Origin of the sequence: Prevotella sp. oral taxon 475, assembly GCF_018127805.1 — a bacterium.
GTDB lineage: Bacteria > Bacteroidota > Bacteroidia > Bacteroidales > Bacteroidaceae > Prevotella.
In genome coordinates, this window is record NZ_CP072334.1 from 775,344 (window position 1) to 1,006,029 (window position 230,686).

Annotated in this window: 171 protein-coding genes, 7 tRNA genes and 1 other RNA gene (1 of these 179 running past the window's edge); 87 read left to right on the top strand and 92 right to left on the bottom strand. The window is 51.3% G+C overall.

The genetic code is table 11. The annotated features are described in order from the left end of the window. On the top strand, positions 1–2,046 hold the 3' portion of the coding sequence (locus J5A66_RS02985; RefSeq protein ID WP_211790973.1) for a TrlF family AAA-like ATPase. It extends 603 nt beyond the left edge of the window; 2,046 of the gene's 2,649 nt are visible here — the last part of the coding sequence; the start codon falls outside the window, past its left edge; it ends in the stop codon at positions 2,044–2,046. 343 nt (positions 2,047–2,389) lie between these two features. On the opposite strand, the gene J5A66_RS02990 is transcribed toward J5A66_RS02985, so the two are convergent. Beyond that, positions 2,390–2,462, bottom strand: a tRNA-Pro gene (locus J5A66_RS02990). A 349-nt stretch (positions 2,463–2,811) separates the two neighbouring features. Beyond that, positions 2,812–2,979, bottom strand: coding sequence for a DUF362 domain-containing protein (locus J5A66_RS02995; RefSeq protein WP_211790974.1), 168 nt, complete (start codon positions 2,977–2,979; stop codon positions 2,812–2,814). Positions 2,980–3,689: 710 nt separating this feature from the next. Between J5A66_RS02995 and J5A66_RS03000 the strand changes: the two genes are divergently transcribed. Beyond that, the gene (locus tag J5A66_RS03000) at positions 3,690–4,889 is read left to right on the top strand and encodes an SGNH/GDSL hydrolase family protein (protein ID WP_211790975.1); all 1,200 of its coding nucleotides are present in this window, start codon (positions 3,690–3,692) and stop codon (positions 4,887–4,889) included. Positions 4,890–5,128: 239 nt separating this feature from the next. On the opposite strand, the gene J5A66_RS03005 is transcribed toward J5A66_RS03000, so the two are convergent. The 6 genes from J5A66_RS03005 to J5A66_RS03030 form a co-directional block, all read right to left on the bottom strand. Continuing rightward, entirely contained in the window at positions 5,129–6,961 is a 1,833-nt protein-coding gene (locus J5A66_RS03005; RefSeq protein WP_211790976.1) for a M6 family metalloprotease domain-containing protein, read from the bottom strand. Between the two features lie 93 nt (positions 6,962–7,054). Next, positions 7,055–8,500 carry a sialate O-acetylesterase gene (locus J5A66_RS03010; protein ID WP_211790977.1) on the bottom strand — a complete coding sequence of 482 codons (1,446 nt, stop codon included), beginning with the start codon at positions 8,498–8,500 and terminating at the stop codon, positions 7,055–7,057. Next, positions 8,497–10,176: a glycoside hydrolase family 26 protein gene (locus J5A66_RS03015; RefSeq protein ID WP_211790978.1), complete on the bottom strand. Its 1,680-nt coding sequence runs from the start codon at positions 10,174–10,176 to the stop codon at positions 8,497–8,499. Before J5A66_RS03015 ends, J5A66_RS03010 begins: the two co-directional genes overlap by 4 nt. 15 nt (positions 10,177–10,191) lie before the next feature. After that, positions 10,192–11,478, bottom strand: coding sequence for a glycan-binding surface protein (locus J5A66_RS03020; protein WP_211790979.1), 1,287 nt, complete (start codon positions 11,476–11,478; stop codon positions 10,192–10,194). Positions 11,479–11,501: 23 nt separating this feature from the next. Beyond that, entirely contained in the window at positions 11,502–13,259 is a 1,758-nt protein-coding gene (locus J5A66_RS03025) for a RagB/SusD family nutrient uptake outer membrane protein (protein WP_211790980.1), read from the bottom strand. Between the two features lie 18 nt (positions 13,260–13,277). Further along, entirely contained in the window at positions 13,278–16,559 is a 3,282-nt protein-coding gene (locus J5A66_RS03030) for a TonB-dependent receptor (protein ID WP_249110014.1), read from the bottom strand. Between the two features lie 792 nt (positions 16,560–17,351). On the opposite strand from J5A66_RS03030, the gene J5A66_RS03035 reads away from it, so the two are divergent. The 3 genes from J5A66_RS03035 to J5A66_RS03045 are packed head-to-tail and all read left to right on the top strand — an operon-like array spanning position 17,352 to position 20,747. Continuing rightward, complete coding sequence (locus J5A66_RS03035; protein WP_211790981.1) at positions 17,352–18,728, top strand: bifunctional cytidylyltransferase/SDR family oxidoreductase; 1,377 nt, start codon at positions 17,352–17,354, stop codon at positions 18,726–18,728. Then, the gene (locus J5A66_RS03040) at positions 18,718–19,569 is read left to right on the top strand and encodes a phosphorylcholine transferase LicD (protein WP_211790982.1); all 852 of its coding nucleotides are present in this window, start codon (positions 18,718–18,720) and stop codon (positions 19,567–19,569) included. The genes J5A66_RS03035 and J5A66_RS03040 overlap by 11 nt, the downstream gene beginning before the upstream one ends. Then, positions 19,569–20,747 (top strand): transglycosylase SLT domain-containing protein, encoded by a 1,179-nt coding sequence (locus J5A66_RS03045; protein WP_211791412.1) that lies wholly within the window; start codon positions 19,569–19,571, stop codon positions 20,745–20,747. The genes J5A66_RS03040 and J5A66_RS03045 overlap by 1 nt, the downstream gene beginning before the upstream one ends. A gap of 135 nt (positions 20,748–20,882) precedes the next feature. Here the strand turns inward: J5A66_RS03045 and J5A66_RS03050 are convergent, their stop codons facing one another. From J5A66_RS03050 to J5A66_RS03100, 11 genes are all read right to left on the bottom strand, one after another. Further along, positions 20,883–23,072, bottom strand: coding sequence for a glutamine synthetase III (locus J5A66_RS03050; protein ID WP_211790983.1), 2,190 nt, complete (start codon positions 23,070–23,072; stop codon positions 20,883–20,885). Positions 23,073–23,414: 342 nt separating this feature from the next. Beyond that, on the bottom strand, positions 23,415–24,260 hold the full coding sequence (coaW, locus tag J5A66_RS03055) for a type II pantothenate kinase (RefSeq protein ID WP_211790984.1): 846 nt from the start codon (positions 24,258–24,260) through the stop codon (positions 23,415–23,417). 43 nt (positions 24,261–24,303) lie between these two features. Beyond that, entirely contained in the window at positions 24,304–26,304 is a 2,001-nt protein-coding gene (ligA, locus tag J5A66_RS03060; RefSeq protein ID WP_211790985.1) for an NAD-dependent DNA ligase LigA, read from the bottom strand. A 124-nt stretch (positions 26,305–26,428) separates the two neighbouring features. Next, positions 26,429–27,232, bottom strand: a complete 804-nt coding sequence (locus J5A66_RS03065; protein ID WP_211790986.1) for a DUF4738 domain-containing protein — start codon at positions 27,230–27,232, stop codon at positions 26,429–26,431. Between the two features lie 32 nt (positions 27,233–27,264). After that, positions 27,265–28,584 (bottom strand): UDP-glucose/GDP-mannose dehydrogenase family protein, encoded by a 1,320-nt coding sequence (locus tag J5A66_RS03070; RefSeq protein ID WP_211790987.1) that lies wholly within the window; start codon positions 28,582–28,584, stop codon positions 27,265–27,267. 26 nt (positions 28,585–28,610) lie between these two features. Further along, a complete protein-coding gene (gene rfbC, locus J5A66_RS03075; RefSeq protein WP_211790988.1) occupies positions 28,611–29,159 on the bottom strand; it encodes a dTDP-4-dehydrorhamnose 3,5-epimerase in 549 nt (182 codons plus the stop codon). Positions 29,160–29,429: 270 nt separating this feature from the next. Next, positions 29,430–29,705: a Txe/YoeB family addiction module toxin gene (locus J5A66_RS03080; RefSeq protein WP_211790989.1), complete on the bottom strand. Its 276-nt coding sequence runs from the start codon at positions 29,703–29,705 to the stop codon at positions 29,430–29,432. Continuing rightward, entirely contained in the window at positions 29,702–29,953 is a 252-nt protein-coding gene (locus J5A66_RS03085) for a hypothetical protein (protein ID WP_211790990.1), read from the bottom strand. Before J5A66_RS03085 ends, J5A66_RS03080 begins: the two co-directional genes overlap by 4 nt. A 166-nt stretch (positions 29,954–30,119) precedes the next feature. Beyond that, positions 30,120–30,398, bottom strand: a complete 279-nt coding sequence (locus tag J5A66_RS03090) for a hypothetical protein (protein WP_249110015.1) — start codon at positions 30,396–30,398, stop codon at positions 30,120–30,122. A 2-nt stretch (positions 30,399–30,400) separates the two neighbouring features. Then, the gene (locus J5A66_RS03095; protein WP_211790991.1) at positions 30,401–30,748 is read right to left on the bottom strand and encodes a phage holin family protein; all 348 of its coding nucleotides are present in this window, start codon (positions 30,746–30,748) and stop codon (positions 30,401–30,403) included. Positions 30,749–30,756: 8 nt separating this feature from the next. Further along, positions 30,757–30,978 (bottom strand): YtxH domain-containing protein, encoded by a 222-nt coding sequence (locus tag J5A66_RS03100; RefSeq protein WP_211790992.1) that lies wholly within the window; start codon positions 30,976–30,978, stop codon positions 30,757–30,759. 531 nt (positions 30,979–31,509) lie between these two features. Here J5A66_RS03100 and J5A66_RS03105 point away from each other — a divergent pair. The 7 genes from J5A66_RS03105 (at position 31,510) to J5A66_RS03135 (ending at position 37,768) form a co-directional block, all read left to right on the top strand. After that, positions 31,510–32,004, top strand: coding sequence for an SPOR domain-containing protein (locus J5A66_RS03105; protein WP_211791414.1), 495 nt, complete (start codon positions 31,510–31,512; stop codon positions 32,002–32,004). 8 nt (positions 32,005–32,012) lie between these two features. After that, on the top strand, positions 32,013–32,432 hold the full coding sequence (ruvX, locus tag J5A66_RS03110; RefSeq protein ID WP_211790993.1) for a Holliday junction resolvase RuvX: 420 nt from the start codon (positions 32,013–32,015) through the stop codon (positions 32,430–32,432). Further along, entirely contained in the window at positions 32,429–32,983 is a 555-nt protein-coding gene (gene def, locus J5A66_RS03115) for a peptide deformylase (protein WP_211790994.1), read from the top strand. Before ruvX ends, def begins: the two co-directional genes overlap by 4 nt. 204 nt (positions 32,984–33,187) lie before the next feature. Continuing rightward, the gene (locus J5A66_RS03120) at positions 33,188–35,161 is read left to right on the top strand and encodes a tetratricopeptide repeat protein (RefSeq protein WP_211790995.1); all 1,974 of its coding nucleotides are present in this window, start codon (positions 33,188–33,190) and stop codon (positions 35,159–35,161) included. 120 nt (positions 35,162–35,281) lie between these two features. Continuing rightward, positions 35,282–36,097: a Nif3-like dinuclear metal center hexameric protein gene (locus J5A66_RS03125; protein WP_211790996.1), complete on the top strand. Its 816-nt coding sequence runs from the start codon at positions 35,282–35,284 to the stop codon at positions 36,095–36,097. 2 nt (positions 36,098–36,099) lie between these two features. Beyond that, positions 36,100–36,924, top strand: a complete 825-nt coding sequence (locus J5A66_RS03130) for a zinc ribbon domain-containing protein (RefSeq protein ID WP_211790997.1) — start codon at positions 36,100–36,102, stop codon at positions 36,922–36,924. A 697-nt stretch (positions 36,925–37,621) separates the two neighbouring features. Continuing rightward, complete coding sequence (locus tag J5A66_RS03135) at positions 37,622–37,768, top strand: hypothetical protein (protein ID WP_211790998.1); 147 nt, start codon at positions 37,622–37,624, stop codon at positions 37,766–37,768. 509 nt (positions 37,769–38,277) lie between these two features. On the opposite strand, the gene J5A66_RS03140 is transcribed toward J5A66_RS03135, so the two are convergent. From J5A66_RS03140 to J5A66_RS03260, 25 genes are all read right to left on the bottom strand, one after another. Continuing rightward, entirely contained in the window at positions 38,278–38,478 is a 201-nt protein-coding gene (locus J5A66_RS03140) for a hypothetical protein (protein ID WP_211790999.1), read from the bottom strand. A gap of 19 nt (positions 38,479–38,497) precedes the next feature. Continuing rightward, the gene (locus J5A66_RS03145) at positions 38,498–40,033 is read right to left on the bottom strand and encodes a leucine-rich repeat domain-containing protein (RefSeq protein WP_211791000.1); all 1,536 of its coding nucleotides are present in this window, start codon (positions 40,031–40,033) and stop codon (positions 38,498–38,500) included. A gap of 495 nt (positions 40,034–40,528) precedes the next feature. Continuing rightward, on the bottom strand, positions 40,529–41,491 hold the full coding sequence (locus tag J5A66_RS03150) for a type I phosphomannose isomerase catalytic subunit (RefSeq protein ID WP_211791001.1): 963 nt from the start codon (positions 41,489–41,491) through the stop codon (positions 40,529–40,531). Positions 41,492–41,534: 43 nt separating this feature from the next. Then, the gene (locus J5A66_RS03155) at positions 41,535–42,992 is read right to left on the bottom strand and encodes a TrkH family potassium uptake protein (RefSeq protein ID WP_211791002.1); all 1,458 of its coding nucleotides are present in this window, start codon (positions 42,990–42,992) and stop codon (positions 41,535–41,537) included. 444 nt (positions 42,993–43,436) lie between these two features. Further along, positions 43,437–44,780, bottom strand: a complete 1,344-nt coding sequence (trkA, locus tag J5A66_RS03160; protein WP_211791003.1) for a Trk system potassium transporter TrkA — start codon at positions 44,778–44,780, stop codon at positions 43,437–43,439. Beyond that, positions 44,777–46,663: a 1-deoxy-D-xylulose-5-phosphate synthase gene (dxs, locus tag J5A66_RS03165; RefSeq protein ID WP_211791004.1), complete on the bottom strand. Its 1,887-nt coding sequence runs from the start codon at positions 46,661–46,663 to the stop codon at positions 44,777–44,779. Before dxs ends, trkA begins: the two co-directional genes overlap by 4 nt. 138 nt (positions 46,664–46,801) lie before the next feature. Then, the gene (locus tag J5A66_RS03170; protein WP_211791005.1) at positions 46,802–49,042 is read right to left on the bottom strand and encodes a bifunctional (p)ppGpp synthetase/guanosine-3',5'-bis(diphosphate) 3'-pyrophosphohydrolase; all 2,241 of its coding nucleotides are present in this window, start codon (positions 49,040–49,042) and stop codon (positions 46,802–46,804) included. A gap of 333 nt (positions 49,043–49,375) precedes the next feature. Further along, positions 49,376–50,704 (bottom strand): lytic transglycosylase domain-containing protein, encoded by a 1,329-nt coding sequence (locus J5A66_RS03175; protein WP_211791006.1) that lies wholly within the window; start codon positions 50,702–50,704, stop codon positions 49,376–49,378. A 39-nt stretch (positions 50,705–50,743) separates the two neighbouring features. Continuing rightward, on the bottom strand, positions 50,744–51,475 hold the full coding sequence (locus tag J5A66_RS03180; protein ID WP_211791007.1) for a DUF5683 domain-containing protein: 732 nt from the start codon (positions 51,473–51,475) through the stop codon (positions 50,744–50,746). A 96-nt stretch (positions 51,476–51,571) separates the two neighbouring features. After that, complete coding sequence (locus J5A66_RS03185) at positions 51,572–52,465, bottom strand: ParB/RepB/Spo0J family partition protein (RefSeq protein ID WP_211791008.1); 894 nt, start codon at positions 52,463–52,465, stop codon at positions 51,572–51,574. A gap of 15 nt (positions 52,466–52,480) precedes the next feature. Further along, complete coding sequence (locus J5A66_RS03190) at positions 52,481–53,245, bottom strand: ParA family protein (protein ID WP_211791009.1); 765 nt, start codon at positions 53,243–53,245, stop codon at positions 52,481–52,483. Positions 53,246–53,390: 145 nt separating this feature from the next. Then, positions 53,391–54,410 (bottom strand): hemolysin activation protein, encoded by a 1,020-nt coding sequence (locus tag J5A66_RS03195; protein ID WP_211791010.1) that lies wholly within the window; start codon positions 54,408–54,410, stop codon positions 53,391–53,393. After that, entirely contained in the window at positions 54,410–55,189 is a 780-nt protein-coding gene (locus J5A66_RS03200) for a porin family protein (RefSeq protein ID WP_211791011.1), read from the bottom strand. Before J5A66_RS03200 ends, J5A66_RS03195 begins: the two co-directional genes overlap by 1 nt. A gap of 14 nt (positions 55,190–55,203) precedes the next feature. After that, complete coding sequence (locus tag J5A66_RS03205) at positions 55,204–56,304, bottom strand: PCMD domain-containing protein (RefSeq protein ID WP_211791012.1); 1,101 nt, start codon at positions 56,302–56,304, stop codon at positions 55,204–55,206. A gap of 549 nt (positions 56,305–56,853) precedes the next feature. Beyond that, positions 56,854–57,597 (bottom strand): HAD family phosphatase, encoded by a 744-nt coding sequence (locus J5A66_RS03210; protein ID WP_211791013.1) that lies wholly within the window; start codon positions 57,595–57,597, stop codon positions 56,854–56,856. Positions 57,598–57,678: 81 nt separating this feature from the next. Continuing rightward, positions 57,679–59,028, bottom strand: coding sequence for a glucose-6-phosphate isomerase (locus J5A66_RS03215; RefSeq protein WP_211791014.1), 1,350 nt, complete (start codon positions 59,026–59,028; stop codon positions 57,679–57,681). 60 nt (positions 59,029–59,088) lie between these two features. Further along, positions 59,089–60,084 carry an NAD(P)H-dependent glycerol-3-phosphate dehydrogenase gene (locus J5A66_RS03220; protein ID WP_211791015.1) on the bottom strand — a complete coding sequence of 332 codons (996 nt, stop codon included), beginning with the start codon at positions 60,082–60,084 and terminating at the stop codon, positions 59,089–59,091. Between the two features lie 49 nt (positions 60,085–60,133). After that, a complete protein-coding gene (lysS, locus tag J5A66_RS03225; RefSeq protein WP_211791016.1) occupies positions 60,134–61,870 on the bottom strand; it encodes a lysine--tRNA ligase in 1,737 nt (578 codons plus the stop codon). 228 nt (positions 61,871–62,098) lie between these two features. Beyond that, the gene (locus J5A66_RS03230; protein ID WP_211791017.1) at positions 62,099–62,290 is read right to left on the bottom strand and encodes a hypothetical protein; all 192 of its coding nucleotides are present in this window, start codon (positions 62,288–62,290) and stop codon (positions 62,099–62,101) included. Positions 62,291–62,358: 68 nt separating this feature from the next. After that, positions 62,359–63,864: a leucine-rich repeat protein gene (locus tag J5A66_RS03235; RefSeq protein WP_211791018.1), complete on the bottom strand. Its 1,506-nt coding sequence runs from the start codon at positions 63,862–63,864 to the stop codon at positions 62,359–62,361. Between the two features lie 391 nt (positions 63,865–64,255). Then, positions 64,256–65,617, bottom strand: a complete 1,362-nt coding sequence (locus tag J5A66_RS03240) for an NAD(P)/FAD-dependent oxidoreductase (protein WP_211791019.1) — start codon at positions 65,615–65,617, stop codon at positions 64,256–64,258. Positions 65,618–65,718: 101 nt separating this feature from the next. After that, complete coding sequence (gene cobC, locus J5A66_RS03245) at positions 65,719–66,273, bottom strand: alpha-ribazole phosphatase (RefSeq protein ID WP_211791020.1); 555 nt, start codon at positions 66,271–66,273, stop codon at positions 65,719–65,721. Between the two features lie 53 nt (positions 66,274–66,326). Then, the gene (locus J5A66_RS03250) at positions 66,327–67,136 is read right to left on the bottom strand and encodes an adenosylcobinamide-GDP ribazoletransferase (RefSeq protein ID WP_211791021.1); all 810 of its coding nucleotides are present in this window, start codon (positions 67,134–67,136) and stop codon (positions 66,327–66,329) included. Beyond that, positions 67,111–68,154 carry a nicotinate-nucleotide--dimethylbenzimidazole phosphoribosyltransferase gene (gene cobT / locus J5A66_RS03255; protein WP_211791022.1) on the bottom strand — a complete coding sequence of 348 codons (1,044 nt, stop codon included), beginning with the start codon at positions 68,152–68,154 and terminating at the stop codon, positions 67,111–67,113. The genes J5A66_RS03250 and cobT overlap by 26 nt, the downstream gene beginning before the upstream one ends. A 297-nt stretch (positions 68,155–68,451) precedes the next feature. Continuing rightward, on the bottom strand, positions 68,452–68,979 hold the full coding sequence (locus J5A66_RS03260; RefSeq protein ID WP_211791023.1) for a bifunctional adenosylcobinamide kinase/adenosylcobinamide-phosphate guanylyltransferase: 528 nt from the start codon (positions 68,977–68,979) through the stop codon (positions 68,452–68,454). Positions 68,980–69,204: 225 nt separating this feature from the next. Between J5A66_RS03260 and J5A66_RS03265 the strand changes: the two genes are divergently transcribed. The 4 genes from J5A66_RS03265 to J5A66_RS03280 all read left to right on the top strand — a co-directional run bounded on the left by J5A66_RS03265 (position 69,205) and on the right by J5A66_RS03280 (position 75,580). Then, a complete protein-coding gene (locus J5A66_RS03265; protein ID WP_211791024.1) occupies positions 69,205–70,356 on the top strand; it encodes an OmpA family protein in 1,152 nt (383 codons plus the stop codon). 242 nt (positions 70,357–70,598) lie between these two features. Continuing rightward, on the top strand, positions 70,599–71,375 hold the full coding sequence (locus J5A66_RS03270) for an acyl-[acyl-carrier-protein] thioesterase (protein WP_211791025.1): 777 nt from the start codon (positions 70,599–70,601) through the stop codon (positions 71,373–71,375). A gap of 98 nt (positions 71,376–71,473) precedes the next feature. Next, positions 71,474–74,113 (top strand): valine--tRNA ligase, encoded by a 2,640-nt coding sequence (locus tag J5A66_RS03275; protein ID WP_211791026.1) that lies wholly within the window; start codon positions 71,474–71,476, stop codon positions 74,111–74,113. 279 nt (positions 74,114–74,392) lie between these two features. Next, positions 74,393–75,580 (top strand): clostripain-related cysteine peptidase, encoded by a 1,188-nt coding sequence (locus tag J5A66_RS03280; RefSeq protein ID WP_211791027.1) that lies wholly within the window; start codon positions 74,393–74,395, stop codon positions 75,578–75,580. Positions 75,581–75,606: 26 nt separating this feature from the next. On the opposite strand, the gene J5A66_RS03285 is transcribed toward J5A66_RS03280, so the two are convergent. The 4 genes from J5A66_RS03285 to pheS form a co-directional block, all read right to left on the bottom strand. Then, complete coding sequence (locus tag J5A66_RS03285; protein WP_211791028.1) at positions 75,607–76,005, bottom strand: hypothetical protein; 399 nt, start codon at positions 76,003–76,005, stop codon at positions 75,607–75,609. A 12-nt stretch (positions 76,006–76,017) separates the two neighbouring features. Next, positions 76,018–77,388, bottom strand: coding sequence for a YihY/virulence factor BrkB family protein (locus J5A66_RS03290; RefSeq protein ID WP_211791029.1), 1,371 nt, complete (start codon positions 77,386–77,388; stop codon positions 76,018–76,020). A 118-nt stretch (positions 77,389–77,506) separates the two neighbouring features. Further along, positions 77,507–77,888, bottom strand: an RNA gene (rnpB, locus tag J5A66_RS03295) — RNase P RNA component class A. Between the two features lie 421 nt (positions 77,889–78,309). After that, positions 78,310–79,347: a phenylalanine--tRNA ligase subunit alpha gene (gene pheS / locus J5A66_RS03300; RefSeq protein ID WP_211791030.1), complete on the bottom strand. Its 1,038-nt coding sequence runs from the start codon at positions 79,345–79,347 to the stop codon at positions 78,310–78,312. A 124-nt stretch (positions 79,348–79,471) separates the two neighbouring features. Here pheS and J5A66_RS03305 point away from each other — a divergent pair, with 124 nt between their 5' ends. The 11 genes from J5A66_RS03305 to guaA all read left to right on the top strand — a co-directional run bounded on the left by J5A66_RS03305 (position 79,472) and on the right by guaA (position 93,315). Next, entirely contained in the window at positions 79,472–80,329 is an 858-nt protein-coding gene (locus J5A66_RS03305) for a DUF4348 domain-containing protein (RefSeq protein WP_211791415.1), read from the top strand. Positions 80,330–80,341: 12 nt separating this feature from the next. Further along, on the top strand, positions 80,342–81,346 hold the full coding sequence (gene murB, locus J5A66_RS03310) for a UDP-N-acetylmuramate dehydrogenase (protein WP_211791031.1): 1,005 nt from the start codon (positions 80,342–80,344) through the stop codon (positions 81,344–81,346). Continuing rightward, positions 81,343–82,113, top strand: coding sequence for an MBL fold metallo-hydrolase (locus tag J5A66_RS03315; protein ID WP_211791032.1), 771 nt, complete (start codon positions 81,343–81,345; stop codon positions 82,111–82,113). The genes murB and J5A66_RS03315 overlap by 4 nt, the downstream gene beginning before the upstream one ends. 42 nt (positions 82,114–82,155) lie before the next feature. Continuing rightward, positions 82,156–83,391, top strand: a complete 1,236-nt coding sequence (serB, locus tag J5A66_RS03320) for a phosphoserine phosphatase SerB (protein ID WP_211791033.1) — start codon at positions 82,156–82,158, stop codon at positions 83,389–83,391. A gap of 364 nt (positions 83,392–83,755) precedes the next feature. Further along, on the top strand, positions 83,756–84,862 hold the full coding sequence (locus J5A66_RS03325; RefSeq protein ID WP_211791034.1) for a UDP-N-acetyl glucosamine 2-epimerase: 1,107 nt from the start codon (positions 83,756–83,758) through the stop codon (positions 84,860–84,862). 13 nt (positions 84,863–84,875) lie between these two features. After that, the gene (locus J5A66_RS03330; protein ID WP_211791035.1) at positions 84,876–85,631 is read left to right on the top strand and encodes a polyprenol monophosphomannose synthase; all 756 of its coding nucleotides are present in this window, start codon (positions 84,876–84,878) and stop codon (positions 85,629–85,631) included. A gap of 7 nt (positions 85,632–85,638) precedes the next feature. Continuing rightward, positions 85,639–89,088, top strand: coding sequence for a transcription-repair coupling factor (gene mfd / locus J5A66_RS03335; RefSeq protein ID WP_211791036.1), 3,450 nt, complete (start codon positions 85,639–85,641; stop codon positions 89,086–89,088). 170 nt (positions 89,089–89,258) lie between these two features. Beyond that, positions 89,259–89,459, top strand: coding sequence for a transporter (locus J5A66_RS03340; protein WP_211791037.1), 201 nt, complete (start codon positions 89,259–89,261; stop codon positions 89,457–89,459). Further along, the gene (locus tag J5A66_RS03345) at positions 89,434–90,993 is read left to right on the top strand and encodes a phosphotransferase (RefSeq protein WP_211791038.1); all 1,560 of its coding nucleotides are present in this window, start codon (positions 89,434–89,436) and stop codon (positions 90,991–90,993) included. The genes J5A66_RS03340 and J5A66_RS03345 overlap by 26 nt, the downstream gene beginning before the upstream one ends. After that, positions 90,990–91,757, top strand: coding sequence for a nucleotidyltransferase family protein (locus J5A66_RS03350; protein WP_211791039.1), 768 nt, complete (start codon positions 90,990–90,992; stop codon positions 91,755–91,757). The genes J5A66_RS03345 and J5A66_RS03350 overlap by 4 nt, the downstream gene beginning before the upstream one ends. A gap of 13 nt (positions 91,758–91,770) precedes the next feature. Further along, positions 91,771–93,315, top strand: a complete 1,545-nt coding sequence (gene guaA, locus J5A66_RS03355) for a glutamine-hydrolyzing GMP synthase (RefSeq protein ID WP_211791040.1) — start codon at positions 91,771–91,773, stop codon at positions 93,313–93,315. A gap of 419 nt (positions 93,316–93,734) precedes the next feature. Here the strand turns inward: guaA and J5A66_RS10245 are convergent, their stop codons facing one another. The 7 genes from J5A66_RS10245 to thrA all read right to left on the bottom strand — a co-directional run bounded on the left by J5A66_RS10245 (position 93,735) and on the right by thrA (position 103,862). Then, positions 93,735–94,556, bottom strand: a complete 822-nt coding sequence (locus J5A66_RS10245; protein WP_371742868.1) for a hypothetical protein — start codon at positions 94,554–94,556, stop codon at positions 93,735–93,737. Positions 94,557–95,374: 818 nt separating this feature from the next. Continuing rightward, positions 95,375–95,608 carry a hypothetical protein gene (locus J5A66_RS03365; RefSeq protein WP_249110017.1) on the bottom strand — a complete coding sequence of 78 codons (234 nt, stop codon included), beginning with the start codon at positions 95,606–95,608 and terminating at the stop codon, positions 95,375–95,377. Between the two features lie 628 nt (positions 95,609–96,236). Then, complete coding sequence (locus tag J5A66_RS03370; protein ID WP_211791042.1) at positions 96,237–98,045, bottom strand: chloride channel protein; 1,809 nt, start codon at positions 98,043–98,045, stop codon at positions 96,237–96,239. Between the two features lie 20 nt (positions 98,046–98,065). Next, positions 98,066–98,635 carry an L-threonylcarbamoyladenylate synthase gene (locus J5A66_RS03375; protein ID WP_211791043.1) on the bottom strand — a complete coding sequence of 190 codons (570 nt, stop codon included), beginning with the start codon at positions 98,633–98,635 and terminating at the stop codon, positions 98,066–98,068. Positions 98,636–98,859: 224 nt separating this feature from the next. Next, positions 98,860–100,152: a threonine synthase gene (thrC, locus tag J5A66_RS03380; protein WP_211791044.1), complete on the bottom strand. Its 1,293-nt coding sequence runs from the start codon at positions 100,150–100,152 to the stop codon at positions 98,860–98,862. 18 nt (positions 100,153–100,170) lie between these two features. Beyond that, positions 100,171–101,415, bottom strand: coding sequence for a cofactor-independent phosphoglycerate mutase (locus J5A66_RS03385; protein ID WP_211791045.1), 1,245 nt, complete (start codon positions 101,413–101,415; stop codon positions 100,171–100,173). 11 nt (positions 101,416–101,426) lie between these two features. Next, positions 101,427–103,862 carry a bifunctional aspartate kinase/homoserine dehydrogenase I gene (thrA, locus tag J5A66_RS03390; RefSeq protein WP_211791046.1) on the bottom strand — a complete coding sequence of 812 codons (2,436 nt, stop codon included), beginning with the start codon at positions 103,860–103,862 and terminating at the stop codon, positions 101,427–101,429. Between the two features lie 189 nt (positions 103,863–104,051). Between thrA and J5A66_RS03395 the strand changes: the two genes are divergently transcribed. Continuing rightward, the gene (locus tag J5A66_RS03395; RefSeq protein ID WP_211791047.1) at positions 104,052–105,623 is read left to right on the top strand and encodes an NAD(P)/FAD-dependent oxidoreductase; all 1,572 of its coding nucleotides are present in this window, start codon (positions 104,052–104,054) and stop codon (positions 105,621–105,623) included. A gap of 927 nt (positions 105,624–106,550) precedes the next feature. Here the strand turns inward: J5A66_RS03395 and cmk are convergent. Together cmk and porQ are read right to left on the bottom strand one after the other, a co-directional pair. Further along, positions 106,551–107,246 (bottom strand): (d)CMP kinase, encoded by a 696-nt coding sequence (cmk, locus tag J5A66_RS03400; protein WP_211791048.1) that lies wholly within the window; start codon positions 107,244–107,246, stop codon positions 106,551–106,553. Between the two features lie 26 nt (positions 107,247–107,272). Further along, on the bottom strand, positions 107,273–108,217 hold the full coding sequence (gene porQ / locus J5A66_RS03405; RefSeq protein ID WP_211791049.1) for a type IX secretion system protein PorQ: 945 nt from the start codon (positions 108,215–108,217) through the stop codon (positions 107,273–107,275). 188 nt (positions 108,218–108,405) lie between these two features. Between porQ and J5A66_RS03410 the strand changes: the two genes are divergently transcribed. Genes J5A66_RS03410 through J5A66_RS03420 form a run of 3 tightly spaced genes read left to right on the top strand, consistent with a single transcriptional unit; the run spans position 108,406 to position 110,848 of the window. Then, positions 108,406–109,050, top strand: a complete 645-nt coding sequence (locus tag J5A66_RS03410; RefSeq protein WP_371742869.1) for an energy transducer TonB — start codon at positions 108,406–108,408, stop codon at positions 109,048–109,050. Positions 109,051–109,062: 12 nt separating this feature from the next. Further along, on the top strand, positions 109,063–110,037 hold the full coding sequence (locus J5A66_RS03415) for a polyprenyl synthetase family protein (RefSeq protein ID WP_211791051.1): 975 nt from the start codon (positions 109,063–109,065) through the stop codon (positions 110,035–110,037). A gap of 22 nt (positions 110,038–110,059) precedes the next feature. Further along, positions 110,060–110,848, top strand: coding sequence for a TatD family hydrolase (locus J5A66_RS03420; RefSeq protein WP_211791052.1), 789 nt, complete (start codon positions 110,060–110,062; stop codon positions 110,846–110,848). Between the two features lie 778 nt (positions 110,849–111,626). Here J5A66_RS03420 and J5A66_RS03425 read toward each other — a convergent pair. After that, a complete protein-coding gene (locus J5A66_RS03425; protein WP_211791053.1) occupies positions 111,627–111,773 on the bottom strand; it encodes a hypothetical protein in 147 nt (48 codons plus the stop codon). A 32-nt stretch (positions 111,774–111,805) separates the two neighbouring features. Then, a complete protein-coding gene (locus tag J5A66_RS03430) occupies positions 111,806–111,949 on the bottom strand; it encodes a hypothetical protein (protein WP_211791054.1) in 144 nt (47 codons plus the stop codon). Positions 111,950–112,471: 522 nt separating this feature from the next. On the opposite strand from J5A66_RS03430, the gene yfcE reads away from it, so the two are divergent. The 7 genes from yfcE (at position 112,472) to J5A66_RS03465 (ending at position 125,706) form a co-directional block, all read left to right on the top strand. Next, entirely contained in the window at positions 112,472–113,011 is a 540-nt protein-coding gene (yfcE, locus tag J5A66_RS03435; RefSeq protein ID WP_211791055.1) for a phosphodiesterase, read from the top strand. 285 nt (positions 113,012–113,296) lie between these two features. Next, positions 113,297–116,551 carry a SusC/RagA family TonB-linked outer membrane protein gene (locus tag J5A66_RS03440; RefSeq protein ID WP_211791056.1) on the top strand — a complete coding sequence of 1,085 codons (3,255 nt, stop codon included), beginning with the start codon at positions 113,297–113,299 and terminating at the stop codon, positions 116,549–116,551. Between the two features lie 23 nt (positions 116,552–116,574). Next, entirely contained in the window at positions 116,575–118,035 is a 1,461-nt protein-coding gene (locus J5A66_RS03445) for a RagB/SusD family nutrient uptake outer membrane protein (protein ID WP_211791057.1), read from the top strand. Positions 118,036–118,066: 31 nt separating this feature from the next. Next, positions 118,067–118,783 carry a DUF4843 domain-containing protein gene (locus J5A66_RS03450; protein ID WP_211791058.1) on the top strand — a complete coding sequence of 239 codons (717 nt, stop codon included), beginning with the start codon at positions 118,067–118,069 and terminating at the stop codon, positions 118,781–118,783. 172 nt (positions 118,784–118,955) lie between these two features. Beyond that, on the top strand, positions 118,956–120,380 hold the full coding sequence (locus J5A66_RS03455) for a PKD-like domain-containing protein (RefSeq protein WP_211791059.1): 1,425 nt from the start codon (positions 118,956–118,958) through the stop codon (positions 120,378–120,380). A gap of 188 nt (positions 120,381–120,568) precedes the next feature. Further along, entirely contained in the window at positions 120,569–123,163 is a 2,595-nt protein-coding gene (locus J5A66_RS03460) for a zinc-dependent metalloprotease (protein WP_211791060.1), read from the top strand. A 71-nt stretch (positions 123,164–123,234) separates the two neighbouring features. Further along, on the top strand, positions 123,235–125,706 hold the full coding sequence (locus tag J5A66_RS03465) for a zinc-dependent metalloprotease (RefSeq protein WP_249110044.1): 2,472 nt from the start codon (positions 123,235–123,237) through the stop codon (positions 125,704–125,706). 224 nt (positions 125,707–125,930) lie between these two features. Here J5A66_RS03465 and feoB read toward each other — a convergent pair whose 3' ends face one another. Further along, positions 125,931–128,366, bottom strand: a complete 2,436-nt coding sequence (feoB, locus tag J5A66_RS03470) for a ferrous iron transport protein B (RefSeq protein ID WP_211791062.1) — start codon at positions 128,364–128,366, stop codon at positions 125,931–125,933. Positions 128,367–128,926: 560 nt separating this feature from the next. Here feoB and J5A66_RS10150 point away from each other — a divergent pair. From J5A66_RS10150 to rpsO, 3 genes are all read left to right on the top strand, one after another. Continuing rightward, complete coding sequence (locus J5A66_RS10150) at positions 128,927–130,318, top strand: hypothetical protein (RefSeq protein ID WP_249110019.1); 1,392 nt, start codon at positions 128,927–128,929, stop codon at positions 130,316–130,318. Between the two features lie 19 nt (positions 130,319–130,337). Further along, a complete protein-coding gene (locus J5A66_RS03480) occupies positions 130,338–130,538 on the top strand; it encodes a hypothetical protein (RefSeq protein WP_211791063.1) in 201 nt (66 codons plus the stop codon). A 784-nt stretch (positions 130,539–131,322) separates the two neighbouring features. Then, on the top strand, positions 131,323–131,592 hold the full coding sequence (gene rpsO / locus J5A66_RS03485; protein ID WP_211791064.1) for a 30S ribosomal protein S15: 270 nt from the start codon (positions 131,323–131,325) through the stop codon (positions 131,590–131,592). A gap of 269 nt (positions 131,593–131,861) precedes the next feature. Here the strand turns inward: rpsO and cysK are convergent, their stop codons facing one another. Next, a complete protein-coding gene (cysK, locus tag J5A66_RS03490) occupies positions 131,862–132,809 on the bottom strand; it encodes a cysteine synthase A (protein WP_211791065.1) in 948 nt (315 codons plus the stop codon). Between the two features lie 224 nt (positions 132,810–133,033). Beyond that, complete coding sequence (locus J5A66_RS03495) at positions 133,034–134,458, bottom strand: CCA tRNA nucleotidyltransferase (protein ID WP_211791066.1); 1,425 nt, start codon at positions 134,456–134,458, stop codon at positions 133,034–133,036. A gap of 145 nt (positions 134,459–134,603) precedes the next feature. Between J5A66_RS03495 and J5A66_RS03500 the strand changes: the two genes are divergently transcribed. Both J5A66_RS03500 and J5A66_RS03505 read left to right on the top strand, forming a co-directional pair. Next, positions 134,604–135,779 (top strand): phosphoribosylaminoimidazolecarboxamide formyltransferase, encoded by a 1,176-nt coding sequence (locus J5A66_RS03500; RefSeq protein ID WP_211791067.1) that lies wholly within the window; start codon positions 134,604–134,606, stop codon positions 135,777–135,779. Between the two features lie 14 nt (positions 135,780–135,793). After that, positions 135,794–135,985 carry a hypothetical protein gene (locus tag J5A66_RS03505; protein WP_211791068.1) on the top strand — a complete coding sequence of 64 codons (192 nt, stop codon included), beginning with the start codon at positions 135,794–135,796 and terminating at the stop codon, positions 135,983–135,985. Between the two features lie 487 nt (positions 135,986–136,472). Here the strand turns inward: J5A66_RS03505 and J5A66_RS03510 are convergent, their stop codons facing one another. The 9 genes from J5A66_RS03510 to hpt all read right to left on the bottom strand — a co-directional run bounded on the left by J5A66_RS03510 (position 136,473) and on the right by hpt (position 147,698). Then, positions 136,473–137,687, bottom strand: coding sequence for a TlpA disulfide reductase family protein (locus tag J5A66_RS03510; protein ID WP_211791069.1), 1,215 nt, complete (start codon positions 137,685–137,687; stop codon positions 136,473–136,475). Positions 137,688–137,707: 20 nt separating this feature from the next. Next, the gene (locus J5A66_RS03515) at positions 137,708–139,108 is read right to left on the bottom strand and encodes a RagB/SusD family nutrient uptake outer membrane protein (RefSeq protein WP_211791070.1); all 1,401 of its coding nucleotides are present in this window, start codon (positions 139,106–139,108) and stop codon (positions 137,708–137,710) included. A 12-nt stretch (positions 139,109–139,120) separates the two neighbouring features. Then, positions 139,121–142,435: a SusC/RagA family TonB-linked outer membrane protein gene (locus tag J5A66_RS03520; RefSeq protein WP_249110020.1), complete on the bottom strand. Its 3,315-nt coding sequence runs from the start codon at positions 142,433–142,435 to the stop codon at positions 139,121–139,123. 49 nt (positions 142,436–142,484) lie between these two features. After that, positions 142,485–142,748: a hypothetical protein gene (locus J5A66_RS03525; protein WP_211791071.1), complete on the bottom strand. Its 264-nt coding sequence runs from the start codon at positions 142,746–142,748 to the stop codon at positions 142,485–142,487. A gap of 508 nt (positions 142,749–143,256) precedes the next feature. Next, positions 143,257–144,468, bottom strand: a complete 1,212-nt coding sequence (locus J5A66_RS03530; RefSeq protein ID WP_211791072.1) for a M23 family metallopeptidase — start codon at positions 144,466–144,468, stop codon at positions 143,257–143,259. Positions 144,469–144,474: 6 nt separating this feature from the next. Beyond that, positions 144,475–145,254 (bottom strand): peptidoglycan editing factor PgeF, encoded by a 780-nt coding sequence (gene pgeF, locus J5A66_RS03535; protein ID WP_211791073.1) that lies wholly within the window; start codon positions 145,252–145,254, stop codon positions 144,475–144,477. A gap of 7 nt (positions 145,255–145,261) precedes the next feature. Next, complete coding sequence (gene obgE / locus J5A66_RS03540; RefSeq protein ID WP_211791074.1) at positions 145,262–146,425, bottom strand: GTPase ObgE; 1,164 nt, start codon at positions 146,423–146,425, stop codon at positions 145,262–145,264. Between the two features lie 118 nt (positions 146,426–146,543). Continuing rightward, a complete protein-coding gene (locus J5A66_RS03545; RefSeq protein WP_211791075.1) occupies positions 146,544–147,116 on the bottom strand; it encodes an adenylate kinase in 573 nt (190 codons plus the stop codon). A gap of 45 nt (positions 147,117–147,161) precedes the next feature. After that, the gene (gene hpt / locus J5A66_RS03550; RefSeq protein WP_211791076.1) at positions 147,162–147,698 is read right to left on the bottom strand and encodes a hypoxanthine phosphoribosyltransferase; all 537 of its coding nucleotides are present in this window, start codon (positions 147,696–147,698) and stop codon (positions 147,162–147,164) included. A gap of 292 nt (positions 147,699–147,990) precedes the next feature. Here hpt and J5A66_RS03555 point away from each other — a divergent pair, with 292 nt between their 5' ends. The 13 genes from J5A66_RS03555 (at position 147,991) to J5A66_RS03615 (ending at position 166,735) form a co-directional block, all read left to right on the top strand. Continuing rightward, positions 147,991–149,184 (top strand): efflux RND transporter periplasmic adaptor subunit, encoded by a 1,194-nt coding sequence (locus J5A66_RS03555; RefSeq protein WP_211791078.1) that lies wholly within the window; start codon positions 147,991–147,993, stop codon positions 149,182–149,184. 167 nt (positions 149,185–149,351) lie between these two features. Continuing rightward, on the top strand, positions 149,352–152,621 hold the full coding sequence (locus J5A66_RS03560; RefSeq protein WP_211791079.1) for an efflux RND transporter permease subunit: 3,270 nt from the start codon (positions 149,352–149,354) through the stop codon (positions 152,619–152,621). Between the two features lie 4 nt (positions 152,622–152,625). Next, positions 152,626–154,011, top strand: a complete 1,386-nt coding sequence (locus J5A66_RS03565) for a TolC family protein (RefSeq protein ID WP_211791080.1) — start codon at positions 152,626–152,628, stop codon at positions 154,009–154,011. A gap of 128 nt (positions 154,012–154,139) precedes the next feature. Next, complete coding sequence (gene lpxA / locus J5A66_RS03570) at positions 154,140–154,922, top strand: acyl-ACP--UDP-N-acetylglucosamine O-acyltransferase (protein ID WP_211791081.1); 783 nt, start codon at positions 154,140–154,142, stop codon at positions 154,920–154,922. Between the two features lie 371 nt (positions 154,923–155,293). Continuing rightward, positions 155,294–156,649 carry a sodium:proton antiporter NhaD gene (nhaD, locus tag J5A66_RS03575; RefSeq protein WP_211791082.1) on the top strand — a complete coding sequence of 452 codons (1,356 nt, stop codon included), beginning with the start codon at positions 155,294–155,296 and terminating at the stop codon, positions 156,647–156,649. Positions 156,650–156,921: 272 nt separating this feature from the next. After that, entirely contained in the window at positions 156,922–157,440 is a 519-nt protein-coding gene (locus J5A66_RS03580) for a GNAT family N-acetyltransferase (RefSeq protein ID WP_211791083.1), read from the top strand. Positions 157,441–157,560: 120 nt separating this feature from the next. Then, positions 157,561–159,078 (top strand): NAD(P)H-hydrate dehydratase, encoded by a 1,518-nt coding sequence (locus tag J5A66_RS03585; RefSeq protein WP_211791085.1) that lies wholly within the window; start codon positions 157,561–157,563, stop codon positions 159,076–159,078. 34 nt (positions 159,079–159,112) lie between these two features. Beyond that, positions 159,113–160,165 carry a DUF4831 family protein gene (locus J5A66_RS03590; RefSeq protein ID WP_211791086.1) on the top strand — a complete coding sequence of 351 codons (1,053 nt, stop codon included), beginning with the start codon at positions 159,113–159,115 and terminating at the stop codon, positions 160,163–160,165. Between the two features lie 80 nt (positions 160,166–160,245). Continuing rightward, the gene (locus J5A66_RS03595) at positions 160,246–160,815 is read left to right on the top strand and encodes a TlpA disulfide reductase family protein (RefSeq protein WP_211791087.1); all 570 of its coding nucleotides are present in this window, start codon (positions 160,246–160,248) and stop codon (positions 160,813–160,815) included. Between the two features lie 335 nt (positions 160,816–161,150). Beyond that, positions 161,151–163,712 carry an adenosylcobalamin-dependent ribonucleoside-diphosphate reductase gene (locus J5A66_RS03600; RefSeq protein ID WP_211791088.1) on the top strand — a complete coding sequence of 854 codons (2,562 nt, stop codon included), beginning with the start codon at positions 161,151–161,153 and terminating at the stop codon, positions 163,710–163,712. A gap of 375 nt (positions 163,713–164,087) precedes the next feature. After that, entirely contained in the window at positions 164,088–164,459 is a 372-nt protein-coding gene (gene folB, locus J5A66_RS03605; RefSeq protein ID WP_211791089.1) for a dihydroneopterin aldolase, read from the top strand. Positions 164,460–164,513: 54 nt separating this feature from the next. Next, positions 164,514–165,821 (top strand): N-acetylmuramoyl-L-alanine amidase, encoded by a 1,308-nt coding sequence (locus tag J5A66_RS03610; RefSeq protein ID WP_211791090.1) that lies wholly within the window; start codon positions 164,514–164,516, stop codon positions 165,819–165,821. A gap of 8 nt (positions 165,822–165,829) precedes the next feature. Continuing rightward, the gene (locus J5A66_RS03615; protein ID WP_211791091.1) at positions 165,830–166,735 is read left to right on the top strand and encodes an MlaD family protein; all 906 of its coding nucleotides are present in this window, start codon (positions 165,830–165,832) and stop codon (positions 166,733–166,735) included. 141 nt (positions 166,736–166,876) lie between these two features. On the opposite strand, the gene tsaE is transcribed toward J5A66_RS03615, so the two are convergent. The 6 genes from tsaE to J5A66_RS03645 all read right to left on the bottom strand — a co-directional run bounded on the left by tsaE (position 166,877) and on the right by J5A66_RS03645 (position 174,406). Next, positions 166,877–167,290: a tRNA (adenosine(37)-N6)-threonylcarbamoyltransferase complex ATPase subunit type 1 TsaE gene (gene tsaE, locus J5A66_RS03620; protein ID WP_211791093.1), complete on the bottom strand. Its 414-nt coding sequence runs from the start codon at positions 167,288–167,290 to the stop codon at positions 166,877–166,879. A 55-nt stretch (positions 167,291–167,345) separates the two neighbouring features. Next, on the bottom strand, positions 167,346–168,905 hold the full coding sequence (locus tag J5A66_RS03625) for a bifunctional response regulator/alkaline phosphatase family protein (protein ID WP_211791095.1): 1,560 nt from the start codon (positions 168,903–168,905) through the stop codon (positions 167,346–167,348). Positions 168,906–169,026: 121 nt separating this feature from the next. After that, positions 169,027–171,930 (bottom strand): tetratricopeptide repeat protein, encoded by a 2,904-nt coding sequence (locus J5A66_RS03630; RefSeq protein ID WP_211791097.1) that lies wholly within the window; start codon positions 171,928–171,930, stop codon positions 169,027–169,029. Continuing rightward, positions 171,917–172,744: a metal ABC transporter permease gene (locus J5A66_RS03635; protein ID WP_211791099.1), complete on the bottom strand. Its 828-nt coding sequence runs from the start codon at positions 172,742–172,744 to the stop codon at positions 171,917–171,919. The genes J5A66_RS03630 and J5A66_RS03635 overlap by 14 nt, the downstream gene beginning before the upstream one ends. Positions 172,745–172,761: 17 nt before the next feature. Next, the gene (locus tag J5A66_RS03640; RefSeq protein WP_211791101.1) at positions 172,762–173,154 is read right to left on the bottom strand and encodes a hypothetical protein; all 393 of its coding nucleotides are present in this window, start codon (positions 173,152–173,154) and stop codon (positions 172,762–172,764) included. A gap of 4 nt (positions 173,155–173,158) precedes the next feature. Further along, entirely contained in the window at positions 173,159–174,406 is a 1,248-nt protein-coding gene (locus J5A66_RS03645) for a 3-phosphoshikimate 1-carboxyvinyltransferase (protein WP_211791102.1), read from the bottom strand. An 843-nt stretch (positions 174,407–175,249) separates the two neighbouring features. Here J5A66_RS03645 and J5A66_RS03650 point away from each other — a divergent pair. The 18 genes from J5A66_RS03650 (at position 175,250) to J5A66_RS03735 (ending at position 196,637) form a co-directional block, all read left to right on the top strand. Then, positions 175,250–175,720: a hypothetical protein gene (locus J5A66_RS03650; protein WP_211791104.1), complete on the top strand. Its 471-nt coding sequence runs from the start codon at positions 175,250–175,252 to the stop codon at positions 175,718–175,720. Between the two features lie 821 nt (positions 175,721–176,541). Further along, positions 176,542–176,614: transfer RNA gene (locus tag J5A66_RS03655), tRNA-Gly, on the top strand. 28 nt (positions 176,615–176,642) lie between these two features. After that, positions 176,643–176,724: transfer RNA gene (locus J5A66_RS03660), tRNA-Leu, on the top strand. 32 nt (positions 176,725–176,756) lie between these two features. After that, positions 176,757–176,843 (top strand) — tRNA-Leu (locus J5A66_RS03665). A gap of 22 nt (positions 176,844–176,865) precedes the next feature. Then, positions 176,866–176,938: transfer RNA gene (locus J5A66_RS03670), tRNA-Gly, on the top strand. A gap of 25 nt (positions 176,939–176,963) precedes the next feature. After that, on the top strand, positions 176,964–177,515 hold the full coding sequence (locus J5A66_RS03675) for a hypothetical protein (protein WP_211791106.1): 552 nt from the start codon (positions 176,964–176,966) through the stop codon (positions 177,513–177,515). 16 nt (positions 177,516–177,531) lie between these two features. Then, positions 177,532–177,942, top strand: coding sequence for a single-stranded DNA-binding protein (locus J5A66_RS03680; RefSeq protein WP_211791107.1), 411 nt, complete (start codon positions 177,532–177,534; stop codon positions 177,940–177,942). A 115-nt stretch (positions 177,943–178,057) separates the two neighbouring features. Next, complete coding sequence (gene gldE, locus J5A66_RS03685; protein ID WP_249110022.1) at positions 178,058–179,290, top strand: gliding motility-associated protein GldE; 1,233 nt, start codon at positions 178,058–178,060, stop codon at positions 179,288–179,290. Positions 179,291–179,308: 18 nt separating this feature from the next. Beyond that, on the top strand, positions 179,309–179,914 hold the full coding sequence (locus tag J5A66_RS03690; RefSeq protein ID WP_211791109.1) for a 4'-phosphopantetheinyl transferase family protein: 606 nt from the start codon (positions 179,309–179,311) through the stop codon (positions 179,912–179,914). Between the two features lie 135 nt (positions 179,915–180,049). Continuing rightward, on the top strand, positions 180,050–180,703 hold the full coding sequence (locus J5A66_RS03695; protein WP_249110023.1) for a hypothetical protein: 654 nt from the start codon (positions 180,050–180,052) through the stop codon (positions 180,701–180,703). A 437-nt stretch (positions 180,704–181,140) separates the two neighbouring features. Beyond that, positions 181,141–182,631, top strand: coding sequence for a lipopolysaccharide assembly protein LapB (locus J5A66_RS03700; RefSeq protein ID WP_211791111.1), 1,491 nt, complete (start codon positions 181,141–181,143; stop codon positions 182,629–182,631). A 10-nt stretch (positions 182,632–182,641) separates the two neighbouring features. Continuing rightward, on the top strand, positions 182,642–184,069 hold the full coding sequence (locus J5A66_RS03705) for a DUF3575 domain-containing protein (RefSeq protein WP_211791113.1): 1,428 nt from the start codon (positions 182,642–182,644) through the stop codon (positions 184,067–184,069). A 14-nt stretch (positions 184,070–184,083) separates the two neighbouring features. Next, positions 184,084–184,644 (top strand): DUF3575 domain-containing protein, encoded by a 561-nt coding sequence (locus J5A66_RS03710; RefSeq protein WP_211791420.1) that lies wholly within the window; start codon positions 184,084–184,086, stop codon positions 184,642–184,644. A gap of 17 nt (positions 184,645–184,661) precedes the next feature. Continuing rightward, entirely contained in the window at positions 184,662–187,073 is a 2,412-nt protein-coding gene (locus tag J5A66_RS03715; RefSeq protein WP_211791115.1) for a hypothetical protein, read from the top strand. A gap of 28 nt (positions 187,074–187,101) precedes the next feature. Next, positions 187,102–192,609, top strand: coding sequence for a hypothetical protein (locus tag J5A66_RS03720; RefSeq protein ID WP_211791117.1), 5,508 nt, complete (start codon positions 187,102–187,104; stop codon positions 192,607–192,609). Positions 192,610–193,084: 475 nt separating this feature from the next. Continuing rightward, positions 193,085–193,366 (top strand): hypothetical protein, encoded by a 282-nt coding sequence (locus tag J5A66_RS03725; protein ID WP_211791120.1) that lies wholly within the window; start codon positions 193,085–193,087, stop codon positions 193,364–193,366. A 46-nt stretch (positions 193,367–193,412) separates the two neighbouring features. Beyond that, complete coding sequence (locus J5A66_RS03730; protein WP_249109924.1) at positions 193,413–193,646, top strand: hypothetical protein; 234 nt, start codon at positions 193,413–193,415, stop codon at positions 193,644–193,646. 180 nt (positions 193,647–193,826) lie between these two features. After that, the gene (locus J5A66_RS03735; RefSeq protein WP_211791123.1) at positions 193,827–196,637 is read left to right on the top strand and encodes a hypothetical protein; all 2,811 of its coding nucleotides are present in this window, start codon (positions 193,827–193,829) and stop codon (positions 196,635–196,637) included. Between the two features lie 434 nt (positions 196,638–197,071). On the opposite strand, the gene J5A66_RS03740 is transcribed toward J5A66_RS03735, so the two are convergent. Continuing rightward, the gene (locus tag J5A66_RS03740) at positions 197,072–197,296 is read right to left on the bottom strand and encodes a hypothetical protein (protein ID WP_211791124.1); all 225 of its coding nucleotides are present in this window, start codon (positions 197,294–197,296) and stop codon (positions 197,072–197,074) included. A 195-nt stretch (positions 197,297–197,491) separates the two neighbouring features. On the opposite strand from J5A66_RS03740, the gene trpS reads away from it, so the two are divergent. Then, positions 197,492–198,475, top strand: coding sequence for a tryptophan--tRNA ligase (gene trpS, locus J5A66_RS03745; RefSeq protein WP_211791422.1), 984 nt, complete (start codon positions 197,492–197,494; stop codon positions 198,473–198,475). Between the two features lie 171 nt (positions 198,476–198,646). Here the strand turns inward: trpS and J5A66_RS03750 are convergent, their stop codons facing one another. From J5A66_RS03750 to J5A66_RS03760, 3 genes are all read right to left on the bottom strand, one after another. After that, the gene (locus J5A66_RS03750; protein ID WP_211791126.1) at positions 198,647–199,408 is read right to left on the bottom strand and encodes an ABC transporter ATP-binding protein; all 762 of its coding nucleotides are present in this window, start codon (positions 199,406–199,408) and stop codon (positions 198,647–198,649) included. An 88-nt stretch (positions 199,409–199,496) separates the two neighbouring features. Further along, complete coding sequence (locus tag J5A66_RS03755; protein ID WP_211791127.1) at positions 199,497–199,883, bottom strand: four helix bundle protein; 387 nt, start codon at positions 199,881–199,883, stop codon at positions 199,497–199,499. Positions 199,884–199,950: 67 nt separating this feature from the next. Then, positions 199,951–200,697: an ABC transporter permease gene (locus J5A66_RS03760; RefSeq protein WP_211791423.1), complete on the bottom strand. Its 747-nt coding sequence runs from the start codon at positions 200,695–200,697 to the stop codon at positions 199,951–199,953. Positions 200,698–200,823: 126 nt separating this feature from the next. Between J5A66_RS03760 and lptB the strand changes: the two genes are divergently transcribed. Both lptB and J5A66_RS03770 read left to right on the top strand, forming a co-directional pair. After that, complete coding sequence (lptB, locus tag J5A66_RS03765; protein WP_211791128.1) at positions 200,824–201,639, top strand: LPS export ABC transporter ATP-binding protein; 816 nt, start codon at positions 200,824–200,826, stop codon at positions 201,637–201,639. 453 nt (positions 201,640–202,092) lie between these two features. Then, entirely contained in the window at positions 202,093–203,259 is a 1,167-nt protein-coding gene (locus tag J5A66_RS03770) for a HAMP domain-containing sensor histidine kinase (RefSeq protein ID WP_211791130.1), read from the top strand. 340 nt (positions 203,260–203,599) lie between these two features. On the opposite strand, the gene J5A66_RS03775 is transcribed toward J5A66_RS03770, so the two are convergent. The 4 genes from J5A66_RS03775 to J5A66_RS03790 all read right to left on the bottom strand — a co-directional run bounded on the left by J5A66_RS03775 (position 203,600) and on the right by J5A66_RS03790 (position 207,936). Next, positions 203,600–205,981, bottom strand: a complete 2,382-nt coding sequence (locus tag J5A66_RS03775) for a TonB-dependent receptor (protein WP_211791135.1) — start codon at positions 205,979–205,981, stop codon at positions 203,600–203,602. 400 nt (positions 205,982–206,381) lie between these two features. Next, positions 206,382–206,735 carry a DUF5056 domain-containing protein gene (locus J5A66_RS03780; RefSeq protein ID WP_211791137.1) on the bottom strand — a complete coding sequence of 118 codons (354 nt, stop codon included), beginning with the start codon at positions 206,733–206,735 and terminating at the stop codon, positions 206,382–206,384. Continuing rightward, on the bottom strand, positions 206,713–207,258 hold the full coding sequence (locus J5A66_RS03785) for an RNA polymerase sigma factor (RefSeq protein WP_211791139.1): 546 nt from the start codon (positions 207,256–207,258) through the stop codon (positions 206,713–206,715). Before J5A66_RS03785 ends, J5A66_RS03780 begins: the two co-directional genes overlap by 23 nt. Before the next feature lie 15 nt (positions 207,259–207,273). Then, entirely contained in the window at positions 207,274–207,936 is a 663-nt protein-coding gene (locus J5A66_RS03790) for a DUF6249 domain-containing protein (protein WP_211791140.1), read from the bottom strand. A gap of 106 nt (positions 207,937–208,042) precedes the next feature. Here J5A66_RS03790 and J5A66_RS03795 point away from each other — a divergent pair, with 106 nt between their 5' ends. From J5A66_RS03795 to J5A66_RS03840, 10 genes are all read left to right on the top strand, one after another. Next, positions 208,043–209,446, top strand: coding sequence for an RsmB/NOP family class I SAM-dependent RNA methyltransferase (locus J5A66_RS03795; RefSeq protein ID WP_211791142.1), 1,404 nt, complete (start codon positions 208,043–208,045; stop codon positions 209,444–209,446). Between the two features lie 42 nt (positions 209,447–209,488). Then, positions 209,489–210,283, top strand: a complete 795-nt coding sequence (locus J5A66_RS03800) for a thymidylate synthase (protein WP_211791143.1) — start codon at positions 209,489–209,491, stop codon at positions 210,281–210,283. 18 nt (positions 210,284–210,301) lie between these two features. After that, positions 210,302–210,799 (top strand): dihydrofolate reductase, encoded by a 498-nt coding sequence (locus J5A66_RS03805; protein ID WP_211791145.1) that lies wholly within the window; start codon positions 210,302–210,304, stop codon positions 210,797–210,799. A 195-nt stretch (positions 210,800–210,994) separates the two neighbouring features. Next, positions 210,995–212,605 carry a CTP synthase gene (locus J5A66_RS03810; RefSeq protein WP_211791147.1) on the top strand — a complete coding sequence of 537 codons (1,611 nt, stop codon included), beginning with the start codon at positions 210,995–210,997 and terminating at the stop codon, positions 212,603–212,605. Positions 212,606–212,615: 10 nt separating this feature from the next. Next, positions 212,616–214,499, top strand: a complete 1,884-nt coding sequence (gene yidC / locus J5A66_RS03815; protein ID WP_211791149.1) for a membrane protein insertase YidC — start codon at positions 212,616–212,618, stop codon at positions 214,497–214,499. A gap of 220 nt (positions 214,500–214,719) precedes the next feature. Next, positions 214,720–216,879, top strand: coding sequence for a S9 family peptidase (locus J5A66_RS03820; RefSeq protein WP_211791151.1), 2,160 nt, complete (start codon positions 214,720–214,722; stop codon positions 216,877–216,879). 108 nt (positions 216,880–216,987) lie between these two features. Then, positions 216,988–218,370, top strand: a complete 1,383-nt coding sequence (locus J5A66_RS03825) for an MFS transporter (protein ID WP_211791153.1) — start codon at positions 216,988–216,990, stop codon at positions 218,368–218,370. A gap of 588 nt (positions 218,371–218,958) precedes the next feature. Continuing rightward, positions 218,959–219,087 (top strand): hypothetical protein, encoded by a 129-nt coding sequence (locus J5A66_RS10250; protein WP_371742870.1) that lies wholly within the window; start codon positions 218,959–218,961, stop codon positions 219,085–219,087. 33 nt (positions 219,088–219,120) lie between these two features. Next, on the top strand, positions 219,121–220,578 hold the full coding sequence (locus J5A66_RS03835) for a hypothetical protein (protein ID WP_211791157.1): 1,458 nt from the start codon (positions 219,121–219,123) through the stop codon (positions 220,576–220,578). 379 nt (positions 220,579–220,957) lie between these two features. Next, entirely contained in the window at positions 220,958–221,413 is a 456-nt protein-coding gene (locus J5A66_RS03840; RefSeq protein WP_211791158.1) for an HU family DNA-binding protein, read from the top strand. A 195-nt stretch (positions 221,414–221,608) separates the two neighbouring features. On the opposite strand, the gene J5A66_RS03845 is transcribed toward J5A66_RS03840, so the two are convergent. From J5A66_RS03845 to J5A66_RS03875, 7 genes are all read right to left on the bottom strand, one after another. Continuing rightward, positions 221,609–222,532 (bottom strand): zinc ribbon domain-containing protein, encoded by a 924-nt coding sequence (locus J5A66_RS03845; RefSeq protein ID WP_249110024.1) that lies wholly within the window; start codon positions 222,530–222,532, stop codon positions 221,609–221,611. Continuing rightward, positions 222,522–224,366 (bottom strand): U32 family peptidase, encoded by a 1,845-nt coding sequence (locus tag J5A66_RS03850; protein WP_211791424.1) that lies wholly within the window; start codon positions 224,364–224,366, stop codon positions 222,522–222,524. The genes J5A66_RS03845 and J5A66_RS03850 overlap by 11 nt, the downstream gene beginning before the upstream one ends. 59 nt (positions 224,367–224,425) lie before the next feature. Beyond that, positions 224,426–225,343, bottom strand: coding sequence for a homoserine O-succinyltransferase (metA, locus tag J5A66_RS03855; RefSeq protein WP_211791159.1), 918 nt, complete (start codon positions 225,341–225,343; stop codon positions 224,426–224,428). Between the two features lie 132 nt (positions 225,344–225,475). Beyond that, positions 225,476–227,503 (bottom strand): M13 family metallopeptidase, encoded by a 2,028-nt coding sequence (locus tag J5A66_RS03860; RefSeq protein WP_211791160.1) that lies wholly within the window; start codon positions 227,501–227,503, stop codon positions 225,476–225,478. Positions 227,504–227,705: 202 nt separating this feature from the next. Beyond that, positions 227,706–230,234: an ATP-dependent Clp protease ATP-binding subunit gene (locus tag J5A66_RS03865; protein ID WP_211791161.1), complete on the bottom strand. Its 2,529-nt coding sequence runs from the start codon at positions 230,232–230,234 to the stop codon at positions 227,706–227,708. Between the two features lie 173 nt (positions 230,235–230,407). Next, positions 230,408–230,480 (bottom strand) — tRNA-Lys (locus J5A66_RS03870). Positions 230,481–230,505: 25 nt separating this feature from the next. Next, positions 230,506–230,578, bottom strand: a tRNA-Lys gene (locus J5A66_RS03875). Positions 230,579–230,686: the final 108 nt, after the last annotated feature.

The following is a 230,686-nucleotide window of genomic DNA, read 5'->3' on the forward strand; positions in this document are numbered from 1 at the left end:
GATTTCGCAAAGTTGATGTCTTCAGATTCTCATACTCTAGATAAACTAGGAAAAAATGCTGAAGGAGAAAATAGGCTCACTAGAATTAAAATGCCGACATTAACATTTCGTTCTTTTCGCCTTGCACTGCTAAGTAGTGAATCTAGAGTTAGATTGGAAGAATGTATACCAGAGCAACATCCCACCATTACGCACATAAAAATAGAAGGAGGCCTTTTAGATGGATTAGATATAGAGTTGAGTCCTAATTTAACCTGTATTATTGGTAGTAGAGGAACCGGAAAATCAACACTTCTTGAATCAATACGAGAGACTTCTGGCAATTCCTCAAATTCAAAACTTTGTGATTCTGAGGTTTGGGCACAGAGTATATTGCTTAGTTATTTTGATGAGGCAGGTCAAGCAATTTCTCTACGAAGAGAAAAAAATGCTTCTGTCGTTAATTGTACAGATCCCAATAATGGTGTTACTCTAATTCCTCTAGAAAGTTACGGACAAGGAGATACCGCCAGTACTTTACAGCATAGTGATGAAAACCCTAAAGTCATTATAGATTTCCTTGATTCTTTTTTAAACTTGGATTTATTGCATCAACAAGATAATGAGTACATTAATCTATTGAGATCCAACCAAAGTGAAATGAAGAAATTGCGTATAAACTTAGCTGCATTACCTGAAGCAAAAAAAGCTTTAACTAACGAACAAAATAAGTTAAAAGAATTAGAGAAGACCAAAGCAGCAGATATTGTAAAATTTCATAACGCTTTGATACAGGAAAGGGAATTTAGAAAAACTCTAATAGATCAATTAAATAAGCTTGTTAAAACATATAGAGAGATATTAGGGGATAATTCCTTGTTCAGAGATGTTGCAGCTATGGACGATGCTAAGGTCATTGTTGGAAAAGAGTATTTTAAAAGTGTGAAATCAATTGTAGATGATTTCAGTAAACTTGTTGCTCAAAAATCTAACGAACTAAATAGCGAACTAAAGAAAAAAATAGATGAATTAAAGGAGCAATTGAAATTGTGGGGGGCAAAGGAAGCTGAAATTCAGAGTAAAATTGATGCAAAAAAAATAGAACTAACGCATCAAGGTATTCCTTTTGATTTAGGTAAAATAAATCAAATATCTAAGGATATTCTTGACTATGATAAAAAGGTAAAACGGCTAATCGAAGATCAAAAGAAATTAGGTGAATTGCAGAAAGAACGACAAGGAATATTAGTAGAACGAGAAAATGTTAGGAAAGAAATAAACAGAACGCATCTTGCATTTGCACAAAAAATAAATAAAGATTTAAAGTCCTCTATTGATAATTTTTCTATTTCACTAAAGTACCAAGATTCGCGCTATTCTCCCGAATTTGAGAACGTCCTGAAATTAAAAATGGGGTGGCGTACCTCTCAGGTATCTAAAGCGAAAATTATATCATTAAATCTTTCAATAAATGATTTTATCCATGCCGTTAAAGTTCGTGATATGGAAATATTTCGAAAGATATTATATAATGGAGAAAGGGTGTTGCAAGACTCTGAAATCAAAAGTTTATTCTCTACTATTTTAGAAGATTATAATTATGAAGATTTAGAGTGTTTACCTTATGATGATCTTCCGCAAATAAGAGTAACAAGAATTATACAAAAAGATGGAGCGGATATACCGATAGTAAAGTCTATTTCTCAGCTTTCATTAGGCCAGCAGCAATCTGTATTGTTGGGAATTCTAATGTTATCAGATAGTAATAAGCCGTTATTAATAGATCAGCCTGAAGATAATCTTGATAGTGAATTTATATTCAAAACAATTGTATCAAACTTAAGGAAAATAAAAGAGCATCGGCAGGTTATCATAGTAACACATAACCCCAATATTGCAGTTCTTGGTGATGCAGAACTTATCATCCCTCTTAAAAGTACTAACATTCTTTCCATAGTAAATAATGCAGGATCCGTTGATGATGTAAATACTATAAGTCAATGTTGCCAAATATTAGAGGGAGGAGAATCTGCTTTTAAACAGAGGAAAAATGTTTATGGATTTTAAAATACATTTCATAGTATATGTTTTGATATGGTGATAACATCCAAGATGTTTTCTAATCAATACTACTCAAATTGAGGAAATATTTTTGTACCATGTGAATATAAATCACTGATAATCAGCGTAGGATATATTTGAGGAAGAAGTGAAGTAGAACAATTCTTCAACAGTAAGGAAGAACGTGCCTGCATTTTACAGCAAAATGCTTGTAGAGTCAGTAAACCATTATCCAGCGATGCACCTCAATCCTTCAATACCGGCAAATATCATCGCCGACTTTTCGCCGACCTAAATATCTACGACAAAGCGAAAGGGGTTGATGATCAACCCCTTTCTTTCTTTTCTGTCGGGATTACTGGACTCGAACCAGCGACCTCGCGCCCCCCAGACGTGTGCGCTACCAACTGCGCCAAATCCCGAACAATGCTTAAAAGCGAGTGCAAAGGTAGAGAATAAATGGGGAAAGACCAAACATTTCAATATATTTTTATCTGCTTTGATTAAAAAATCATGTAACGAGACTTGCTCGTAACAATGAAAAGAAGCAGACTTATTGAAGAATTGAGCTGCAAACATCCCACAAGCCTATAGTCGAGACGTACGAGTCAGCTCTCATCGTCGGAACATCTAACTTTAAAACATCCTACCAACCGATCTTCCTGAAAAGAGACAAGATGGAAGACAACGTGGTGCATCAAGAGCATTTTGACGTAAAGAAAAAGGCGACCCATGCGGATCGCCTTTTTCTCTACGTTGTGACAAAGCCTTTTAGGGAAGGCTGATAGCCTCACTGGGACAAACACTTGCGCACGTGCCGCACTCGGTGCAGGCATCTGCGTCGATTTGATAGATGTCGCCTTCAGAGATTGCCTCTACAGGACACTCGGGCAAGCAGGTGCCGCAAGCGATACAGTCGTTTCCAATTACGTAAGCCATAATGATGTCTATTTAATGTTTTTGTATAATAGGTGAATACTCACTTTTGATGATGCAAAGATACAAATTTAAACGATACGTACCTAAAAACAATGATTATTTTTTGAGCTTTTCCCTCTTTTTCCTGATCAATCAAGCCTACAGGCACGGTCAAGAGTGCTCTATCGTTTGATTCAACCTCTTGCTTGATCATGGAGAAAGCGCGGATTTCTCTCAGTTGTTGCATTCATCAACTTCCAGATCTTCATCCAGATAGATGTCTTCAGAGGTGGAGGAGAACTCCAGGAGCACAGTCTCTTTATCATCGATGTGCATCAAGACATGTGCGAATGCTTAGCTTTCACACGCCATTTTCTTAGCTTTCGCATGGCGTTTTCTTAGCTTTTGCACCTCGTTTTCTTAGCTTTTGCAAGCGGATGGGTAACGTCTTGATTTCTTGTTAGATACAGAGTCGGACCCGGATGGAACAGTCGAAGAGAGAAAAGACACCTTTCGAGAGACAAAGAACGTTTTTGTTCAACCCAACAAACAACATATGAACTTGCTTTGCACTTTGTCGTGGTGAGAAAAGAGCACAAAAGGCAGGGGTATTGAGCCAAAAAGAGAAAAACAAAGGCCTATCTGTTTGATGATGTCAGGTCAATATCCTATCTTTGTACCGACGCCGACGAGTGGCTGATCAGTCTCCCTCATCGCTAACTTTACATTCTATGAAACAAGATTTTTCTCTTTCGCGCACCGTTTTTCCGGTGGGCAAGGCCCTTAAAGGAGGGCGATTCTTCTCTCGTTCTATCCGCTTTGCGGGCAGATGGCGAGTTGTTCAGCTCGGTGTTATTCTACTTTGGACATCTGTTCTGCCTATTTCGGCGGTGCGGACGGGAAGCCAATTCAAGGCCACAGATGCGCAGGTGTCTTACATCGGTAGGGTAGAGCGCGACGAACGAGCCGGAACCGTGCGCTACGACTGGGTGGGAACCTATCTGCGCGTGGCTTTCACCGGGACGCAAATCGGCATGACGATCGCCGATGAGGGCGAGAGTTGGCACAATGTCTTCATCGATGGAAAATGGATTCGCAAGATTCGGGTGAGTGGGAAAACGCCGCAACGCATACTTTTGGCTTCCCATCTGGAACGGGGACGACACGAACTGCAACTACAAAAGTGCACCGAGGGCGAATATGGTTGCACCCTTGTTGTGGCATTCGATTTGCCCGATGGTGGACAACTGCTGTCTGTGCCGAGGCGTGAGCGGATGATCGAGTTCATCGGCGACTCCTATACCTGCGGCTATGGCACAGAGAGCAATCGGGCTACCGACCCTTTCCGCCTCGAAACGGAAAACTGCGACAAGGCCTATGCCTGCATTCTGGCCCGTTATTTCGGAGCAGACTATTCGCTCGTGGCCCACTCCGGGCGCGGCATTATTCGCAACTACGGCGACACGGTTCAGGTGTCGAAGGGCAATATGTCGCAACGCTACGGCCAGCTCTTCGACGAGCACAACACCGTGGCTTACGATTTCAAGGCCTATCGCCCCGATTTGGTCGTGATCAACTTAGGTACGAACGACTTTTCGCGCGTTGTTACCCCCACTGCCGACCAGTATATCGGGGCCTATGTCAAGCTCATTGCCCGCTTGCGCAGACACTATGGAGAGGTGCCGATAATTTGTGTCACGCCGCATTCTCGCAGTCCGCATCTCGCCACTTGTCTTCGGCTCCTGCAACTGCAGGTGGATACCGATAAGAAGGTGCACTTTGCCGAGTTCATGCCAGCTATCATTACGCCCGACAAAGACCTGGGGGCCAGCTATCATCCCAACTATAGCGGACAAAAGAAGCTGGCCATGACGCTCATTCCTCTCGTTTCGGCCGTGATGGGCTGGGACCTGGAGACGTGGAAGGAATAGATGCGGGGCGAGAAAGAAAGGCTGGTGGATGAAAACATGAGAAAAACGACTGGGGCATTCTTGTCGTTTGCTGCTTCGTCAAAATCGTTGTGCTTGTCTGGTTTGTGCAGATCTGCCGGCGATGGAAGGGGCAATTCTTCATGACGCCGGAAAGAACGTGCCACCAAGTGATTGCTCATAACAAAAAATCCGCCTTGTTTTCAAGACAAGGCGGATTTATTATATCACCGAAAATGGAACTATCGAACGACGAATTTCTGATGGTTCCTAATGAAAACTCCTTTAGGAAGTTGGTTGATGTCTGTCCCCACATACCTTCCATCGAGGCTGTAGATGCGTCCATCGCCATGATCGGCAGAGGCATCGGCAGGGTTTGAGGGAATGTCGGTGCTGGGAAACTTCTGAAGAAAATCGAAATAAACGGCGTTGCTCTTGAGGTTGATGTTGTAGATAGGCTTGTTGAGCAGACCGCCATTCCAAGGTGCATAATTCACAAGAGCGGAGGCATCGGTCAGTTCGGTCACCTGTTTACTACCGGGGAAAAGGTCGCCCCTTCGTTGTGCATTGTAAGCTTTTGATGAGAGATAGGGGGCCGGGGGAGTGCCAGACTTCCGCCGATACGAACTCACCAGCAGGCCGTCGGCAGGGACAATCGTCATGCGAGGCTTCTTCTTCACGTTGTTCACAGAGTTGGTTCCGATGCTGAACACCGAGAATGGGGCCTCATCATAGTTGACGTGGCATACCATCATGCCGCCGGGCAGTGCCCCGTTCCAACCTTGACTCTCAATGGCCTGAACGATATAGTATTCGTTGGCACCGGCAGTGCTCATGATGCGATAGGCTTTGCCGCCCCGATCGATGTTTTCGAGCTTCACTTGCTGCGCCGAACTCAGCGTTTCAATCGTCAGCCAGCCCATTTGTTCGCGTTCCCAGGCTGTGTAGGCCGTTGGCGTATAGCCGTTGCCCAGATATAGACCGTTGTCCATCACACTCCAGTCTTCCATGCCTTGATTGTCGTAGGCATCGAGATCGCGTTCGCTACCCTTTGTCCAGTAGACGGTAGGATAAAAGTCGGGCAGTCCCATGCAGTGGGAAAACTCGTGGCAGAACAGTCCCACGCCATTGATTGCCACGCCTGTTGTCGAGGGGATGGATTGACCGGGTGAGGCATTCAGCTCGTTGCTGATTCCCGCAAGTCGAATGTGCTTCCCGTCTTTTTGCACCGAGCCGTCCATCACAAAGGCTTTGGCCCAAAGCAGAGACTGGTCGCCGGCAGTCTGTTCGCCATATCCGGCGTAGACGATATAAACCAAATCTACGTTGCCATCGCCGTCGGCATCATACTGCGAGAAGTCGATCTGCGCATCGGCCAACGAACAAGCGTCGGCCACCAACTCGCGATACCGCTCGGAGGAAGACGATCCTCCGCCGTAATAGGCCACCGTATGCGGAAGCGTCACGGGACCATAGAGGTCGAATTGTGGCGTAAATGTTCCGCCACTCATGTCCGAAAAATATTTCCGCACACTGCCTATGTTTTTCTGTTCCCAGCTGCCCAGGTCTTGTTGCGCCGTCATGGCGTTGAGATACTGGTCGAAAGCTTGTCGGGCCGGAACCTTAAAAGACCGGTCGGAGAACTCGACGAGTATCACTACGGCCTTTGGAGACCCCGTATGCGGAAAGAAACGAAATCCGTTTCCTGCCGGAATGCCGCGCGTCTGTGCCTTCTCGGCCTCCATTTGCTTGGCTCGCAAGAAGGCTTCGCGGTTCTGCTGTTGGCATAGGGCTTGTTCTTCTGCTCCGCGCAACTCTGCATTGTGGGCCAATTGCTGGGTAGCCACGGCCCGTCCGTCGGCATCGATTCGTGCCACGAAATAGTTTTTGCCCGTCTGTACCAGTACTACGCCATCGAGTGTGGAAAGCCAGTTGCAGTCGGCATCTCCATTGATGCGTAGGGTGAGCTTTGTTCCATCGGTCTGCCGCACCTCGATGGGATAGGGTAACCCTTTCGATGCCCAGCCCATTACACTACAAAAGAGGAGGAGAAAGAGTAATACTGTTTTCTTCATACTTGATTTCATTGTCATTCTTTCTTTAATTTTCCCGCAAAGGTACGGCATTTTAGCGAGATGAACAAGGGTAGACAACTTCCTCTTCTCTATCTACCACGTATCCGTCCTGAATGGAATAAGCGGTAGCGCGGCCATGTTTTTGACGTTGCCCAGTTGGAAATTGCGGTAGCAATAGCGTACGGCCACGGGTTTGGAAACAGCCTTTGAGGTGAGCCGAAACTTGTTGTGGCGAACGTAGGTGGCATGGGCGGGATGGAAAATGCGGTCTGTACCCGCCATCTCAAACCCTTCATAGTTGGCCTGAGGCACAATGCCTGTGTAGGTGTCTTTAAGATGTATCACGCAGGTATCGCCCTTTATCTCCAACCTTTCGAACGTAGGATGCTTGTACATCACGCCCTCACAGCCATAATAACGGGCTAAAGCCGTGAGCGCAAGACGTTCGCCGATGGGACGTTTTTGTGTGGGATGTATCTGCCTAACTTCGTAGGGATACACCAAATCATTGGTGCTTATCATGGCGCAATTCGGAATTTCGAGGCTGGCCTTGTATTGCTGTTCGCGTATGAAGGCTGCGCTAATTCCCATTTCGCCCTCGTAACGATGGGGCGCAATCTCGACTATGAGCATCAACATACTGTCCGAAAAGTGCTTGCGCCATTGCTGTGCCAGTAGCTTTAATCGTTCGCCATAAGTGTTGGGGTTGTGGTCTACGTTGGCACAACCTTGATAATAGAGCACGCCCCGCACGCCATAGTTCAGTATCGGATGAAAGGTGCCGTTGCCCCAAAGTAGTGGGCGCAGCCATTCGCGTGGATATTTGCGGGAAAGCTGTGCCGAGTCGGTGGGCTCGTCGGTGTATTTGCGCAGGTTTTCGGCGTTTAGCCAACTCTCAACCATCGTTCCGCCCTTGTTGGCTAGCACCAATCCTACGGGTATTTGCAGGGCTTGTGCCAATCGTTGGGCGAAAAAGAAGCCCACGGCCGAACAGTCGCTCACCGTTTTGGGGCTCATATCCACCCATTCGCAGGGCGTATCTTCGAGCGGAACGCTACTCATTCGCGGTGGAATTTTAACGTAACGCACGCCCCGCATGTTGGCCGATGCCCATACAGCATCTTGATAACCCTCAACGGGACACTCGTTAAAGCCGCGAACGGGCATCTCCATGTTGCTTTGTCCGGCGCAAACCCACACCTCGCCAGCTAGCATGTTGTTGATGGTTGTTGGCTGTCCGTCGCTGAATGTGATGCTCAAAGGATGGAAACTCGCTTTGGGTGTGCGTAGCACAACACGCCATTGTCCTTGCGAATCGCTTTTCACCGTCACCCTTTTTTCTTGCCATGTGGGTGCGATGGTTACGTTGGTATTGGGCGTAGTCCATCCCCAGAAGCAGAAATCGGCCTGTTGTTGCACCACCATCCCATCCGAAAGGATGTGCGGAAGCCTGATTTTTGCCTGCAAAGGCATGGTTGCCAGGCATGCAACCATAGCCACAAGTAGGCGTAAACGTAGTGAAAAAGCCATTTTTTTCATTGTGTTATCACATTAGAGTTAGACATAGCCGACTTCCACCACGCATCGGTGGCATGCACAACGCCACCGCCGGGGTACCACGGCATAAAGAAACTCCACTTGGCATCGGCACTCCATTGCGCAGATATGTCGGCAACGGTGCCGCATTCGGTAAGGGCAATCATCTTCGTGGGGTAGCGATAGGCCAGCTCGTTAAAGCGTTGGGCGGCGGTTTGGGCAGTTACGGGTATGCCGTTTTGTCCGTACATGTCGGTGCCGATGATGTCAACATACTTGTCGCCAGGGTACCAATCGGGGTCGTTCTTTTCGGAAGTCCACACCCAGATGAGGTTGTTTACGCCGCGTTGCTTGAAGAAATTGAACATGATGTGCCACAGCTTGCGATAGTTTTCGGCCGTTCCGTTGCCCCACCAGAACCATTTTCCTGCCGCTTCGTGTAGCGGTCGCCACAGCACGGGGATGCCTGCACGCTGCAATTGTTGCAGGTAAGGCACTATCTTTTCTAGGTCGGACTTCATAAAACGATTTGCCCACGTGCCTTCGGTAACGGCATCGTTGAGGGTAAACTCGTTCTTTGCGGCGTAGAAATCGTACTTCACAGTGCCTGCCGCCTCAACGGTAACGCCCGTAACGGTGTAGTCGTGTCCGCCAATAATCAGTCCGTTGGCGCGCATTTCGGTAAGTGTGGTTTGGTCGAGCGTCATCGAATAGCTTTCGCCACTGATGTTAAAGTAGTCCCAATTCTTTCCGTTCTCGTCTACAAAGCCAGCCCATTTGCTGTTCTTAATCGAGCCTTGGGCGTTGGTTTTCACGTTGGTGATTTTCACAACGAGCTTACTTCCAACCGAGGCTTTGGCTAAAATGTCTTTCGTTGCTTGCGTTGTGAGTTGTATGTGGCCGCTCCAGTCGGACGGCATGTCCTTGTTTGGACCGCCGTAAAGCACTACAGGCACTGTGGAAGCATATGGATTGGACGTGGGAACGTTCCAATGCCAGCCTATTGTGACCATTCCGCCAGCATCGTGCCAGGTCTTTACGGGCGCAATGTTGGCATAATCAATCCATCCGCCGGGGCTGGTAGACTGCAAATGGATGTAGTCGTAGCCGTTGATGGCCGGATATTTGCCCGTCAGCGCGTGCACTTGGTTGGATATTTTGGTGTTCCAAGCCACGTCGGCCATTGCTCCCGAAAAAGTTTTCTGCCCATAATTGGCCGCCAACTTTTGGTACAACGCCTTTGTTTCGGCCGTTGCATTGGCGTTGACAAGTGTAGTGGCGATGTGTTGCGACTGCGCTTTGAGGGTGGCTTTTACCTCTGGGGCGGGCGTTTTGTTAGGACCGCATACCACGCCTTCGGGGATAACCAGCTCGTAACTCTCGCCTCGGGCGATGTTGGCCATCAGCAAAAGCTTGTTAGACGAGCCGATAACGTTGGCGCTAACCACGGGTTGGCCGTTGAGTGTGATGCGTTGGTATTGCGATGATGCAAAGAAAACGTTTTTATCGTAGGTGACGATGATGGAGTCGAGACCTGCTTTGATGTTCTCTTGCGGACTAACACCAACGAACGCAGGCGCACCAACGGCTTGTATGTTGTGTTCAACAGCATCGTTGCAGGCTGTTGCCGACAGCGACAGAGCCGCGAAAATGGCTAGATATATCTTATTTCGTTTCATTGTTATCGATTTTAATTATTTGGCAGGCACAAGCCTAACGTTGTCTATATGCAGTTCGGGCTCGCAGTCGGTTCCCTCTACGCCACCGCTCCAAAGGAAGAAGGTGAAACCCGTGAGTCGGTCTTTGGTGAGTGCCGAACCAGCCGTTTGTCCGTCGCCCGTTTTGTTAAAAGCCGAGAGGGGCATGTTTACTGTCACCCATTTGTCGCCCGTGTTATAGCTTCCATTTGCTTGCCAAGGAATCCACAAGCCGCGCGGCAGGTCTTTCTTGCCGTAGTATTGGCTGTTGGCGTTGGTGTATGTAACGTCGGCATTGCCTGTAAAGATGACTTGTAGGGCTGATGCACGCCACACCTTGTTGGCAGGTACACGGCATTCGAACTTCAAGACGAGGTCGGAAACGCTGCAAGTGTCGAGCATCGCGGCAATGGAAGGGATGCTAGAAATCTCTGGGAAGTTGTTGTTTGGTTCGGGCCAATAGTTCATGGCGAAGTTATCTTCGGCCCAAGTTGCACCAACTTTGCCCAACATCTTTACGCCGCCGAAGTAGAGATAGCTGCCGTCGATGCCGCCCGTACGTACGTTTCCGGCGCGCCAACCATGCCCTTTGGCCATTCCGCCGTGCGAACCGTCGAAGTCGAAGATGATGTTGCGCGTATCTTTATATACGAAGTCGGATTCGCCTTTGCCGTAAACCGACTGAACAATCACGCGTCCTGCGGTGGCACCTGTGGGCATTGTGAACGTGATGCTGTTCTTTGTGATGCTCTTGATGTCTGTAACGGGCACTGCACCATCGTTAAAAAGAACTTGCAAGGGCTTGTAGGGGTCTTGTATAAAATAATCGCCCGTGATGGCCACTTCCTCTCCTGCGGGTGCATACTCGCAGCTCATGGTCATCACCGAGGGTGGTGGTACAATCACATGGAAAGCATGCGTGGTGGTATCTCCATCGCCATTCACCATATATATATTATCGGTTACGGCCGAGGGGATTTCTCCGGGGATGTCTACAAGCAGCGTGTTGTCTGTGATAAAGCTCGAATTGAGCACCGCCTCCTTGTCGTTGAAGAACATGCGGCGAACACTTCGCAGGTTGCTACCCACCAAGCAGATGGTGCGTTGCATGTAACTTTGGGTGATTATCGAGTCGGCACTCTCGGGCAAGCGTATGTATTGCACCTGCGGAGAGCCGCCCGTGGGCTTGTATTCGTCGGGTTGGTCGCTACATGCGGTAAGGGCTAAGGTTGCCAAGGCAAGCCATGCGGCAAGCGAACGCAACGTTATGATGGAACGTTTCATTGTATGATGTATTTTTAAGCGGGTTAATAAGAATAGGTTGAACGTACGTCTACGTGTACGGCCTCGTTCAGAAGATTGCCGTTGAACACCACATCCTGACTTGGGAAGGGTAGCGTAAAGCTCTGAGGAGTTACGTTAGGGGCCTGTGCATCGGGATTGTATCGCATGTCAGTGGTGTTTACATTCCATGCGCCACTCTTGTAATAGTTCTCGTATAGGGTGTTCAGCCCGAAGAACGCACCACGCTTTTGGGCTTTCAATTCGGCTATGCTGCCTGCCATGTCGTAGTAACTACGACGCACAAAGTCGTACCAGCGGTCGCCCTCGATGGCCAATTCCAGTCGACGTTCTTTCCAAACGTCTTGCCAAGAGATGCTTGTTGGGCGCGATGCCGACTTCACTGCCCTGCTGCGAACCTTATAAAAGGCGTCGATAGCTGTGGCGTCGGTGGTGGATGTGCCGTTACCTATCACGGCTTCGGCATACACCAAGTACACGTCTGAGAGCCTAAGCACGGGCGTTGGCAAACTGCTGTGCATGTTAGATGCCGATATTCCGTCAATGGCGAACGTCTTATGGTCGTACGCATCGCCGTAAAGATGTTTTACATTGTTGGCACCTGTGGCGCTTTGCAGCTTGCCGGGGCCGCCACTACCATAGTTGTCGGCATCGTACATAAATTGTAAATAGTTGAAACCCTTACGCCCTTTGTTGTCTGTTTTGTCGGTCCAGAAGTAATCGTAAAAGTCGCCTGCCATCATCATTGTGGCCTTTCTACGGGTGTCTACCTCACTTCTGCTTTCGGGATTTTCGGTTGGCGACACGCCGAAAGCCTCTTGCAAGTCTATCGACGGACCATTATATCCGCCCCAGCAGTCGCCAAATTCGTCAAAACCCACCATGGCCAAGTCGCTTTGCAGGGTGTTTTGTACGGTCCAAATGCTGGTGTCGGCCGTCCACATCCATGCGAAAAGAAACTCCCTGTTCATGGCGTTTTGCAGGCGGAATACATCAGAATAGTTCGCCATCAACGTGCGCCCGCTGTTGTCTATCACGTCTTTGGCATACGTTGCGGCCTTTTTCAGGTCGTCGGCATTGCGTTGTCCGTTGCCATTAGCGTTCACACCGCTTTTGGTTAGGTACACTTTAGCGAGCAATCCCTCGGCCGAGTAATAGTCTATACGGCCTGGCGAACCCTGGCGAGGCAACAGTTGCATGGCCTTTTCAAGTGTAAGGATGATGTATTCGTACACGTCGGCCTTCTTCACTCTACTCACATTGCTGTACGAACCGTCGGCAAGCATGGCCGAGTTGTCGTGAATGATGGGCACATCCCCAAACGAACGCACCAAGAAGAAGTAGGCCATAGCCTTCCATGCCAGACATTCGCCCATGCACTGGTTCTTTATGGCTTGCGATGCCGTGGCGTTTTTGAGGTTGTTGTACACGGTGTTGGCATGCCCGATAACCGACCACAACGAGTAAGACATGTTCATCAAGTCGCCATCGGTGCTGTTAACGGTGAGCGTTAAGTAAGGGCTAGAACCCCAATAGTAATTGCCCGACATCACTTCGCCCACCTTAATGAAGCCGCGTTGGAAGTCGTACCAAGGCGAATTATATAGATAGTTCACACCTTGCACGCACTGGTTGTCGTCCTTATAAAAGGTTCCTGCGTTGTAAGAGTCTTCTGCTGGCCTGTCCAGAAAGTCGTTGCACGATGTTGTAAGCGCGCCCGTTGCTAGGGCGATGGCCATATATAGATATGTTAAACGTTTCATCTTGAAGAAGGTTGATTGTTAGAAAGTGAGGTTAAGGCCAAACGAATAGGTGGTTGGCGAGGGATAGCGGCCGTTGTCTAAGCCGTAAGTGTAACCGTTGATGTCGGCCGTGCTGGCACCAATTTCGGGGTCGTAACCATCATAACCCGTTATGGTAAGCAGGTTTTGGATGTTTACATACACGCGAAGATTGTCTATTCCCCATTTAGAAATCCACTTTTTGGGCAGCGTATAGCCCAAAGCGATGTTCTTCAAACGGATGTAAGAACCGTCTTCAATATAGCGGTCGCTAATCACATCGTTGTCGTTAGGGTCGGTAATGGTGGCGCGGGGGATGTTTGTTCCGGGGTTAGCCACGCGTATATTGCCAGCATCGGTATACCAATAACTACCTGGTGCATAAGTCTTCGACGGGTCGATGGGTTCCAATCGGGCGCGTTTGGTAACGTCTTTCAGCTGATTGCTCCACAAGCTGTTCATGTGGGTGAGCTTCATTTTCATGTAGTTGTACACCTTGTTGCCGTAGGTTCCGTTAACAAATACGTTGAGGTCGAAGTTCTTGTAGCGGAAAGTATTGGTCCATCCGAAAGTGAATTTGGGCATAGGCGACCCGATGTTGGTCTTGTCGTAGTCGTCGATCTTGCCGTCGGGCTTACCTTCTGGACCGCTGATGTCTTTGAATTTCAGGTCGCCAATCCATGGGGTTGTGTTGCGGTCGAAGCTCTTTCCGTCAGCAGGATATTTTGAAGTCTTGGGCGATGTTTCAAGGTCGGCCAAGTCTTTATACACACCATCGGTAACGAAACCATAGAAACTGTACAGCGATTCGCCCACGTTCGACACACTAATCACGTCGTTCCACTGGCCGTAACCCACGATGGCGGCGTTCTTTGTGCCCGAAAGGGCCACCAATTTGTTTTTGTTCCACGATATTTGGAACTCCGAATCCCATTGAAAAGCACCCGTCAGGGGATGCGCATTCACCGTAAGTTCTAATCCCGTGTTGCGTATGGTGCCGTAGTTTCCGTAGGGAGCGGCCAAGACGGAGGAGATGTTGCCCGATGTTCCCATGTAAGAGGGGAGTTGAAGGGGCATCAACATGTCGCGCGACTCTTTGCGATACCAATCCACCGTGAAGCTAATACGATCGTTCAGTACGCCCAAATCCAGTCCCACGTTCCATTGTTCTTGACTTTCCCACTGCACATCTAAGTTGGGAATGTTGTCCGGGCGATAGGCTTTGCCCAGCAAAGTAGGCATTGCTCTCATTAAAGTTCCCCATTTATACGAGCCGATGTTGGCATTACCCGTTTGTCCCCAGCCAGCGCGTAGTTTACCGTTGTTCACGTATTTGGCTACGGGGCTCTTTACGAAGAAAGGCTCGTTGGTGAAGCGCCACGATGCAGCGAACGAATGGAAGCCGGCCCAACGTTTGTTAGGACCAAAGTTCGAGCTGCCGTCGTAGCGGTAAGTGTAGGTGGCGTTATAGCGATCGTTGAAGGCGTAAGTGAGTCGGGTGAAGAACGATGCCATAGCCGAACTGCCGAAACCAACGCCGATAGCGGGCGTGCCGGCACCTAAAGCAGGGTTGTTAACGGTGTTGGCGGGCAGGTCGGTATTCTCTGTCCGATTGTTGTCGTACGAGCTTTCCCACATCTCTTGACCAAGCATGGCCGAGAACGAGTGCTTGCCTAAGGTGTTGGCGTAGGTTACGTAGTTCTTCAATTGCCAGAAGGTGCCCGACGATTTCTGAACCGATGCAGAGTTCTTTGTACGTTTCCAAGTACCCAAATCCACAGTGGGCATAAAGCGGCGACCACGATCTGAACTAAGGTCATAGCCCACTTCGGCGTGCCAAACCAAGTGCTTGATAGGCGTTATTTCGAAGAAAAGGTTACCGTTAAGCTTGCGCCTGTTCAGCAATATTTGGTTGAGCATGGCCATAGCGATGGGGTTGGGGTTGGTAAATCCCTCTTTCGACACCGACGAGTAGCCGCCGTTGATGTTATAGATCTGTATGTCGGGCGGTGTGGTGAGCGAGTAGTTGATGATGCCCGCATCGCTATCGGCCAGTTTCAAGTCGTCGTTGGTGTTCGAGAAGTTTACGCTCATGCCCAGCTTCAGCCACGATTTCAGTTGCGCATCGAGGTTGGCGCGCATGCCCAGTCGGTCGAATTTGCTGCCGATCAGCGTTCCTTCTTGCGACATGTAGTTGCCCGACACGTAGTATTGTACCTTTTCCGACCCACCTTGTGCAGCAATTTGGTGCGAGTGTTGCAGTGCGGTGCGGAAGATAGCATCTTGCCAATTGGTGCCTTTACCCAGCAACGAAGGGTCGGCAAAGTGCTTATCGGCCTCGGTAGAGTTGAGCTGGCCCGTTGTGACAAAGTCATTATAGTAGTCGGCAAACTCTTGTAGGTTCATCACGTCCAAGCGTTTGCCCTGTCTGCTCCATGCGGCCATGCCGTCGTAGGTGAACTTTGCCTCGCCCGCCTTACCTCGGCGCGTGGTGATCAGCACCACTCCATTGGCCCCTTGGGCACCATATATGGCCGTGGCCGAGGCATCTTTCAATATCTCCATCGACACAATGTCGTTGGGGTTGATGGTAGACAGGGGCGAAACGGTTGACACTTTGCCGTTGCCCAGTGCGTCGCCCAGTCCCAAAGAGGAGCCACTGGCACCGCTACCTTGCATGATGACGCCGTCGATCACATACAGCGGTTCGGCGTTGGCATTGATGGTGGCCTGTCCGCGCACACGAATGCTCGACGAAGTGCCGGGCGCACCCGATGTGCTAACGGCCGTTACGCCTGCTGCACGCCCTTGCAAAGTTTGGTCTAAGGAGGTGACGATAGAGCCGCGAAGCTTCTTTTCGTCCATCGTTACCGAAGCCCCCGACACGTCGCTCTTCTTCATCACGCCGTAGCCTACCACGACAACCTCGTTGAGCGTGTTGTTATCTTCGCTCAAAACGATGGTCATTGTTGTGCCGCTGGCTTTCACTTCTTTAGCCGCATAGCCGATGTACGATACTTCTAAGATGGCTCCCTGCGGTGCATTGAGCGTGAAGTTGCCGTCGAGATCGGTCACTGTGGCGTTGGTGGTTCCTTTCACTTTCACCGTCGCACCGATAATCGACTCGCGCCCATCGGTCACACGTCCCGTGATCTTACGCGTCTGTTGGACAGCAAAAACCCTACTGTCGGCTGCGTCTGCCCATATCTTTGGCGATGGGAACAACATCGCGAGTGCGAGGCATCCCGCAAGCCCAGTCATTTTGTTTGGATTGAAATTCATTGTTATTGGGTAAGATTGATTGTATTAAAAATATCGAAAGGTACTGGGATTTTGCAGCTCCCAGCGAGACTGAATACGAGTCTTGACACCTGCCTTTGGCTTGGTGCCCGTTGGTCTTTACTTCTGCTTGCAAAGATAGCCATTCTCATGAAAGAGAAATGACATTATTTTGTTATTTATCGATACGATATTGACCAACTGGAGGCTCTACTTCTTTTTTAGGAGAAGAAAATAAAGAAATGTTCTTTTTTCGAACAATTCTATCTCTTCTTACACCTTATTATATATAACGCTCCGCTTCTTTATTTTCAAAAGCCGATGGAGCAAAAACTCATCTCCTAGCTTTCGCCTCGTGTTTTCTTAGCTTTTGCAATGTGTTTTCTTAGCTTTTAGCGTGCATTTTCTTAGCTTTTGAATAGAGATTTGCAACCGTTTGATAATGAAGAACTTATAAATTCATTCCCCAAAAGAAACCTTCTCGACTCTCGACAGGCTTTTTAGAGGGCCGGTAACGCCGCTCCCTATGCGGAGACCTCTTCTTTTTCCGCTTCTTTAGAAAGAGCATTTGCCTTTCCTCTCTGCTAAAAATGTCATGCCGGTAAATACCCTTTTGGAGGCTTTTCCGAAAGAGAAAGGGAGGAAATAGAGCGGCCTGCGAACAGGATTCTTGGCTAATTAATAACTTTCCACTACTTTTGCATATCCTATCACAAGTCTCTTTCACCGATGCTTGGCAAGCATCTTCCTTTTGAAAGGAAAGACAGAAGGGGGCCCACTTGATCATCCCAAAGAATGAAAAGACGTAACATTGCCGTTGTTTTGGCAGGCGGCGTAGGCAAGCGGTTAGGCATCTCGATGCCCAAGCAGTTTTTTAAGGTGGCCGGAAAGATGGTGATCGAACATACCATCGATGTTTTCGAGCGCAACAAAGGCATCGACGAGGTGGCCATTGTCAGCAATCCGATGCTCGTTTCGGACATCGAGACCATCGTTTTGAAGAATGGATGGACGAAGGTGAAGCGTATCCTCAAAGGTGGAAGCGAGCGTTATGAGTCGAGTTTGTCGGCCATCCGTGCCTACGAAGGCGAAGAGGTGAATCTTGTTTTCCATGATGCCGTCCGCCCGTTGCTCAGTCAGCGCATTCTCAACGAGGTGCTCGAGGCACTGAAAACTCACGATGCCATCGACGTGGCGATGCCCTCTGCCGACACCATCATCGAGGTGGAAGGGAGTTTTATCCGGTCCATCCCCGACCGTTCGCGGTTGCGTCGCGGGCAGACCCCGCAGGCTTTCGCCATCGAGGTGATAGGCAAGGCTTATGAAAAGGCCTTGTGCGACGCCGCGTTTAAAACCACCGATGACTGCGGCGTGGTGAAAAAATACCTGCCCGAGGTGCCTATTTATGTGGTTACGGGCGAGGAGAGCAATATGAAGCTCACCTACAAGGAAGACACTTACATGATCGACAAGCTCTTCCAACTCAAGAATACAGAACCCGACCGCCAAGACCTCTCCCGCCTCAATCTGTCGGGAAAGGTGGCTATCGTTTTCGGTGGAAGCTATGGTATCGGAGCCGTGACGGCGCAGATGCTCGAAGAGCGGGGCGCAAAGGTCTACCGTTTCTCGCGCAGTGGCAATGGCATCGACGTAGGCAAACGCCCGGATGTGGCCTCGGCTATGCGCCAAGTGGCGGATGCTGAAGGCCGTATCGACTATGTGATCAACACCGCCGGACTGCTCAACAAGGAGCCACTGGCGGCGATGAACTACGAGGCGATTCTCTATAGCGTGCAAACCAACTACTTGGGGGTGGTGAACGTGGCCCTCGAGGCTTATCCTTTCCTGCGCGAAAGCAAGGGCCGACTGGTGTTTTTCACTTCCTCGTCCTACACGCGCGGCAGGGCTTTCTACAGCATCTACTCGTCTACCAAGGCGGCCATCGTCAACTTTGTGCAGGCTGTGGCCCAGGAATGGGAGGGCGAGGGCATACGCATCAACTGCATCAACCCCGAAAGAACGAAGACGCCTATGCGCACCAAGAACTTCGGAATCGAACCCGACGACACGCTGCTCACACCCGAACGGGTGGCCGAGGCTACGCTGCGCACGCTCGTCTCCGACTATACGGGGCAGGTGATCGATGTGAGGAGGCCCAGCCATGAAGCATAATGCGCCGCTCGAGGCCTTTCAACAACGCCAGTTGCGGGCCTGCCAGCTCAAGCAACTCGGCATTCTCGAGGCGATCGATGCCATCTGCCGCCGGCACGACATCTGCTATTGGCTCGACGGTGGCACACTGCTCGGGGCGGTGAGACATGGCGGTTTCATTCCCTGGGACGACGATATCGACATCGCCATGCCCTGGGAGGAAATGCAACGCTTCGTCAAGGTGGCACAGAAAGAGCTGCCCGAGGGCCTCGTCTTGCAGTCGGCCCTCACCGAGAAAGGGCTGAAAGAGCCCATCACCAAGGTGCGCGATACGAATTCTTTCCTTGTTGAACCGGGCGATAACTTTGCCGAGAACTATGCCAAGGGTCTTTATGTAGACATCTTTCCCTTTGTTGCCTACCCCAATCTGCCGCGAAAGCTTGTCAAACGTCTCACCCTGGGCATATCGAAAAGCTATTCGATTCTGCATAAAGCCCACCGATACAGTCTGCGAGCGTTGGCCGAATTCTTTTGGTTCGGCACTAAATATGCTGTCTGCCGCCTGCTGTGGGCCACTCTCTCGGCCATCTTCAGAGGTCGAGATGTGTATATCTCCAACATTCTCATCAACAACGGATATGGCATTATGCATCGGAGGGACAGTGTATTTCCCGTCGGCGAGATACGCTTCGAGGGCAAATCATTCAGGGCTCCGGCCCGGCCCGATGCCTATCTCAAAGACCTCTACCGCAACTATATGGACATTCCGCCGGTAGAGAAACGAAAGATACACGCCGTGTTTATGTTGAGCAGTTTGGATGGGGGTGCTTCTGTCTCGCAAAACGTCAAGTCGAAAGGATGATGAGGCATCGATATCTGCTCTGGTTGCTGCTGTTGCTCACCACTGTTGGGGCCTGTTCGCAAAAGAAAGAACGAATCAACACCCCGTGGGGAACCACGTTGGGCGAGGATAGTGTGCCCTCTTCGGGTACGTTTGCCTTGAAAGACATTGTCGATCACGGAGAACTGATTATGTTGACGCTCACCGGTCCCGAGAATTATTATGACTATCACGGTCATGGAATGGGACTGCAATATCTGCTTTGCGAGAAATTTGCTAAGACCTTGGGCGTGTCTTTGCGTGTGGAAGTGTGCAAAGACACGGCCGAGATGGTGAAGAAACTGAAGAGCGGAGACGGAGATTTGATTGCTTTTTTCTTGCCCGACACGATTAGAGGACTGCGCTTTTGTGGGGCCACTCAGGGAGATTCGTCGCGCCGATGGGCTGTGCTGGCGGAGAATCGCTCGCTGGCCGATACGCTCAATGGTTGGTTTCGCCCTGCATTGCTGACGCAAATCAAGGCCGAAGAGCGGTTTGTGCTGTCGGGACAAAGCATTAAGAGACATGTCTATTCGCCTATGCTCGACCGATCGGGCGGCATTATTTCCCATTACGATCCTCTTTTTAAGAAGTATGCACCCATGGCTCGATGGGATTGGCGTCTGTTGGCGGCACAGTGTTACCAAGAGTCGACCTTCGACCCACAGGCTCGTTCGTGGGCCGGGGCTTGCGGACTGATGCAGATCATGCCCGCCACAGCGGCCCATCTGGGCTTGCCCGCGGCACAAATGCACGAACCGGAACCCAATATTGCTGCCGCAACACGCTATCTTCGCGAACTGGATGGTAAGTTTGCCGACATCGCTCATCGCATGGAACGTATCCGTTTTGTTCTGGCCAGCTATAATGGAGGGCCTGGTCACATACGCGATGCCATGGCGTTGGCCCGCAAACATGGTTTCAACCCACACTGCTGGGAGGAGGTTGCGCCTTTTGTGCTGCGCCTGAGCTCTGCCTCCTTCTACAACGACCCCGTTGTGCGCTACGGATATATGAGAGGTAGCGAAACGGTAGACTATGTCAGGCGCATCCTCGGACGATGGGAACAGTATTCGTCCATGGCCCCGGGCGGATCGTTGGAGGGATTCGGATCGGCTATTCCACAGAAGGCCACCAAGAAATATCGTTTCCATCTGTAGTTGCTCTGAAGGAAGTGGACACCCTTTAGGCAAGGGTATGCAATAGGCTTCAAAAGAAAGTCCGATGCGGGAGAAGCGCATCGGACTTTTTGTATGCCGCATAGCGGCGGAGTGGGGAGGAGTGGCGAGGGGGTGTTAGCGGATGAAGAGCAGTTCGCGATACTTGGGTAGCGTCCACAATTCATCGGCAACGAGCAGCTCGAGCTTGTCCACTTGGTAGCGGATGACTTCCAATCGCGGTGCGATGGTGTCGTGATAGGCAATGGCTTTCTCTCGTTCGGTTTCAATGCGGTTGGCTATCTTACGCGCGTTCACGAGCTCTTCTACCTCGGTTTCGATCACCTGTGTGCGTTCGGCAATCTCTTCGATGATTTTCACGTTGCGTGAGGTGAGGCAAGAGGCCTTCTCACGCGAGAAAATATCGAACATGCTCTGCACGTTTTTGGCTAATCGACTTTGATAATGAGTGGCTACGGGGATGATATGGTTCATGCAGAGGTCGCCCAGAACGCGGGCTTCGATTTGTATTTTCTTGGTGTAGGTCTCCCATTTCACTTCGTTGCGGGCTTCCAATTCGTTGCGACGCATGACGTTGAGCTGTTCGAAGAGTTGGATGCTGGCGGGATCTAAATATCGATCGAACACCAAGGGGCAACTTGTTTCGCAGTCTAATCCGCGTCGGCGGGCCTCTTCCACCCATGCCTCCGAGTAGCCGTTGCCGTCGAAATGGATGGGCTTGCAGGTGCGAATGTCGTCGCGTAGGACATCGATGATGGCATGTGTGCGTTCTTCGCCTTGAGCGATGAGGGCATCGACGCGGGCTTTAAAGCTGTTCAGAGCCTCGGCCACGGCTGAGTTCAGCACGATAAGAGCTGACGAGCAGTTGGCCTCCGAACCCAGGGCGCGGAACTCAAAGCGGTTGCCGGTGAAGGCAAAGGGAGATGTACGGTTGCGGTCGGTGTTGTCAATAAGGAGTTGGGGGATCTGTTCGATGTCCAGTTCGATGCCCTTTTTGCCTGCTACGGCAAAGAGTTCTTCCTTATCGGCCTTTTCGATATGGTCGAGCAAGTCACTGAGTTGTTTGCCCAAGAACGAAGAAATGATAGCCGGCGGGGCTTCATGTCCGCCCAATCGATGGGCGTTGGTGGCACTCATGATCGAGGCTTTGAGCAATCCGTTGTGGCGATAGACGCCCATGAGCGTTTCGACGACGAAGACGACGAAGCGCAGATTCTCCTCTTGCGTCTTGCCTGGGGCGTGGAGCAGTACGCCCGTATCGGTAGAGAGGCTCCAGTTGTTGTGCTTTCCGCTGCCGTTGATGCCGGCGAAAGGCTTTTCGTGCAGTAGCACGCGGAAGCTGTGTTTGCGGGCAATGCGTTTCATGAGCGACATGAGCAGCATGTTATGGTCTACGGCAAGGTTGGCTTCTTCGAAGATGGGGGCCAGTTCAAACTGATTGGGGGCCACCTCGTTGTGGCGCGTTTTGCAGGGGATGCCCAGTTCGAGGGCCTGTATCTCGAGGTCTTTCATGAAGGCCTGCACGCGTTCGGGGATGGTTCCGAAGTAGTGATCGTCCATCTGTTGGTTTTTGGCCGAATCGTGCCCCATGAGCGTTCGACCGGTCAGCATCAGGTCGGGGCGAGCGAAGTAGAGACTTTCGTCAACCAGGAAGTATTCTTGTTCCCAACCCAGATTGCAGGTGACCTTTTTCACTTGCGGGTCGAAATATCGTGCTACGGCGGCTGCGGCGGTGTTCACAGCTTGCAACGACCGGAGGAGAGGGGCTTTATAGTCGAGCGATTCGCCCGTGTAGGAAATGAAGATGGTGGGGATGCAAAGTGTGTCGTCGATGATGAAGACGGGCGATGTGGGGTCCCAGGCGGAGTAGCCGCGTGCCTCGAAGGTGTTGCGGATGCCGCCGTTGGGAAATGACGAGGCATCGGGTTCTTGCTGAACAAGTAGCTTACCCGAGAATTCTTCAATCATTCCGCCCTTTCCGTCGGGTTCTACGAAGGCGTCGTGCTTCTCAGCCGTACCTTCGGTCAGGGGTTGAAACCAGTGTGTGTAATGGGTGACACCGTTCTCGTTGGCCCATTTTTTCATTCCCTCTGCCACGGCATCGGCCATATTTCGGTCCAAGCGTGTACCGTTGTCGATGACATCGGTGAGCTTCTCGTACACGTCGGCGGATAGGTATTTGTACATCTTGGCACGGTTGAAAACGTATTTGCCAAAGAACTCCGATGGACGTTCGATGGGAGTTATCACCTCTACCGGCTTCTTTTTGTAGGCCTCTTCCACGGCCTTGAATCGTAAATTTGCCATGATTGTTTGTCGTTTTTTTCGCTTGCAAATGTACAACATTTTGCGTGGACGCAGGGGACTTGGCTGGATAAAATGCGCCTTCGCCACCCCTGCCAGAATATTTTATTGGGGATATGAAATGCGAGGAGAGCGGAAATAATTTATTTTCTCATCGCGGAGATCAAAATCAGGTTTAAATAATTTATTTTTCCACTGCGGAGACTAAATATGCCGGAAAATAATTTATTTTCCTATCGCGGAGCAAAAAAACGGGCTTGACTAATTTATTTTCCCACTGCTTAGCGAAAGATTGCGGAAAAATAAATTATTTCGGAGCCGACTGGGCTGGGTGTAACCCATATTTTATTTCGGATGGGCTTCGTGATGGGTTTTGAAATAGTGGAGGGCTGCCCCGATGGCAGTACAGAATTCGCTGTATTTGGGGATGCGGAAGTGCACGTGGTAGAGCCGTTCCATGGCCGGAAATACCTCTTTGCACTGTGGCAGGAGGGTGAGGTTGCCGATGAGGACAAACTCTTTGATGCCTGTGTTGAGAGAGGAGAGGATAGTACCGCTGCCAATGGATTGGAGCACGAGGCAGACCAGACCCAGGGCAATGTCCTCGCGCGAGGCGTTGCTCTTGGCGTTGCCGAAGAGACTGGCTGTGGCATCCATCGGCAGTCCGGGCAGAGGTTGGGCACTGATGTCACCAATAAGGAGGTTGATGTTCGAGATGTCGCCTTGCATGGCCAGGGTAGACACTTGCTTGATGTCATCGGTCTTGAGCAGAATGCGCGACAGGCCTTGAAGGGTTCCGCCGCCGATGCCGATGCCGCCGATATGTTCGATGCGAGGACCATCACACTGAACAAGCGAGGTTCCTGTGCCCATGCTGACGACAATCATACGGTCGAGACCGGTTTCGTAGCGCGCTCCTAGTCCGTCAGCCAGAAATTCCTCGGCCTTACCGGTGGGTAGTCCGTAAATGGGTGTGTCGATGTAGGCTGATCCCACGCCGGTGAGCATCACTTGTTCAACGTCTGAGAGACTGATTTTGTTGTCGTAGAGATATTTCCCAAAAGCCCCGTAGAGCGAGGTGATGGGATCGGTGGCTTTAATGCGTAGCGGCGAGATGACGATGCTGTCGCGATTGATGCCTACAATTTTAGTGGTGCTGATGCCCACGTCGATACCGATGACGATTCCCATAGTTTGTGTTGTTGCGTTTGTGTTGGATTTGGACGGAGAGATTTCAGTCGTTGATAAGCCGTAGAAACTCGTCTTCGCTCATCACCTTGATGCCCAGTTGTTCGGCCTTTTGAAGTTTGGCAGGTCCCATGTTGGCTCCGGCCAGGATGAAGGAGGTCTTGCTGCTGATGGAGCCGACGTTTTTGCCGCCATGTTGCTCGATAAGGGCTTTGTATTGGTCACGATTGTAATGCTCGAACACGCCGCTGATGACAATGTTCTGACCCTCGAGCCGATGGGTGAGGCCTTGCTGCCAGGAGGTGGCGAGGGCCATTTGCAGTCCGTAGCCACGCAGCCGCTCCACGATGGTCCGGTTGTCGGGGTTGCGGAAGTAGCGGATGATGCTCTCGGCTATCACACGACCCACGCCTTCCACTTCGAGAAGCTCATCAAGACGGGCTTCCATCAGTGCGTCCATTGATTTGAAGTGGCGTGCAAGAACCCGGGCCGAAGTCTCGCCTACGAAGCGGATGCCCAGGGCGAAGAGTACGCGCTCGAAGGGAACGGCGAGCGAGGCATGGATGCCGTTGACGATTTTCCGGGCCGACTTCTGACGCGATCCGTCGCCGTCGATCTGTTCGATGCGAATGTCGTAGAGGTCGGCGATGTTGTGAATGAGACCACGGCGGTAGTATTCGTCTACGGTTTCAGGACCGATGGAGTCGATATTCATGGCTCGACGGGCAATGAAGTGTTCGATTCTCCCTTTGATTTGCGGTGGACAACCCGAGTCGTTGGGACAGTAGTGGGCTGCTTCGCCATCGTAGCGTACCAGTTGTGCACCGCATTCAGGGCAACGGTCGACAAACTTAACGGGCTGAGCCGCGGCGTCGCGGCGGGTGAGATCTACGCCCACGATTTTAGGAATGATTTCGCCGCCTTTCTCGACATAAACGTAGTCGCCCAAGTGGAGGTCGAAGCTGCGGATGAAGTCTTCGTTGTTGAGTGTAGCGCGGCGCACAGTGGTTCCGGCCAGTAGTACTGCGTCCATGTTGGCTACGGGAGTGACGGCTCCGGTTCGGCCCACTTGGTAGGATACGTCATTGAGTCGGGTGCACACGCGTTCGGCTTTGAATTTATAGGCGATGGCCCAACGTGGACTTTTGGCCGTGAAACCCAGAGTGCGTTGCTGCCGGCCGCTGTTCACCTTGAGCACGATGCCATCGGTGGCCACGGGCAGATCGTGTCGTGCCGTTTCCCAGTGGGCGATGAAGCGGTAGATGTCTTCCAACGTATCTACCTTTTGCATACCCTCGCTGATAGGGAATCCCCACTGCCGAGCGGCCTGGAGATTTTCGTAATGACCATCGAAGGGCACCTCGTCGCCGAGCAGATAATAAAGGTAGGCGTCGAGATGCCGACGGGCCACGAGCCGCGAGTCGAGACTTTTGAGCGTGCCACTAGCGGCGTTGCGTGGATTGGCCAGGAGAGGTTCTTCAGCAGCCTGGCGTTCGATATTGATTTCTTCGAACACACTCCAGGGCATGAGCACTTCGCCACGTATCTCGAATTGGTGTGGATATCCCTTTCCGGGGAGCACCAGCGGGATGGTGCGGATAGTGCGGACGTTCGCCGTTACATCATCGCCGCGAGTACCGTCGCCGCGAGTCACGGCGCGCAGGAGTCGGCCTTCTTCGTAGGTGAGAGAGATGGAGAGACCATCGTATTTGAGTTCGCAGCACACCTCGAAAGGTTCGCCACCGAGGTCTCGTCGAATGTTCTCATACCAGCCTGCCACTTCCTCTTCATTGTAGGTGTTCGCTAGCGAGAGCATCGGATAACGGTGGGTCACCTGGGAGAAGCCTTCACTCAGATCGCTACCCACTCGTTGTGTGGGCGAGTTGGGGTCGAAGAGTTCAGGATGTCGGGCTTCGAGCTCCTGGAGTTGGTGCATGAGGCGGTCGAACTCTTCGTCAGTCACGTCCGACCGGTTCAGCACATAATACCGATAGTTGTAGTCGTGGAGCTGTGTTCGCAATTTTCTGATCTGCTCTTTTTCTTCCATATCGTTTGAGGATTTTCGCGCTTCCGTCGACATTGTCAACGGAAGCGCGAGTTTTTTTATTCTCTGAGAATGGTGTTTTGCTGAGGTTTACATCCTGCTGATAGAAAAAATGTGTGGGAGAGGGCTAATTGCCGAGCTGCATCGTCATTCGTCCGGTGGTCGAGATAGTGATAGAGACGATGTAATAGCTGGGCGAATCGGGGATACCGATGAAGACCTGATAGTGCACGCCGTCGCGGTCGATGCGGCGGAAGAGCATGTCGCTGAGGATGGCTTGCGAGAGGAAGGCAGCAGGAAGAATGGCTCGGAAGTCGGCTTTGCGGAAGTCACGCGAGAAGAGTCGCCTCGAACCGTTGAAGACAGCCAAGTGAATGATGTTGTCGTAATAGATATTTTCAACTTCGACACCCTCGTCGTTGAAGGTAGACTTCACCACTTTGTACGTCGTTGGGTTCACCTGCACGTAGCAGTGATAGCGATTCTCAGCCCATGTCACAACAGTGTCTCGCCTAAGAAGTCGGTTTTGGTTGAGGGCCCGGGCAGGCGAGTTTTCAAACTGGAATCTATCGTTAGGGTCTTCGCTCAAGGTGAGCGTCACCGTTTCGCCATTCTGATTTTTGAAGACGAAGAGGTGTGGGGCTTGCTTCACGATAGGATATTTCACGATGCCGACTCCGTGCATGGTCAGGGTATCTTTCACGATTTGGAAATATACGGCACGGCTCGTCGTGTCGGGATAGAAGATGGTGTCACCGCTCACTTTGAAAGCTACGCTCTCATCATCCGCGTTGATCCAAATGCCTTGCAACAGTTGCTTAGCCACCCGATCTTCTTCCTGCAACTCGGCCGGTTTCCTCCCTTTACCGTTGCAGGCTGCGAGGACGATGACCAGACCGAGAAACCCTATCTTGCTCTTGCTTATTGTCATTCCTACTGTTGTCAATTATCAATTGCTCATTCTCATGTTCGACCAATGCTGTGATATTCGAAACCGTAGCCCTCCAATTCTTTTTTTTCGAAGATGTTGCGCCCATCGATAAGGAGTCGTCGGTTCATCGACCGAGCAATCCGCTCCCAGTTGGGCAGCCGGAATTCGTTCCACTCGGTGAGCAAGAGTAAGGCATCGGCTTCGTTCACAGCATCGTAGAGGTCGGTAGCATAGAGGACAGAAGAGCCCAGTCGACGTCGACATTCGGGCATGGCTACGGGGTCGTATACCTTGATGCGACATCCGGCCTGCTGTAACAAAGCGATAGTGACCAGGGCAGCAGACTCGCGCATGTCGTCGGTTTCGGGCTTGAACGAGAGTCCCCACAGAGCCACCATCTTGCCTTGAAGACTCTCGCAAGCGAAAGCCGCAGAGAGCTTGCCAAACAAGACGTGTTTCTGCTGTTCGTTCACGCGGTCGACGGCTTTGAGAACTTCCATCGAATAGCCGTTGTCGTCGGCCGTTTTGATCAAAGCCTTCACATCCTTGGGAAAGCAACTTCCGCCATATCCGCAACCGGCATAAAGAAATTTCCGCCCGATACGCGTGTCGCTCCCAATGCCAGCGCGTACCATATTAACGTCTGCTCCCACCCGTTCGCACAAGTTGGCGATGTCGTTCATGAAAGAAATACGTGTGGCCAACATCGAGTTGGCTGCGTATTTCGTCATCTCGGCACTGGGGATGTCCATGAAAATCACTCGGAAGTTGTTGATGAGGAATGGTTTGTAGAGTCGGGTGAGTAATTCTTTGGCCCGTTCACTCTCCACACCCACCACGACACGGTCAGGACTCATGAAGTCTTTAATGGCATTTCCCTCTTTGAGAAACTCGGGATTGCTGGCCACGTCGAAGTTCACCTGCACCCCGCGGCGGTCGAGTTCGGCTTGTATCGTTTGCCGAACCCTCTCGGCCGTTCCCACCGGAACCGTACTCTTCGTCACCACAACGATGTATCTATCGAGATGTTCGCCAATGGTCTTCGCCACCTGCAAGACGTATCGAAGGTCGGCACTGCCGTCTTCGTCGGGCGGCGTTCCCACCGCCGAGAACACAATCTGCTGATCGTTGAGCTCCTCTTCCAGTGAGGTAGTGAAACGCAGACGGCCCGCCTTGACATTCTTTAGCACCAGTTCGTCGAGTCCCGGCTCGTAAATAGGAATTTCGCCCCGGCGCAGACGTTCGATTTTCTCTGCGTCGACATCTACACAAGTGACGCTTGCCCCGGTGTCGGCAAAGCAAGCACCCGACACCAATCCTACATATCCTGTTCCGACAATTGCAATATTCATCGTTTTCTTCTTCCGTTCATGATGCTCTATTCAAAAACTTCCGCCTCGCGCAAACAGCACGCCCGCAAGTCTTTCTCACTCATCACAATTTCCTTTTCGTCTATGTTCCAATCCACATTGATATCTTCATCCTTCCAAAGAATGCAGGCTTCGGCTTGTGGCGCATACGCATTATCCACTTTATATGTAAAGATGGCTTCATCGCTACGCACTAAAAAGCCGTGAGCAAAGCCGCGTGGAATGAATAGTTGCCGTTTGTTCTCATCGCTGAGTTCAACGGCCACATACTGTCCAAAAGTTTTCGAACTCCTGCGGAGGTCTACTGCCACATCGAGCACTCGCCCCTTGATGACGCGCACCAACTTAGCTTGAGCAAATTCGCCCTTCTGATAATGCAGTCCGCGCAAGACCCCGCGAGTCGATTTCGATTCGTTATCCTGCACAAAGTTCACCTTGCCCACATGTTCTTCAAACTCTTCCTTCTTCCACGCTTCAAAAAAATATCCGCGTGCATCGTTCAACACCTTGGGTTGAATGATGAACACCCCCTCAAGGTCTGTTTTGATATATTCCATCTTGCTGTGATTTTGATGCACAAAGATAGCATAAAACAAAGAAACGGCAAAAGAAAACAAACCTTTTCAACCACCGATGTAAAATCGTTTCCCCGTCTTCTCTCCCATCTCAATCAGATGTCTACCGACAGAGGGTGCCGAAAACGCCCGTTTCTTCTTCAAAGAAAAGAGTGCAGATGCCTTCTTCTCAGGAAACCATCTGCACTCTTCTGCAAAACAACTCGTCTTCTCTGTCATCGGGATTTACTGCATCAGCAGTTCCACCGGCGGTTATTTGTCGTCATAATGTCCTTCTGCGGCAACCACCAACACAATCACTTGATCGTCATCAATGCAATAGATAATACGATCATGGGCCGAGATGCGTCTTGAATACGTCATGTCATGATGTCCTTTCAAAGCCTCGGGATGTCCCGTTCCAGTGCGAGGATGTTCTTCCAACTCTTCAAGAACGGAATAAAATTTCTTATAAGAAATAGGGTTGGATTTCTTCCATTTCTTAAGTGTCCTTAAGACATCCTTTGAAAATTCTATGGCATATTTCATAGAGCATCCATCCACCTCTGTGCATCTTTAGCCGAAGCAAAACATAAAGTTTCACCATCCTGATGTTCTTTCCAGGCCTTATCGATTTTCTTTTGCAGTTCCGGTGTAACGTCCGCTTCGTCTTCCTCTACAGGCACAAGGGCATAAAGCTGATTTTTGCGGCGTATCACGACCCTTTCGCCGGCATCCACCCGATTGAAAGAGCTGGCCATTTTACTTCTGAAGTCTTTTATTGATAATGCATTCATAACCGTTTCTCCTTTATTATAATAGGTGCAAAGTTAGCTTTTCCTTTCATTTCTCCCAAAACGAACTTTTGATCCTCCTTCTGATTGAACGGAGTAAGCCCATAATTAGAACTGCCCGAAAATACTCCCGGGGCTTAACGTCGTTGGCTACGTCACCAATCCATCCTTATTTCCAAAATCTAAAAAGCGACGAACCGTTGAACTTGCGATAGAGCTTCCAGCCCAACACCATCGCATCAACGATTCCCGCACCGGTGTTCACCCAGTCGACAAGACGTTGAGATGGTGTATTGACAGCGACATCGTTGGGATGAAAAAGCCGATTCCACAGCTCTTTTATTTTCTTGTCCTCACTTTCGAGTTCCTCTTTCAGTGCGTTTTTTCTCACCCTTATCTGCGTCAGCGACCGGTAGGCGGGCACGTCCGACATCTTATTTTCCATCATTGTCATTCCATTAAGATACTGGCCAGAAATCTCACCACGGGTTTTTCTATCCATTGCGTTCTAAATGCGAAGATCAGCAGGAAGAGCACGAAGTAGAAAGCCGCTACAATGCAGAATCCCGCCACTACGCCCACACAAGGCTCCAAGGCATAAACCGCCGCAAAAGACCCGAAAATAATAATCATCAAGATAGACACCAACAGCACCAATGCCAAAGCAAGGACGGTGATGAGGCGTACAATCTTTTCAATTACATCGAGCTTCACATATTCCGTTTGAAGCCCGATGTAATTTTTGAGCACCTCTACGAGCTGCCCAATCGTTTCTACGTTGTTATCGGTAGAAAACATAACCGTCTCTATCCAACAACCGTTTCAGGGGCGGCCTCTTTGATGTCGTCGACAAGATCGCTCATTTCCTTACGGCTCAGTTTGATGTTGTGCCGTTTACAGAAGTCGTCCACCGCATCTGTAATCTTAGAACGCGTCTCTTCACCCTTTTCCGGAGCAACGAGCAGCCCGAGAGCCGCACCTGCAATGGCACCTCCAAGGAAGGCACCGATGTAACCTAATGCTTTCATTTTTCTTATTTTATTTGTTGATGATTGAAATATCGACCTCCGCCACAAGAAACTCTTGCTCCGAGCAGCGGTACTTTAGTCTGTAGCAAATGTAGTCAAAAGGAGGTAGTTGTGCAAAGTTTTTGCTGTCTTTTTTATGTTAAAAAGTGCGTATCGGTCTGAATTAACAAACTTTATGCGCTTCCGTTCCCCCTTTTTATCATATATTTTGTAATTTCGCCCATCCAACAAATGCCCCGATGGGGAGAGGAAGTGGGTTTCCAAAGCTGGTTGTAGGCAACACGCTCGTAACTCTTTGATTCATAGGAGTTCGGGAAAACGTATTGCAAAAGCTAAGGTTTTGAGGCGTAAAAGCTAAGCTTTTGACCTGCAAAAGCTAAGAAAATGGACCCCAAAAGCTAAGAGATGGAAAAGCTTATTTCCCATACCTCGCAAGAAGAGGATGGCAAAAGGCATTCCGCTCTCTCTTCTCTGCCATGAATGGGGATGATCAAATGAAATATGAAGTTTAATCCTAAAATGTGGACAATGATGAATAAGAGTGTGATTTTATGCGCCGGTTTGTGCGCAGCATTTGTTCTCTCAAGCTGTGGTTCAAGCAAGGAAAGTGCTTATAAAAAGGCCTACGAAAAGGCAAAAGCGCAAGAACAACAGGTGCAACCCGCCGAGGAAGTGCAGGCTTATGCACCGGTTGTGGCACCGGTGGTAGAAACACCTGTAACGCAAACAACGGTGGTCGACAACGTAGATAATGCCACTGTGCGTCAGGAAAGCGTGACGGTGGTCAATGGTTCGGGTATTAAAGACTACAGTGTAGTGGTGGGCTCGTTCTCGATTCGTGCCAATGCCGAGGGATTATTCAACACCTTGAAGGCTGCCGGCTACAATGCCCAGGTGGCTTATAACTCCGAACGCGGCATGTATCGCGTCATCGCATCTACCTTTGCTTCGAAGGCCGATGCTGTTAACTCCAGAAACCAGTTCCGTTCTACCTATCCCGACGCTTGGTTGCTTTTCAAAAAGTAAGCAGCACAGTGGCAAGGATTCTATCCATAGACTACGGAAAGAAAAGAACAGGGATCGCTGTTACCGACCCGTTGCAGATCATCTGTAACGGATTGGTAACAGTTTCTTCGTCTACATTGGTGAACTTTTTGTTGGAATATCTTCAAAAAGAAGAAGTAGAACTCATCGTCCTAGGCGACCCGCGACAACCCAATGGCCGCCCAAGCGAGAACTACGAACGCGTGCATCAGTTTGCTGCACGTTGGAAAAAGGCCTGTCCGTCTGTTCCCATCGTGTTCTACGACGAGCGTTTCACCTCTGTGCTGGCTCATCGGGCCATGATCGACGGCGGACTGAAGAAGATGGCGCGCCGCGATAAGGCCTTGGTAGATGAGATAAGTGCCACGATCATTCTGCAAAGTTATTTGGAATCAAAGAGAAAAAGATGATTTTACCTATTTACATATATGGTCAGCCGGTGCTCAGAAAAGAGGCGCAAGACATCCCTCTCGACTATCCCGGACTGCAAGAGTTGATACAAAACATGCTGGAAACGATGGATGCCAGCGATGGAATCGGACTGGCGGCCCCGCAGATAGGCCTCGACATCCGTCTGTTAGTGATCGATCTCAATGCCTTGTCCGACACCTACCCCGTCTATGCAGGCTTCCGGCGGGCTTTTATCAATGCGCACATCGTTGAAGTGGACGAGTCTTCAGAGAAGGAAACCCTGGAAGAGGGTTGTCTTTCTTTGCCGGGCATTCACGAACGCGTAACACGCCACACTCGCATCCGGGTGCAATACGTAGACGAAGCTTTTCAAACACATGACGAATGGGTGGAGGGCTACCTTGCACGCGTGCTGCAACACGAGATCGATCACCTCGACGGCCGACTCTTTATCGACCATCTCTCGCCTTTCCGCAGGCAAATCCTTCGCAATAAGCTCAAAGCCCTTTTGCAGGGAAGATTCCAATGCAGATACAGAACCAAGAAATAAACTTTCTTTTTTTGCTGCTCAGAAAGTGCGTTTTGTCTTTCCTCTTCGCTAAGAGTTCCGTGGCGGCGACGCTTTGAGCAGGTTTGCATGGCTCATTTGTCTGAACAAAAGCCCTCGGTTCATCTGCCAATGCCACCAGAGTAGAAGGTTCTATCGCAACGTCTTTCAGTCTTTAACTCTTTCACCTCTCAACGCTTCAGTCTTATGCATCGTAAGCTCATCCTCTTTGTTTTCTCGTTATTTCAACTGTTCGCTCATGCCCAGTTCAACGTAGAACGGCTGATGACGAGCGGTCAGATAGCCCTTCACTACGAGGATTATGTGCTGTCGATGCAATATTTCAACCAAATCATCGCGCTCAAACCCTATCTCTACCAACCCTGGCAGTATCGCGCCATTGCCAAATTCTATCTCGACGACTACGTCGGAGCAGAAGAGGATGCCAACGAAGCCATCGCCTTGAATCCTTACATTGAAGATATCTATGACCTGCGAGCCATTGCCCGCATCCGACAGAAGAAATACGACAAGGCGATAGAGGATTACGACCATGCCATTCGTCTGGCACCCACCAACAGAAACTACTGGTATAACCGCGCGGCTTGCCGCATGAACAACAAGGATTACGCAGCCATACACCGCGACATTGACTCAATGGTGGCACGTTGGGCCAACGATGCCAATGCCTACACGTTGAACGCCGAGGCTTTTTTACAAGAAAAAGATACGCTGAAGGCCGCCGAATGGCTCGACCGAGGCCTGAAACTCGACCCCTATGACGCTGCTTCCTGGACGATGCGTGCCTACATCAGTCTTTCGAGAAAGCAATGGCGAGAGGCCGACTCTTTCCTATCGAAAGCCATTCACTTCAAGCCCAAGAGTGTAGACAATTACCTCAACCGCGCTATTGCCCGCATCAATCTCAATAACTTGCGCGGAGCGATGGCCGATTACGACATGACGCTCGACCTGGAACCCAACAATTTTCTCGGGCATTACAACCGCGGACTGCTTCGTATGCAGCTCGGTGACGACAACCGGGCCATTGCCGACTTCGATTACGTTGTCCGTATGGAGCCCAACAACGTGATGGCTCTCTTCAATCGCGCCATTCTGCAGGACAAAACAGGCAATCTGCGCGCTGCCATCGACGACTATACGCGGGTGATTCGTCAGTTCCCCAACTTTTGGACGGGGCTTTCTTATCGTGCCCGTTGCTACCGCCGACTGGGTCTGACGGCCAAAGCCGAACAAGATGAGTTCAAAATCTTCAAGGCGCAGATGGACAAACGCCTCGGACTTCAACCCCGATGGACGAAGAGTAAGCTACAGGCGGTGCGCAAACGCAGTGAAATCAACCTCGAGAAATACAACCAAATGGTCGTGCCCGACGAGAACGAGGTGGCACATGAATACCAAAGTCGTTACCGTGGACGCGTGCAAAACAACGCTGTCCAGGCCGCTTTCATGCCCATGTTCCATCTTTCGTTCTTGCCTTACAGCAATGGCATCAAGTCGTATCAGGCCTATGACCGCGAGGTGGAGAACTTCAACCGAACCCACCGACCGCTCCATACGCTCTATCTGGCCTGCGGAGCGGAACAACTCACGGCCGAACAGTCTAAATTTTATTTTCAATTAACAGACACGCTCTCTGCTCTGCTCACCGCTCAACATGACGGCGAACGCTTGAAAAGCCTTGTTTTTCAGCGTGCTGTGGCCTACAGCATGTTGCAAAACTACGATGCCGCCATCGCCGACCTCGACACCTACATCGGGCTCGACAGCACTTCCTCGCTCGGCTATTGGCATCGCGCTGTCTGTCAGGTGCTCATGAACGGCTACAAAGCCTCTACCGGAACCGATATCAAGCTACAGGAAGCCGGTGCACAAGCCGACTTCTCAAAGGCCATCGCCCTGCAACGGCACAATGCTTATCTCTATTTCGACCGTGCCAATCTCTATGCTTCGCAAGGTGCATACGACAAAGCCATCGCTCATTATTCGCTCGCCATCAAGAACGATGCTCGCTTGGCCGAGGCCTATTACAACCGCGGCATGGCCTATCTGAAACAAAACGACAGATCTCGCGGCATCAAAGATTTGAGTAAAGCCGGAGAACTCGGCCTCTACTCGGCCTATAGCATCATTAAGCAAAACCGTTCCACCGGCAAATAACCTCTCTTCCCACAGTGCTACATGTGGTTAAAAATCTGCAATAAATCCCGCCGCACCTTCAGGAAATAGATGTTTTGTCGTAACTTTGCACATCTCAACCACATAAAGCAATCATGTAGCGTGAAGATTAAAGAAGTGCTTAACGCCCTTGAACAATTCGCGCCTCTGCCCCTACAAGAAGGCTTCGACAATGCCGGCTTGCAGATCGGATTAACAGAGACGGAAGTATCAGGGGCTTTATTGTGTCTGGACGTGAACGAATTGATCGTAGACGAGGCCATTGCCTTGGGCTGCAACCTCATCGTCTCTCATCACCCGCTCATCTTCCACAAGTTGGCGCAAGTGACCGATGCCGATCCTGTTCAGCGAACAGTGATCAAAGCCATACAAAATCGTATTGCCATCCTCTCGATGCACACCAATATCGACAATGCCCGCGGTGGTGTCAACTTCAAAATAGCCGAGAAAATAGGGCTCGTCGATGTAGACTTCTTCGGACCGAAAAAGGTGGTTCGCTGTGCCGATCAATCCGGTCGGGAGCAAATCGTCGAGGGTGCACCCGGCGTCATCGGTCGGTTGGAGGAGCTGCTGCCCGCTCTTCATTTCGTGCAACGGCTCAAACACCGCTTCAACGTGGAGAGTGCGATGTGCAACGAGTTGCTCCGTCGCCCCATTCGTACAGTGGCCTTGTGCGGAGGATCAGGTGCTTTCCTGCTTTCTCAAGCCGTTGCCGCCGGAGCCGATGCCTTCGTCACGGGCGAAATGCACTATCACGAATACTTCGGCTACGAACAGCGCATCCAAATAGCCGTCATCGGCCATTATCAAAGCGAACAATTCACCAACGAGATATTCCAATCCATTATCCGGGAGCAGTGTCCGGGCGTAGCGTGTCACCTCGCGCAAACCCACACCAATCCCATCATCTATTTATAATTATGGCAAAAAAAGAACCCACCGAACTCACGGTTGAAGAGAAACTGAAGGCTCTTTATCAACTGCAAACAACGCTCTCTTCCATCGATGAGAAGCGTGCCCTGCGAGGCGAACTGCCGCTGGAAGTACAGGACTTGGAAGACGAGATTGAAGGCCTTGGCTTCCGCATTGAGAAAATTCGTAACGAGATGAACGACTTCACCGCTGCCGTGTCGCAGAAAAAAGCCGAAATAGCCGAGGCACAAGCCAGCGTTGAACGCTACAACCAGCAACTCAACGAGGTGAAGAACAATCGCGAGTACGACACACTGAGCAAGGAAATCGAATTCCAAAGCCTCGAAATCGAGCTTTGCAACAAAAAAATCAAAGAGGCTCTCATCCGCATCGACGAGTGCAAGCACGATCTCCAAAACAATGAGGCCATCCTCAAAGAGCGCAAAGCCGACCTGACGCTCAAGAAAAGCGAACTCGACGAGATTATGCTCGAAACCAAAGAGGAGGAAGAGCGCCTCAAAGAGGAAGCTCACCATCTGGAAGCACAAATCGAGCCGCGCCTATTGAGCAGCTTTAAACGTATCCGCAAAAACGCTCGCAACGGACTGGGTATCGTCTATGTTCAGCGTGATGCCTGCGGTGGATGCTTTAACAAGATTCCGCCTCAGCGTCAACTTGATGTCAAGATGCACAAAAAAGTCATCGTCTGCGAATATTGCGGTCGCATTATTGTAGATCCCGAGCTCGCTGGCGTAAAACTCGAAAAACCGGCCGTTGAGGAGAAACCCAAGCGCAAGCGGGCCATCAAGAAGACAAAAGACGAGGCCGAATAACGTCCCTTGCCTCATACCATTGGGAGCTTCGCGCTTCCCCTCCCTCTGACAAAAAGGATATGCCTTGGCATATCCTTTTTCTTTGTTCACAAAACGCTATCGACAGCTCTGTCGCTATGTCTGTTCTCCCTGAGTCCTAATCGGCATGCCAATTCGCTCCTCACCACAATCCTATAGCGGCTTCTTTCTCGTTTTTCAGAGAAGAGCCACATGCGGTTGTTTGCGCAAAGAGTCTTCCATGCCGGGGGGATACCCTCTCGCACATTGAGAAGCATCTCTTGTGTTTTATAGTGTTGCTGTGCACAGTCTACCGCATAGTGATTGGTCTGTTGACCACTTGTTCAGAATAAATGCCAAACATCGCTTGCGCAAACAACCCCAACGAGGTTGATCCGTTGATAGGGTGGGATTGGCGAGTGAAACGAGCCTACCCTGTCTACCATCTGCGGAAGCTACTGAACTGTTCAGAACGGTCGCGGAGGCAAAAATGGAGCTACTGAACTGTTCAGAACCGCCACGGAGACCAAAATGGTGCTACTGAGTCGCTCAAAACCGCTGCGGAGGCAAAAATGATGCTACTGAGTCGCTCAAAACCGTCGCGGAGGCAAAAATATATGCAAAGAGAAAACAAGGCCGTAGGTCTTGGTCTCTCCTCTATCGCATAGTGATTGACCCATTGACAACTTATTCAGAACAGATGCCAAACACCCCTCGCGCTAACAACCGCGTAGCGGTTGGTCTGTTGGCAGGGCAGGGTTGGCGAGTGAAACGAGCCTACCCTGTCTACGACGTGCAAAGAGAAAGCAAGGCCATAGGTCTTGGTCTGTTTAAATCCCTTAAGTGAGGCGGGTTGGAGAGATTATTTTGATCTCCTGAGTTAGAGGACTTTTCAGCAAAAACAGACCAACCCCGTTGGGGTTGTTATGGGTGGGTGCTGCTTAAACAGGGTAGGCTCGTTTCACTCGCCAACCCTGCTCTACCAACGGACCAACCCTTACAGGGTTGTTTACGAACAATGTCCCAATAGGTGGTAGATACGATTTAATGCATGGTAGATGGCCTCCAGATGCATGGCAAATGGTCTACAATGTATGACAAATGCTATTTCGATATATGGCAGATGGCCTCCAGATGCATGGCAAATGGTCTACCAATGTATGACAAATGCTATTTCGATGTATGGCAGATGACCTCATGATGCGCGGGAGATGACCTCCTGATGTGCAGGAGATGATCTCCCGATACGCAAGAGGTGACCTCCCGCACATCGGGAAGTCACCTCTGCTATTTTTAATGGTGATGGCACGCAGCGATTCTGCAGATGGTTCCGTCAGAAGAGTATTCCGTCAGAACCTAATAACTCACCTCTCCCCAGGGCTTTTCTTCCGAGGATTCGAATGTTTCTTCGTCTTCCTCTTCAAAGAATCCATCCTTGGCTTGCCCGCCACCGCCAGGGCCACCACCCTGACCAATGGGGATGGATAGGCAGAAGAAGCCTTCGGAGACGGTGTTCAGTACGCTTGTGATGGGGCGGATATATGTTTGTCTTTTCATTGTTGGTTCCTCCTAAAGATTAAAATTTATAGAATTTCTTGCCGTTTACGATGTACATCTGGCCACGCTCGAGGGCATCGTAATTGGTGCCCATGCGCTTACCGTCGATAGAATAGAACGTATGACGGCCGCTTTTCACATCTTGCTCCGTCTCGTTTTCGAGCTGATGGATGTCGGTGGTGGTATGATCATCGTCTAACACCATCAGGAAACTCTTGGCCGGCGTGGTGCCGTTGGGACTGGAGATAAAACAGCGGAAGGGCGCGATGTAGTCGTTGGTCACACCGCTTTGCACCGCCCACCACTTGTTGCCATTGAGATAGTAGGCCTTTTTGGCATAAGCAGCGGTATTGCCCATAAATTCAGTCGTGCCGTAGAACTTCCAATCACTGTCAGAAGAGGCCACCAAAGCAGATGTTTCAATATCTGGTGTCACGGGCACTTGCACGTTCTGCATCTCGGGCAGGGTGTGATTCTGTCCGTCGGTGATGCGCACGAGATAGGGTTTGTTGGCTGAGAGGCGCGTTCCCAGCGGTACGGGCGAGAAACAGAAGGCTTTATCGCCGCCGGCATCAACACCTCTATGGGTGAGTTCATAGGCCTGCATGCCCGTGGGCAGATCGGTGGGGTAAGGCAGGTAGAGCGTGCTCACAGCCTTGCCCGCCACATTGCTGAAGGTGCGGTTATACGTTGCCTTCTTGGCCGTAAAGGCGTGGGGAGCGCGGAACGACATATCGTCGCTGATGAGCAGGTTGTCGCAATAACCGTTGGCACGCACGATGTTGGTTTCGTCTGCGGTTTGATCTACGTTTCCACCAGCCATGTTATCATTTAAAAGCCCACAAGGATAAACATCGAATGTAGCGGGAAGATACATTAAGATTTTTCCTTGTAATTGCAGGAACATAAAGAACTGTTGATTTTGAAATGGGCCTCCAAAAGTCGCTTTGGTTAATTGTGTATTAGAAAAGTCGTAGTATTCAATGTTATATTCAGCTGACTGCGTAAAAGTATTATCCCACATCGACGATGCTGGACGATAAGTTCCAAAGGCTTTTCTGGCTATATAAGAGAGTTGAGAGCCTGTTTCGAAAGATAGATGTTTGATTCGCTGATTAAAGAAACAATCATTTTCTAATCTTTGCACACTGGCAGGGATAACTAAATCATCAAAAGCAAGATCGCAACCTCCTCGAGAAGAGGCAAAAGCCTGCATCTTAATCTCCTTCAAAGTAGAGGGTAAAGTTAAAGAGGTAATGTTGCAATCCATAAAAGCTTGCGAACCTATTGTTGTTACGGTATAATTATTTATTCCCACACTTACAATTGCCGGAATATTAACAATACCACCGTTGGTCAAATCATAGCCGCCACTCCCAAGGGGTTGTCGTGGGTTATTGATTTTATTCGGCGTACCGGTGATGGTCGCTTCATTGCCACTGACGGTAAATAGGAGGGTAAGCCCCTCGGAAACGACGCTGTGGGTCTGCGCTGATGCGTTGCCGGGCACGAGCAGTGCCGCGAGCAAAAGTAAAAAAGTAAGAGTCTGTTTCATAAATCTCTAATATTTAAAGGGTGAAAAAATCGGCGTTATTTCTCCTTTCTCCACCGCGGGCAGCGGGCACGAAAAGAGAAGCAAAGGGAACTCCGAAGAGCCCTTTGCCTATAGGGGTTGCGCTCGCCTCGCGCGCGCGTAAGAGAAAGCTAAAAAGTGTTACACTACAATAGGTGCGAACATTGTGTGTGTGTGTGTGTGTGTGTGTGTGTGTGTGTGTGTAAGGTAGCGAATTCCTGCGACACTACCAAACAATGGGCGTTAAAAGATGCAGAAAAGTTCGCCCTTTTCTGCCCCGCTGTTATACCTGTATGTATATGTACGCTACACATTATATAATATATATCCTTTGCGATATAGCCTCAAACACGGCGGCAAAGGTAGCACATTCCTTTGAAATGAGCAAATATGAGGGGAGGAAAGAAAAGAAGAAAAGGGATTGCTTGCCGACAGCCTATCGGCGAACAATCCCTTTTTTCTCAGTCTTCTTCCTCTTTATACGTAGGTTTGCACCAGTTCGATGGTGCCTTCCACTTTGACGTGCTGTGTGGTGGCGGGGAGGAGAATCGAGTCGCCGGTTTGCATTTCCACGACGTGACCCTCGTTATCGGTAACCGTCCCTTTACCGTCTGTGCAGATAAGGATAACGAAACTGTCGAGTTGTGATAGGTCGATCGTCATGGGTTGATCCAGATCGTAGAGGTTGGTGGTGAAGAAAGGACAGGTGGCGAGGTTCACGGCCATGTTTTTTACGGGCACATAGTTGGTGCGATAGTTCTCTTCCACCGTGTAGTTGATGCATTCGGCGGCCTCTTCGGTATGCAGTTCGCGAGTATGGCCGTCTTTATCTTTGCGGTTGAAATCGTAGATGCGATAGGTGACGTCGGAGGTTTGCTGAATCTCGAGAATGAAGCAGCCCCTGCCGATGCTGTGGATACGACCAGCGGGAATGAAGAAGCTATCGCCGCGTTTAACGGGATAGTGGCTGATGGCATCGCAGATGGTGTTGTCGGCCACCATTTCCTTGTATTGCTGGGGAGTAATGGCAGTTTTGAGTCCGCAGTTGAGATAGGCTTCGGGAGCAGAATCCATCACGTACCACATCTCGGTTTTGCCCCGACTTTTGCCCCGTTTCTGTGCCAGTTCGTCGGTGGGATGCACCTGAATGGATAGGTCGTCGTTGGCGTCGATGAACTTGATAAGCAGTGGGAACTCGTTGCCGAAGCGGGCATAGTTCTTTTCACCAACGAGCTTTCCTTGTAGTTCTTTCAGAACGTCGTTGAGGCTTTTGCCAGCGTATTCGCCATCAGCCACGATAGTTTCGTCGCCGGGCACGCCGGATATTTCCCAGCTTTCGCCCACGCTTTGCAGGGGGGAGTTGAGATGTTTGAAGGGAACGATCTTGTTTCCGCCCCAAATCGTTTGTTTGAGTAGCGGTTTAAATTTGAATGGTTGCATGTGATATGAGTTGATAAGTGATTGAGTTGGCGAGTTGACAAGATTATCTGTCGTTCCAGAATGCGGGAGTGAAGATAACCAATACGGTGAAGATTTCCAAACGTCCCATGAGCATGAGGATGGAGCAGAGCCATTTAGCAAAGTCGGGCAGTTGCGCCCACGACATGGTGGGTCCGATTTCGATTCCCAGTGTAGGTCCCACGTTGCTCAGGGCACTGAGTGTGATGGTGATGGCGTTGGTGTTGTCGATTCCGGCGGCAATCATGGAGAAGGCACAGAAGAGACACATCACCAGCGTCACAGTGAGGAAGGCCAGGAGCGTTACGCGTTTTTGCGTGGAGACGTTGACGCCGTCGATCTTCAAGGGTAGAACGGCGTTGGGATGCAGCAGTTGTTTGAATTCGTTGCGTATTACCTTGAGCAACATCACGCCGCGGATGCATTTGAAACCACCGCTTGTACTGCCCGAACAGGCTCCGATGAACATGCAGAGGGCCAGAATCACCCAGGTGACATGCGGCCAGCGGGCGGCATCGTCGCTGAAGAGTCCTGTGGTGGTGATGAACGACACCACTTGGAAGATGGCCACGCGGAAAGCTTTCTCCAGTTCGTAGTGGTTGCGCAGGATGAGTTCCACCATGATGAAGGCCGTAAAACCGAGCACCAGCCAGAGGTAGAGTTTAAATTCGGAGTTGCGGAATAGCTGGCGTATCTTCAGTTTGGTAGCCGTAAAGTAGAGTAGGGTGAAGTTGATGCCGGAGATGAAACAGAAGAACGTCACGGCGTATTCGATAGTGGGCGAGTGGAAAAACTCGACGCTGGAATTGTGAGTGGAGAAACCACCAGTGGCCAACGAGGTCATCGAATAGTTGACGCTGTCGAACCAACCCATGCCCAGAAACTTGTAGCATAGGGTGCAGGCCACGGAGATGGTGAGGTAAACAGCCCAGATGGCCTTGGCACTGGTGCTGAGCTTGGGATGGAGCTTGCTCTTGATGGGACCTGTGGCTTCGGCCGAGAACACTTTTACCGACCCTCCCACGAGCGACGGTAGCAGAGCGATGGTGAAGAAGACGATGCCCAGACCGCCAATCCACTGTGTGAGCGACCGCCAGAAGATGATGCCATGGGGTAGGGCTTCGACGTCGTCGATGATGGTGGCACCGGTAGTGGTGAAGCCCGACATGGTTTCGAAATAGGCATCGGTGAAGCTGTGCAGATAGCCTCCTGCCATGAAAGGCATGGTGCCGATGGCACTGAAGATGGCCCACGATAGGCTCACCACCAGGCAGGCATCGCGTCGGCCCAGGGTGTTGTCCGAGTTGCGACCCATAAAGCGGAATACGAATCCGAAGAACAACGTGGCGATGATCGATATAAGGAAGGCCATTACGTCGTCTTCTGTGTAATAGACGGCCATCGCCAAACACGACAGCATCAGCGCGGCTTCGATGAAAAGCAGCGAACCGATGATTTTATAGATGGTGCGATAGTTGATCATGTTGTTATCGGAGTGGAGGAATGTTGAATGAGTTTTCGATCATTCGAGAGCTTGGAAGCTCATTTTTGAGCTGTCGGCGGGTGCCGAAGCCTTGTTTGGCTCATTTTTGAGCTGTCGGCGGGTGCCGAAGCCTTGTTTGGCTCATTTTTGAGCCGTCGGCGGGTGCCGAAGCTCTGTTTGGCTCATTTTTGAGTCGTCGGCGGGTGCCGAAGCCTTGTTTGGCTCATTTTTGAGTTGTCGGTGGGTGCCGAAGCCTTGTTTGGCTCATTTTTGAGCCGTCGGCGGGTGCCGAAGCTCTGTTTGGCTCATTTTTGAGTCGTCGGCGGGTGCCGAAGCCTTGTTTGGCTCATTTTTGAGTTGTCGGTGGGTGCCGAAGCCTTGTTTGGCTCATTTTTGAGCCGTCGGCGGGTACCGAAGCCTTTTCTGTTCTCCAAGGGGAGTGGATTAGTTGAAGAACTTTCCTATCTGTTGCATATTGGCGTTGTGGCAGAATACCATGACACTGTCGCCGGCTTGAATCTGCGTTCCACCTGAAACGAGGATGCCTTCGCCCTTGCGAACCAGTCCGCCGATGGTGACACCCCGCGGCAGACCCAGTTCGAAGACGCGCCGCTTGGTCACTTTCGAACCCTCTTGGGCGGTAAACTCGGCCACATCGGCATTGGCCATCGTGAGGAAGCGCACGTTGCTCACGTCGGCATCGAGCATCATTTGGTAGATGTGGCTGGCAGCGATGTCTTTCTTGTTGACGATGGTGCCGATGTCGAGGCTGTCGGCCATGCTGACGTAGTCCATGTTTTCGACCATGGCTACGGTTTTTCGCACGCCCAGTCGTTTGGCTGTCAGGCAGGCCAGGATGTTGGTTTCAGTGTTATCGGTGAGAGCCACGAAGGCTTGGGTGCTCATGATGCCTTCTTCGTTGAGGAGCTGGATGTCGCGGCCGTCGCCGTGTATCACCAGGGCTTTGTCTTCTTCGAGCAGGTCGTTGAGTTCTTCGCAGCGTGCTTCGTCTTTCTCAATGATCTTGGCTTCCATGTAGCTGGGGATATTTTTCACCGCTCTCACGCAAGTGTTTCCGCCGCCCATGAAGAGCACGTTTTTGACGTCGACATAATGTTCTTTGCCCACGATTTTGCGGATATAGGGGATGTATTGGCGCGTGGTCATGAAGTAGGCCAGGTCGTAGAGTCTCAACTCGTCGTTACCACCGGGGATGATGGTTTCGTAGCCGCGTTTGATGGCTACGACGTGGTAGGGATCGTCGGGACCGCAGAGGTCTTTGAGGGGCTGGTTCAGGATTTCGCAACCTTCGCGCAGTTTGATGCCCAGCATCACGAGTGCGCCGTTGTGCACGTCCCAACGCTGGCGCACCCACGACATTTTCAGTCCGTTGATAATGTCGGTGGCGGCGAGCGTCTCGGGAACGATGAGCGAACTGACGCCCAGCCGTTCGAACATCTCGGCTACACCGGGCTCTGTTAGTTCTACATCGTCGATCTTGGCCACCGTCTTTTCGGCCCCCAGAGCCTTCGCAATCATGCAGATGTTGAGATTGAGATGCTGGTCGGCGGTGACGGCGATGAAGAGGTCGGCTTCGCCCGCACCTGCTTCTTTGAGCGTTTTCACGCTACTGGGCGAGGCTTGGAGTGTCATCAGGTCGGCCTCGGCATCCATCCGGCCCAGTCGTTCCTCGTCTTCGTCGATCAAGATGATGTTCTCGTGGCTGTGCGATAGCAGCGTGGCCAGATAAATCCCGATGTCGCACGCACCGGCTATAACGATTTTCATGCTTCTATCTCCTTTCTTATCGATTCGGTGTCGAGGCCTATAAGCTGGCGCAGCTCTGCCACCGAACCGTGTTCTACGAAGGCGTCGGGCAAGCCCATACGCACAATTTGAGGATGGAAATGATGGTCGACCATCCATTCCATTACGGCCGATCCCATGCCTCCGTTGCGTACACCGTCTTCGATTGTTATGATCTTGTTAAACTTGCTGCCAATTTCTTGCAGCAGATTTTCGTCGAGTGGCTTGACAAAACGCAGGTCGTAGTGAGCTACATGCTTCTCGGTGTGCATCTCGCCGAGCAATTGGGCCACGTCGTTGCCTATCGGACCGAGCGTTATTACCGCCACGTCTGTTCCCTCTTTGAGGCATCGGCCCGTTCCCACGGTCACTTCTTCAAAGGGCGAACGCCAATCTATGTTCACGCCCTTGCCGCGTGGATAGCGGATGACGAAAGTGCCTTTTCCCGGCAATTGGGCCGTGTACATCAAGTTGCGCAGTTCGCGCTCGTCCATGGGCGAAGCTATCGTCAGGTTGGGGATGGGACGCAGGGCGGCAATGTCAAATGCCCCGTGGTGTGTCGGTCCATCCTCGCCTACCAGTCCGGCGCGGTCTAAACACAGTACCATGGGCAGGTTGAGCAACGCCGCATCGTGAATGATGTTGTCGTAGGCGCGTTGAGAGAACGAACTGTAGATGTTGCAGAAGGGTATAAGGCCATCTTTGGCCATGCCGGCCGAGAATGTTACGGCGTGCCCCTCGGCAATACCCACGTCGAAAGCGCGATTGGGCATGGCTTTCATCATGATATTCATCGAACACCCTGTGGGCATGGCCGGCGTAACGCCTACAATCTTGGGGTTGACTTGCGCCAGTTCGACCAGTGTTTCGCCGAAAACGTCTTGGTAACGGGGTGGCTCATCCGTGTTGCTGCATACGAGTCGTTCGCCCGTGGCAGGGTCGAACTTGCCGGGAGCATGCCAAACGGTGGCCGACTCTTCAGCGGGTTTGTAGCCTTTTCCTTTCACGGTGTGCAGGTGGAGCAGTTTTGGACCGCGCATCTCTTTGAGCTGGCGCAGCTTTTGCACCACTTCTTTCACATCGTGCCCGTCGAACGGACCGAAGTAGCGGATGTTCATGCCCTCAAAGATGTTCTGTTGGTGGCTCAGGGCCGACTTCAAGGCGTTGTTCAGTCGGAGGATGCCTTTCTTGCGGTCGTCGTCGAGCCAACCTTTGGCGCGTAACCATTGTGCGGCTTTAAAGCGAAGGTGGTTATAGGTTTCGTTGGTATTGAGGTTGAGCAGGTATTTCTGCATGCCGCCAACGGCTCGGTCGATACTCATATCGTTGTCGTTGAGAACGATGAGCAGATCGTTGTTTGTAGACGATACGTTGTTGAGTCCCTCGAAAGCTAATCCGCCACTCATCGCTCCATCGCCGATGACGGCTACGACATGGCGTTGAGCGTTGCCGCCGAGTTTAGCTGCCACGGCCATCCCGAGTGCTGCCGAGATAGAGTTGGAAGCATGTCCGCAGGTAAAGGTGTCGTAGGGGCTTTCCAAGGGTGTGGGAAAAGGGCGAATGCCGCCCAACTTGCGGTTAGTGAAAAACTGTTCTCGTCGACCTGTCAGCAGTTTGTGGCCGTAGGCTTGATGACCAACATCCCATACGATTCGGTCTTCGGGCGTGTTGTAGACGTAATGTAGGGCGACGGTCAATTCTACCACGCCCAGACTTGAGGCGAAGTGTCCGGGATTGACCGAGACTTCTTCTATGATGTCTTGGCGTAGCTCGCGACAGAGCTCGGGCAGTTGACTGATGGAAAGAGTGCGTAAGTCTTTGGGGTATTGAATCTGACTTAACAGCTTGAATTTGTTTTCTCCCACAATAGATTCCTTGTTCAATTACGGCGCAAAGGTACGAGTTTTTAGTTGATAATTCTCCTTTTACCATGGAATTCGCATGGGATGGAGGTGGCTTGAAGCAGCGGGGAACGAAAGAGCGGAGTGAGGTGAGGCGAAGGTTTAGATGATGCGTTGAACTTCATGCAGACCTTCTATTTTTTTTAGGCTGTTGACGATGGCTTGGCATTCGTCGCGGTTGTGTATGCGTAGTTCGAGGGTTCCTTCGAAGAGTCCTTCATTGCCTGCGATGGTGAGGCGGCGGATGTCGACGTTGAGTTCGCCGGAGATGACGTCGGCCACGTCGTGGAGGAGTCCATGGCGATCGATGCCTCGAATTTCGATGGTGGCGTCGAAGAGGAGGTTGCCGTGGATGTCCCATTTGGCATCAAGGATGCGATTGCCGTAGCTTGATTTCAGACGGTTGGCCACGGGGCAGGCGCGTTGATGAATTTCCACGCGGTCTTTGTTGTCGATGTAGCCTAAGATGTCGTCGCCGGGGATGGGATGGCAGCAGGTAGGGAAGAGGTAGCGGTCGATGCTGGAAGGGGTGAGGATGCAGGGTTTCTTGCGGTCGAATCCTTGACCAACGACGAGTGGTTCTTTGGGATTGGTTTTGGGTCGTCGTTTTTCGCTGTCGATAAAGGGGACGTATTTGAGCCAGTTGCGACTGTTGGAGTTTTTTCGCCGTCCGAGTATTTCGTCGAGGTCTTTTTCGCCGAGGATGATGCTGTGATTGCCCAGTTGGAGGAAGAGTTCTTCGTGGCGTGGTGTGCCGTGGAATTCGCCGAGTTTGTCGAGGATGGAGCTGGTGAGTTGGAGTTCGTTTTTGGCGAGCCAGTCTTTGAGGATTTCTTCGCCGCGTTTTTGCAGTTCGCGGTTATTACGTCGCAGGATGGCTTGTATTTTTCCGCGGGCTTTGGCGGTGGAAACGAAGTTGATCCACGAGGGGTCTACGTGTTGTGATTTGGAGGTGAGGATTTCCACTTGGTCTCCGCTTTGGAGTTTGTGGCTCAGGGGTACGAGTCGGTGGTTCACTTTGGCTCCGATGCAGTGGCTCCCCAGGAAGGTGTGGAGTTGAAAGGCGAAGTCGAGGGCGGTACAGCCGGCCGGCAGGGTTTTGATTTCGCCTTTGGGGGTGAAGACGAAGATTTCGGAGGCGTAGAGGTTGAGTTTGATGGCGTCGAGGAAGTCCATGGCGTCGGGTTGCGGATCGTCGAGGATTTCTTTGATGGTGCGGAGCCATCCGTTGAGTTCGTTTTCGTCTTCGTTGACTTCGCCTTCTTTGTATTTCCAGTGTGCGGCGAATCCTTGTTCGGCGATTTCGTTCATGCGGTCGCTTCGGATTTGCACTTCTATCCATCGTCCTTGTCGGCTCATGAGGGTGACGTGCAAGGCTTGGTAGCCATTGGCTTTGGGGTGGTTGAGCCAATCGCGCAGTCGGTCGGGGTGCGACTTATAGATTTGGCTGATTTTGACGTAGATGTTGAAGCTTTCGTTGATTTCTTCTTCTCGGCATCGTGGTGTGAAGATGATGCGCACGGCCAGGATGTCGTAGATTTCGTCGAAGGTGACGTGTTTGCTCTGCATCTTGTTCCAGATGGAGTAGGGGCTTTTGATGCGGGCTTTGATTTCGTAGTGCAGTCCGAGGGTGTCGAGGGCTTGCCGGATGGGGTCGGTGAATTGTTGGAAGAGGGTGTCTCGTTGTGCTTGTGTGGAGGCGAGTTTGGATTGGATGGAGTCGTATTCTTCGGGGTGTTCGAATTTGAAGCTGAGGTTTTCGAGTTCGGTTTTGATTTTGTTCAGGCCGAGTCGGTTGGCCAGTGGTGCGTAGATATAGAGGGTTTCGCCGGCGATTTTGTATTGTTTGCTGGGGGCTTGGCTCTCGAGGGTGCGCATGTTGTGGAGGCGGTCGCAGATTTTGATGAGGATGACGCGGATGTCGTCGCTCATGGTCAGGAGCAGTTTTTTGAAGTTTTCGGCTTGTGCCGAGGCCCGGTCGCCGAAGATGCCGCCGGAGATTTTGGTGAGTCCGTCTACGATTTGTGCAATTTTTGGGCCGAAGATATTTTCGATGTCTTCCACGGTGTAATCGGTGTCTTCAACTACGTCGTGTAGGAGGGCGGCGCAGATGCTGGTCGACCCGAGGCCCATTTCCTGGCAGGCGATTTGTGCCACGGCGATGGGGTGCATGATGTAGGGTTCGCCCGAGAGTCGGCGAACGCCTTTGTGGGCTTCGCGGGCGAAGTGGAAGGCTTTGGTGATGATTTCTTCCTTCTTGCGGTGGGGCGAGGCCATGTAGCAGTCCAGCAGGTGTTGGAAGGCTTGGTTGACGAGCTGTTCTTCGGCGAGTTCTTTGTGCATAGTGTTTTTAAGTTGACAAGTTGACGAGTGGATGAGTTGACAAGGAGGTTTCCCGCGGCGGGGATTTGATGGGCGAGTCTCGCTGGTGGTTTCTGCACGTTGCAGAAGCTTCCCTGGGTGCCAGCGGTGGTTCTGCACATTTCAGAAAGCTTCCCTGGGTGCCAGCGGTGGTTCTGCACATTTCAGAAAGCTTCCCTGGGTGCCAGCGGCGGTTCTGCACATTTCAGAAAGCTTCCCTGGGTGCCAGCGGTGGTTCTGCACATTTCAGAAAGCTTCCCTGGGTGCCAGCGGTGGTTCTGCACATTTCAGAAAGTCTCCCTGGATGCCTGCGGCTTACTTCACTTTGAGCTTTTTGCCGGCCCGGATGCTCGACCCGCTGATGTTGTTCAGCTTTTTGAGTTGCTTGACGGTGGTGTGGTTGCGGGCGGCGATTTGCGAGAGGGTGTCGCCCTGGCGTATGGTTACGCTTCGACCGGCGTGGGGGGTGCGTTCGTGCCGATGGCGGCTTCTCCGGCTCCGTGTGCTACTGCGACGGGGTGGGGTGTAGACGGGGGCAGGTTCAGTCACGGATACTTCTTTGCGGCGGGCCAGGAGATCGGCGGCGTTATAGGCGTAGATGTCGTTCTCGCGGTCGATAAACCGGTTCACCGCCGTGGAGGGCAACCGTAGGGTGCAGGGGGCAGAGGCCCCGCAGATCAGGTCGGTGCGATATTGTGGGTTGAGGCTCCGCAGCTCGGTCAGCTCGAGGTTGAGCACGGCGGAGATCTGCTCGAAATGCAGATCGCGATTCACGACCACCGTGTCGGTTTTGATGGGCAGGGTGGCCGTCATGGGGCAGATGTTGTGCTCGCAATAGTAGGTCATGATGTAATTGGCGGCGATGAAAGCGGGCACGTATCCGCGGGTCTCGCGGGGAAGATAGGGATAGATTTTCCAGTAGTCGCGTTCGCCTTTGGCGCGGTGGATGGCTTTGTTGATGTTGTCGGGACCGGCGTTGTAGGCGGCGATGACGAGGTTCCAGTCGCCGAAGATGCGATAGAGGTCGCTCAGATAGTGGGCGGCGGCGTAGGAGGATTTGACGATGTCGCAGCGCTCGTCGACGAGCGAGTTGACTTCCAGACCGTATTGTTTGCCTGTGGCGAGCATGAACTGCCACAGCCCCGTGGCTCCTACGTGAGAGACGGCCTTGGGGTTGAGGGCCGACTCGATGATGGGCAGGTATTTCAACTCTAACGGCAGACCGTAACTCTCGAGGGCTTGCTCGAAGATGGGCAGGTAGAAGTTGCTCGCGCCGAGCATGTAACTCACCGAACGGCGCAACCGACTGCTGTATCGGTCGATGAATTTCTGTACCACCTCGTTGTAGGGCATCTCGATGAGAGTCGGAAGGCGACTGAGCCGCTCGACAAACACCTCGCGCGGAAACGTGGGATTGACGTCGGGTAGGTTGCAGTCTGTCGATACCCGTAGGTATTTTTTTGCGTTGTAAAGTTGCAGCAGACTGTCAAGTTCGGGCATCATGCCCTCGGGTAGGTCGATCACTTCGTTCTTTCCGCTGGCCGTGGTCACGGTGATTTCTTTCTCGTCGTCGGTGGTCTGGGCGATAGCCGGCATGGCAAGCATCGCAGGCAGAAGGGCTATGAGTAGGGTTTTTCTTTTCATTTTTCTTTTGTCGTTTTGATGGAGAATCTTGCAACAGGGTTAGAATTGCAAACTGCAATGGATGCCTAAGGCTGAAGCGTGCAGGGGACTTCGTGCTTTCTGTGAGGTGATGACGGCTGGTTCGAGCCGCAAACTCAGGTCGTCGGAGATGTCGAACTCCGAGAGCGAGGCGTCTACATACGCGTCTACGATGGAAAGCGCATAAACACCCAAGAGACAGAAGAAGCTCAGGTCGCGCCAACGCCGATAGCGATCTTTTCGGCTTTTGAAGATGCTTTGGTATTGTGCCATGTTGGCCGAGGTGATGCGCGTGCCTAAATGGAGGAACTGGTTGTAGCTCTGGGTTGTGGGGTCGTTGTCCATGATGTCTTGATAGGCCTGTGAATAGTCGCGATACATGGTGTTGTTCCATTGCATGGCATAGATGCAACCTACGAATCCGCCGTAGACCAAGGGTAGTTTCCAGTACTTGCGATTGTAAATCTGTCCGGCTCCGGGTAGAACGATGGCCAGCCAGAGGGCTCGTTTGGGCTCAGGTCGCCAGGTGGCCCAGTCTCTCTTTCCCTGCATTTTCTCGGAAGAAACTGGCCTCTCGGGAGAAACCCGCTTCTCGGAAGAAACTTGTCGGGAGACCGTCAGACTGTCTTTGCCGGAAACCGGCATATCGCTCGTCTGCCAGCGATTCTGGGCATGGCATACATGCACGAAGACAGCCAGCAGAAAGCCAGCTGTCAACAGTCGTTTTGATATGTCTTTCCCGTTTAAATCCACGTCTCTTCCGTTCTTTATTTATTCTTCTCTCGATTTACTTCCATTCTTCTCCTCGTCCCTATCGTCGGTGGAATTTTTTTCTGATCGGAGGAGAATTTATTGTTCTTTGAGTTGGTCGAATACGTTCATGATCCGCTCAAGTTCTTCTTCGTTGGCAAAGGGAATGCTGATTTTGCCTTTGCCTTTAGCCGAGCACGTAAGCTGTACTTTGGTGTTGAGGAAGTCGGAGAGTCGCTTCTTGAGCATTCCAAATTCGACTGGCATTGGTGCCTTTGCAACAATCTTCTTCCGTCCACTCTCGATGTCTTCACCGTTTTTGAGTTGTTGGGCCAGTTCTTCTACGCGCCGGACGGAATAACCGTGCTTCTGCGTCTCTTTGAAGAGCTTAATTTGCAGTGATGGACTCTCCACGGCTAGCAGAGCGCGGGCATGCCCCATGTCGATTTCTTTTTTCTGGAGAGCCATCTGTACCTGTGCCGGCAGACGTAGCAGACGAAGGTAGTTGGTAATCGCTGTGCGACTCTTTCCTACGCGCTCCGATACTTTCTCTTGTGTCATCCCTTCGCCTGAGAGCAGGTGCTCGTAGGCCAAGGCTATTTCAATGGCGTTGAGATCTTCACGCTGAATATTCTCCACCAAGGCGAGCTCCATCACGTTTTCATCTTTGATGGTGCGGATGTAGGCAGGGATCGCTTTCAGTCCGGCTCGTTGCGAGGCACGCCAACGACGTTCTCCAGCGATGATTTGGAACTTGTTTTCTGCAATCTGCCGCAGGGTGATAGGCTGAATGATGCCTATTTCTCGGATGCTATTGGCGAGTTCCTGCAAGGCATCTTCGTCGAATTCACGCCGGGGTTGATTGGGATTGGCTTCAATCTGCTCGATGGCGATTTCGTTGATGGTGGAGCTACCTTGCGGGCGAACGCTCTCGGTGGAGATGAGAGCATCAAGCCCACGACCTAAGGCGTTGAATTTCTTATGTACGGCCATTGTGGAATGTGCGTGTTAGATATTTTTGTCGATAATCTCTTTGGCCAACGCCAGATGGTTTTTGCTGCCGGTCGAATCGGCATCATAGAGGATAACGGGCAAACCATGGCTGGGGCTTTCGCTGAGTTTGACGTTACGCTGAATAACAGTTTTAAATACGAGCTCTTGGAAGTGACGTTTCACTTCGTCGTAGATTTGGTTGGCCAGACGTAACCTGCTGTCGTACATGGTGAGGAGAAATCCTTCAATTTCGAGCCGCGGGTTCAGTTTGCTTTTGATAATTTTGATGGTGTTGAGTAGCTTACTGATTCCCTCAAGTGCGAAGTATTCGCATTGTACGGGGATAATCACTGAATCGGCTGCTGTCAATGCATTGACAGTGATAAGGCCCAGCGATGGGGAGCAGTCGATGAGGATATAGTCGTAGTCGTTCTTGATGGAGTCGAAGAGGTTTTGGAATACGCGTTCTCTATTTTCGATATTGAGCAGTTCGATTTCTGCTCCTACGAGGTTGATGTGACTTGGGATAATGTCCAGTCGGTCGATGTCGGTGGTGTAGATGGCGTCGCGAATGTCGGCGTGGTCGATGATGCATTCGTAGAGCGAGCATTCCACTTCTTTGAGGTCGACGCCCAGTCCGCTTGAGGCGTTTGCTTGAGGGTCGGCGTCTACGACGAGTACACTTTTTTCCAGCGTTGCCAGCGACGCTGCAAGATTAATTGTTGTTGTTGTTTTGCCTACGCCTCCTTTTTGGTTGGCTAATGCAATGATTTTACCCATAACCTTGTCGATATTAAATACCTTGCAAAGGTACGTATTTAGAATGAGAATGTTATCGATTGAACGTTTTTTTCGACATGATGTCGTTTCTCTCCTGTCCTTTCTGTGTAGTGTAGCCGATGTGGTTCTGCTCTTGGAAAGAGGGTTATACGTGTCGGCTAAGACCGAGCCATTTCTGAATGCGTCGTGCGATCGACTGTCGGATATTTGTCCACTGTCCGTATCTGAGGTTGAGCAGCAGCTCTTCTGCTCCTCGTGCTATTTTTATCCAGGGATGTCCCCAAGCATTGCGGCGGTAGAGTCGGTTTTTATAGGCGATGTTTTCGACGACATAGGGGGGATGTTGCAGAGGGAACGTGAGTTCGAATCGCTGCATGGTGAAGATTCGTCGATAGCCTTGGGGAGTGGTTTTGAGGTTGGAGGAGAAGTGGGTGGAGTTTTCGGTCAGTCCGATGTTGTTTACTTGGTTACATCGGGGCATGATGGCGAGGGCCGAGTTGAGTAGCATCGAGGCCCAAAAGATGCTTTCGAAGTAGGGGCGACCACTTGCACGATGGTCTTGACACATGGAGAGAAAGTCGCTTCTGAGGTGTTTTTGTTTGACGATATCGCGCAGTTGGCGCAGGGTTTGTGGGTTGTTGAGGAAGGAATAGGACTCGTCCCACTGCTCAATCACTCGTCGCCATGAGGCCCAGCCCCAAATAGAGAAGGCTGAGGTGAAGAAGTAGTCTTCGGTGATGTCGGTAGATTGTTCGTCGGTGTTGAATCCGGCCACCATCCACACGCGTTGGTCGTGTTCGTATCGGTCGAGCATTTCTTTGCAGAAGGGGAAGAAACTTTGTGCGGGCACGACGTCGTCTTCGAGCACGATACATTTGTCGGCCATTGAGAATGCCCATCGATGGGAGAGATAGCCTGAGGGGTCGCAGCCGTAGTTGCGTTCTTGATATTGGCGGCGCACGTCGCATTCCCAGTCGATGTCTTGTGCGATTCGTCGGCAGGCCATGATGCCTTCGAGGTCTTGTTCTCCTCGCGGACCGTCTTGATACAAAAACAGCCGCGAGGGGCGGGCTTTCCGCACCTGAGCAAATACTTTCTCGAACGAGTCGGGACGATTGAAAAACAGTAGCAGTACTGCGATGTCGATTTTTGCGGGATGTTTCATCAGAATCTGTATCCGAAGCCGGCGTTGAGGTAGATGGGATGCATAGAGAAGGTGATGGTTTTGAAGCTCCGATGGAAGATGTTGTTCAGGCCGTAGGTGAGATCGGCATTCACGCTGAAGTGGCGGAAGGCGCGCCAGGAACCGCCCACTTGTAGGCCCCAGAGCCAGCGGCGCAGGTCGGAAGTGAAGTTGTAGGTGGCTGTTTTGCCATCGGTGAAACTTACTTTTTCGCCTACGGGCGATCCTTCGCGCAGATAGCCTTCGGAGACGAAGCCGGAGAATTCGCCGTCCATGCGATAGGAGACGTACAGTCCGGCGCGAATTTTCCAGGTATCGCCAAAACGATAGTTGCACAGCACGGGGAGGGTAACGAAGGAACTTTTGTAGGTGGTTCTCACCAGTCCCGTCCAGTAGCCTGCCACGCGACTGCCGTCGTTGATGATTTCCATGCTGTAGTTTTTGACGTTGGCTCCCGTCTCCATGCCTTTTTCTTCGAGTCGCAGACCGGCTGAGATGCCTATCTCGCGGCATCCGTCAATCCATTTGGTCATCACTCCCTCGAGGGTGCCGTTGAGTTTGGGGCTGTAGCTTTCTACTCGGCGTATCTCTTTGGGGAGGGGTATCGGACTGGCTCCACCGATGTTCACACCAGCTTTTACTTCATATTCCCAACCGTTTTTTTCGGATTGGATGAGGCTTTCATTGCGTTCGTTCTGCGCCTGTGCCGTATTCACGGTTAGGAGGGCGGGTAGGAGGAGGTGTAGGAGATGTCTTGTCATCTTCGTGTCTTGTTTTATTCGTAATACAATTGCATTTCGTCTACGTAGAGTGTGCTGCCGACAGCTCCGATAAATTGGGCTCCGCCTTGACTCGAGGAGAGGACGATGGCGAGGTTGTAGATGCCGTTACGGAGTTTCTGCTCGTCGATCTGCCTTCCGTTCACAGTCTCGAAGGGGATGAAGAACGGTGTCCACACGTCGGTTTGTTTTCGATCTTTGAGCTGGGCGATCATGACGATGTTGGGATGGGTTTTGATGTTGGTGCCGTCGAGGTGGGGCACGTCGCTGGTTGTTTCGTAGAACACGGCGTAGATGTCGCACGTATCTTTGAGGAGGGGTTGTGGGGTGAGATTTTGATCGGTCACAGTTTCACCGGCTTTGTATTTGTAATAGCCCAATAGGGCTTTGGGCTTCTTGCGGAAGGGAATGCCGAAGTGGGTAGACTTGGCCATATTACCCAGGTTGATCGAGAATGTGCCTGTGAAGAGATTGCCTGCCGCGATGGGGGCTTTCATCATGGCGCCATAGGAACCGGTGCTGCGGGTGACGAGTTTGGCGCATCGCCCTCGGTAGCCGTCTTCGGATTGAGAGGTGGGATAGTCTTCGGCCGGGGCCGAGTTGTTGAGTATCATAAAGCCGGCGTTACCGCTGCCCCAGGTCATCTCGGCCCCGTCGGCGGTGGTGTCGTAGAAGATGTGGAAGAAGCGTTTGTTGGCGAACTCATAGTAACGGGCGTTATCGAAATGATATTCTGTGGCGGCATCGTCGGCAACGAATCGCACGGTGTAGGTTTTCTTCCACTGTTGGTCTTGCGAGGTGACGGTGTAGGTTTGCGGGTGGGAGAAGTCTCGGGCTGTTCCGCTGGCTGGTGTGATGGTGGCTCCCGGTGTGAGGGCAAATCGCGGCGAGACGTGGCTCACGTCGTCCCATCCGTTGATATAAAGTTTGATTTCGTCGTTCGTAATCACCGGTCGGCGGATGAGCAGGTCTCCATCCACTTCGCAGGACAGGATGTCTGCCTCGGCGTTCGGTGCTTCTTCTCGGATGCACGAGATGGTGCTGCTTGCTGTGATCAGGGCGGCGACGAGGGCGATAAAAGTTTTTTTCATTTTCATATGTCTTGTTTTGTCGTGTCTTGATTTTCTCGTTTCTCTTTCGGTAGAAAAAAGTTGCGCGACAAAATTACGATTAAATTTTGAATTAGAATCTGCCGACTATGGGTAAATACGAATTCCCCGCCATGGGGAACGGCTGCAAAAGCTCTCTGATGCTTCTGAAATGTTCAGAACGACCGCTGGGTGTCAGGGAAGCTTTCTGAACTGTTCAGAACGACCGCTGGGTGCCAGGGGAGCTTTCTGAACTGTTCAGAACGACCGCTGGGTGTCAGGGAAGCTTTCTGAAATGTTCAGAACGGCCGCTGGGTGCCAGGGAGGCTTTCTGAAATGTTCAGAACGGCCGCTGGGTGCCAGGGAAGCTTCTGAAATGTTCAGAACGGCCGCTGGGTGCCAGGGAAGCTTTCTGAAATGTTCAGAACGGCCGCTGGGTGTCAGGGAAGCTTTCTGAAATGTTCAGAACCTCCGCTGGGTGCCAGGGAAGCTTTCTGAAATGTTCAGAACGATCGTGGAGATCTGTGGATGATTTTCTGCAGCGGGGAGATGGTTTTCTCAATTCGTCGACTGAAAAACGTCGTCGCAGAGCTGTGTCATCCTACTATATACAAGGTGGGCTCCTTCGGCGGCGAGCGCACTGTTAGGCAGCGGACCGCTATTGACGGCTACGGTGAAGATGCGCGCAGCCACGCCGGCACGAACGCCCATGGGGGCATTCTCGACGACGACGGCCTGCCAGGGTTGCAGCCCGCCGGCTTTCTGCAACCCGACGAGATAGGGGTCGGGGGCAGGCTTTCCGCGGGCGACGTCGTAGGCGGTTACGATTTTGTCTTCGGTGAGGAAGTTGTGAAAATCGTCCAGGAGCCGGCGGAAGAGCGGTCGCTGCCCGCTGCCGGTGACGACGAGGATTTGTAGTCCGGCGGCTTTAAGCTTTTCCATCAGTTCCAAAACACCCTCCATGATGGGGGCGGGGGGGAGCAGGGCGAAGAGGCGAGCTTTCTCGTCGTACATCGCCTGCGCCTCGGCCTCGGTGATGTCGCGACCTTGCTGCTCGCGCACCATCAGGCGGATGGTTTCAACGCCGCGCATGCCTTCGGTGGCGTAGACGTCGGCCTCGGTCATCTTCAGGCCGAACGTGGCCATCGCCTCCTGCCAGCAACGGGCGTGGTGGGGCATGGAGTGGTAGATCACGCCGTCCATGTCGAAGAGTACGGCTCGGGGGCAGAAAGCATCGAAGCCTTCGTGGTGCAGGTAGGTCTGGATGGCCTTTTCTGCGTAGGGAGGAAAGAGAGGGGGCATGGTCGTTTGCTTGTAAAAAGAGGATGAATAAAAATCCCCCTCCCGGGTGTACGGAGGGGGAGACGATAGAAGGGAGGGAGGTTAGCCCAGTCGCTCTTTGATGGCTCGACTCTCGGCTTCGTAACCGGGTTTGTCGAGCAGGGCGAACATATTTTTCTTGTAGGCTTCGACACCGGGCTGATTGAACGGATTCACGCCCAGGAGATTGCCGCTGATGCCACAGCCGATTTCGAAGAAGTAGATGAGCTGACCGAGGTAGTAGGCGTTGAGCTCGGGCAGGGAGATGCGGATGTTGGGCACGCCACCATCTACATGGGCCAGTAGAGTGCCCAGTTCGGCCATCTTGTTCACCTCGTCGACACGCTTCCCGGCAAGGAAGTTCAGTCCGTCGAGATTTTCCTCGTCGTTGGGGAAGAGTAGCTCCCGGTTGGGCTTTTCTACGCTGATGACGGTCTCGAAGATGCTGCGCTCGCCTTCTTGAATCCACTGTCCCATGGAGTGGAGGTCGGTGGTGAAATCGCACGAGGCAGGGAAGATGCCTTTGTGCTCTTTGCCCTCGCTCTCGCCGTAGAGCTGCTTCCACCACTCGGCGATGAAGTGCAGCTTGGGCTGATAGTTCACCATGATCTCGATTTTCTTGCCCGCCTGCGTGTATAGGGCGTTGCGCACGGCTGCATACTGTGCGGCGATGTTCTGCTCGAAGGGCACGTCGGGGGCGGTGGCTTTTTCCATGTCAACGGCTCCTTGCACCAGGGATCTGATGTCGAATCCGGCACAGGCAATGGGCAATAGTCCTACGGGGGTGAGCACGGAGAATCGGCCACCTACGTTGTCGGGAATGACAAAGGTCTGGTAGCCTTCTTTGTCGGCCGCTGCACGGGCTGCGCCACGGTTGGCATCGGTGATGGCTACGATGACCTCGCGTGCTTCTTCTTTGCCGCGTTGTGCTTCGCATTGCTTCTTGAGCAGACGGAAAGCGAGCGCAGTCTCGGTGGTGGTGCCCGACTTGGAGATGTTGATCACGCCGAAACGCTTGCCTTTGAGATACTCGGAGAGTTCGGAAAGATAGTCCTCACCGATGTTGTTGCCCGCAAAGACAATGGTGGGATTTTTCTTGTCGGCCACGAGCCACGCGAAAGAATTCCCCAAGGCCTCGATGATGGCACGCGCTCCGAGGTAGCTTCCGCCGATGCCGGCTACGACCACGACGTCGCACTTGGCACGCAGGGTGTTGGCTACGGTTTGCACCTCATCAAGGAATTGGGCTGTGATGGAGCTGGGCAGATGCAACCAACCCAGGAAGTCGTTGCCCGGACAGGTTCCGCTTTCTAACGATGTTTGCGCCGTTTTTACTTGCGCTTCATACGCCTTTACCGCACCCTCGTTCAAAAATGAGGCTGCTTTGCTGATGTCTAAACTGATATTCTTCATTTGCTTGTGTTGTTGTGTGTAATCCTAACTATAAATCCTGAATGATAAAGTCCGAGGAGATTATCTGAAACTATCTGTGAGAAGCTTGATTTCCACCTGTGGTGAGATGCGCTCGTACAGGATGTTGTAAACGGCATCGAGGATAGGCATGTTGACGTGCAGATGCCGATTGATACCCTTCATACACTTCGTGCCGTAATATCCTTCGGCAATCATCTCCATTTCTATTTGCGCGCTTTTAACGCTGTAACCTTTGCCAATCATCGTTCCGAATGTACGGTTGCGCGAGAAGTTGGAATAGCCTGTTACAAGTAGATCGCCTAAGTAGACGCTGTCGTAGACGCTACGTTCCAACGGATGGGCCACTGAGAGGAAACGCGACATCTCTTGCACGGCATTAGACAGTAGCACGGCTTGGAAATTGTCGCCATACTTCAATCCACTGCAAATGCCGGCGGCAATGGCGTAGACATTCTTCAAGACAGAGGCGTATTCGATGCCCACAACATCCTGACTGGTTTTGGTTTTGATAAACTCGCTGCTCAGAATCTCGGTGAATGCTTGCGCCTTTTCTTGGTCGGAACAACCGATGGTGAGATATGACAACCGCTCGAGTGCCACCTCTTCGGCATGAGATGGACCGCCGATGCAGGCGATGTTATCGTAAGGCACATCGTACACTTGATGGAAGAATTCAGAGCAGATGAGGTTTTCGTCGGAAACAAGTCCCTTTATCGCTGTGATGATGAACTTGTCGTGCAGCCGTGTCTTGAGTTTCCGTAGGTGGTTTTGCAGATAAGGAGACGGAGTGACAAACACCAGTGTGTCGTAGTTGGCTGCAATCTTGTTGATATCGCTCGAAAAAAAGATTTCATCAATGTTGAAATGCACACTCATCAGATAAGCCGGATTGTGGCCTAATCGTTTGAAATCGTCTATCCGGTCGTCGCGGCGCATATACCAACCGATGTGATGCGTGTGCCGCACCACGATCTTGGCAATGGCTGTAGCCCAGCTACCACCTCCAACAATGGCTATTTTACCGCAATTGAACATCTTTTTGGGATGAGGGATGAATGTTTGAATGAGGGGAAATCCTCAAAGATCAATTCTCTATTTCATTCGCCTTGTCAATCCAAGCTTGGAAATCTTCTACTTTCGGATTGTTGTAACCTAGTTTATACTTCTTGTTCACACCGCAGACATCCATTTGTAATTTCTGCGCTTTCACTTCGCGAATATCTGAAACGAGATGATAGCCTGCTTTGTTCAGTACCGGGACCCACTCTTCCTGCACACCCAGTGCTGCCCATTCGGCTACCGTGCTTTTAGGAATCTTCTTTTCAGGGCGCATCTGTGGGAAGAAAAGCACCTCTTGAATCGTGGTCTGCCCCGTCATCAGCATCACCAAACGATCAATGCCAATGCCGATACCCGACGTGGGTGGCATACCGTATTGCAGTGCGCGGAGGAAATCTTGGTCGATCACCATCGCCTCATCATCGCCTTTATCAGCGAGCTTCATTTGGTCGACGAATCGTTCTTCCTGGTCAATGGGATCGTTTAGTTCCGAATAAGCATTTGCCAATTCTTTGCCGTTCACCATTAGTTCAAAGCGTTCTGTCAGTCCGGGTTTTGAGCGATGCATCTTTGTGAGCGGACTCATTTCCACAGGATAATCTATAATAAAGGTGGGTTGGATGAATTGTCCCTCGCAGAATTCTCCAAAAATCTCATCAATGAGTTTACCTTTGCCCATCGTCTCGTCAATCTCCAGCTCCAGCTTACGGCATACGTCGCGAATCTCTTCTTCCGTCTTTCCGTTGAGATCATATCCCGTTTTCTTTTTGATGGCTTCGAGAATGGGCAACCGCCGATAAGGAGCTTTGAAGCTGATGGTCTGCCCGTTGATCACCGTTTCCGGTTTACCGTTCACTGCTGTGCAGATGGTTTCGAGTAGTTGCTCGGTGAAAGCCATCATCCAGTTGTAGTCTTTATATTGTACATAAAGCTCTACGCAGGTAAATTCGGGATTGTGTGTGCGGTCCATGCCCTCGTTGCGGAAGTTCTTACCGATTTCATATACGCCCTCGAAGCCACCCACAATGAGTCGCTTCAGGTATAATTCCGTAGCGATGCGCATATACATATCCGTGTTGAGCGCATTAAAATGGGTGATGAATGGACGAGCCGAAGCACCACCGGCGATGTTTTGCAGCGTAGGCGTTTCCACTTCGGTATATCCGGCTTCGTCCAACACCTGCCGCATGGTTCGCAGCACGATGGCACGTTTAAGGAACGTGTCTTTCACGCCCTCGTTCACTACGAGGTCTACATATCGTTGGCGATAGCGTAGTTCAGGATCGTCGAACTTATCATAAGCCACGCCGTCTTTATACTTTACGATGGGCAGCGGTTTCAAACTCTTACTCAATACCGTTAGTTCGCGGGCGTGAACCGAAATCTCTCCCGTCTGTGTGCGGAACACGAATCCGCGCACACCGATGAAGTCACCGATGTCGAGCAGCCGCTTGAACACGGTGTTGTAGAGTTCCTTCTCTTGGCCGGGGCAGATGTCGTCGCGGGTGATGTACACCTGAATACGTCCTCGCGAGTCTTGCAGTTCCACAAAACTGGCTTTCCCCATCACGCGTCTGCTCATCATTCGTCCGGCGATACATACTTCGTGTTCTTCGCCATCTTTAAAGTTATTTTTTATATCGGAAGAAAAAGCATTGGTGGGATATTCTGCGGCGGGGTAGGGATCGATGCCCATATTGCGCAGTTCTTGCAGGCTTTGTCGTCTCACAATCTCCTGCTCGCTCAGTTCTAATATGTTCATATCAGTGGAAATATATAATCTTTTATGCTTGCAAAAGTATAAAAAAAAGGTGAAAGCGCGACAACCTGTCAGCATCTTTTCACCTTTTCTATTCTTTCTCAATGAGTGTTCTTTCCGTCTTCCTATGCCTTCTTTACAAACTCTGTAAAGTCCGACCAACTTTCCGGTTGAAACAAATCTTTGTTGAACCGTCGTCTTAAGGGTGTACTACACCTGGGCAGATAGATTTCAGTCTTCCCACGGCGAGTAGCCGGATAGCGTTTGCTCGACGGTCTCTTCTTCGTCTTCTTCAAAAAATCCGGGTTTAGCCAGCCCTTCGTTCTCGCCTACGGAGTGCGAACTAACGACGAATTGTGCGATATTTTCGTCGGTCATCAACTGAACAACCTTTATGCCGGGGGTGATATATCTCTGTTTCATAGCTTACTACTTTTCTATTTACTACTCTATTACTTACTACTTTTTCCTACTTTTATTCCTCTTTCTCCTTACTCCCTTACTACTTTCTTGCCATTAACAATGTAGATGCCTCGGCCAGGATTCTTCACTCGGCGGCCTTGCAAGTCGTAAATGATGTCTTCGCGCGGCTGAACGGAAGGACGAACATCGCGAATGCCGGTAGTCTCTGCTTCTTCTCGGGCAGCATCGAAGTCGATGATGAGTCCTTTAGCGGGTGCAACAGCGTCGGGTAAACGCAGACCGGCGCGATGCGGTTGCAGTTTGATGGAAGCACCTTTACGCGTACCTTGTTTATAAAAGCCGATGCCTTCGTCGCCATTGGCCAATACATAATATTTATGTCCGGCCGAGGAGAACTCCTGTTCTATAGCCGTACCAACGAGCCAATTGCCTGCCACGCTTTCCTCTGTGCCTGTCACGTTCGCTTGATATACCACTGTACTGTTAGGAGTTCCTTGCAAGATAAACCCTGTTTGCTTGGGGATAATTTTTCCTGCGGTGAATGCAGTCACGTTGGCTTGGTCGGGAATGAATTTACTTCCACTGGGGGTAATACCCGTAATGATATACGCTGTGCAGCCTGCCGGAATAAGGAAGTTCTCGTTCTCCAAGTAATAGGAAGTGTAGCCGGTGGAACCGATTTTCAGCTCTTCACGGAGCTTATCGCCGTAAGCAGACCACTTTATTGAAGCCTTATAAGCAAAGATTCGGTCTGTGGGGACATGCAATTTCAGAGTAGATTGAATACCAAAAGATTCTTCTCCAATTTCAAAAGGCATCTGGTGAGGTATGATGACTTTGTCTGCTATATTGAAAACTCTATTACCAAGTTTCTCTAAGCTGAGAGGAATAGACAGATTATTCAGCGGAAGTCCCTGGTTGTTAATTTTTTCACCACTGAAAGCTCCTGAACCTATGATTCGTATCGTAGGGGGTAGAACAGAAAAATCGTTAATATAGGCTGTCGGATCAGGTCTGTCATTATAATAAGGGAAGCAACTTTCCCCTATTTCTTCTATCTTGGTTTGGGCAAACCCATGTACACGTTGCAGAGTAGAACAATAAGTGGCAACACGATTTTCCATCTTTGTAACGTTAGGAGATAACCATAATTCTTCAGGATAAGCTTTCCATAAAAAGTCTAGGGGTAATACTTTTACATTTTGTGGAGTGTGAAAATGTTTTATGGTTGTGTATGTTATTACATTTGTTCCTGTTTTCTGAATGCTTTCAGGAAAGGTGAGAGCGGTTAACGTTGTACCAGAGAAAGCCCAAGCATCAAGATAGGTTACGGCATAGTTTTTCCCGTTATAAGTAACATTTGATGGAACATTGATGGAAATTCCTTGCTGGTATTTGAATGGATTACTTGGAGGTCTTGTAACTGCCACCTCGTCTACAGAAGCATCATAAGACTTTTGTGTCATTGTTTTTAGAACTCGATACCAAAGACCATCTTTTTGGAAATAAGTTTCTTGCGCTGTAGCAGAAACGGCTGTTAAGAAAAATAGCAATAGGGGGAATAATTTCTTCATCTCTCATTCATATTTAGTTGGCTGAAAATCATTATTATTTCTCTTTTCTATGCTGTAATAAAAGGGCACAAAAAGAGAAGCAAAGGGAACTCCTGCGAGCCCTTTGCTGATAAGGAACACACGCTCTTTGCGCGCGCGTAGGAAAAAGTGAAAAAGTGTTGCGCTACCAATAGGTGCGCATACTGTGTGTGTGTGTGTGTGTGTGTGTGTGTAAGGTAGTCATTTTCTCGGAGACTACCAAACACTCGGCGTTAAAAGATGCAGAAAAGTTTTCGCCTTTCTGTCCCGTTACACCTTTATAATATATGCACACGTTTGTCATTATGGGTGCAAAGTTATAGAAAATCTTTTTCCCAGGCAAATCTCCTGGCCATTATCTGCCGCCGAGTTTTTATTCTTGTTTCGGGGTTTCATCCTTCATGAGATCTTCTCCCCAATGCATTCGGGCCTCGCGCTCTTCGCGTTCTTTAATTTCGGTAGCCTTTTGGGGATAGAATATCATGCGGAGCGACTGGTTGTAATTGACGTAATTCCACATCCAGTTGAGCAAAACCACCGCTTTATTGCGAACACCGAGGATGGAGCGCAGGTGAACCACGAGCCACATCAGCCATGCCCAAAAGCCCTTCAGCCGGATATGGGCAAATTCGGCCACAGCTTTGTTGCGGCCAACGGTGGCCATTGTGCCGAGATTTTTGTAGCGGAAAGGCTTCAGGTCTTTGCCTTTGAGCAGGCGACGGAAGTTCTTAGCCAGGTTATTGCCTTGCTGAATGGCCACCTGTGCCAGCTGCGGATGACCGCCGGGATAGGCCTCGTCGCCCTCGACGATACATTGGTCGCCGATGGAGAACACGTCTTCCATGCCTTGCACCCGATTGAACGTATCTACCCGGATGCGTCGTCCGCGTCCCAGATGCTCTGTGCCGAGATGGCCCACAGCCTGTGCTGCGACGCCGCTCACCCAGATAAAGGTGCGTGTAGAGATAGAAGAGCCGTCGGCCAGCAGCACTTTATGCCCCTCGTAGTCCTCTACCCGTTTATTGAGCAGGATGTTAACGCCCATCTCGCGCAGGTATTTCTCTACGGCCGCAGAAGATTCTGGCGACATGGCAGCCAGCAAACGGTTGCCCGCCTCGATGAGATAGATATTCATTAGCGAAGGGTCGAGGTCGGGATAATCGTGGGGCAGGATGGTGCGTTTCATCTCCGAGAGCACGCCGGCAATCTCTACACCAGTAGCTCCGCCGCCCACGATCACGACGTTGAGCAGTTCTTGTTGTTCTTGTTGAGTGGAACAAGTGATAGCCCGTTCGATGTTGGCGAGGATAGCGTTTTGCAATCCCATGGCCTCGTCTACGGTTTTCATCGGCATGGCCTTACGTTCCACGTTCCGATTGCCAAAGAAATTGGTCGTGGTTCCTGCTGCCAGCACCAGATAGTCGTACTCCACCTTACCGATGGAGGTCTGTATGAGTTTCTTCTCGGGAAAGATGGCCCGCAGTTCGGCCATCCGGAAGTAGAAGTTCTTGCGGTGTTGGAAGTTTCGACGGAAAGGGAAGGAGATAGAACTGGCCTCCATTCCGGCCGATGCCACCTGATAGATGAGCGGCGGAAACTGATGATAATTGTTCTTATCGATCAGAATGACCTGATAGGGAGTGCCTTTCAGTCCGTTGGCCAGTTGCAAACCGCCGAAGCCTCCGCCCACGATCACAATACGTTTGGTGTTATCCTTTTTGATGTTCAAACTCATACGTTCGGTGTGTTAGTGATGAATATCCCATTGAATGCACTGCAAAAGTACTCCTTTCTCTGGTTAAACCGCGGAGTAGAGCCTCTTTTTCTTCTCCTCTTTTATAAGGATTCTTCTGAGCAGGGTGAGAGTTGAATGTGCAGAATGCCGCCAAAGGGGGCGAGATGTTCAAAAGCATGTTGTGTAGAAAACAGTCCTGCGTAGATGCCTGCACAGAGAAGCACGCCGCCATGGGAAAAAATGGCCACGCGTCGGAAAGGTTGTTGTCGCAGGTGGTCGAGAAAAGCCGTCACGCGCGCATAGAATTGTGGAAAGCCTTCGCCGTTGGTGGTGCTCACGTTCATGTAGTCGGCATACCAGCGTTGCAGATTTTCGTCGTCGATGTCTTCGAATCGGCGCATCTCCCAGTCGCCCATGTGCATCTCTTTGAGACGATGGTCGACGATGGGATGCGTGTATCCGCAGAACGCGGCCAATCTACGAGCGCGCGTCAGCGGCGAGGAGAACACCGCGTCGAAGGGCCCTTGCGGGGCGAGTTCTTGCTGTGTCTGGGCGGCTTCTTGAGGAAAAGTGTCGCATAGCGGGACGTCTGTCCAACCATAACAAGTGCCCGGTGGAACGTCTACACGGGTGTGACGAACGAGAAAAATGTCCATAGGATTTTTAAAGTTGATGAGTTGATAAGTGAACGAGTGGACAAGGAGGTTGGTTACCTCGTCAACTGAATGACTAATCCCAAATAGATGCTCAGTTCTACCAGCAAAAAGGCTGCTCCGCAGCAGTCGCCCGTGTAGCCTTTCAGTCGGCGAGCGAGCAAGACATACAGCGAAAACAGCACCACGCAAGGCGCAGCCAGCAATACATCCCAGCGCAGAAGAGGGCCTGCCGGATGGAAGATGACCACGTAGACCAGCGGAAACAGCGGGAGTATGGCCTGCAACAAAAGCAAGCAACCTGCCCAAGGGCTGAACCTTCGGTAAAGAACCTGCGCCTTCGACTGCTCTTCGCTGCGAGCATAGGGCAACAACTGTGTGAGCAATCCTGCCGTCATCTTGGCAAAAGGGTCGGCCCCGAGAACGGCCAAGGCGGCATAGAACGGGCCGAGTGCATAGAGCGCAGCAAAGAGCAGTGCCGCATAGGCCACGAGAGCAAGCACGCCATAGGTGCCGATATGCGAGTCTTTCATGATAGTGAGGATGCGATGCCGGTCGCTACCGCCACCTCCCAGACCGTCGAAGAGGTCGGCCAGGCCGTCTTCATGCAGTGCTCCCGTGAGAATGACCCTACTGATGAGAGCCAGGATGAGCGCAATGTAGAACGGAAAGACCGCCGTTCCTGCCCAGATGACGGTCGCTGTGACACCGCCCGTCAGCCAACCGGCCAGCGGCCAGTATTCTACCACCGACTCGTAGGCCTCTTTCCGTGGCTGATGGAGCCGCCAAAAAGGCAGACGAGTAAAGAAAATGAGAGCCGCCCACGGGCGATCGTACCATTTAGAAGTATTGATCGATATTTGCATCTTTGAAGTTATTCATTTCGTTGATCATTCTTACCGCACTTTCGATGATGGGATAGGCACACAAAGCCCCCGTTCCTTCGCCCAGGCGTAGCCCCAATTGCAGGATGGGACGCGCCTTCATGAGTTGCAACAGCTGCTTATGGCCGCTCTCGTCGCCGCAATGCCCAAAGACGGCATAGCCCAAAACGGCCGGCTCGAGCCTACTGGCTGCCAGCATGCAGGCCGACATAATAAAGCCGTCTACCAAGACCAGCATTCGCCGTTGGGCTGCTTGCAGCATCGCTCCCACGGCTGCCACCATCTCAAAACCGCCGAAATAGCGAATCACGGTCTCTGTATCTACCGGACCGGGACTGGTGGCGAGAAAACGATCTAAGGCCTGTTGCAAGACGTTGCGTTTGTGGTTCATACCCTCGGAGTTCAGTCCGGCTCCGCTTCCTACGCATGCCGATAGCGGCAGATGCCCTAAAAGACACATCCAAAGGCTCGAGGCCGACGTGTTGCCGATGCCCATTTCGCCGATGCAAAGCACGTTGCTGCCCTTGGCATGACAGCTATCGGCGAGCTCTGCGCCGGTTTTCATGGCCCGAACAAACTGTTCTTGGCTCATGGCCGGGCCATAGAGGAAGTTGTTGGTGCCTCGTGCGATTTTGCGATCGAGGATAGGGTAGGGTGAGAGGTCGTAGTCCACGCCCATATCCACCAAAGTCAGGTCGAAGTGGTGTTGCCGACAGAAGACGTTGACGCCGCCTCCGCCACGCGTGAAGTTCACCATCTGCTGCCATGTCACGGCTCTTGGCGATACGCTCACCCCCTCGCGTTCGATGCCATGGTCGGCTCCCAAGAGCAGATGGCAGGGATGACGGAGTGTGGGCGAGAGCGTTTGTTGGATCCGACAGATGTCGAAAGCCAAGTCTTCGAGCATCCCCAGCGAACCCTTGGGTTTGTTGAGATAATCTATTTTTTCGCGAATGGGCTTGCCGGGATCAGTAATTGGGGCAATGGAAAAGCGTTGCATCGTGGATGTAGAAATTCGTTTTGCGAAGGGAAGATCGAGAGATGGTTCCCGTTTTTTAGAGTGAGCGGTGTAGCTCGGTTGAGAGGGGCATTTCCAAAAGCTTAGCTTTCGGCTTGCATTTTCTTAGCTTTTGCACGCCGTTTTCTTAGCTTTTAGGATGCGAAAGCTAAGCTTTTGCAGGCAACCTGGTAAGCGTCTGATTTTCAACAGGCAGCAAGGGCCGCTTCAAAGTTCCCTTTTGAGAGGATGAAAAGCGGGCAGACCGTATGCCTGCCGGGCTTCCGTCTGCGGAAAAAGCTATTTGATTTTGACGGGAATGCCGCTCACCATGAGGATCACTTCGTCGGCTTTCGAGGCTACATATTGGTTCATCCAGCCCTCTAAATCGGTGAATCGTCGTTGAAGCGCATGACTGCTCACGCCTCCGCTGCCGATTTCGTTGGTCACAAAGATGAACGTAGCCTCCTGAGCGGTGAACTGATCGAACTCCGCCTGCAAGGCCTGCAAGGTGGAATCCACATCGGGCAGTTCGTCTTCTTTGAGGTCGGGATTGTAGAAAAAATTGGTGCACCAGAGCGTAATGCAGTCGATCACCGCCACCTTATTATATATATAGTGCCGACTCAGATATTTTTCCTCCTCGATATTGGTCCAACACGGGCCGCGTCTGAGCCGATGTCGGGCAATGCGCTGGCAGAATTCCTCGTCCCAAGCATGTGCCGTGGCCATATAGATAGGGTGGGGCGATAGCTGTAGAGCTAGCTTTTCGGCATACTGACTCTTGCCCGAGCGTTGCCCGCCGGTAATCAAAATGATTCTCTTCATGGTGCGAAGTTACGAAAAATGGGTAGAGGTGGCCTTGTCAACGTGAGAGAAATGCGATTGGGAGCGTTAAAAAGGATAGAAAAATGTGCCTTTTTAGTCTTTTTGTGTTCAAAGCACTCATATTTTGATAAAAACATTTGGCACTTATGAGTTTTTTCTTTTCCTTTGCAGCGATTTAAGCAGAGATGACATATTATAGTTTATATCATTAATAACAAGAAAAGAATGAAAAGGTTATTTACTTTCTTTGCAGCTGCCGCTTTGGCAGTTTCTGTATCTGCACAGACAGTTACAGGCAGCAAAACTTTCGACAATTTCTACATTGGCATCAATGGTGGCGTAGCTACGATGACCACCGGTTACAGCTGGATGAAGAACCTCAATCCCAACGCAGGTCTGCGTATCGGTCGTAACTTCACGCCGGTGTTCGGCTTCGCAGTTGAGAGCAATGCCTATTTCTCTAACAAACCGGGCATTTCTACCGGTACGGTGGTGAGATTACTCAACACTTCTGCTCTGGGAACCATCAACCTCAGCAACTGGTTCGGCGGTTATAAAGGTCAGCCCCGTTGCTTTGAAATCATCGGTTTGTATGGTTTCGGTTGGGAACGCTCTTTCAACGCTTACAAAGCAGAGAATCTCAACGCCTTGACCTCTAAGGTAGCACTCGACTTTGCCTTCAACTTCGGCTCGGACAAGCAGTGGCAGTTCTACGTAGAACCGGCCATCGTGTACAATCTGAACAACGATGGTTACGACGGACTCTCGTATAACATCAACCGTTCTTTCGTTCAGCTGAACGCAGGTCTGGTTTACAAGTTCAAGAACTCTAACGGTTCGCACAACTTTACCATCGCACAGGTGCGCGATCAGGCCGAAATCGACGGGCTCAACGCACAAATCAACAACCTGCGCAGCGACCTCAACGGTAAGGATGCCCAGCTTTCGGAGAAAGATCGCCAGATTGCCGACCTGCAAAAGGCTCTTGACGACTGCAACAAAAGGCCCAAAACGGTGGTGAAGAACATCAAGTCGGAAACCGTTACCAACCTCCAACCTACTGTATTGTTCCGTCAGGGCAAGGCCGTTATCGATCCCGCACAGTATGCTCCGCTGGAACTGATCGCTTCTTATATGAAGAATCATCCCGAGGCTAAAGTGGAAATCCGCGGCTATGCTTCGCCCGAGGGTAGCGCAGAGATCAACCAAAAACTCTCTAACGCACGTGCAGAGGCTGTGAAAACGGCACTGGTGAAGAAATACAAGATTGCTGCCAGCCGCTTGACTACCAAGGGTATGGGCGTGACGGACACCTTGTTCGAGGAAGTTTCGTTCAACCGCGTGGCAACGTTCAACGACAGCTCTAAAGCAGAATAAATCCATTTAAAGTTTTTAGTTACTAGGATTTTATAGTGGTCTCGACATTCTTCGGAGTGTCGAGACTTTTTGTTATGTATGCGGAGAAAGGGGAATCGGGAGGAGAAGCGTTCGTCTTTCCGGCGAAAACTCGCTAACTTTGCAGGCATGTCGGGGCGTCTGCGGAAGGTAGAAGGCGGATGTTTCGCCGTTGGATTCACTCGCAGCCGGCACGACAGATGCACCAAAAAGACTGAAAGAAAATGGAGAGACACAACAAAATAGGAAGGTATGAGTTCTTGGTAGAACCGTTCCACTGCGACTTTTCGAACCGCATTTTCATGGGGCATTTGGGCAATCATCTGCTCAACGCGGCCGACTTCCACTCTAACGAGCGTGGCTTCGGTATGCATTTTCTCAATGGCATCCGCAAAACCTGGGTGCTCTCGCGTCTGGCGATCGAGGTGAACGAAATGCCTGTGGCCTATACCCGGCTCTCGGTAGAGACGTGGGTGGATAGCGTGATGCGCTTTTTCACTCAACGCAACTTTAAAATTTCAGACCACGAGACGGGCAAAATCTATGGCTACGGACGCAGCGTCTGGGCGATGATCGACACCGAAACGCGCCAGCCGGCCGACATTTTGGCGATCAAAGAAGGTTCCATCGCGGAGTATGTAGATAAGGAAACGATTTGTCCTATTGCTGCTTCGTCGCGCGTAAGAATGAGCGACGAGGGCCAATGGGCGGGGAAGGTAGAGACGCACTACAGCGATGTGGACGTTAATGGGCACATCAATAGCGTGAAATATGTGGAGCATCTGCTCGATTTGATGCCCGAAGCGTGGCACCGCACACACTGCATCGGTCGCATCGACGTGGCTTATGTAGCCGAAAGTCATTTCGGCGATGTGCTCAACTATTATTGCGAGACGACGGGCGAGGGCAAAACAGCTTATCGCATCATGAAGCAACGAGGCGAAGAGCCTCCCCTCGAAGCGTGTAGGGTGGAAATAACGACGGTCAAGCCTCACCTTTGAGGGAGCTTGAGGCGGGAGAGGACCGGAAATTCGCGGTTTTTTCGTAATTTTGCATCCCTGCGAACGATGATCAGAAATAGAAACAAAACAACGCAAATATGGAATTAGCAAGTAAGTATGACCCGAAGGAAGTGGAGTCGAAATGGTATCAATACTGGATTGACAACAAACTTTTTGCCAGCCAACCCGACGATAGAGAACCTTATACGGTGGTGATTCCGCCGCCCAACGTCACCGGAGTGCTGCACATGGGCCACATGCTGAACAATACGATACAGGACATCCTGGTGCGCCGAGCCCGAATGGAAGGCAAAAACGCGTGCTGGGTGCCGGGAACAGACCATGCCTCGATTGCCACGGAAGCAAAGGTGGTGGCCAAATTGGCCGAGCAGGGCGTGAAGAAAACCGACCTGAGCCGCGACGAATTTCTTCGTCATGCCTGGGACTGGACGCACGAACACGGCGGCATCATTCTCAAACAACTGCGCCGACTGGGAGCTTCGTGCGACTGGGATCGGACGGCTTTCACAATGGACGAAGAACGGTCGGCCAGCGTCATACAGGTGTTTTGCGATCTCTACGACAAGGGATTGATCTACCGCGGCGTGCGAATGGTAAACTGGGACCCGCAGGCACAGACGGCGCTCTCGGACGAAGAGGTGGTCTATAAAGACGAACATTCTAAGCTTTATTACCTCCGCTATCGGGTGGTGGAGGAGCCCGGGCGTTATGCTATCGTAGCTACCACGCGTCCCGAAACCATCATGGGCGACACGGCGATGTGCATCAACCCCAATGATGAGAAGAATACGTGGCTCAAGGGCAAACATGTGATTGTGCCGTTGGTGGGCCGGGAGATTCCGGTGATTGAAGATGAGTATGTGGATGTGGAGTTCGGGACGGGCTGTCTGAAGGTGACACCGGCACACGACATCAACGACCACAACTTAGGACTCAAACATGGGCTCGAGACTATCGATATTTTCAACGACGACGGAACTCTCTCTCCTGCCGCAGAACTGTATGTTGGGATGGACAGAATGGACGTTCGCCGACAGATTGCCATCGACTTGGAGAAGGCTCAGCTGATGGAAAAGGTGGAGGACTACGACAATAAGGTGGGCTATTCTGAACGAACCCACGTGCCTATCGAGCCCAAGCTCTCCACCCAATGGTTCCTTCGGATGCAGCATTTCGCCGACTTGGCCCTGCAACCTGTCATGGACGACGACATCCGTTTCTATCCCCAGAAATACAAAAACACCTATCGCCACTGGCTGGAGAATATCAAAGACTGGTGCATCTCGCGCCAACTGTGGTGGGGACATCGTATTCCGGCCTATTATTTCACCGTCGACGGCAAGCGCGAATGCGTCGTGGCACGCTCTGAAGAGGAGGCTCTCGAAAAGGCTAAAAAGGTGCTACCGACACTCGAAAAGGCTGATCTCGAACAGGATGAAGACTGCCTCGACACGTGGTTCTCTTCTTGGCTCTGGCCCATCTCCGTGTTCGACGGCATCCGGAAGCCCGACAACGAGGAAATCAACTATTATTATCCCACGAGCGACTTGGTGACTGGGCCCGACATTATCTTCTTCTGGGTGGCCCGAATGATTATGGCCGGCTATGAATATCGCGGACAAATGCCTTTCCGGAATGTGTATTTCACGGGCATTGTGCGCGACAAACTGGGGCGGAAGATGTCGAAATCGCTCGGTAATTCGCCCGATCCTCTCGAGCTCATCGACCGATACGGAGCCGACGGCGTTCGCATGGGGATGATGCTTTCGGCACCGGCTGGCAACGATATTCTCTTCGATGAGGCCCTTTGCGAGCAAGGGCGCAACTTCAACAACAAGATTTGGAACGCCTTCCGATTGGTGAAGGGGTGGCAGACGGCCGACATCGAGCAGCCTGCGGCCAACGCAACGGCCGTGAGATGGTTTGAGGCCAAACTGCGGGAGACGAACCTGGAGGTGGCCCATCTTTTCTCGAAATATCGTATCTCAGAAGCCCTCATGGCTATCTATCGGCTCTTCTGGGACGAGTTCTCCAGCTGGTATCTCGAGATGGTGAAGCCTGTCTACGGCTCGCCTATCGACTGTGCCACGCTCAACGCTACGCTCCGCTTCTTCGAAACGCTGCTCAAACTGCTCCATCCCTTTATGCCTTTCATCACCGAAGAACTGTGGCAGCACCTCGTTAGTAGGGAAACGGGCGCCTCGATCATGCGCGAGCAGCAGGAGATTGCCGCCCCCTCTGAAGCCGATAGACAACTGAACGCCGACATCGAGAGCGTGAAGCAGATCGTCTCCTCTGTGCGCACCGTTCGCAATCAGAAGAATATTCCGCCCAAAGAGCCGCTCGTGCTCTGTGCCATCGGTCAGAATCGTTTTGCGGATTATGATGATGTGATGATGAAAATGGCCAATCTCGAGCGCATCGATGTATGCCAAGAGAAGCCCGCTGACACGGCACAGTTCATGGTTGCGACGGACGAATACGCCGTTCCCGTGGGTCGTCTCATCGATGTCGAGGCCGAGATCGCTAAGCAGGAGTCACAGTTGGCCCATCTCGAAGGATTCTTGGCCGGTATCAAGAAAAAACTCTCCAACGAGCGTTTTGTGGCCAACGCCCCCGAGGCCGTTGTGGCCCTGGAGCGCAAAAAACAGAATGACTCGGAGGAAAAAATCGCTGCACTCAAGCTCTCGCTCCTCGAATTGAGAAAGAAAAAATAGCAAAATCGCATTTCGCCCATGACCGATGGCTCGAAATAAGAAAAGACAGGGCCTCGTTCATGGGCGATGAACAAAATGAGTCTTCCAAGTAGTTGGAAGGCTCGAAAATGAAAAAAACGGAGCTTCCAAGTAGTTGGAAGGCTCAAAAATGAGAAAAACAAAGCTTCCAAGTAGTTGGAAAGCTCGAAAATAAGAAAAACGAAGCTTCCAAGTAGTTGGAAAGCTCAGAAATGAGAAAAACAGAGTTTCCAAGTAGTTGGAAAGTTCAATAGAGAAAAAATGAAAAAAATCAAGCAACTCTTTTTAGGCTTTCTGGCCGTCGTAGCCTTGTCAGCCTGTCGCGATGAGGTGGCTGCACCCTATCCCGTTCCGCAGGCGATGGCCCAGAAAACCCTGTTTGTCTATATGCCTTGGAGCGCAAGTCGAACCAGCGAGTCGGGCAGTTTGTATCATGCTTTTCAGCAAAACTTGGCCGATATACAGACAGCTATTGCTCGTAACGGCGGACTGGGGCGAAACCGACTCCTCGTTTTCATCTCCTCTTCTGCCACTTCGGCCGTTATGATGGAGGTGGTTTATCGTGGTGGCATTTGTCGGCAAGACACCCTCGAGCGATATTCTGCCGCTCATATGCCCGCTTTCACCACCGCCGACGGCATTGCCGACATCCTCACTCGGGTGAAACAAACGGCACCCGCCCAGCGATACGCTCTCATTGTGGGCTGTCACGGCACGGGATGGCTCTTTGCCGGAGGTCGCAGCAGAGCACAGACGCGCTATTTCGGCGGATCGGAACCTTACTTTCAAACCAATATCTCCGCCCTGGCACAAGGAATCGGCAAGGCGGGGATGAAGATGCAGTTTGTCATGTTCGACGATTGCTACATGTCGAACGTGGAAGTGGCCTACGAGCTACGCCGTGCTACCGACCATCTCATCGGATGCGCCAGCGAAATCATGGCTTATGGCATGCCTTACGAACGCATTTGGAAGTATTTGGCACAGCCAGAACCCGACTATCAACGGGTGGTCGACGAGTTTCATCGTTTTTATTCCGCCTATAGCACGCCCTGCGGAAACATCGGTGTTGCCGATTGCAGTCAGGCGCAGCAGATGGCCAGCGTGATGAAGCGAATCAACGCCCGCCATGTCTTCAACCTCTCAGATACGGTCTCGGTACAGAAGCTTGACGGATACCGTAACACCATCTTCTTCGACTTCGACAGTTACGTGCGAAAACTTTGCGGCAGCGACCCCCTTTACGCCGATTTTCAAACTGCTCTGAGTCGTTTCGTGCCCTACAAAGCCAGTACGCCGCAGATCTACACCAGTCTGGGCGAACTCCCCACACGCTACATCAACGTCGGTTCTTTCAGCGGCATCACCATCAGCGACCCCACCGTGTCTACCTACGAGCGGGCCATTGCCACGAAGACGCAGACCGCTTGGTGGGCAGCCACCCATTAAAAAAGGCGCGTGAGATGAAGAACATCTCACGCGCCGAATCCTAATACCGCCTCGATATATTGTTCGATGCGTTCGTTGGCCATGCGTCGCAGTTTGCGTTTCACCCTCCAACGGACGACAAGTTTGGCTCCTCCCGCCAACAAAAAGCCGATGGCCAGAGCCACGAAGAGCGACCAACTACCCCAAGGCAGTTTCTTTTCGGGGAAAGCCGAGAGAACTACGACAGGCAGAATGATGAGCACACCGGACAGCGTATACTGCGAACGCAGACTGCCAACACTGTCGAGGACCGCCTGTTTGTCGAAGAGATAACCGTCCACTTCTTCTTTCGTCACGCCGAAATCCTCCCGTTGGGGGAATCCGGGCATGGCACTGTTCAGTCGAATCTTTTGACTGACGCGTTGTTCAAAATCAATGATTTCCATCTTTTCTATTTTTTAATGGCGTGTGTTTAGCAAACCTGTGCCGATGGGCTGTTCGTCGAAAACCAAGTCTTTCAGTTCGATGGTGCGCATCTCGGCCAGATAATGCTTTCTCATTCTGTAAAACTCTTTCCATCCTCGACCTGTGAGATGTTTGCCAATATCGAGGTCGAGATTCCAAGTGCCCGAGGATTCGAGCCGGTCGATCATCAATCCGAGTGTGAGTTGTCTGAGCGAGAGAGCCGGCTGATAGCGCGCATCGACATCCTTTTCGTCGCCAGCGATGTAGGTCACCAGACCTGCGGTCTGCATTTCGAAGAGCAATTGCTGAACGATGCGCACCGGGATGTTCGTTTCCAACTTCAGTTCCACCGCCGTATAGGGCGGCTTAGCCTCGTCGAACCGCCGGCAAATCTTTCCCAACAACAAGGCACTCAGCATCATCCGGTAGCGATAACTCAGCTCGTCCATCTGCCCCAGGAGGTCGAAGCTCTCCATGTTCTGACTGGTATAGCTCAATTCGGCACCGAAGAGACAGATGCTCCACGAAATCTGCACCCACAGCATGAACAGCGGTAAAGCTGCAAACGAACCATAGATGGCATTGTAGGACGAGAGGAAGATTTGCGAATGGATGTAGAACACCTGCAACACCTGCATCGCTACACCCGAAAGGATGCCCGGAAAGAAAGCCGCCGAGAAGTTGACTTTGGTGTTGGGCATGAAGATATAGAAGCCAACAAAAACGGCCGACATCAAAACGTAGGGCATCACCGAGATAAACAAACGCATCATCGGACCGATAACAACGTATTCCTCGATGTCGCTGGCGAAAGTGGCCATCACAATCGACACGCCCGACGTGACAACGATGATGATGGGTACGAGGAAGAACATGGCCAGATAGTCTGTCACGGTGCGAAACAAACTGCGTGGATGTTGTACCTGCCAGATTTTGTTGAAGGCTTTCTCGATGTTGCTGATGAGCATCAGCACGGTGAAGAGCATGAAAAGCAGTCCGATGCCAAGAAAGATTCCGCTTTTGGTGTGCACCAGGTAAGAGTTGACAAAGCCGATAATGGTATCAGCGGCCTGCGGTTGGCTCGAGAGCGCGTCTCTAAACCAAATCTCAATGTATTTTGAAAAGCCAAAACCGCGTGCAATGGCAAATACCACGGCCAAAATCGGCACAATGGCCAGGAGCGTGCTGTAGGTAAGGGCCGAAGCCATGTCGGTAACGCTGCGCGTAGTGAAGAATTTCACCGTCACGACGAGCCTCCGCAGGATGGTGAGCAGCACGAACACCAGCGGCGAAACCTCCTCGCGTCGCGTTTGCCACATTCCTCTTCGCAGGTATAAAATGATGTTGTCAATCTTTCTTCTCATGGGGTTTTAACGGGAAGATAAGTCTGTGTGTGTAGTCGGCAGTCTTCTCCTCAATGATGCATCGTCAATCATTCATTGTTCATTCTCAACGATCAATTTTCAAGTGTCCATTAAAAAAGAAAGCAGTGTCTCTATAAGCCGGGTTCTGTTCTTTCCTCACGTTGTCGTGAGCGGAAAGCGTCTGCCATTTATCTACGCTGCGAGTCGCCCCGCAGCTTGAGCATTCTACCCTCCGTCGTAGCATCTTCGGGCGGACAACCCTCAAACGACGGTTTACGCGAACTTGCAGCTTCCAGGAGGCACAGCTCGATGATCGCCCATCGACTGGTGGTCTCTTACACCACCTTCTCACCCTTACCACGGCGCGAGCCTTGGCGGTTGTTTTCTTCTACCTCTACCTACCGTCGCCGGTAGCTTCCATTTTCAGAAGTGGAACGTCCTGCGCTGCCCGGACTTTCCTCCCGCATCGCAAGGATGCCGGCGGCAGACCGAAACACTGCTTTCCGTCTGCAAATGTACGAAAAATATGCAGCACCGCGGCTCAAAATCTGAAATTAATGCGCCTTTCGACCCGATGCAGTCGCCCTTCGATTCCGATTTCCGAGGCGAACTCGCCGCCCTTTCATCTCATCTCTTAGCTTTCGCACGCCAAAAGCTAAGAGAATGCACTGCAAAAGCTAAGAAAATGCAGGACGAAAGCTAAGAGATGGGAAAACGTTTTATAAACGCTTGGATGTCAGATGTTGATCAAGGCGATCGAAAGAAGCCGCTTGTCTCTGTCGCAAGGTTGGCTTGGAGGCATCCTTTGCGACTTGGCAAGAAGTGCAACCTCTGTGGATGGGAAGAGAGAAACGGGACGGAACGAAAAAAGACCGCAGGGAAAATGGCCTGCGGTCTGTAAGAAATAGAAGGGCGGGAGCTTTAGTAGGCCGACTCGAACTGACGTAGAAAACGCACGTCGTTCTCTGAGAACAGACGCAGGTCGGCCACGTGATATTTCAAGTTGGTGATGCGTTCGATGCCCAGTCCGAAAGCATAGCCCGAATAAACGCTGCTGTCTATGCCGCAAGCCTCCAGCACATTGGGATCTACCATGCCGCACCCCAGAATTTCTACCCAGCCAGTGTGCTTGCAGAAGCCGCAGCCTTTGCCGCCGCAGATGTGGCAAGAGATGTCCATTTCGGCACTGGGCTCGGTGAAAGGAAAGTAGCTCGGGCGCAGCCGAATCTTGGTGTCGGGCCCGAAAAGCTCGCGGGCAAAGGTGAGAAGCACCTGTTTGAGGTCGGTGAAAGAGACATTTTTGTCGATGTAAAGACCCTCGAGCTGATGGAAAAAGCAGTGTGCACGGGCCGAGATAGCCTCGTTGCGATACACTCGCCCGGGACAAATCACGCGGATAGGAGGCTGTTGCCGTTCCATGATTCGGCTTTGGTCGTTAGACGTATGCGAACGCAGAATTACGTTTTTCGTCACCTCATCGGGGTTGGTCTCGATGAAAAAGGTGTCTTGCATGTCGCGTGCGGGATGGTCGGGGGCGAAGTTCAGTTTGGTAAATACGTGCAGGTCGTCGTCGATCTCGGGCCCTTCGGCCAGCGTAAAGCCCATGCGCTGGAGAATATCGATGATTTGATTGCGCACGATTGTCAGCGGATGGCGCGTTCCTAAGCGGATGGGGTAGGGCGTTCGGGTAAGGTCGAGCAGCTCGCGGCTTTGTTTTTCTGTGCCCACTGAGGCCTTAAGCTCCTCCAGTTTGTCTTGTGCCAGCTGCTTTAGTTCGTTGATTTTCATGCCGACAGCCTTTTTTTGGTCGGCAGCCACAAGGCGAAAATCGGCCATCAAGGCCGTGATCTCCCCCTTCTTGCTGAGATATTTCAGTCGCAGTTGTTCGATTTCCTCCGCATTCTTGGCCGAAAGCTGTCCCACTTCGCTCAGAAGTTCGTTGATTCTCTCGAGTATCATGTCTTTTATTTCTTGTTATAATTTGCATGCAAAGGTAGTATTTTTATACCTAAATGCGGGAGGGTGTAGAAATAAAGTTGTACATTTGCAGCGATTTGAGAGACCAATCCATATGACAGACATGATGAAAAAAAGGGCCTTCCGGACAGCAATCGCCTGGGGCTTGCTGGCGATAGGATTTATCGCTGTTGGGTGTTCGGAGAAGAAGTCGACAGCCGGCGGTGCACAACGTGATTCTCTTGCTGTCGATTCTCTTCCGCAAGACACGCTCGAAAGCATCATCGAGGAACAGCCTATGCCCAAAGCGGCCGACGAACTCTTCGATGATTTCATCTTCAATTTTGCAGCCAACCGCAAATTGCAGCGTTCGCGCATACAATTTCCTTTGAAGGTGTATCAGCGTGGCAGCAAAACGGTGAAGCTCATCGAGAAAAAAGACTGGAAAATGGAGCACTTTTTTATGAAACAAGGCTACTATACCTTGATTTTCGATAGCCCCAAACAATTGAGTTTAGTGAAAGATACCACCGTGGGACATGTGGTGATCGAGAAGATCGGCTTGAAAAACCAAACGGTGAAACAATATGTTTTCCATCGCATCAATGGGCAATGGATGATGACATCGATCAATAACAAGGCGCTGTATGAGGGCAGCAATGCTTCGTTCTTGCAGTTTTACCAGCGATTTGCGGTAGATAGTGCTTTCCAGGTGAGCAGTATGAACGACTTGGTTACATTCACCGCACCCGACCCGGACGATGATTTCAGTTCGATCACCGGCTCGATCTCGCCCGAACAGTGGGCTTCCTTCAAACCGGGACTGATCCCCAGCGGACAGATATACAATATTATATATGGTCAGACGTACACGGAGAGCCATCAAAAACTCTTTGTCATCCGCGGTGTTGCCAACGGAATGGAAACGGAGATGACGTTTAAGAAGATTCGAGGACGATGGAAACTGACCAAGTTCAATAGTTAAACGCCCGGCGAGATGAAAGATTGGCGAAACGGCGACCTCTCTGGTCGCAACACGTTCGGCATCGCTGCCCGGTGCAAGCGGTGGGTGGAAGTAGACTCGGAAGAAGAACTGATGGCTTTTCTTCCCACTCTTTCGACCGCTGATGCACCGCTGCTCGTGCTCGGCGCAGGCAGCAATCTGCTGCTCACGGCCGACTATCCCGGCACCGTTCTCCACGTCAACATTAAGGGTCGCGAGGCTACGGTGGAGGGGACGGACGTCTATCTGCGCTGCGGAGCGGGCGAGACGTGGGACGACATCGTGGCTTTTTGCGTGCAACAGGGATGGCATGGGGCGGAGAATCTCTCGCTCATCCCCGGTGAAGTGGGGGCCAGTGCGGTGCAAAACATCGGTGCCTATGGCGTGGAAGCCAAAGAACTGATTGTGAAAGTGGAGGCTGTGGAGTGGGCAACGGCCCGGAAAGTGACGTTCAGCAATGCCGATTGTGCGTATGCTTATCGCCAAAGTCGATTTAAAAACGAGTGGAAAGGGCGTTTCGTTATTACGCATGTCACCTATCGACTCAGCACCGAGTTTCGACCCTGTCTCGACTACGGCGGTCTTCGCGCTCATCTCAGCTCCGATCATCCCACGGCCGAAGAGTTGCGTCGGGCCGTCATCGACATCCGACGCGCTAAACTGCCCGACCCGAAAGTGGAAGGAAACGCCGGCAGCTTTTTTATGAATCCGGTGGTGACGCGTGGGCAGTTGGAGGCTCTGCAACGGCAATATCCGCAGATGCCGCACTACGAGGTGGATGAGAATCGGGTGAAAGTGCCCGCCGGTTGGCTCATCGAGCAGTGCGGATGGAAAGGAAAAACGCTGGGCAAAGCCGGCGTGCACGATCGGCAGGCTTTGGTGTTGGTGAATCGGGGCGGAGCAACGGGGGCCGACATGCTGGCCCTTTGCCGAGCCATTCAGGGCGACGTGCAGCGCAAGTTTGAAATCAAGATAGAACCGGAGGTGAACATCGTATGAAGCTGAAGCTATTGGGGACAGGGACATCGGGCGGTGTTCCTGTTTTAGGATGTCGCTGCGAGGTGTGTCAAAGCGGCGATGCGCGCGACAAGCGTTTGCGTTGCGTGTTGTTGGTGGAGACGGAAGACAGTAGGGTGTTGGTGGATTGCGGGCCGGACATTCGTCAACAGTTGCTCGGCGAGCCGTTCAGGCGTATCGATGGCGTGCTGATCACCCACAGTCATTACGACCATGTGGCGGGTATCGACGACCTTCGGCCTTACTGTGCCTTTGGCGACATTGATCTGTATGCCCGACAAGACACGGCCCAGGCTTTGCGGCGGGCCATGCCCTACTGCTTCACCGATACGCTCTATCCCGGCGTGCCATTGCTGCGACTGCATGAAATCCGTCCGCATCAGTCGTTCTTGATCGGCGACATCCCGGTGTTGCCCATCGAAGTGATGCATGGGCAGTGGCCCATTTTGGGCTATCGGTTGGGTGCGCTGGCCTATATCACCGACATGAAGACGATTGCCGAGACGGAGCTGGCGTATTTGCAGGGGGTGGACACGCTCATCGTGAATGCCCTACGCTTCGAGAAGCCGCATCATTCGCATCAGTTGGTGGCGGATGCCATTTGGTTTGCCCGTCGGTTGGGCGTTCGTCGCACCATCTTCGTGCACATGACGCACCAGATTGGACTTCATTCGGCGGCTAACGGTCGACTGCCAGAAGGTTTCGAGTTCGGCTACGATGGTATGGAAATCCACCTCCCGCTGGTATAAGTGATCTCTCTGTAACAAGAACATTGATTGAAAGGAATCCCTATGACGAACAACATCCCCCAGAAGGAAGAACAAATCCTCATTCGCATCACCGGTCAGGACCGCCCGGGGCTCACGGCCTCGGTGATGGAAATTCTGGCCCACTACGACGCTAAGATTCTCGACATCGGTCAGGCCGACATCCACAGCACGCTCTCTTTGGGCATTCTCATCCGCATCGACGAGACTCACTCGGGGCAGGTGATGAAAGAACTGCTCTTCAAGGCCACCGAACTGAATGTGCACATCGGCTTTGAGCCCATCCAGGACGAACAATACGAAGACTGGGTGCAGGGACAGGGTAAGAACCGATACATCCTGACGCTCATCGGGAGGAGTCTTTCGGCCAAACAGATCGAAGCCGCCACCAGCGTGATTTCCTCTCAAGGGTTGAACATCGACTCCATCCTGCGGCTCACCGGGCGCATCAGCATTAAGCATCCCGACCGCAACGTGCGAGCCTGCATCGAATTCTCGCTGCGCGGAACGCCGCAAGACCGTGAGGCCATGCAAACCCGACTCATGGAGCTCTCGGCCGACATGGGCATCGACTTCTCCTTCCAAAAGGATGATATGTATCGACGCATGCGTCGACTCATCTGTTTCGATATGGACTCGACGCTCATCCAGACCGAGTGCATCGACGAACTGGCCGTCTGTGCCGGTGTGGGCGACGAAGTGAAAGCCATCACCGAGCGAGCCATGCGCGGCGAAATCGACTTCAAAGAAAGTTTTCGCCAACGTGTGGCTCTGCTCCGTGGGCTCGACGTGAGTGTGATGCACGACATCGCCGAGCGCATGCCCATCACCGAAGGCGTAGATCGGCTCATGGCTGTGCTCAAACGCTATGGTTACAAAATTGCCATCCTCAGCGGCGGATTCACCTTTTTCGGCGAATATCTGCAACGGAAGTACGGCATCGACTACGTGTATGCCAACGAATTGGAAGTGGGCGACGACGGTCGGCTCACCGGTCGTTATGTAGGCGAAATCGTCGACGGCCGGCGCAAAGCCGAACTCCTCAAGCTCATCGCCCAGGTAGAAAAGGTGAATCTGGCGCAAACCATCGCCGTGGGCGACGGAGCCAACGACCTGCCCATGATTTCCGAAGCCGGACTGGGCATCGCCTTCCACGCCAAACCCCGCGTCGTGGCCAACGCCCAGCAATCCATCAACACCATCGGGCTCGACGGCGTGCTCTATTTCCTCGGATTTAAAGATAGCTACATTGAAAATTGACCAACCCATGAACAGAAAAAGATTCCCCGTCGTGGGAAACGGTCGCTGGCATCCAGGGATGCTTTCTGAACTTTTCAGAACGGCCGCTGGCACCCAGGGAAGCTTTCTGAACTTTTCAGAACGGCCGCTGGCATCCAGGGAAGCTTTCTGAACTTTTCAGAACGGCCGCTGGCACCCAGGGAAGCTTTCTGAACTTTTCAGAACGGCCGCTGGCACCCAGGGATGCTTTCTGAACATTTCAGAACGGCCGCTGACACCCAGGGAAGATTCCCCGCCGCGGGGAACGGTCGTTTTCGCAGGATTCTATGTAGAAGCATTTGTCTTAACTCCCTTTCACTCCTTCACCCCTTAACCCTCCAACAAAATGAACGTATGTATCGTAGCGGGCGCCCGCCCCAATTTTATCAAAGTAGCACCCATTGTGCACGCCATCGACAAGGCCCGAGAGCAAGGCCGGAGAATAGACTATCAACTGGTGTATGCCGGTAGAGCAGACGATCCCGCGCTGGAGCCAACCCTCTTTGCCGACCTGCAAATACCACGCCCCACGGCCTGCCTGGGCGTAGACTGCACCAACCTCAACGAACTCACCGGGCAAGTGATGTCCGCCTTCGAGACCCATCTCCAAGCCCATCCCGCCACGGTCGTCATCGTCGTAGACGACCTCGCCTCGACACTCGCCGCCGCCATCGTCGCCAAAAAACAAGGACTCCTCTTGGCACACCTCGTGGCCGGAACACGCAGCTTCGACATCAACATGCCCAAGGAAATCAACCGGCTCGTCATCGACGGACTCAGCGACCTCCTCTTCACCGCCGGGCCCGGTAGCAACAGCATCGCCACGAGAGAAGGAGCCGAACCCTCCAAAATCTATCTCGTGGGCAACATCCTCATGGATACACTCCGGCACAACCGCAACCGATTCGTCCGTCCCCGTCAACTCGAAACACTGGGCGCAAAAGACGGAGCCTATCTCGTCTTCACCCTCAATCGCAAAGCCCTCATCGCCCGGCGCACCCTGCTGCAAGACATGCTCCAAGAACTCATCCGCCAGGCCGGGTCACACCCCATCATCGCCCCTCTGCGTCAAGAAGCCGCCCAGATCGTCGGCGAATGTATCCAACGGTTCGACACCCACACCGCTGCCACCTTCCACCTCATTCCACCGCTCTCCTATCTCGAGTTCGGCTACCTCACGGCACACGCCAAAGGCATCATCACCGACTCGGGCAACGTGGCCGAAGAAGCCACCTTCAACGGCGTGCCCTGCATCACACTCAATAGCTATACCGAACACATCGAAACCGTCAAAACGGGCACCAACCTCCTCGTCGGCGAAGATGCCCAACGGCTGGGACAGGCTATCGCCCAACTCGTGCAAGACCGCTGGAAAAATGCCGCCATCCCCGACCGATGGGACGGACGCAGCGCCGAACGTATCGTCAGCATTCTCCTCGAACAACAACCCTAATCCCCCCACACACATGAACAACCCTCAGAGCGACAGCATCGTCATCATCCCCACCTACAACGAAAAAGAAAACATCGAGAAAATCATCCGGGCTGTCTTCGACCTGGAAAAATGCTTCCATCTCCTCGTCATCGACGACGGTAGTCCCGACGGCACCGCCACTATCGTACGTCGATTGATGGACGAGACGTTCGAGGGTCGCCTCTTCCTCCTTGAAAGAAGTGGCAAACTCGGACTCGGCACCGCCTACATCGCCGGTTTTAAATGGGCCCTGGAACGCAACTACGAATACATCTTCGAGATGGACGCCGACTTCAGTCACGATCCCGCCGATCTGCCCCGTCTCTACGCCGCCTGCCACGACGAAGGCAACGACGTAGCCATCGGCTCGCGCTACGTCAGCGGCGTGAATGTCGTCAACTGGCCCATCGGGCGCGTACTCATGAGCTATTTCGCTTCGAAATACGTTCGCCTCGTCACCGGCTTCCGGGTGCACGACACCACCGCCGGATTCAAATGCTACCGCCGGCGCGTGCTCGCCACCATCCCCTTAGACGAAGTGCGCTTCAAAGGCTACGGCTTCCAAATTGAAATGAAATACACCGCCTACAAAATCGGATTTAAAATCAAAGAAGTGCCCGTCATCTTTGTCAATCGGCGCGAAGGCACCAGCAAAATGAGCGGTGGCATCTTCGGCGAAGCCTTCTTCGGCGTGATGCGCCTCCGACTGGATGGATGGCTGAGGAAATATCCCCAAATGCCGGGATAAAAACGATATGGACAAACAACAGATTCTACAAATGTACAGAGCGCAGCCGCAAACAGCTGCGCTCGAAAAAATTTTAGAAGAGAAGGAGATCAAAAATATCTTCCTTCAAGGCTTGGTGGCCTCTGCTGCCCCTACGTTCTTTGCCGGATGGGCGGCAAGAGAGCTGCAAACCGCCCTCTTCATCCTGCCCGATGCCGATGAGGCCGGCTATTTCTATCAAGACCTGGTTCAGCTCCTGGGACAGGAAGACGTGCTGTTCTTTCCCTCGTCCTATCGTCGCGCCGTGAAATACGGTCAGCGCGATGCTGCCAACGAAATCCTGCGCACCGAAGTGTTGGCGCGCGTCGGTGCCGGCAGACCCTGCTATATCGTGGCTCCGGCAGAAGCTCTCTGCGAACGAGTGACATCCAAAGAACAAATCGACGAACGTACGCTAACCATATCCGTCAGTCAAACCGTCGACCCCTCGGAACTGGCGCAGACGCTGCGAGGATTCGGATTCTCCGAAGTGGATTATGTCTACGAACCCGGCCAGTTTGCCCTGCGTGGAAGCATTGTCGATGTCTACTCTTACAGCAGCGAACTGCCGTTCCGTATCGACTTCTTCGGGGATGAAGTAGACACCCTTCGGACGTTCGATGTAGAGAGTCAGCTCTCGCATGACCGACGTACGGCTGTCGAGATCGTTCCTCAACTCGGCGCGACCGTCAGCGAGAAAATCTCCTTTCTGCGCTTCTTGCCCAAAGAAACCCTGTTGGTGATGAAAGATTTCGGCTACATCCGCGACATCGTCGAGCGCACCTACAAGGAAGGATTTCTCTCGCAGTTCATGACCGAACGCATGGAAGGCATCAGCGAAATAGAACAACGACAACTGATGGACGACATGCAAAGAGAACGCCAACTCATCACTGCATCGGAGTTTACCGCAGATGCCGCCAACCTTAAACACCTTTACATCGGTGCGCAACCCGTGGGTGTTCCACAGGTCACCATCCCCTTTCACACTACAGCCCAACCGTTGTTTCATAAGAACTTCGACCTCTTACGGCAAACTCTGGAGCACTATCAAGGGCAAGGCTATCGGTTGCTGATTCTAGCTGAAAGCCGGAAACAGCAGGAGCGTCTGCACGAAATTCTTTCTGCCGAAGAAGAACCTGACTCTAAAACCACGACCGACCGCTCCTCCCGTTTCGCCTCCTCTCCCCGGTCTCCGCTGCCTCTTGAGTATCCCGGAGAGTTTACGTTGCACGAAGGATTCGTCGACAACGACCTGCGCGTCTGCTTCTTCACCGACCATCAGATATTCGACCGTTTTCACAAATACAGTCTTAAGAGTGACCGGGCGCGGGCAGGGAAACTCGCCCTAACGATGAAAGAACTGCAAGAGATGGAGCCCGGCGATTTCATCGTGCATGTCGATTTTGGTGTAGGGCGATTTGGCGGATTGATGCGCGTCCCCACCGGAAATTCGTATCAGGAGATGATACGCATCATCTATCAGAACAACGACAAGGTGGACGTCTCCATCCATTCGCTCTACAAGATAGCGAAATATCGCAAGAGCACTTCGGGCGAGCCGCCGCGACTCTCAACCTTGGGCACCGGAGCCTGGGAACGGCTGAAGGAGAGGACCAAGACGCGCATCAAAGATATCGCCCGCGACCTGATTCGCCTTTATGCCAAACGGCGTATGAAGAAAGGGTATGCCTTTAGTGCCGACTCGTTCATGCAGAGCGAGCTCGAGGCCAGCTTCCTCTACGAAGACACGCCCGACCAGCTGAAAGCCACCAACGAGGTGAAGGCCGACATGGAGCAGGAACGCCCCATGGACCGACTCGTATGTGGCGACGTAGGATTCGGCAAGACCGAGGTTGCCATCCGCGCCGCCTTCAAAGCCGCCTGCGACTCGAAGCAAGTGGCCGTCATGGTGCCCACGACGGTGCTGGCCTTTCAGCATTACAAAACATTCAGCAAGCGACTCGAAGGATTCCCCGTCCGAGTAGACTACCTCTCGCGAGCCCGCACCTACCGACAAACCCGGCAAGTGCTCGACGATCTGGCTGCAGGAAAAATCGACATCCTCATCGGTACGCATAAGCTTGTTGGCAAGACCGTAAAGTGGCACGACCTGGGGCTGCTCATCATCGACGAAGAACAAAAGTTCGGTGTCTCCACGAAAGAAAAGCTCCGAACGCTGAAAACCAACGTCGACACCCTCACCATGTCGGCCACCCCCATTCCGCGCACCCTCCAGTTCTCCTTGATGGGTGCCCGCGACATGAGCATCATCAACACGCCGCCGCCCAACCGTCATCCCATCCATACGGAGATAGCCACCTTCAATAGCGAGACCATCGTCGATGCCATTAACTTCGAGATGAGTCGCAACGGGCAAGTCTATTTCGTCAACGACCGCATTTCGTTGCTCCCCGAGCTCGAAAATCTTGTCAAGAGATACATCCCCGATTGCCGCCTTGCCACGGTCCACGGTCGAATGAAGCCCGAGGAAACGGAAAATGTCCTCATCGGCTTCATGAACCACGACTACGACGTGTTGCTTTCCACCTCGATCATCGAAAACGGCATCGACATCTCCAACGCCAACACCATCATCATCAACTCGGCCCACAAAATCGGACTGAGCGACCTGCATCAGATGCGCGGTCGGGTGGGTCGCAGCAATCGCAAAGCCTTCTGCTACCTGCTGGCACCGCCTTTCTCGACCCTCAGTCACGAAGCCCGTCAACGGCTCCAGGCCCTCGAAACCTTCTCCGATCTGGGCAGTGGATTCAACATCGCCATGCAAGATCTCGACATTCGTGGAGCCGGCAACCTGCTCGGAGCCGAGCAGAGCGGATTTCTCGAGGACCTGGGCTACGAAACCTATCAGAAGATACTCTCGCAGGCCGTCACCGAACTGCGCAACGACGAATTCGGCAATCTCTACGACGATGCCCTCGCCAAGGGTGAATCCCTCAGCGGCTCCCAATTCGTAGAAGATTGCAGTCTCGAGAGCGACCTCGAGATGTACTTCCCCGATACCTACGTGCCCGGCGACAGCGAGCGCATGCTCCTCTATCGCGAACTCGACAATATCGACGACGATGCTGAACTCGCAGCCTACCGACAACGCCTCGTCGACCGTTTCGGTCCCGTCCCCCGTCAGGGAGAAGAGCTCATGCACGTCGTCGCCCTGCGTCGCGTCGGCAAACGATTGGGCTGCGAGAAAATCATGCTCAAGCAAGGGCGCATGATGATGCAGTTCGTCTCCAATCCCAAGAGTGCCTACTTCCGCAGTCGAGCTTTCGACAGCATTCTCAACTACATCGCCCGCAACCCCAGTCGTTGCGACTTGAAAGAAATCCACGGTCGCAGGATGATGCATGTCAGCAACATCGCCTCCGTGGAAGAAGCCGTAAGCCTGCTGCGGAAGATGGAAAACACCCTATCTTAAAGCAATACTCCCTAAGGGATGGGCAGAACGGGCTGAAAAATGAGTAACGCGCTCTATGGGATTGTCAGAACTGGCCAAAAAACGAGAAAAACGCCCTACGGGATGGCCAGAATCGGCAAAAAACGAGCAACACGCCCTACGGGATGGCCAAAAATGCCTACTTTTGCAACATGAAAATAAAAATCAACTGGAGGCGACTCCTCCTCTTCCTCACCATCTCCGCCGGACTGCTCTACGTCACCCAGTCGGCCCTCATGGCAATAGGAATCCTCCTGCTACTCTTCGTGGCAGACCATCTGCTGGCAGATTATGCCGACACCCAGGCACGAAAGAAAAATAACAACCATGGAGAAACTGGCCCAACTCTATAAACAATGGAAGGGCGCAGAGCCCGTAACGGTAGAGGCTCTACCCGAGGCAGGCAGCAACCGCCGATACTTCCGACTCACCGATGGCACGGGCATTAGCGTCATCGGTGTCATCGGAACCAGTCGCGACGAAAACCACACCTTCGTCTATCTCACACGCCACTTCACCGACCGACGCCTGCCCGTACCTCACATCTTAGCCGTGAGCGACGACGAACTGCGATACCTCCAAACCGACCTCGGACATACCTCCCTCTTTGAAGCCCTGCGTGGCGGACGAGAGTCGGGAGGACGGTACAATCAACACGAAAAACAACTCCTCACAGCCGTCATCCGCGAGCTGCCCAACATCCAAATGCGCGGAGCCCGCGGGCTCGACTGGACCGCATGCTATCCACAAGCCGAGTTCGACGTAGATAGCGTGCTCTTCGACCTCAACTACTTCAAATATTGCTTTCTCAAAGCTACTGAACTCGACTTCCACGAGCTGAAACTCGAGGCCAACTTCCGACTCTTCGCCAAAGACCTCACCCAGGAGCACAGCGAAAGCTTCCTCTATCGCGACTTCCAAGCCCGCAACGTCATGCTCGGCAAAGACGGACGACCTTACTTCATCGACTACCAAGGCGGACGGAAAGGTCCCTTCTACTACGACTTGGCTTCCTTCCTTTGGCAAGCCTCCGCCAAATACCCCTTCAAACTGCGCCGCGAACTGGTCTACGAATACTACAACTCTCTCAAACACTACACCGAAGTACCCTCTGTGCGCCACTTCGTCGAGCGGCTCAGCCTCTTCGTTCTCTTCCGCACTCTACAAGTGCTCGGAGCCTACGGCTTCCGTGGCTACTTCGAACACAAACGTCACTTCATCGATAGTATCCCCCCGGCGATAGATAATCTGCGCGAGCTACTCAAACTCCGAAAATTCTTCCCCTATCCCTACATGATGGACATGCTACGGCGACTCACCGAGCTGCCCCAGTTTGCCCACATCGAAGAGCCCGCCCTGAGTCGGGCTGACGGATTCCGAACCACGCCCCACACCGTCTATAAAACTCACCCGCAGGACGGGCCCGCCACCTTCTCGAAGTACGACGGCGCGGGGCCTCTCGTCGTCAGTGTCTACAGCTTCTCTTACAGACGCGGCATCCCTGAAGATACCTCGGGCAACGGCGGCGGATACGTCTTCGACTGCCGTGCCACCCACAACCCCGGGCGATACGAACCCTATAAACAGCTCACTGGACTGGACGAACCCGTCATCCGCTTCCTTGAAGACGATGGCGAAATCCTCACCTTCCTCAATGGTGTCTATGCTCTCGCCGACCACCATGTGCGGCGTTACATCCAACGCGGATTTACCAGTCTGATGTTCAGTTTCGGTTGCACCGGCGGTCAGCACCGCAGTGTCTATTCCGCCCAACATCTGGCCGAGCATCTGCACAGCAAGTTCGGCATCGAAGTTCATATTACCCACCGCGAACAAAATATTCACTCCATTCTCCCACCCCAACGCAACACAAAAAAAGAACAATGATGCAAGCCATGATTTTTGCAGCCGGACTGGGCACGCGCCTCAAACCTCTCACCGACACACGACCCAAGGCCCTGGTCGAGGTGGGTGGACAAACGTTGCTGCAACGAACGATCGAACGACTCAAAGGTGCCGGTGCTCGGCGAATCGTCGTCAATGTGCATCATTTTGCTCGTCAGATAGTCGATTATCTCGAGGCAAACCGCCACTTCGGCGTAGACATCGCCATCAGCGACGAAAGTCAGGAGCTGCTTGACACTGGCGGCGGACTCAAACAGGCGCAGTCTCTTTTCTCCGCTGAAGAAAACATCCTCATCCATAATGTAGACATCGTGAGCAATGTCGACCTGCGGGAGTTTGCCCGACGACATCAGTCGTGTCAGGCTCTGTTGCTCGTCAGCGACAGGCCCACCCAACGCTACCTGCTCTTCGACGACGACATGCGTCTTGTGGGCTGGACCCATCTCGCTACCGGCGAGGTACGCACGCCGCACGTCGGGCTCGACCCAACACGCTGCCGCCGACTGGCCTTTGCCGGCATCCACTCCTTCTCGCCCGCCTTGTTTGGCGAGATGGGCACCCGTCCGGCCCGCTTTAGCATCATCGACTTCTACCTCTCTCTTTGCGCCCGCTATGACATCCGCGGGTATGTTGAACCCCATCTGCAACTGCTCGACGTGGGTAAGCTCGACACTCTTTCTCATCTGCCGCCAACGCTCCCGGGATGTCCCCTGAGCGATGCGCAAATCCTTGCCAATCTCTTTTAATAATAACAACGATATGCAACAGAAGATTATCATTCTCGACTTCGGGTCGCAAACCACGCAGCTCATCGGTCGCCGCGTGCGCGAACTCGACACCTTCTGCGAGATTCTCCCCTACAACAAGTTCCCCAAAGACGATGCCTCCGTCATTGGCGTCATCCTGAGCGGATCGCCCTATTCGGTGCACGATGCTGAAGCTTTCCGTACCTGCCTCGACGACTTTGTGGGACGAATTCCTGTCTTAGGCATCTGTTACGGCGCACAGTTCATCGCCAACGAGGGTGGCGGACGAGTAGAACCGGCCGGCACCCGCGAATATGGTCGGGCCCACCTGCAAGACATCGATCTGAACGATCCGCTCTTCCGCGGTTTCGAACCTCACTCGCAGGTGTGGATGAGCCACGGAGATACCATTACAGCTATTCCCGCCCACTGTCGGCCTATTGCCTCGACGACCGATGTGCGTTTTGCTGCCTATGCCAGCACCACGCAACCGCTTTGGGCCGTACAGTTCCACCCCGAGGTGTTTCATACCGTGCAGGGGACGCAGCTGCTCAAAAACTTTGTGGTAGACATCTGTGGCAGTAGACAAGAGTGGAGCCCGGCTTCGTTCGTCGAGACCACCGTGCAGGAGCTCAAAGCCCAGCTTGGCAGCGACCGTGTGATTCTTGGTCTTAGCGGCGGTGTCGACTCCAGTGTCTGCGCCACCCTCTTGGCCCGTGCCATCGGTAACAACCTCACCTGTATCTTCGTCGACCATGGTATGCTGCGCAAGAACGAATTCCAAAAGGTGATGCAAGCCTATCAGGGACTGGGTCTCAACGTCGTGGGTGTGGATGCCAGCGAGAAATTCTTTGCCGACCTCAAAGGCGTGACCGACCCTGAGGAGAAACGCAAAATCATCGGCCGTGACTTCGTCGAGGTTTTCAACGCTGAGGCCCGCAAAATCTCCGATGCCCGTTGGCTGGCTCAAGGCACGATCTACCCCGACCGCATTGAGAGCCTCAGCATCACGGGCATGGTCATCAAAAGCCATCACAATGTGGGCGGACTGCCCAAGGAGATGCACCTCAAGTTGTGCGAACCTTTACAATGGCTCTTCAAAGATGAGGTACGTCGCGTGGGGCAGGAACTGGGCATGCCCGAGCGGCTCATCCGTCGGCATCCTTTCCCTGGTCCCGGACTGGCCGTGCGTATCCTCGGTGACATCACTCCCGAGAAAGTGCGCATTCTGCAAGAGGCTGATGACATCTATATCGAACACCTGCACAACTATCGCTGCGACGATGGCGAAGAACTCTATCACAAGATTTGGCAAGCAGGAGCCGTCTTGCTTTCCAGCATCCGCAGCGTGGGGGTGATGGGCGACGAGCGCACCTATGAACATCCTGTGGCTCTGCGCGCCGTCACCAGTACCGATGCTATGACGGCCGACTGGGCTCATCTACCCTATGACCTCCTGGCCCGCGTCTCTAACGACATCATCAACCGCGTTAAGGGCGTCAACCGCGTCTGCTATGACATCTCCTCCAAGCCGCCCTCGACAATTGAGTGGGAGTAGATGTTAATTGGAAATGAATAATTAGGAAATGTTCAATTGATGATCGAACATTGATAAAAGAGAACTGATCATGCCGCGCGCAGTGATCAGTTCTCTTTTGTTGAATAAACTTGCCATTTGCAACGAAATGAAGAGCGATCGATGCTCAAGCCCCAATCATCCTTGTGACAGATGACCTCCCGATGTGCGGGAGATGACCTCCTGATGTGCAGGAGATGATCTCCCGATACGCAAGAGGTGACTTCCCGCACATCGGGAAGTCACCTCCTGTAAATTTCTAACGGGTTATAAATTTTCTTGCAACGGGTTGGATATTTCAATGTCTCTCACCCTCCTTTCTCCAGTTAGGCTCCCTCCCCTTTACTTCCCTTCGGTCAGTGACCGTTGGTTCGGGGAGGGTCGGGGTGGGGCTTTTAGGACTACTCGAACCCGTCGACCCTGTACCCGCTGCTGCGGGTGTCGCTGCCCACGCCGACGTAGGCACTGCCGAAGGTCAGGCCGTACGCTTTGTCGCCGCTCCATGGGAGAGCACTTGACGACCAATAGTTGCCAATGCCGCCAACGTCGTGCAGCTGACCAGAGATGTATCCACCCAGGGCGGGCAGGTAGAAGTAATTACCTGCATCGGCGGCGGAAGGGAGGCCTGAGTTGTTGATACTACTGCTGAAGTTGACGTAGTCCTTCCATGTTGTACGCATGTCGGTTGTACCGTCGGCAGATTTCTCGGTGTCGTAATTACCCTCTGCCTTTAACACAGACTTCTTCTTAAACCACATACCACCTTTATATAAATGACCCATAGTTGTCCATAATTCATCTGCATCCCAACGTGGATCGCCGTGCATACAATACCAAGACTGCTCGTTAGCGTTTGGAAGGTCTTTGCATGGTGTGTGAGTAGCGTTGAAAGTTGAACCGCTGCCCTCGTGGTACCAACGAGAGTCGCTGTTGTTCTGGGCGTAGTTGCCTGCTGGCTGACTAACATGTGTTGGCTGACCTACGCCTGCTCCCAAGTTTTTTGTCCATTCGTAACCATACCAATATTGCTGCTGTGCGTCCCACATGTAATAATGGTCGCCATCGTAGTCGCGTATGTTAAGGTTGCCATCTATATCATAATAGTTATTCACGTCATAGTTAAAAGCTTTAAAAGCCTTTGTAACAGTACCTTCTATTCCTGTTGAGCCATCCTTTAACCAATAACGTACCTTCAAGGTATGAGTGCCTGGTTTAATAACCATATAGGCTCCATTAACTGCTACATTATCGGAAGCTGTATTCAAAGGGAAACCGTTAGCATAAACTCCACTGCCTTTGGTACTAAGAATTATCTCCTTGCCAGTTCCTGTACTAACACTTTGCAACGTGCCTGTAATTGCGTTCAAGGTATAGGTGCTTGCAATGTCATTATCCGAACTTACTTCTATCTTAGTTAAATAGCAGCTCTGCAACAATGTGTTGCTTACATAAGGGTGAAATACGAGGTAAGCCGCCTGATGCTCTAATTGGAAACTAAAAATTTTTCCTCCTACGCTTCCTGTCGCAGTTGCAGTACCGTAATCGCCAGATACGCCAAAATGCTCAGTATTATTTGGTGTTGACTGACTTTGAGCAGATGGAATAACAACTTGGTTATTGCTACTGTTCTTACCGAAGTAATAAACTTTATAACTTGCACTTGCGCCAAACTTGCCAGGAACTCTATAACGGAAGGAAGCTACCTTCTGAGTTGGAGCGTTGCTACTCTTCTGCAATACACCATCATCATCCTTTACGTAGATATAATCGCCTGCTTCCCAAGAGAAGTCGCTACTGTTATAATCCAACGACGTGCGGGTTTTTGTCTCGTCGCCTGCTACGAAAGTTGTTAGGTTCTTATTCCCCTCCTCGTTTGGCTTTGCTGGGTTCTGAGCCACGTCGTCCTTTGTACATGAGGCCAAGGCCAAGCCTAAGCTCAGCATGATGCCCAAAGACTTTATCCCAGATAAAAGAGACTGATGTTTCATCTTTCTTTTTTCTTTGTTCGTTTTCTTTTTTTGTTAATTAATCGCTTTAGGAATTAGTCGTCCCATGATGAAGAGCTGTCATCGTTAGCTTCTTCGCTACTGTCCTCCTCAAAGTACTCATCACTCCATAAACCGAAAGACTTGGCTGGAGCCGTTGGACCAGTACCGTGATTTGCCTTCTTGTGCTGGCTCGGGAAGGACGTTTCCATGAGATAAGTCATTTCGCTCACTTGGATGATCATGCAACGTGGTGCAGAATAATCCTTCTTTTCTTGTTTCTTTCTCATTGCTTTTTTTGATTTGATTAAAAATTATAGCTATATGTACCCACCTGCGCTGATGCGTTGCCGGGCACGAGCAGTGCTACAAGTAAGAATAAAAATGTGATTGTCTGTTTCATAAATCTCTAATATTTAAAGGGTGAAAAAATGCTGTGAATTCTCCTTTCGTCACCACGAATAGTGGGCACGAAAAGAGAAGCAAAGGGAACTTCGAAGAGCCCTTTGCCTATAGGGGTTGCGCTCGCTTCGCGCGCGCGTATGGAAAAAGCTAAAAAGTGTTACACTACAATAGGTGCGAACATTGTGTGTGTGTGTGTGTGTGTGTGTGTGTGTGTGTGTGTGTGTGTGTGTGTAAGGTAGCGAATTCCTGCGACACTACCAAACAATGGGCGTTAAAAGATGCAGAAAAGTTCGCCCTTTTCTGCCCCGCTGTTATACCTGTATGAAGATGCACGCTACACATTATATAATATATATCCTTTGCGATATGACCTAAAACACGGCGGCAAAGGTAGCACAATCTTTTGATACGAGCAAACTTACGCGCTGCAAATTGCCTGTAACGAGATGGAAAAGAGCTATTCGGCAGACCGTCTGTATGAGAAGAGAGAAGGCTTAGTCGCTGGTACGTGGGTTATTCGTTGGAGAAGTCGGCCACCATCTTGCGATATAGCGCGTAGAGGCGGGTGCGCGAGATGAAGCCGATGAGTTTGCCGTCGATGTCGACGACGGGGAGCGAGCCTGCATCAGTCTTGTCGAACTTGGCCATGACTTCTTCCATCGGATCGTTGCAACCGAGGGTGGCCGGAGGTGGCGTCATCACCTGCAAGACGTTGAACTTTTGGTAGAGCTCGGTACGGAACATGATGTGGCGAATCTTCGTGACGTCGACTTCGCCCACGAGAGCACCGGCCTGATCGAGCACAGGGATAAAGCTGGTGTTGCTGCGACTGATGGCGTGAACGAGTTGTCCCAGGGGCATATCGGGACGTACGGCGGTGTATTCTTTGTCGACGATGCTTTCCAGGTTCATCAAAGTGAGGATGGAGCGGTCGGTATGGTGGGTGATGAGCTTGCCTTCGCGTGCCAATCGCATGCCATAGATACTGTGAGGCTCGAAGATATTGATGGTGAGATAGGAACTGATGCAGACGATCATCAGAGGTAGGAGAAGCTGATAACCACCGGTGATTTCGGCGATGAGGAAGATGCCTGTCAGGGGTGAATGCATCACGCCAGCCATGACACCGGCCATACCCAAGAGGGTGAAGTTTTTCTCAGGGATATAGACACCCACTTCGTACAGATTCCACAGACGGGCGAAGAAGAAGCCGCCGAAACCACCGATGAAGAGCGATGGGGCGAACGTTCCGCCGCAGCCGCCGCTGCCGTTGGTGGCCGAGGTGGCGAAGACTTTGGTGAAGAGCACCAAACCGACATAAACCACGAGTAGATGGTTGTGCCCGTAGAAGAGAGAATTGTTGAGGATTTCGCTCCATTCGGCTTCCGTGTTGCCATTGAGCAGGGTGTTGATCGAGCCGAAGCCTTCGCCGTAGAGCGAGGGAAAGAGGAAAATGAGCGAGCTGAGGAGGGTTCCGCCCACGACGAGTCGCAGGTAGGGGTGATGAGCCATCCGGGCGAAGAAATTTTCGCAGGTGGTCATCATGCGCATGAAGTAGAGGCTGAGCAGACCGCAGAAGATACCGAAGAGGACGCTGGCCGGTACTCGCTCGATGTTCCAGGCTCCGTCAATGTGGAAGGTAAACATCGAGTCGCTGCCCACGAAGATATAGGTGAAGCAGGTGGCCGTGACGCAAGCGATGAGGATGGGTAGGAGGGAAGCCATGGTGAGATCGACCATCAGCACCTCGAGGGTGAAGACGAGTCCGGCGATGGGGGCTTTGTAGATGCCGGCGATGGCAGCAGATGCTCCGCAGCCTACGAGGAGCATCATGGTGCGGTTGTCGAGTTTGAAGAGTTGTCCTAAGTTCGAGCCGATGGCCGAGCCGGTAAGCACGATGGGGGCTTCTGCACCCACCGAACCGCCGAAGCCGATGGTGATGGCCGAGGCGATGACGGACGACCAGCAGTTGTGCGCCTTCAGTCGGCTGCGCTTTGAGGAGATGGCGTAGAGTACCCGGGTGATGCCGTGAGAGATGTTGTCTTTCACGACATGGCGGATGAAGAGCGAGGTGAGATAGATGCCTACCACAGGGAAGACGAGGTAGAGCCAGTTGATAGACGAGATAGAGAAGCCGGCTGTGAGGAGAAGTTGTATCTGGTGGATGATCCAATGTAGGCAGTAGGCGGCGATGGCGGCAAAGAGGCCTACGAAGAAGGAGAGTATCAGGGTGAACTGCCGAGTGGAGAGGTGTTCGGTTCGCCAATGGGCGAAGCGCACGAGCAGGGAGCGGTTGTTGAGTTCTGTTGCAGCGTCTGTCATCTTCTGTTGCGTGGGGAGGGTTATTTTCGGATGACGGTCACTTCGCCGTCGCGGGTGAGTTTGATGATACTACTGGGTGCGTGGGGTTGATGTTCTTGACGGCGCGAGTGGCAAACATAGTCTACGGCCTGGAGTAGTTCGGCGCTGATGTCGGCATAGTTCTGCGCAGCCGGTTCGCCGCTGATGTTGGCACTGGTGCTCACCAAGGCTTTTTGAAATCGGTAGCACAGTTCGTGGGAGAAAGGCTCGGCCGTTACGCGCAGGGCGACGGAACCGTCTTCGGCTACGAGATTGGGGGCCAGGTTGACGGCATCGTCGAGGATGACGGTAGTGGGTTTTGTGGCCAGTTCTACCAAGTCCCACGCCACGTTGGGCACGTTGCGTACATAGCGTGCCATGCGCGTGGGCGAGTCGACCAGACAGATGAGAGCCTTCGAGTCGGCGCGTCGTTTGAGGGCGTATACCTTGGCCACGGCCTCGGCGTTGGTGGCATCGCAGCCGATGCCCCAGATCGTGTCGGTGGGATAGAGAATCACGCCGCCTTGGCGGAGCACTTCTATTGCGTTTTTGATGTCTTCTGTTTGAGTCATAAACGTTTTGTTTTGAAGGGAGCTTTCCCTTGTTGAGTGATGCAAATTTAGAACAAATTACTGTAATACGTACCTGCTGGGGTGAACAAACCGCTCTTTGTTTTAGGGAAGGCAAGAGAGTTGGTCTTGGTCCGGCTCTGCGTTTCCCTCCGGGGGAAGCTCCAAAGATAGCGGATTCTATGTTTTCCTCGGAGGGAAACGAAAAGAGAAAACGTTTTGTCCTCTTACAGTAGGAGAGCTTTGAGCTGGGCGAAATCGTTCTCGATACGCAGCGTTTGTTTCTGCCCTTGCAGGAAACGGGAGAGCCGCTCAGGGATAGGGACGGGGGTGGGAAGAAGAGCATCTACCGTTTCTTTGAACTTGGCAGGGTGGGCAGTCTCGCAGAACAGACCGTGCTCGCCGGTCTGAAGCTGTTGGCAGAGGGCTTGGTAACCACAGGCACCGTGAGGGTCGAGGATGTAGGAAGTGCGCTCATAACAGGTGCGGATGGCGGTGCGGATCTCATCGTCGGTGAATCGACTGCCGCTGATGAGTGCGTTGATTTTCTCGTAGGATTCGCCGTAGAGGTCGAGGATGCGGGCAAAGTTGCTTGGGTTGCCCACATCCATGGCGTTGGCGATGGTAGGGATGCTGGGCTTGGGGTGGTAGGTGCCAGTCTGGAGGTATTTGAAGAAAACGTCGTTGGCGTTGTTGGCGGCGATGAAACGTTTGATGGGTAATCCCATCTCGCGGGCGAAGAGGGCCGCGCAGAGATTGCCGAAGTTGCCGCTGGGCACGCAGACCACCAGTTGGTCTTCCCGTCCCATCAGCTTCATCTGTGCATAAGCATAGAAGTAATAGAACGCTTGGGGCAGGAAGCGGGCCACGTTAATGGAATTGGCAGAGGTGAGGTGGAGCCTCTCATTGAGCTCGGCATCGATGAAGGCTTGTTTGACAAGGGATTGACAGTCGTCGAAAGTGCCGTTTACCTCTATCGCCGTGATATTCCGTCCGAGCGTGGTGAACTGGCTCTCTTGTATCGCGCTGACCTTACCCCGGGGGTAGAGCACTTTGACCTGCACACCGTCGACGCCTAAGAACCCGTTGGCCACAGCCGAGCCAGTGTCGCCGCTGGTGGCGACGAGCACTTGGATGGTTTGGCTATCTGTTGTAACGAAGTGGCGGAGCAGGCGGGCCATGAACCGTGCACCCACGTCTTTGAAGGCGAGGGTGGGCCCGTGGAAGAGTTCAAGAGTGTAGAGGTGGTCGTGAAGGGGGCGCACGGGGCAGTCGAACGTGAGTGTGTCTCGCACGATGGTCTCTAAGGCCTGTGCGTCGACATCCTCTCCGAAGAAAGCCTGGGCCACGGTTAGGGCAATGTCTTGGAAGGAGAGGCGGTGGATGTGTCGGTAGAATTCGTCGGGCAGCCGGACGATGCACTCGGGCATGTAGAGTCCGCGGTCGGGGGCCAGTCCCTTGATGACGGCTTCTCTCAAACTAACGGGAGAGGATTTTCGGTTGGTGCTGTAGTATTTCATCTGCTTTCGTTTTTACGGTTAGTCGATACCCATAAAGGTTTCCATCCATTCACCGAGCCGAAGCTGCCCGTATCGACCGGCTTGGCAACTCTGCTCATCGTAGGTCTGCACACTGTCGGGCGAGATGCCTCTGTGCCAAATCAGGAAAGGAACGGGCTCGTCCACATGTGTGCGTATCTCCACAGGGGTGGGATGGTCGGGTAGGAGGGCGATGCACACGGGTTCGCTCCACGTGCTCACTTCCTTAAAAATGGGGGCGACGATGCGGCGGTCGAGATCTTCGATGGTCTTGAGCTTGAGTTGGAGATCGCCGTCGTGCCCCGCCTCATCGCTCGCTTCGATGTGAAGATAGACGAAGTCGTCGGTTCGTAGAGCTTCGATGGCGGCTTGGGCCTTTCCCTCGTAGTTGGTGTTGGACAGTCCGGTGGCTCCGGAGACAGCGATGTTTCGCAGTCCGGCGTAATGACCGATGCCACGGATAAGGTCGACAGCCGAGATCACCGCTCCTCGCTTCACCTGTGGATAAAGCTGCATGAGAGTTTTCATCGACGGCCGATAACCACCACTCCATGGCCAAATGCTGTTGCCCTGAACCTGTCCCACTCGGGATCGCGCTTGGTTGAAGGGCAACTGCGGCAGAATCTTCTGAGATTCGAGGATGAGATGATTGAGCAGGTCGGCAGTCTCCTTCGCTGTCATCCGCCCCTCTTCGTACCTGTCCACCCAGTCGACGTCCGGTTTTACGAGTAATGGTTGCCAGGGCTCGTTGGGATGATCGTGCGGCGGAGCGCAGACGACGTGCTTACTTCCGCCCTTGATGACCAACAGATGCCGATATTGCGTGCCCGTGATGAACTTCACACGCTCACTCCCTAAAGCCTCGTTCAGTGTAGCTATTATCGGCTCGCATGTTGTGGTATCGAGATGTCCGCCGTGATGGTTCTTGATCACTCCGTCTTGCAGAGAGACGATGTTGCACCGTATGGCCATATCGTCTGCCGCCATTTCATATCCAATCGATGCCGCTTCCAACGGTCCACGACCCTCGTACACTTTGTTCAGATCGTAGCCCAGAATGGCTGTGTTGGCCACCTCCGATCCCGGTGCAAATCCACGGGGAATGGTTTGCAGCATCCCTGTTCGACCCTCTCTTGCCAATACATCCATGTAAGGCGTGTGGGCATATTGCAACAACGTTTTCCCGCCGAGCCGTTCCACCGAATGGTCTGCCATTCCGTCGCCTAAGATGATGAGATGTTTCATTTTTCTTTTCTTTAAATATTGGCAATGCTCATAATATTGGCGAACACTCCGGCGGCTGTTACGCTGGCTCCCGCTCCATAACCTTGTATCTGCATGGGATATTCCCGATAGCGTTCGGTGGTGAGTAGCACGATATTGTTCGAGCCTTCGAGGTTGTAGAACGGATGATTTTTGCCAACGGCTTTCAAGGCAACGACCATTTGCCCGTGGTTCATGGTGGCAACAAATCGCCATCGCTTACTTTCTTCCTCCAGTTTTTTGCGTTTAGCTTCGAATTCGGCATCGAGAAGTGGGAGGCGCGCCCAAAATTCTTCCTGCGTTCCTTTGAAATAACTGTCGGGAACGAAGAGTTGCTTCTCCACCTCCTCCTGTTCTGCCCGATAGCCGGCTTCTCGTGTGAGAATCACCAGTTTTCTCACCACATCCGTCCCACTGAGGTCGATTCGTGGATCGGGTTCGCTGTAACCTTCGATCTTGGCCTTTCGCACCGTTTCGGAGAAAGGGACAGTGGCCGAAAGCTCGTTGAAGATGAAGTTGAGCGTACCGCTCAATACGGCTTCTATCTTGAGAATGTGATCGCCTGAGTTGCGCAGGTCGTTGATGGTGCCGATGATGGGTAAGCCGGCTCCTACGTTTGTTTCATATTTAAACTTGATACCACGCGCCAGAGCCGTTTGTTTCAGTTGTTCGTACTTTTCGTAGGCCGACGAGGCGGCAATCTTATTGGCAGTGACAATGCTGATATTATGGTCGAGGAAGGATTGGTAGAGCTCTGAAATCTCTTTGCTGGCTGTGCAGTCTACGAAGACGCTATTGAAGATATTCATTTCGATGATTTCCCTTCGCAAACTATCCGGTGTACACTTGTCGGCCTTTTTCAATTCCTCGGGATAGGTGTCGAGGTTGATGCCATTGCGATCGAAAAGCATATTTTTCGAACTGGCGATGCCTACCACTCGCAGTTTCAGTCGCGAATGCTCGCGCAGCTCCTCGGCTTGAGTTTTGATCTGTTCGAGTAACTTTCCGCCCACGGTACCGATTCCGCAGACAAAGAGGTTGAGCTCCTTATATTCGGAGAGGAAGAAAGAATCGTGAATCACGTTCAGTGATTTCCTCAGATACTGCGCATCTACCACAAATGATATATTGGTTTCCGACGCTCCCTGTGCGCAGGCTATCACACTGATGCCCGACCGCCCCAGAACCCCGAAGAGTTTCCCGGCGATTCCCGGCGTATGCTTCATATTTTCGCCAACGATGGCTACGGTAGCCAGTCCGCTTTCGGCATGCATCGGGAACATCGCACCGGTTTCTATCTCTTTTGAGAATTCGCTGTCGAGCACAGCAACGGCCGCCTCTACATCCTCTTCGCGTACGCCGATAGAAGTTGAATTCTCCGAAGAGGCCTGACTCACAAGAAACACAGAGATGCCGTTGTTGGCCAAGGCGGTGAAGATGCGACGGTTCACGCCAATGACGCCCACCATCGACAGTCCGGTAACGGTGATGAGAGCCGTACCGCCGATGCTGGAGATGCCGCGTATGGGTTTATCGCTTTCGGCCGCCTTTTGTTTGATGATCGTGCCCGCTCTGTCGGGGTGAAAGGTGTTTTTCACCTTGATGGGAATGTTTTTTACGCACACCGGATAGATGGTGGGCGGATAAATCACCTTGGCACCGAAGTTGCAAAGCTCCATGGCCTCGATGTAGCTGAGTTCGTTAATGGTATAAGCCGTTTTGATGATGCGTGGGTCGGCGGTCATGAATCCGTCTACGTCGGTCCAAATCTCCAGCACCTCGGCATCCAGAGCTGCAGCCAGAATGGCCGCCGTATAATCTGACCCGCCTCGCCCCAGGTTGGTTGTCTCGTCGGTATCCTCGTCTCTGCTGATGAAGCCCGGCACGAGCGAGATGCGCGGCAACGGATCGAAAGCGTCTTCAACCAATTTGTTGGTGAGTTCGCTATCCAGAACGTGTTGATGGTTTTTGCGTTGGGTCTTGATAAAATCTCTTGCGTCCATCCATTTGGCCCCTCTAATCAGGGTAGCAACGATGTTGGAGCTGAGCCGTTCGCCATAGCTTACGATGGCGTCTTGTGTTTTTCCACTCAGGTCGTGTATGAGATAGACGCCGAAATAGATGCTACGCAGCTGATCGAAGAGAGCGTCTACGGTTTGAAAAAGTTGTTCGCGGGCCGTCGTATCGGTGATGATGGTATCTATCATCTGATGGTGACGGGTGATCATTTCGTCGAATGCCGCCTTCCATCCCTCGTTTCCCTCTACGGCCAGACGCGATGTGGCGAGCAGTTGATCGGTAATGCCGCCCAGTGCACTCACCACGACAATCACGGGTTGGCGTTTGGCCTCGTTTTCTACGATTCTTTTTAAGCATAGAATGCTTTTTACGGAACCTACAGATGTTCCGCCAAATTTTAATACTTTCATTCCTTTGGGTGTATTTAATATTATGTTGCCCCGAAACGGACGGGGGGAAAACAAAACTTCGCTGCAAAAATATGAAGAAAGGCCGATAATGCCAACAGATAACGCTGGCAAATGCTTATTTTTGCACCTAAATACTGACGAGTTGTTATCTGCAACCTGAGTTTTGTTCAATGTTATAATCCCAACAGAATGATCTACGAATATCAGTTGAGAGTTCTGCCCCAGCAGGCAGCCAACGAAGAGTCTTTACGAGATTTTATTGCCCGCGACAAGGGGTTGGATGTGCGCACGATCCATCAGGTGCGCATCCTGAGGCGCAGCATCGACGCTCGCCAGCGCACGGTCTACGTCAATCTCTCTGTGCGGGTGTTTGTCAACGAGATGCCCGTCGACCCCGAGTTTCTACCGGTGCACTATCCGCAGGTAGCGGATCGGCCGCAGGCGATTGTCGTCGGGGCAGGTCCCGGCGGACTATTCGCCGCTCTCAAGCTCGTAGAACTGGGCCTGCGCCCCATCGTCATCGAGCGAGGCAAATGCGTGCAGGAGCGACACCGCGACCTCTCGCTCATCACCCGAGAACAGCGCGTTGACCCTGAGAGCAACTACTGTTTTGGCGAGGGGGGAGCCGGAGCCTACTCGGATGGCAAACTCTACACCCGCAGCAAGAAGCGGGGGAGCGTGGAGAAAATCCTCAACGTCTTCTGTCAGCACGGTGCCTCGACCTCGATTCTTGCCGACGCCCATCCGCACATCGGCACCGATAAACTGCCGAAAGTGATCGAGGCCATGCGCCACACCCTCCTTCAGAGTGGCGGAGAGGTGCACTTCCGTACCAAGATGACCTCGCTCATCCTTGAGGCCGGAAGGGTCGTCGGCATACAAGCCATTGATGTCGAGACAGGCGCCGAGCGCATCTTCCGCGGCCCCGTCATTCTCGCCACCGGCCATAGTGCCCGGGATGTGTACAGCTATCTGGCGCAGGCAAAGATCGAAATCGAAGCCAAAGCCCTGGCCATCGGCGTGCGCTTGGAACACCCGGCAGAGCTCATCGACCGCATCCAGTATCACAACCCGCACGGACGGGGGCGGTATCTGCCGGCGGCAGAATACAGTTTCGTAGCCCAATCCGAGGGACGGGGCGTCTACTCCTTCTGCATGTGCCCCGGCGGATTCGTCATCCCCGCCGCTACCGAGAGACAACAGATTGTCGTCAACGGCATGAGTCCCAGCAATCGGGGATCTAAATGGTCGAACAGCGGCATGGTGGTTGAGGTGAGGCCCGAAGACATCGAAGGCGATGATGTGCTCCGCGTGATGCACTATCAAGAAGAGATCGAACGCAACTGCTGGCTGCAAGGCAACCGCCGGCAAACGGCTCCGGCGCAACGCATGGCCGACTTTGTGAACAACCGCCTCAGCTACGATCTGCCCAAGAGCAGCTACAGTCCGGGACTGATTTCCAGTCCGCTGCACTTCTGGATGCCCGGCGGCATCGTTCGGCGTTTGCAAGACGGCTTTCGCCGGTTCGGAAAAACGAGCCACGGCTTCCTCACCAACGAGGCCGTACTGATTGCCACAGAGAGCCGCACATCCTCGCCGGTGCGAATCACCCGCCATCGCGACACGCTCCAGCACACCACTCTCGAAGGGCTCTTCCCCTGTGGCGAAGGAGCCGGATATGCCGGCGGCATCGTCTCGGCCGGAATCGATGGTGAGCGATGTGCCGAAATGTGCGCCCAATACATGGCCCGTCTTCTTTAGTGCGGCTTCCCGTTTTCGGGCGTGGACTGAAATTTGAATAACGGTGCTACTGAACAGTTCAGTAGCACCGTTTTTGTCTCCCTGGCGTTACTGAACAGTTCAGTAGCACCATTTTTGCCTCCCTGGCGGTTTTGAACAGTTCAGTAGCACCATTTTTGTCTCCCTGATGGTTTTGAACAGTTCAGTAGCACCATTTTGGTCTCCCTGATGGTTTTGAACAGTTCAGTAGCACCATTTTTGCCTCCGCGGTGGTTTTGAACAGTTCAGTAACATCATTTTTGTCTCCGCGGCGTTACTGAGCGACTCAATTTCATCATTTTTGTCTCCGCGGCGTTACTGAGCGACTCAATTTCATCATTTTCGTCTCCGCGGCGTTACTGAGCGGCTCAATTTCATCATTTTTGCCTCCGTGGCGTTACTGAGCGGCTCAATTTCATCATTTTTGTCTCCGCGGCGTTACTGAGCGACTCAGTAACATCCTATATTCATGTGAAAGGCGCAACCCATGTAGGTTCCGCCTTCTTAATAAGAGGGGAAAAACTAACGGTCTAATTTCACGACGGCAAAGGCAACATAATCTTTTCGTTCTGCCAAATAGGGTACAAAAAAGGAGCCCCTTCATCACGAAGAATCTCCTCCAAAAACAGTAATTAACTCAAAATTTATAATCTATTTTTACTGACAATTAGGATCTTACAATTCCTTATTTATATAACACTACCAGTTTTTCTTTCCATATCCCACAGCAATGGGGAATGTCTGCGTGCAAAGATAGAGAAGAAAAACAGAAAGAACAAATTTTCTTGTACGAAAAGATGTGAGGCACATCGATAATTAATGCTTTTTGTGATACGTTTTGCACAAAGTCGCAGGTTTGTTCTTATTTTTTGTTCTGTTTGATCATTACTGCGTTTTTATCTTTTTTGTCTACACGCTGCCCACTGCTTCAAGGTAGCGTTGTCTGAGCCATTCTTGTTGTTGGGCCAGGGTGAGATGACTATTGTCGAGCTCGATGGCATCGGCAGCCTTGCGAAGCGGACTCACTTCGCGGTGACTATCGATGTAGTCTCGTTCCTGTACGTTTCTTAGAATCTCGTCGTAGCAGGCCGGCATACCCTTCTCCTGTAGTTCGTCGAAACGTCGCTGGGCGCGCACTTCGGCCGTGGCAGTGACAAAAATCTTGAGTTCAGCCTGTGGGAACACCACCGTTCCGATGTCGCGTCCGTCCATGACGAGTCCCTTTTCACGACCCATTCGCTGTTGTTGAGCCACTAAAGCAGCCCGCACAAAGTCGACCGCGGCAATCGGACTCACCCGCTCCGACACTTCCATCGACCGTATCTCCCGTTCCACATTTTCGCCGTTGAGAAAAGTTTCGGGGCGTTTCGTGTCGGGGTTAAGCCGGAAAGAGATGTCGATTTCATGCATCCTATCTCGCAGTTCTTCTCGTTGGATGTTCCCATCGGCGTCAAACAATCCGGCCCGCAAGGCAAACAGCGTTACCGAACGATACATGGCACCCGTGTCTACATAGATATATCCGATTTCCTTAGCCAACTCTTTGGCCATGGTGCTTTTGCCGCAAGACGAGAATCCGTCGATGGCGATGATGATTTTCTTCATGTGCTTGACTTTAAAATGTAACGATATCATAGCGTATAGGCCAGATTCACCACGAGCGACGAACTGGAAACATGATATTTCCCGTAGGCCAATTGGAGTTTGAAACGCTCCAAATTCAAACCCGCTCCTAATGAAAGGCCCGCCCCTCTGCTGCTGTTGTTCACGCCATTGCCTACTTTCATCTCGTGTGCCCGGCGGAAATTGTAACCCACGCCCACCCATATCGTTTGCGAAAGCAGAACATCGCAACCGGCAACGAGATGTCGCAGCAGAGCATAGTTCCAATGATGGAGGTCGACGAGCGTAGCCGACAGCCGGAACGGCGTGTGTTTCACGCGTTTGCTCATACCCAATTGCACGTCCACCGGCAATCGTTCATATTGTTCGTTGTAGGCTTTGAGTTGTCCACCGAGGTTCTTTGCCACCAGCGAAACCGACCATTCCCGGTCTTCATCGTCGTAGTTCAGTCCCAGGTCTACCCCCATTGCGATGGAATGTTGATGCCCGATGTACGACGTGATGAACCTTGCCGCGATGCCACCCGCCAGTTTGTCGGTGAGTAGATAGGAGAGATAGCCCGTCAGTGCGATGTCTTTCGCACTGAATTCGCCCGTCTGAACATTATTCGCATCTACCTCTTTCATCTTCCCGTAGTCGACGTATTGCGCCGAAAGGGCAAACGACGTGCGCTCCCGGTACACCCTGTTGAAGGCCGCACTCGCCGTGTTGACCCCCGACATATAATTCATATAATTCAGGTTGAGTGTCTTGTCGCTCACGGTAGAGAGCAGAGCCGGATTGTGGAAAATCAGCGTTTCGTCGTCTTCCACCAGCGAAATGTTGTCTCCTCCCAAAGCCGCAGCGTGCGCACTCACGGGCAATCGCAGAAAGTTATATACGTTTTGGCTTTCCTGCGCCCTTGATGTGGCTGCACAAAGGGCAAACAGAAAGACAAAGAATGCTTTTTTCATCAAATTCTTTTATATTTATCCACAAAGTTACATCTTTTTCCAAGATCTCTATTAAATTTGTGCTTGATTTGGCTTTCATCTCACATGAAACGGCAAACTTTCGTATCTCAATAGTCGACAGGTTGGAAATCAAGAAGTCAAATAAGGCAAATTTGGAGAACAGGCGAATAACAAACTATTTGCTTGGTTTGATTCTTGTACTTTCGTTACTCTTTGTAGGATTGGAATACAACAACCGTCCGCCCGCCTTTTCAGAAGAAGACGATCCTCCTGAAGATCTTTTCGAGGACATGGAAGTGCTGCCCGACATCGAGAAAAACGACATGATTGCCGCCGCTCACCCCACTGCTTCTCCCGCCATTACCAGTCAAATAAAAGCGGTTGAAACCACTGTAGACCTACCCGACCAGGTGAATCAGAACACCGACGAGCAGAATGAGGGTAACGGAACCCCTGAAACAAAAACCGACTTGCCTGTTCCGCCCATCCCGCCGCCCACACCCGGCGACGACAATCAGCCCAAAGACTTTCGCATTGTGCAGCAATTGCCGGAGTATCCCGGTGGAATTGTAGCCTTCATGAAGTGGTTGCAACGCACCCTGAAATATCCTCCTGCTGCTCAACAACAGGGCATTCAGGGCAAGGTTGTCGTCTCTTTCATCGTCAATAAGGATGGAAGCATTACCGAAACAAGGGTGGCCAAGGCGGTGAACCCTCTGCTCGACGCCGAGGCTCTGCGTGTGGTGAGCCTCATGCCGAAGTGGAAACCCGGAATAGACAATGGCAAACCCTGTCGCACCCTCTTTGCCATTCCCATTGTGTTTAAACTCTAAAAACAAATCGATATGCGCTCAGCCGACCAAATTCTCTCCCTCATCAATGCCTACATCGACAGCTTGCCCTACAACCGCAAGCCCGTTTCGCTCTACGAACCCATCCGCTACGTGCTTTCTATCGGCGGTAAACGCATTCGACCCACATTGATGTTGCTGGGCTACAACTTGTTTCAAGACGATCCGGAGCGCATTCTTGCTCCGGCCTGCGGACTGGAAACGTATCACAACTACACCCTTCTGCACGACGATTTGATGGATCATGCCGATTTGAGAAGGGGTCAACCCACCGTACACAAACGCTGGAATGCCAACACAGCCATCCTTTCGGGCGACTCGATGCTCGTCCTGGCCTATCGTTATGTGGCCCAATGTCCTGTCGAAAAGCTGCCTGCCGTGATGCAGCTCTTCACCGAAACGGCTCTTGAGATTGGCGAAGGGCAACAGTATGACATGGATTTCGAACACCGAAACGACGTGACCGAGGAAGAATACATCGAGATGATCCGCCTCAAAACCAGTGTCTTGCTGGCCTGTGCACTGAAGATGGGGGCTTTGTTGGCCGACGCTTCGCCTGCCGATGCCGATCTTCTTTATAAGTTTGGAGAGCAAATCGGACTGGCGTTTCAGCTTCAAGACGATTTCCTCGACGTCTATGGTGACAGTCGATTGTTTGGCAAATCTATTGGCGGAGACATTGTCTGCAATAAAAAAACCTACATGCTTATCAACGCTTTCAATAGAGCCGACGAGGCGCAACGAGCCGAACTCGCCCACTGGATAGAGCTGAAAACGTTCGATCCTGCCGAGAAAGTGGCCGCCGTCACCCATCTATATAATATAATAGGTATAGACAAGATGGCCGAAGAGAAGATTGCCCACTATTTTGAATGCAGTCAGAAATATCTCGATGCCGTATCGGTTGCACCCGAACGGAAGACGGAACTCATGGCCTATGCCGCCAGAATGATGAACCGTAAGTATTGAATCCTCTCAACCTTCGCTACTCATGAACATCATCGATACGCATATTCATCTTGATGCCGACGACTATCGCGAAGACCTCCCGCAAGTGATTTCGCGGGCACAGGCCGCCGGTGTGACGCGGATCTTTATCCCGGCCATTGACGAAAAATCGGCCATTGCCGCACAAGAGATTGCCCGCTGCTACCCTTCTTATGCCTATCCCATGCTCGGACTGCACCCCGAAGAGGTGAAAGCAGACTTCCAAGAGGTGCTCGCCACCATGAAACGGCACCTCCTGGGGCCACATCCTTTCATCGCCGTAGGTGAAGTTGGGCTGGATTTTTATTGGAGTAGGGATTTCGAACGCGAGCAATTGGTCGCCTTCGAAGAGCAAGTAGGCTGGTCGATAGAGCACCGGTTGCCCCTGATGATCCACTGTCGCAAGGGACAAAACGAGATGGTGCACATCCTCAAACAGTATGAAAAAGACCTTCCCGGCGGTGTTTTTCATTGTTTTACGGGCAACGAAAAGGAGGCCGAAGCCTTTCTTCAGTTCGACAATTTTGTGTTAGGCATCGGCGGAGTGCTCACCTTTAAAAAGTCGCACCTGCCCGAAGTGTTGCCCCACGTGCCGCTTTCGCGCATCGTTCTCGAAACCGACGGCCCGTATATGGCCCCCGTTCCTATGCGCGGAAAACGCAATGAGAGTGCTTTTTTGGTGTATGTCGTCCAGAAAATGGCCGATGTTTACGGTATTTCAATAGAGGAAATAGCCCGGCAAACCACCGAAAACGCACAACGCGTGTTGGGACAATTGACGATTGAGAACTGATCATCGACAATGATCGGTTCTCTTTCATGGAGTCTCCATTTGCTTCATTGCCAAGGATTAGTTCTCTTTTATTGAGCCATTATGCTCTTTATTGTCAAGGATTAGTTCTCTTTTATTGAGCCTCTATTCGCTTCCTTGTCAAGGATTAGTTCTCTTTTATTGAACCTCTATTCGCTTCATTGCCAAGGATTAATTCTCTTTCATTGAGTCTCTATTCGCTTCATTGACAATGAACAATTCTCAATGGGCAATGCTTTCTTTCGCTCTTTCCTCCTCTATCTCTTAGCTTTTGCACTCCATTTTCTTAGCTTTTACGCATCGTTTTCTTAGCTTTTGCATCCTGTTTTCTTAGCTTTTGGAAATCGCTTTATAAACATCTGATTTTCAGAAAGATATGAAAGCGTATACGAAGGAAGAGGAGTGAGAGGAGAAGGCATAAGGAATAAGGAGGGAAGGCATAAGGAGTGAGGGGTAAGGAGGGAAGGAGTGAGTAATAAGGGGAGGAATTGTGCGTAGCAAGGAGAGGAATTGTGCGTAGGTTTAACTAACAAACAACCCCAACGAGGTTGGTCTGTTGCCTGGTCTGCTCGGGATTATTCTTAACTACTCTTGCACAAACAACCCTGTAAGGGTTGGTCCGTTGGTAGAGCAGGGTTGGCGAGTGAAACGAGCCTACCCTGTTTAAGCGGCATCCACCCATAACAACCCCAACGGGGTTGGTCTGTTTTCATAAAAAAGTCCTTTAACTCAGGAGATCAAAACTTCTCCCCGACCCGCCTCACTTAAGGGAATCAAACAGACCAAGACCTACGGCCTTGTTTTCTCTTTGCACGCCGTAGACAGGGTAGGCTCGTTTCACTCGCCAACCCTGCTCTACCAACAGACCAACCGCTACGCGGTTGTTAGCACGAGGGGTGTTTGGCATCTGTTCTGAATAAGTTGTCAATGTGGCAATCACTATGCGGTAGGGGAGAGACCAAGACCTACGGCCTTGTTTTCTTTTTTCACGTCGTAGACAGGGTAGGCTCGTTTCACTCGCCAACCCTGCTCTACCAACAGACCAACCGCTACGCGGTTGTTAGCACGAGGGGTGTTTGGCATCTGTTCTGAATAAGTTGTCAATGTGGCAATCACTATGCTATAGGGGAGAGACCAAGACCTACGGCCTTGTTTTCTTTTTTCACGTCGTAGACAGGGTAGGCTCGTTTCACTCGCCAACCCTGCTCTACCAACGGACCAACCTCGTTGGGGTTGTTTGTTAGTCAAACCTACGCACAAGTCCTCTCCTTCTCCCCATCCTCCTTATGTCTTCCCTCCTTATTCCTTATCCCTTCTTTCCTTACTCCTTATTCTTTCCCTCCTTAATCTCTATTCCTTCTCTCTTTACTCCTTATTCCCTTTCTCCTTACTCCTTTTACTACTTCCTTCCTTACTACTTATTCCTTTTCTCCTTACTCCTTTTACGACTTCCTTTCTTTCCTTCCTCTTTTGAGAGATGCAGCCTCTCGATTTTTCAAATAATGACTTCTCAACGATACAACCTTTCTACTTTTTTTATATCTTTGCGGCATACAGCATATGGTGTACCGCCAGGCAACTCCCAACCACAAAGAAAAGAAAAAAATGAAATATCTACTTATTTCCGACATTCACGGTTCGCTTCCTTGCCTGGAACGGGCTTTGGCTTTTTATCAAGAGCAACACTGCGACTTGCTTTGTATCTTGGGCGACATCTTGAATTACGGGCCACGTAACGGTCTGCCCGAGGGGCTCGACCCAAAGGGCATCGTCCAACGGCTCAACGAGATGGCCGCCGACATTGTGGCCGTGCGTGGCAACTGCGATGCAGAGGTAGACCAAATGTTGTTGCAATTTCCCATCATGGCCGACTATCTCTTAGTAGTAGACAACGGTAAACGCCTACTTCTCACCCACGGACATCTATATAATAAGGAGAAAATGCCGCCCGGCCGCTTCGATGCCATCTTCTACGGACATACCCATTTGTGGGAACTCTCACAAGGCACAGGCCCGGTGGTGTGCAATTTGGGGTCTATCACCTTTCCCAAAGGCGGCAATCCCCCCACTTTCGCCACCTACGAAGACGGCTTGATCTGCGTCTACCGTACTGATGGAACACTTTTAAAGAAAATAAAGATATAAATCTTTCGGCTGTTAATGCAGAACAACGGCAGGCAGGAAAGATTTTTGTAGCATTCCGTTGTCTCTTTTAGCTTTATTTCTTTAAATCTCATATCATCAGCTCTGATTTGTTTGATTTTTGTTATAAAATTGCGTATATTTGCAACATTATTCCCGTTTTCATCTCATTGAGGTATTTTTATCGATAGATTGTTGGCATTCGGAGATAAGCCTGCCGATGTTCGTCAACCGCTAATAAGAGTAGAGAAATAGAGAAACAAGTGAACAAAATTTAAAATAATGGATATGCAGAAGAGAAATTTCATCAAACGTGTAGGAGTGTTCCTGTTGTTGAACATCCTGTGGTGTGGTTCGTTCTGCTCGCATGTGCTGGCACAGGATGTAGACAACATGACGGTGACGGTGATGATGAAGCAGGGCACACTGAAGTCGTTCTTCGACGAGGTTTCAAAGCAGACAGGTCTTCAGTTTGTTTATGAAGCAGACCTATTGGAGCAGGCAGACCGTGTAACGATAGATGCAGCCAACCAACCGGTGCGAGCCGTGCTGGGACAGGTGCTCAATCAGGTCTCGTGCGCCTATGTCATCACGGACAATAGCGTGAAGGTGACGCGCAAAAGTTTGAACCAACGCCGCAAAGGCGTTTACGGACAGATTACCGATGCCGAAGGGTTGCCACTGCCGGGCGTAACCATCCGCATGCAGGGATTTGATGGTGGCTACATCACCGATCTGGACGGACGATACGAAATCGAAACCAATCAGAAGGAAGTGCGCCTCACTTTCAACTACATTGCCTATAAAACACTGGAAAAAACGGTAAAAAACGGTACGGCAGGCAACTTCGTTATGCACGACGATGCCGACGTTTTAGGCGAGGTTGTGGTGACCGGCTACGGCACAAAAAACAAAAACAGTTTTACCGGTGCGCAGGTGTCGATTAAGAAAGACGAGCTACTGTCGGTAGGAACCAAGAATGTGCTGAAGAGTTTGGCCACGTTCGTTCCGGGAATGAACATCCTTGAGAACAACGTTTCTGGCTCGGACCCCAATGCAATGGCAGATATCAACATTCGCGGACGGGCCACTTTCAGTGGACAGGCTAACATGCCGGTGTTTGTTGTGGATGGTTCGCAGGTGAAGGTAGACTATGTCTACGACATGGATATGAACGATATCGAGAGCGTTACGGTGCTGAAGGATGCTTCGGCCTCGGCGTTGTATGGCGCAAAGGCCTCGGCCGGTGTGATCGTTATTACGACAAAGGCGTTGACGGGCGGTAAACTGAAAGCGAACTACAGCGGAACGGTGCGCCTCTCCACACCCGACCTAAGCGACTACAACCTGTTAAATGCATCGCAGAAGTTGGAATACGAACGACTGGCAGGGCTATACTCTTCTACAGACATGAGTGAACAATACCAGTTGGATAAGAAATACGCCCGCTTGTTCCGGCAAATTCAAGACGGAGTGAACACCGATTGGATTTCAAAGCCGCTCCGCAACGCCGTTTCTCAGCAGCATAGCCTCAGCATCGACGGCGGAGATGAGCGCACACGCTATAACCTGGGCGTGCGTTATGGCAATGATGGAGGTGTGATGAAGGGCTCGAGCCGCGAGCGTTTGTCGACTAACTTCAAGCTTTCGTACAATCTCTCGGGCAAAATCTTCGTTTCTAACACTTCCACCGTTTCTTCGGTGCATTCAACAGCTTCTCCTTACGGCGACTTTTCAGAGTGGGTGAAACAGAATCCTTATGAAAATCCCTATGACGAGACTGGCGCACTGGTGCCAACGCTCAACTATCACTTGTCTAACCCTCTGTACGAGGCGTCGCTGGGCAGTTTTAATAAAGGCGATAATTTCGACTTTCTCAATACCACCACCCTGCAATTGTGGCTGGGAGAGAAGTTTCGCATCGATGGTGACTTCTCAATTCAGAAGAGTAAATACGACACACGCGTGTTTACCTCTCCCTTCTCCGCACAGCAACTCCGGGATGTGGCCGACGTTTCGCGCCGCGGACAACTCAAAGAGGGCTTTACAAAGACTACTACCTATCAGGGTAAGCTGATGGTTTCTTATAATAGCTATTTGGCTAAGAAGCTCTTCCTTACGGCAATGGCTGGCTCGAGCATCGAGTCTACCTCGGTGGACGGCGGCACTTATACCTCTATCGGTTATTATACAGACAATATTGCCCATCCGTCGCTGGCCGGTTCGTATGCCACGGGCAAACCTACGGGAACGGATACCAAATATAATGGGGTGGGATTCTTTGTGAATGCCAACACGATTTGGGATAATCGATATTTTCTCGACTTGATTTATCGATACGAAGGGTCGTCGAAATTCGGTAAGAACACCCGCTTTGCACCCTTTTGGAGTGTGGGGGCAGGATGGAATCTACACAACGAGAAGTGGATGAAAAGTCTGCCTCTTCAACTGCTGAAGCTCAGAGCCAGCGTGGGTTACTTGGGTAACATCTCTTTCGAACCCTATCAGGCTCTGACGATGTACACCTATAACAATGGTTACAATTATGTAAAAGGTATCGGAGCCGTGCCGATGGGCATCGGCAATACCAACCTGAAGTGGGAACGAACTTTGAGCACCAACCTTGGATTGGACCTCACTATGTTTAAAGGTAGATGGGATTTCTCGGCAGATTTCTATGTAAAGAACACCGATAATTTGCTGCTCGACATCACGAAAGCACCATCGGTAGGCGTGACAACCTCGCTTGAGAACGTGGGCGAGATAGAGAATCGGGGCTTCGAATTTCAAACACGCGTGATCCCTATCAGAAACAAAGACTGGCAATGGTCGCTGAGTTTGAACTATGCCTACAATAAAAATAAGATCAAGAAAATCAGTAACGCTCTGCGCGAACGGAACGAAAAGAATCAGAAAGAGGGCGGTCTGGCTCCACTTCCCGTTTATGAGGAAGGACAGTCGCTCACAGCTTTGAAGGTGGTTCCGTCGGCAGGAATCGACCCGATGACAGGTAATGAGATCTACATCAAACGTGATGGTAGCTATACTTACGTTTATGATGCGAACGATAAGGTGGTGTTTGGAGACATGACACCCTTCGGTACGGGGTCGCTCAGCTCCTATCTCACGTACAAACAGTTCTCCTTGGGTGCATCTTTCCGCTATTCTTTCGGCGGAGCAGTGTACAATCAGACGCTGGCATCGAAGGTGGAGGGCTCGAATCCCCGATACAACGCCGACGAACGCGTGTTCAACAACAGATGGAAAGAGGTGGGCAACGCTGCAAAATACAAACGCATCAGCGACGAGAGCGTGCCGATGCAAACCTCACGCTTTGTTGAGACCAACAATTATCTCACCTTGGGCAGTTTGACACTGGCCTATGAGGTGCCTCTCGAGGTCGTAAGAAAATACGGTTTGAAACGTCTGCACTTGGAATTGCTTGCCAACGACTTGTTCTATCTCTCGTCGGTGAAGCGCGAACGCGGACTGTCTTATCCCTATGAACGCAGCGTGGAGTTCTCTGTGAGACTGGGATTTTAGGAATTATAAAAAAAGAACAAGTTATGAAGAAAAGAATAATCCATATCGTCCTCTTGTCACTGTGTCTGTGCATCATGGTCGTAGCTACATCGTGTAGTGACTTCTTGAATGTTCATCCGGCTGGACAGGTGGATGAAGACGAACAGTTTAGCTCTATTCGAGGGTATCACAATGCGATGTATGGCATTTATGGTAATATGGCAACAGCCAATCTCTATGGCGGAAACATGAGTTATGGCTTTCTCGACCAGATTGGGCAGATGTTCGGTTACGACAATTCGAGCGATCTGAGTTATAATGTAACCCAATATAAATACACGCAATCTGGCGTGCGTTCTATGATCGACAACATCTGGGCAACGCAATATCAAACCATTTCGTATGTCAACAACGTATTAAAGAATGTGGCTTCGCCTCAGTTCAACCACAAAGAACTGAGCATCATAAAAGGCGAATGTTTGGGATTGCGTGCCTTTCTGCACTTCGACGTGGCTCGGCTTTTTGCCGAAGACTATACGCGCAGTACGGCAACGACACGCGGTATTCCTTATGCAAAGGAGTTCGACCTGAATAATAAACCGCTGAAGACATTGCACGAAACATTCCAACTCATACTCGCCGACCTCGATGAAGCGGAGAAATTGTTGGAAAACGATAGTGTGGTGAATGTCGAGACGACTCCGACGAGCGATTATCTCTCGGGGCGAGCGGTGTTTTTCAATAAATATGCCGTGGCCGCAACGAAGGCCCGCGTATATTATGCAATGGGCGACACGGCGCATGCGGCGCAGTATGCACGCAAGGTGATAGCCGCGACAGGTGTTTTCACATTGAAGAAACTTACGACAATGGAGAACGTAAAACGTTTCCCTGCAAAGAACGAACTGATTTTCGGCCTGTATAATACGACCCTTTCGAGCTCTATTGCCTCGACGTTCCTGCCTGTCTCGACAGCACGCGGCAACTTTATGGAGGGTCGACGCGATGCAGAAGACTTGTATGAGACAAGCGCGTTCACTGCCTCCAGTTCTGATCTGCGCTATACGGGTTATTATCGGCAGAACACCGCGGCCGATGGAAACAAAACTTACTCGTTTATACGTCTGCTTGAGAACGAGGCTCAGGTGACGAGTAATCCGTTGCAGGGCCTTACACTGATTCGTTTGCCCGAGATGTATTACATCTTAAGCGAATGCACCTACGATAACAATAAGACTGAGGCGAAACGATTGATGGACGTTGTGCGGGCCAGTCGTGGTCTCGATCCTGTTGCTGATGCGAAGGTGGCTACTCGCGATTTGTTCGAACGCGAGATGCTACGTGAACGAATGCGCGAGATGCCGGGAGAGGGACAGGTGTTTTATGCTTTAAAACGATATAACCGAAGCTTTACCGACTATCGCGGAATCACGACCTTCCAACCCTCGTCCGCCATTTTCATACTGCCTTGGCCTGAACGTGAGAACGAATATGGCAATAAGTGATTTTCCCTACTGTAAGAAATAGACAATCATTATGAGAACAACATTCAGACATACGTTGCTGGCCTGCACGGCCCTGATGGGTTTGGCGGCATGTAGCAATATCGATTACGATGGCGAATATAGTAAAGACGGCTATTACGATTCGCCCAATCAGGTGTATTTCTATTATGCCAATGCTTCGGACACGCTCATTAACTATTCCTTTGGTGTGAAGCCTGTCGATACGCTTACGCATACGGTTTATATTCCCGTTCAATTGGCCGGGAGGATGCTCGACCGAGAACAGACGTTCAACGTGTCGGTAGATGCGGCGAGCACGGCGAAGAGTGGTGTACACTATGTGCTTTCTGCCACCTCGTTCAACATCCCTGCCAATGAGAAGAGAGCTTATGTGCCGATACAGTTGTTGCGCGCCGGACTATCGGAAACGAAATACGATTCTATTCGCGTTGTGTTGCGACTGGTTCCCAGCAACGATCTCGGTGTACGCTTTGCCGAGAGCAATAAGGTGACAGTGACATTCGACAATATCCTTATGAAGCCCGACTTCTGGGAGATAATGGAAACCTACTGGGGATTGGGACCTTTCACCAAGAACAAATATCGCAAGTTGCTGTCTTATTATGATAGCGATGAAGACAAAATCCGAAAGATTCTCACCGGAACAGACACAACGGCGCAAGGCTATCTCTATATGCATGTGCAAGAGGTGGTGGCCTATTTCGCCGCTCATCCGGACGAATTGTAGTTTTGAAGGAGTGAAGGTGTGAGAGGGAGTGAAAAAGAATAAAGACAAAAGTTTTAGAAATATCGATACATAAGGTCAGGACCCAAACATATAAGGAATTGTCTTTGCTCCTTTCATCCCCTTCACTTCATCACTTCTCTTTCGAATCCTTATTTATTTAACTCAAAAAGAAATGAAAGCAAGATATATATTCGTACTCGCCGCAATGGCGTTTGTTGCACAATCGTGCATCACCGACGACTCCACCGCTCCCTCGGGAACGTCGTCCAAGCTATCGCTCTCGCAGCCGTTGGCAACCACCTACACCCTTGACCGATGGGACACTCTCAAGATCGCGCCGCAGGTGGTGCAGACCAATGCCCAGAAAAATATAAAGTATGAATGGGAGGTGAATTATAAAGTGGTTTCTACCGACCCGCAACTCGATTACATCTGCTCCGAATTTGGCAACTATCCCTGTCGACTGAAAATTAGCAATGGCGACGACATCCAATACTACGAGTTTGCCCTTGACGTACAATATTCTTATGTCGGCGGCCTTTATATCCTGGCCCTCAACGCAGGGAAGACCATCGTCTCCTATCTGCCTGAGCCCACCTCGAAGAAGAGCTTCACCCTCGATGTATTGGAACGCAACAATCCAGGTATCGATTTCGGATCCGACCCGCGCGCCATCGACTTCACCATCGCCCGCGACGGGAAAACGCCGCTGGTGTATGTAGCCGTGGGCAGTCCGACGGTGATTTACGAACTCAACGGCAACCTCATGACCAAGGTCTACACCACGACCACCGCAGGCAACCTGACTTGGATGAAGCGTAGTGCACTGACTTACCCGAAATCAGAACTCCTCATGGTCGACCACAAGCCTTACCGGCTCACCCTCTCCGAGACCACGCCCTTCAATCTTGGCACAAGCATCGAATCGGCTCTCGGTTCATCGGTGACGCTGGCCGATGCCGCTGCTTCATGGAAGCGTCAGGATCTGCGTTACACCGACGGATACGTGCTCTTTGACAATGCTCAGGGCCGCCTCATCGGTCAGAACGTGGCCAGCACCAAAGTTCCCACCCAGCTACTGCCGGGCATTTTTACGGGCGATTCGCTCGTCGGCATGGGCTCTGTAGACAGCGAGCGCAACCTCGCTCTCATCACCTGGAACAAAGTCGCCTCGAAGTTCAAATTCTACTATCTTTTCCCTGGCTTCTATCCCAACAACGTGGCCAACACGCAAGCAGCCCTGGTGAAAGAACAGCGCAGCATGCCAACGACGTCGGGCATCGAGAAAGGTTCGATTGTGCGGTCGGCTCCCACGAAAAACCTCGTCTACTATACCTCGGGCAACAAACTCTACGCCTACAACGTGCTTTCGAACGGCAACTTCCCCACTGCGCCGCTTCAAACATTCGGCCTCTCGGACGAGACCATCGTCGACCTCTACATCACCTCCGACGATAGTCGTCTCTACGTAGCCACCAACGCCTCTTCAGGCACGCTGCCGGGTAGCATCTACTGTTACGACCTCGACACTCGTACCCTCTTGTGGCAGAAGCAGCATTTTACAGGCCGAATTCGAGGCATTGCCTTCCGCGAATAACCTCCAACACAATTTCTGCAAGCGTAGAGTCATGGATTCTCCACCGGAATCTTCCCTTTGCACTTGCAGAAGTTTTGTTTTTGAAGTAAAACAAGGCTTCGTACCCCTACGACAGCTCGAAAATAAGAAAAACAGGCTTTCGACATCTGCCGACAACTGTTTTCAGACAAAACAATATCGAAAAATAAATGAGACGAACAACAACATGGGTTTGCTTGGCAGGAATCGTCGCCCTACTATGGGGCGTCTGCCCAAAAGTCGCAGCTGCCGATGAGAAAAAAGGCTCCGACGAGAAAAAAGCAAAGAAAGAAACCCGATACGACCGACTTTTTAAAGACAAACGGCGAGACACAGCCCGAAGCACTTTCATCACCTTGCACAAAACCGATGGGAAACTCTATGCCGAAATACCCCTCAAATACCTCGGTCGAGAGATGATGCTTGGCGGAAGTATCTCCTCCGTGACCGACCCCACCTACGTCACCGTGGGTATGAAAAACTTCGCACCCCTGCACTTCTACTTCGAGCGTCAAGACAGCAGTCTGGTGATGAAAACACCCAACGCCGTGCTCTACAACGACGGCACCGCCACCAGCGAACTGCGCGGGGCATTGGCCCTAACTTATCGCGATCCGGTGATGATGGGCTTTAAAATCGAGGCTTACAACAACGACAGCTCGGCCGTCGTTGTAGACGTTACGTCCTTGTTAGCCAAACCCAACTCGATGCTCCCGCTGATGCCCCAAAAGTCAGGCGATTTCGCCATCCGCACCACCCCAAAAAGCGAAATGTCCTATGTGCGTAGCATCAAAAGTTTTGAGGGCAACATAGTGGTGAACGTCGACTTCAACTATCTGCTCACGGCCCTGCTGATGAGCATCCCCGTGGCTAATGAGATTCCTACGACGGTGGGTGCGACCTACAGTCTGGTGCTCCTACCCGAGAGCAGAATGCGACCGCGGCAGGCAGACTCGCGTGTGGGTATTGCTTCGTCTTCGAAAATGACCTACGCCAACGACATCTCCAAAAGTCGCCGCACCTATTTGGCCCATCGCTGGCATCTCGTTCCGCGCAATCTCAAGGCCTACGCCCAGGGAAAGGGCAGCGAGCCGGTGAAGAAAATCAGATTCTATCTGGACAACGCCTTCCCCGAGACGTGGAAAGAGCCTGTTCGCCGGGGGGTAGACGTGTGGAATCGGACATTTGAAAAGGCTGGATTCCGCAACGTTCTCGAGGTGGTAGACTTCCCTAAGGACGACCCGAGCTTCGATCCCGATAATATCTTATATTCCTGCATCCGATATGTGCCCAATGGTTCGGAGAATCCCACCAGTTCGTTTTGGGTGAACCCCACCACGGGCGAAATCCTCAATGCCTCTATCTTCGTCTATAGCAATGTGGGGCAGATGCTTCATCGCTGGCGGTTTGTGGGAACGGCTGCCGCCGATGCCTCGGTGCGTTCATCACAGTTGCCCGCAGATCAACTGGCCGAGGGGCTCACTTATCTCGTGGCGCGCGAGGTGGGACATTCGCTCGGACTGCTCGACAATTTTGGAGCCTCCTCCACCTATCCCGTCGATTCGCTTCGCAACGCCGCTTTCACCCACGCCAATGGGCTTGCGGCCTCGTTGCTGTCGGGGGTGAACTTCAACTACGTGGCCCAGACTGCTGATCGTGGCGTTCGGCTCATGCCCACCGCACCTGGCGTTTACGATCAGCATGCCATCGAGTGGAATTATCGCTACTTCGACCCCCAGCGGGTGTCGGCACAGGAAGAGGCAGCCGAGCTTGAGAAGTGGGTCGACCAGCGAGTGAAGAATCCCCGCCTACGCTATTTCCGCACATCGTCGCAACGTTGGGACCCCCGTGTGCAAGAGGGCGCATTGGGCAATAACGCTCTCCGCGCCGCCAACTACGGCATTGCCAATCTCTGTCAGATAGAAAAACATCTCTACGACTGGGTGAAGAACGACGAAGACAGTCGCATCAAAGAAAAACTCTATCTCACCATCGCCCAGCAGCATTACGCTTATTTCAAGCGCGTGATGAGCAACGTGGGCGGTATTCTGCTCAACGATATGAAGTTCTCGTCGGGTGTACCCCGCTATCAGGTGGTCGACAAAGATCTCCAGCGCAAGTCGCTGCAATGGTGTCTGTGGCAGGCTAAACGCTTTAAAAGTTATGCCGACAAGAATTTCGAACGGCGTGGTTTTATCTCGGTGAGCTACTACGATCAGCTGCTCGAGTTCATCGGCTACGACCTGCTCGGAGCTCGCACCCGCCTGGCCGTCTCGTCACACCTCGTCCCCGAGAGTTATACGCAGAAAGAATATTTTGCCGACCTCTTCAATGGCATTTTCCAAAGTGTCATCGAGGGTAAGGCTCCCTCGCAGGAGGAACGAGTTTTGCAACGAACCTACCTCACCTACTCGCGTGCCGTTGTCGATAAAGCCAACAAGCAAGGCGGAAACGGTCCGGCAGCTCTACAGGGTCAGGGTTCTTTGCAGGAGAATCTTCCGAAAGAGAATTTCTTGCAAGAGCATTTCCTATCCTCCGTCTCTCGTGAGTCCGCTTCCTCGGCTTACGGCGACCCTAACGCCTCGCTCTCTCCCACGGTAGATGCCGCCCTGCTCGACCATTCTGCACTTTATTTCTACAGCTCCCTGTTGCGCCTCAAGCCGTTGCTCGAGAAATGTCTGAAAGGCTCTCTTCCCGCCGACGCGCAATCGCATTATCAGATGTTGCTCTTCAGGTTGAACAAAGCATTGGAGGACGGAAAATGACACATTGCTCTCGTTATCTCTCCGCTGACCGTCGAGTTTTTTTGCTCACGGCCCTTTTGCTGTGCTTCGCAATGGCGGCACAGCCTGCATCGTTGTTCAAACGTAAGAAGAAAACGCCTGCCACCGAGGTGAAGAAAACAGCCTACGAGCGTACCCTTACCGATCATCCCTGCGAGTCGAGCCGCGGAGGTTTCATCTCACTGCACAAGACTGATGGCAAGTTGCTGGTCGAACTTCCGCGTACATCGCTGGGTCGCGACATGCTGGTGGGGGCCACCATCTCGTCGGTTTCCAATCCCAAGTTGGGTGATCTTGGTTTTAAGAATTCTAATCTGGTGCACGTTCGTTTCGTCGAGAAAGACAGCTCCGTGGTGATGCAGGTGGTGAATACCGACCTCTACTTCGACCCCTCGAAGTCCAACGCAGCCTTAGCTGCGCGGCGCAACTACGACCATCTCGACTTCTTCTCCTTCCCCATTAAGGCCCGCAGCGCAGACAAGGCAGTGCTGTTCGACGCCTCCTCGTTCTTTCTTAAAGAAGACCGTTTCTTCCCCATCATCGCCAAGACGGTGGGCTCCTACAGCGTCAATTCTACCTTCAAAGAAGACCTCTCGCGCATCACTGCCCTTAAGACCTTTGAGGAGAATGCCTGCGTGAAGATGGACCGGCACTATCTCATCAGTCTTTCGGGCAAGAACGGTACGCCGGTGAGCAATTATCCGGTCACCATCGGTGTCAACTTTACCCTCGCTCTTCTGCCCGAACAGCAGATGACGCCCCGACTGAGCGACACGCGCATCGGCATGTTTCTCATCAACAAAGAGGTGGAGACAGAGGGAGCCATCGAGAAATGCACCTTCGTGAAGCGGTGGCGGATAGAGCCGAAAGACACGGCCGCCTATTTCGCTGGTCGGCTTTCCGAGCCGGTCAAGCCCATTGTGTATTACGTCGAGAACACCTTTCCCCCATTGTGGAAGCGTGCCATCAAGGCCGGCATCTTGTGGTGGAACAAGGCTTTTGAGCGGATTGGCTTCAAGAATGTGTTGCAGGCGGTGGACTTTCCCGAGGGCGACCCTAACTTCGACCCCGACAACTTCCGTTATTCTTGCATCCGCTATCTTCCCACCGACGTAGAGAATGCCATGGGACCCTCGTGGACCGACCCGCGGACGGGCGAAATCATCAATGCCACGGTGCTGGTCTACAACGACGTCGTCAACACCATCAACAACTGGCGATTCGTGCAGACGGCGCAGGTAGACCCTACTGCCCGCGCCGCCACTATGCCCGACAGCATCATCTCCGAAACCCTCGAGTATATCATTGCTCACGAGATCGGTCACACGCTTGGGTTCATGCACAATATGGCCGCCTCGGCTGCTCTGCCGGTAGACTCGCTGCGGTCGGCCCGCTTCACTCAGCAATACGGCACGACGGCCTCTATTATGGATTACGCCCGTTTCAACTACGTGGCCCAGCCTACCGACCGCGGTCTGCGCCTCACTCCTCCGCGTCTGGGCGTATACGATTTCTACGCCGTAGAGTGGGCCTACCGTCTTTTTCCCCATTCAACGGGCTACGAAGACGATGCTCAGCACCTGCGCCGCCTTGTGGCCCAGCACGAGGGCGACCCTTTCTATCGCTATGGTTTGCAGCAAACGTCTACCCGATACGACCCCTCGGCCATTGAAGAGGATTTGGGCGACGACCCCGTTCGCGCCTCCGACTACGGGATGGCCAACCTGCGCTACATCCTCTCGCATCTCGACCATTGGATCGCCAACGAAGACGACACTCGTCGCAAAGAAGAACTTTATAATGAAATCCTCTCTCAGGCCATCCGCTACGTGCACAATGTCTATGCCAACGTGCCCGGCATCTACCTCCACCCCACCAGTGAATCTTCCGGTCTGCCTCGCTACCGGGTGGTACCCAAAGCCCGTCAGCGCGCCTCGGCCCAATGGCTCTTGCGCATGGCCCGCACCTTTGCCACCCTGGGCAACGACACCATCGAACGCAAACTGCCCTACGGCTCCAACCGGCCTTTCAAAGTGATGGCGCGCGACGTGCAGGCCCTGGCCATGATGGCCGCCTCGAAGCTCTCGCTCTCGTTCTATCTCGACTCCACTTCCTATTCGCCTTTAGCGTATATGGAGGATGTCTACTGCGATGTTTTTGCCAAGACGCTCTCGGCCGACGAGCATCTCACTCCCGCCGACCTCTCCTTGCAACGTCTCTACGTCGACTATCTGCAAGGCGGTGTGGCCGACATGAAGCAAGCACCCAATGTTCATAATTTGTGTTCTGCCCTCCGGAGCGGATGCCATCACGGCGAGGCCTGCGGCTTTCTGAACTTCGGCAGCGGATATGGCGAACCCGAACCGCTGTGGGGCACTACCGTGGGGCGTACCTCCGAGTTTCAGTTTTTCTACGCCCAAAAGTTATCTGCCCTCTTGGCCGAGCGCATTCCGCGCACCATCGATTCCGAGCTCAAAGCCCATTACCTGTTGCTGGCCAAACGCCTGAAGAGCTACCTCAAATAGTAGGTCGCAGTGAAATCCCGCCGCGGGAAATCTCCACGGAGACTCCCTGATGCTTCTGCAGCGTGCAGAACGGCCGCGGAGACTCCCTGATGAATTCTGCAGCGTGCAGAACGACCATAAAGACAAAAACGGCGTCTCTGAACATCTCAGAGACGCCGTTTTCGTCGTATTTGATATAGAAGCATTTGTCTTAACTCCCTTTCACTCCTTCACCCCCTTTCCTCCTAAAAAAATATCCTCCCCACCTGATAAACCCCCGCACTGACCAACCAGGCCAACGCCGTGGTGTAGAAAGCCGCGAAGAGCGCCCAACGCCACGAACCACTCTCGTTGCGGATGGCGGCCACCGTGGCCACACAGGGGAAATAGAGGAGAACGAAAAGCAGGTAGGCATAGGCCGAGAGAGGCGATACGCCATCGGAGAGCATCTGTCGCCGCAGTCGGGTGTACTTGGCGTGGTCGGTGCTGAAGTTTGAGTCGTCGGCAAAACTATCGTCGTCGGCATAGAGCACACCCATGGTCGAGGCCACGATCTCCTTGGCACCCACGCCGGCCAGCAGACTCACGTCGAGCTTCCAGTCGAAACCCTGCGCGCGGAAGAGCGGCTCGATGGTCTTTCCCAGTCGGCCGATGTAACTTTGTTCCTGCTGTTGCTGCGGCGTGAGATCCTCGCCCTGCGGGAAATAACCCAAAGCCCAGACAATGATACTGGCCACGAGAATGATGCCACCCATCTTTTGGAGATATTGTCGGCCCTTCTCCCAAGTGTGCCGCAGGATGGCCTTGCGAGTGGGAAAACGATAGGGCGGCAATTCCATGACGAAAGGCACGTCGGCCCCCGTGACGAGAAATCTACTGAAAAGCCTGCTCATCACCACCGCCATGAGGATGCCTACCACGTAAAGCGAAATCATGATGGCCGAACGATATTCAAGAGCGAAGAACGTTCCCGTTATCATGATGTAAATGGGCAGCCGGGCCGAACAGCTCATCATCGGCAGAATGAGCATCGTGACCAGTCGGCTGCGCCTGCTCTCAATCGTTCGCGTGGCCATGACGGCAGGCACGTTGCAGCCGAATCCCATGATCAATGGGATGAACGACTTGCCGTGCAGACCCATCTTGTGCATCAGTTTATCCATGATGAAAGCGGCACGAGCCATATAGCCGCTGTCTTCCATGAAAGAGATGAAAAAATAGAGCAACAGAATCTGCGGCAGGAAAACGATGACAGCTCCTACGCCGGCTACGACACCATCGATGAGCATCGCCTTGACCGGGCCCGGGGGGAGCGTCTGCCCGAACCAAGAACCGAGCTGGGAAACGCCGGCTTCGATCCAGTCCATCGGATATTGCCCCAAAGTAAAAGTGATTTGGAACATGACGTAGAGCAGGAAGAAGAAGATGGGGAAACCCCAGTAGCGATGGGTGATGATCGCATCGAGGGCGTGGGTGAGCCGATAGGTATCGCGGGTGGAACCCTCCTCGTAGTCGGCTTCCTGCAGAGCCCCATGAATAAAACCGTATTTGGCATCCATGAGGGCCGTCTCACTGTCTACTTTCACGTCGGCCTCGAGCGTGCGGACGGCGGTTGTGCGGGCGGCATCCACCTGCGGGAAGTGGGGCAGCGAGGAGACGTAAGTCAGGGCCTCGGCATCCCCCTCGAGCAGTTTGATGGCCAGGTAGCGGGTGGAATATTGATGGCACGACTGCGAAACGATTTCCAACTGCGATTTGATGCTCTCGATGGCCCGTTCGACATACTGTCCATGGTTGATGTGGATGTGGCGTGAAATGCCCTCGGCTCCCTCGTAGAGCTGGATGATGGTATGAAAAAGCAGCTCCACGCCGCGCCCGGTTTTGAAGACGGTGGGCACCATCGGTACACCCAAGAGACGACTCAGGGTGGGAAGGTTGAGGCGGTCGCCGCGCTCTTCAAATTCGTCGAACATGTTCAAGGCACATACCATGGGCAGGTTCATGTCGATGAGTTGGGTAGTGAGGTAGAGATTGCGTTCGAGATTGCTCGCATCGAGCACGTTGACGATGACGTCAGGCGTTTTCTCTACGATTTGTCGCCGCACGTAGAGCTCTTCAGGACTGTAGGCCGAGAGCGAGTAGGTGCCGGGCAGGTCTACCAGCCGGAACTCATATCCCTCGAACCGTGCCCGCCCTTCCTTAGCGTCTACGGTGACGCCGGAGTAGTTGCCCACCCGTTCGTGCGCCCCCGAGGCGAAGTTGAAGAGCGAGGTCTTGCCGCAGTTGGGATTCCCCACCAAAGCCACGTTGATGGTTCGGCTGCGTTGCATCGCCACTTCGCGCAGACGACGGTCTGTGGAAGGCTCCTTTTCCGTTTCCTTTCCGGTCGCACCTTCGACAGCTTTCTCTGTCACTTTCTCTGTCGCGATAGATGACATGTCGATAGCTTCGGCCTCCTCTCTTGATACCACTTCAATCATTCGGGCCTCGTCGTGACGCAGCGAAATCTCGTAGCCCAGGATGCGGTATTTCACCGGGTCGTGTAACGGAGCGTTGAGCATCACCTCTACCGTCTTGCCCTTGATAAAGCCCATTTCCACGATGCGCTTTCTAAATCCGCCGTGCCCCAGCACCTTTACCACTACGGCGCGTTCTCCTGTTTTGAGTTCCGATAATCTCATGTCTTCGTCTATTTAACTTGGGAACAAAGATATTATATTTTCCTCGTTCGCCGAATATTCACCTTTGCTTTCTTGCGTATTTCGGCCCGTTTGCCTACCTTTGCACACATCTTTCAGGTAACAGAACTGGAGGGTATATATTATATAATGTGTAGCGTGCATCTCCATACAGGTATCACAGCGGAGCAGAAAAGGGCGAACTTTTCTGCATCTTTTAACGCCCATTGTTTGGTAGTGTCGCAAGAATTCGCTACCTTACACACACACACACACACACACACACACACACACACACAATGTTCGCACCTATTGTAGTGTAACACTTTTTAGCTTTCTCTTACGCGCGCGCGAAGCGAGCGCAACCCCTATTAGCAAAGGGCTCTTCGGAGTTCCCTTTGCTTCTCTTTTCGTGCACATTTGGAAAATTGTTGAATAAAATCATGTAGCAAATAGAATCAAAGGAAGGTTTTTCCCGGTTAACCTTCTGCTTATATATAATCGATCAGAATAACAAGGATGTCTGCCGGGGATGTCCGACAAACCCAATTAAACCTAAAAGAATGATGAAAAAGAGAGCTTTTACTTTTATCTTGTTGTGTTTGGCCATTGGATTGTCTACCACAACATTGGCGCAAACCCAATATCATACAGCCACTGTTAATGGAATCACCTGGACCTATAAGTTAACCGGCAATAACGCTGCCATTGTTAATCCCCGTGCCTTTACTGGCGGCATCGGTCCGTCAGAATATAGCAGTTGGTCTGATGCAACATGGACAGACCATTTAGGCACTTATACCGGTGTGATCAAAATTCCCGCAGAGCTGGACGGGCATCCCGTAACAACTATTTCTGGCGGAACTTTTGATGGAAGCGGTGCAAAAGGATATATCTTCGAAGAGACTACACAAACTTTGGATCTACAAGGACGCATTTGGAAGACAGACTATACTATGGGAAGTCCGCTTCAATACATCGATATGACGAATATCAAAACGCCTCCTACCTGGGTATTGGATAATGGTAAAATAAGCCGAGACTATCATGCCGGAACTTTCTACCGCATCAATCCCGGCGTTTTGATCTATCTACCCAACGGAACGAGTAAGAACTACGGACCAACAACCGGTTGGCTTTCGAATGAACCCGCGTGTACCAATTTCATCATCGATGGTGAGTGTGAGATCTTTAAAGTATTCGATCAGAATTTCGATATAGGGGGTAACATGAAGAGTCTCACCCATAACGTGTATGTTCCTCACGCCTTTACAGCCAAGAAGGCAACGTATGACCGCACCTTCAGCAATGTGGCCGGCAAAGCGGTGAGCACACTCTACCTGCCTTATCCTACCGACCTGCCCACAGGTATGCAGGCCTATGAGTTCCAATTCAAGGGAATAGACGCAAGTGGCGACAAGGCTTTCTGCTTTGTCGCCGTACCCCTCGGTACCCGACTCGCAGCCAATAAACCTTATCTTGTACGCATCACCGACGGACAGAATCACACCCTGCCTGTGATGCAGAACGTACAAGTGCCTGTAACACCCGACATCCTCACCACGGCTCAAACCTCTGCCGACGGCCATTGGGCCTTTTACGGCACCACCGAGCAACTCGACAACGCCGACGCTTATGCCAAGAAGGCCTACTATCTCAATGGCAACAAGTGGTGGGCGGTGCAGAGCGGTGTGACCAACGACTATATCGCGCCCTTCCGCTGTTTTATCTCCAGTCCCACCAACGCCACGCCGGCCAAGAGTTTCCTCATGGTATTAGACGATGACCATACCACCACCGACATCCACCAGCTTGAGAACGAGACGGAGCAAGATGTAAAAAGCGGCCGTCACACGTTCTATTCTATCGACGGTAAGCGCATGGGCACCAACTATGATGCCCTCGAGCGCGGCCAGATGTACGTCGTGAACGGCAAGAAATTCTATAAATTTTAATCTTTAGGAGGAACCAACAATGAAAAAACAAACATACATCCGCCCCACCACAAGCGTACTGAACACCGTCTCCGAAGGCTTCATCTGCCTATCCATTCCCATTGGTCAGGGTGGTGGCCCTGGTGGTGGTGGACAAGCCAAGGATGGATTCTTTGAAGAGGAAGATGAAGAAACATTCGACTCCTCGGAAGAAAAGCCCTGGGGAGAGGTGAGCTATTAGGTTCTGACGGAATGTTCTTCTGCCGGAATCATCTGCAGAATCGCTGCGTGCCATCACCATTAAAAATAGCGGAGGTGACTTCCCGATGTGCGGGAAGTCACCTCTTGCGTATCGGGAGATCACCTCCCGTGCATCAGGAGGTCACCTCCCGCGCATTGAAATCCTATCTGCCACCTATTGGGAATGTTGTGCGCAAACAACCCCAACGGGGTTGGTCTGTTTTCGTAGAAAAGCCCTCTGACTCAGGAGATCAAAATAATCTCTCCAACCCGCCTCACTTAAGGGGTTTAAACAGACCAAGACCTACGGCCTTGTTTTCTCTTTTCACGTCGTAGACAGGGTTGGCGAGTGAAACGAGCCTACCCTGTTTAAGTGCCACCCACCCATAACAACCCCAAGGGGGTTGGTCTGTTTTCATAGAAAAGCTCTACCAACAGACCAACCACCATGCGGTTGTTGGCGGGAGAGGTCATCTACCTATATATCGAAATTGTATCTGTCATGCATCAGGAGGTCATATTCTGAATAAGTTGTCAACGGGCCAACTGCTATGTTGCAAAGTTAGAGATGCGGGTGTTAAGAGAAAGAATGTTCGGAACGAGGTTCGAACCTCTGTTTGGGCATGGAGCGAAAAAAAGGAAAGGCTCTGTCGAAAGACTTACTAAATGTTAAAAAAAGGAGACGAAGAAAGGAATTGTCCATGCGCAAAGGCCGATTGTGAAAGAAAACGATTAACTTTGCAACCGCATTTTGCATATTATCAATTAATTCACAACCAAGTTCTATGTATTTAGATCAAGCAAAAAAACAAGAGATCTTTGGACAGTACGGAAAGTCTAACTCTGATACCGGCTCGGCAGAGAGCCAGATAGCATTGTTCTCCTACCGTATTTCCCATTTGACGGAACATCTTAAGAAGAACCGTAAAGATTATAGCACAGAAAGAGCATTGACCATGTTGGTAGGTAAACGTCGCCGTTTGCTCGACTATCTCTACGATCGCGATATCGAACGCTATCGTGCCATTATCAAAGCTCTTGGTCTTCGTCGTTAAGACGAAGGTGCAAACATTTTTGCACACCCAACAATTGGCTCTCCACAAGTGTTCAGCTCACTTTGCGGAGAGCTTTTGTTTTGATCCCTTGTCCCATTTCAGAGACACCGAATGTAGATGAGAGTATGAGTTCTTTTCCGTTCGATCGGTGAAAACATGTGGGGTAAAGGAGAAAAAACGAACACAGGAGGCAGAACATCCGATGAGAGGATGTCTGCCTCCTGTGTTTTGGGGAGAGGAAACACCGGCATTCTCGGTGCGAGGGAACCTTAGAGCGGATATTCTTCGAAGGCGAAAAGCACGGTGGAGAGGTAACGTTCGCCGGTATCGGGCAGTAGTGTAACGATACGTTTGCCGGCGTTTTCGGGACGTTTGGCCAATTCGGAAGCGGCAAATGCGGCTGCACCTGACGAGATACCGACCAGTAGGCCTTCGATTTGAGCCAACTGCCGACCTGTGCGAATGGCATCGTCGTTGTCTACCAGGAATACCTCGTCTACCACATCGCCGTTATACGTCTTGGGAACAAAGCCAGCACCGATGCCCTGAATCTTATGCGGACCGCTTTGCCCGCCACTCAACACGGGCGAGGCCGATGGCTCGACGGCAACGATGCGCACGTTGGGGTTACGTTCTTTTAGATATTTTCCCACGCCCGAGACGGTTCCGCCTGTGCCTACGCCGGCCACGAAGATGTCGACATTGCCGTCGGTGTCGTCCCAAATCTCACGTCCGGTGGTGAGATAATGGCGGTTGGGATTAGCCAAATTTTCGAATTGCTGCAAAATGATGGATCCCGGAATGGCGGCTCGGAGCTGCTGAGCCGTCTCGATGGCTCCCTTCATACCGTCTTTTCCGGGGGTGAGTTTCACCTCGGCTCCATAAGCTTTGACGAGGTTTCGACGTTCGATGCTCATGGTTTCGGGCATGGTGAGGATGAGATGGTAGCCTTTGACGGCGGCCACCAATGCCAAACCCACGCCGGTGTTGCCGCTGGTGGGCTCGATGATGGTGGCTCCGGGCTGGAGGAGACCTTGCTGTTCGGCCTCTTCAATCATGGCGAAGGCGATGCGATCTTTCACACTACCACCGGGGTTGAAGCTCTCGATTTTGGCGATGATGGGAGTAGAAAGGTCTTTCGAGGCTGAGAATTTGTTGAGTTCCAACAGGGGGGTGCTTCCGATGAGTTCGGTCAGCTGTTTTGCAATGCGTGCCATATACTTTTGTGTTAAATGTGAATGATTCGTTTGGATGGTGCAAAGGTAGGGTGAAAAATGGGGTGAGGCAATCGCATAAACAGGGCATTTTGTCTACCACAAAGATGGTAGAACGCAGCAGCCGCAGCCCAAGGACAGGGCCGCGGCTGTTGAGGATGATACTCGCTGAGGCCCAGAAAACGGTGTTCGAGGCGGAGAGGGCAACGAGTGGGGTAGGGAGAGGATTAGATCAGAGCCATTTCTCGAGCTTTCTGCATGAGCAACTGCATGAGTGGTTTGCGCTCGTTGGGCACGCGATTGTCTAAGACGGCATCTTTGAGGGCCTGTTTGAGCAGGCCCACCTCGCGACACGGACCGAGGTGGAAGAGTTCCATAATTTCGTTGCCATCGATGACGGGTTGGAGCAGACGTTTGTAGTCGCGCTCTTTGAGGTCGGCCAGTTTTTCGCGAACGATGCGGAAGTTGTCGAGGAATCTGCGTTTGCGGACGGCGTTTTTACTGGTGATATCGGCTTCGCAGAGGGTCATGAGGTCGTCGGTGTCTTCGCCGGCATCGTTCATGAGTCGGCGAACGGCACTGTCGGTCACCTCCTCGTCGGCAATGGCGATGGGGCGCATGTGTAGGTCGACGAGCTTCTGAACATACTTCATCTTGGCATCTAAAGGCAGTTTGAGGCGTCGGAACAGTTCGGGCACCATTCGTGCACCGATGAAGTTGTGGTTGTGGAAGGTCCATCCCGCGGCGTTGTCCCATCGTTTGGTTCGGGCTTTTCCGATGTCGTGCAGCAGAGCCGCCCAGCGCAGCCAAAGGTTGTCGGTGTGGCAGCAAATATTGTCGAGCACTTCGAGGGTGTGATAGAAGTTGTTTTTATGGGCTCGTCCGTTGCGTGTTTCCACGTTGTCGAGCTGTGAGAGTTCGGGAAAGATGAGTGGGAGCAGACCGCAGCGTTGGAGATCGACGAATCCACGACTGGGTTGTGACGTCATCATGATTTTGTTGAGTTCGTCGGCAATGCGTTCGCCGCTAATGATGCGGATGCGTTCGGCATTGCGGGTGAGCGCGTCGAAGGTTTCGTCGTCAATGAAGAAGCGCAGTTGGGTGGCGAAGCGGATGCAGCGAAGCATGCGGAGAGGGTCGTCGGAGAAGGTGATATCGGGGTCGAGAGGTGTGCGGATGAGGCCGTCTTCGAGGTCGGCGATTCCGTCGAAAGGGTCGGTGAGTTGTCCGAAACGTTCGGCATTGAGGCAGATGGCCATGGCATTGATGGTGAAGTCGCGTCGGTTTTGGTCGTCCTCGAGGGTGCCATCCTCTACGACGGGTTTGCGCGAGTCGTGGCTGTAGCTTTCTTTCCGCGCTCCGACGAACTCCACCTCATAGTCGCGGTATTTGACCTGGGCTGTCCCGAAATGGCGAAACACCGAGATGTGCGCTTTCCTTCCCAGTCGTTGCCGCAGGGCATCGGCTACGCGAATACCGCTCCCGACGACCACGACGTCGATGTCATTCGAAGGACGTTCGAGAAAGAGGTCGCGCACGTAGCCGCCTACGACGTAGCATTCGAGTCCGAGCGCATCGGCAGCTTCGGAAATACGGTGAAAAATATCTTGATCGAGCAATTCTGCCAGTTGGGCATCGGATAGCATCTTCATATTGCGTATATCTGTTTTTAGGCTTGCAAAGGTAAGCATAAAAGTTGAAACGCTCCGCTCTCCCTTTTTCTCCTTACTCTTTCTCTCCTTCCTACTTCCTCTCTTTTTTTCGTATCTTTGCACCGCAATACAAACAAGAATCAAGATGAAAGAACTCGAATTGAAGTACGGATGCAATCCGAACCAGCAACCCTCGCGGATATGGATCGAGCGTGGCGAACTGCCTCTCGAAGTGCTTAACGGAAGACCGGGCTATATCAATTTTCTCGATGCGCTGAATGGTTGGCAGTTGGTGAGTGAACTGAAAGCGGCTTGCGGTCTGCCGGCAGCGGCCAGTTTTAAACATGTCTCGCCGGCCGGCGCAGCCCTTGGACTGCCGCTCGACGACACGCTGCGGCATATCTATTTCACGCCCGACACGCCTCTCTCACCTTTGGCCTGTGCCTATGCTCGTGCCCGAGGAGCTGACCGCATGAGCAGCTACGGCGATTTCATCGCCCTGAGTGACGTCTGCGACGAGAGCACCGCCCGGATCATCGGGCCTGAAGTGTCTGACGGCGTCATTGCGCCCGGCTTCACCCCCGAGGCTCTCGCCCTGCTCAAGGCTAAACGCCGTGGTACTTACAGCATCATCTGTATCGACCCTGCCTACACGCCCGATCCGATTGAGCGCAAACAGGTATTCGGCATTACCTTCGAGCAGGCCCGGAACCATCTGCGACTCGACTCGCCCGAGCTCTTTGCTCACATCCCCACGCGTAATCAGAGTTTTACTCCAGAAGCTCGGCGCGACCTCGTCCTGGCTCTCATTACCCTGAAGTATACCCAGAGTAATTCGGTTTGCTATGCCAAGGACGGACAGGCCATCGGCATCGGAGCCGGACAGCAAAGCCGGATCCACTGCACCCGACTGGCCGGGCAGAAGGCCGACACCTGGTGGTTGCGGCAGCATCCGCGGGTGATGAATCTGCCTTTCGTCGAGGGCATCCGCCGAGCCGATCGCGACAATTGTATCGACCTCTTCATCGGCGACGACCACGACGACGTTCTTGCCGAGGGTGCTTGGCAGCAGTTCTTCCGTCACCGTCCCGAGCCTCTCACCGCCGAGGAGCGGCGCGAGTGGATCGCACGTCAGAGGGGTGTCTCTCTGGGTAGTGATGCCTTCTTCCCTTTTGGCGACAACATCGAGCGAGCCCATCGCAGCGGCGTGCAGTTCATCGCACAGGCCGGCGGATCGGTGCGCGACGACCACGTCATCGCTACCTGCGACAAATACGACATCGCCATGGCCTTTACCGGCGTGAGACTGTTTCACCATTAATCCCCTCTTCTTAGATGGACATCGACGACATCATCTCGGGCGGCGGAATGACCTTCCGAAAAGGTTCTTCCGTCACGCCGCGGTCTGAAAAGAAGGTGAAGACCAAGGCCAAGAAAAAACAATATATCACCGGAGCGCATGGCAGCGGTTCTGCCAAACAAAAGGCCAAATACCGCGAGCAACGCGCCAACCGCAAACGGCGATAACTCGCCCCATTTCTCGAGAAGTACCGCTGGCAGACCCGGCGGTGCTTCTCTCTTTTTCGGAACCACCGCCGGGACTCGCTGAAGGATTCCTCGTGGCGGGAAACGGCCGCTGGCACCCAGGGAAGGATTCCCCGCGGCGGGAAACGGCCGCTGGCACCCAGGGAAGGATTCCCCGCGGCGGGAAACGGCCGCTGACACCCAGGGAAGGATTCCCCGCGGCGGGAAACGGCCGCTGGCACCCAGGGAAGGATTCCCCGCGGCGGGAAACGGCCGCTGGCACCCAGGAAAGGATTCCCCGCGGCGGGAAATGGCCGCTGGCACCCAGGGAAGGATTCCCCGCGGCGGGAAATGGCCGCTGGCACCCAGGGACGATTCCCCGCCGCGGGGAATCGTCACAGAAATAAAAACGGCGTCTCTGATCATTTCAGAGACGCCGTTTTCGTCGTATTCTATACAGAAACATTTGTCTTAACTCCCTTTTACTCCTTTACTCCTTAACTCCTCCTTTATTCCTTCCCTCCTTTATTCCTTCTCTCCCTAAAACCCTCTCCACCGCCTCATAGATGGCTTTGCCGCGCAGGCCCTTGGCCACGATGCGACCCTCGGGACTGACGAGCAGAATCTCGGGGATAGAGATGATGGAATAGGCCGAGAGCACCTCTTTGCGCGCCTCCTTGGAGAGGAGCAGGTGAGCCCAGAGAGCACCGTCGTCGGCAATAGCCTTGAGCCAATCGGCACGGCGGAAGTCGGTAGAAACCCCCAAGACGGCGAGCCCACGGGTTTTGAAGTCGGTATAGGCGCGCAGAAGATTCGGTGTCTCTTTGCGACACCAGGTGCAACTCGAACTCCAAAAGTCTACCAACACGTACCGCCCGCGGAAGTCTTTCAGCGACAGCGGTCGACCCTCGGGGTCGATTCCCGTGATGTCGGGTGCCGGTCGGCCTACCAGGGTTCGTTCAGCCGCCTCCACCTTCTGCATTGCTCGCAGGAAGTAAAGGCTTTGACGGGCCGCAGAATCGTAGATAGAAAGCTGTCGACGAGCCTCGTCTATCTGTTCGGCCGAGGTGAGGCGGGCGTGTTGCAGTCGGTAGGTATAGTAGAGATAAAGTCCGAAGAGCGTGCTGCCGTGCGCCGAGATGCGGTCGTCGAGCCAAGTTCTGAGCTGTTTGTAGGCCTGTGCATAGATGGGAGCCGAGGAGGTTTTGATGCGCTGCATGGCCAGTTGGTCGCCACGGTCGCGGGCCGAATAAAACAGTTGGTCGAGCGAATCGAGCGTGTGCCGCTGTCCCGCCACCTCTTTCTCCTGTACAAATCGTTCGTACTCGCGTTGCCAAACGCTACCCGGCATCGTGAGATGGAGACTTCCGTCGTTGCTGATGGCGAGGTGGATGCGGTTCTCTCCGGCGGAGAGGAAGACGTAACGCCCGTGCTGGAGAGTAGATTCCATATCGTTGGGGTTGAACACGGGCGAGAGGAAGACGAGTTGCGAGCGTAGCGTGTCGTTGCGATAGCGAATGGTGCCCTGCGTCAATTCAATAGAGTCGAGGGGTAGGAGATAGCTGTTCTGTTCGTCGTAGACTGTGAAAAGATAAAGCCGGTGGCAGTCGCCAGTCGTCATCGTGCCTGTAAGGGCAATGCCTTCGGCCCGGGAAAACAGGCAGAGGGCAAGCCAGGAGAGGAGGAAGAAGATTCTCTTTGACATCTGTTTCGTGTGGGATTAGGTCAGCGTTCATTGGGTTGCATCGTTCCGCTGTTGAAGCGTAACACCTTGGGCGGAATGGGCAAGACATACTTCGCGTCGTTGGCTGGCAGAGTGAAAGTTCCCTCGGCTGTGGCATGTGTCACGGTCTTGGCAAAGCGTGCGTCGCGGTTCAACCGCTTGAGGTCGATGTAACGCGTCATCCCCGACATGGCCAACTCTCGCCGACGCTCCTCGAGCACCTGCCTCAGGGCATCGTCGTTGTTGGCCGCTGTGAGTGGAGTATGATCCTTAATGCGGTTGTTGCGCAGCTGATTGATGAGCTGCATTGCCCTTGTGGCCGACCCTACGCGAGCTTCGCATTCGGCAGCGATGAGATACAACTCGGGGGTAGACACAGCTAAGTTGGCCCGCAGATAGGGAGCCCACACGTAATGGGTGGTAGGGATGTTGCGGAAGTTTTGCGTGAAATAGATTTGCAGTCGCATATCTTTGGCCGGATAGAGGGCGATGAGTTCGTCGGATCCGAACACCTTCGAGCTCATGCCATACACATAGGGAGCGAACTTGATGTAGATATTCTCCGGGTTGTCGATGTCTTGCGGCACGTTGGTTCTGCCGATAGAGTTTTGCGGCTTCACTACAGCATATTTCTTCAGGTCCATCAACGTTCCGTTGGTGGCCAAAACCTCGTTTGCAGCGGCCAATGCCTGGGTGTAGTCTCCCATGTAGAGATAGGTCTTGGCCAAGATTCCTACGCCTGCGGCCTTTGAAGCGCGGAAGGCATTGCTCTTGGGACGAGCCGGGAGATCGGGCAGAGCGGTCTGCAAGTCGGCCAAGATTTGTGCGTAAACCTCCTTGACACTCGCCCGCACCAAATTCTTTCGCGAGATATTTTCGTCCAGAATGAGTGGCACGCCGGGATCTGTCGCCGCCGTGTTCTCGTCGTAATGACGGGCATAACCGTTCACGAGATAGAGATACTCTAAGGCCCGACTCACCAAAGCCTCGGCCCTGATGGAGCGTTTCTCTTGTTCGGTGGCCTCTTCCGCTCCCATTACGTTGTCCACTACTGTGTTGTAGTAGTAGATTCGGGAATAAGAGGCATACCAAAGTCCATCATCGGCAGCATCGCCGAATACCTCTTTCTGATACGTATAAAGGTTTTTGATGGCCAGGTCTACGCTATTCAGTCCGGGAGTTGCCGTTCCTTCGGCCACGTCGGGCAGGAAAACGTCGTCGGTGAGATAGGTTGGGTAAACGTCCGACACCTTTTGCACACTTTCGTGGTTAAGAAGCGTTTCAAAATCGGCCGCCGTCTGCGGGATGGTAGCACCTTTCGGCTTGATGCCGAGATAGCTGTCGCAGGAAGCAAGCAAGGTTCCTGCGACCCAGCATGCCAGTATGATCGTCTTTGTCTTCATTGTTTTTGAGGTTTAAAATTGAGCAGACAGGCCTATTGTCCATGTTGTTGGATTGGGAATGGCCCGTTGTCCCCATCCGTATCCGAAGGTTCCCAGTGCCTCGGGGTCGATTCCGCTGTGGTTGGCCTTCCAGGTCAGCACGTTCTGGACCTGAACTGTGAGGTTGAGAGCTGTCATTCTGCATTTTGTCACCCAACGTCTGTCGAAGTGATAGGTGAGCGACACGTCGCGCAACTTGATGTAATCGCCTTTGATGACGTGAATATCCGACGCATACCAAGGATGGCGCACCGAGGTGAGGTCGAGGTTATAACCGGTGAAGGCCGGTGTGACGCCTGCCCGTTGTTCGTCGCCGGGTTGTTGCCATCTATTTAAAATCGTTCGACTCACATTCGTTGTCGGTGGTAAGGAGAGGAAAGGAGCCGCCTCGCCTCGTAGCACATGTCCGCCGTAATAGATGAACATCAACGAGAGTTCAAAGCCTTTGTAGGCAAAGATGTTGGTGAGCGAACCACTATACCTCGGATGCCGTGTGCCCGAATAGGTGAGGTCGTCCATCGAGGTGATGCCTTTTACCACATCTTTTCCGCCGTTGGCATAGTATTGCGGGGTTCCATCGGTAGGGTTCAGGCCCGCATAGCGGAAGCTGAACACGGCTCCGAGAGGATAACCTTTAACCGATGCACTGCCGGTGGTCATTCCAAAGACGTTGATATTCGAGTCGTCGATGTCGATAAGTTTGTTTTTGTTATACCCTAAGTTCAGACTGGTAGACCAGCTGAAGTCCTTTGTCTCGATGTTTCTGCTGTTGAGCGTGAGCTCTACGCCCCGGTTGTACATCGAACCGTAGTTGAGCGTCACCATCCGCCAGCCCAGCGTGGGGTCGGCTTCACGACTTGCGAGCAGATCGGTAGACCTTTTGTTATAAAACTCCAATGTTCCCGAGAGGCGATGACCCAGCACGGCGAAGTCGAGTCCTACGTTGGTCGTTGCCGTTTTTTCCCAACGCAGGGCGGGATTGGGCGGATTTTTGATTTCCGAACCGAACTCCTTGCTCCACTGATTATATCTGGCTGCCTCGAACGTGAGGTAAGGCCCAGCCTCTTTGGGGACATTTCCGCCGATGCCATAGGTCAGTCTGAGTGTCAGATTATCCAGCCACGAGGCCCTATCTTTCAAAAACTTCTCTTTCTTTGCATGCCAAGCAGCACCCACCGACCAAAGCGGACGATACTGATACTTAGGATCGGTGCCGAAAAGATTCGACTGATCCACACGGATACTCCCCGTCACGTCATAGCGATTGTCGTAAGAATAAGAAGCATTTCCATAGAACGACACAAAGCGATCTTCCACTTCGGTGATGTAGTTGTTAAAGATGGAATGCCACATGAAAGAACCCGTCAGCGACTCGGTGCGCATTAGCGACGAGAGCGACAACGGATTGACGGGCTTATAGCCCAAACTATTTTCGTCGAAGCCCATGTAGTAGATCGAGGTAGAGGTTGATTTCTTCTGTCGGCGTTCGCCTCCGGCAAGAGCCGTGATGAGATGTTGGCCGAACTCACGGTTGAAGTTGAGTTGCGCCCGCAAGGTGTATGCCGCCACATCTCCGCGGATTTCCGACTTCTGCGCTCCTTTCGGGACGTTCAATGTTAGAGTTTTCCGCATCGTGTTATACTGTGCAGCATCGTTCACCATGTTTCTTACGGTGTAAGACTTAGCACTGAAAAACTCGCTGCTCTTGCTCGTCGTATTCTCTGTTTGGAAACGAACGTCGAAGTTCAAACCCTCCATCAACTTGAAGTTCAGTCCTGCCTGCACCCTGTAATACTGGTCGCGACTGTCGAAACGCTCTTCCTTGCGATTGACAATGGGGTTGAACGTCTCGTCCATCAATCCGATTCCCTTCAGTCGTTCCAGTTCGTAGTCCGATTTATATTTAGGAAAATTCACCGGATTTCCATCCTTATCGCGCAGCATCGTATAAGAAGGGTTGTTGCGGTAGATGTCTGTAAACTGTCCCATTCCGGTGTCTCCCTTGTCGTGTGTAAAGCTACCGGTGATACCGATGTCGGCTTTCAGCCATTTGAAAAAGAGGATGTTGTCTCTCAACGTGAAACCATAACGTTCAGAAGACTGGTAGCGCGCGTTGTAACTGTTGCCGTCGTAGTTGAGCGAAAACACGTATCGGTTTTTCGGATTACCGCCAGAGATGCTTAGGTTGTGCTGATGGCGCACGCCTGTTTTGGTATAAAAGTCTTCCAGTTCCTTTCGGTTGTCTAAGTTGCGATAGGTCTCCAAGCCCGTTTCCAGCTGGTTATTGTCAATCATTCCCGCCTTATGTTTGTAGAGAAGTTCCAGCACGGGGTTCACCTTTACCCGTTCGTCAAGGTAGGCATACTGATTGGAGTCGTATCGGAAGCCTTCTTTCTGCAAGTCTACCAGTTCCCTACTATTGAGCAGATTCAAGCTACCCATATCGGGTCGAGGGGTGAACTTCACGCTGGCATCATATCTCACAGAAGTCTTACCGTTGGCATTTCCGTCGATGGTGCTGATCACAATCACGCCGTTGGCCGCCCTTGCACCGTAGATAGAGGCAGCAGCAGCATCTTTGAGGAAGGTGATGTTCTTCACGATGGCAGGGTTGATGCTGTTGATGTTCCCTTCGAACGGAACGCCGTCTACTACCAACAACGGTTCGTTGCGTGTGGGTCCGCCTCTCAGTGTAGCCATACCTCTTATATAATACTCGCCATTTTGCTGCACCAGTCCCGGCACCTGTCCCTCCAATCGCGTGATGATGTTGGTTTGTAGTTTGCCTTTCAGTTTCTCGGGTGTAATCACATGAAACGAACCCGTTGCCCTTTCGCGTGAGAGAGTTTGATAACCCGTCACGATCACGTCGCCCAACGACCGTTCGTCGGTTTTCATCACGATGTTCAGCACGCTGTGTTTAGCCGCGTTCACCTCCATTGTCTCCATGCCGATGAACGACACCGTGAGCATTGTTTCATGAGCCCCGAGCCAGATGTCGAAGCGTCCATCGGCATCGGTCAGGCAGTTGCCGTGTCCGTTTTTCACAGCAATGGTAACGCCGGTGAGCGACTCTCCGTTTTCGTCGGTTACTCTTCCTTGCACGTGTCGCTTCTGCATTTCGCTTCGTTCCTGGGTGTTTGTGCGTGCTCCATGACTTGTTTGCGCCTGCAAGGGCTTGCTGCCCAGACACAACAACAGAGCCGAAAGTCCCCACACCACCAGCCGATGGCCGTTTGTTGTCAACGATGTGAAAGGCTTGTGCCCTTCGTTCTTCTTTCTTCTCATAACATGCTCATTATCATTTTTTATAGGTCACTGGTATTTATTTCACAGTTTAATGTTGCGAAAATAAAGCAATTTTAAAAGAAATACAAACAAAACAAGAGATTTTTTCATTAAGAACAAAATTTCTACTTTCTGTTCCTCGTTCTCTGTTTCCGTCGTTTGGGCATTGATGCGCTTTGTCTTTGTCCGTATCATGCTCTCTCAATCTGCCACCCTCGAATGCAGTCGACATCCCGTTTTCGTTCATAAGGATGGGAAAAAGCCTATTGGCAAATTTTAAAGGTCTTGTTCTTTCGAACGTTAAATCTTTCATAGAAAACTCCTGTATGGTTCGATTCTTTTGCATCCAAGGTATCGTTGACTTCAAATTCGGCCGTATTTAGCAGTTTTGTAATCCTTTGTCTATCAATGATATATCGGAAAAGAACCCGAAGGCCTATCTCCTAAAGGCCCCGAAAAGAGGCTTAAGAAGGCGGTAAAGACAGGTTTCTGGCGATGCAAAAGTTTAGCTTTCGCCTGCTCATCTCTTAGCTTTTGCCTGTCGAAAGGCCGTCTTTTGCTTTTCAGTAGGTCAAAAAGTGTCTTTTCGATGTTCGTTCATCGCCTTTTTATCTCTATTTGGTGATTTTCGGCGTGTTAAATATGGAAGCAGAAAGAATTAAATAATGATAATTTGTAGACGAATGTATAGCCTGCAAATGAAAGCTTCTGAACGGAGACGAGTCTGCGTTTGCACAAAAATATCCCATCATTGGCAGGCAATGATGGGATGATGTGGAGGACATACTGCCTGAAAACAACTTGTAAGAGAGCGGGAAGCTTTACTTTCCGGGCTTGTTTCCGCCCTTTTCAATGCGCACCACTCCGCTGGAATAAATCAGCGTGTGTTGGCGCAACTTCTTGGTGTGATGGTCGAAAACTAAGGCGGGGTCGAAACGTCGACCCTTGAAATAGACTTCAAAGTGCAGGTGCTCGGTGGTGGCCCGGCCCGTTCTGCCGGTCAGTCCGATGACATCTCCCGCCTTCACAGCCTGTCCTGCTTTTACCAGATTTTTAGACTGGTGACTGTATAACGTCTCGAAACCATTTTCATGACGTATCACAATGCAATTGCCATAGCCGAAGAACGGTCCCGAACGGGTGACAATGCCGTTGAAGGCAGCCAACACATTGTCGTTGGCTTTGGTCTTGATGTCTACGCCGGAATGCCGCCGCCGCCCTCCATACGGACTGATGACGTGACTTCCTGGCAGAGGATAGGCCCACTCATCATCGCCGAAATCGGTGAGGACGAGCCGGTTGCTGTTGGTCTCGCGCAGTATCTTAGCAGGTTTGATCAATGTTTTATCGGTAGTTTTCTTCTCCTCTTCCGCTTTTTTTTCTTCTTCTTTCTTGTTTTTTAGTTCGTCTTCCTTGGTCTTTTTGTTGAGTTTTGCTTTGCCGGTAAGATCTTTCTCGGTTGCTACCGACACGTTGACATGTGTGCTTTTCTTCTCGCAGAGTAAGACAACACGGTGCAGACGGTGGCTCTTCACATCGAAGATGATGTTGGGGTTGATGCGTCCGCCGTTCACCATCACCCAAAACAGACAGGATACTTTTCCGTTTCGATTGCCCACAATGGCAATACTCTGTCCTGCTTCCACTTTTTGGCCGCACTTGACAAGGTTCTGTGCATTGTGCGCATACACCGTTTCCAGTCCGTTGTCATGGCGAATCACGATGACGTTGCCATATTTCTGCATTTTGCGAGCGAGCCTCACGCGGCCCGAAAACAGGGCTTTCACGGCATCGCCCTTGCTCGTTGCTATCTCCAGGGCATTGTCTTTCATCGCCGTGGCCTTGCCTACGGGCAGAGGGAAAGAGTAGTCGTGCTCTTTCACTGCGGCCAAATCGATGGTGAAGGAGGAGGTTTTGTCGAACAATCCTGGCGTGGCAATGCTGATTTGCTGGGTTTCGGCAGCGGTAAACTGGTCGTCTGCAAAGGCCGAAAAGCAGAAAAACAGAAGAAGAAAGAGGCTTGAAAGACGCATATCTTTTTAGGTTTGATGGAGTTTTATGCCCGTAAAAATTCGCCCGGAGGCCGTTCCAAGCCTTCGGGCAGAGAAATATTCGTGATAGTTGGCATAGGTGCAGATGCCCGTGTTTTGAATGTTTGTCGGCTCAAGATCCAACTCTTGCAGTTGCAATTGGTTGCAAAGAGGCAGATCGAGGTGCCATTTTTCTTGTCGTCGGGCTATCTGCTCCATGGCAAATCCGGCTTGTGCAAAAGCTTGATACACCTCGTCGCCCACCTCGAAATGGGTCAGCGAGATGCCCGGACCTATCACCGCGCGCAACGTTTCGGGGCGGGTTTGATAGGCTCTGCCCATCTCTTCCACCGTTTTCTGTAGGATGCGCTTTGCCGTTCCGCGCCATCCGGCGTGCACAGCAGCCACTGATCGGTGAATGCTGTCGTAGAGAAGAATGGGAATACAGTCGGCCGTAGAAACGCCGATGCACACTTCTGGCAGGTCAGTGATGAGCGCATCTACCCCATCGAGCACCATTTGACGCACCGACGGAGACAAGGAGAAAAACTCTTCGCCTATCTGTCGGATGGTGGTTCCGTGGGTCTGATGGGGCAGTACCAGTCGATTTTCATCCAAAGAGAGTTCTTGGCAGAGCAACCTTCGGTTCTGTTCGACGGCAGTAGGAGCATCGCCGCAATAGGGATTGATGTTCAACGAGGCGTAATTGTCTTTGCTCACGCCGCCCTGGCGCGTCGTGCTGAAGGCCGAAACTTGCGGCGAAAGCCGGTAGGTTGTTAGTTGAAGCATCTTCCTCTTATTCGTTTTCCTCGTACTCGAAGTCGTCGATGTCTTCCACATCGCTCTCGTCCAGATACACCACATCTAAGTCTTCGCCCTCGGCTTCCTGCTCGAAGGCGAACCGGCTTATGTCCTTATCACGGTGCACCAGTGTGTCTTCGGCAAGGATGTTCTTGAGTTTGTTGCTCTCGCTGTTCAGCTCCTGCCACAGGATGTCTTTGAGCTGGTTCAGTCCTTGTCCCGTAACGGCAGAGATAAACACTGTGGGAAGATCGTCGGGAAGGGTTTCGCGCAACATCTCAATGAGTTCTTCGTCCAGCAAATCGCACTTGGTGATGGCCAAGACGCGATGTTTGTCGTTGAGCTCCGGGTTGAAGTTGTTGAGCTCTTTCAGTAGAATCTCATATTCTTTCTTGATGTCGTCGGTATCGCCGGGCACCATAAAAAGCAGTAACGAGTTGCGTTCGATGTGGCGAAGAAAGCGCAAACCGAGCCCTTTCCCTTCGCTCGCACCCTCGATAATACCGGGGATGTCGGCCATGACAAAGGATTGATGGTCGTGATAGGCAATGATGCCAAGCGAGGGTTCGAGGGTGGTGAAGGGATAGTTGGCTATCTTCGGACGCGCCGAAGATAGCGAAGAAAGCAACGTAGACTTCCCTGCATTGGGGAATCCCACAAGGCCTACGTCGGCCAGAAGCTTGAGTTCGAGAATCACGGTCATCTCTTCCATCGGCTCCCCTGGCTGCGCATAGCGTGGCGTTTGATTGGTAGCGGTTCGGAATTGGAAGTTTCCCAATCCGCCTCTACCGCCTTTGAGCAAGAGCACCTCTTGCCCGTCGTGTAGCACATCACAGACATATTTGCCCGTTTCGGCGTTATATACCACCGTTCCGCAAGGCACATCGATGTACATATCTTTGCCGTCGGTGCCGTGACACTTGTCTCTGCCACCGTTGCCGCCATGCTCTGCAAAGACATGACGTTGGTATTTAAGGTGCAACAGCGTCCAATAATTATGGTTGCCACGCAGGTAAACGTTGCCGCCACGTCCGCCATCGCCTCCGTCGGGACCGCCGTTGGGGTTGTATTTTACATGGCGTAGGTGCATGGAACCTCTGCCGCCTTTCCCTGAACGGCAGTAAATCTTCACATAATCTACAAAATTTGAATCGGGCATGTTGGGCTTTTTAGGAGTGAAAGGAGTGATGAGGAGTTAAGGAGTTGAGACATTCGCTTTGTCGGTAGAAGAGTGGGGAAGAATCTCCTTTAACTCCTTAAGAGCATAACTCCAACAGTTACAGGCGCTCTAACACGCTGCACACATCGGCAAAGATGCGTTCCAGTTCGCCGAGACCATCGATATGATTGTGCACACCCTCCTTTTTATACCACTCGATGAGGGGAGCTGTCTGACTGTGATATACGTTCAGACGTTTCTTGATCGTCTCTTCATTGTCATCGGAGCGGCCACTTTGCTGTCCACGCAGCAGTAAACGCTTCATGAGTTCCTCCTCGGGGACGTCGAGTTCTATCATTGCTGCCACCTTATGGCCACGCTCTTCCAACATCTTTTTTAAGGCCTCGGCCTGTGGAATGGTGCGGGGGAAACCATCGAAGATAACGCCTTTGTGGTCTTTCCCAAAACTGTCGTATACGCTTGCCAGGATATCGATCATCAGTTCGTCGGGAATGAGCTGCCCTTTGTCGATAAAGTCTTTGGCGGTAGTGCCTAACGGCGTTCCGTTTTTAATCTCGTTGCGCAATACATCGCCCGTAGAGATGTGCTCGAAACCGTATTTTGCGATCATTTTATCGCTTTGTGTACCCTTGCCAGAACCGGGTGCACCGAAGATAACTACATTTTTCATATATGAATGGATGAATGATTGAATGATGTGGAAGGGAGGAGCAAATTATGAACTCAACGTATAGATGTCTCTTAAGTTGCGCCCCTGTTGATCGTAATCCAGTCCGTAGCCCACGATAAAGTCGTTCGGAATTTCCATAACGGCATATTCCACGTTGAGCGGAACTGTCAACCGATCGGGTTTCAATAATAAGGTGCAGATATGTATCGACTCCGGATTGCGCGTTCCCAGCGTTTCTATCATCCTTTTCATGGTCAATCCCGACTCCACAATATCTTCAACGATGATAACAGTGCGGCCGTTCAGGTCTTCATTGATGCCGAACACCTCCTTAATAACACCCGTAGAGGTGGTGCCTTGGTAAGAGGCCAACTTTACAAACGATATTTCGCAAGGAATGGTAAGCATGCGCATGAGGTCTGCTGCAAAGACAAACGAACCGTTCAATACGGCCAACAGCAGCGGATTCTTTCCCTCCATGTCTTTATTGATCTTGTCGGCAACGACCTTGATGCGCTTCAAAATCTCGGCTTCCGGTATGGAAGTCTCAAAGATTTTGTCCTTTAATTTTATTCGAGCCATAACCTATTTTTTTGCTGTTAAGCTGCAAAGTTACAGAAAATATGCCGAAAGGAGCTTCCGTTCTCGTTTTATTAACAAGGCTGATGCACGCATTTCCGTAGATAAAACAGCGAGAAACACATCCAAATAATTATTGTTAAAAGCTTTGTTCTTTCCCTTTTTTGACAGGATTTTATTCGTATCTTTGCCGCATAAAACTTAAATGCGCGTTTAAGTTTCCAAGAAAAGGGTAATGAAACAGAGAAAGCAACGATTCGTTGAAAGATAAACAAGTATATTATTTAAATAAGGTATGAAACAAAAGAAATGGTTTATGCTGATGGCCTTTGCCGCATTGATGGTGTCGTGCGGCAACAATGGCAATATGAAAATGGGGGATAATGAATATCCAGTGGAGACAATTGGTACGCAGGGTTCAGAAATGCAAACCACCTATCCCGCATCGATCAAAGGTATTCAAGATGTAGAAATCCGTCCGAAAGTGTCGGGATTCATTACCCAACTCTGTGTGCAAGAGGGGCAAGCGGTGAAAGCCGGGCAATTGCTTTTTGTGATTGATAATACCACTTATCAAGCTCAGGTGCGTCAGGCACAAGCCGCTCTCAGTTCGGCAAAGGCACAACTCAACACTTCGAAGCTGACTTACGAGAATAGTAAGAAACTGTTTGAGAAGAATGTTATCGGTTCTTACGAACTGCAAACAGCTCAAAACACATACGAAAACGCACGAGCCGCAGTGGCACAGGCACAAGCTGCACTTAGTTCGGCAAAAGATATGTTAGGTTTTTGCTACGTAAAGAGTCCGGCAAACGGCGTCATCGGTAGTTTGCCTTACAAGGTGGGAGCATTGGTGAGTGCCTCAAGTGTCGACCCATTGACCACTGTGTCGGATGTGGCAACAGTGGAAGTGTATTTCTCGATGACAGAAAAAGACATTCTCAACCTAACCAAAAAGGCAGGCGGAATACATGCTGCGATTAGCGATTTTCCCGCGGTCAAACTGCAACTGGCCGATGGAACGATGTATAACGAACTGGGAAAGGTGACGAAAGTGAGCGGTGTTATCAATCAAACCACAGGATCGGTATCGATGATTGCTCGTTTTCCCAATCCCAATCGTCTGCTCAAGAGCGGTGCATCGGGAACAATCGTTGTGCCCAGGGTCAGTAACAACAGTATTGTTATCCCTCAAAGTGCCACCACAGAGATACAAGATAAAATCTTTGTTTACGTTGTTACGCCCCAAAATCGGGTGAAATACACCGAGATTCAGGTCAATCCGCAAAACGATGGCAACCATTATGTTGTGACAAACGGCTTGAATGCGGGCGATAGAATTGTGACAAAGGGACTTACTTCGTTAACCGATAGCATGGAGATCAAGCCCATCACTGAGGCGCAATACGCTAAAAAGATTGCCGAAGCAGCCAAATTGGGCAAGAATCAGGCAAGCACCAAGGGTTTTATAGATATGATGAAGAAGTAGAATGAATCGTTTTTAGGTTTGCAGGCTTTTCTTTCTGGGATGGGGTTGCGTCAAGTTGTTGCACAGCAGAAGTCATGTTTCTGCATCGCAACAATAGCCGTATCGAAATCAACGTGCCCTCTTAAAGACTTAACAAAGCAAGAACTTAAATTCTCAAAAACTCAGATATGACATTTACAAGATTTATAGAACGCCCGGTTCTCTCGACGGTTATCTCCGTGTTTCTCGTCCTACTGGGTCTCATCGGAATTATATCGCTGCCCATTGCGCAGTATCCCGACATCGCTCCGCCCACGATTTCGGTGATTGCCAACTATCAAGGAGCCGATGCACAGACGGTTCTCAACTCTGTGGTGGTGCCTCTTGAAGAGAGCATCAACGGTGTAGAGAATATGACCTATATGGAATCGACTGCCACAAACGATGGAATGGCGATGATTACCGTCTACTTCAAACAAGGCATCGACGCCGATATGGCTGCCGTAAACGTGCAAAACCGTGTGCAACAGGCACAAGCACTGCTACCGGCAGAGGTTACTCAGGTGGGTGTAACTACCCAAAAGCGGCAGACCAGTAATGTGATGATGTATAGTATCACGTCGAAAGACGGGCGATACGACGACAAATTCATCACCAATTACAATGAAATCAACATCGTGCCGGCCATCAAGCGTGTGCAAGGTGTAGGTAATGTGCAGACGTTTAGTTCGAGTACTTACTCTATGCGCATTTGGTTGAAGCCCGATAAGATGAAACAATACGGACTGATTCCCACTGATGTGCTCGCCGCTTTGGCCGAACAGAACATCGAAGCAGCCCCCGGTGCATTCGGAGAGCAGAGCCATGCCGCCTTCGAATACGTGATGCGTTATAAAGGACGCTTAAAAATGCCTACCGAATATGGAAACATTATCATCAGCAACAATACCAATGGGCAGACACTTCATCTGCGCGACGTGGCAAAAATTGAATTAGGCGCATTGGGATATGCCGTAGGACAGAAGAACAACGGCCATGCTTCCGTAATGGGAATGGTGCAGCAGATTGCCGGTTCGAATGCCACAGAGATTGCGCAAGGCGTGAAAAAGGTGTTGGAAGAGCAGCAAAAGACTTTCCCGCCGGGATTGGAATTCAAAGTCAACTACGATGTAACCGAGTTCCTTTTTGCCTCTATCGAAGAAGTGCTTATGACATTGGTCATCACTTTCGTGTTGGTATTCTTCGTGGTTTACATCTTCTTACAGGATTTCCGTTCAACGCTGATACCCTTGATTGCCGTACCCGTGTCGCTCATCGGTACCTTCTTGTTTCTTTGGATGTTCGGTTTCTCCATCAACCTCTTAACGCTTTCGGCGTTGTTGTTGGCCATTGCCATTGTGGTAGACGATGCCATCGTGGTGGTTGAGGCCGTCCACGCCAAGCTGGACCTGGGATATAAGAGTGCGAAATTGGCTTCTATCGACGCGATGAACGAGATTTCGGGAGCCATTATCTCCATTACGCTGGTGATGGCCTGCGTATTCGTTCCCGTATCCTTTATTAGTGGTACCTCAGGAACGTTCTATCGTGAGTTCGGAGTTACCATGGCCGTGTCGATTGTTATCTCTGCCATCAACGCATTGACGCTTTCTCCCGCGTTGTGTGCCATTCTTCTCAAACCGCACAATGCCGATGGACATGGGCAAAAGACAAGTTTTGTAGACCGTTTCCACGTCGGATTCAACACTGCCTTTGAAAAGATACTTACCAAATATCGCAAAGGTGTGGAGAATTTGATCGGCCATCGCATTATCACAGGTGTGATCGTGCTGGTGGGAATCATCGTCTTGGTGTTCTCGATGAGTACCACCAAGACCGGACTCGTGCCCAATGAAGACACCGGAACGCTCTTTGTCACCATCTCGTTGCCGCCGGCTACCAGTCAAGAGAAGACCCAAGAGGTGGCCAGTCAGGTGGATGAGATGCTGGCTAACAACCCGATGATACAGGATCGTGAGCAGATTGTGGGTTATAACTTCATTGCCGGTCAGGGATCCGACCAAGCAACGTTCGTCATTAAGCTCAAACCGTTTGAAGAACGCACAAGTGGCTTCTTCTATAAGCTCTCCGGACTGTGGCAAGGCGACGGCATTATGCGTTTCTTTGTCGATGTTCGCAGTAGTAATATGGTGTTGGGTACCATCTACAAACAGATTTCCAACATCAAGGGAGCACAGATTTTGGCGTTCGGTGCACCGATGATTCCGGGTTACGGACTCACCAATAGCGTGACGTTCACCATGCAAGACAAAACCGGTGGAAGCCTTGACAAGTTCTTCCAGGTGACGAAAGATTATTTGAAAGCTCTGAACGAACGTCCCGAAATACAAAATGCCATGACCACCTACGACCCCAACTACCCACAATACATGGTAGACGTAGATGTGGCCAAGTGCAAACAGAGCGGCATCAGCCCCAAGGTGGTGCTTTCTACGCTGCAAGGTTATTATGGCGGACTTTACGCTTCCAACTTCAATAGTTTTGGTAAGCTCTACCGTGTGATGATACAAGCCGATGCCCAAAGCCGTATGAAGCCCGGCGACCTCACCAATATCTACGTGCGAACGGTTGCGGGTATGGTGCCCATCAACGAATATTGTTCGCTCAAGCGTGTGTATGGTCCGTCGAATGTGCGGCGTTTCAATCTCTTCACCAGTATTAATGTCAACGCCACACCTGCCGATGGATATTCCTCGGGCGAAGTGATCAAAGCCATTGAAGAGGTGGCAGCCCAGACCTTACCCACGGGTTACGGCTACGATTTCTCGGGTCTGACGCGTTCAGAGCATGAGCAAAGCAACACCACGGCTATTATTTTTGCCCTTTGTTTGGTGTTTGTTTACCTCATTCTTTCAGCCCAATACGAGAGTTATCTGCTTCCTTTGTCGGTCATCCTTTCATTGCCGTTCGGTTTGGCCGGAGCTTTCATCTTCACACAGCTCTTCGGACACCAGAACGACATCTACATGCAGATTGCCCTCATCATGCTGATTGGTTTGTTGGCAAAGAACGCTATCCTCATTGTCGAGTTTGCTTTGGAACGCCGACGCACAGGTATGGTTATTAAATACAGTGCCATCCTGGGAGCGGCCTCTCGTCTACGCCCCATCCTGATGACCGGTTTGGCCATGGTGATCGGTCTATTGCCGATGATGTTTGCCAGCGGAGTGGGCAAGAACGGCAACCAAACACTGGGTGCAGCAGCCGTGGGCGGCATGCTCATCGGTATGCTTATTCAGATATTCGTTGTGCCTGCGTTGTTCGTTATCTTCGAATATCTGCAAGAAAAGCTGAAACCCATTGAATTCGGAGACGAAGAAAACCGCGAGGTAGCTTCCGAATTGAAGCAATATGCCCATCAGATGGTAGCTCCAACAAACACTAAAGTAGAGAAGTAAAGTTATGAAACGAAAACATATTCTATTCTTGGCACTTGCAGCAACGGTTCTTACCGGCTGCAAGAGCCTCTATGGCAAATACGAACGCCCCGCTGTCGGCGTCTCGGGAGTGGTTCGCGACCCTATCTCGTCCGTCGATACGCTGGCCGTTAGCGATACGGCGAGCTTTGGAAACCTGCCTTGGCGCAGCGTCTTTACCGATCCGCAGTTACAGACTCTCATTGCAAAAGCACTGGAAAACAATAACGACCTGCTCAACGCCGCCCTTAATATCAAGATGGCCGAGGCACAGTTGAAGGCCGCCAAATGGGCTTTTTTGCCGGGTTTTGCTTTCTCTCCGCAAGGTGTCATCTCGTCTTGGGACGGCAATCCGGCCGTAAAAACCTATTCGTTGCCCGTGCAAGCCAGTTGGACGATCGATCTTTTCGGCACCCTGCTCTCGCAGAAACGCAGTGCGCAGATGGCTTTGATGGCTACGAAAGACTATCAACTCGTCACCAAAACTAAATTGATTTCCAACATTGCCAATCTCTATTACACGCTGTTGATGTTGGACAAGGAGGTAGAATTGGTCAGCGAGATGGAACATCTCTCGAAAGACACCTGGGAACTGATGAAACTTCAGAAAGAATATGGCCATGTTCGCTCTACCGGCGTGCAGAGTGCGGAGGCCAATTACTACTCTGTGCAGGCCCAGAAGACGAACTTGCTGCGACAGATACGCGAGGCAGAGAATACCCTTTCATTACTTCTTGGACAGTCGGCACAGACCATTGCCCGGGGAAAGCTCGACGCTCAGAATCTGCCTTCTCGCTTCTCAACGGGCATCTCTTTGCAGATGCTCAACAACCGACCCGACGTTCATGCGGCCGAAATGAACCTGGCGCAATGTTTCTACAATATAGAGACGGCTCGTAGCAGGTTCTATCCCAGTTTGACGATTAGCGGTTCGGGTGCCTTTACCAACAACAGTGGCATGGGCATTGTCAATCCCGGCAAACTGTTGCTCAATGCAGTGGGCAGCCTAACGCAGCCCATCTTCCAGCGTGGACAGCTCATTGCCGGACTGAAAGTGGCGAAAATTAAATACGAACAAGCCTACAACACCTGGCAACAGGCCCTTCTGAGTGCCGGAAGTGAGGTGAGCAATGCATTGGTACTCTATCATTCGTCGCAGGAAAAGAGCCGCATCGAGGAGAAGCAGATAGCCACCCTTCGGCAGAATGTAGAAGATACGAAACTGCTGTTGGCGCAAAGTCGTAGCACTTACCTTGAGGTCATCACTGCCCAACAGAGCCTTCTCAACGTAGAACTCTCCAAAGTGCAAGACGATTTCTATAAGATGCAAGCCGTGGTCAACCTCTATAGCGCGCTGGGAGGAGGGAGATAAATTTTTGAAATGTTCTTCGTCTCTTTGAATCCATCAGGCGAAGAACACTCAAACCTCTCTCACGCAAAACAAAAAAACAACTTAACAAACCCCAATCCCCCTGATTCAGGGGACAGAAAACTCAGATTATGGCAAACGATATAAGTACAAGAGCCGAGGTCTCGTCCAAAGCGAGAATCGGTGAGAACTGCAAAATATATCCCTTCGCTTACATCGAAGACGATGTTGTCATTGGAGATAACTGCACCATCTATCCCTTTGTGAGTATTCTCAACGGCACACGCCTGGGCAATGACAACCAAGTGTTTCAGGGCTCGGTGTTGGGTGCATTGCCACAAGACTTCAATTTCACGGGCGAAACGTCCGAACTGGTGATCGGCAATGGCAATACCATCCGCGAAAACGTAGTCATCAACCGAGCCACCCATGCCGGATGTCAAACCGTTATCGGCAACAACAATTTCCTGATGGAAGGCACACACATTTCGCACGACACCAAAGTGGGCAACGATTGTGTCTTTGGCTACGGCACGAAGATAGCCGGCGACTGCGAGATAGGCAATGGTGTGATTTTCTCTACCAGCGTTATCGAGAACGCAAAAACCCGTGTGGGCGACCGCGCCATGATTCAAGCCGGTGCCACTTTCTCGAAAGATGTGCCGCCCTATATCATTCTTGGTGGCAAACCGCTCACCTATGGAGGGGTCAACACCGTGATGTTGCGTGCCGATGGCGTAGACGAGAAGCGCATTAAGCACATTGCCAATGCCTATCGATTGATTTTTCATGGTCAAACCAGTGTCTTCGACTCGGTGTTGCAGGTGAAAGAACAAGTGCCTGATGGGCCTGAGATACAGAATCTCATCCGTTTTGTCAATGCAACGGAATTGGGAATAGTCACTAAAATGTAGTTTCATACCTATACATTTTACTGCTGAAGCGGATTCGCCGGGAGACGAATCCGCTTCTTTTTGTCTCTCTTCGTTTTCCACCGCCTCCTTCTTCCTCCTCCATCTCTTAGCTTTCGGACGCCAAAAGCTAAGAGAACGGCGTGCAAAAGCTAAGAAAATGCAGGACGAAAGCTAAGAGATGGATGCCTGCTTTCTAAGTAGTTGAAAAACAGAATCTTATAAGGCTCCTTTCAAAGGCTCGGCAGTGGGCAAATTCTTTCAAGGGAAATCGCATGGCAAAAATAGGCCGATTTCTTTTATCTTCGATTTATTTGCTATCTTTGCAGCATCTTCAGATAAAAAGAATAGAAACTAAATTGATTACACCAGAAATGACTTCTCTTACTTTGGCCATTGTGTTGGTCTTCATCACAGGTTATCTTTGCATTGCACTCGAGAGTCTCACAAAAGTAAACAAAGCCCCGGTGGCCCTCTTGATGTGTGTGGCCTGTTGGACGCTTTTTATGTTCAATCCCGCCGAATTTGTACTTCCTCTCGTGCCACAGCTATCCGGCAACATGGCCGGAATCGTAGCTCATGTAGGCGAAAGCTTGAAAGAACATTTGGGAGAGACGGCAGAAACGCTGTTCTTCCTGATGGGAGCGATGACCATCGTCGAGATTGTAGACAGCAACGGAGGCTTTAATTTTGTGCGCGATGCCATCCGCACGCATAGCAAACGGTCGTTGTTGTGGCGTATTGCCTTCATGACGTTCTTCCTCTCGGCCATCCTCGATAATCTCACCACCAGTATTGTGATGATTATGGTGTTGCGAAAACTGGTGCAGGACAAGCAAGATCGCCTCATCTACGCCTCGCTTGTGATCATTGCAGCCAACTCTGGCGGTGCCTTTTCGCCCATTGGCGACGTTACCACTATTATGCTTTGGATTGCGGGAAGCATCACCACGGGTGGCGTGATTCAAGAGATTTTGATACCGTCGCTGGTATCGATGCTCGTTCCGGCTTTCATTATGCAATATATGTTGAAAGGAAATCTGTCGCAGGTGCAGGAGAAATCGGCCAAAGAAAGTGCACTGGTCTTTACGAATAGGCAGCGCCGCATCATCTTTTTCCTGGGTGTTGGCGGACTGATTTTCGTTCCCATCTTCCGTTATCTCACGTCTTTACCTCCGTATATGGGCATCTTGCTGGCATTGGGCGTTTTGTGGACGGCTACAGAAATCTTCTATCGAGATTCGCATTTGGGCGAAGATTCGATGTCTACACGCGTCATCAATCTACTGCGCAAGATCGATATGGGCACGATTCTCTTCTTCTTGGGCATCTTGATGGCCGTGGGCTGTCTCTCGGAGATAGGCGTGCTCTCGGCCTTGGGTCGTGGACTGGATAGCATGAGCGGTGGAAATCACTATTTGGTAACGGGCGTCATCGGCGTGCTTTCGAGCATTGTAGACAACGTTCCGTTGGTGGCTGCCTGTATGGGCATGTATCCCATCGCCCCAATGGGAGATATGGCTGTAGATGGAATCTTCTGGCAGCTGCTGGCTTACTGTGCCGGTGTGGGCGGTTCGATGCTGATTATCGGTAGTGCAGCCGGTGTCGTGGTGATGGGATTGGAGAAAATCACCTTTGGCTGGTATATGAAGAAAATCACGTGGATTGCTTTTGTGGGCTATGTGGCCGGCATTGCGGTCTATTGGGTAGAGAGAACGTTCCTTTTTTAATGAACTCTTGAGAATGGACAGTCGACGATCAAACGTTTTTTGTGTCGGTTGTCCATTCTTTATGAGTCAACAGACAATTGACAATAGATTATCGATATGGTTTCATGAGCTTCATGATCCATGGCTAATGAGATCTCTTTCAATTGTCAATTAGCTTCATGCTCAATTGTCTATAGTCAATTCTCAATTAACTCCATCTCCAATTGTCAAATCTTCATTTTCAATTAACTCAAGCCCTTCCAGCACAAGCCCGGCAAATAGCAACCCTCATCATGGAGGCAATGAGCGAGGAGTGCTGCCGGTATTTTGCAGGAGAGACACACTCGCTGACCGATTTTCACGAGATGATGACTCGTCTTGTGGCCTGCGAAGACAGTCAGTACAGCTACCGCAACACACTGGTGGCAACGGACGAGAAGGGCAACGTGGTGGGCATCTGTGTGTCTTATGATGGTGCACAGTTGCATTCGCTGCGCAAAACTTTCGTGACGGCCTGTCGGGAACACTTCCATCGTGACTTCAGCGATATGGATGACGAGACCGCTTCAGGCGAACTCTATATCGACAGCTTAGCCGTGTGTGCCCCTCTCAGAGGGAAAGGCATTGCCCAGGCTTTGCTCAATGCCACGATAGAGAAGGGACGAGAGCTGGGTTTGCCTGCTGTGGGACTGCTCGTAGACACGGGCAACCCGCTGGCCGAACGGCTTTACCGACGTGTAGGTTTTCGGTATGTTGACAATAACGTATGGGGCGGACATTCCATGCGTCACTTGCAATATGTGTTGAGATAGTGTCGAACAGGCTCCTTAACCCTTGGTCGCAGAGCGGAAAGCGCGATATATCCCCTAATATTCTGTAAATCTTGGTGCAGGCCGATAGGCCTCCATGATTTAATTCGTATTTTTGCAAGGATGAAAATATTCACAGGAATACAGATAAAAGAACTCGATCAATATACGATAGAGCACGAGCCGGTGGCTTCCATCGACCTGATGGAACGGGCGGCAAGGGCTATCACACGCGCCATCTGCGAACGATGGACCAATCGCACGCCCTTTATCGTCTTTGCCGGACCGGGTAACAACGGCGGAGATGCACTGGCCGTGGCACGGCTCTTAGCAGAAGAGGGCTATCGGGTGGAGGCTTTTCTCTTCAACGTAAGTGGCAGTCTGTCTGATGATTGCTCCAAGAACCGACAACGACTCGTAGAGAGTAAACGACTGAAGGGCTTTACCGAGGTGACAATCGACTTCGACCCACCGCAACTCACAGCAGAAACGGTGGTGGTAGATGGGCTTTTCGGGTCGGGACTGAACAAGCCGTTGGCAGGCGGATTTGCCTCGTTGGTGAAGTATATCAATCAGTCGGCGGCCAAGGTGGTGAGCATCGACGTACCTTCAGGTCTGATGACCGAAGACAATACCCATAATGTGAGTGCTAATATCGTGCGTGCCGATCTCACGCTCACTCTCCAGCAAAAGAAGCTCTCGATGCTTTTTGCCGACATGCAACCCTACATCGGCTGTCTCCGCGTTCTCGACATACGACTCAGTTCAGACTATATCAACCGCACAGAAGCCACTTTCCAGATGCTGGAAGAGGTTGACGTGCGGGCACGGATGCTCTCCCGTAGCGATTTCGTACACAAGGGATTGATGGGCCATGCACTGATGGTGGCCGGCAGTTACGGTATGGCCGGTGCTGCTATTCTGGCCACACGAGCCTGTCTGCGTTCAGGAGTTGGAAAGGTGACGGTGTGCACGCCACGACGCAACTGCGACATCCTGCAAACCAGTGTGCCCGAAGCCGTGTTGCAACCAGGGCATGAGGAGATGTTCTTTGCCGACCCTGTCGATACCGAAGCCTACGATGCAATGGGTATAGGTCCCGGTCTCGGTCAGCGAGAAGAAACAGCGATTGCGCTCATCTCGCAAATTCGGCGCACGCAATGCCCGATGGTGCTCGATGCCGATGCCTTAAATATCCTTTCTTCGCATCGCGCCTGGATGCAGCAACTGCCCCAAAACTTAGTCATGACACCTCATGCAGGCGAACTGGATAGGCTTATCAATCACGCAGGCGATAGCGATTATAATCGATTGATGAAAACGCGCGAATTGTCAGCACATCTACAGGCTTATATTCTCTTGAAAGGACACCACTCGGCTCTCTGCCTACCCAGCGGGAAGGTTTGGTTCAACTCCACGGGAAACGCCGGAATGGCCACCGCAGGCAGCGGAGATGTGCTCACAGGCATCATCACGGCACTGCTGGCAAGGGGATATACACCCGAGAATGCTTGCATCGTGGGGATGTATCTGCACGGATTGGCCGGCGACTTGGCAGAGAAGACGCTCGGACGAGAAAGTATCGTTGCCGGAGACCTGATTGCCCATCTGCCGAAAGCTTTCCTCTATCTCAATAGTTAAGACACCGACGCAAAACAGCAAATAAGAGAAACTTATGAAAAAACAACTTGCAGCTCTATTGGCGTGGCTTTGTTCGGGCGCGTCTATCTGCGCACAAACCAACGCTCCCACAGAGGGAGTACCCTATTTTCTGCCCAAGACGGCCATCAGGGTGGCTGTTCTCGTAGAGAAAACGGTCTATACGCCTGGCGAATTAGCCCGGTATGGCGAGAAGTATATGAAGCTGTTCAATATTGAGATGGAACCAAAGACAACGTATCGCGTCGTTGGATTACGCTTCTCTTCTTACGGTATACCCGATTCTACCAAGTATTACGTGGCCGCGATGGACAAGAAACACAGCATCGTCGACGTGCAGAGAGCTGATAACGGAGTGCTGCTCGCCATCAATGCCAAACCTTCCAAGGTGCAACAACCGGCATCTTTCACACCGGCACGCCGTCTGCCGCTGTTGGATCCTAAGGATTTTATGAATCAGGACATCTTGGCGGCGGGCAGTTCGGCAAAGATGGCCGAGCTGATAGCCAAAGATCTCTACGACATTCGCGACAGTCGCAATCAACTCTCACGAGGTCAGGCGGAGACGATGCCCAAGGACGGCGAGCAGTTGCGCCTAATGCTGGCCAGCTTAGACCAGCAGGAGAAAGCTCTGATGCAAGTGTTCGAAGGGACAACGGTGCGCGACACCACTGAAACCGTTTTTCATTTCGTGCCCACGAAAGAAGTAAAGCGCGAGGTGCTCTTCCGTTTTTCCAAGCACTACGGCCTCACCGACAAAGACGATTTAGGCGGTGCACCTTATTATATCAGTGTAGAAGACCAGCGTATCATGCCCACCCTCACAACGACCGTTGAACGAGGAAAGACGAAAGACAACCCCGGCGTATATGTCAACCTGCCAGGTAAGGTGAAACTGCTGCTCTACCAGGACACGCAATTACGTCTCTCGCAAGAGCTTTATATGGCACAGTTCGGTAAAACAGAACCCTTGGGTGGCGAACTGTTTAGCAAAAAAATGCTCACCCGTATGGTTCTCAATCCCGTAACAGGCAATTTGGAAAGCATTCTCACGGAGACGCTGAAGTAAAGTCTCGTCTATATGGAAGAGAATTCCGTGCGATGGCTCCTCCCTCTTATCAATCAAGTCTTCCAATAACAATATTCATCATGATGATCAAGAAATCGATTCTCGCTCTATGGGCCACATCCGCCCTTCTCGTTTTGGCCTCCTGTGCAAAGAAAGCACAGCCGAACGCAACACAACCGCAAGCCGCTGAACAACCGACCGACACGCTTGGCGCAGACAGTCAGGCAGCCAACTCAACTCCTTATCCCGACCTTGAGATGCCGGGCATCAACGGACAGATGGTGCGTCTCTCCGACATTGTCTCGCGCAACAAACTCACCTTAGTGGATTTTTGGGCATCGTGGTGCGGCCCTTGTCGGGCAGAGATGCCTCATGTCGTGCAGGCCTACAAAGATTTTCATGCCAAGGGACTTGAGATTGTAGGCGTGTCGTTAGACCAACGCAAGGCCGACTGGACCGCAGCGGTGGAAGAACTGCACATGGCTTGGCCGCAGATGAGCGACCTGAAGGGCTGGAACAGTAAGGCTGTAGCCCTCTATGGCATTCAGGGTATTCCTTTCTCGGTACTGATTAACCAACAGGGTGAAATCGTAGGACAAGATCTTCGCGGCGATGCATTGCACCAACGATTGGGCGAACTACTAAAGTAAACACCGCGGGAGATCATCTCCCGCATGTGCGGAGATCACCTCCCATCAACACGGAGGTCATCTCCCGTAGGCCAAGAGGTCACCTCTTCACATTCGAGAGGTGGCCTCTTGGCATTTATCCAGAGCCGAACTAAAAATGCTAAACAGGCGAGAATAAAGGAGAGAGAGCAGAGAAAGTGTTCCGAAAGAGGAAACTCTCGGTAGAAAATAAGCGAGAAACTTCTCCGTTTCGGTATACTTTCTGACCGGTTTCGCTTGGAAATATGTTCGCTTCTGTTTGATAGTCTCGGAATTAGTTCGTAGTTTTGCAATCACAAATAGTATATTCTAACGAGATGAAAGATTTAAATACTTATTCTTACGACGAAGCATTCGAGGCTTCGCTCGAATATTTCGCCGGCGACGAACTGGCCGCACGAGTATGGGTAAACAAGTATGCGATGAAAGACAGCTTTGGGAAAATTTATGAAAAGTCGCCCGAAGAGATGCACCATCGTATTGCAAACGAGATTGCAAGGATAGAGAAAAAATACGAGAATCCGCTTTCCGAGCAGCAGATTTTCGACCTTTTAGACCATTTTCGCTATATTGTTCCGGCTGGGAGTCCCATGACGGGCATAGGCAACAACTATCAGGTGGCATCGTTGAGCAACTGTTTCGTGATCGGATTGGAGGGCGATGCCGACTCGTATGGTGCCATCATGCGTATCGATGAAGAGCAAGTGCAGCTCATGAAACGTCGAGGTGGCGTGGGACACGACCTCTCTCACATCCGGCCGAAAGGCTCTCCGGTGAACAACTCGGCTCTAACGTCTACCGGCTTGGTACCTTTCATGGAGCGTTACAGCAACTCCACACGCGAGGTGGCTCAAGACGGACGTCGCGGAGCGCTGATGTTGTCGGTGAGCATCAAGCATCCCGATAGCGAGGCCTTTATCGATGCGAAGATGACTGAAGGGAAAGTGACAGGTGCCAACGTGTCGGTGAAGATCGACGATGCCTTTATGCAGGCCGCCATCGACAACCAACCCTATGTGCAACAGTTTCCTATCGACAGCGATTCGCCCGAGGTGAAGAAAGAAATTTCGGCCAAAACACTTTGGGAAAAGATTGTACATAATGCTTGGAAGAGTGCAGAACCTGGCGTGCTGTTTTGGGATACGATCGAGCGAGAGAGCATTCCCGACTGCTATGCAGACTTAGGTTTCCGCACGGTGAGCACCAATCCCTGCGGCGAAATCCCACTCTGTCCCTATGATAGCTGCCGCTTGCTGAGCATCAATCTCTTTAGTTATGTGGAGAAACCTTTTACGCGGGAGGCATTTTTCGACTACGACAAGTTTGCCAAGCACGTGGCTGTGGCGCAAAGGATCATGGATGACATTGTAGATCTTGAGTTAGAGAAGATCGAAATGATCATGTCGAAAATCAATCACGACCCCCAGAGCAGCGAAGTGAAAGGAGCTGAGCATCATCTTTGGGAGAAGATTAAGCGAAAGAGTAGCATGGGACGTCGGACGGGCGTAGGAATCACGGCTGAAGGAGACATGATTGCAGCGATGGGCTTGCGGTATGGCACGCAAGAGGCTACCGATCTGAGTGTGAAGGTACATAAAACGCTGGCCCTGGCAGCCTATCGCAGTTCGGTGCAGATGGCAAAAGAACGTGGAGCCTTTGAAATTTTCGATGCCCGGCGTGAGGAAAAGAATCCCTTTATTCTTCGATTGAAGGATGCTGATGCTACCTTATATAATGACATGGTGAAGTATGGGCGTCGCAACATTGCCTGTCTCACCATCGCTCCGACGGGCACAACCAGCCTGATGACGCAGACTACGAGCGGCATCGAACCCGTTTTCATGCCTGTTTACAAGCGGCGTCGCAAGGTGAACCCCAACGATACCGACGTGCATGTAGACTTTGTCGACGAGGTGGGCGACAGCTTCGAAGAATATATCGTTTACCACAAGAAATTTATGGACTGGATGAACGTTAACGGTTTTGATACCCGTAAGCGTTACACGCAGGACGAAATCGATGCCATTGTGGCAAAGTCTCCTTATTATAAAGCTACGGCCAATGATGTAGACTGGCTGATGAAGGTGAAGATGCAGGGAGAAATTCAGAAGTGGGTAGACCATTCGATCAGTGTGACCGTCAACCTTCCGAACGATGTAGACGAAGCCTTGGTGAACCGTCTCTATGTAGAGGCCTGGCGTTCGGGTTGCAAAGGCTGTACGATTTATCGGGATGGAAGTCGTTCGGGCGTGATGATTTCGGTGTCGAAGAAAGACAAGAAGAAGGAGGAAAAGAAAGAAGAACTCCTCGCGCCCTGCAAACAACCCGAGGTGACAGAGGTTCGTCCGAAGGAATTGGCTTGTGATGTGGTGCGCTTTCAAAACAATAAAGAGAAGTGGGTGGCCTTTGTCGGACTGCTCAACGGTTATCCCTACGAAATCTTTACAGGGCTGCAAGATGACGAAGAGGGTATCGTTCTGCCCAAAACGGTCACCAAAGGAAAAATCATTAAGAACGTAGGCGTGGATGGACGTAGTCGTTACGACTTCCAGTTTGAAAACAAACGCGGCTACAAAACAACGGTAGAAGGCTTGAGCGAGAAGTTTAATCCCGAGTATTGGAACTATGCCAAGCTCATCTCTGGTGTGCTTCGCTATCGCATGCCGATAGATCATGTCATCAAATTGGTGGGTTCGCTGCAACTGAAAAGCGAGAGCATCAACACCTGGAAGATAGGCGTTGAGCGCGCTTTGAAGAAGTATATCGTAGATGGAACCGAGGCAGCAGGGGTGGAATGCCCGTCTTGTGGACAAGAAACGCTCGTCTATCAAGAGGGCTGCCTTATCTGTAAGAACTGCGGAGCTTCGCGTTGCGGATAAGATAGAAACGAAAAGGCGGGAAAACGATAGGTCGTAGAGAAAGCGCATACAGCCCAACGGCCTGTCGTCTTCCTGCCTTTTTCTTCTTCTTGTCTCTCTTTTCTTCCACTTGTAAACATCGTTTCGGACAAGACGATTCTTTTTCCGAAACCACCTTTTCAATCTTCTGGAAATCAATGGCTTAGAGAATACATTTTCATCTCTTAGCTTTTGGCGTGTAAAAGTTAAGAAAACGCCCTGCAAAAGCTAAGAAAATGACGTGCAAAAGCTAAGATATTGCAAGGCCAGTATCCTATCACGTTTGATGGTTTGTTCAATGATCATCATTCTTACAGTTTGAATCCACCCCTTGTTTCATCCTTTTATACTAACAAAATGATTGGTTTTATTTCTCTTTGCAACCTCCGTTTTCATGCCTTTCACGGCGTTCTTCTACAAGAACGCAGAGTGGGAAACGACTATCGAGTGAGTCTTCGCATCGCCTATCCCATTGAACGGGCGATGCAGAGCGACCGAGTGGAAGACACATTGAGTTATGCCGACGTATACGAAGAGGTGAAAGGGGTGATGAAAACACCGTCGCAGTTGCTCGAAAATGTGGCCTATCGCATAGGACGGCAGCTTTTCAAGGCCTTCCCCGACATAGAATCGCTCGAGATAAAGGTGACGAAAATCAATCCGCCGATGGCTACCGACGGTGGAGAAGCAGCGGTGGAGTTACAATTAATAAATGATAAAACGCGATAAAGCGTGCAGGTTTTCGGCCTATTTCCGTATTTTTGCACTATTATTCAGTGGTATATGGGTAAAAAGTCGGTTGTCTTTTTCCTTTTCTTCATGCTCTTTTCGTTTGCCGCCAATGCTGCAAACCGGAAATTTACGCTGGTAATCGACCCCGGACATGGCGGGAAAGATGCGGGAGCCTTGGGGGCTTTCTCGAAAGAAAAAGACATCAATCTTACTGTGGCTTTGGCCTTCGGACGATACGTGGAGCAGAATTGTCCCGACGTGCGGGTGATCTATACACGCAAGACCGATGTCTTTATCCCGCTGAAAGAAAGGGCCGATATGGCCAATAAAAATAAGGCCGACCTCTTTGTCTCGGTCCATACGAACGCTCTGCCGGGAGGAAAATTGGCTTATGGCATGGAGACTTATACCCTGGGAATGCACCGAGCAGCCGACAATCTGGACGTGGCGAAACGTGAAAACTCGGTCATTCTTGTTGAGAAAGACTACAAACAGAGTTACCAGGGATTTAATCCTAATTCGTCGGAAAGCTATATCATGTTCGAATTCATGCAGGATAAGAACATGGCCAATAGTGTAGACATGGCCAAGATGGTGCAACGCGAAACTTGTGCGGCTGCCAATCGTCCCGATAAAGGCGTGCATCAGGCTGGATTTTTGGTGCTGCGCGAGACGTCGATGCCCGGCTGTCTCATCGAGTTGGGCTTTATCACAACGGCTGAAGAAGAACGGCTACTCAACGACAGCGGGCGAATCGACAACATTGCGATGGGCATTTACAGAGCGTTCGAAGGGTATAAAAACAAATATTACAATCACGTTGTTGTACCCTACAAGGCTGCTGCCACGTCGGGGAAAAAGATTCAGGATATAGTTCCCGATAGTTACAAACATGAAGAGACGACTAAAAAGACGCCCGTCCGCACGCCAGCGGCCACTCAGACAACTGCTCCTGCAGCCAAATCTACGGTCAAAACGGAACCCGTGGCAGAGGTGGCGCAACCCGAATCGGCGGCAACTGCTTCTGTAACGGTGGTTCAGGATGCGGGAAAATCTGCTGAGGCTTCGGGCAAAACAACTGGTTTGCCCATCTTCAAGGTGCAGATTCTGGCCAGTGCAAAGGTGATTCGGGCAGGCAGTCCGCAGTTGAAGGGGCTCAAAGAGGTGGACTTCTTCAACGAGGGAAACATGGTGAAATACACCTATGGGGCATCGACGAATTATAACGAAATCAACAAACTGCGCCGGGAAATTGCCGACCGATTTCCCGATGCTTTTGTCGTCGCTTTTAAAGACGGCGTGCGCATGGACATCAACAAAGCCATCAGAGAGTTTACAGTGAATAAAATAAAGAAATAAAGCAAAGCATGAAGGTTTTTACAAAGGAAGTAAAGATAGCCCTTGTGGCGATAATGGGGGTTATTATACTGTTTTTCGGTATGAATTTTTTGAAGGGACTCACGTTGTTTTCAAACGATACGGGCTATCAAGTAGCTTTTAAGGACGTGAGCGGACTGTCTCATGCCACGCCCATCTATGCTAATGGATATCCTGTGGGCGTGGTGACCGGCATCGATTATAACTATACACAAGACCGCGATATCTTAGTGTCTATCGACTTAGACAAGAACATGCGCGTGCCCGAAGGTAGCTCGGCAGAGATCGTGAGCGACTTGATGGGGAACGTAAAGATGAACCTAGTGCTGGGAAAAAATACGGGAAAGTTTGTGCAGCCGGGAGGAGTGATTCCGGGAAATGCCAACTCGGGCATGCTAGGAAAGGTGGGCGCGATGGTACCTTCGGTAGAAAAGATATTGCCCAAGCTTGACTCTATCCTGGCCAGTATCAATGGGATATTGGCCAATCCGTCGATCAATCGGTCGTTGGACAATGTGCAATATATCACGTCGACTCTGCGGACATCGGCCCGCGAACTCAATTCGCTCATGGCACAGTTGAATCATGGTGTGCCGACGATGATGGGAAAGGCGAACCGAGTGCTGGATAACACGTCGGTGTTGACGGCAAACTTGGCCGCAATCGACATCGCCGGGACGATGGCGCAGGTGAATCGGACGCTGGAGAATGTGCAATCGGTAACCGAGAAACTCAATAGCAACGATGGTTCTTTGGGCCTGCTTATGCGCGATCCTGGTCTTTACAACAATCTCAACGCCACCTTGATGAGTGCCGACTCGCTGTTGGTCAACGTTCGACAGCATCCCAAGCGTTATGTTCACTTCTCGCTTTTCGGCCGAAAGGAGAAGAAGTAGACCTAAAACTGGCCGATAGCGAATCGGTGGAAAAAGAAATCCGCTGCTTGAAGGGAGATAAGAACCTTCAAGCAGCGGATTTTCTTTATGTTCAGAGTGGGATGACGGTGTGGGGAAGTTGCCCAACTATTTCTGCGTAGCTCAGAACTCGATGCGCCGACTGCCGTCTTCTTCTTTGCGGATGCTCACCTTGATGGCATCGGAAGGGAGGATTTCCTCGATGAGTTCGGGCCACTCCAGGAAGCAAAGCGAGCCGCTGTAGAAATAATCTTCGTAGCCCATGTCGTAGACTTCTTCAAGGCGTTTGATGCGATAGAAGTCGAAGTGGAAGATAGGGGCAGTGTCTTGTGCGGTGTGATATTCGTTGACGATGGCGAAAGTGGGCGAGGTGATGATGTCTTCTACGCCGAGTTCTTGGCAAAGGGCTTTGATAAAGGTGGTTTTCCCGGAACCCATTTCGCCGTAAAAGGCGAACACTTTGCCCGCTCCTTTGTGGGCAACGAACTGCCGGGCGGCGTCTTTGATGTCTGCGAGGGAATGAATGATGATTTGCATGATGGATAAATGATAAAAGAAAATAGATAATGGGGGATGAGCAAGAGAAGCGTTTTTACTTTCGAGGATGGAGCGCGACGAGGGGCACGAGCATTTCTTCCATACTGATGCCTCCGTGTTGGAAGGTGTCTTTGTAGTAGGAGACGTAATAGTTGTAATTGTTGGGATAGGCAAAGAAGTTGCTGCCGGTGGCAAAGACGTAAGAGGTGCTGATGTTGGGCGCGGGCAATTGCACGCGGCGAGGGTCTTTGACGGTGAAGATTTCTTTGGAATTGCAATTGAGATTGCGCCCGAGTTTGTAGCGCAGATTGGTGTTGGTATTGCGGTCGCCTACGATTTTGATGGGTTTGTTGCAGCGAATGGAACCGTGGTCGGTGGTGAGCAGAACGGTGTAGGAGCTTTGCGAAAGTCGGCGGAAGAGTTGTGCCAGAGCCGAATGACGGAACCAACTGAGCGTGATGGAGCGATAGGCAGATTCGTCGGCGGCGAGTTCGCGCACCATCCGCGACTCGGTGCGAGCGTGCGAGAGCATGTCGATGAAGTTGAAGACGACGACGTTGAGCGGATTCTCGCTGAGTTGGTCGAATCGTTCGAGGAGTCGCTCGGCATCGACGGTGTTGTTTACCTTGGTATAACTAAAGTCGTCGTGTCGTCGATAGCGTGCAATCTGAGTCCCGATGAGTTCTTCTTCGTTGAGGTTTTTGCCCTCGTCTTCGTCCTCATCCACCCATAAGAGGGGGAACATCTTGGCTATCTGCTCGGGCATGAGTCCGGAGAAGATGGCATTGCGGGCATATTGCGTGGCGGTGGGTAGGATAGCGGTGTAGAGTTGCTCGTCGATGTCGAAGAGTTCGCCGATTTCGCTCTCGAGCATTTTCCACTGGTCGTAGCGGAAATTGTCGAGCACGACGAGGAAGATGTTCTCGCCACGGTCGATTCGTGGGAAGATCTGCGTTTTGAAAAGGTCGGGGCTCATCACGGGACGGTTCGTCGCGCCCGATTTTTGGGGCGAGGTCCAAGTCTCGTAGTTCTGCTTGACGAACTTGGCAAAGGCATTGTTGGCTTCTTCTTTCTGGACTGAAAGGATGTCGGCCATGTTGCTGCCGGCTCCGGCAAGTTCGAGTTCCCAGTGCACCAATCGGCGATACAGGCGGTACCAATCCTCCATCGTTCGGCTTTCTTCCGTCTGCCGGGCGATGTCTTGAAAGCTTTGTTGATAGCTGGTTTGTGCCACTTCGGCTATGATTTCGCGACGATGGATGTTTTTTTTGAGGGTGAGCAGAATCTGACTCGGGTTGACGGGCTTGATGAGGTAATCAGCTATTTTCGAGCCGATGGCCTGCTCCATGATGTTTTCTTCCTCGCTTTTGGTGCACATCACCACGGGTGTGGTGGGTTGGATTTCTTTGATGCGCTGGAGGGTTTCCAGGCCTGAGAGGCCGGGCATCATCTCGTCGAGCAGGATGAGGTCGAAGGTGCGTTGCTGGCATAGTTCGATGGCATCAGCACCGTTATTGACGGTGACGAGTTGATAGCCTTTTTTTTCGAGAAAGAGAATGTGGGCTGTGAGGAGTTCCATCTCGTCGTCGACCCAGAGCAGAAGTCCGTTGTTCATCGTTTGTATCTCTTTTTTGTTGTTGATTACAGGAAAATGCTTTCGGCAGGTGCCGAAGCCTTCTTTTTCTTATTTTTGAGTCATCCGAGACCTCGGAAGCCTAATGATCAATTGCTGATGTTCAAAATCCCTCCACGTCGTAATATTCGTCATCGTCTTCCGATTCTTGTTTGGAGGTATCTTTCTTCTTTTCCTCGGCTGCGGGAGGTGAAAGTTCCTGGGGGGTGACGATTTCGGTGGGCTCGGATAGCAGGGGAAGCGTGCTCACTTTGAGGGGCAGGAAGTGGAGGGTGTAGAAACGGTCGTAGTCGTCGTAGCTGAGGTGGCGACCGAGCAAGGATAGGTTGAACTCGCTGATGATGAGGGTGCGACCGGCAGTGGCAAGCTGCATAATGGCAGTCTGTCGGTGCAACTCGCGGGCGTATTGCAGAGCCTCGTCGTAGTTGCGGAATCCGCTCACCCGCATCTGTCGGAGAGGACCGACGGTTTCGAGGGCGATGTCGAAGTTGCGCACCAGGTAATGGGTGAAGTTGTAACGGGCCAGGAGGAAGAGCAACTGGTATTCGTTGAACGAATCGGGTGGGTAGGCGATGAGGAAGACGAAGGGGGAGATGCGGTCGGCAGAGAAATGGCGTGCGGCAGTACTGTCGACCGTGGCGGTGGCCAGGGTTCGGCGTTGCCAGATGTTACCCACGTCGAACCGTCCGCCACGTAAGGTTCGACCCGATCGAACGCCATTGATCACCATTCCTGCCATCGTGCTGAGGCTGCTCTGAGGATATTGCTCGATGAGGGTTTGCAGTTGACTGAGGCACCCGTCGGCATCGCCATCGTTGAGTAGGGATAGCGCGGAGATGAAGAGAAACTTGTCGCGATTGGCTCCCTGTCGGAATGTCGTGGAGGAAAGCTGCGTGTTGCTTTTCACCTCGGCGTATCGACCGGCTCGAAAGGCTTCGTAGGTAGCGGCGTAGAGCGAATCTTCGAGCTGCGGACCAGAGCGGGCCAGAAGCGTATAGTTGGGGTTGGTGAGGAGTTCGGCCCACTCGCTCTGGGGGAATTCTTTCTTCAGTCGGTCGATATAACCGCTGGCCGTCTCGGGTCGACCCATGCGCGAGTAGAGTAAGAAGAGGTGATAGTAGACGTCGGCCATGTGGGAGAACTGCGGGAAGTGGTCGGACAGTCGACGCAGGGCCTTCTCGGCCAGAGGCAAATGGTCGAGCTGGTCTTTGAAGAGTATGCCCGAGTGGTAGAGTCCATCGGTGAGCAGCTCGTTGCTGGCCTGCATCTGCTCGGGTGTGAAGGGAATCTGCGAGAGATAATATTCGTGTTGATGCGGATCGTTGCCCTCTGTCTGCATTGCCTTTTTGAGTGAATCGCGGCGCGAATCAGCTTCGAAGATCGAGTCGCGTTGGGCCTGTGAGAGTTCGTTGGGCAGCGGATCGAGAGAGACGACGGTGGGGTTGATGCGCTGCCAGTTGTCGATATTCTCGCGTTTGCCCCATTGTCGCTCGAAAGCCACTTTTCCCTGGCTCACAGCTTGCGGATTATAAAAATACCAAAGATTGGCTTCCTTGCTCTGTCGAGGGGCAGGCAAGGAAGGTATCGAGGAGGCAGTTCTGCCGTTTCGGGCAAGCGTCTGTTGTGCGTTGGTCTCGGCTTGCGCATCGCGTTCTTCCTTTTCTTTCTTCTTCAAGGCGGCAATCACGCGATCGATGGCCGCATTGCGGTCTTTCTCGGGCAGGCGTGCCAGCAGTTGAAGCGAGTCTTGCAAGTGCACGGCTTCAAGATGAGGAACCAACTCGTCGAGCATTTTCGAGCGGCGAGAGAGCTGTTCGTAGTCAGCGCGGTCTTTGTCCAGCAAGCCCAAAGCCTCGTTATAACACCGGCGTGCATCGCCGAAAAGCTCTTTGTTCCAATAGAGATTCCCCAGCCGCAACAGCAGAACGCCTTTTTCGATGCCGCTGCGTGTGGCTTTTTGGTTGCCGTTTTCATAAGCGCGGATGGCGTTGATGGTGTCGCGCTGAGCCAGATAGATGTTGCCGATGGCGTAGAAAACCTGATCGAGATAGTCCTTGTTGTTGTCCGATAGGGCCATCCGTTTGAGTCGACCGATCATCTTTCGCCCCTGTCCCTGCGCCGCAACCTCGGTCATCGCAATGCGTGCGTTGAAGTCGAGCTCGTAAGACGCATGCAGCGAGGCCGCCTTCCTGAAAGCTCGGTAGGCCTCTTTGGCATGGCCTAAGATTGCCTGCAACTGTCCCATCAAAAACCATTCGCGGGCCCGTTGCTTGCGGCGCATCTCGTGCCGAATCACTTTTTGCAGATAAGGAATGGCCTTGGCATACTCGTTTGTGTGGATGTAGTAATCGGCATAGGTGTAATCCCATTCTTTTACGGCCCGCCAGTCTATCGAGTCGCGTTGCATGTTGCGAATCACATCCTCGGCATCATACATCCATCCTTGCTCGATATACGTCTTGGCCAGCCAAGCCCGAGCCTTGGCATAGATAGGAGCTTGGGTGCGATAGAGCCTGCTCATATAAGCAAAAGTAGCCGCAGCCTGTTCGAAGTCGGCCTTGTGAAACTGCGATCGACCCATCAATAGCCACGCCTTCCATAGAAACGGATTGTATTCGCGACGATTGAGCCACTCGATGTCTTGCTCCGTCTTTCGGCGTTTCTTGTTCCAGGTGGGTCGTCGCTTAATGCTGTGCAGCTGAATGGCCTTCTCGCACTTGGCAATGGCCCGATCGAAGTTGCTCTTTCCCAACTCTCGACTGTTCTTGTTGGCTACGGTGTAAAGCGGAATCAGTTCGGTGAAGTTATCCCGGTTGCCCGATTCCTTTTCCAACGATCCGTCTACGTAGGCCGTGCTCCCATTGTAATACACGTTATAACGGGTGTTGAAAGCCTGCCACCAACGACTGCGCGCGGTGTTCTTTCCCGCTGAACAACTCGTTGCCAGAAGAATCGTCGCCACAACGATGGGCGTGAGCGAGACGTATGTAAACTTATTTGGTTTCAATCTTTCTTTTCGATTGGTTGTGAAGAACTCTACCCACTTTCGCCACCAGGTAGACGAGGATGCTAACGAAGATGATCGACGCGCCGGAAGGTACGTTGAGACTGTAGGAAAGCGATAAACCCAGCAGACAATCTACCCAACCGATGACTATACTCCAGGCGATGATGCGCTTGAAATCGTGGGTGAGTGTGTTGGCGGTCATCTGCGGGATGGTGAGCAGACTGATGCTCAACACGATGCCCACCATTCGCAGTGTTGCTACGATGGTCATAGCGATAAGAGCCATCATGAGATATTCGATAAAATCTACGGGTAAGCGTTGCGAGCGGGCGAAGTTGGCATCGAATGCCACGCTGAGGATGGTGCGATAGAGCAGCACAAACACCACGGCAACCAGTACAACGAGTGTGCCGAGCAACCAAAGGTCAGTCTCTCCAATAGTGAGGATGCTGCCAAAGAGAAACGATGGCAGGTCGGGCATGAAGCCCGGCGAGAGGAAACAGCAGATGATGCCCAAACTCATGCCGAAGGTCCAGAATACAGCAATGGCCGAATCTTCTCTCACATCGCCTCGATGCGACATCCATTGCACACCGAACGCGCTGAGAATAGAGAATCCCATGGCCGAGAGGATAGGGCTGATGCCGAGGACCACACCCAAACCGATGCCTCCGAACGAAGCATGCGTGATGCCGCCGCTGATGAACACCAGTCGGCGAGTCACGATATAGGTACCGATCAACCCGCAAAGGATGCTGGCAAGAAACGAACCCAACAGGGCGTTTTGGAAAAAAGTGTATTCTAAAATATTCATCTTGTGCAGTGCCTTTCTTATTCTTTCATCATCATAATGACTTCATCTTTAAGCTGATTGGGCAGATTGATCTGCCGAAGAATCAGACTTCGGTTCCAGCCCTTCACCTCTTCGGGCTTCATCGTGTAGAGAACATCGGCAAACTCTTCCGCTTCGCTGTCGGTATATCCGTCCGAGGGTCGTCCACGGTATTGGTCCAGCTCCTCGTCGTCGTAATATTCAATGGCCTTCACGGCCGCTTCGAGCATGCACTCTTGTTCGCAACGCTCGTCTTCGCCGTTACAGGTGGCACACGAAGCCGCATCGGCCTGCACCACCTCGGGCTCGTTATTCTCCGTTTTACGGGATAACATCCCCAAGAGGGCAGCCAACAATCCGAGTGCCACAAGGGCCAGCAGGAGGATGTGCATGTCTTTATAGCTCGTTAAGAGTGAAGCCGGCCTGTCGAAGGTCGTCCCAGAAGTGGGGGTACGACTTGCTTACAACGCCAGGATGAGCGATTTTTACCTCCCTGCCAGTCATTGCCACAGGGGCAAAGGCCAGTGCCATGCGATGGTCTCCGTAGGTTTCGATGGGTGCATCGGAGGGTTCGCACCGTTCACCGTCCCAGGTCAAGGCACAGCCGTCCACGTCGCGCAGGACATATCCCAGTTTTCTCAATTCGGTTTTCAGAGCCTCGATGCGGTCGGTCTCCTTGATACGCAGACTGGCTAAGCCTTTGAAGTAGAATGGAATATTCATCATTGTGCAAGTCACCACGAGCGTTTGTGCCAGGTCGGGCGAGTTGATAAAGTCATATTCCAGGCGCGGCAACCGTGTGGGCAGCCGTTTCAGCGTCACGCCCCCCGGTTTTCCGTCGGTTCGTTTCTCAAAAACGCTCTTCACACCCAACAGCGAAAAGAGGTGCCGTGCCACCGAATCGCCCTGCTTAGAGTTGTCTGTCAGGCCCGTTAGTCTGACGCACGCCTCCGGGTCGCCACTCAACGCCATCATCTCATACCAATAAGAAGCCGCACTCCAGTCGTTTTCAATCAAATATTCCCGGTCGAGATAGTGTCCAGGTTGAATGCGAATGGTGTCAATGTCCGTCCATTCTGCTTCCGCACCAAACTCTTTCATCGTCCAAAGCGTCAGATCAATGTAAGGACGAGAGGCGATTTGGCCCGTCATCTTCAATTCCAATCCACCGCGAAGCACAGGCCCGATCATCAACAACGCCGAGATAAATTGCGAACTCACCTGTCCGGCTATCTCCAACCTGCCCCCTTCCAGTTCGGTTCCCTCTATGCGTAGAGGAGGGAATCCCTCGGTTTCCAAGTATTCGATTCGAGCCCCTAAATATCGCAAGGCATCCACCAGAGGTTTAATGGGTCGATGTTTCATGCGCTCGGATCCGGTGAGCGTGTGTGTGCCAGGCCTGCAACTGAAGTAGGCTGTGAGAAATCTCATCGCCGTTCCGCTGGCTCCGATGTCTACAATGTCGGGCATTGAGCGCAGTGCACGGGTGACAACAACCGTATCGTCGCAGTCGGACAGATTGCAAGGCATCGTTGTTCCGCCTGCGAGCGCATGAATAATGAGAGCCCTGTTGCAGATACTCTTCGATGCAGGTAGCGCAATCCGAGTGTCGAGCTTTAGCGGGGCATTGATGATATATTGCATATATAATAATGTGCGATTAGCTAATGCAAAAATACCAATTAATCTCGGGATGCACAAGCCTGCGATGTGAAAGTTTGTTGTGTTCTATCTGCGTTCTCGAAAGTGAGAATAATGCTCTGGAATCTCACGCTTCAAAAAGGAGAAATTCGATGGAAAACAAAAATACCACCAATGAAGATTCTGCCCCCGAAAACTACCTATAAAGAATGATGAAGAACGAGAAATATGATGACGAACTACTGAATAATGATGAAGATATGACAGATGGATAGGTGAAAAATTGCTAAATCGTAGCAAAAAGGAACAGAAAACGTAACAACCTATCCAACTTTTTCCTATCTTTGCGATAGATGAAGGCGGAGAATTGCTCCCCAATTGAGTCTTCATTCAATCTAAACGTGAATGTCTTTGGCAAGATGTTGCAAGCGAATGTCGTACAGGCTTGCCTGCCAACCGTTCTTTTCCATCTGCCAGATTGAAAAGGATGAAAGTCTCATCATCTGTCATAAATTAATAAGAATCCCAGGAGAGACAAGGGTTCTAAGGAAGGGTTAAACTATGAAACTGAAGAAAAAATGCTATGGTCAGGAAGACTATGAGCTGGACAACGTCTACAACGAGGAAGACCTCTATGGGAAAACAGTGGATTCTTCCATTTGGTACACCTAACGAAAGGTGCACAGAACGCTAATCGAACGTGAGCCAACCCTACTGAAAAATAGGCAGAAAACATCGGTAAGGCTCACTTACAGAATATTTGGAAAGGGTCTGAAGCAGGCGCATCAAGTGCTGCTTTAGACTTTTTTGTTTCTGATAGAAATCTACCTTCTTAACAAAAACAATATGAAAAGAACGATTTTGGGAACCATAGGCCTCTCTCTGTTGATGGTGACGCTGGCTTTGACAGCGTGTTTCTATGGGAAAAATGCAAAAAGAGAAATGGAAAGTGTGCCCTATCGGGAAGCACGCAACTATTTTTTTAACAACGGAGAAACACTGAGAGAGGGACAGAAAATAACCAATAGGAAAGACCTTGACTGCTATTTCGGCTTGGCGGCTTTCATGGGAAAGGGCGGTGAACCCACGCGTATCAACTTTTCAAAAGAATTTATTTTGCCCATCGTGCTACCAGAGACGGATGTCGAGACAGACATCAAGGCCATTGTGCTCACCGGAAATGCCCAAACACTGCATCTCTCCTATCGAGTCGAAACGGGCGAGAAGCAAGGTTTCATCACGCAACCGATCAAATTGTTGGTCGTGAGCAATGAGTTTAAAGATGCAAAAGTGAAGGTCGAGGTAGTAAAAGAGTAGGGGAGGATCCTTGCCATCGTGTTGACGGGCATCGAATAACATAGAGTAGAAACCACAAACGAGTATGAATGTTCTTCCGAACACCCTACCAGAAACGTTAAAAATAACAGACTTTTTAGGCCCAATACTCGCGTTTTTGCAGACGAAACCTCCTCGTCTTGTAAAGACGCGAGTGTTGAGGAGGTTCTCTCTTGTTTGATCGTAACCTACTGTGGTGCAATGAATTGTGTCACTTTTTATGCCTTTTCGAACCGCTTTCCTTGTCTTCTTCGCTGCCATCTCTTAGCTTTCGAACGGCGAAAGCTAAGAAAATGGAGTACAAAAGCTAAGAGATGAGCCGACAAAGGTGCCGCTTTTTCTAATCGAAAAACAGATTTTAGAGACGGTAAAACAGATATTTAGAAGAATAAAAGTTCGGTTTTGACCTTCTTTTCTCTCTGTATATCTCTTCAAGAAGTCCATGTTCTTTCTATAAGAGGTTGGAAGATGGTGTTAAAATAAAACGATCGATCGGTTAAAAAAACAAATAATAAGATTTTGGGAACGATTGTTGCAAGGTGTATGATTCGGTCTTTCGCCCCGTCGTTTTCAGGGGAAGATAAAACTGTAAGTCAAGTTGGGCTGTTGTAAAGCGGACAGACCCTTGTCGAACTTTCACCTTATTATATATACGAATGAGCTTTTCGTTGTTGATGATTTGAAACTCTCAGGCGGTGATGGCGGTCTATTTTATTTGAAAAAAAGAGATGAAATATTTGCAAAGTCGAAAAAACTTGTTACCTTTGCACCGCATTTAGAGAAATGCTTGTGATAAAGGTTTTGCGGAAATAGCTCAGTTGGTAGAGCACAACCTTGCCAAGGTTGGGGTCGCGAGTTCGAGTCTCGTTTTCCGCTCCTCATTCTGGATAAATAGATAGTTAAGGCCCAGGTGGCGGAATTGGTAGACGCGCACGTTTCAGGTGCGTGTGTTTAACGACGTGCAGGTTCGAGTCCTGTTCTGGGCACGGCTTATCCAGAATGCTTTTTTGAATATGTTGGAGAGGTGGCGGAATTGGTAGACGCGCTACTTTGAGGGGGTAGTGAAAATTGTTTCGTGGGAGTTCGAGTCTCCTCCTCTTCACCATAAATAATAAAACTTTCGTTAAGCGGAAATAGCTCAGTTGGTAGAGCACAACCTTGCCAAGGTTGGGGTCGCGAGTTCGAGTCTCGTTTTCCGCTCTTTTCAGAGAAACATGTTTTATCAATGAATTTATACCTAAGATATTTTGATAAGGAAACCTTGGTTGATAATGTAGAAAAGGCACTTGATTTTCTTCAATCAATTCCGGAAATAGGATTGAATGCCGATTTGGAACGTGACATCCGAGACTATGTTTCCAGTGATGTTTTTTATCCTAAGCGTTACAAAGTTCGACCGAGAATTTATTTCATTATCATCAAAACGATGGCTGCCACGATGTTCGACTTCAAACAAAAGAAGGCCGTGCAGCAGATGCCTGTGCCCAACGCTTTCGATCGGCGTGGTCTCATTGCAACGGCACTGACGCGTCTGACCGAAGAACGACCGGGATGGTATGAGGGAGAAATGAAATTTAAACGAGTGGTCTTGGTGCCGGCAACCGGGAAATATGAATATCGCGATACGCTTTTTGTGGTGCATTGCAAGGCGATGTCGGGGCAAGACTGTTATGAACGAATCTTAGACAACTTGCGGGACCGTGTAGATAGTCGGTCGCAGTTTCCATCGGCCAAAGGAAAGAATTTCCGGTATCGGTATCTTGGAATGTGGAAATAAAATCTGAAGCAGAGCGATGAATAAGGTGATGCTGATTGGTAACGTCGGGAAAGAACCCGACATCAGGTATTATGAGGCCGATCAGGCGGTGGCACAGATCGTATTGGCTACCACCGAGCGAGGCTATACGCTCTCGAACGGTACGAAAGTGCCCGAACATACCGATTGGCATAATGTGATTTTGTGGAAGAATCTTGCTAAAGTGGTGGAGAAATACGTCCATAAGGGCGACAAACTCTATATCGAGGGGCGCATTCGTTATAAAAGCTATGATGACCAACAGGGCAAACGAAAATACGTAACCGAGATATGGGCCGACAATATGGAAATGCTCACACCCAAACCGGCTAGCGCACCCGCCGCAGAATCTTCTTCACAAGAAGGGGTCTCGAATGCAACAGCAGGCAAAGACAAGTTACCTTTTTAAACAGTAGAGCGATTTGGACCTTTCTTATATAACAGACACTTTATCTGATATATACGTCTTGCCGCCGTCTTTAGGAGTGGCGGTAGCTATGGTGTTGGTTGTCGGCTTGTTGTTCATGTCCGGATTTGCAAGCGGTTCTGAGATTGCGTTCTTCAGTTTGTCGCCGGGCGACATCGCACAGCTGGATACAGAGAAAGATGTTCGGGACAAAAGCATCGCTCTGTTGCGGGAAGACTCGGAGCGAACACTGGCAACGATTCTGATCACAAACAACTTTGTGAACGTCACAATCATCATGCTTTGCAACTATGTCTTTGGAAGTATTGTGCATTTTGGGCCAAAGGCTTATTGGTTGCAGTTCCTTTGCATTACGATTCTTCTCACTTTCTTGTTGCTTCTCTTTGGAGAAATTCTTCCAAAAGTGCTCAGTAGGCAGAATCCATTGAGGTTTTGCCGAAATACCGTTAATGGTGTGTTGTTCTTTCGGAGACTGTTTTGGCCGTTAGAGACAGTATTGTTGCGTACAGGTGTTCTGGCCGAGAAAGTTGTGAGGAAAGAAAGTCATACACTGAGTGTCGATGACCTGGAGCAGGCTCTTGAATTAACCAACAAGGAAGAGCTTCGCGATGAAGAGAAAATCTTGCAGGGCATCATTCGCTTTGGCGACGAAACGGCCAAAGAAATTATGACAAGTCGGAAGGATGTGGTGGATATCGATATTAAAAGTGGATTCAATGTGGTGCTCGATTGCATTCGAGAGAATAACTACAGCAGGATTCCGGTGTATCAAGACAATACCGACAATATTCGCGGAGTGTTGTATATCAAAGATTTATTGCCGCATCTCACGAAGCCTTCTTCCTTTAGATGGCAGAGCTTGATTCGTCCGCCCTACTTTGTTCCTGAGACAAAGAAGATCGATGATTTGTTGCGTGACTTCCAAGAAAATAAAATCCATATCGCTATTGTTGTGGATGAGTTCGGAGGAACCAGCGGAATCGTGACGCTTGAAGATATCCTCGAAGAGATTGTTGGCGAAATTAATGATGAATACGACGACGAAACGGAGAAGACTTATACCAAGTTGAATTATAATACTTATGTGTTCGAGGGAAAAACGCTGTTGAGTGACTTGTGCAGAATTCTGGAAGTGAGCGACGAAGAGTTTAGCGAAGTGGAAGGAGGAGCCGATACGCTTGCCGGTTTATTGCTCGAATTGAAAGGCGACTTCCCCGGTATTCATGAACGAATAACCTATAAGAATTATCTGTTTGAAATCCTTGCTATCGAGGAAAGAAGAATAAGCAGGGTGAAATTGGAGGTGCAGCCTGTGTCTGCAATTCACTGAAGAATGATTGATCGTTAGATGATGGCACTGGTGATAAGGGAGGATTTATCCGATGAAGTGCAGCTTGGACTGTGGAAAATAGAAGAGAAAGAAGCTTATTTCCTTCGGTCTTACCCCTGGCTTCAATCTCTTTTTGATGAGATCTTGGGCATGCGAAGTGAACAACGAAGGGCGGAAATTCTCTCTGTTTATGCCCTCCTTTATGAAATGACACATGATGCAGATCTTCGAATCTCGCACGATGAACGCGGTTGTCCCTATCTTCCCCATTATCGGATAAGCATCAGTCATACCAAAGGTTTTGCTGTGTTGCTTCTTTCCAGGGATAGAACGGTGGCTGTCGATATCGAATACCGTAGCAATAGAGTGGGGCGAGTGGCACATAAGTTTATTCGCAAGGATGAAAATGCACCTGATGTGAATCGACAACTTCTGATCTGGAGTGCTAAAGAAACGGTTTATAAATATTTTTCAGTTCAAAATCTAACATCCTCTGAAATAAAAATCACCATTCCAGAATGGAAAGAGGAAGGCAGATTAGTGGCCGAAAATATGAGAGAAAACATAACTGTTCGTCCTTTCTATCGGCAAAACGATGACTATGTGCTCACCTTTTTATATTGAATTCTGAGGAATGAAACCATTCTTTCACATATTATAATATAGAGTTACTATGGATTTCCTGTAAAAAAGGTAAATATTTCTTTTGGAATCATTCAGTTTTTTGTACTTTTGCATAAAATAAGCGAGCATATTCGTTTGAGATTAGAGTTTTCATCAGACATGGTTGATATGCCGATTGTGTCATTTTTTAATTATTTATTTATATATAAGAGTATGGAGAGATTTTTCCTAACAGTTGCAGCTTCGATTTTGATCTCTGTTGCAAGTGCATCGGCTCAGTCGGTAAATACGGGTTCTGCGGTTGCCAGTGCTCAGAAAGCAGTAGTAGATGCTGCTAAAGCGAAAGCTGATGCAGCTAAGGCTGTTGCAGAAGCAGCAAAACAAAAGGCCGAGGCCGCTAAGGCAAAGGCCGATGCTGCTAAGGCAAAAGCAGACGCAGAGAAAGCAAGAATTGATTCTGAAAAGGCAAAGGCTGATTCGGAAGTAGCAAAAGCAGATGCAGCTACGGCAGCTGCTGACGCACAGAAGGCACTGGCTGCTGCAACAAAAGCGAAAGTTGATGCAGAAAAAGCCTTGGCTAATGCTACTGCAAGTAGAGCTGCTGCAGAGAAAGCAAAGGCCGATGCTGCCAAGGCTAAGGCCGATACGGAGAAAGCTGTGGCTGATGCGGCAAAAGCTAAGGCAGAATCGGACAAGGCAAAAGCAGACATCGCAAAAGCTAAAGCAGATGCAGCAGCAGCAGTTTCGGCCGCAAGTTCTGCTATTGAAAAGGCAAAGTCGTCTTATTAATTCCTTTGCCGAAAGGGTTTGAATCACACTTTTGCATATTCAAACCCGTAAATAAATAGGGCTATTTTATCTGTCTTCAGAATAAAATAGCCCTGTTTCGTAATCTTTGTAGTCATATTCTTGTGTGAAAATGCTTTAGTTGCTGCGAGACGTATGGTTATCCTCCCGGTTATGTTATACATGAAATTTTTGAGTGGATGCGAAATTTATTTGTACGCTTTCTTCCCCCTTTCATAAAAAATGTATAACTTTGTCGGCTGTAAAGAGGCTTTTCTTTAAACAATATGATATTGATGGAGAATTAGAGAACTCTTTTTATATTAGGGAATATAAAGGAATAACACTTGATATTTCTACTTCAAATAGAGATGAGTTCTCATAGGGTAGTTAGAAATCAAGAATGCTAAGTATAGAATAATTAAACAATAATAAGGCATATGAATAAGAAATGGCTGGTATTTATATTGAGTGCGATGGTGTGCACTCCCGTCTTTTCGAAGGATGACTTGTTGCACAGTAGTGAGTTGCAAGTAATAGCTTCTCTTCTTGCGGATAGTCCAGATTTTGCAAAGGGTAACGCTGAGAAGCTGATAAAGAAAAATAGCGATAATACAGACTTGATCGCTGCTATCGGCTCCATTTACCTGAAAGCAGGAAAAGTGGATGATGCTGCTGAGTATTTTCGTAGGGCACAACGTTGCAAGAGAATCAGTACTAAAGCAATTAACTTAGGAGGCGATATTGCTATTGCAAAGAATAATGTAGATTCAGCCAGGTATTATTATGAGCGTTCTATCTATTTTGATAGAAAAGATCCAGATGGTTATTACAAGTATGCCAACTTGTTGAAAACAACAGATATGAGTAAGGCTGTGGAAGTCTTGACTCTCTTGAAAAAGAATAGGCCTGACTTGAATGTCGATAAACAAATTGCTGAAATTTATTATACAGCTAATGATATAGATAAGGCAATTGCCGGATATGAAGCTATAGGTGTAGATTCCCTTGATGATAGAGAGTTGATGCAGTATGCATTGAGTCAATTTATTAAAAAGGAGTATGAGAAATCACTTCAATTGGCAACAATTGGTCATCAACGGAATGCCGAAGATCCTATTTTTAATCGTCTCTTGTTGTATAACAATACCGAACTTCAACACTACGATGAGGCAATTAAAAATGCAGACGACTTGTTGAATCATAGCAAGGATGCAAAGTTGCAATACCAAGATTACATTTACTATGGTTATGCACTCAACGGTTTGGGTAGAACACAAGATGCAATTGATCAGTTTAATGTTGCTTTACAGAAAAATTCAGACTTGTTTGACATCAACAAACAGGTTTCTGAAGCTTATGCACGCATTCAAGATTTTGATAATGCCATCAAGTATTACCGTATCTATATTGGTAAGATAAAGGATGACAATGAGACAAAAGCTTATGAGATGTACCAGTTGGGTAGACTCTATTGGCGAAAAGGCATTACAAATAGCGGTAAAGTGCTGACACCTGAACAAACACAGGCACTTGAAGAGGCAGGAAAAACTTTTGGAGAAGTGGCTGCATTGCGTCCCAACAGTTATTTGGGCTATTATTGGCAGGGTAAAGTAAATACGTTGCTTGACCCTGAATATAAGAAAGGATTGGCTCGTCCTTACTTTATGAAAGCTGTTGAACTGCTTGAGAAGAGCGGAGGAAATAAAGATCAGTTGATAGAATGTTATAAACAGTTGGCTTATTACTACTATTTGCAGAAAGAGGGTAGTACGGCAATTGTTTATGCTAAGAAGATTGAAGCTTTGGATCCTGATGATGACTTTGCAAAGCAATTGATTGCTAATGCGCAAACGCTCAGCGAAACAAAAAGTGTAAAAGGCACAAAGAATACAGGTAAGAGAAATAAGAAGATAACTAAGCGCAGATAATTTTTTGATTATGATAAAGTCACGAGGACATAGACTGATACTATTGTTCCTATTGCTGTTTGGCTGTGGAACATCAGTAACCTTTGGACAGGTAAATCTGTTATATTATAATAAGGTAGATACCTTAAGCTTTGGGCAACGGTTTAACCTTAAGTCTAATTTTGTAGACTGGGTTACACTAACGCCTAACTTGGGTGTGGAATTTGCTCTTAACAATAAAAACTGGAACCTTTGGACAGTCGGCATGTATGGGCGTTTTAATTGGAATACGAATTCAAAGGAGAATGCTTATTATGTTTACGACTTAATGGGCGGACGTTTGGAATTGCGCAGATATTGGCATTCACGCATGCCTAAAAGAGTTTTTTATGTTGGCGTGTATGGTGGTGCGAATAAGTTTGACATCAAGTTGAGTGGCACAGGTAAGAAAGGTCAGTCTTTTGTAGGTGGTCTCATGTTTGGTACTGTTTCTCAACTTTATGGTTATCAAAATGGTGCTCGGTTGGATTTAGACTTAGGAATCAATGCCGGTGTCGTGTTTGCTAAGTGGCATGAATATAAGCGCGAACTGATTGGAGATAAATATGTCTATACCGTTACTGAGCCGGAAAATGACTATCAACTGACGTTCTCTCCTTGGATCTATGCGGCATCGACAGATATTTTGAATGTGTCGTTAGTATATCATTTCGGTACAAAATTGTCCAATAGGTATAAGAAACGGCTCCAGATTGATAACAACTATCGTATTGCACTTGAAGCTGCCAAGGTGAGACGCGACAGTATCAATACTGTTCTTGAAAAGATGAGACGACATAGAGCAGACTCTTTGGAAAAGGTTGATTACGAGAAACGTTTTGAACAGCAGCATCTTGAACTGGAAAGAAAATATCAGAATGATTCTTTACGCAAAGTTAATGAGGTGTTACGTGAAGAACAACTTAAAGAACGAGCTGAAGCTAAGCGCGTAGCCGACTCTTTGAAAGTTGTAGAACGCGAAAAGGCCATTGAGGAGAGAGCTAATGCTAAACGTATGGCCGACTCGCTGAAAGTGGTAAACGCTGAAAAGGCAAAAGAAGAGAGATTGCAGAAAGGACAAGAACGTGAGAATGCCAAAAGAACTGCAGATTCTCTGCGGGTTGTCCAAAAGAATCAAGAACAGGAAGCACAACTCCAAAAGGCTAAGGCTAAGGAAGATGCTAAACGTGAACGCGACTCTCTGAAGCAGGCCAATGAATTGAAACGACAAGAAGCCATAAAGGCCAAAGAAGAAGAAAAAGAACTGAAAAAGCGGAAGAAAGCTGAGGAAAAGACCAATAAGGAAAAGAAAGAAAACTCTAAAGATGCTACTCCCGCTGTAAGTGAAAATAGTTCAACGGAGAACAATAGTTCGGAGTCTGATAAGCAGGAAGAGTCTACCGATAGAAATAAGGAATAACAAAGAGAATGAAGATGAAAAGAATAAGAATTTTTCTTGTGATGGTATTGGGACTTTTCTGCCATACTTCTCAGGCGCAGACATTTTCTATTAATACCGATGTCGCAATGTTGGCTTTGCAGACTTATAATATAGGTGCAGAAATGACAATTGGTAATCGTTCTACTTTAGGATTGAGTGTCTTTGGAAACAATAAACCTTATTTCCATAAAGAAATGAGAATGGTGGGAGTACAACCGGAATATCGATATTATTTTGGAGGGCGCCCTCTTTACCATCACTTTGTTGGTGTAGGCCTTTTAGCTGCCAGTTATAATATGACTTGGGGAAATAAGAATTATTCAGGAACGGCATGGGGTGGTGGACTGACTTTCGGTTATGTCTTCTCCTTAACAAATAGATTGTCTATTGATGCACATGCTGGTGTAGGACTTGTTTTCTCTCATCATCGTGAGAGTTTTGAAGATGGTTCTAACCTTCTCTTAAAGAACGGGACAGAAACCAAAGACGGTTTTTTGAACTATAAGATATTACCTACAAAAATTGGTATTACACTTTCATATTCAATTTGGTAAGGTTATAGGAGAATATAATGATGAAAAGAAAAGGATTGATATTATTGCTTTTGTTATTGAGCTTTGTTGTGAAGGTCAATGCGCAAGCCATCCATATAACTGGTACAGTTTCTAAATTGATGAAGGAAATGACAGGCAACTCTTCTGCAAAGATGCCTCTATCAGTTCCTGTATATGTCTTTGATAATAGAAATGAAGCTCGTAGACAAGCACAGCTGTACAACGCGCAGAATAGTACTTTTGGAAGTATTGTTAAAATAAAAAGTAATGAAGTTGTAATCCCTGATTATGACGGGCACTTTGAAACGGATATTGCAGTAGGAGGTGCTTTGTTAATGATTAATGAGGGTGTATTGAAAATTGTTGATATTAGTGCAGATAAGTTGAATTATGACATTGTTTTCTCTCCGTCTAAATCTGATGGAATCTTAATCCAAAATGTGAATGTCTTTGCCAAGCGTCAAGGCATGAACTTTAAGGAACTTCCTCCTATTGATGATGGAGAGAATATGCGATGGACAATAAATATTAATCTCCCAGCTTGGTATACAACGAAGCATTCGCGACTGATTTATCAACCTGTAGTAGTAAATACTAATACCGGTGATACAGTGCAATATTTAGAGCCGTTGGTTTATGAGGGAGGTAAATATCACTTTAATCAGATAAGGCGTAAAAGCTATGATTTTGAACGCAACGATTCTTTATCTCCTTATTATATAGCCGAGAATGCAATGTCTGACGATGTATTCTCTTTTAGTTGGGATACGACGTATCCTAAACCTGAGGCTGATAAGAACTATAAGTGGATGTCAAAATTAAGTTTAGAGGATTATACACACGTTTATTTTCAAGATTATAAAGAAGGTACCAATAATGTTCGCAGACCTTGGAAGATGCTTGATGTTACAGCTTCTGCCAAGAATATGAAATTGGAACCACGTTTTTATGAAACGGTGCGGGCTCGATTGAGTGAAGTCCCCCGTGACTTGCAGTTGACATTTGTTGTTGGTAAAGACGAATTAACTGATGATATTGCAAACAAACGGACTTTAGATCTTTTGGTAGAAGAACTTCGCTCTTTTGGTAGTTCGCTAATGAATTTTACGATTCAAGGTACAGCGTCTCCTGAAGGTGCGCAAGCAAGTAATATTGAGTTGGCTCGAAAGCGTGCAAGGAAAATCCTTAGTATGGTTGGTGCTAATATCCGTAGTGCAAGTCTAAGCGTAAAAGAACCTTTAGTTTATACATGGAATGATGTAGCAGATTCGCTTGTTGAAAAGGGACAGAAATACGAGGCCGACGAGTTACGTCGTTATGCTCAGGCTAAAGATCTCGCAGGTATTGGCCGAATGCTTGTAAGCAATCCTGTAATAGGACAAATTATGCACAACCAGCGTTTGATCAAAAGTTCCTATACGCTTCGTCGTAATAAAGTAATGGAACCGCGTGAGGTTTTATGGACCTATTACAATGACCCGCGTTATGCAGAAGGAGGTGCTGAAGTTTTCTCTAATGGAGACTACTATAATCTATTCTCCCAGATAACCGATAGTGCAGAGTTGCGTAAACTCACTCATCGTGCTTATAAAGAGAATATGGCGAGAAAGACTGCAAAATACAGTCCGTTTGCTGCATATATTGCAAATAGAATGGCTGTGGAATTGTTATCTAAGGATTCGATAAACCTCTCGATTTTAGAGCCTTTTATCGATATGGCATCAGGAATAGAAGTCTCTCGTCCGGTTGCTTTTGAGAGCTCTTATATGTATACGGTCAATTTCCGTGAGATTATAGCCAATCAGGCATTGATGTATTTAAAAGCTCGCAAACTGAGTCAGGCTGCTTTCTTGGCTAATAAATTGCCTGATAGTCCTGAGTTTCATGAACTGAAGATGTTGATAGACTTAGAGGCTTTGTTCTTTAAGCAGAATAAAACCATTGAAGAGGAAGAGCGTGCAAAGAAAGCCTTGACTTATGTAATGGGAGCAAATATGCTAAATCATACGATTCTAAGTATCGAATTAGCACCGGAATTAGAGTTGTCTTATGCTTCGTTAGAATCAATGGTAGATTCTCTTCCTGATAATTTGGCTAAGAAATGGTATATGAAAGGAATTATTGCAGCCAATAATCCTGATATAGAATCTGAGAATGATTTCTCTACGCTGATTCAAGAATATGGAGCAGAACTTGCAGTGAAGATGCAAACGAATGAAACTCCTCGGTTCCTAGCATTCTTCCAGCATTGCTTTGATCTTGATCCTACTTTCTATGAAAAGTTTTATAAGTCAGATGCAAATGTTAGCGATGATATTAGAAAGAAGTATCCCTACGTGGAAGCTGATAAAGATCTCTATCGAGAGAAATTCCGTTATATAATGATGAAGTCCAAGCCTCTTGAAGCTGCTTCAGAAGGAGAACAATGATAAATTTATAATTTTAAGTTAGATTAAGATGAAAAAGAGATTCTTTGTCGTATTGACCGCGATGGTATTGCCTCTTATCTCAGAGGCAAAGGTACTTTCTCTGGCAAGCAACAATAATGTCTATACAAATATTCCTTCTGTGGTATTGCAGCGTGATACAGTGGTGAAGGACTTGGAGGATTTGGAAGCAATGATGCCTGATACAGTCTTACAACCTGACACGATTGTCGTCAGCCTTCCTGCTCCTAAAGGATATAATGGACTTAAATTTGTCTTGGACCGTCGACATCGCTATGTTGGTGATAAGTTTATTGATAAGGGCCTCTTGGGGCATACCTATCTTGACTTTGGAGGAGGTGTAACCAATTATCTTCAGAACGGATCCTTTCGTTATACACCCTTTGCCAACTTGCATCTTGGATTAGGAAAAGATTTGAGTCCGATGAGCTCTTTGCGTCTCTCGGTTGAGGGAAGCTGGGGATTTACCAAGGGAGAAGGAACCATCTCCTCACTGACTACATTCAAATCCTTGGGTGTAAATGTAGACTATCTGTTTAATTTCACCAACTACATGTTAGGCTATCGACCGGAACGCCCTTTGACAGTTTCGGGTGTGATGGGATTAGGACTGCAAACAGCCAAACTTTCAGCAACCGAACTGAGCTCTGTTACCAATTACGTACAGACATCAGGCTTTTCGTATGGAGCACGTTTTGGTCTGCAATTCAAATACGCAACAAGTCCGCATGCCTTTCTTGCCCTTGAACCCTTTGTGAAGGTTGGTTCTCGTAAGCAGGATTTGGTTCCAGGCTCTAAGTTTGATCGAATGGACTTTGGCTATGGTGCCAACCTCTCTTATATATGGTATTTCTGGCCGGAATTGTCTAAGCAGAAAGATGCTGGTGATTTCATGAAGCGTTTTGAAGAAGGAGAAAGATTCTTCTATGAGACCTATGCCAAGAAACATTGGCGTAGACCTATGTTCTTTGATTACAGCATTGGCCCGGTGTTCTACAATCACACTGCATTGCCAATGGGGAAATCTGTCGGTTATACGGCCAACGCTTATTTTGGTTGGTGGTTATCTTCGGCAATAGGTCTTCGTACAGGTCTTCATATTTCTAATGCCGATTGGACGAATAATTCAAGTGTAGTCGGTTTTCGTTTGCCGTCAAAGAGTTTATTAGGAACGCGTGGTGCGGTACTCGATTTTCTCTTTAATCCTTTCGGGTTCAAGCGTAACTATGATTGGGATAGCAAGGTAGGTATGAACCTGATTGCCGGCTACGAGTTTGGACGGATAAAGGTTGTAAATCCCGCGCATAACGACTACGTAAAAGGTAATTATGTTGGCTATCGTTTAGGTAGTCAACTTTGGATGAAGCTTACCAACGATCTTCGCTTGAATATAGAGCCCACTTATTCTTTCTTAGAGTTCTATAAAGGTACTTCTGAGCGCAAGCAGTTTGATGAATTGGCCTTGAAGTTAGGTTTGACAGTACTCTTCAGAGATAACTTTAGCCGTGAGAAGTTCAATTTGGATAGCATTGAGGTAAAAGACCGCTATGCGCAACAGCAAGGTTTCTTCTTTGGCTTAGGTATGGGTTGGAATACAACGGTACACACTTGGAGATACGCTAATGGTAATAATCCCTTGCTCAAGAATGGCGTTCTTTTCGGAGGATACAACCTCAACGAATATCACGGTATTCGGCTGAGTGGTGAATATTTAAGTGATCAAGTAGCAGTACCCGCAACCTTTGGTGGTGGTGTGCAAAACGAGACACTTAGAAACACCGTCCTCTCATTAGATTATCAGTTGAATTTATTAAATGCTGTTGCTGGATATAATCCCTATCGTCGGTGGGGCACTTACATCTATGGTGGTCCTGCATTGGCATTAGGAAGTGGTGGCACAGCTTTCGCCTTGAATTTCGGTGGAATGCTTACCTATCAGGTCAATCGCGACTTGGCCTTATTCTACAGTCATACCGTTTACAGAATGCCTAAAGATCGTTACGTCTTTTCACAAGTGTATCGCAAGGAAGGAACCTTTGTAAACAGTCTCAATGTTGGTTTACTGTACAACTTCAACCGTCCGGCCTTTGGCGAGAATGGAGCGTTGGTTGCCGATTACAGCCATCAGCCTCTCATGTTTGAGTATAGCGTCGGACCGGTATGGTATAATAATGTAGAGAATTCAATGGGTAGCTCATTGGGCTACACTGCTAATGCCAATATCGGGTGGTGGCTCAATTCCTTTGTTGGTGCTCGTGCCGGTGTTCACATCAGCAATGCCGATTGGGCTCACGATGCCTTTATGCCTCGTAAGAATCAGTTGGGCTTCTTTGCCGGAACGCTTGATTTGATGCTCAACCCGATGGGAATTACCCGCATCTATAATTGGAATCAACCTGCCGGTTTCAACCTCTTCATTGGTGCCGGACTGGGTAAAGTGCGTTTCGTTACGGACAGCAAATCGGCTTATGAAAGTAAATTCAGAGAATTGCGCCTGGGTGCACAGTTTTGGCTGAAGCTTACCGACGATTTACGTCTGAACCTCGAACCCACTTATTCGATGTTAGGTGGATTCACCGGAGCAAAAGTCGTGGATAAAGCGGACGAACTGGCGATGAAGGTCGGAGTCTCTATGTTATTGCGCGACAAGAGCAATGATAAGAAGGAAAATGAGGCAGCAGAAGACTACCGCCCCAATGGTTTCTTCTTCGGAGCCGGACTTGGTTGGAATACCACCGTGCACACTTGGCGTCCCACAGGGCAGGGCTTCCAATTACTGAAGAACGGCCTGTTCTTTGGTGGGTATAAAGTGAACGAGTATCATGGCCTGCGTTTGAGTGGGGAATATCTTGCCGATAAGGTTTGGAACGACCTGGGCGGTGGAAACATGGTTGCTCAGAAGTTTAACAATACGTTGCTTTCACTTGATTATCAGTTTGACATATTCAATGCCCTTGCCGGCATCCGTCCGGGTCGTCGTTGGGATGCATCGCTCTACATCGGTCCGTCATTGGCATTGGGCAAGGAGGGAACGCAGCTGGCTTGGAATTTTGGAGGTATTCTCTCCTATCAGCTCAGTCGCAGCTTGGCTCTCTTCTATAGCCACACCGTCTATCGGATGAGCAAAGAACGTTACAAGACGGCACAGGTATATCGCACGCCGGGAACGATTGTCAATAGCTTGAACGTCGGTGTGCTGTACAATCTCAATCGTCCTGCTTTCGGCAAGGAAGGGCTCTTGGTTACCGATTATACCCGTCAGCCTTTGTTCCTCGAGTATAGCATAGGTCCGGCTTGGTTCAACAAGCTTGATCTCTCCATGGGAAGTTCGTTGGGTTATACCGCCAATGCCAATATCGGTTGGTGGCTGAACTCGGCAATCGGTGTTCGTGGTGGCGTTCATATCAGCAATGCCGACTGGACACACGATGCTACCGGAGCACCCCGCAAGAATCAGTTAGGATTCTTAGCCGGAACGCTCGACTTGATGTTCAACCCGTTGGGTATGACTCATATTTACGACTGGAATCAACCTATGGGCTTCAACCTCTTTGCTGGAGCAGGAATGGGTAAGATTCGTTTTGTTACGGCCAAGGACAAGGCCTACGAAGGTCGGTTCAGAGAGTTCCGCATGGGTGCTCAGTTCTGGGTAAAACTCTGCAACGACCTGCGCCTGAACATCGAGCCCACTTATTCCATGTTAGGAGGATTCAGTGGTGCAAAGGTCGTGGATAAGACCGACGAGTTGGCCATGAAAGTTGGTGTGTCGATGCTGTTACGCGATAAGAGTAATGATAAGAAGGATGATGCTGCAGAGGTAGAGTCGCCCAATGGTTTCTTCCTCGGAGCCGGACTCGGTTGGAACACCACCGTGCATACTTGGCGTCCCACAGGACAAGGGTTCCAACTGTTAAAGAATGGTTTGTTCTTTGGTGGCTATAAGGTGAATGAGTATCATGCCGTACGTTTGAGTGGTGAATATCTCACCGACAAAGTATGGGATTCTTACGGTCGTGGCGACATGACGGCACAGAAATTCGATAACACCTTGCTTTCGCTCGACTATCAGTTCAACATCTTCAACGCCTTTGCCGGCATTCGTCCGGGGCGTCGTTGGGGAGCCTCGCTCTACACCGGTCCTACATTGGCATTGGGCAAGGCAGGAACGCAGTTTGCTTGGAACTTCGGTGGAATCCTCACCTACAATGTCAGCCGCAACTTGGCTCTCTTCTATAGCCATACGATTTATCGCCTGAGCAAGGAGCGTTACAATACGCCACAGGTGTACCGCACCCCAGGAACGATTGTCAATAGCTTGAATCTCGGTGTGATGTACAACATCAACAAGGCGGCCTTCGGTAAAGAAGGTGCATTGGTGGCCGACTATGCTCACCAGCCGGTATTCTTCGAGTACAGTGTAGGTACAGCGATGTTCAACAAGGTAGACCTCTCTATGGCTGGAACAACTGGCTATAACGCCAATGCCAATTTGGGTTGGTGGCTCAACTCGGCACTCGGGTTCCGTGGTGGTGTGCAGATTAGTAATGCCGACTGGTCTTATGATGCCGTAGAACAGCGCACCAATCAGTTGGGTTATTTTGCCGGAACGCTCGACCTCATGTTCAATCCGCTTGGTTTCAAGCGCATTTACAATTGGAATGCTCCTGCCGGGTTCAACCTCTTCCTTGGAGGCGGCTTGGGTAAGATTCGTTTTGTCACTGGTCGTGAGCAGGCCTACGAGAGCAAATTCCGTGAGCTGCGTCTTGGTACACAGTTCTGGCTACGTTTGGCACAGGGATTACGCCTCAACTTCGAGCCCACTTATTCGATCATGGGCGGATTCGAGGATGACAACCGACCCGTTGCCAGAACCAACGAACTGGCCCTCAAGTTAGGTATGTCTGTCATGCTCAACGATAAGGCTGCCGATAAGAAGGGCGAGCAATACACGGGCGAAGACTATGCCTCTACTGGTTTCTTCCTTGGAGCCGGTGCAGGTTGGAACACCGCTGTTCATACTTGGCGCACGGCCGGACAAAGCTCGTCGCCCATTAAGAACGGATTGTTCTTTGCCGGATTTAAGTTTGACGACTACAGTGCAGTGCGTGCCAGCGGTGAATATCTCACCGATAAGGTTACTACCAAGTATGGTGCAACCGCCATTGATCAAAAGTTCAACAACACGCTTGTGTCACTGGGCTACCAGTTCGATATTCTTAATGCGCTGGGTGGCATCAATCCTTCGCGTCGTTGGGATGTAGGTCTCTACACCGGTCCTTCGCTCGCTTTGGGCGACAAAGGCACGGAGTTTGCTTGGCACTTCGGTGGTACTTTCAGCTATCACATCAGTCGCACTCTTTCGCTCTTCTATAACCATATGGTTTACCGCATGAGCAAAGAACGCTACCAGTCGTTGCAGATTTACCGCACGCCGGGTACTTTCGTCAACAGCCTCAACTTCGGTTTGATGTTGAGCATCGGTTCTCGTTCAAAAACGAATAACGCGAGCCGCCGATAAAACAAGCTTTGCATCTTTTCTGTAAGTTGCAGTGGATACAAGCAGAGCCGCTTTAGTCATCACATTTTTGACTAAAGCGGCTCTTTTGTTTGCGGAAAGAGAGGGGTTATTTGGTCATTTCAGAAGAATGTGCTACCTTTGCCGCCGTGTTTGAGGCCATATCGCAAAGGATATATATATAAGATAATGTGTAGCGTGCATCTCCATACAGGTATCACAGTGGGGCAGAAAAGGGCGAACTTTTCTGCATCTTTTAACGCCGATTGTTTGGTAGTGTCACAGGAATTCGCTACCTTACACACACACACACACACACACACACACACACACACACACACACACAATGTTCGCACCTATTGTAGTGTAACACTTTTTAGCTTTCTCTTACGCGCGCGCGAAGCGAGCGCAACCCCTATCAGCAAAGGGCTCTTCGGAGTTCCCTTTGCTTCTCTTTTCGTGCCCGCTGTTCGCGGCAATGAAAGACAAAATCATACGCCGGTTCGGACTCAGAAACAACCCCTACTACAAGTGGCTTATTCTATTATACGCAGCATCCATCCGTCGGCTCGGGATGAGCAACAACCCTGTAGGGGTTGGTCTGTTGGTAGAGCAGGGTTGGCGAGTGCAGCGAGCCTACCCTGTTTACAGCAGGCAGAGAGGGAACAAGGCCGTAGGTCTTGGTCTGTTTCCTCTCTGCCGCACAACGATTGTTGGTCCCAGAGAGCATTCCCAGCCCATCCCATACGGGCATAATTGATCGCATTTTTCCCCCATATGTTTTATCTATAAATTTTCATTGTGTTATGAAAAGAAATCAAGTCAGCGGTCGAGCCTACTGCTCGCCCCAAATTCAAATCATGTGTTTGCAACAGGAGGTGGGCCTACTGGCCGCCAGTCCCCAGGTGCAGCCCGGAGGGGGCGGTGGCGGAACCGTTCATGTCAATCCTGCACCCGAGGATAACGAAGACGGCGACAACGAAGTGGCCGGTGCCAAACCCTGGAGCGGATGGGTTTGGGAGGAAGAGACCATTGAGTAGTAAGTAGTAAGAAGTAAAGTAGTAAAGGTAGTAAGTAGTAAAAGAAGTAAGTAGTAAAGTAGTAAGTAGTCGCTTCACGCCCTCTCCGCTAACAACTGCGGATCATCACCGTCGAGAACAACCGCATAGCGGTGAGATGTGGTAGGGCGAAGCAGGCTACCCCCATAAAGAATAATAACAATGAAACATTCCTATTCCATTCTTCATCGATGCCTTGCCGCCATGCTGGCCGGCATCGCCTGTTTGTCCATCGGTTCCTGTGCCGACGACAATACCAGTAACCAACAAGTGCAGGGTGACCGTGGCGTAAACGTCTCTTTCGATGTGAGCACCGCACAGGAAAACCGACTGTCCCAGCCGCAGAGTGCCCCCGCCACGCGTGCTGCCATCATTGCCCGCCAGCAGGCACAAGGCCTTTCGAGTGAAGACCTGGCCACGCGTCGCCTTGAAGTGCAAGGTCTGCCCAACACCTGCCTGATCGAAACTACCACCGAGGGCATCAACGCCGTGCTGCCCCAACCTGGTACACGGGCCAGCGTGAAAACCGCCATCGACGCCCGCTTCAGTTCGCTGGGCTATCGCAGCGCGACGGCCGGCTTTACGGTGGGCCGCCCCGAATGGTTCTACAGTGCTCCCACCAACGCTGCCGGTACCTTGGTCACGCCGCTTCAATGGGCCTGGACTCAACGCTATGCCCGCTTCTATGCGGTCTATCCCGAGGCCACCACGGCCAACGGCATCGCCCTCTCGCCTACCACGCATAGCGGCACCCCTTATCTCGATTTCGAGGTCAAGCCGAACATCACCGACCAAGTCGACCTCATGGTGGCCTGTTCGGGCGAAGTAGAGTATGCCACACGCCACCAAGCCCCCAAGACCAACCTCGAGTTCTATCACGCCCTCACGGCCGTGAAGATCGCTGTAGGTCAGAACCTCTCGTGGAACAAACACATCACGAAGGTAGAACTGCGCAACGCCTGCAGCAAAGGTCGGCTTCAACTCACGGATAGCACCAACGGTAAGGGCTTGCAATGGACAGTGGATGCCGGCTCGAAAACGAACTTCTCGCTCGCCCTGGGCATTCCTGGCATCAGCACGAGCAGTCTGCCCAATCAGGTGCTCGTAGGTAAGGATAACGACAGTTATACGTTCTACATGCTTCCGCAATCCTTGGCTGGCATCACCCTTCATATTGAGTTCAGCGATGCAGCCAACATCAACATTCCTTTGAGCGGTACCTGGCGACCTGCCACCACGCGTACCTACAAACTGAGCAACACCACCAGCAATTGGAACTATAGCTTTACGGTGACGAGCCCCACCACCGCTGCAGCCTACAACGAGACCAACGGCGGCACGTACACTGTGGAGAGCTTCCGCACCGACCCTTCCGATCCCAGTGTGAAACACGCAGTAGGATGGAAGATTGTAGGCTACGAGGAATACAACTATGCCACGAACGCCTGGGAGGACAAAGGCATGAACAAGCCCGACTGGTTGGAGGGCTTGAGTAACGTCCGCACCCAAACCGAGAACTATACGGCAGCCGATCAGGGGCAGGCGACGATCAAGAAGATGCCTATGAAAGACCTGCTCAAAGAGCGCAACGATGCCCTCAAGCTTGGTCCCAAGGGCACTTCCTCCGCCTATTACGACCTTTCGATGCATGACATCAAGGGCAACGCCCGCGCTACGCGCAGCACGGCCAACTGCTATGTCATCTCTCACCCGGGCTTTTACAAACTGCCCTTGGTGTATGGCAACGCCATTACTAATGGAATAAACAATACCGCGTCCTACACCTATAACGGCAGCCTCACCGACCCTAACATTGGCTACGTGTTGAAGAACTTTAAAGACCATAATGGTCAGAACATCACCGACCCGTGGATTGAAAAGACGAACGGCGGAGCCAACAACGGCATCGATGGTGCACAGATTGTTTGGGAAGACGAGAAAGACTTGGTACACTTCGATGCCAATCCCATTGAACGTAGTGGCAATGAAACCTACTTAAAGTTCGAAGTAAAGGCGGCCGATATCAAAAGCGGCAATGCCGTGGTGGCGGTCAAGAAAGGCAATATCATCGTATGGTCTTGGCACTTGTGGTTTGCACCCGATTATGTACTCGACCCCATCCCCGTGATCAACCACAGCGGCTCTCATACCTATAACTTCTCCACCGAAAATCTGGGTTGGAAATGCACCTCTTGGAATGGTTCAGTTCAGCAACAGCCTCGTCGGGTAAAAGTGCGCATTCAGCAGTTAGTCTCTCATCAGCCGGGCGACATCGTTATCACGCAGCATCCCGGTAGCACAAAAGTGGGTTATAACACGTTCTACCAGTGGGGTCGCAAGGATGCTTTCCCCGGTGGATTGACCGGAAACACTGAGCCTACTCTCTATCCCGTCGGTCAGCTGTTCAAGAAGAACGAGGGCGACAACATGTCCATCACCAATGGTATTCAAAACCCCGGTAGCTTCTACACTTCGGGTACTTCCTGGTCTAGCAATCCTCCTGCGGGTTACTCTTATTATAACCTATGGTCTGCCAATAATACCACAACGCAGATTCCTAATACCGGTAATGACCTTCCCGTGGTCAAAACGGTTTACGACCCCAGTCCTGTCGGCTTCCACCTGCCTGCCAACAACGCCTTCACACGGTTTACCACTACAGGACTCAATTCCACTAAGGCAGAAGAAATGAACGTGCAGGGTACAAAAGATGCCACCAACTTCAATACTAACTTTGGTTGGAACTTCTTTACCGACGGCAGCAATACCTCTACGATCTTTTTCCCCGCTTCGGGCAGTCGTGCCAACAACGATGGTTCGCTCGGCAGCGTGAGAACTGCCGGTTGGTATTGGTCGGCCGTTCCGAGCAGCATGAGTGACGCTTGCTTCCTGTTCTTCATCTCGAATCCCGTGGTTCCGCTGAATATCGACACTCGGTGTTATGGTTTGACCGTGCGGCCCGTGACGGAATAAGACATCAAAACGGCTTATAACCATCATCTAAAATAGCAGAGGTGACCTCCCGATGTGTGGGAGGTCACCTCTTGCGTATCGGGAGATCACCTCCCATACATCAGGAGAGCATCTCCCGCGCATCAGAAGGTCATCTGCCGCGCATCGTGAGGTTATCTGCCATATATCTAGAGGATATCTGCTATGTATTGGAATAGCATCTGTTATACACAGGTAGACCATCTACCATGCATTAAAATCGTATCTACCACCTATTGGAAACACTGTGCGCAAACAACCCTGTAAGGGTTGGTCCGTTGGTAGAGCAGGGTTGGCGAGTGAAACGAGCCTACCCTGTTTAAGCGGCACCCACCCATAACAACCCCAAAGGGGTTGGTCTGTTTTTATCGAAAATCCCTCTAACTCAAGAGGGCAAAACATCTCCCCGACCCGCCTCACTTAAGGGAATTAAACAGACCAAGACCTACGGCCTTGTTTTCTCTTTTCACGTCGTAGACAGGGTAGGCTCGTTTCACTCGCCAACCCTGCCCTGCCAACAGACCAACCGCTATGCGGTTGTTAACGAAAGAGTACTTGGTGCTCTGCGCGCGAACATCATTTACACCGCAAGAGGTGGTTTCTCGTACATCGTAAAGCACTCTTGTACATCGGGAGGCCATTTGTTATGCATCGGAATCGTATTTCTCATGCATCGTGAAGTCATCTCCCATGCGCTGGGAGGGCACCAGTCGAAGGGAGGGGAGAATACCTATTGGGGGAAAAGGCACGGCGATTATTTTGAAGAACGTGCCCTTTGTCGTACCTTTGCAGTGATCAACACGGATGGAGACATCACTAAAATGACAGATATCGATATGGAAAAAGTAGTAAGCGGAATACGGCCTACGGGCAATCTGCATCTTGGAAATTACTTCGGAGCGGTGAAGAGCTTCGTCAAGATGCAAGACGAGTATGAGAGTCTTTTCTTTATTGCCGACTGGCACTCGCTCACCACCAGTCCCAAACCCGAGGATATTCAACGCAGCGCGCGCGTCATCTTGGCCGAATATCTGGCCTGTGGCATTGACCCCGAGCGGGCCCCGATCTATGTGCAGAGCGATGTGAAGGAGACACTTGAGCTTTATCTCTTTCTGAACATGAACATGTATCTGGGCGAACTCGAGCGTGTGACCACTTTCAAGGAAAAAGCCCGCAAGCAGCCCGACAATGTCAACGCCGGTCTGCTCACCTATCCCACGCTGATGGCGGCCGACATCTTGCAGCATCGTGCCCAAAAAGTGCCGGTGGGCAAAGATCAGGAGCAGAACATGGAGATGGCTCGCCGATGCGCCCGGAGATTCAATCATATCTATGGGGTGGACTTCTTTCCCGAGCCGCAAAACTTCTATTTTAATGCCGAGGCTGTGAAGGTGCCAGGGCTCGACGGTAGCGGAAAGATGGGCAAAAGCGAGGGTAATTGCATCTACCTGCGGGATGACGATAAGACCATCCGCCGGAAGGTGATGCGGGCCGTGACCGACTTGGGGCCGCAAACGCCCAATAGTGAGCGACCCGAGGTGATCGAAAATCTTTTTACCTTTCTGCGAATTTGTTCCACACCCGATGCCTATGCTTATTTCGACGAGAAATGGAACGACTGCTCCCTGCGCTACGGCGACCTCAAGAAGCAAATCGCTGAGGATATCATCAAGACAGTGGCACCCATCCGCGAGCGTATCGAGGCTTTCAGTTCCGATGTCGATTTCCTTGACCGGGTGGCCCGTCAAGGAGCGGAAGTGGCCCGCGAGAGTGCCGCCGCCACACTCAAGGAAGTGCGGCGAATCATCGGATTCAGATGATGGTTAGGAGTTAAGGAGTGAACGGGAGTGAAGCTTTCTGTCAACGACAGAACCTTTAGCGAGACCCGCAGAAGTTTTCTGTCAACGACAGAGGAATCAGCAGGAAATCAACTAAAGAGAGCATGCCAGAATACGTCGGCATGCTCTCTTTTGTTGATGTATCTTGGAAAATTATCGTTTCTCCTCAACCTCTTTCACCTTTCTGAAGAGGTCGGAGGCAAAGACGAGATCGTTGAGGCGTTTGTTGGTCGACGTCATCACATCGTCTTTCGTTCCCTGCCATTCCTTTCGGCCCTGATAAATGAAGCAGATGTTCTCACCGATGCCCATGACAGAATTCATGTCATGCGTGTTGATGATGGTGGTCATGCCGAACTCGTGGGTGATACCCGAGAGCAGTTCGTCGATGACGAGCGAGGTTTTCGGGTCGAGCCCCGAGTTGGGTTCGTCGCAGAAGAGATATTTGGGGTTGAGCACGATGGCCCGTGCAATGGCCACGCGCTTTTGCATGCCGCCCGAGATCTCGCCGGGAAATTTATCCTGGGCATCGATAAGATTAACGCGGGCCAGACATTCCTGGGCGCGCTTGGTTCGTTCGCGTAGGGTGAGCGTGGAGAACATGTCGAGGGGAAACATCACGTTTTCGAGTACCGATAACGAGTCGAATAGGGCAGCGCTTTGGAAGATCATTCCCATCTCGCGGCGCATGTGCACTTTCTCGCGCTTCGAGAGGGTAACGAAGTTGCGCCCGTCGTAGAGCACTTGTCCCGAGGTAGGCTCGAGCAGACCGACGAGATTTTTCATCAATACGGTCTTGCCCGACCCGCTCTGTCCGATAATGAGATTCGTCTTGCCCGTTTCGAAAACGGCGTCGATGCCCTTGAGCACGGTCTTGTCGTCGAACGACTTGGTGAGTTGCCTGATTTCAATCATTTCTTTTTAGGAGTGAGGAGGAGTGAAGGAGTGAAAGGGAGTGAAGACATATGTATATGTAGGATGGAGGATGAAAGATGGATAGTCCTTATAATACGTCTTTTACTCCATTGTTGTTAAGAATGCCGTTACAATAGGCATTCAACAGTTTGCTTGCTTCTGATATGGCATTATGCAATTCTTGAAATGCGATACTATCGATATATTGTAAATCTCGCGATAAGATGATGTAGTCTCTGCATTCTTCCAAGCTACCTTGTGCAATATTCATAAAACGGAGTTTGTCTGAACGACTGATCTTCTTATATCCTTCTGCAATATTGGCTTCGATGGAGATAGCTGCTCGACGAAATTGTGAGGTTAAACCAAATTTTTCGTCATGAGGAAATAGGCGAGTCCATCTGTATACAAGTAGGACAAAAGCGTGTGCTTTTTGCCAGGCGATGATGTTTTCAAAACTAAAACTATGATTCATCTTATTTCTATTAACAAAACATTCGTCTTAACTCCTCCTCACTCCTTAACTCCTCCTTACTCCTGATTTAACTCAGTACTTGCGTGAGAAACACGTCGGAGAAGAGAATCAGTACCGAACTGCTCACTACAGCGTTTGTACTGGCTTTGCCCACCTCGACGGAGCCGCCCTCGACAGTGTAGCCGAAGTAGGACGAAACGCTCGCGATGATATAAGCAAAAAACAGACTCTTGATGATGCTCATCCACATGAACCATGGGTTGAAGGAGTGTTGGAGACCCAGGGTGAGATCGGCCGGTGTGAGGATATGCCCGATGTAGGCTGTGGCATAGGCACCGAGGATGCCCATAGCCGAACTAAAAATAACGAGGAAAGGCATAATCGTGACCAGTCCGAGAATCTTAGGCAAGATGAGATACGAGGCCGAGTTCACCCCCATGATGTCGAGCGCATCGATTTGCTGTGTTACGCGCATCGTGCCCAGTTCAGAGGCGATGTTCGAGCCTACCTTTCCGGCGAGAATCAAACACATGATGCTCGAGGAGAACTCCAGAAGCATAATCTCCCGAGTGGTGTAGCCCGACACCCACCGCGGCATCCACGGACTTTGGATGTTGAGCTTCATCTGAATACAGATCACCGCTCCGATGAAGAAGGAGATCAGCAGGACGATGCCCACCGAGTCGACCCCCAACTGAGACATCTCCTTGACATAACGCTTGAGGAACATCCGCATCCGTTCGGGTTGCGCAAACGACCGTCCCATTAAGAGGAGATATCGGCCCAGCGTGGTAAGATATTTGAGAATCAGCATAAAGAATACAACGTTGATTTTGGCTGCAAAAGTACGCAAAATATGGTAGAAAAGCATGTACCGGGTCTCTTTTATTTCCTGTTGCCACATTTAATGCCTACCTTTGCAGCCAATAAAATAAGGACTATGAACGAAATGGAAAACAACCCCGCACAGCACGCCGACACCCACATGGAACTGCGGGCTGAGGGACTTGTGAAGCGATATGGCAAGCGAACGGTGGTGAGCAACGTCTCCATCAACGTGCGACAAGGAGAAATCGTGGGGCTGCTCGGGCCGAACGGTGCAGGAAAAACCACCTCTTTTTATATGACCACCGGACTGGTCATCCCCAACGAAGGTCACATCTACATCGACAAAACCGAAATCACCGATTTCCCCGTCTACAAACGCGCTCGGGCCGGCATCGGCTATCTGCCGCAGGAGGCCAGCGTATTTCGCAAGCTCAGCGTGGAAGACAACATCATGTCCGTTTTAGAGCTCACCGGTCGGCCCCGCTCCTATCAGCTCGAAAAGCTCGAGAGCCTCATCCGGGAGTTCCGCCTGGGCAAAGTACGCCGAAACAAGGGCGACCAGCTCTCGGGCGGCGAACGTCGACGCACCGAGATAGCCCGTTGCCTGGCCATCGACCCCAAATTTATCATGCTCGACGAGCCCTTCGCCGGCGTCGACCCCATCGCCGTGGAAGACATTCAGCACATCGTTTGGCAACTCAAATACCGCAACATCGGCATCCTCATCACCGACCACAACGTTCAGGAAACCCTCACCATCACCGACCGCGCCTATCTGCTTTTCGAAGGACGCATCCTCTTCCAGGGAGCCCCCGAGGAACTGGCTGCCAACAAAATCGTGCGCGAAAAATACCTGAGCAACAGTTTTGTGTTACGGAAGAAAGATTTTCAGACTCTCGATCAGGAACGTCGAGCCAGAGAAGAATAACCTCCCTCCCTCCATTTCTCGAGAAGCACTGCTGGGCCCGCCAGCGGTGCTTCTCTCTTTTTAGTCCGACCGCTGACACCCAGGGAGGAATCCCCGCGGCGGGAAACGACCGCTGGCACCCAGGGAAGAATTCCCCGCGGCGGTGAATGGCCGCTGGCACCCAGGGAAGGATTCCCCGCGGCGGGAAATGGCCGCTGGCACCCAGGGAAGGATTCCCCGCGGCGGGAAATGGTCGCTGGCACCCAGGGAAAGATTCCCCGCCGCGGGGAAACGGCCGCGAAGAGAAAAACGGCGTCTCTGAACAGTTCAGAGACGCCGTTTTCGCCGTATTTGATGCAGAAACATTTGTCTTAACTCCCTTTCACTCCTTCACTCCTTATTCCCTTACTCCCTCTACTCCTTCCCCCTAAAAAGGCGGATGCAATATTGGCGCAGTTTCTGCGTTTGCAGAATATGGATTGGACAGACAGAATCAGACAAATGAAAATCGCCCTGGTGGTGGCTGCGGTGCTCATCGCCGTAGGCTCGTTGGTGGTATCGCACACCCTTACGCGCGACCTCGAAACCGAAGAACGACACAAAATGGAAACCTGGGCCGAAGCCATGCGGGCCCTCAACCAAGCCGACGAAAACACCGACCTGAGGCTTGTCCTCAAAGTCATTGACGAAAACAACACCATCCCCGTCATCGTTCTGAATGCCGAAGGACGGGTGCAGACCTTCCGCAACGTCAGGCTCTCGGCCCCGACTGCGGCCGACTCCATGGCACAGCTCGCCCGCATAGGACAACAACTGCGTGACCAGGGACGAGCCATCCGCATCTCGCTCGACGGTTCGAATAGAGCCGAACACATCGACGTCTGCTACGACGACTCGCTCATCCTTCAACGACTGGCCCTCTATCCCTATGTCCAATTGGGCGTCGTGCTCGTCTTCGTCGTCGTGGCCATCTTTGCCCTGCTCACCTCCAAACGGGCCGAACAAAACAAAGTGTGGGTGGGACTGTCCAAAGAAACCGCACACCAACTCGGAACCCCCATCTCCAGTCTCATGGCCTGGACCGAAATGCTTAAAGAGACCTATCCCCACGACCACCTCATCCCCGAAATGGAGAAAGACATCAGTCGGCTGCAACTCATCGCCCAACGATTCTCCAAAATCGGTTCCCGGCCCGAACCCGTCCCCGCCAACCTCAATGAGGCCCTCACGCATGTGGCCGACTACATGAACCGGCGCACCTCTCGACACATCCACCTACAAACCCATCTGCCCGAACACATGATCATCGTCCGCCTCAACAGTCCGCTCTTCGAGTGGGTGATAGAAAATCTCTGCAAAAACGCCGTAGATGCGATGAGCGATGCCGGCGGAACAATCGACATCACCCTCACGGAGACAGCAGGGAAGGCCATCGTCTCCGTGTCCGACACCGGTAAAGGCATCCGCAAAAAAGACCTCCGCAACATCTTCCGACCCGGATTCACCACCAAAAAACGCGGCTGGGGACTGGGGCTCTCGCTCGCCAAACGCATCGTCGAAGACTACCACCAAGGCCGAATCTGGGTGAAATCCTCAGAGCCAGGCCTCGGCACCACCTTCCGCATTGAGCTCCCACGATAACCCTGAACATATTTGCACATTTCAAAAGAATGTGCTACCTTTGCCCCATCTTTTAGGCAACAAAAGTAATAATTATAAGTTCTTGGCTATGCCCTTATGGACAATGCAATAAATACCAGTTGTCGTAAGGTGTAAGTATGGAGAATTCTTTTTTAAGAACAGCACATAATACACTCTTTCTTTGAACTTCTCTTCATTTACTGGAGGTGGCTTCCCTATGTTCGGGAAGCCACCTCTTGTGTATTGGGAGATCATCTCCCAGGTATGGAGAGAACGTCTCTCTCATGTGGGATGGAGAAAGGAGGGTGGGGCAGATGGGGTGGATTGGAGGGAGCGGAAATTAGAATTCGAAGAGGAGTTTGGCGTTGATTTGTCGACCGGTGAGGTAATTGGGGACGGCGTATTGCTGGGCGGTGACATCGGTGATCCAGTAGTAGCTGTTGACGTTGCTGATGCCGAGGAGGTTGAGGCAATCGATGCCGAGCCAGATGTTACGGAAGGGCGATCGTGCAGCGTGCGTCTCGTTGTTGAGCAGGCGGTAGCTCATGCCGATGTCGGCGCGTTTATAGGCGGGAGCACGGAAGGAGTGATTTTCGAGTTGGCGGTGGGGGGCGGCGAAGGGGAGCCCGTCGGCGAAAGCCAGGCGGAGCGACATTTTCCAGCGGTCGGTTCCGGGGAAGTAGTCGGTGAAGAAGAGGTTGACGGCGTAGCGTTGATCGGTGGGCAGGGGCAGAGTCTTTCCGTTGAGGAGCATGCGGGTATCCATCAGGGAGAGGTTGATCCAGGAGTCGGTTCCAGGCACAAATTCGCCATAGAGTTTGAGGTCGACGCCGGCGGCGTGTCCGCGACTGAGATTCTGACCGTAGTAGACTACTTTGACGTTGTTCACGCTGTAGGGGACGAGGTGGTTCATGGCTTTGTAATAGACTTCGGCGGTGAATTTGAAGGGGCGGCCGGAGAGGTTGAATCGGTAGTCGGCGGCAGCGATGAAGTGGATGGAACGTTGACTTTTGATGTTGCGGTTGAGGGTGGCACGGGTGATGCCGGCGGTGGTGGAGGTGTCGCGCAGTTCTTTGAAGAAGGGGGCCTGGTAGTAGAGGCCGGTGGCCAGGCGGAGGGTGATGTTGCGATTGAAGGCGGGAACGATGCCCAGCGATAGACGCGGACTGAGAATGGTCTCGCCGTTGAAGCTCCAGTGGCTCAGACGGAGGCCGTAGTTGAAGGTGAAGTGGGTGTGGCCGTGTTGACTGGTGAAGCGGTAGGTATCTTGGAGGTAGGCTTCGGTGCGACGGGCTTTGAGGGTGTTGACGGCCCGGAGACTGTAGATGAGGTTGAGGTCGCCGCCGGTGTGGGGGATGCTGTAGCCGCTGGAGTCGCGCATTTCGTATTCGGTGCTGCGTTCTTCCACGCGTTCGTGTTTGAGGCAGAGGGCGGCTTCGAGGGTATGTCCCTGCATTTTTCGGTTGAGCATGAGTTGGAGGCTTTGCACTTGCGCTTTGAGATGGTTTCGGGCATGTTCGAAGTAGGTGCCCACGCCGAGGTTTTCGCTTGTTTCGGTTTGTGTGAGCCAGTATTGGCTTTGGATGTCGTAGGTTTCGCTTTCGCGGGTATGAAAGGCGGAGGCGATGAGCGAGAGCGAGGCTTGTGGACTGAAGCGCCGGGTGAGGGTAAGGGAGGCGAAGAGGGTGCGGAAGAGGTCTTTCTCTTGTCCGTCGAAGTAGACGCGGAAGGAGCGTACGTTTTGCATGGTTCCGAAGCGTGTTTCGCGGTCGGCGGGTGTGAAGTTGTAGTGGTTGTCGGCGACGTTGGCGATGAGGTCGAGTTGCCATCGCGGGTTGGGGGTGTAGCTCAGATAGGTTTGATAGTCGAGGAAGGCGGGTCGGTATTCGCCGTGTGTTTGGAGTGAGCCGAGTAGATAGCGTGTGGTTTTGTAGCGCAGGGCGTTGCTCCAGGAGAGGTTGCGAGATCCCAGACCGAGGTAGGCGCTTGCTCCGAGCAGACTGGCGGCTGCGCTGGCTTCGAAGTGGGTGGGGCGTTTGTAGGTGATGTCGAGGGCGGAGGACATTTTATCGCCGTATTTGGCGGCGTATCCGCCGGTGGAGAAGTCGATACGTTCGACGAGGTCGGGGTTGATGATGGAGAGCCCCTCTTGTTGTCCGCTGCGGACGAGGAAGGGGCGGTACACTTCGACGTTGTTGATGTAGACGCTGTTTTCGTCGAAGGCTCCGCCGCGCACGTTATATTGCGAGGAGAGCTCGTTGTGGGTGGAAACGCCGGCTTGCGATTGGATGAGGTCTTCCACGGCGTTGCCCGAGGCGGAGGGTCCCATTCGGTTGGCATCTTTTTTGAGGGTTTGCGTCTGTCCTGTCTGTCGTCTCATCTCGGTGACGCTGACTTCGCCCAGGAGGTTATCGCTTGGGTGCATCACCACCTGTAGGGTTTGTTTACCGCGGGGATGCCGCAGGATGCGGGTGCGTGTTTGGTAGCCGATCATAGAGAAGCGCACGACTACGGAGTCTGCTGATTGCAGACTGAGGCGGAACTCGCCTTTGAGCGAGGTGAGGGTGGCTTTTCCTTGCGAGGGGATGGCGACGGTGACCAGTTCGATGGGGTTCATCTTCTCGTCGACCACGCGGCCTTGCAGCGCGAACGATTGTGCTGTCACCGGCTGTGCTGCCGCCAACAGAATGAGGGCGAAAAGGGAGTAGAGAATTTGTTTCATCGTTTTTAATAACGCCTCTGGGGAGTATTTATTGTTTTTCTTCGACTTTCTGCAGTGTGCAGAACCGCCGCTGGCACCCAGGGAAGCCTTCTGAACTTTTCAGAACGGCCGCTGGCACCCAGGGAAGCCTTCTGAACTTTTCAGAACCACCGCTGGCACCCAGGGAAGCTTTCTGAACTTTTCAGAACGGCCGCTGGCACCCAGGGAAGCTTTCTGAACTTTTCAGAACGGCCGCTGGCACCCAGGGAGGCTTTCTGCAGCGTGCAGAACGGCCGCGGAAACAGAAACGGCGTCTCTGAACTGTTCAGAGACGCCGTTTTCGCCGTATTTGATACAGAAGCATTTGTCTTAACTCCCTTTCACTCCTTTACTCCTTTAACTCCTTACTCCTCCTTTCTCCTTATTCCTCCAAATCCCACACATTATAAGCCGCAACGACGGCTAGAGTGGAGAGTATGCCCAGGAGGACGAGCAGCGTGGAGGCGGTGATGTGGACAGAATGCAGGGCAACGCTGCACTCGCCGTAGAGAATGCGGAAGATGGGCAGAAGCTGCTCCCAACCATGCGTAAGGAAGAAGAAGACCAGACCCGCCGTGAGGCAGACGGCCCGCCAAAGCCTACTCTGCCCGGGAGCGAGAGCCGGGGCGGGCAGACGACGCATGACACGCTGGGAAAATCCGTTGTCGGCAATCTCCTGCCGGTGCTCGTGGAAGAAACGCAAGAGCAAGTCGTTATCTTTTTCGGTCATATCCATTCTGTTTTAAATAAGTGGCCATTTTTTCTTTCCCGCGGAAGAGGTGCGACTTCACCGTGCCCTGCACCATACCCGTGATTTGGGCAATGCGGTCGATGGATTGGCCCTCGATGAGTTGCAGCGTGATGCAGGTTCGCTCGTGCGGGGTGAGCAAGTTGAGGGCGGCGTAGAGGTCGAGCGAGAGCCCCTCGTCGCTCGTCTCGGCCTTGCGCTGGGGGATCGACGAGGCAGAGAGGTCTTCGGTGGGTTGGTGGCGGCGGATGTGGTCGTAAAACACGTTGTAGGCAATGCGATAGAGCCAGGTGGAGAAGGCCGACGCGCCACGGAAGTGGCTCAGGTGGAGGTAGGCCTTGATGAAGGTGTCCTGGGCAAGGTCGTCGCTGAGCGGCACATCTCCCGCGGTCTGGTTGAGGAAGAATCGCCGGATGGGCGACTGATACCGCACGACGAGCTCGTTGAAAGCCGTCCGGTCGCCGCATTCAGCAGCTCGGGCCACAAGGGAGATGTCGTTGAGCGTGTTCACGTCCTGTGTGTGGAGTTAGAATTCGGGGCGAAGATCGTTGTTCTCTTTGTCGCGCTCTCTGTCGTTCCGCTTGCGCGACTCGCGAGCCATGTATATCTGGCCCAGTCCGTAGCAGAGCACAAACAAGCCCACGCCCACCAGACTCTTCGAATGGAAGAAGACAAACATCATGGCCAAACCGATGCCCACCGATGCATTCTTCACACCCTTTCTCCAAAGCGCATCGTTGAGCGGAGCACGGGGTGCAGCCACACCCTCGGGCACGCTCTGTCCCATCTCCATAGCCTTCTCGGTAAGTTTCACCCGGTCGTTGTGCCGGCGGATGGAGAAGTAGATGATGGCCACGAGGGCTGCAAACGGAGCCAGACCCACGAGAATGAGAAACAGGATGCAGAGACAGGCGATGATGATTCCGCCGACACCCATGCCCACCATCTGACGCATGAAGTGGAACGGATTGTCGTCGAAGTCGTCATCGTCGAACAGATCCTGCGAGACGCCAGTAGAGGTCGCTCCGGCAGAATTGCTCACAGACGTCGTGTCCGAATAAGCCTCGAGAGCTGCGCTGCTATCGACCGCACTGGCCGTCGTCGGGTGGTGACGATGTCTTGGAGCGACATCCGCTGCAGCAGTCTCCACCACCAACAAAAGAGACAGTGCCAATAAACATTCTTTCATATCTTTTCCTTTTGGGTTTTTTATGTCTGTCAGACGCAAAGGAACGGGATTTAGTTGCAAAGGAAGAAAAAAAAATCTACATTTGCAGCCGTAAACAAGCACAACCATGCTTCTGTCCGAAGAATTCACTACTTATACTCACCGGCTCTTGGGCAGCGCGCAGTACGACGCGCTCGCCGCAGCCCTGGACGAAGAATCGCCCACCAGCATTCGGCTCAATCCCTTCAAGACGGAGCATGGGGCAGAGGTGTGTGCGGAAGAGGGTAGGGTGCCCTGGTGCGAAGATGGATTTTATCTCTCACAACGCCCCAACTTTACGTTTGACCCGCTACTCCACGCCGGCGTGTATTACGTCCAGGAAGCCGCGTCGATGTTTGTTGTGCAGGTGCTTCAACAGAAAGTCGACCGACCTGTAGTTGTGCTCGATCTCTGCGCCGCGCCCGGTGGAAAGTCTACCGCTGCTCGGGCTGTGTTGCCACCTGGAAGCGTGCTCTTCTGCAACGAACCGATAGCTCAGCGCGCACAGATTCTGACAGAGAATGTGCAGAAGTTCGGACATCCCGATATGATCGTTACTCAGAATTCGGCGGGAGATTATCGGCGGTCGGGTTTGCTGTTCGACGTCATTTTAGCCGACGTCCCCTGCTCGGGCGAGGGCATGTTCCGTAAGGATCCCGGTGCGGTAGCTCAGTGGAGTCGCCACAACGTGGAGCGATGCCAACGACTGCAACGCAACATCCTGGGCGACATCTGGCCCTGTCTGCGCCCGGGCGGTCTGCTCATCTATTCCACTTGCACGTTCAATGCTGAGGAAAACGAGCGGAATGTGGAGTGGATAGTGCAAGAATTGGGAGCAGAGGCTCTGTCCGTCTGCGTTGAAGAGAACTGGAACATCGCACCTGCTATCGACTCCCTTCTCCCGGCCTACCGATTTCTGCCTGGGCGGTCGCGCAGTGAAGGACTTTTCATGGCCGTTCTGCAAAAGACGGGAGATGACGTGGTCGAGATGCCGAAGAGAAAAGGAAACGGCGACCGACAGAGAAAAATGGCAACTTCCCTTCACTGGCTCGCATCGGATATGGCAGTTGAACCGCGTCAGAGAGGCGAACTCATCGCAGCCATCCCCTCCCACTGGATCGACCTCTACGATACCGCCAACGAGCAGCTGCACCTGCTGCATGCGGGTGTTACGCTGGCCACGACAAAGGGAAAGGATTTTGTTCCGCATCCATCGCTGGCCCTCTCCACGCTCCTTTCCTCGGCAGTGTTCCCGACGTTCGATTTAGATTACGGGCAGGCCATCGCCTTTCTGCGCAAAGAGACGGTCACATTGCCGCCGACTCTGCCCCGCGGCTTCGTTTTGCTCCGCTATCGCGGCATACCGTTGGGCTTCGAGAAGAATATCGGCCATCGCGCCAACAATCTTTATCCGCAGGAATGGCGAATCAAAAGCACACATATCCCCGAAGAACAAACGGTGATAAAAGTTATCACCCAGCATACGTCTTAACTCCTTCACTCCTTACTCCTTACTCCCTTTACTCCTAAAGAAATGAAACAATACCAAAACCTCCTGCGGCGCATCCTCTCTGAGGGTATCAAGAAAGAAGATCGAACCGGAACGGGTACTCTCAGCATCTTCGGTCATCAGATGCGGTTCTGTCTGCAAGACGGCTTCCCGCTACTCACCACCAAGAAGCTGCATCTCAAATCTATCATTCATGAACTGTTGTGGTTTCTCAAGGGCGACACTAACGTGAGATACCTACAGGAAAACGGTGTGCGAATCTGGAATGAATGGGCCGACGAAAATGGTGACCTCGGTCCTGTCTACGGGCATCAGTGGCGGTCGTGGCCCGACTATGACGGAGGAACGATCGACCAGATTCAAAACCTCGTCGACACCTTGCGTCGAAATCCCGACTCGCGCAGGATGATTGTCAGTGCCTGGAATGTGGCCGAAGTAGAACAGATGGCTTTGCCGCCTTGCCACTGTTTGTTTCAGTTTTATGTAGGCGACGGAAGGCTCAGTCTGCAACTCTACCAACGATCGGCTGACACCTTCCTGGGCGTACCTTTCAACATCGCCTCTTACGCCCTGTTGCTGCTGATGATGGCGCAAACGACAGGATTCCAACCCGGCGATTTCGTCTACACCACGGGCGACACCCACCTCTACCTCAATCATCTCGAACAAGCCCAGTTGCAGCTCACCCGAATCCCCGGTCCATTGCCCACCATGCGGCTCAATCCCGAGGTGAAAAGCATCTTTGATTTTCGATACGAAGACTTCGCTCTCGAAAACTATCATCCGCAACCCCACATTCCGGCCGAAGTCTCCGTTTAATCCCCATCCATCTCCTCTATGCGCATTCATCTTATTGCCGCCGTGGCCCGCAACCGTGCCATCGGCTACCGCAACCGCCTGCTCTACTGGCTTCCCAACGACCTGAAACGTTTCAAAACCCTCACCACGGGGCATACTGTTATTATGGGTCGGCACACTTTTGAGTCGTTGCCCAAGGGCGCGTTGCCCCATCGTCGCAACATCGTGCTGAGCCGAACTCAAACCGCCTTTCCCGGTTGCGACTGCTACCCCTCGCTCGAAGCCGCCCTACAGAGCTGTGCGCAGAACGACGAGGTATATATCATCGGCGGTGAACAAGTTTACCGCCAGGCCCTCCCTCTGGCCCATCGGCTCTGCCTCACCGAGGTAGCCGACACTCCCTCCGCCTCCGACGCCTTCTTCCCGCCCTACGACGATTGGCATGTCGAGCATAGTGAGGCCCATCCGAAAGACGAGCAACACGCCTTCGCCTATACCTTTGTTGATTACACGCCTGGTTGGGAGAAAGAAGGATAGGGAAACGAACAACATGCCCTACGGGATGATCAGAACCGGCCAAAAAACGAGCAACACCCACTACGGGATCGTCAGAATCACCCCCGAAAAGACTTCTTCTCGTATTTTTATCGTAATTTTGCACACTTAGAACAGGCATCCTTGGTGTCGTTCGTCATCCCAAACGTGCATAATAACAATTAAAACATCAATATTGTGGCAGAAACTAAGTATATCTTCGTAACGGGTGGAGTGGTCTCCTCGCTGGGTAAAGGCATCATCTCCTCGTCCATCGGCAAGCTCCTGCAAGCAAGGGGTTACAATATCACCATTCAAAAGTTCGATCCCTATATCAACATCGACCCCGGAACACTCAATCCCTATGAACACGGTGAGTGTTACGTCACCGTAGACGGAATGGAAACCGACCTCGACCTGGGACATTACGAGCGATTCACCGATATCAAAACCACCAAGGCCAACTCGCTTACCACAGGAAGAATCTACAAATCCGTCATCGACAAAGAACGCCGCGGCGACTATCTCGGTAAAACCATCCAAGTAGTTCCGCACATCACCGATGAAATCAAACGCAATGTCAAACTCCTGGGCGAGAAATATCACTACGACTTCGTGATTACCGAAATCGGTGGCACCGTGGGCGACATTGAGTCCACTCCTTTCCTCGAAGCCATCCGACAACTCAAATGGGAGTTGGGAAAAAGAGCCGTCTGCGTTCATCTCACCTATATCCCCTACCTCAAAGCCGCACAAGAACTCAAAACCAAACCCACGCAGCATAGCGTGAAAGAACTCCAAAGTCTCGGCATTCAGCCCGACGTGCTCGTGCTCCGCACTGAGAAAACCCTTAATGAAGGAATTCTCAAAAAAGTGGCCGCCTTCTGCAATGTCGACATCGATTGCGTGGTACAAAGCGAAGACTTGCCCAGCATCTACGAAGCCCCCGTGCGTATGCAAGATCAAGGACTCGACACCGCCATCCTCAAACGCATGGGCGAACCCATCGGCGAAAAACCTGCCCTGGGGCCCTGGAAGAGTTTCCTTGAGCGACGCCGCAAAGCCACTGAAGAAGTACACATCGGACTCGTGGGCAAATACGACCTCCAAGATGCCTATAAAAGTATCCGTGAAAGCCTTTATCAAGCCGGAACTTACAATGATCGCAAGGCCGTGCTTACTTTCATCAACTCCGAAAAACTCACTCCGGAAAACGTTGCCGAAAAACTTGCCGGGCAAGACGGCATTGTGATCTGTCCCGGATTCGGACAGCGTGGCATCGAAGGTAAAATCATCGCCGCCCACTATACCCGAACCCACGATATCCCCACCTTCGGCATCTGTTTGGGTATGCAAATGATGGTGGTCGAATTCGCCCGTAACGTCCTGGGCTACGAAGACGCCAACAGCAGAGAGATGGATGAGAAGACCGAACACAACGTTATCGACATCATGGAGGAGCAGAAAAATATCACCAATATGGGTGGAACCATGCGACTGGGAGCTTACGAATGTGTGTTGAAACAAAACTCGCGCGTACTCGACATCTACCAACAAGAACACATCCAGGAACGCCACCGTCACCGCTACGAATTCAATAGTTCGTATCAAACCCAGTATGAACGTGCCGGCATGGCCTGCGTAGGCAAAAATCCCGAGAGCGACCTTGTCGAGATTGTCGAGATTTCAGGACTGACATGGTATATCGGTACCCAATTCCACCCCGAATATCAAAGCACCGTGCTCAACCCGCACCCCCTGTTCGTCGACTTCGTCAAGACAACCATCCTCAACAAATCCAAAGCATAACACAACACAGATGGATAAAAATACAATTATCGGCTTCGTGCTGATTGCCGCCGTACTCATAGGATTCAGCCTTTGGAACCAACCCTCGAAAGAAGAACTGGCCCGGCAACAACAAACGGAACAACTCGAAAAGAAAGCACAGGCAGAAGCCCAACAAAAAAAGATAGAGAACGAAGCCCGAAAAACCGCTACTCTGCAAGCCGCCATGGCCGATACGTCGGCCCTTTTTCACACCGCCCTCAACGGTACGGAGCAGAAAGTGACGCTTCGGAATGGCAAATTGCAACTCGAGTTGACCAGTAAAGGAGCTATCGTAGAGAAAGCCGTCATCAAAGGCTTCCAAGATCGCAACAACCGTCCTGATGTCACCCTCTTCAGCGGTCAGAACCAGCGACTGAGCTACACCCTCGCCTCGAAAGACGGATTCACCAACACGGCCGACCTATATTTCACTCCCTCTGAGCAGACCGACTCCACCGTCACTTTCACCGCCACGGCTGCCGCCGGAAAACAGCTCGTCCTGAAATATCGACTCGGCAAAGACTATCTGTTGCACGCCACCCTCTCGGCCACCGGTATGGATGGCATCCTCAATCCCAACACCAACACCGTAGACATCAACTGGCAGGAGCGATGCGCCCAGCAAGAGAAAGGATTCACCTTCGAAAACCGCTATGCCACCCTCACCTATCATAAAACCACCGGTGGGACCGACTATCTGAGCGAGACCTCCGAGAAAATCGACGAGCCCACCGAGGAGAAAACCGACTGGGTGGCCTTCAAAAATCAATTCTTCTCGGCTGTGATCATTGCCAAGAACGACTTCCAAAGCGGAGCTCTCCTCACCAGCATCCCGCAGGAGAAGGGATCGGGCTATCTGAAACACTATCAGGCCAAGCTCAAAACCTTCTTCGATCCCACCGGTCGTCAGCCCACCGAACTCGACTTCTACTACGGTCCCAACGACTTCCGTCTTCTCCAGCAAGTAGAACGCCAGAGTCACTTCGGCAAAGACCTCGAACTTCAACGCCTCGTCTACCTGGGATGGCCTCTCTTCCGTATCATCAACCGATGGTTCACCCTCTATGTTTTCGACTGGCTCACGGGGTTGAACATCAACATGGGCATTGTTCTCATCCTCATCACCCTTCTGCTCAAGCTTATCACCTATCCGTTGGTGAAGAAAAGCTACATGAGTTCGGCCAAGATGCGCGTGCTCAAGCCCAAGTTGGATGCCGCCACTCGAGAGTTCGACAAGCCTGAAGATCAAATGAAAAAGCAGCAAGCGATGATGAGCGAGTACGCCAAATACGGCGTCAGTCCGCTCTCCGGCTGCCTGCCCATGCTTATTCAGATGCCCATTTGGATAGCCATGTTCAACTTCGTGCCCAACGCCATTCAGTTGCGCGGCCAAAGCTTCCTGTGGATATCCGACCTCTCCACCTACGACCCCATCATCGAGTGGAACACCAACCTCTGGCTCCTGGGCGACCACCTCTCTCTCACCTGCATCCTCTTTTGCGTGGCCAACGTGCTCTATTCGATGATGACCATGCGCCAGCAACGCGATCAGATGGTGGGTCAGCAAGCCGAACAGATGAAGATGATGCAATGGATGATGTACTTCATGCCCGTGATGTTCTTCTTCATGTTCAACGACTACTCCTCGGGTCTGAACTTCTATTATTTCATCAGTCTCTTCTTCAGTGCCGCCATCATGTGGATGCTTCGCAAAACCACCAACGACGAAAAGCTTCTCGCCATTCTTGAAGCTCACTACCAAGAGGCCAAGGACAATCCGCAAAAACTCAAAGGACTGGCCGCCCGCCTGCAAGCTATGCAAAAACAACAGCAGGAAATGCAACGTCAACGCGAGCAGTTGGGCAAGAAATAGCTTTCCGAGGCCTTGGATGGCTCAAAAATGAGCAAAACAAGCTTTCCAACTACTCGGAAGGCTCAAAAATGGGAAAAACAAGCTTTCCAACTACTTGGAAGACTCAAAAATGGGAAAAACAAGCTTTCCAACTACTTGGAAGGCTCAAAAATGAGAAAAACAATCCTCACCCCTAATTGAAGGAACTCGATCATTCAACAAACATAAAACGCTAAAACCTATGAAGAAATCCATCGTCGCGGCAACCCTGGCGTTCCTCGCCGCCGTTCCGCCAACCCATTCGCAAACAATGATTGGAAAAAACAACATCACCCTCCAATCCGACCGCATGACCCCCGAAGCCCTTTGGGCCATGGGGCGCGTGGGCGGTGCGCAGGCCTCGCCCGACGGACGAAAAATCGTCTATCGTGTGGGTTACTACAGCGTGGTCGAAAATAAAGGTCACCAAGTACTCTACGTCTCCAACGCCGACGGTACCGGTAAGCATCAACTTACCACCACCGCGGACAACGAAACCGATGCTGCCTGGATAGAAGGCGGACGGCGTATCGCCTTTCTCACCAAAGGTCAACTCTGGAGTATGAACCCCGACGGAACCGACCGTCGACAACTCACCCACAGCTCTGTCGACATCGAAGGATTCCTCTTCTCGCCCGACGGCACTCGGGTGCTCCTCATCAAGTCTATCCCCTACACCGGCGTCATTGCCGCCCGGCCCGCCGACCTGCCCAAGGCCACGGGTCGCCGCGTTACTGATCTCATGTACCGCCACTGGGACCACTATGTCGAAACCCTCACGCACCCCTTCCTAGCCAATATTACCCCCGAAGGCATTGACGACGGACGTGACATTCTCGAGGGTCAGCCCTACGAATGCCCTATGGCTCCCTTCGGCGGTGTGGAACAACTGACCTGGAGTCCCGACTCGAAAACCATCGCCTATACCTGTCGCAAGAAAACCGGTCGGGCCTATTCTATCTCCACCGACTCGGACATCTTCCTCTACACCCCTGCCACGGGGAAGACGGTGAATCTCTGCAAGTCGGCCGACTATCGTGAGCCGGCCGTAGATGCTACTAAGAGTCTCAAACACCAGGCCGTCAACCATCAGGAGAAAGATCAAAACGTGGGCTACGATCAGAACCCCAAATTCTCGCCCGACGGACGATACGTCGCCTGGCAGAGCATGAAGAACGATGGCTACGAGAGCGACCGCAACCGGCTCTGCGTCTATACCCTCGCTACGGGCGAGAAACGTTACGTCAGCGAGGCCTTCGACTCCAATGTAGACGACTACTGCTGGGCCACCAACTCGCAAACGCTCTATTTTATCGGCGTTTGGCACGGTTGCGTCAATATGTATCAAACCAACCTCGCCGGTCGCGTGATGCAGCTCACCGACGGTTGGAATGATTATGGCTCGCTCCAACTCCTGGGCAATACTGGCAAACTGCTTGCCACACGCCATAGCTTCTCGCATCCCGACGACCTCTTCGTCGTTACTCCCTCGAAGAAAGAAAAGAAAGCCGATGTGCGCCAAATCACCGATGAGAACAAACACATCTTCGACCAACTTGAAATCGGAAAAGTGCAGCAGCGTTGGGTGTCTACCGTCGACGGCAAGCAAGAACTCGTTTGGATTATTCTGCCGCCTCATTTCGATGCAACGAAGAAATATCCGGCACTGCTCTTCTGCGAGGGCGGACCGCAAAGTCCTGTGAGCCAGTTTTGGAGCTACCGTTGGAATTTCCAAATAATGGCTGCTAACGACTACGTCATCATTGCTCCCAATCGCCGCGGTTTGCCGGGCTTCGGATCGGAATGGAATGAAGAAATCTCGGGCGACTGGACCGGTCTCTGTATGAGCGACTATCTCGCCGCTGTGGACGATGCTGCCAATAATCTGCCTTTTGTCGACAAAGATCGATTGGGTTGTGTTGGGGCCAGTTTCGGTGGGTTCAGCGTCTACTATCTCGCCGGGCATCACGACAAACGTTTTAAAGCTTTCATCTCGCACGACGGAGCTTTCAACCTCGAGGCGATGTACACCGAAACCGAAGAGAATTGGTTCTCCAATTGGGAGTATGAGGACGCCTACTGGAACAAAGATCGCTCCGCTGCCGCCAGCCGCACCTACGATCATTCGCCCCACCGATTTGTCGACCGCTGGGATACGCCCATCCTCTGCATCCACGGTGAGAAGGATTATCGTATCAACGCCACTCAGGGCATGAGTGCCTTTAATGCCGCTCGTATGCGCGGCATACCTGCCGAACTGCTCATCTTCCCCGATGAAAACCATTGGGTGCTTAAGCCTCAGAACGGCATTCTCTGGCAACGCACCTTCTTCGACTGGCTCGACAGGTGGTTAAAGAAGTAGTAAGGAATAAAGTAGTAAGGAGTAAAGGAATATTTGCCTGCCCAAGATACTAACTTTCTCGTCAACTCGTCAATTCGTTAACTAAAACAATAATTCAATTCAACACCAATGACACAAGCAATCAGACAAAAGCTGAACGATTCGGCTGCGGCCCGTTGGACCGCCATGTTCATCGTGGCTTTCACCATGATGATGGGGTATTTCATTACTGACGTGATGTCGCCCCTTGAAGTGATTCTCACCAAAAGTACAACTGAGGGCGGACTGGGCTGGACCTCGGACGACTATGGATTCTTCTCGGGCAGCTATGGCCTCATCAATGTATTTCTGCTCATGCTCTTTTTCGGTGGAATCATCCTCGACAAAATGGGCGTGCGCTTCACTGGCATCATGAGTTGCACATTGATGGTGGTGGGCGTACTCATTAAATACTATGGAGTGACGGCCGACTTCGGCAATAGTCTCTTTTCACTCAACTTCAACCTGCTCTTTTGGCATATCAACTTCTCGCTGCCCATGTCGGCCGCTGTGGCCAGTTTGGGATTCGCTGTCTTCGGCGTGGGTTGCGAAATTACCGGAATTACTGTCTCAAAGGTCATCACCAAATGGTTTACTGGTCACGAACTGGCTTTGGCCATGGGTTTGCAAGTGGCCCTGGCTCGACTTGGCACAGCAGCAGCTATCGGTGGCAGTCTGCCTTTGGCCAAAGCCATGGGCGGTGTGAAGGCTCCGTTGCTTTTGGGGCTGGCTTTGCTGGTGATTGGTCTGCTGGCCTTCTTGGTCTACACCGTGATGGATCGCAAGTTCGACGCATCCGTACAGAGCGATGAAGCGGAGAGTAGCGAAGACGAAGGCTTTCACTTCAAAGACCTCAAACAGATTTTTACTAATCCCGGCTTTTGGCTCATCACCCTGCTGTGCCTCTTATTCTATAGCGGCGTGTTCCCCTTCCTCAAGTTTGCTACCAAACTGATGATTACCAACTACGGTGTATCGCCCGATTGGGCCGGACTTTTGCCGAGCATGATTCCCTTTGGAACCATTTTCCTCACGCCCGTCTTCGGTTCGATATACGACAAGGTGGGTAAGGGAGCCACGCTCATGCTCACGGGAGCAGTGATGCTCACGGCGGTGCACGTCACTTTTGCCAGTCATGTCCTGCCCTACGGTTGGTTTGCTGTCATTGTGATGGTGGTTTTGGGCATCGCCTTCTCACTGGTGCCCTCGGCGATGTGGCCCAGCGTGCCGAAGATTATCCCGTTGAAGCTTCTCGGATCGGCCTATGCCATTATCTTCTACATTCAGAACATCGGGCTCTCGCTCGTGCCCATGATGATTGGCAAGATGAACGGCATCGACCCCACTTACACCACGTCGATGTCTATTTTCGCCAGTTTCGGTTGTGCTGCCATCATTATTGCCCTCATCCTCATCGTGGTGGATAAGAAGAAGAACTACGGCTTGCAACAGGCCAACATCAAGAAGAAATAATTCTCCCGTTCCCAATCCTTTTGGGACGTAACACTAAGAGCGCATGCCAGCACGTCTGGCATGTGCTCTTCTATTTCTTTTTACGATATTTGGCCGTTCGAAAAGATTGTTATACCTTTGCCGCCGTGAAACGTAATGGTGTTATATATAATAAGGTACAGAGGACGGCGCAACAAGGTGCGGAGCCGTTGCAGAGAAATTTTGATTTCTCTGTTCATTTTCTGTCCGATTATTTGGTAGTTCCAAATAATTTGCTAACACACACACACACACACACACACACACACACACACACACACACACACACACACACACACACACACACACATTCGCACCGTCGCTCAGATAGTACTTTAAACATTTTCGCATACGCGCGCGCGAAGCGTGTCGCATCCCCTATCAACAAAGGGCTTTTTGGAGTTCCCTTTGTTCGCTTTTTCGTGCTCTTTTGCCAAGCTAAGCAAGAGACAAATAACGACGAATATTCACCCATAAAATAATAGAGTTATGAATAAAAGAAAGATCAGGAAACAAGCGTATGCAAGCCCCACTATTGAGGTGGTTCATACAGCGTTTGACAAACAATTGATGTCAACCTCATTCCCCAATGGTGGACATGGTAAGGCTGGTGATGATGGAGATGAAATCAACGATGCCAAGCAAGGCTGGTTCGATGAGGACGAGGAGGAAGAAACTCCACAACACTGGAGCATTTAACGAGAGAGAGTTTATCACTAAAACAATGGAAAGATGAAAACAAATATATTATCACAGTTTATACTTGCAGGTGCACTGCTTCTGACAGTGGCCTGTACAAGCGGAGAAACAACCCGGCAAGAACAGATAAAAGACTCACAAGACATAAAAGGTCTCACAGCCTTTGTGGTGGAAGACAATACCACCCGCACTACAGGTGAATATGATGGGTCGGGTATCAACTTTTATTGGACGGAGGGCGATCGCCTTTGGGTTAATAATGCAACATTGAAACAAGATGTAAGGAACAACATCTCCAACGTGCTCGTTCCCAACCCCACCACGACTACCGGCGTTAAACGGGCAGCAACGGCTAAGTTCTATTTCGAGGGCAACTTCACCGCCCCCTCCTATCCCGTGCGCTATACCGGTAAAGGTAGCACTGTAGGTGATAAGGTGATCTTCAAGGCTACACAGAACCAACCCGTAGCCAACGACGCCAGCCATATAGGCGAGAGCGGCGATTGTGGTATAGCCACAGCAACTAAACCAGTAGGAAGCGGAAAATATAACTTCACTCTTGAGCACAAAGCATCGTATCTCACTCTGTTGCCTTATTCAACTATCAACTTCTCTACCAATGTAAAACTGACGCAAGTGAAGATAACCGCCGACGAGGCTCTTTCGGGACAATTCAACTTCGATGACAACGGCATCAACCTTGGTTCACGACCTACACCGACCACAACAAACCGTAGTATCACACTCACATTGAATGGCGGTGGTACCAACGGCTTCACACTCCCGGTAGCAGCAACTCCAAATACAAGTGCTGCCATTATTGTCCTACCCCCCGGAACGTATAACAACGTGTCAATTGAATATTCCTTATACGATCGAACCTCTACTAAGAGTGCTATCATCAAAAAGGAATATGCTACACTTACTTTTACACCCGGTAAAAATAAAAAGATAACTACCAATCTGACAATGCCTGTCTATATCACACCGATGGGACCGTGGAATGGAACTGGTCCAAATTCAAACGAAACATTATGGTATCTGCATAAGGGTGATCCACATTTGGATGAAAGCTCAATTTATGCAGCTCGGCGCGCTGCCAGTTTGCCTGCGAATATCTGCCGGGGTGGCGTATGGATTAAAAAGTGGCGTAAAATTCCAGGTTTTAGTCGTTATATAGGGCATGATGGCGTAAATCATATAGGAATTATTAATGGGGTTCCTAATAGTGGGATAAATTATTATGAATTTCCTTTTCCTACTGGGATACCAACTAATATAAAAGATTATTATTTCCTACCGTCTGTTTTTCCAGCTGACAATAATGAGATAAAAAGCTATGATGGGGTAATCCGTTATAGAATGGGAACATATTATTCTAGTTTGAAGGATCAAGGGCAAATCTTTAGCGCTGATGTCTTACCAACTCCAAAAATTGGAATTGGAACAGGTCCTGTGTCGGTAATAGTAGCATATTGGAGAAAACAGTGAAGGATAATAATGGAAGGTGTAAAAACAAGGAAAAAGACTATCTGCCATATGTATGGTAGTGTGAGGGCTTTCAGAGAAATTATCATTTTTTTATAAACTCGCTTATGAACGGAAAAGAGGCAAAGATGGAGGGTGTAGAGAGGAAGGCAGACAAGCGGTCGTAAGGCTGGCGATGCCCACTCAGAGGATTGGTTTTGTCTACTCCTACTTTAGATGAGATGTAGTCCTACTTTAGATGGCATGTAGTCCTACCTTAGACAACGCCTTGCCACGGAAACCCATTATACCCTTTCCTGAGGGAGGACGTTCACTACCCGGTTGATGCTACACCCTCCGTCGGTGCCTCAATTTCAACCGTAAGCACAAAACACATTAAATTATGGCTTTTTGGAAGAAAATTCTAATGAAAGTGAACAACAAGTGGTATCCCAAGTCTGTGCTTGTGGGTAGCCCTGTGAGTACCGAACAGTTGTGCAAACGCATCGCTGCCGAGTCGACCGTTAGTGCGGCCGATGTGCGTGCCGTGTTCACCGCACTGGCCCCGATTATGGCCGACTATATGGCACAAGGCCGTTCGGTGAAGCTCGACGGCATCGGCACATTCTATTTTACGGCTATCGCTGTAAAGGGCGGTGTCCCGACGGAGAAAGAGGTGACGGCGAATATGATTGCCGGTGTTCGCGTGCGCTTTATCCCCGAAACTCGATTCAGCAAGAGTTCGGCAGGGAGCGGTAATGGCAAACGCGCCGTACGCGGACTGTCTGACGTGGAGATAGAATGGGAAGAATGGAAAGGTGTAGAGAAGAAGAAGCCTGCTAAGCCCAAGAAGCCATAAGGAAGACTTTAAACTGAAAATAGAAGGGGTGAAAAGATGCTGATGCGTCTTTTCATCCTTTTATTTTTCCTTTTCTTAAAACAAAGATACAGCGATAGTAGGGAAACCGGGAGGCGTAATGGCCTAAAATAAATAGGGCTATGTCTTAACTCCCTTTCACTCCTTACCCCTTTCTTACTCCTTCAACTCCTCTTCTCACCATTTCACCCGACGGATGGCGAAATAGAAGTAGGCGGTCAGGAGAGGATAGCCCACGTAGTAGAGTGTGCTGAGGCTAAAGAGAATGTAGTTGACGGCACAGACTCCGCACAGACCGAAGAGATAGAGAATGGCATCACCGAAGGGAAGTCGGTGGCGAACATCGTCGACGGTGGCCAGAGCAACGATGAGGATCGCCCATACCGAGGATAGAAACACGGAGAGCAGCGGTGGGGTGGAGAAGGGGTTGAGCGTGGGGTGATAGTAAAAGTGCTGCCAGGTGTCGGCGGCAAAGAGCTGGATGCTGGCGTAGAACGTGGCCGAGCTGGCCACGAGGAGAGCCAGCAGGGTGGGGTAGAACGAGGGGATGTCCCGAAGATGCACCAAGTAGGCGTTGGAGCGAGTGATGCGGCGGATGAGATAGGCTGCGGAGATGAGACAGATGACGATGAGGAAGACGAGTAGGTGAGTGCTGGAAAAGATGGAGATGAACTGCGAGATGGGGTCGTCGGGGACGACGGCGGGAAGAAGCGTAGACTCGCGAGCCCAGCCAAAGGTGTTTTGGTCGCGGGCCAGCTGGATCCAGATGGAGTCGACCGGATCGGCGGACAGTATGCGGATATCGGCCACGACGAGACGGTCGTTCTTTCGGACCACGAGTGAGTCGACCGGTAGATGGTTGAGCGTCTCCTCGGGTTGTTGCTTGAGCAGGACGAGCGAATCGGCTTTGACCACAAAGTTGTAGTTGTTAGAATAATGGTGCGATGCCGAGAAAGAGAGCGAATCGAGTTGGCGTTCGCTATATTCGTGGATGGCCTCGCTGGCGTGAGGTTGACTATGATAGCAGCCCGAAAGGACTGTCAACAGGGTGAGGGCGATGATGGCGGCGGCCCATCTTCCGAGGTTTTTCTTATTCTGCATATAGGTTCATCTGACATTCGGCGCAGTTGAAGTCCAGACGGAATCTATGCCCGTCGGCCAACCGCAGGTAAAGCGGTTCGCGCCACGTGGGTTTCTTGCCGCCATGACGTTCACAATACCCCAGGGAGAACTTGATGCAATGGCGGCACTGCATCAGTAGGGGACGAGTAGGGCGAGAGGCGGACACTTCGAAGGCGTCGGCTGTCGCCGTAGTAAGGCCCTGCTCCTGATAAAAAGTCTTGGACAGGTGGTTGGAGATGTTGTAGAGGTAGGGGTGGCGGCGGTATTCGGGTGTCCAAGCCAAGGAGGACGTGGCGGCAAATGTGGGAGCCTCTCGGGGAGTATCGGAGAGCGTGGGGGCGGGAAATATCGGTTGTTCGGTTACGCCTCGTCGTAGATCGGCCAGCAGGCTCGAGGGGATGAAAAGGTGGTCGATGCCCGATTCGAGTTCCACCTCTTGGCAAAGATAAGGCGTGTTGCCCAGTTTGGTAAGTTGCTTGATGATGTTCTCGCGTTGTGGCTTCTGCGCCTCTTGATGCGAACAGATCCTCTCGCAGACTTTCATCCCTTCGTAGAGGTTGGTTTTCGAGCTGGAGCCGCTGGAGGTGGGGAAATCGAGAAGAGACATTTTTAACCGGATGCCGTCGACAGTGGGTTGTAGCGTCATCTTCACGGGAATTTTTCTCACGGCGGTCTGTCGTGCCATGATTTTGGCAAAGGCCTCGTCGTTGTTGCGATGGAGGGGCGTTCCGGGTTTGAGTCCCTGTGGCATACTCAGCGGGAAGAGCCGATTGCCATCGACGCGGTTGACGCGAAAGCCTTGCAGTTCGTGGCGAGCATTGACAAAACAGAGTCCGTCGCCATTGGCAAAGGTTGCCGTTCCGGCTACGGTGAACGAGTTCCCCCGAATCTCTTTCACTCGCCCAACAGATTCGCCCATGGCTTTGGGTGTGTCGAACGAGGCAATGCCCGCCTGCCGACCTGCGGCAAAATAATTGGTGTAGCCGCGGTTGAATGTCTTTCTTAAATCGGGTTCGAAGTTATATTCCATCCGCCCGAGCGAGGCACGACGATAGCGATCGGGGTATTTTCTGATGATGTTGTCGAGCTGACGACTGTAGGCTGCAACGACGTTTTTGACATAGGCCACGTCCTTGAGTCGGCCTTCAATCTTGAACGATGAAGCCCCGGCGGCGGCCAGTTCTTCGAGGTGATCGATTTGACAGAGATCTTTCATCGAGAGTAGGTAACGTTCGCGCTCGACGACGTGCCCGTCGGCATCCACGAGGTCGAATTTCATTCGGCAGAACTGAGCACATTCTCCACGGTTGGCACTTCTCGCAAAGCAATGCTGTGAGGCGTAGCACTGCCCTGAATAGCTTACGCAGAGTGCGCCGTGAACGAAGACCTCGAGTTCTACCTCGGGTCTTTGCTTGTGAATGTGGGCGATCTCCCTTACCGATAATTCGCGTGCCAGGACCACCCGCTCGAAACCCAGATCTGAGAGCCAGCCCACTTTTTGGACGGTGCGGTTGTCTGTCTGCGTACTGGCGTGCAGAGCGATTCGCGGCAATTGCATTTTGAGTAGACCCATGTCTTGAATGAGGATGGCATCGACCCCTGCGCGGTAGAGTTGCCAAATCAGTTGGCGGGTGTCTTCGAGTTCGTCTTCGTAGACGATGGTGTTCACCGTGACATACACCTTGGCTGCAAAGCGGTGGGCATAGGCAGTGAGACTAATGATGTCTTCGACCGAATTGCCCGCCGCAGCACGCGCACCGAACCGCGAGGCACCGATGTAGACGGCATCGGCTCCGTGGTCGATGGCCGCCATGCCGCACTCCAGATTTTTAGCTGGAGCCAGCAGTTCGAGGGGTTTTGTTGAAGAAATCTTCACTTGATGTCGTCGATGTTATAGGGTGTTTCCTGATAGACGTAATAGTTGATCCAGTTGGCGAAAAGCAGATGAGCGTGTGCACGCCAGGTGACCAGCGGTGGATTCTCGGGATTATTGTCTTGATAGTAGTGGGCGGGCAGGGGTACGTCCGAACGTTTTCCCCGGTCGCGCCGATATTCTGCGTCGAGTGTGTTGGGGGCGTATTCCAGATGACCGGTGATGAAGAATTCGCGTCCCTCGCGGGCCATCACCATGCTTACGCCGCAGTCGGTCGATTCGGCGATGAGGGTCAGTTCGGGATGCGAGAGGATGTCTTCGCGTCGCACCTCTGTGTGTCTGCTGTGGGGCATAGAGAAGACATCGTCGAAGCCGCGGAAGATGGGCAATTGCGGTTGTAGTGGCGTTTGTGGGAACACGCCGAACATTTTCTCCTTGAGAGTTTGTTTGGGGATGCCGTAGTGGTGGTAAAGACCGGCCTGTGCTGCCCAGCAGATGTAAAGTGTGCTTGTGACGTGGGTGCGGGCCCAGGAGAAGATTTCGGTCACTTCACGCCAATAGCTCACCTCTTCGAAGTTCATCTGTTCGACAGGGGCACCGGTGACAATCATTCCGTCGTATTTTTTTTGGCGCATGGTGTCGAAGTCTTCGTAGAAGCTCATCATGTGTTCGATGGGCGTGTTTTTGGGCGTATGACTGCGTAGCCGCATAAAACTGATTTCGAGTTGCAGGGGTGTGTTGGAGAGTAAGCGCACGAGATCGGTTTCGGTGGTGATTTTGAGTGGCATGAGGTTGAGGATGACGATTCGCAGCGGACGAATGTCTTGTCTGGCAGCACGCGAGTGGTTCATCACGAAGATGTTCTCTTTTTTGAGGAGTTCTATGGCGGGGAGCCGATCGGGTAGGCGTAATGGCATTTCTTCTTCTGTTTGGCTTGTCGGGGAGTCCCGAAGGCTTTTTTTTCTGTTGTCGAGATGGAAAGGCGATGGGTTCGGAGAGGATTTTTGCTCTCCGAACCCATGTTTTCGACCCAATGGTTTCTTTCTAACTTACCACAACGACAGGCGTTGCTCTTTGGGGAGGTAGAGTTTGTCACCGGGTTTCACATCGAAGGCTTCATACCAGGCATCGATGTGGGGCAGGGCACCGTTCACGCGCCACATACCCAGGGCGTGGGGGTCGCGTTTGGTGCGGTTGCGAATTTCCTGTTCGGTGATGTTCTGTCCCCATACGCCGGCGTAGGCCAGGAAGAAGCGTTGGTCGGGGGTAAATCCGTCGATGGTTTTGAGATGTTTCTTGGCTGTGGCGTTTTTGAAGGCTTGATAGCTCACTTGCAGTCCGCCGTGGTCAGCAAGATTTTCGCCCAGGGTGAATCGGCCGTTGGCGTTGAGGTCGGGGAGCACTTTGATGGCCGAGAAGAAGTCGGCGTAGAGTGTGGCGCGTTCTTCGAAGCCTTTGGCGTCGGCAGCGGTCCACCAGTCTTGCATATTCCCGCTGTCGTCGTACTGTCGGCCTTGGTCGTCGAAACCGTGTGTCATCTCATGTCCGATGACCACGCCGATGGCTCCATAGTTGAACGCTTCGTCGGCTCGTGGGTCGAAGAAGGGGCGTTGGAGGATGCCGGCGGGGAAGCAGATTTCGTTGGTCGTGGGATTGTAATAGGCGTTGACGGTTTGTGGTGTCATGAGCCACTCGTCGCGGTCGACGGGGCGTCCGGCTCGTTCTTCGATGTGTCGGTCGTGTGCGAATTTGCGGCAGGCCATCACGTTTTCGTAGTAAGATTTTGCCGGATCGATGGTCAGTCGGCTGTAGTCGATCCACTTATTTGGATAACCGATTTTGACGTAGAACTTATCGAGTTTCTTATGTGCAGCGGCTTTGGTGGTATCGCTCATCCAGGTTTGTGCGTCGATGCGTTGGCCCAGTGAGATTTGAAGATTACGGACGAGTTGTTCCATCATTTTCTTGGAGGATTCGGGGAAGAATCTGCTGACATACATTCGTCCGAGGGCCTCGCCCATTTGTGCTTCCACCTGGTTGGTGGCGCGTTTCCAGAGGGGGTAGTCTTCTTGGCGTCCGCTCATGGTTTTGCCGAAGAAGAGGAAGTTGGCTTCTCGGATTTCGTCGGTGAGATAGGCGGCCGAACTTTGGATAACGTCCCACTGCATGAGTGCGCGCAGATCGGCGGCGGTAGCGGCGGCCGAGAGTTTGTCGTAGCCGGCGAGGAAGTCGGGTTGTCCCACGACGAGTTTCTGAATGTAGGCCGACTGGATGCCCTCGGCGTTGGCCAGTTGTTCGAGCGGGATGTTGGGGTATTGGGTTTGAAACTCTTGAAGCGTCATTTTGTTGTAGTTGGCTTGCGGGTCTCGCAGTTCGGTGACGCTTTTCGAGACGAGTGCCAGTGCTGTTTCGGCGCGGAACACGGCGTCGGCCTTTTCTTGTGCCTGTGTCTCGGAGAAGCCGTAGAGGCGGAACATGCGGGCCAGATGTTGGCGGTAGGCTTGTCGGATGTCGCGGGTGGCCTCGTCGTTGTTGAGGTAGTAGTCTTTCTGCCCCAGGGTGAGTCCGCCCTGACCGATGCTAAGGATATTCATCGTGACGTTTTTCTCGTCGGCTCCGAAGTAGGAGCTGAAGCCGATACCGTATCCGCTGTCGGCGTATTTGAGTTGCAGTGCTTGGAGCTGGGCTTTGGTTGGTGCGGCTTCCATTTCGTCGAGCAGAGCTTTGACGGGCTGGAGTCCTTCGCGGTTGCGCCGGGCGGAGTCGAGGGCCAGCTTATAGAAGTCGGATAGTTTTTGTTCCATCGTTCCGCGTCGGTAGGTTTTCTTGAGCAGATCGCTCAGGATGGCGTTGATGCGTTTGTTGTTGTCTTCTTGCAGTTGGTCGAAGCTGCCGAATCGGGAGTAGGCTGCGGGCAGGGGATTTCTTTTCTGCCAGCCACCGGTGGCGAATTGGTAGAAGTTGTCTGCCGGTCGAACGGTTTTGTCGAGGTTGACGGTCTCGATTCCCGATTGTCCTTGGGCCATTCCCACGATTGGGGCGGCTGCCATGGTGATGGTCATCATGAGATGTTTCATAAGTTTGTGAGTTTTTTTTATTGATGTGGAATATTTGTTTTAGGAGGGAAGGAGGGAAGGAGGGAAGGAGTGAAAGGGAGTAAAGGAGTGAAAGGGAGTTAAGACGAATGCTTCTGCAGCCATTCTGCACACTGCAGAAGCTTCCCTGGGTGCCAGCGGCTATTCCCCGCGGCGGGGAATCTTTCTTCCATTCATCGATCTGTCATTTGTCAAGTCTCAATTCCTCCCGTTCGGGATCTCGATCGATGGAGAGGGTGGAGCCGGGGGGCAGCGAGGCGGAGAGGATTTGCTCGGCCAAGAGATCTTCGATGTAGGTTTGGATGGCACGCTTGAGCGGGCGAGCACCAAACTGAACATCGTAACCTTTCGTGGCGACGAATTCCTTTGCCTGCTCGGTGATGCAGAGTCGATAGCCCAAGGCCTCGACGCGGCGGTGGAGCCCGATGAGCTCGAGGTCGATGATGCGGCGAATGGAGGATGGGTCGAGCTGATCGAAGGTGATGATCTCGTCGAGCCGATTGAGAAACTCGGGCGCAAATTGCCTGCTCAAACTCTTCTGGATGATGCTGCGGGCATAAGCCTTGTCTTTCTCGTCGAGGGCAGAACCGAACGCGCCACCGGTGTTGAAGCCCACGCCGCGGCCAAACTCTTTGAGCTGACGCGTCCCGGCGTTGGAAGTCATAATGATGATGGTGTTGCGGAAATCGACGAGTCTGCCGTTGCCGTCGGTGAGGCGACCCTCGTCGAGCACTTGGAGAAGGAGGTTGAAAACGTTGCCGTGGGCTTTCTCAATCTCGTCGAGCAGAACGATGGAGTAGGGCTTGCGTCGCACCCGCTCGGTGAGCTGCCCGCCCTCCTCATAGCCCACGTAGCCCGGAGGCGCACCCACCAGGCGCGATACGTTGAAGGCTTCGGTATATTCGCTCATGTCTACGCGGATGAGGGCCTCGTCGCTGCCGAAGAGTTCTCGGGCCAGTCTTTTGGCCAAGTGGGTCTTACCCACACCGGTGGGTCCAAGGAAGAGGAAAACGCCAATGGGATGATGGGGGGCCTTCAGTCCGACCCGGTTGCGCAGAATGGCTCGCACCACCTTGTCGATGGCTCCATCCTGACCGATGACCGCTCGGCGAAGCTCCTCTCCCAGGCCTTTCAACCGGAGACTCTCACTCTGGGTGATCTGCTGAACGGGCACACCGCTCATCGCCGAAACGACATCGGCCACCTCCCGTTCGGTCACCGTCTGTCGGTCGGCTCCCTCGCCGCTCATCCACTGCCGGTTCAGCTCCTCGAGTTCGCTCTCCAGTCGGTTCTGACAGTCGCGGTAGTGGGCCGCCCGCTCGTAGTCCTGATTCACCACCGCACTTTGCTTCTTCTCCTTGGCCTCCTCCAGTTCTTTTTCTTTCTCGACAATGGCCGGCGGCACCTCCACGTGCTGCAAATGCACCTTGGCTCCCACCTCGTCCAGGGCGTCGATGGCCTTGTCGGGGAAAGCGCGGTCGGTGACATAACGTTCCGTCAGACGCACACACGCCTGCAAAGCCTCCTCCGTGTACGAGACGTGATGATGCCGTTCGTATCGGTCTTTGATGTTTTTGAGAATCTCTAAGGTCTCCTCCGTCGTCGTGGCCTCGAGCATCACCTTCTGAAACCGTCGTTCCAAGGCTCCGTCTTTCTCGATGCTGCCCCGGTATTCGTCCAGCGTCGTGGCTCCGATGCACTGTATCGTCCCGCGCGCCAAAGCCGGTTTCATGATGTTGGCGGCATCCATACTGCCCGGCGCACTGCCTGCACCGATGAGCGTATGAATCTCGTCGATGAAGACAACAACGTCGGGATTGTTCTCAATCTCCTTGAGCAACGCCCGGATGCGCTCCTCAAACTGTCCGCGATATTTCGTACCGGCCACGATGCCGGCCATGTCTAAACTCACGATGCGCTTGTTGAAGAGCACCGGCGAGGTCTTTCTCTTGGCAATCAACTGCGCCAAACCTTCCACGATGGCACTCTTGCCTACACCCGGTTCGCCGATGATGATGGGGTTGTTCTTCTTCCGTCGGCAGAGAATCTCTACCACGCGCAGAATCTCCTTCTCGCGTCCCACCACCGGGTCGAGCTTCTCCTCGACCGCCGCCTGCGTCAGGTCGGTAGAGAAATTGTCGAGCACGGGCGTCTTTCCACTGCTCTTGGCCGTCTGCGTGGCTGTGGCCCGGCGGCTCTGTTGTCCACCTCCGCCCTGCGAAACGGGAGCTTCCTCCTCCTCGTCCGACAGTCCCAGCTGATTCTCCGTCGGCATGGCGCGCTTCTGCCAGTAGGCCAGCGTGTCCTCATAGTTGAGGTCGTTCTTCTCCAACACAAACTTAGCACCGTTGTCCACCCTGTCATGCAGAATGGCCAACAGCAAATGTTGCACGTCTACCATCTGCGTATGCTGGATGCGCGCCTCGAGCACGGCCAACTTCAAGATGTTGCTGGCCTTTTCGTTGAGCACCAATTCGCGGGTTGTGATGGGATTGTTCAACGCATATGCGCGCACGCGCTCTTCCAATTCTGTTCGTATCGCCTGCACGTTCACGGCCATACGCGTAAAGAGTTCGCTCACCGGCCCATCGCCTCCGCGGAGAATGCCGAGCAGAAGGTGCTCTGGCCCCACCGAGTCGCTGGCCAGTCGTGTTGCTTCCTCCCGACTGAAAGCCAGGATTTCTGAAACTTTGGGCGAAAATTGACTGATCATATCTAATGTTTCCTCTTTCTTTTTGTTGATTCATTTACTTGATGTCTGAAGACTCACTCGCCGAGATCTCAAGACTTGCTTGCAGATACCTATACACCGTATCTGATTACAAACACCGTGCCAAAGGTCCTTTCAACAAAAAAAGCTAACCGGAGAAGACCGATTAGCTTTTGTACACCCTTAGGGATTCGAACCCTAGACCCACTGATTAAGAGTCAGTTGCTCTACCAACTGAGCTAAGGGTGCAGGCAAGAAAAATGCGGCGTAAAAGTACATCCTTAGGGATTCGAACCCTAGACCCACTGATTAAGAGTCAGTTGCTCTACCAACTGAGCTAAGGATGCTTCACCTCTGCATTTCCCGGAACCCCTGTCCCGTTTTTGCGTCTGCAAAGGTAAGTCATTATTTCGTAACATCCAAAACTTTTCTTTCCTTTTTCTCGGTGTAGACGG

Bases quoted from the DNA above. Each gene is read 5' to 3' on its own strand.
- J5A66_RS03690 (WP_211791109.1), top strand. From the start codon at position 179,309: ATGATGGCACTGGTGATAAGGGAGGATTTATCCGATGAAGTGCAGCTT.
- J5A66_RS03105 (WP_211791414.1), top strand. From the start codon at position 31,510: ATGAATAAGAGTGTGATTTTATGCGCCGGTTTGTGCGCAGCATTTGTT.
- J5A66_RS03595 (WP_211791087.1), top strand. From the start codon at position 160,246: ATGATGATCAAGAAATCGATTCTCGCTCTATGGGCCACATCCGCCCTT.
- yidC (WP_211791149.1), top strand. From the start codon at position 212,616: ATGGATAAAAATACAATTATCGGCTTCGTGCTGATTGCCGCCGTACTC.
- obgE (WP_211791074.1), bottom strand. From the start codon at position 146,425: ATGCCCGATTCAAATTTTGTAGATTATGTGAAGATTTACTGCCGTTCA.
- lysS (WP_211791016.1), bottom strand. From the start codon at position 61,870: ATGAACATATTAGAACTGAGCGAGCAGGAGATTGTGAGACGACAAAGC.
- J5A66_RS03150 (WP_211791001.1), bottom strand. From the start codon at position 41,491: ATGCAACCATTCAAATTTAAACCGCTACTCAAACAAACGATTTGGGGC.
- J5A66_RS03450 (WP_211791058.1), top strand. From the start codon at position 118,067: ATGAGAACAACATTCAGACATACGTTGCTGGCCTGCACGGCCCTGATG.
- J5A66_RS03770 (WP_211791130.1), top strand. From the start codon at position 202,093: ATGGATTGGACAGACAGAATCAGACAAATGAAAATCGCCCTGGTGGTG.
- J5A66_RS03625 (WP_211791095.1), bottom strand. From the start codon at position 168,905: ATGAACAACGGACTTCTGCTCTGGGTCGACGACGAGATGGAACTCCTC.
- J5A66_RS03515 (WP_211791070.1), bottom strand. From the start codon at position 139,108: ATGAAGACAAAGACGATCATACTGGCATGCTGGGTCGCAGGAACCTTG.
- coaW (WP_211790984.1), bottom strand. From the start codon at position 24,260: ATGGGAATCGTCATCGGTATCGACGTGGGCATCAGCACCACTAAAATT.
- J5A66_RS03045 (WP_211791412.1), top strand. From the start codon at position 19,569: ATGAGGCATCGATATCTGCTCTGGTTGCTGCTGTTGCTCACCACTGTT.
- J5A66_RS03190 (WP_211791009.1), bottom strand. From the start codon at position 53,245: ATGGGTAAAATCATTGCATTAGCCAACCAAAAAGGAGGCGTAGGCAAA.
- serB (WP_211791033.1), top strand. From the start codon at position 82,156: ATGACGAACAACATCCCCCAGAAGGAAGAACAAATCCTCATTCGCATC.
- J5A66_RS03545 (WP_211791075.1), bottom strand. From the start codon at position 147,116: ATGAAAAATGTAGTTATCTTCGGTGCACCCGGTTCTGGCAAGGGTACA.
- J5A66_RS03185 (WP_211791008.1), bottom strand. From the start codon at position 52,465: ATGGCCGTACATAAGAAATTCAACGCCTTAGGTCGTGGGCTTGATGCT.
- J5A66_RS03430 (WP_211791054.1), bottom strand. From the start codon at position 111,949: ATGCCAAACACCCCTCGTGCTAACAACCGCGTAGCGGTTGGTCTGTTG.
- metA (WP_211791159.1), bottom strand. From the start codon at position 225,343: ATGCCATTACGCCTACCCGATCGGCTCCCCGCCATAGAACTCCTCAAA.
- J5A66_RS03460 (WP_211791060.1), top strand. From the start codon at position 120,569: ATGAGACGAACAACAACATGGGTTTGCTTGGCAGGAATCGTCGCCCTA.
- J5A66_RS03615 (WP_211791091.1), top strand. From the start codon at position 165,830: ATGAAGGTTTTTACAAAGGAAGTAAAGATAGCCCTTGTGGCGATAATG.
- J5A66_RS03425 (WP_211791053.1), bottom strand. From the start codon at position 111,773: ATGCCAAACACCCCTCGTGCTAACAACCGCGTAGCGGTTGGTCTGTTG.
- J5A66_RS03835 (WP_211791157.1), top strand. From the start codon at position 219,121: ATGAAAACAAATATATTATCACAGTTTATACTTGCAGGTGCACTGCTT.
- J5A66_RS03170 (WP_211791005.1), bottom strand. From the start codon at position 49,042: ATGCACAAAGAACTCGCCGAAGAACAGCTCGTCAACCAAGCCTTCCAA.
- J5A66_RS03270 (WP_211791025.1), top strand. From the start codon at position 70,599: ATGGAGAGACACAACAAAATAGGAAGGTATGAGTTCTTGGTAGAACCG.
- J5A66_RS03520 (WP_249110020.1), bottom strand. From the start codon at position 142,435: ATGAGAAGAAAGAAGAACGAAGGGCACAAGCCTTTCACATCGTTGACA.
- J5A66_RS03640 (WP_211791101.1), bottom strand. From the start codon at position 173,154: ATGCACATCCTCCTGCTGGCCCTTGTGGCACTCGGATTGTTGGCTGCC.
- trkA (WP_211791003.1), bottom strand. From the start codon at position 44,780: ATGAAAATCGTTATAGCCGGTGCGTGCGACATCGGGATTTATCTGGCC.
- J5A66_RS03500 (WP_211791067.1), top strand. From the start codon at position 134,604: ATGAAAGAACTCGAATTGAAGTACGGATGCAATCCGAACCAGCAACCC.
- pgeF (WP_211791073.1), bottom strand. From the start codon at position 145,254: ATGCTTCAACTAACAACCTACCGGCTTTCGCCGCAAGTTTCGGCCTTC.
- J5A66_RS03395 (WP_211791047.1), top strand. From the start codon at position 104,052: ATGATCTACGAATATCAGTTGAGAGTTCTGCCCCAGCAGGCAGCCAAC.
- J5A66_RS03235 (WP_211791018.1), bottom strand. From the start codon at position 63,864: ATGAAGAAATTATTCCCCCTATTGCTATTTTTCTTAACAGCCGTTTCT.
- J5A66_RS03205 (WP_211791012.1), bottom strand. From the start codon at position 56,304: ATGAAAATGAAAAAAACTTTTATCGCCCTCGTCGCCGCCCTGATCACA.
- J5A66_RS03375 (WP_211791043.1), bottom strand. From the start codon at position 98,635: ATGACTCAAACAGAAGACATCAAAAACGCAATAGAAGTGCTCCGCCAA.
- J5A66_RS03750 (WP_211791126.1), bottom strand. From the start codon at position 199,408: ATGATTGAAATCAGGCAACTCACCAAGTCGTTCGACGACAAGACCGTG.
- tsaE (WP_211791093.1), bottom strand. From the start codon at position 167,290: ATGCAAATCATCATTCATTCCCTCGCAGACATCAAAGACGCCGCCCGG.
- J5A66_RS03350 (WP_211791039.1), top strand. From the start codon at position 90,990: ATGATGCAAGCCATGATTTTTGCAGCCGGACTGGGCACGCGCCTCAAA.
- J5A66_RS03730 (WP_249109924.1), top strand. From the start codon at position 193,413: ATGAAAAGAAATCAAGTCAGCGGTCGAGCCTACTGCTCGCCCCAAATT.
- J5A66_RS03345 (WP_211791038.1), top strand. From the start codon at position 89,434: ATGGAGAAACTGGCCCAACTCTATAAACAATGGAAGGGCGCAGAGCCC.
- J5A66_RS03600 (WP_211791088.1), top strand. From the start codon at position 161,151: ATGAAAGATTTAAATACTTATTCTTACGACGAAGCATTCGAGGCTTCG.
- cmk (WP_211791048.1), bottom strand. From the start codon at position 107,246: ATGAAGAAAATCATCATCGCCATCGACGGATTCTCGTCTTGCGGCAAA.
- J5A66_RS03700 (WP_211791111.1), top strand. From the start codon at position 181,141: ATGAATAAGAAATGGCTGGTATTTATATTGAGTGCGATGGTGTGCACT.
- J5A66_RS03590 (WP_211791086.1), top strand. From the start codon at position 159,113: ATGAAAAAACAACTTGCAGCTCTATTGGCGTGGCTTTGTTCGGGCGCG.
- J5A66_RS03610 (WP_211791090.1), top strand. From the start codon at position 164,514: ATGGGTAAAAAGTCGGTTGTCTTTTTCCTTTTCTTCATGCTCTTTTCG.
- J5A66_RS03510 (WP_211791069.1), bottom strand. From the start codon at position 137,687: ATGTCAAAGAGAATCTTCTTCCTCCTCTCCTGGCTTGCCCTCTGCCTG.
- J5A66_RS03715 (WP_211791115.1), top strand. From the start codon at position 184,662: ATGATGAAAAGAAAAGGATTGATATTATTGCTTTTGTTATTGAGCTTT.
- J5A66_RS03365 (WP_249110017.1), bottom strand. From the start codon at position 95,608: ATGAGAAAGAAACAAGAAAAGAAGGATTATTCTGCACCACGTTGCATG.
- J5A66_RS03040 (WP_211790982.1), top strand. From the start codon at position 18,718: ATGAAGCATAATGCGCCGCTCGAGGCCTTTCAACAACGCCAGTTGCGG.
- hpt (WP_211791076.1), bottom strand. From the start codon at position 147,698: ATGGCTCGAATAAAATTAAAGGACAAAATCTTTGAGACTTCCATACCG.
- def (WP_211790994.1), top strand. From the start codon at position 32,429: ATGATTTTACCTATTTACATATATGGTCAGCCGGTGCTCAGAAAAGAG.
- lptB (WP_211791128.1), top strand. From the start codon at position 200,824: ATGAACGAAATGGAAAACAACCCCGCACAGCACGCCGACACCCACATG.
- J5A66_RS10245 (WP_371742868.1), bottom strand. From the start codon at position 94,556: ATGGTTATTAAACCAGGCACTCATACCTTGAAGGTACGTTATTGGTTA.
- J5A66_RS03325 (WP_211791034.1), top strand. From the start codon at position 83,756: ATGAACGTATGTATCGTAGCGGGCGCCCGCCCCAATTTTATCAAAGTA.
- J5A66_RS03285 (WP_211791028.1), bottom strand. From the start codon at position 76,005: ATGGAAATCATTGATTTTGAACAACGCGTCAGTCAAAAGATTCGACTG.
- J5A66_RS03290 (WP_211791029.1), bottom strand. From the start codon at position 77,388: ATGAGAAGAAAGATTGACAACATCATTTTATACCTGCGAAGAGGAATG.
- J5A66_RS03825 (WP_211791153.1), top strand. From the start codon at position 216,988: ATGACACAAGCAATCAGACAAAAGCTGAACGATTCGGCTGCGGCCCGT.
- J5A66_RS03865 (WP_211791161.1), bottom strand. From the start codon at position 230,234: ATGATCAGTCAATTTTCGCCCAAAGTTTCAGAAATCCTGGCTTTCAGT.
- J5A66_RS03000 (WP_211790975.1), top strand. From the start codon at position 3,690: ATGAAACAAGATTTTTCTCTTTCGCGCACCGTTTTTCCGGTGGGCAAG.
- J5A66_RS03445 (WP_211791057.1), top strand. From the start codon at position 116,575: ATGAAGAAAAGAATAATCCATATCGTCCTCTTGTCACTGTGTCTGTGC.
- pheS (WP_211791030.1), bottom strand. From the start codon at position 79,347: ATGATACTCGAGAGAATCAACGAACTTCTGAGCGAAGTGGGACAGCTT.
- J5A66_RS03755 (WP_211791127.1), bottom strand. From the start codon at position 199,883: ATGAATCATAGTTTTAGTTTTGAAAACATCATCGCCTGGCAAAAAGCA.
- J5A66_RS03315 (WP_211791032.1), top strand. From the start codon at position 81,343: ATGAAGCTGAAGCTATTGGGGACAGGGACATCGGGCGGTGTTCCTGTT.
- J5A66_RS03465 (WP_249110044.1), top strand. From the start codon at position 123,235: ATGGCGGCACAGCCTGCATCGTTGTTCAAACGTAAGAAGAAAACGCCT.
- J5A66_RS03720 (WP_211791117.1), top strand. From the start codon at position 187,102: ATGAAAAAGAGATTCTTTGTCGTATTGACCGCGATGGTATTGCCTCTT.
- J5A66_RS03100 (WP_211790992.1), bottom strand. From the start codon at position 30,978: ATGAAAGCATTAGGTTACATCGGTGCCTTCCTTGGAGGTGCCATTGCA.
- J5A66_RS03195 (WP_211791010.1), bottom strand. From the start codon at position 54,410: ATGAAACATCCCGCAAAAATCGACATCGCAGTACTGCTACTGTTTTTC.
- J5A66_RS03200 (WP_211791011.1), bottom strand. From the start codon at position 55,189: ATGACAAGACATCTCCTACACCTCCTCCTACCCGCCCTCCTAACCGTG.
- feoB (WP_211791062.1), bottom strand. From the start codon at position 128,366: ATGAGATTATCGGAACTCAAAACAGGAGAACGCGCCGTAGTGGTAAAG.
- cysK (WP_211791065.1), bottom strand. From the start codon at position 132,809: ATGGCACGCATTGCAAAACAGCTGACCGAACTCATCGGAAGCACCCCC.
- J5A66_RS03860 (WP_211791160.1), bottom strand. From the start codon at position 227,503: ATGAAACATCTCATGATGACCATCACCATGGCAGCCGCCCCAATCGTG.
- J5A66_RS03440 (WP_211791056.1), top strand. From the start codon at position 113,297: ATGCAGAAGAGAAATTTCATCAAACGTGTAGGAGTGTTCCTGTTGTTG.
- yfcE (WP_211791055.1), top strand. From the start codon at position 112,472: ATGAAATATCTACTTATTTCCGACATTCACGGTTCGCTTCCTTGCCTG.
- J5A66_RS03020 (WP_211790979.1), bottom strand. From the start codon at position 11,478: ATGAAACGTTCCATCATAACGTTGCGTTCGCTTGCCGCATGGCTTGCC.
- J5A66_RS03305 (WP_211791415.1), top strand. From the start codon at position 79,472: ATGAAAAAAAGGGCCTTCCGGACAGCAATCGCCTGGGGCTTGCTGGCG.
- J5A66_RS10250 (WP_371742870.1), top strand. From the start codon at position 218,959: ATGTCAACCTCATTCCCCAATGGTGGACATGGTAAGGCTGGTGATGAT.
- gldE (WP_249110022.1), top strand. From the start codon at position 178,058: ATGTCCGGATTTGCAAGCGGTTCTGAGATTGCGTTCTTCAGTTTGTCG.
- J5A66_RS03220 (WP_211791015.1), bottom strand. From the start codon at position 60,084: ATGTTCAATTGCGGTAAAATAGCCATTGTTGGAGGTGGTAGCTGGGCT.
- thrA (WP_211791046.1), bottom strand. From the start codon at position 103,862: ATGAAAGTATTAAAATTTGGCGGAACATCTGTAGGTTCCGTAAAAAGC.
- J5A66_RS03250 (WP_211791021.1), bottom strand. From the start codon at position 67,136: ATGCAAATATCGATCAATACTTCTAAATGGTACGATCGCCCGTGGGCG.
- J5A66_RS03050 (WP_211790983.1), bottom strand. From the start codon at position 23,072: ATGGCAAATTTACGATTCAAGGCCGTGGAAGAGGCCTACAAAAAGAAG.
- thrC (WP_211791044.1), bottom strand. From the start codon at position 100,152: ATGAAATACTACAGCACCAACCGAAAATCCTCTCCCGTTAGTTTGAGA.
- J5A66_RS03215 (WP_211791014.1), bottom strand. From the start codon at position 59,028: ATGAAGAATATCAGTTTAGACATCAGCAAAGCAGCCTCATTTTTGAAC.
- J5A66_RS03080 (WP_211790989.1), bottom strand. From the start codon at position 29,705: ATGAAATATGCCATAGAATTTTCAAAGGATGTCTTAAGGACACTTAAG.
- J5A66_RS03175 (WP_211791006.1), bottom strand. From the start codon at position 50,704: ATGAAAAGAAAAACCCTACTCATAGCCCTTCTGCCTGCGATGCTTGCC.
- J5A66_RS03135 (WP_211790998.1), top strand. From the start codon at position 37,622: ATGCCAAACACCCCTCGCGCTAACAACCGCGTAGCGGTTGGTCTGTTG.
- J5A66_RS03240 (WP_211791019.1), bottom strand. From the start codon at position 65,617: ATGAGTTTGAACATCAAAAAGGATAACACCAAACGTATTGTGATCGTG.
- J5A66_RS03370 (WP_211791042.1), bottom strand. From the start codon at position 98,045: ATGACAGACGCTGCAACAGAACTCAACAACCGCTCCCTGCTCGTGCGC.
- J5A66_RS03530 (WP_211791072.1), bottom strand. From the start codon at position 144,468: ATGCGTCTTTCAAGCCTCTTTCTTCTTCTGTTTTTCTGCTTTTCGGCC.
- J5A66_RS03735 (WP_211791123.1), top strand. From the start codon at position 193,827: ATGAAACATTCCTATTCCATTCTTCATCGATGCCTTGCCGCCATGCTG.
- murB (WP_211791031.1), top strand. From the start codon at position 80,342: ATGAAAGATTGGCGAAACGGCGACCTCTCTGGTCGCAACACGTTCGGC.
- mfd (WP_211791036.1), top strand. From the start codon at position 85,639: ATGGACAAACAACAGATTCTACAAATGTACAGAGCGCAGCCGCAAACA.
- J5A66_RS03275 (WP_211791026.1), top strand. From the start codon at position 71,474: ATGGAATTAGCAAGTAAGTATGACCCGAAGGAAGTGGAGTCGAAATGG.
- J5A66_RS03130 (WP_211790997.1), top strand. From the start codon at position 36,100: ATGGCAAAAAAAGAACCCACCGAACTCACGGTTGAAGAGAAACTGAAG.
- trpS (WP_211791422.1), top strand. From the start codon at position 197,492: ATGGAAAAAGTAGTAAGCGGAATACGGCCTACGGGCAATCTGCATCTT.
- J5A66_RS03230 (WP_211791017.1), bottom strand. From the start codon at position 62,290: ATGAAACAGAGATATATCACCCCCGGCATAAAGGTTGTTCAGTTGATG.
- cobT (WP_211791022.1), bottom strand. From the start codon at position 68,154: ATGCAACGCTTTTCCATTGCCCCAATTACTGATCCCGGCAAGCCCATT.
- guaA (WP_211791040.1), top strand. From the start codon at position 91,771: ATGCAACAGAAGATTATCATTCTCGACTTCGGGTCGCAAACCACGCAG.
- J5A66_RS03120 (WP_211790995.1), top strand. From the start codon at position 33,188: ATGCATCGTAAGCTCATCCTCTTTGTTTTCTCGTTATTTCAACTGTTC.
- J5A66_RS03495 (WP_211791066.1), bottom strand. From the start codon at position 134,458: ATGAAGATGCTATCCGATGCCCAACTGGCAGAATTGCTCGATCAAGAT.
- J5A66_RS03555 (WP_211791078.1), top strand. From the start codon at position 147,991: ATGAAACAAAAGAAATGGTTTATGCTGATGGCCTTTGCCGCATTGATG.
- J5A66_RS03415 (WP_211791051.1), top strand. From the start codon at position 109,063: ATGCGCTCAGCCGACCAAATTCTCTCCCTCATCAATGCCTACATCGAC.
- J5A66_RS03280 (WP_211791027.1), top strand. From the start codon at position 74,393: ATGAAAAAAATCAAGCAACTCTTTTTAGGCTTTCTGGCCGTCGTAGCC.
- J5A66_RS03560 (WP_211791079.1), top strand. From the start codon at position 149,352: ATGACATTTACAAGATTTATAGAACGCCCGGTTCTCTCGACGGTTATC.
- J5A66_RS03330 (WP_211791035.1), top strand. From the start codon at position 84,876: ATGAACAACCCTCAGAGCGACAGCATCGTCATCATCCCCACCTACAAC.
- ligA (WP_211790985.1), bottom strand. From the start codon at position 26,304: ATGGAAGAAAAAGAGCAGATCAGAAAATTGCGAACACAGCTCCACGAC.
- J5A66_RS03455 (WP_211791059.1), top strand. From the start codon at position 118,956: ATGAAAGCAAGATATATATTCGTACTCGCCGCAATGGCGTTTGTTGCA.
- J5A66_RS03635 (WP_211791099.1), bottom strand. From the start codon at position 172,744: ATGAATATTTTAGAATACACTTTTTTCCAAAACGCCCTGTTGGGTTCG.
- J5A66_RS03140 (WP_211790999.1), bottom strand. From the start codon at position 38,478: ATGAAAAGACAAACATATATCCGCCCCATCACAAGCGTACTGAACACC.
- J5A66_RS03525 (WP_211791071.1), bottom strand. From the start codon at position 142,748: ATGAAAGATTTAACGTTCGAAAGAACAAGACCTTTAAAATTTGCCAAT.
- J5A66_RS03850 (WP_211791424.1), bottom strand. From the start codon at position 224,366: ATGGCGGCCATCGACCACGGAGCCGATGCCGTCTACATCGGTGCCTCG.
- J5A66_RS03030 (WP_249110014.1), bottom strand. From the start codon at position 16,559: ATGAATTTCAATCCAAACAAAATGACTGGGCTTGCGGGATGCCTCGCA.
- porQ (WP_211791049.1), bottom strand. From the start codon at position 108,217: ATGAAAAAAGCATTCTTTGTCTTTCTGTTTGCCCTTTGTGCAGCCACA.
- J5A66_RS03795 (WP_211791142.1), top strand. From the start codon at position 208,043: ATGCTTCTGTCCGAAGAATTCACTACTTATACTCACCGGCTCTTGGGC.
- J5A66_RS03760 (WP_211791423.1), bottom strand. From the start codon at position 200,697: ATGCTGATTCTCAAATATCTTACCACGCTGGGCCGATATCTCCTCTTA.
- J5A66_RS03090 (WP_249110015.1), bottom strand. From the start codon at position 30,398: ATGATGGAAAATAAGATGTCGGACGTGCCCGCCTACCGGTCGCTGACG.
- cobC (WP_211791020.1), bottom strand. From the start codon at position 66,273: ATGGACATTTTTCTCGTTCGTCACACCCGTGTAGACGTTCCACCGGGC.
- J5A66_RS03480 (WP_211791063.1), top strand. From the start codon at position 130,338: ATGAAAAAACAAACATACATCCGCCCCACCACAAGCGTACTGAACACC.
- J5A66_RS03775 (WP_211791135.1), bottom strand. From the start codon at position 205,981: ATGAAACAAATTCTCTACTCCCTTTTCGCCCTCATTCTGTTGGCGGCA.
- J5A66_RS03260 (WP_211791023.1), bottom strand. From the start codon at position 68,979: ATGAAGAGAATCATTTTGATTACCGGCGGGCAACGCTCGGGCAAGAGT.
- J5A66_RS03155 (WP_211791002.1), bottom strand. From the start codon at position 42,992: ATGATCAACTATCGCACCATCTATAAAATCATCGGTTCGCTGCTTTTC.
- J5A66_RS03385 (WP_211791045.1), bottom strand. From the start codon at position 101,415: ATGAAACATCTCATCATCTTAGGCGACGGAATGGCAGACCATTCGGTG.
- J5A66_RS03565 (WP_211791080.1), top strand. From the start codon at position 152,626: ATGAAACGAAAACATATTCTATTCTTGGCACTTGCAGCAACGGTTCTT.
- J5A66_RS03780 (WP_211791137.1), bottom strand. From the start codon at position 206,735: ATGGATATGACCGAAAAAGATAACGACTTGCTCTTGCGTTTCTTCCAC.
- J5A66_RS03005 (WP_211790976.1), bottom strand. From the start codon at position 6,961: ATGAAGAAAACAGTATTACTCTTTCTCCTCCTCTTTTGTAGTGTAATG.
- J5A66_RS03710 (WP_211791420.1), top strand. From the start codon at position 184,084: ATGAAAAGAATAAGAATTTTTCTTGTGATGGTATTGGGACTTTTCTGC.
- J5A66_RS03725 (WP_211791120.1), top strand. From the start codon at position 193,085: ATGAAAGACAAAATCATACGCCGGTTCGGACTCAGAAACAACCCCTAC.
- J5A66_RS03820 (WP_211791151.1), top strand. From the start codon at position 214,720: ATGAAGAAATCCATCGTCGCGGCAACCCTGGCGTTCCTCGCCGCCGTT.
- J5A66_RS03035 (WP_211790981.1), top strand. From the start codon at position 17,352: ATGAAAAGACGTAACATTGCCGTTGTTTTGGCAGGCGGCGTAGGCAAG.
- J5A66_RS03650 (WP_211791104.1), top strand. From the start codon at position 175,250: ATGAAAAGAACGATTTTGGGAACCATAGGCCTCTCTCTGTTGATGGTG.
- J5A66_RS03065 (WP_211790986.1), bottom strand. From the start codon at position 27,232: ATGACAATAAGCAAGAGCAAGATAGGGTTTCTCGGTCTGGTCATCGTC.
- J5A66_RS03740 (WP_211791124.1), bottom strand. From the start codon at position 197,296: ATGGCCTCCCGATGTACAAGAGTGCTTTACGATGTACGAGAAACCACC.
- rpsO (WP_211791064.1), top strand. From the start codon at position 131,323: ATGTATTTAGATCAAGCAAAAAAACAAGAGATCTTTGGACAGTACGGA.
- J5A66_RS03585 (WP_211791085.1), top strand. From the start codon at position 157,561: ATGAAAATATTCACAGGAATACAGATAAAAGAACTCGATCAATATACG.
- J5A66_RS03085 (WP_211790990.1), bottom strand. From the start codon at position 29,953: ATGAATGCATTATCAATAAAAGACTTCAGAAGTAAAATGGCCAGCTCT.
- J5A66_RS03675 (WP_211791106.1), top strand. From the start codon at position 176,964: ATGAATTTATACCTAAGATATTTTGATAAGGAAACCTTGGTTGATAAT.
- lpxA (WP_211791081.1), top strand. From the start codon at position 154,140: ATGGCAAACGATATAAGTACAAGAGCCGAGGTCTCGTCCAAAGCGAGA.
- J5A66_RS03145 (WP_211791000.1), bottom strand. From the start codon at position 40,033: ATGAAACAGACTCTTACTTTTTTACTTTTGCTCGCGGCACTGCTCGTG.
- nhaD (WP_211791082.1), top strand. From the start codon at position 155,294: ATGACTTCTCTTACTTTGGCCATTGTGTTGGTCTTCATCACAGGTTAT.
- J5A66_RS03805 (WP_211791145.1), top strand. From the start codon at position 210,302: ATGCGCATTCATCTTATTGCCGCCGTGGCCCGCAACCGTGCCATCGGC.
- J5A66_RS03705 (WP_211791113.1), top strand. From the start codon at position 182,642: ATGATAAAGTCACGAGGACATAGACTGATACTATTGTTCCTATTGCTG.
- J5A66_RS03420 (WP_211791052.1), top strand. From the start codon at position 110,060: ATGAACATCATCGATACGCATATTCATCTTGATGCCGACGACTATCGC.
- J5A66_RS03070 (WP_211790987.1), bottom strand. From the start codon at position 28,584: ATGAATATTGCAATTGTCGGAACAGGATATGTAGGATTGGTGTCGGGT.
- J5A66_RS10150 (WP_249110019.1), top strand. From the start codon at position 128,927: ATGATGAAAAAGAGAGCTTTTACTTTTATCTTGTTGTGTTTGGCCATT.
- J5A66_RS03265 (WP_211791024.1), top strand. From the start codon at position 69,205: ATGAAAAGGTTATTTACTTTCTTTGCAGCTGCCGCTTTGGCAGTTTCT.
- J5A66_RS02995 (WP_211790974.1), bottom strand. From the start codon at position 2,979: ATGGCTTACGTAATTGGAAACGACTGTATCGCTTGCGGCACCTGCTTG.
- J5A66_RS03025 (WP_211790980.1), bottom strand. From the start codon at position 13,259: ATGAAACGTTTAACATATCTATATATGGCCATCGCCCTAGCAACGGGC.
- J5A66_RS03580 (WP_211791083.1), top strand. From the start codon at position 156,922: ATGGAGGCAATGAGCGAGGAGTGCTGCCGGTATTTTGCAGGAGAGACA.
- J5A66_RS03800 (WP_211791143.1), top strand. From the start codon at position 209,489: ATGAAACAATACCAAAACCTCCTGCGGCGCATCCTCTCTGAGGGTATC.
- J5A66_RS03095 (WP_211790991.1), bottom strand. From the start codon at position 30,748: ATGTTTTCTACCGATAACAACGTAGAAACGATTGGGCAGCTCGTAGAG.
- J5A66_RS03340 (WP_211791037.1), top strand. From the start codon at position 89,259: ATGAAAATAAAAATCAACTGGAGGCGACTCCTCCTCTTCCTCACCATC.
- J5A66_RS03015 (WP_211790978.1), bottom strand. From the start codon at position 10,176: ATGAAACGAAATAAGATATATCTAGCCATTTTCGCGGCTCTGTCGCTG.
- J5A66_RS03680 (WP_211791107.1), top strand. From the start codon at position 177,532: ATGAATAAGGTGATGCTGATTGGTAACGTCGGGAAAGAACCCGACATC.
- J5A66_RS03840 (WP_211791158.1), top strand. From the start codon at position 220,958: ATGGCTTTTTGGAAGAAAATTCTAATGAAAGTGAACAACAAGTGGTAT.
- J5A66_RS03845 (WP_249110024.1), bottom strand. From the start codon at position 222,532: ATGCAGAATAAGAAAAACCTCGGAAGATGGGCCGCCGCCATCATCGCC.
- J5A66_RS03645 (WP_211791102.1), bottom strand. From the start codon at position 174,406: ATGCAATATATCATCAATGCCCCGCTAAAGCTCGACACTCGGATTGCG.
- J5A66_RS03210 (WP_211791013.1), bottom strand. From the start codon at position 57,597: ATGCCCCCTCTCTTTCCTCCCTACGCAGAAAAGGCCATCCAGACCTAC.
- folB (WP_211791089.1), top strand. From the start codon at position 164,088: ATGATTGGTTTTATTTCTCTTTGCAACCTCCGTTTTCATGCCTTTCAC.
- rfbC (WP_211790988.1), bottom strand. From the start codon at position 29,159: ATGGAATATATCAAAACAGACCTTGAGGGGGTGTTCATCATTCAACCC.
- J5A66_RS03010 (WP_211790977.1), bottom strand. From the start codon at position 8,500: ATGAAAAAAATGGCTTTTTCACTACGTTTACGCCTACTTGTGGCTATG.
- J5A66_RS03505 (WP_211791068.1), top strand. From the start codon at position 135,794: ATGGACATCGACGACATCATCTCGGGCGGCGGAATGACCTTCCGAAAA.
- J5A66_RS03790 (WP_211791140.1), bottom strand. From the start codon at position 207,936: ATGAAAGAATGTTTATTGGCACTGTCTCTTTTGTTGGTGGTGGAGACT.